This window comes from Nostoc cf. commune SO-36 (assembly GCF_023734775.1).
GTDB classification, from domain to species: domain Bacteria; phylum Cyanobacteriota; class Cyanobacteriia; order Cyanobacteriales; family Nostocaceae; genus Nostoc; species Nostoc commune_A.
Genome location: NZ_AP025732.1, coordinates 3,355,780 through 3,586,465, shown reverse-complemented (window position 1 = coordinate 3,586,465; position 230,686 = coordinate 3,355,780). Strand labels below are relative to the sequence as shown.

Genomic DNA, 230,686 nt, shown 5'->3' with positions numbered 1-230,686 from the left:
TCTCTATCTGCTCTTTCGGACAATAAACAAAATGCGGCGTTGGTTGCAAATCAATACCAACAGTACCCTGACTATCGCCATTTGCTAACCACAATCCCCAAAACAGCGCCGCCAACTCTTGCTGATTTGCTTTGACAAACTTATCCAACTGGCGACGCCACTTAGTATCACCTGATTCTGGTTGACTATTACCAAAAAACATAAATAATTCGTAATGAAGACACAGACAATAGGCGAAACTTATCTTAAACCTGACTGTACACGCCAGAGGCTGGAATAAATACCGTCTTTCTCTAGCAATTGTTCATGGGTTCCCGACTCTACTAATTTCCCATGTTCCATGACATAAATGCAATCGGCATTGCGGATGGTGGAAAGACGATGAGCGATCGCAATTGTAGTTCTATCTACTGTAATCCTTTCTAGCGATCGCTGGATAGCTGCTTCTGTTTCATTATCCACTGCTGAGGTAGCTTCATCTAAAATCAGAATGGGGGGATTCTTTAAGACTGCACGAGCGATCGCAATCCGTTGTCTTTGTCCACCAGATAACTTTTGTCCTCTTTCCCCCACAATTGTCTCATAACCTTCGGGCAAGTTCACAATAAATTCGTGCGCCTCGGCTATCTTCGCCGCCGTGATGATTTCTTGCTCTTTAGTCTCAAAGCTGCCATAGGCAATATTCTCCGCTACAGTACCATGAAACAGAAAGACATCTTGACTCACCAAACCAATGCAACGGCGTAAATCTTGCAAATTCAAACTTTGTAAATCAATGCCATCCAGGATAATGCTTCCCGTTTGCACTTCGTATAACCGCAATAAAAGTTTGACTAAAGTGCTTTTACCAGAACCAGTTGAACCGACAATTGCAATAGTTTTCCCCGCCGGAATATCCAAAGACAGATTTTTTATAACCGGAAATCTATCTTTATAGGCAAAATAAACATTGTTAAATTGCACTTCCCCGCGCACTTCATTCACAGGTAATGCCACATCACCTGTATGAATAGCGATAGGAGTATCCAACAAATTCATGACTCGATTAGTAGAAGCCATTGCCCTTTGATATTGGTCAAATGTTTCGCCTAATCTAGTTAAAGGCCACAGCAATCGCTGAATTAAAAACACTAACACACTGTAAGCACCAACAGACATAGCTCCAGAAACTGCTGCCATCCCGCCATACAAAAGCAATGCTGTGAACCCCACCAAAATCAACATCCGAATTAATGGGACAAAAGCAGCAGAAAGAATAATTGCTTTCGAGTTACTACCGCGATAAGCATCACTATCTAATTCCAAACGAGAGGCTTCATAAGCTTCAGCAGTGAAACTTTTAATAGTAGTAATTCCGCTGATATTGTTGACAACCGCGAATTGAGAAAACCTACCTTTTCGCGCACATCAGCGTAGCGAGGTGCAAGCAGTCGTTGATAGGCAAAAGAACCCCAGAGGATAAATGGCATTGGTGACAAAGCCATCCACGCCACACTAGGAGCCAAAATAAAGAAAGCAGCGCCAATAATTAAAACAGTTGCAGAAACTTGGATAATATCATTTGCTCCTCCATCCAAAAACCGCTCTAATTGGTTAATATCATCACTGAGGACAGACATTAAACCACCAGTGCTACGTTCTTCAAAATATGCCAATTCCAACTCTTGCAAATGTTTGTATGCATCCAAACGCAAGTCATGCTGAATATTCTGAGCCAAATTGCGCCAAAGTCGAGCGTAGGCGTACTCAAAAACAGATTCGAGTATCCAAATAATGACAGTAAGGAAGGAAATAATCAAAAATTGTTGAAAGACATCGCGTACCCCTAACTGGGCAATTATAGAATCCTCTTGCTTGACTACCACATCCACCGCCACGCCAATTAAGGCGGGTGGTGCCAAGTCGAAAAATTTATTCAGGGTAGAATAAGTAGTCGCCAGCCAAATTTGTTTACGATACTGGTGTCCATACTCAAGCAAACGCTGGAGAGGATGCGCTGAATGTTTACGCCTTCTTGATGTCCGATGAGATTTTAAGACAGTAGCCACGGTTTTTTGCGGTTTCGTGTCATTGATATTACCACGGAACAAAGTTTTGAGTCCTGAGTCCTGAGTCTGAAGATTGATCCAGGCAGACTAATGAGACACTTAAACTAGTAACTGAGTTTATTCAAGGAGTGGGGAGCAGGGGTGCAGGGGAAGAATAACTAATGACAAATGACTAACTAAATATTGGAGAGAAGAATTTGAAAAATCAGGAATTCGGTAATTGGCAAAACACAGTTTTGGGAATTGTGTTAGCAATACTAGTGATTATTGGGCTAAATTCTTATATCATTATTAACCCAGGACAAGCAGGAGTAATCAGCATTTTGGGTAAAGCGAGAGATGGCGCTTTATTAGAAGGTATTCACGTAAAACCGCCTTTTATCACTGTGATAGATGTGTATGATTGAAGGTGCAAAAATTTGAAGTACCAGCAGAGAGTTCCACTAAAGATTTGCAAAACTTATCTGCGAGATTTGCAATTAACTTCCGCCTCGATCCGATAAAGGTAGTTGAGGTTAGAAGAAAACAAGGAACATTAGAGAATATTGTATCAAAAATCATTGCCCCTCAAACACAAGAAGCATTTAAAATTGCCGCAGCCAGAAGAACAGTAGAAGAAGCAATTACCAAAAGAAGTGAATTGAAAGAAGACTTTGATCAAGCATTAGGCGATCGCTTAGAGAAATATGGGATAATTGTGTTAGATACTAGCGTAGTTGATTTAGCATTCTCACCAGAATTTGCCAAAGCAGTCGAAGAAAAACAAATTGCTGAACAACGCGCCCAAAGAGCAGTTTATGTAGCACGGGAAGCTGAACAAGAAGCACAAGCAGATGTGAATCGTGCCAAAGGTAGAGCAGAAGCTCAAAGACTTTTAGCAGAGACACTCAAAGCCCAAGGAGGGCAGTTAGTTCTGCAAAAAGAAGCAATTGAAGCTTGGAGAAGTGGCGGCGCTCAGATGCCGAAAGTTCTTGTTATGGGTGGTGATTCAAAAAACGGCGTACCCTTCATATTTAACCTTGGGAATGTCCAAAATCAACCGTAAAAGGGAAGTAGGTATTATATAACAAACTCTAAAGTTATAAAATTTGCTCTGACCTCAGACAAATTTTACAATACATTGGACGATTCCCAATCCAAAATCTAAAATCCAAAATGGTATAAGTTGGGCTAGTCTCAACTCAAACACAACAGAAAAACCAACAAGACAATAGTCAAAGTTTATGTCAACCCCCAATCCTCAGAATCTCACCGCCGAAGAAGCGAAAAAATTACTGAACAAATTCAACTGTCTAGACATTGCCCCTATCCTCAAGCCATCAGAAAAAGTTGGAGTTCGTAATGCTTTAATTTTACTTACCAAGCTTGCTGACTACCAGATTTTAGGAATTTGTGCTGATACAGCAGAAGAAGGAATATTGGCAATGAAAACCTATTCTTTGGCTTTGGGTTATGAACCACCAGATAATTTACTGACACCTGAAGGCCCAGTTTATATCAAATTAAATGGTAAAAATGGCTTGTGTTATCTCGATTCTTATGTTGGACATCATCGTGGCGTATTAATATCTTGCCAGTCTTACCACGAAGACGGAATCAACGAGATGTATGGACACCTTCCCTTGGATTTATTTGTATAGAATTCGGCAATGTAGGTAAGGTATGAGCCTTGCCTACTAATTTAATGGAAAATAATTAATTGACTGAAATCTTATGAGTATCATTACACTACAATCAGTAAAAAAAGACTTTGGCATCAAGGAAATTTTAAAAGATGCTAGCTTTAGCCTCGATGCTACCGATAAAGTTGGTTTAATTGGTACTAACGGTTCTGGGAAATCAACCCTATTAAAAATGATCGCTGGTTTAGAATCGATAGATAGCGGTCAAATTTTAATCAACTCCGGTTCTAAAATTATCTACTTACCTCAACTGCCAGATTTAGATGAAAATCACACAGTTTTAGAGCAAGTTTTTGCCGACAGTGGCGAACATACAGCTTTGGTGCGTGAGTATGAAGAACTCTCAAATAAATTAGCTCACTATCCAGATGATAGTCAACTGATGTCTCGCCTTTCTGTGGTGATGCAACGGATGGATACGAGTGGTGCTTGGGAATTAGAAACTAATGCTAAAATAATCCTGACAAAATTAGGAATCTCTGACTTTGATGCCAAGATAGGCACTTTATCTGGAGGCTATCGCAAGCGCATTGCTTTAGCATCAGCTTTGCTATCAGAACCAGATGCTTTGCTTATGGATGAGCCGACAAACCATTTGGATGCTCTTTCTGTAGAATGGTTGCAAAGTTATCTAAATCGCTATCGCGGCGCACTTTTTCTGATCACCCACGATCGCTACTTTCTAGATCGCGTTACCAATCGGATTATTGAAATCGACCGAGGCGACATTTACACCTATACAGGTAACTATTCATATTACCTCGAAAAGAAAGCTTTAGCTGAAGAATCTGCTGTAAGTAGTCAACGTAAACACCAAGGCTTGTTGCGGCGCGAGTTAGAATGGCTCAAAAAAGGGCCGAAAGCCAGAAGTACCAAGCAAAAAGCGAGAATTGACCGCGCTCATGCTCTGCGGGATACTGAATTTAAACAAGTTCAGGGTAAAGTGGATATTTCGACTGTTGGTCGTCGCATTGGCAAAAAGGTTATTGAATTAAATAACATTTCTAAAGCCTACAATGGACGTACCCTGATTAATGATTTCACCTACGAATTTAGCCCAGAAGACCGCATCGGCATCATCGGCGCTAATGGTGCGGGTAAACTCCACTTTAATGGATATTATTACTGGTCAGATTAAGCCAGATTCAGGTGTTGCAGAAATTGGGACTACAATTCACATCGGTTATTTTGACCAGCATTCTGAAGAATTGCTCACAGCTTTAAACGAAAGTCAGCGCGTGATTGACTACATCAAAGAAGAAGGAGAATTTATCAAAATTACCGATGGTACTCAAATTACTGCTTCGCAAATGTTGGAGCGGTTTTTGTTTCCTGGTAATCAACAGTATGCCCCAATTAATAAACTTTCTGGTGGTGAGAAACGCCGTTTATTTCTGTTGCGGGTTTTGATGGGTGCGCCCAATGTCCTGATTTTAGATGAACCGACAAACGATTTAGATGTTCAGACATTGGCAGTATTAGAGGATTATTTAGAAGACTTTGCCGGGTGTGTAATTGTAGTTTCTCACGATCGCTACTTTCTCGATCGCACCATCGACACAGTATTTTCCTTTGAAGAAGGCGGTAATCTGAGGCAATATCCAGGTAATTACTCGATTTATCTGGATTATAAGAAAGCTGAAGAGGCACAGCAGCAAGCTGCGAACGCTAAGGAGAAGCCGAAAAATGTCGAAGTGCAAAATGGTGCGTCTGCGCCCAAAGATGTAGAGAATACCAAGCGGCGGAGATTATCTAATTGGGAAAAGAAGGAATTTGACCAGTTAGAAGGTAAAATTGCCGAGTTAGAGGCACAGAAGGCGGAAACCGAGAAAACACTAGGGAATGTGTCACCGGGGAATTATAGCGAAGTGCAGAAATTGTATGATCGTGTGGAAAAACTCAAGCACGCGATCGATGTGGCGACTGAACGCTGGTTAGAATTGGCGGAGATGGAGTAAAATACCTGGCGATTAGAAATCGCGGCTACACAGACAAAACCCACCTCCGTGGGTTCAAAAACCTTGATTTTTGTTAGTCCGCGTAGGCGGGCTTCTCTGCGATACGTTATGCGTAGTTTGCTTCTGGCTTCGCGCAGCGTACCATAAGAAAGGACGTTTTTATAGTAGCCGGGACTTCTATTCGCCCGGTGCTATGCTTGTCAAACAACCTCTTAAACATCGCCTTTTTACACTTACTCAACCCAGTTCTCTAATAACAACGTAGGAATGCGAGAAAATTCTCGGACATTATTGGTGACTAGGGTAACTCCTAAACTTAGAGCATGAGCAGCGATGAGCCTATCCATTGCACCAATGATGAGTCCTCTAGTTTCGAGATCACTTCTAATGCTGCCGTAAATTGTCGCAGATGCTTGATTGAATTCAACAATTTCTAGAGGTAGCAAAAATTGTAGCAACGCGGTGCGGTTTTTCTCTTGCTGTTGGACGCTAGTTGCTTCAAGTCGGCAAAGCCGCCCAACGCACTAGCTCCTTTTGGCTACTCCATATTCGAGTTCAGCAACTGTGATAGAGGAAATACCCACATCAGAAATGCTAAGGGTTTGAAATTTATCCACCACTTTTTGAGGTTTTTGCTTGATGAGGTAAATGCAGATATTGGTATCAAGCAGGTATCGCATTTACAAACTCTCTCTGGTGTCGATGAGTGGCTGATCTCTAGTAGTCATGAAATCATCGGAAAAATTGTCTAGACTCTCGATGAGAGATTGCCAGGGGTTATCTTTGGCAATGAGAACAATAGCGTTACCAATTTTTTTGATATAGACTTCTGTGCCAGTGAGTTGAAAATCTTCGGGCAAAATAACAACTTGATGAGTGCCATCAGTGCTGAGTTTGGCGGTGTCCATTATCTTACTTTTTTCTGTTGTACTTGCTCATCGTTAAACTATAACGCTTCCCATTGGATGTTATATACTACAATCCAGTAAAAATATCCCTAGCTCTAGTACCGCAAGGCGGAAGGGGCTAACTGATCAGTAGATTGCCGCTAATGATATTGTAAAAATAACCAGCGATCGCCAAACATTATTAAACAATTCAGTAATGAACAGCATCTTTAGCCCCGAAGAAATTACTGCCCTCTCTGCCGAAATTGACCGCCAGTTAACGGAACTGCGCGATGCCCCAGATTCAAGGCAAAAACAAGGAGAGGATGAAACGTCGGCTGAAAAAATGCTGGTAAAACAAACCGAAGCAATTACAAAACTTACACAAGAAAAGTCTAAGAGTTTTTTGCAGAGATTTGGACGAGCCGCCAAAAGTGATTTATGCCAAGAAGGGGGAATGCTGAATCAGCAGTGGAAGAAATGGGGCGATTTGGATAATAAAGATGCTGTAGAACGCTTGGGTGCAGTGTTGGTAACAATGGGTTTTTCGGGAGATGTGCTGTCTCCTTTAGCTGTCGCTGTGACGGTGATTGTTATTCATATTGGGTTGAAAGCGTTTTGTGAAGATTATTCTTCGGAAGTGGAGAATAAATGAATTTTGCATCACGCAAAGACGCAAAGGCGCAAAGAGTAAAAGTTTTAAGAGTCCAGTAGGGTGTGTTATGCCGTAGGCTAACGCATCTTATACTAATTTGAAAAAAGAATGCGACATGATTGTAGGGGCAAGGCAATGCCCATTGGTGTCAACTTAACGCGAAACCCTGGCAATGACGTTATATCAAGCCTACTCAATTACCAATTAAGTCATCGGAACCCCACCCCGCTTTTGTCTAGCGACAAAACCTCCCCTCCCCGTTCACGGGGAGGGGATTAAGGGGTGGGGTAAAACGCCTGTGGGATAAGCGTTTTTACTTAAGTTGACACCAATGGGCAATGCCTTGCCCTCTTGCCCTCTAGAATAATTGATGTGTCGCAAAAATTATAGCGGTTATCGGTTGAGTCCACGCACTCTTAAGGGCACGGCAGTGCCGATGCCCCTACAGGCGACGATATAATTTTGTCTTGCATCCAACTGAGAATCACTTTCTTAATTTTGAATTTTGAATTGGTATTATCACTCTGCCAATAACGCTGCAAGGGATTGCGGGTCAGCAATACCCCGCAGGATAGCGTAGATAATCATAGACTCTTCCAAATCTAACGGCTCGCACAGCATATTCTCATCTCGCTCGCCGGCTAATATGCGACGGATGGCAGCAACGAGATTTTGCCAAACTTCTGAAAAATTTTCCATCTCAACTTCTAGCTGTTCCCTGATTTCTGCATTATCCACAGCATCTACCGCCCCTGCAATCAACGGCTCATATTTCCGCAACTCATACTGCGTCCCCGCAAACGCCGCTTTTGCTTGCCTTGCTTGGCGACGATATTCTTTAGCTTCGGTGCTGTCGCCCTGCTTGTCGGCAATATCTGCCAAGATGTCATAAATTTTCCAAATCTCAGCCGCAGCCGGGTCTAAGGTTTTTCTGATAGTTAATGCTTCTTCTGCCAATTGTCGGGCTTCGCTGAGGCGGTGGGGTTGATTTTGTAGTATGTAAGCGAGGTTACTTAATATTTGAGATGCACTTGTTTGATTTTTTAATTTTTGATATTGCTCTAAAGCCTTGCGAAACCAAGCCTCTGCCTCTTCCAGTTTGCCAACAAATGTATTGAGGTTGCCTAATTGACCCCAATTAGTTGCTGCATCTGCCAGATTTCCTAGAGATTCGTTAATTTGTGCTGATTTTCGGTAGGCATCTTCCGCAGCGTTCCACTGCTTGGCTTCTTCATACACTATACCCAGTTGATGCCAAGCTGCGGCTTCTTTTACTGGTTCGTTGAGTTGCTGGAAAGTAGCTAGTACTTCTCGGTAACGCTGTTCTGCTTCTGGGAGGCTTCCTTGTCGCATGGCTAGTGTGCCGAGTTGAAAATTTGATACCGCAGCCCCACTAGGGTTTCCAACTTCTTTGTTAATAGCTAATCCTGCTTCATAAGCAATGCGTGCCTCATCATAATCTCCCATATCCCTCAGCGCATCTGCCAATTCAGTCTGCAACGTTCTCATCAGTTGCTTTACACCATCAGACTGTTCCAACTGCTGCGCCACTGCCAACCCCTGGCGGTAGATTTGTGCTGCTTGTACTGTTTGTCTTTGCTCTTGAAAGCACCGCCCTAGCATATCCAAAGTAAAACAGCGCTTATAACTTGGTTGCTCACCCAACTCTGCCAGTATCTCACTAAACACCTGCGCTGCTTCTTGATAGCGACTAGCATTGAATAATTGCTCACCTGAACTTTTACGGCTGAGATACCATGTATCGGAACCTACTTCCCCAGTCAACTCAGCAATCCGTTGATTTAGTCTAGTGCGATCGCGGTTAAGTCCAAAGTAGCCGAGAAACAAGTTTACCCGCTCAACAAAGTCTACTGCCGATTCTGCACCTGCATTCAACGCGCCATCAACTGCATAAAGTAAATTTGGTAATTCCCGTTGGGCAATGACACGGGCAAAATGAGGGTCTTTGCTATCTTCAAAATACAAAACCTGAGAAAGTTGATAATAACACTCTTGATAACGGGCAAGCAGTTCTGTCTGTGCTTCTGGAGATAAACGCGGCCACAAGGCAGGGGCTAAGGTGGGGTGAAATTTGACAAAACGCTCATCAACTTGAATTAACCCAGTGGCTTCTAATGCTGGGCGCAAAGTTTGCCACTGTGACTTAGAAATTTCTGTGATTTTCAGCAAGTTAAGTTCTAACGCCCCGCCCTGAAACACGCCTAAACGAGGCAACAACTGCATTGCTTCAGCATCCAACCGTTCTAAAGATAAATTCAATGATGCCAATAGGGGATTATCTGGTGTTTGGGCAATCAACGCTTCTAGGCGTTGTCCCAATTCTGCCGGACGGCGGGTTTTCAACTCTCTCGCCAACAAACCAATCGACAGGGGATGAAAATCTACCAGTTTAAATAATTTCAACAACACTTCGCGTTTAGGTGGTTCAAATGTGGGTGCTGGCGGCAGTTTAATCAAACTCTGGAAATACGCGAGTGCATCTTCTTCTCCCAAACCTCGCAAAGGTAAGGAGATATGTTTGCGGCTGCCTTCTGTAAGATAATCAGGATGGTGAAAATCTGGTGTGCGAGTGGTGAGTAGCACCCGACATTTTTCAGTTTCAGACCACTCTTTTGCTACGGTTAACAGTTCCCGTAAAGGTTCTGGGGGCAAAGTTTCTAAGTTATCTAAAATTAGCAATGTGGCTTGGTTACGCAACGCCTGAGTTGCCGCCTTTGCATCAATTAAACTCTGCTCTAATACTGTCGCCAAGGTGCTAACTGCCCAGCCTACAGCATCCACACCCTGAAAAGCAGCATAATCAACAAAACAGACTTTCTCAAACATCCCCGTGCGGTGTAACCAGCGTCCTGCTTCCTGGACAAGATAGGTTTTCCCTTGTCCACCAAAACCCGACACTGTGAGGCGGCGCGTTCCCTGCACAAACCACCGTTCTATCTGCCACAATTCTCGGCTACGACCAAAAAATCCAGCTTCTTGTAAATCCGGCAAGTTTCCCCATTTTGACTCCTCGCCGCTTTCTTGGTTGCTGCCTGTAAAGTCTTGTTGTAATAACGGCGTATCGCCAGCCGCTTGATACAAGGCAGGTAAAAACCAATCTTGCAATTTTAACTGCACCCGTTCCTCACCCCGTTGTCGTTCTCCCCGTTTCTGGTTGAGATACAAGTCTCGCCGCGCATTATCTAATGCTTCACCCATACCTGCACCAGACACCAAACCCTGATAAAATTTAGCAAACAGTTGATGGGCGGTTGTCACTAATATCGAATGAGTCATTGCCAAAACTGTGGGAATGCCCGCATGGGTTAACCTAGCGGCAACACAACCCATTGCATCCTCTCCATCTTCACCACCCATCGCCGCCGACTGACAGGCAGACAGGACAATTAACCCTACCTTTTGCCGATTTAGCATATCACCCAAGGTTTCGGCAGTAATCAGGGCTTTTTTCCCTTCTTTATCCTCAAATAACAAATAACCTATATTGCCGCCGTTCCCATTCCCGCCTTTAGTTACTCCCACCGGGTCGCTATGTTTAGCTTGTTCTTGGAAACGCCCATCAAGATCAAATACCCCATGACCATCAAAATGCACAATATCAACAGGGGGTTTGCGCGAGTCTTCTAACCGTTCTACTAAGTTATCTAAGGTTGCTGGACGCAAAAACTCTACCTCAACTCGTCCACTAGCTGCTTCTTGAATCGCGTCCAACACAGCCATTGCTTCACTACGGGGGTCAATAAATCCCGCATCACTAGGGCGACTGACCACAAACAATAACCGCAAACGATCCTTGACTTGCACTTTAAACGGTCTGCGGCCACCCCCTGCACCTGCCAAGCGGCGACGAATAGAAATGCGGGGATTTTCAAGAAACAAATAAGTCCCTTGTGGGTCGCGTAACAATTCCCAAGGCAGCGATAAAATTGCTGGATGACTAGCGCTAATTGTTAATAAGCGTCCTGGTTGATTTTGCTCTTGAAAATCATTAAACAGCCGTTGAGCAGCCCGATCTTGAAAAACTGCATTAAATAAATCTTCGCCCCATTGCTGCAATTTTTCTGCCATCCTTTCTGCCCGTTGATCATCTACATCCATAGTGTAATGAGCCGCATAAGTTTCTAAGTACCAGCAAATCTCTTCTCTGTCTGCTGCACTCAATGGTGAGGCAAAGGCTAGCCTATCGGTTTCTTGCTCGTCAAATTTTACAATGACCTGGTTATTCTCTGGGAACCGCAGATTTAATTCCATAGCCAACCGTTTGGGATTTGTGTGTGGAAGCTTACTTGAGAGAATACAAGCTTTTTAGGGGAAATTTCGTAAAAATGCTAGGCGATCGCATTTCCGTTGAGCATATTTAAACTCAATATGATTCAATTAAGAATTATTGGTGTAAATAATTGGTCTAATCAGATGCAATAAATCGCGTCTCTACATGAGGCTTTTTGGTTTAACTGAACGATATTGTATCTAAACTAACTTTTTCTATAAACATCTTTTCGATGCTTGCACTGCAAAATTTGTTGTATTTCACGCTTGTGGGGTGCGGCGCAGAAATTGGATTTGCCTAATCTGCGATCGCACTTCTACAACACCCTATTAACTATCTCTCATAAACTGCATAGTTTATCGCCGTAGGCATCGCTTACAAAAGTGCCTACGCAGTCATATAGCGGTTATGAGTTGAGTGCAATACAGACCTAACCTCAGCCCTTTCCCTATAAGAGAAGGAGAGTAAGATTCAAAGCCTCTCTCCTTTTAGGAGAGAGGTTTGGAAAGAGGTCAAACTGTATTGCTTCTATTCAAGAACCGCTATATTCATCATCAACATTTGTTAGTTATCTTTCAGAAGTTATTTTAAAAATGGTTTGCTGTGATACTAACTAATTATTCAGAATGGAGAGCGTTCAAGGCAATTTCTGATGGATGAACCACTCCGTTACCTTTTAGATTGGCTTTTTCCAGTCTGCGAAGCACGATCATGCCACGAGAGCGATTTGATGAGGAATCTTTATCTACGCAAGCGGCATATATACGTTGAATTGGACATTTCCAAAACCGGGTATACCGTTTAGGATTTGTATCTGCAATGGTTATTTCTTGAGTTTTCGGATCATAGTCTGCCAATAAGGAGAAGTGACCACCTTCTAAACTTGGATTTTCATGAGCAATACGGGTATTGAAGTTAAGAATGTGGACATCAGTTTCGTCACAAACTGCGGTTTCAACTTCACGGGTGAATGCTTCGAGCGTCATACTCGGTTTATCAAAATGCTCTACCCGAATAGACAAAGGTATTTCTTTTTTTTCAATGTAAGTTCGACAGGTATCGTAAGTTTCTGCTAACGTCATGCCATCATCTAAAACCGATGCGATCGGCAGTTGGGTAGCATAGAAAATCTCATCAACAGTCGTCAGATATCCCAATGCGGTAAAGGCATAAGCAATTGCAGTGACATTGCAAACAGTAGAATGGGTTGTTTGAAACTGATGTAGTTGAATGATTTCCAAATCTCGTTTGGAAATTTGAGATAGATTATCAAGATCCATTTTTTTGCCCTTTTAGATATATGTATTGATTAAATAAACTAATTCTTTATAAAAGATGCTTAGAAAAAATCATCACCGCCTGCAAACACTTTCCCGAACTTGCGGGGAGGTTGGGAAGGTTCAAAAATAATATGCAGCTTCATAGAGAATTGGTATAACTCAAGATTTACAGTTTTGTTGAAAACCACGTTTGTATTATCTAGCACTCGCCATCAAAAGATGCAAGGATAGTTAAGACAGTTAAGCAAATTTTTGAAACAGTTAAGACAGTTAAGATAGTTAACTAAACGGTAATCACAGTATTTACTTGCTCTCCATCAACAAGCAAAAGCCGCTTCTCTACGTTCCCTGCGAGCTTGCTTCTCCGGAGGGATACGCGCAGCATATCGCAGACAGAGGCTTTGCGTAGCTTGCTTTTGTTTACTTACTCCCCAACAAACTGAAGCAGTCTCACAACTTACGGGAGCAGCTTCGCAACTTACGGGAGCAGTCTCACAACTTATGGGAGCGGTTTCACAACTTACGGGAGCGGTTTCACAACTTACGGGAGCGGTCTTTCACAACTTTACGGGAGCAGTTTCACAACTTACAGGAGCAGTCTCACAACTTATGGGAGCGGTTTCACAACTTATGGGAGCAGTTTCACAACTTACAGGAGCAGTCTCACAACTTAAAGGAGCAGTTTCTCTTAAAAGTTTTGATAAAGTTTAGACAATTATCTCTAGAAATACCAACATTTAGTAATTAAAATTCCGAGAATTTACTTGCTATAGCTCGAAAAAATTTATTACAAAAAATTGCGAGTTTTGCTGAACCGAAGTGCAGTTTAATTGAGGCAAGCTAGCTTCAGTAGCATCCTAAAGGAGTAATTTTATGTCTCGTAAAAAACGCACATCCCGTATTTTAGAAAAAGCTCAGTTAAAGATCCGCCGGGGCTAAAATCTATTGTTCCAAATATCAAATTTGATGAAAACTATAGTCTGGAAAAACTAATTGAGTCAATCGAACAGTTACGTAGTAAAATTGATGTTTATAATACTGCTCTCTCTGTGGTTGACTCTTCTAGAACTGAAATTGAAGAGATGGAAAAACACTTAAGTCAGCTTTCTGAGAAAATGCTGATGGTAGTTGCGATCAAATACGGCAAAGACAGCCGCGAATATGAGATGGCGGGTGGTGTTCGTAGTAGCGATCGCATCCGCAAAATCAGGTCAAGCCGCTTGAAAAATGTTGCAGACCAAGCCTCAGATGAAAGTAGTAAAACTGCTTAGTCCCTGACCATTGGGCGCAGTTCAACATCTGGCTTCTAACGTACAATATAAAACTGCTCTAGACGAAAGTCAGAGCAGTTTTGATAGGAGTAAATTATATAGGAGACTTTTAATGCAGTCTCCAGTTTATTCATAGTAAATACAGTTATATAATACTATTCACCTCAAGTTTGGTACTTTACGCAAAAAACGAATAATCTTTAAGTTGGCATTACAAAATTTAAAACTAACCGCAAGGCAATCCCCAGTACTACCCCATCCATAACCCTGATTGTAGAGAGACACGATAAATCAAGCGTATTGGAATATATGCGATCGCGCAATGCTAAAAGCGATCGCAGAGATTATCAAGTGTCAACGCTGTACGATAATCATTAGGTTGCCTCGTGCCAGAATCACTACTGCTGGAGTTTACAATGATTCGACCGATAACGCCCGATGACACAGACGCGCTGATAGCTTTAGCCGACGCGACCGGTTTGTTTGCGCCCAAAGAGCTTGAAGAACTGGGCGAAGTTCTGTCAGATTATTTTGGCGGTAACATCGGGCGAGATCACTTCTGGATTACCGATGACGATGACGGGACGGTAGGAGTCGCGTACTATGCACCAGCTCCAATGACCGATGGAACTTGGTATCTATACTTAATTGCCATCCGACCCGACCGCCAGGGACAAGGACGTGGTACAGCATTGCTGCGCTACGTTGAGCAAGCATTGACGGCGCGTGGTGAGCGTGTGCTGTTGGTGGAAACGTCGGGACTTACGAGCTTTGAGGGTACACGAGCGTTTTACCGCAAGTGCGGTTACGACGAGGAAGCGAGAATCCGCGACTACTACAAAGCAGGCGATGACAAGATTGTTTACCGCAAGGTGTTGGCTGCTCCTATTACTAATTGCCAATAACAATAAGTAGGTAAACAAAGCCTTAATAATGTTGGATTTTGTTTCTCAAACGCCTTCATTTGATAGAAATAAGTGTTTTTTATCGAACAGAATTCAGGAGTCAGGAGTCAGAATTCAGAATAAATTCTGTACGACTGGTGGATAGCGTAGCGGTAGCGAGTCTTCTCCCAAGGGGAGACGCCAAAGGCGAACGAGCGTCTGAATAATCGGCGTTTTTGCACCCCCACCAAATTGAAAGGGGAGCATCCACTTTTGGAAGATATACAGATTTTAGGAGAAAATAACAGACAGAAAGAAGCGTGAACCAGGAATCATGAACCAGGATAAACAAGAACGGCTCAAAGCGTGCTTACAAGAAGTGGCAACATTGTTGTATGAAGAAGCAGACAAAAGTAAGCTAACAGACCTGGAAGGCATAGAAAAAACAGTTCGCAGTCAAATATTAGAACTAGTTAGCCCAGAAATAGCCCTTTTTTTATCGAACAAAAAACTGGAACAAAAGTAGGTAAAACCAGGAAAATTAAAAGCTTGGTGGGGGAACTGACTCTTAAAGCCAAACAGTTACAGAAACTGGGTTTGAAGCCCAGAAGTCGGTTAAGCCCATTACTTCAAAAGTGTTGTTTGAGGCTGTCAGCTAACGAATCATACCAAAAAGCAGAAATTGAAGTTGAGGCATTGACAGGAGTGAAAGTGGGTCACTCAACGCAACAAAAATTAGTACTGTCACAAGATTTTGAATTACCACTTGCAAAACAAGCAGTTTCAGAAGTCAGTGTAGATGGGGGAAAAGTCCGACTCCGGGGTAAACCGAAAGCCGGGTGTCACTGGCGAGACTATAAAACCGTAAGACTACAAGGAATTTACTATAGTGCGTTTTTTGATGACAACCAATCATTAGTTGATTATGTCAATAGCCAGCGTCTGGTTAACCCATTAGTATGCTTGGGGGATGGTCATGATGGCGTGTGGAATTTAGTCAAAGAGTTTGGTAAAACAGAGCATTTTCAGCGTTGGGAAATATTGGATTGGTATCACCTCAAAGAAAATCTCTACAAAATTGGCGGTTCTTTAAAGCGGCTTAAAGTTGCTGAAACTCTTTTGTGGCAAGGTCAAGTCGAAGAAACTAAAGCTTTATTTCATAATCGTCGAGGCAAACAAGTTAAGAACTTCATCGCTTATCTTGAAAAACATCGCTTCTCGCATTGTCAACTACAGCTATTACCAGGCTGAACAACTTTGTTCTATTGGTTCTGGTGCAGTCGAGTCTGCTATTAAACAGATTGGAGCTAGGATGAAAATTTCTGGCGCACAATGGAATGTTGATAGTGTTAATCAAATCCTCTCAGTTCGTTGTGCTTATCTCAATGGTTTACTGGCTATTTGAGTATTTCTGCCAAAACTGGATGCTCCCATTGAAAGTTTGGTGGTCTTCAATCAGTCGCGGGTCTGAATCCCTGACTGATAGCGCAGCGTTAGCGACGCAGGAGCGTCTTGATTCTGACTCCTGAATTCTGACTTCTGAATTCTTCTTCAACAATTACTGCTCTTCCTAAAGTTGCCAACTTTGAACTTTTTCACATTTAATATAAGTTCTTTTATTACTTTTTCCTTAATCACCTTTGTGAATTATGAACTATATAATTACTCAATTTAAGTATTAAATAAAAACATTAACAATAGTCTAGGAAAAGCAAAGACGTGAATCGTTTCCAAAAGCTATCCTCAATTGTGTTGCTGTTATTAGCCTTCATCTATCCGCCTGCTTTGGCTGAAGCTAAGGATAATACTCTAAATCATGTTTTCAATGAACAGAGTATTGACGGAGAGACGAAATTAGTCAAAGAGCAAAGTGAAGAGCTTTTGTTAGCTCACCGACGGACTCGAAGACGTTATCATAGACGGCAACGGACTGGAAGATATTATTATCAACGCCAGCGCAATAGACGACATTACTATAGACGACGCTATCGCTCTATAAATTATCACGGGCAACGATATCGTCATGGAGAATGGGAACTTGTGCGCGATCGTCATGGGACGATTCATGTATGATTGGCAGCGTTAAAATAATTCGCAATTCGCAATTCGCAATGACGCTCGCGGACTCGCTACCGCTACGCTAACGCAATTACGTTTTGTGACGGGGATTTAGACCCCGACACAAAACGGGCTGCCTGTCTTGCTGGGGACTTAAACCCCCAAAGTTTGTTAATATAATGGTTCCCATTCAGATGCGGTACAAATATATTGCAAGGTGTAGGGGCACGGCATGCCGTGCCTCTACTCAATTTTCCCAGAGAATCTTGATGCGTAAATCTGAATTTAGGTAGACTTGTTTGAGATAAGTAAATGACTGAAAAAAGGAAACACTGAATTATATCAAGAAAATGAACTAGGTTAAAACCCTTTTCAATGGGTGCATCCCAGTTGTTATTTAGCAACTAAAGAATAACCGTCATTGCGAGGAGGAACGACGAAGCAATCGCATGGTTTTTGTTCTTAGTGCGAGATTTTGCGATTGCTTCACTCCACTTCGTTGCGTTCGCAATGACATTCAAAAAAGTGGGATGCTCCCCTTTTCAATTCTGCCTTCTGCTCTTTAACTTGGTGCAGCAATATAATTGATAATTTAACCCCGAACTCACTGTTAGAGCATTGTTCTCTGACTAAAGTCCTAATTTTTCTTGAACTACTGCCTCATTTTTAAAACCGACTAGCACCGCTGTTCCATCTTTGACGATAAGTGGACGTTTGAGAAGCATTGCGTCGTGAGTGAATGCGTCAATCCACTGTTCATCATTCCAAATCTTCTTTTGCTCTCCTAAAGCGCGGTAGGATTGACCAGAGGTATTTCGCATGGGAGCAAAACCCAAAGACTTTACCCAGTTTTGAATCATCTCACGGGTTGGCGGAGTATCTTTGGTGTTGATAAACTCATGGTCAATGTTGTTGTGTTGTAGCCAAGTCAAAGCTTTTTTGCAAGTGCTGCAATTGGGAATTCCGTAGACTTGAATAGACATAATACCAGCTTTCTTTAAAAGCCTCACTAGCGAACGACTTGTTTCTGATGCATTGTAAGATAAAACATACTCCCCATTGATTTCATAAAAATCACCGAGGTAATGATTACCGATAACTCCAACTATCTTCTTTGCACGTGCCAATAAATCCTCTAGGTGTGGCCACATTATTGATGATATTTTTGTTTCATCGATCAACTCATGATGAGCAAATCGTTTATCTCTTACATCTTTGATATTTTTTATTTCATCTTCTGATGGTAGTTTTGCGCTAAGTGCTTCAGCAACAATATTTGTAATTTCTGCGTCAGATAAAGATATCAAACATTTTCTATCAACCACCCAATTAATTAGTTTTTCTTCTAACTGTTCTCTATTTCTTATTTTTAATTCATTGAAATTATCTTTTAAGATTTTAATAGCAGCAGGAATACTTCTCAATGGATATCTCTTAGGTCTTTCATAAATTTTATTTAGAGCAAGAATAGTATTCTTTACTAAGGCAATTTGAAGTACTCCAAATAAATTGTCAAAATTATCTTAATTAATGCTTCTTTATGATTTCCAATAACTTCGTATAATTTAATTGCTTCTTCTGCATCTAAAATTTCTATTACTACACCTTGCTTAACTATATCTTCAAGCTTACCTTTTGGTGTATAAACCATAATTTTATAGGAAAATAATTTATTTAGTATAAAATATACTCACAAAATTAGCACATAATACATATAACTTCACTAGCTTTCACTGCCAGCCACTCATGCCGCAAAATAACCAAGCCACCGTCGAATTCCGCGATGTCACCTTTAGCCGCAATCATCGCCCATTGGTGTCAAATCTCAATTTCACCATCCGTCAAGGAGAAGCACTAGTATTACTTGGGCGCAGTGGTAGCGGCAAAACTACGACAATGAAGTTAATTAATCGCCTATTCACACCTACACAAGGTGAAGTTTTATTTGATGGTATTCCCACAACTCAATGGGATGAAATTAAACTGCGGCGAAAAATTGGTTACGTCATTCAAGAAATTGGTTTATTTCCCCATTTTACAGTTGAACGCAATGTAGGTTTAGTTCCTTCTTTAGAAGGTTGGCAATCTAAACAAATAAAAACGCGGGTTTATGAATTGTTGCAATTAGTAGGTTTAGAACCAGCACAATTCGCTGGGCGTTACCCGCACGAACTTTCGGGAGGACAAAGGCAAAGAGTCGGTGTAGCCAGGGCTTTAGCAGCAGATCCGCCTGTGCTGTTGATGGATGAACCCTTTGGCGCACTCGATCCAATTACGCGGCTAGAACTGCAACAAGAGTTTCGACATTTGCAGCAAGAATTAGGTAAGACAGTTGTTTTTGTCACCCATGACATTCAAGAAGCCTTGGTTTTGGCATCGAGAATTGGTTTAATGTCTGGCGGAGAATTGGTAGTATTGGGGACGAAAGATGAATTTATGCGATCGCAACACCCAGAAAGCCTCGCTTTTGTTCAATGTTTGCGTTCCCTACAAGATACTTTATGAAAAATTTCTTCCTCGTTAAGTATGCCCCAGAAATACTTCAACATACTCTAGAACACTTGTTTTTGGTAGGCATTGCATTGGAATTGCCATCCTTATAGGCATTCCATTAGGTATTTTAATTACACGCAAAACTTATCTCCGCCAACCAATTCTCGGTATAGCAAATATTTTCCAAACTATTCCTAGTTTGGCACTATTTGGCTTACTAATTCCTGTGCCTATAATTGGTGGAATTGGCGCAGTACCAGCAATTGTTGCTTTAACTGTATATTCTTTGCTGCCAATAATTCGTAACACTTACACAGGTATTACTGGCGTAGATCCAGCGATTCGAGAAGCTGGCAGAGGCATGGGAATGACAGATAGACAATTGCTGTTGCAAGTTGAGATTCCCTTAGCGCTGGGAGTAATTCTGGCAGGTGTGCGAGTAGCAACGGTAATTGCCATTGGTATTGCAACTATTGCGGCGGCGATTGGTGCTGGTGGTTTGGGAGTGTTTATTTTTCGCGGCATATCAGTTGTAAACAATCAATTAATTTTAGCTGGTGCAGTTCCGGCGGCGGCAATTGCATTATTGGCTGACTTCGTAATTGGCTGGATAGAGAATAAATTAAAAGTTAAGTAATGAAAAGATTTTTGGTATTGTGCTTTTTAAGTTTTGCTGCGTTACTGGTAATCACTGGTTGCACGCCGAATATCAATAGTAATAACGATGCTAATATAGTTGTTGCTTCCAAAGATTTTACCGAACAAGATATTTTAGGTGAACTTTTAGCACAGCAAATTGAGGGAACAACTAATTTAAAAGTAGCTCGTCGTCCTCGGCTCGGTGGTTCTTTTGTTTGTCATAATGCGATTAATGCTGGCATAATTGATGCTTATATTGAGTATACAGGCACAGCTTTGACTGCGATTTTAAAGCAAAAACCAGTTAATGGCTCCAAAGAAGTTTATGAAATAGTAAAACAAACTTATGCCCAGCAATTTAATCTAGAAGTGATGCCAAGCTTGGGTTTTGAAAACACTTTTGCGATGATTATTCGGGGTGAAGATGCCAAGCGGAATAATATTCAAACTATCTCTGAAGCTACTCAATATACACCACAGTGGCGTGGCGGTTTCGGCTACGAATTTTTAGAACGAGAAGATGGTTTTCCTGGATTAGCTAAAACTTACGATTTACGTTTTGCTAAACCACCCCAAATTATGGACTTGGGTTTAATATATCGTGCTTTGCTTCAAAAGCAGGTAGATATGGTGGCGGGTAATTCCACTGATGGGCAGATTTCTCGCTTGGGTTTAGTTGTACTAAAAGATGATAAAAATTATTTTCCACCTTATGAAACTGTGCCCATTGTTCGGCAAGAAACACTGAAAAAATATCCAGAATTAAGAGAAGCGATCGCTTCTCTCGCCGGAAAGATTTCGGCAGATGAAATGCGGCAATTAAATTACTTAGTCGAGGGAGAGTTACGTGAAATTAAAGATGTTGTTCAGGAGTTTCGCAAATCGAAGGGATTAAAATAATTTATAATTAAGCGTTAGCGTAACGCACCTTAGTTTTGTCCACGCAAAAAGTTCTTTAGCCACCTAATGACTTCACTTGTTGTTTGCTCATTAGCCATTTGGAGACATTGCTGCACAATTTCTCGAACGTTAGGAAAATAGCTGCTTTCTGTAATCACATAACTTTCTTCCTGCAATCTATAAATTAATAGCCGATTACTCTTTAATATCCAGACTTCTGGTACTCTATAAGGCAAGAAATCATTAATGTCGGTGTAGCTTGTCACATCTATTTCAATTGCTAAATCAGGTGGTGGATCTGACTCCCAATCAATTCTTTTTTTGCCTACGACTGCTCTACAATTTTCAATGTAAAAGCAAAAGTCTGGTTCAATACCGCTAATCTCTGACAAGCTCATGGTGATAGGCGTAAATGACTCGTATATGCGGTTTAAGTGGTCAAGTATAGCTATTACTATTAATGCCAGTAAGCTGGCATCTCTTCCATGCTCAGGTAATGGTGCCATCAGTAAAATTTCTCCTCTTCGATATTTAATGCGAGGTGAGGAGCGATCGCCTAATTGCTGACTCAATACTTGATAGTCTTGCCAGTTTCCCAAAAGCTTCAACACCGCGCCAGGTGGTAACTCTATTCTTTGTGGTGTAATTACGGTATCCATATTAGCTCACCTTGTAGATATTGCCGATCGTATTACATGGATGATAAGCGATCGCATTTTACTTTAAGCATCCCTGTTTCATTCTCTACACCCACTTATTAACAGCAATACGTTTTCTAGAAAAACTCCAGTTTTCAAAATGGATGACGTTTATTGAATAGATATCTCCCAAAAAGATGTAGAGACTCTTTTTATTAGTTTTTAACAGAAAAATTATGAGCGTATGCGATCGCTTATTCTAGAAGCAGAGCATATTGGAATACACCACCACTTTAGTAACACAGCACATCGCCAACCCCCGCAGTCTAGAATTAGAACAGCTATAAACGAATGGTATCTGCGACGTTGACTGAAGCTACAGCATGAGGAAACAAGTCATTTCCCCCTGCCTCTGCCCCCTTTAGTTCTAAAGCTCAAAAAATTGGCTCATGTGCCGCCTGCTTGCTAGATTAGAAAGTAATTCTGGGAAACCTTAATTTGTGAGAGCGAGAGGCTTTTGCCAGAAGGAACTAGAATTAGGAAACACCTAGCTGGGTTCTTCTGACTTTTGAAATTAGGAGTGCATGTGTGCCAAAATCCCCTAAATATTTGCTGATTGGATCGACCGAGAATTACAGCGGTAAATCTGCAACTGTTCTGGGTTTGTCTCATCAGCTACAGCAAAAAAGGTCTGGATATTAGCTACGGTAAACCGCTCGGTACGTGTTTTAATAATTCGTCTAGTGGAACCGTAATTGATGAAGATGTCCAGTTCATCGCTCTTAGCCTCAATTTGCCGGAAAACCGCGTTGCACCTACAATGCTGGCTTTGGATGAACCGAATGTGCAAAAGCGCTTGCGGGGAGAAGACAAAACCGATTATCAGCAGTCCCTAATACAGCAATATTTACATAAGTCTCAAGGAGATTTAGTGTTGCTGGAGGGGCCTGGTGATTTGTCCGAAGGCAATTTGTTTGACTTGTCTTTGCTGCAAATGGCTGAAGTACTTGATTCTGCTGTACTGTTAGTAGCCCGCTATAAATCGTTGCTTTCGGTTGAGGCACTATTGGCTGCAAAACAGCGTGTGGGCGATCGCTTGATTGGAGTTGTGATCAATGATATCCCTGTCACCCAACTAGAAGCGGTTGACACGCTCTTGCGCCCATTTTTGGAACAGCAGGGTATTCCAGTGCTAGCAATGCTGCCGAATAGCGCTTTGCTCCGCAGCGTGAGCGTTGGCGAACTGGTCAAACAGTTAAAGGCTGATGTTCTCTGTCGCAACGATCGCATGGATTTATTGGTAGAAAGTCTGGCAATTGGAGCGATGAATGTCAACTCTGCTGTGAAATATTTCCGCAAACGTCGGAATATGGCTGTGGTGACAGGAGGCGATCGCGTCGAGATTCAGCAAGCTGCTTTAGAAACTTCTACCCAATGTTTAATTCTCACCGGGCAACTACCGCCACCGCCGTTTATTCTCAGTCGCGCTGAAGACCTAGAAATCCCCATTTTATCTGTTGACTTAGACACCCTCACCACTGTGGAAATTGTTGACCGAAATTTCGGGCAAGTCCGCCTCCACGAGCCGATTAAGGTTCAGTATATTCGTCAGTTGATGTCGGAGCATTTTGACATTGACCGCTTGTTATCCAAGCTAGGTTTAACTCCCGCAGCGGCATTGTCTTAGATTCATCAACTCAAACTATTCAGAGCATCTATAGCTCAGTTATCAGTTAGGAGTCTGTATTGCAGGTAAGGGTACAGATGGTTCGCCGTCACCACCCTGGCGACGGTGTGCTGTCTCCTTCCGCCCCATCGCTGGGACGTGCTTAGTTGCAGCAGCTAATCCAAAGACAGGCATATTCCCGTAAATCGCCTTATATTTTCCTGGTTCTATTAAAATTTTTGCTGGTGATATTGTTCCTAAGCAAATTATTTTGGCAGAGCTAGAACATCACCAAAAAGCCCATGAAAAAAAATTGTCTACGTACAAGGAATTAGAACAGCGTTACTTTCAGAATCCGCAAGAACTGCCAGAATCAGGCAAATTTCAATATTTGACTCTCTTAAATGGCATTAGTTACGAAACACATTGGCTAGCCTGGTGTAACCAAGTAAGGGAGTTACTGAAGCAAACAATTGAAAATTAGTAGCAATGTTTAACTCAAGTTTTCCTCGTATCTACACGCTGTTTGGTAGAATATCTGGGTCGTTTAATCTGATTTTCTCCATCTTTGAGCCAATCAACAGACCTTATTAACCTCGATACATTAGCGCAAGAACTAGCGACAATCCAGCAAACAGGTTCGAAAAGAATCGCCTTGTTGGGTTCTCGTCATGTGCCGATTACGCATCAGAATCTTATTGAAATGATGACTTATGCCCTAGTTTTATCGGGTAATCGAATCATTACTTCTGGTGCTACAGGTACAAATTCAGCGGCCATCAAGGGAGCAACCCGGGCTGATGCAAATTTGTTGACGGTGATTCTCCCCCAAAGCCTGGAACGCCAGCCTTTGGAATCGCGCCAGCAACTAGAACAGGTAATGCATCTAGTCGAAAATCCCAGTAATGATACTTTGTCCCTTGCTGAGGCTAGTTACCTGTGCAACAAGGAGATTGTCTCCCGTTGCCAGCAACTAATCTGCTTTGCGTTTCACGACAGCCGCACCCTGTTACAAACTTGCCAGGATGCAGAAGAACAAAGAAAAGTGGTGACGCTTTTCTACTTTGATTAGTCATTTGTCATTTGTCTTTTGTCATTTGCATTTGACTAATGACTGATGACTTATGACTGATGACTAATAACCAACGACTAATAAGTAATGATAATTTTTTTGTACTCGATCGCTGCTGCTGCCGTTCTGATTTACCTACCATTTTTGGTAGTAGCTTATGCCCGTGTGGGTATTGGCAAAGAGATGCTTTATACTCCTCGCGCAATGGTTGATAAATTGCCACCTATGCCCAACGAGCTACTTGGGCACATCAGAATACCTTTGAAGCGTTTATGGTGTTTGCAGCAGCAGCATTGATGGCTTATGTAACTGGTGTAAATTCTTTTACAGCCAAAGTGGCTGCGATCGCCTTTGTTGTAGCCCGTTTGCTATACTCAATTTTTTATATTTTGAATATACCCCTTTTGCGATCGCTGATGTTTGCCATTGGCATCTTTAGCTGTGGCACTCTCTTTTTCTTGAGCATCATCCAAGCTACTAATTAAGTGGGGCATTGGGCATGGGGCATTGGGCATGGGAATTATTAATGCTTTATGCCCACTTCCAAAATCCAAAATCTAAAATCCAAAATATTTTATGGCTTCTACTTTTTCCTTTGACATTGTAAGCGACTTTGACCGACAAGAGTTGGTTAACGCTGTCGATCAAGTTATCCGAGACATCAAAGGTCGTTACGACCTCAAAGACACTGAAACTACTGTCGAGTTAGTCGAAGAAAGCATTAACGTTAGTACTGACAGCGAGTTTACCTTAGATTCTGTACACACCATTCTGCGGGAAAAAGCCGCCAAGCGTAACCTATCCCAAAAAATCTTTGATTTTGGCAAAGTTGAATCAGCCAGTGGTAATCGTGTGCGTCAAGAAATCAAACTCAAAAAAGGCATTAGTCAAGAAATTGCTAAACAAATTTCCAAATTGATTCGAGACGAATTCAAAAAAGTACAAGCTTCAATTCAAGGTGATGCTGTGCGGGTTTCTGCCAAATCTAAAGATGACTTACAAGTTGTCATGCAGCGACTAAAACAAGAAGACTACCCCGTGGCTTTGCAATTTACAAATTATCGTTAACAGATTCGTAATTCGTAGTTAAGAATTCAATTACGAATTACGAATTACGAATTATTTTAAGCCCCTCCGCCAATACTTTTTTGAAATGCTGGACGCTCAGATAACTGCTTGATATAGTTCAACACCGCCGGGTAGGGGCTGAGGTCTAGCTTCAGCATGATGGGAATGTAACTCAGAATAGACCCCACTGCCACATCCACAACAGTGAATTCGTTACCCAACAGAAAAGGTTGCTTTTCGAGAATCTCATTTAAGAAAGTCAGCAAGCGGGGCATTTCTCGCTCCCGATTTGCTTCCACAAAAATCCCTGTAGCGAGGGTAGAATTGCCAAACAACGTCCATTGGGAAAATACAGCACGTTCCTCTGGTGAAAGAGCAGTTTTACCATACTTATCGGTAAGATACAGCAAAATTGCCCCAGATTCCCAAAGTTTAAAATCCCCGTCAACAATTGCCGGAACTTTACCAACTGGGTTAATTGCCAAATACTCAGGTTTGAGATGTTCACCAGCCTGCATATCCAGCTTGATGAATTCGTAAGGAACTTTTATTTCCTCTAAATACCATTGAACAATTGACGCTCGACTACGAGCGCCACCGTAAAGTTTGAGCATAATGACTAATGACTTAAAGAACTTTGTGAGTATGAGAGTGTTGTTTAACGTTATCTTCTTTCGTGACAACTCTAGCGGCATTTAATACCCGCTTGCGCTCAATAGAATACTTAAATTCAGCGTAGTTTGTGCCCAAGGGAATCAGGGATTTTGCAGATTCACGACGCTTATAGGTACGAGCTGCTGCAAATGCTCGTGGTACAAATTCTTCGCCAAACTGAGCCGACTCTGGGAAGCCATCTGGCAACGGTTGTGAATCGCCATCTAACACAGATCCCAAAGTTGTGGCATGAGCCAGCTTATAGGAGGTAGGAATGCCCTTTAACAGCGCTTCTAAAGCCGCAGAGGGAATTGGTTCTATAACTTCGATTTGATAAACTTCTCCATCTTCTTTGACGAAGCAGGTTGCCAAGCCGATCACAATGTAATCATCGGTTGCTAAATCAGGGGCATTGGGATAAGAAATTGCAGTTGTCATCAGAAAATTTCTCAAAACTTAAAAATTGAATCTAGGGACTAGAGACTAGGGATTAGGCATTGAGTTAAAGGAGGAAGTGAATTCTCCGCAGTTCCCAGTCCCTTATTTAACGAACGGCTTGTTGGCATTCTACCAATTTGCTGCTCTCACTACTTGACCAATTCTTCCTTGATGGTACAAGCCCCTAAATTCATTTATGGATAGATAAGTTTTAAACAATGCAGGGTTCAAGCCCCAGGATTTATCCGGGGGCATTAATTGCGAATTGCGAATTGCGAATTGCGAATTGTGCTGACTAGTCTTTGAGATTTAACGTCTGCTATTTCTGGAATTCACCTTCGAGAGCAAGTATCCATGATTAGGCTTGAGGAGCAATTGTTTCTAAGGGGTAGATTTCTACTGGTGTGAGTAGTTTAAATTCAGCCTTAAGATGGCTTTAAAGTAACCATAAATACCTTGAGAATAGACACAGTGGTAAAACCACCATCAGTAAAAAATTAGACTTTTATTTCACAAAGCAGGGATTTCAGGCAGGGAAAGATGAATACTTACTCATTTTTAGCTGACGATGACCAGCAAAGTAACCAATACAAATATGTTCTAAATACTACAAAAAAAGTTCAAGAGCGGAGAACAAGCGATCGCAGCGAATCTACTTTAGAGGATAGCCACTTACGCTCTTATGCTTTGAGGTTGGCTCAACAAGGAGAATATACTGAGGCGATCGCACTTTTAACCCAACTAATCTACCGCCATCCCCATAATGCCGTTGATTACAATAACCGGGGGCTAATTTATTTCCAAGGTGGCAAAACGCAAAAAGCGCTTTCTGACTATAACACCGCCCTCAAACTTAATCCCTATTTAGCTAGTGCTTATAATAACCGCGCAAATTACTACGCAGCTTGTGGAGAATTAGCAGCAGCACTTGCCGACTACGATCAAGCGATTAATTTCAATCCTCGCCATGTCCGGGCATGGATTAACCGAGGCATTACCTGGCGCGATTTGGGGCAATATGAGGAGGCAATTGAGAATTTTGAGGTAGCACAGCTTTTCGGTCAGCTAGAAGGTCATATCTGGGCTGAACGCGGCAGGACTTACCATCTTTGGGGCGACTGGAATTGTGCGATCGCTGATTATCGTCGCGCCCTCACTCAACTGCCTTCTATCGACAACAGCAAGGATATTACTTGTTGTCACTTACGTTTACAACTCGAAAATTGGCTAAACGAGTTGCTATCTGAATCAGCGTCTTAATTGGTAGATTAATCCTTCTAGTGGATTCAAAATTCAAAATAATTGATTAAATTTTGAATTAGAGTTTAGTGACGCTGTATCGCTAATGACTAATGAATGATAACTATATAGCTATTCAAAAATTAGTGATTAACCACTATTTATTAGCAATAATATAAATAACACCCGGTTTATACGTAGCCAGAATTACCAGAAACCTAAATAATCCTAAATTCGTTATTTTTTTTTAGGGTGAGGATTGTGTTTGTTCATCTTCTCGGCGATCCGGATTTACCAACACGACCTGACGCTGACTAGGATCAAATCGGTATCCTTGCTCTTGCATAATACTTTTAGTTTGCTGAGGATCGAAATTACGGCTAAATTGCGTTTGCAAACTATTGACATGTCCTTCCATCAGCTTGACTTCGGTACTAATTTCTCGCAACTTTGCTTGCTGTAACCAATGATAAGGCAAAAGTTGTGCTAACGCAGACGCTGCAACAGCTGTAATCACAACATTAACCGCTATTTTGACTGTGCTTTCCAGTGCCATCACCTGGTAAGAACGTTGACGAAGATGCCGCTTTGGTCGAGAAATGACCCGGCGTTTTTGTATAGGTTGTAACGGTGGTCTGGAGGGTTGAATCGCGTTCATGATGCTAAAAGATAACCTCGCTTAGTGAAGGGAAGCACTGTAAAAGCCCTCTGGCGCTAATTACTGCTTGATTTAGCTGTCATATTACTTCATTTTTTTGAAATAGCTACAAGTGTTGTACCAGTTAAAAAATAACCTGGCTTACGTAAGTGCAAGGTTTCTAGCTACTTATGGCTTTACACCATATCTGGAAATTGCACCCCGTACTGCCAGGATTATTTAGCTTTTTAACTGTGTCACATCGAAGGCTTATTTGTAAAGTTCTGTGGCTAATCGCCAAGCTAGAACTCCTGGGATCAAGGCCACAACTAGAGCGATGTAGACTTGAGTATCTGAGATGGAAGATATCTGAGCGATGTACAGAGTATCTAAGATAGGCATGGCTGAAAACCTCCTAAACTGAATAGATTTTGAACAGTTCGTTTACTACTTTTCCTTGTTTTGCCAAGATTGGGGAATATCTTGTTACAAGATGCAACAAAAGCAGTTATTAGTCAGTAGTTCTTATTTATTCTCTATTAAAAAAATTTATAAAAATTATGAATTTGTATTTGGGCATCGACTTCGGCACATCTGGCGCACGCGGTGTAGTGATTGACGAGGAAGCCTCTTGTATTCAGGCACAGGTGCGATATCCCTTCCAGGACTCACCAGCCGCCGTTACGCCCAAAATTTGGCAAGAGGCTTTGTTTATGCTGGTGGAACAAATACCTAACCAATTGCGGCGAGAAATTAAAGCGATCGCAATTAATGGTACTTCTTCCACTGTCTTGCTGGTCGATGCTGTTGGCAATCCTGTAGATACACCATTGCTGTACAACGATGCACGGGGATCATTGGTGTTAGAGCATTTGAGGAATATAGCACCCCCTAATCATACCGTGTTGAGTGCCACCTCCAGCCTAGCCAAACTCTTGTGGATGATGCAACAACCCTCTTTTAGTGAAGCCAGATATTTCCTACATCAAGCAGATTGGCTGGCGTTTCTCCTACATGGACAGCTGGGGATTAGCGATTACCACAATGCTTTAAAGCTGGGTTATGACGTAGAAGAGTTGAAATACCCAGAATGGCTAGAAAATTTGCAAATACCGATTCAGCTACCCAAAGTTTTGCCTCCTGGTACTCCCATTGCCCAATTGCGTCCTGAAATTGCGGATAAATTTGGTTTACGCCGTGATTGTCTGGTATGTGCAGGTACAACTGATAGTATTGCCGCTTTTCTCGCCAGTGGAGCAAAATTACCTGGTGAAGCCGTGACTTCCCTTGGTTCAACGTTGGTATTGAAGTTGTTAAGTCGCACCCGGCAAGAAGATGCCAGATATGGAATTTACAGCCATCGGTTGGGGGATTTGTGGCTGACTGGTGGTGCTTCTAATACTGGAGGTGCTGTACTCAAGCAATTTTTCACAAACGCGGAGTTAGAAAGCCTTAGCTGGGAGATTGATGCTTCAATTGCCAGCGAGTTAGACTATTATCCGTTATTGAAGGTAGGCGATCGCTTTCCGATTAATGATCCCAATCTACCCCCACGTTTGTCACCACGCCCAGATAACCCAGTCGAATTTTTGCATGGGTTGTTAGAAAGTATTGCCCGCATAGAAGCGCGAGGGTATGAATTATTACAGCAAATGGGCGCAGACAAATTGAGCCGTGTTTATACTGCTGGCGGTGGTGCGGCGAATGAAACTTGGACTGCGATTAGGGCACGTTATTTGCAGGTTCCTGTAGTCGCGTCAGTGTACACAGAAGCAGCTTATGGAACGGCGCTGTTGGCTATGGGAGGCGGAATTAAGGGTGAACAAGAGTAATTGTGTAACAATCTTTTCGTAAGTATTTCGTAAATCAGTATCTATCCCAGTGACAATCTACATATCTCGGACGATACTGTGATTATTAGATACCGGACTATAGATTCCAGGTTCATGATCTGGGCAGCTATTCGGGGATGGATGCTTCGCAGCAAGCGAATGTCATCTGTCCCCTTTATTAATTATTGGTGTGGGTTCTGAGGGTATACGCTTGGGTTAAGGCTAAAAGTAAAATTCTTTATTTTTTTTAACGAACCGCAGAGACGCAGAGGACACAGAGAGAAGAAATGCTTAGTTAAGGCAAACATAACAAACTTTCACTGGGGATATTAAGCGATCACAGTGATGGTAAAAGAAAGCCATGAATGCCATTTACCGGATTCGTCAAGTCCGACATCAGAAGTCCAGATGGTTTATTGTCAGGAAACTTCAAGGGCTTTATTTAGCACGCGACGCAGATGCTCCTGTAGGATACTTTCAGCCCCAGGATAAGCTGGAAGAGCCTCAATTTCTGCGTTGGAATAAGATGCGTAGGAACCAGGGTAAATAATCGCAGCATAGCTGACTACTTGCCTACCTTCTCTGTTTTGGATAGCATCATGGTAAGTGTGCATCTTCTGAATATCAACACTTTTAGGCTTTCCTTCATTGCTTGTGTTTTCCAGTGACTCACCCTCAAGTTTGTACTTGGGATCAAATAAATAGACATTCTTAGAGCCATTAGCTAGTCTGATCTCTACTGCTATATCAGGGCGCAATGTAACGCTGGCGCTTTGCAGTTCTCCATCTTTGCCATAGCTTCGTTCAGGAATTAACTTAATTTTTGTCTTGTGTTGCGGGTGAATTAAAACTAATGCTGGTTGTCCATTAGGTAAAATTCTGACGTAGACTCCCGTTTTATCTCTAGCAACTAAACACTGGGTTTCAACTTTGTATCCTTTATCTATAGCTACTTCCAATAGCGTTGCAATTATCCACAAAGTTCCCCAAATTTGGTAAAGTTTGTAGAGATTCTCCAAAGGTGCATCAAGGTCTGAATCATCCAAATGCACAGCAGGACTTCTGATAAATTCTAGATAGCCTTCCAAAGCAGCGTGGTAAAGTGGACGGTTTAACAAAACCATCGTAATTTGATTGGGCAAATATTTAGGCTGGCTCACCTCATCTAGAAAAGCTGCTTGTTGACGAGCCTTTTTTAATTGGTAAAACAGAGACTTAATCTCTTCCAAAGGCTTACCTTTAGGGTCAGCTTCAAAAGCTTGCCGAACTCGTCTAAGTCTCTGATTGACAAGCTCAAAAAATAACCTAACCAACTGGTTCTCATAAACATCAACAGTATGCTCAACTCGGACATCCGGTAGGCGAATCGGTCTTCCACTCACATCCAAGTTATGCCCTCGAAAAAAAGCTTGAACTAGCCCACCAAGAGGAGGTCTGCGGACTTGATCTTGCCGAACCCAAATTTCATTAGTTTTGAGGATTTGATGAGGATTGCGAGCAAGTTGGCTCAAAATCTCACTCAGCCCTAATCTTTTGCCTGTGCCATTAATAGCTCGACGTAAGCGAAGTAGTTCCTGAGCTAAAGTAGTTTCACCTAGTTGTGGTAATTTCAGACCAGCTAAAGCCCCGGTACGCTGTAAGCCTATCGCTACTGAGGTTGGCAGACGAGAATCGAGATCCTCTAGCATCTGAGCAAAAGCTTCACGATTAATTTTCTGAGGCCAAACCGCAATTGTCTGTTCCTCAATCTCATTTTGGTACTCAAGTCGTAGTCGGTAGTAGCCAGGGTTTGAGCGAGGCCACTCAGCTAGAACTCGAAACTTTCCACTCAAATCCATTACCAAGAGTGGGAGTTTTTTATCTTGAAGCCAAAGCCGTATTTGTTGTAATTTTTCTTGAGGTACATGAACTTCCAACCAAGCAGGTTGCCACTCACTTGGAGCATCTATAATCTCGCCTTCGCGGCTAAGAAAACTCAGTTTAGAAGTAGGAAGTAAATCCATGTTGTTCAAATGTTTTTAGCATTTTGCTAGCTTTAGCGTGACTTAGATTAAGTTTATTTTTAGCAGCAATATCAACAAATGTCTTAAGGGCTTCTCCTACCCTATCATCAGCACCTTTTAGTTTGGGCAAAATCTTCTGTAACAGTTGTTCATCTAAAGCTTCTTCCCAAGATATACCTAAAACTTTAGCTTCATTCACATAGTTATTGATTTCATCTAAAACACGAAAAGCAAATGGGGTTACTAGGTGCAGATTATCCCAAACTTCCATTAAAATTTCACGATAGTCAACTTCACCCAAATGCTCAAATAAATCATTACGACAAACCTCAAGTTCTATCATTTGCGCTCTATCATAAACTTTGTCAGCAAAATTGTGAGTAGTTTCGTCTACATTGACCGTACCAATAAAGTAAAGGTTAGGTGGTAACAAAATTTGTTTCTCGGATGCAAGTTCAATTTGGGCTAATCCTTCACGCATCCTAACTTCCATCACTGAGAGAAATTTGGCAAAGTAATACTCTACCCGTGCTAAATTCATCTCATCCAAGATTAAATGGTAAGGTTTGGGAGTGCGTTTTTCTGTTTGAGCTTGTTCGTACTCTTGAGCCGCTTTTTCTAAAAAATGGCTAAACGCAGTGTAATGGTATTCTTTATCCATTGGATTGAAGTAGCCGAGTAAATCTTCGTTAGTAGTCCAATTAGGAGCCACAGGAACTAAAAGGTATTCAGCCGCTACTACTTCAGCATAAGCTTTGGTAAGCCAAGTCTTGCCAGTCCCGCTAGTTCCTGAAAGAATTACAAATTTTCTGGTTTTAAGGGCTAAATGGTAGCGTCGCAAGATACTTTCAGAAATACGCAGACCTTTAGAGCGGATATTCTGACTAATCTCTGTAAACAAAGGTTCACAATAGTTTGGATAAATAGTTTTGAGGATACGCTGTGCTTCTTCGTAATTATCCACATCTTTTTCCTTGTCAAATAATTCTGTAGCTCTGCATAAATCCTCAAAAGCTTTTTGCTGATTTTCGAGTTCTAAGTATGTAAGTCCTCGATGGTAATATGCCAAGGCAAAGTTAGGATTAATATGTAAAGATTGGTTATAATCATTAAGGGCTTTATCGTAATTTTCAAGATTATAGTAAATATTACCTCGCTCATCGTAAATTTCGTAATTTTTAGGTTGAATCAGTAGTAAATAATTATAGTCATATATAGCATCGTCCGTATATCCTGTTTCAGCTTTTACTTTTCCTCGGTATCGATAAACATCCGCTATATTTGGAGCTTGCTCTAAAGCTATATCAAATTGTTTAATAGCATCTTGGTAGTTTCCTTCTTGATATTTCTTCACTCCTTGTCGGCAGTAATATTTACCATTTTTTATATTAGTTTGATGTAAATATTCTTCAATAGCTGTAATTGGTTCATCACACGTTGCAACCAAAAATAAAGGGAAAATTCCTTCAAATAGCTGTTTTATTTCATTAGCTAGCTGTTGATAGTCAAAATTTAATACTCGATAATATGTAAGATAATTAGTAACTTGAATACACTTAGTCGCGCTTTTCTGACGAGCTACAATTTTTAACCAGTCAGCTAAACGATTAATTTTACTAATCTGCTGACTAGATTCAGAAAAGAGAGAAAACTTACCATCTATTCGAGTATTTTGGAGAAGAATTTCTTTAATCGCTGTGTTATTTTGGATGTTTTTAATAAATTTTTGTCTATTCACACTTTTCTCAGAAATATACAAGCCAAACCATAAACCATTTGGTATAATCCGTATAAAAAAGTGAGCATTATTCCATTGAGTTTCCATTTGTTTTAAAAATAAATTATATTCAATAAATGGCTCATACAAAAAAATATTTTCCTGAATATCTGTATTAAGTTGTTTTATTATTTCACCTGATAGTTGAGCAATAGTAAGCTGGTATAGCTGCTGAAATGGTTGTTGAATATAAGTTTTAAAATCTTCTTCGTGCTTTGAATAAAAATCTTGACTTGAATGTTTCTTTAATTGTGCAAGAAGGTCAAAACTTTTTAATGAAAATGGGCATTCTGGATTTACAAAAACTTCTGTCATTTGACCTGATAACGATAACTAAAATTATTATTGTGACATATTTATTACACAAAATCTAACTACTTCACTACTTTAGAAATGCGATCGCAACAAACTTTCACTGGAAAAAGAACGCCAAATTGTAGGTTGAAAGTAACCGGATACTTCGGCGCTATAGTGTAGAAGCTAATGACAGCAAGCGGAACACGGAGACAAAAAAGTGCAAATCACTAAGCGCAACGTTGAATTAAGAGTAGATGGCAGCTTAATGCGTGTTTATGTTGCGGCTCCCAAAGCAGCAGGAAAATACCCTGGTATTGTGTTCTACAGTGATATTTATCAATTAGGTGATGCAATAATTCGTCTAGCTAACTACTTAGCAGGATACGGCTATGTAGTAGCAGCCCCAGAAATTTTTCACCGAATTGAGCCAGTTGGTTCAGTAATTGAGCCAGACGATCTGGGACGGATGCGGGGTAATGACGATGCGCGTCGAACCTCCGTAGCTGATTATGATGCCGATTGCCTTGCTATGATTGAATTTCTGAAAACAGAGAGTGCGGTTTCTCCAAATCAAATAGGCACTCTTGGCTTTTGTATTGGTGGACATTTAGCCTTCCGCGCCGCATTTCAAAACGAAATTCGGGCTTGTGTCTGCTGTTACCCTACTGGTATTCCCAGTGGTAAACTGGGTAAAGAAGTAGCCGATACAATCCAGAGGGTAAGTGAAATCAAAGGCGAGATGCTAATGGTATTCGGTACTCTTGACCCTCATATACCAGAGAGCGATCGCCAAACTATAATAAAAGCAATTGAGAATGCTAACATACCTCACCAAGTTTTCTCGTATGAAGCAGAACATACATTCATGCGCGACGACGGTTATCGTTATGATTCTAGTGCTAGCAGCGTAGCTTGGGCTGAAATAGTAACTTTTTTGGGGCGCATATTTGCAAACTGAAAACTTCTAGTGTTTCATGGGTTTGGGGGACGAACCGCAGAGGCGCAGAGAGCGCAGAGAAAGACTAAGAGAGGATGATGCGTTTGATGCCGTCTTTGAGGACGGGAACGTTAAAGTTGATGAGAAGGGCTAAGGGGTAATTAGTCATTTTAAGGTATGAGAGGACTTGAGCTTCGTGGATTGGGGCTAAATTTTGGACAGCTTTTAATTCCACAATTAGACAATTGGCAACCAGAAAATCTAGTCTCCCCTTACCTACTTCATGTCCTTTATAATTGACTGTTACCGACTTTTCAACCAGATGAGGTATCCCGCACCTGAAAAATTCTATAATTAGCGCCTCCTTATACACCTCCTCCAAAAACCCTGGCCCCAACACCCGATGCACCTCAATCGCCGCCCCAATCACCTTACCTGTAAGTTGATTCATCTCCTCTCCTAACTCTCTTCCCTCTGCGTTCTCTGCGCCTCTGCGGTTCGTTTCCATCAATCCCTCTCCAACCCTATGGCAAAATTTATAAAAGTCCTTCTTTAGTTTTCCCAGCATGACCGCAACCATTCCTAATCTCCCCAGTCTCTACGACCCCTTTTCCACCGAAGCCAAATGGCAAAAATTCTGGGAAGACAACCAAGTTTACAAAGCTGACCCCAACCAAGGCGGCGAACCCTACTGCATCGTCATTCCCCCCCCGAATGTCACCGGCAGCTTACACATGGGTCACGCCTTTGAAAGTTCCTTGATTGATACCCTCGTGCGCTACCAACCGGATGCAGGGACGCAATACCCTGTGGCTACCCGGAACTGACCACGCCAGCATCGCTGTCCATAGTATGCTGGAAAAACAACTCAAGAAAGAGGGTAAAACTCGCTACGAGTTGGGGCGCGAAAAATTCCTAGAACGCGCTTGGCAATGGAAGGCGGAGTCTGAGGGAACGATTCTGAATCAGCTACGACGCTTGGGTGTCTCGGTAGACTGGTCACGGGAAAGGTTTACTCTGGATGAGGGTTTATCTAAAGCTGTTGTCGAGGCATTTACTCGTCTTTACGAGGAAGGCTTAATTTATCGTGGTGAATATTTAGTTAACTGGTGTCCCGCTTCTCAATCGGCTGTGTCTGATGTGGAAGTGGAAAATCAAGAGGTGAATGGAAATCTCTGGCACTTCCGCTATCCCCTCACCGATGGTTCCGGTTTTGTAGAGGTGGCGACAACTCGACCAGAAACGATGCTGGGTGATACGGCTGTAGCAGTTAATCCCAATGACGATCGCTACAAACATCTCATCGGTAAAACTCTAACTCTGCCAATTTTACAACGAGAAATTCCCATCATTGGCGATGAATATGTTGATCCCACTTTCGGCACAGGCTGCGTGAAGATAACTCCCGCCCATGACCCGAACGATTTTGACATGGGTAAGCGTCACAATCTGCCGTTTATCAACATTATGAATAAAGACGGCACTCTCAACGCCAATGCTGGGGAGTTTCAAGGACAAGACCGCTTCGTTGCTAGAAAAAATGTGGTTTCTCGCCTAGAAGCAGATGGCTTTTTGGTAAAGATAGAAGATTATAAACATACCGTTCCCTACAGCGATCGCGGTAAAGTACCTATTGAACCTCTCCTCTCAACTCAGTGGTTCGTCAAAATTCGCCCCTTAGCTGACAACACTCTCGAATTCCTCGACCAGCAAACTTCTCCAGAGTTTGTCCCCCAACGCTGGACAAAGGTTTATCGTGATTGGCTAGTAAAACTGACTGATTGGTGTATTTCTCGCCAATTATGGTGGGGACACCAAATTCCGGCTTGGTACGCTGTCAGTGAAACGGATGGACAAATTACCGATAATACGCCCTTTGTCGTGGCAAAATCGGAAACTGAAGCTTGGGAGAAAGCAAAATCGCAATTTGGAGAAAATGTCAAGCTAGAACAAGATCCAGATGTACTAGATACTTGGTTTTCTTCTGGACTCTGGCCATTTTCGACTTTGGGCTGGCCAGAACAAACTCAAGATTTAGCAACTTACTACCCGACTACCACTTTGGTAACAGGCTTTGACATCATCTTTTTCTGGGTAGCTAGAATGACCATGATGGCTGGGCATCTTACGGAGCAAATGCCTTTCCAAACAGTTTACATTCATGGTTTGGTGCTGGATGAAAAAGGTCAGAAGATGTCAAAGACCAAAGGTAATGGCATTGACCCATTGTTATTAATTGACAAGTATGGTACTGATGCCCTGCGGTATACCTTAATTAGGGAAGTGGCTGGTGCTGGTCAAGATATCCGTTTAGAATACGATCGCAAAAAGGATGAATCGGCATCGGTGGAGGCATCGCGCAACTTTGCAAATAAGTTGTGGAATGCTGCCCGGTTTGTGATGATGAATTTGGATGGACAAACACCGCAACAATTGGGGAATCCACTAGCTACCGAATTGAGCGATCGCTGGATTATCTCGCGGTATCATCAAGTTATCCAACAAACTACCAATTACATCGATAATTACGGTTTAGGGGAAGCAGCAAAAGGACTCTATGAGTTTATTTGGGGTGATTTCTGCGATCAATATATTGAACTGGTGAAATCCAGATTGCAAGCAGATGCCTATCCAGTATCGCGGCGGGTAGCACAGCAAACCCTCGGCTACATATTGGAAGGAATTTTAAAACTGCTTCATCCGTTGATGCCTCATATTACCGAAGAAATTTGGCAGACTCTCACCCAACAACCAGCAGATTCCCCGCAAACTTTACCGTTGCAAATATATCCCCAGATAGATGTAAATTTAATTGATTCAGCTTTAGAAGAACAGTTTGAATTACTGATTGCTACTATCCGCACAATTCGGAATTTGCGGGCTGAGGCAGATATTAAGCCTGGGGTAAAAGTGACAGCGAATTTGCAAACTGAAAGTGAGAAAGAGCGGCAAATTCTCACTGCTGGACAAGATTACATTAAAGATTTGGCGAAGGTTGAGACTTTAACTATTACCGACAAGCAAGAAAACCAAACTGTTGCTGCGAAAAAACCTCAAAGGGGTTTGAAGACAATTGGCTTAATTATTGTGGCCATTGTCTTTGGTAGATTAGGTTTAGCTGCGGGAAATGCCATTGATGACATTCCCATCGTCGGAACTTTCTTTGAATTAGTTGGTTTTGGTTACACCACGTGGTTTGTTAGCCAAAATTTACTCACTGCTCAAGCAAGACTTAGGTTATGGAGCCGATTTTTCCCGCAGAGAGAATTAGAACAACCACAAGAATCAGAAAATGCGATCGCAGGTGTAATTGGTACAATACAGGTGCTAATTCCTCTAAGCGGTGTGGTAGATATTGAAGCTGTACGTGCCAAGCTAGAAAAAAGCTTGAGTAAAGCTGAAGCCGAAGTTCAATCCCTGAGTACCAGATTAAACAATCCTAGTTTCGTAGATAGAGCTAGGGCTGATGTGGTACAAGGAGCGCGGGATGCCTTAACAGAAGCACAAAAGCAAGCTGAAATTTTGCGCGAGCGTCTGAAGGGATTGTCGTAGGCATCGCTTGCGTGGCTTAGGATAACTGTAATGGGTAATGGGAGTGTCAATAATTCCCAATTACCCATTTGCAATTAATAAAATATCAATTTTGACACTTATTTTTATTAAATTGTTTTGAATTTTGAATTTTGAATTGGAGCAAAGCGACCCTCATGCTATATCTAGCCCAGGTGCGTAAAAACGATTTTTTAGAGCAGCACCAGTTACGCTTGTTGGCGCGTCAAGAAGCTGATAACTTGTGGGCGATAATTCCTGAAGAGGCTTTCATTTTGCTAGGCAAGGGAAAGCTCATGAGTGAGAACTTGCTTGTTTTAGTAGAACTTTCCCCTACAGGCGACATTGAAAGACTAGAAGATGCCACTAACTGGGTACTCCATCTAGTACAAAGCTACCTCACCATCGGCATTACCCCAGAATTTTTGCAGCACGAAGCCGAACGAGCAGAACATTGGCGACAATCCCTGACGTTGCAGAACCAAGACTTAGCACGGCGTTCCTTAGAGTTGGAAGCTCGACGCGAACAAATTCAAGCCTTAGAAGAAAGCCTCAAACGCGAGAAAAATGGTTATTCCCAAGAGGAAAGTTAAAAGTTTGCAGTTGTGTTGCACTCAAGTCTGTATCCATGACAGATTACCCAGCAAGAGTTTATCTGTCTCTTACTGGGTAATCTCCCAATGCTGGCTATAGTTCAATACACTTCAGAATGAGCAACAAAACCCAGATGTAGAGACGCCGTTAATCGCGTCTTGAAAAACTAAATCATCTACACCCATAACCCTTAACTGAACCATATTGGCTACAGTTAGCTTCCGTTAGGCAATTACAGTAATATTTGCACTAGTAAGCGCTACCTGATTCGAGAAGTGGGCAATTTTAATTTGTGCAGTCTTACCAATCCCATCTGCGTCAAAGAATAGGTTCCCCGTAGTTTGATCATAGATGAAGCGATCGCCTCCTGCGATCGCACTAGTACCAAGTAGAAACAAGCCCGAATCGAGCGTAGTATTCTGAGATTGAACTAGTTTAAATTCAGCCTTGGAAACCAAGATAGTATCATCTCCAAGAGTAAAATCAGCGATCGTATCATAGCCTCCAGTACGGCTACCAGTTAGGTTGAAACTGTCTTGCCCAATTCCACCAGTCAGCACATCTAGACCAACTCCACCAGCTAGTAAATCATCACCTAGACCACCGAGCAAGGTGTCATTGCCTGAGTTTCCAGAGAGGCTATCATTACCATCTCCTCCTATTAAAGTGTTAGCGCCAGTATTTCCCGTCAGGGTGTTATTGAGGCTGTTACCAGTACCATTAATTAGCTTGCTTCCAGTCAGGGTCAAGTTCTCCAGGTTATTGCCTAACACCCAAGTTATCGAAGAATTGACTAAATCTGTACCTGCATCTAAGCCTTCAATAATAGAGTCGTTCACGTTGTCTACAGTGTAAATGTCATTACCAACTCCCCCATCAAGACTGTCAACTCCTGCACCTCCATTTAAGGTGTCATCGCCTACACCGCCCAACAAAGTGTCATTCCCAGAACCACCAATCAGGCTATCATTGCCATCTTCTCCTCTCAACGTGTTAGCGCCACTATTTCCGGTCAAGATGTTATTAAGGCTGTTACCAGTACCACTTATTGCCCCACTTCCAGTCAGAGTCAGCTTCTCCAGGTTATCTACCAACACCCAATTCACCGAAGAATTGACTAAATCTATACCTGCATCTAAGCCTTCAATAATCGAATCGTTCACGTTATCTACGATGTAGATGTCATTGCCAGCTCCACCAATGAGACTATCAGATCCTAAACCTCCATCTAAGGTGTCATCGCCTACACCGCCGAACAAGGTATCATTGCCTACACCACCAATCAGGCTATCGTTCCCATCTTCTCCACTCAAGATGTTAGCGCCAGTATTTCCAATCAGGATATTCTTAAGATTGTTGCCAGTACCATTGATTGCTTCACTTCCAGTCAGGGTCAAGTTCTCCAAGTTAGCTTCCAACACCCAAATTACCGAAGACTTAACTAAATCTGTACCTGCATTTAAGCCTTCAGTAATCGAATCGCTCAGATTGTCTACGATGTAAATGTCATTGCCAGCTCCACCAATGAGACTATCAGCTCCCAAACCTCCATCTAAGGTGTCATTGCCTACACTGCCCACTAAGGTGTCATCACCTACATCACCAGTCAAGCTATCATTGCCATTTTCTCCACTCAAGAAGTTAGCGGCAGCATTTCCAATCAGGATATTATTAAAGCTGTTACCAGTACCATTGATTGCTTCACTTCCAGTCAGGGTCAAGTTTTCCAAGTTAGCTCCCAACACCCAAGTTACCGAAGACTTAACTAAATCTGTACCTGCATTTAAGCCTTCAGTAATCGAATCGTTCAGGTTGTCTACGATGTAAATATCATTGCCTTTACCACCGATGAGGCTGTCAGCCCCTGCACCACCATCTAAAGAATCATTTCCATCGCCGCCATTAAGAGTGTCGTTATCACCTAGTCCTTGGAGGGTATCATTGCCCTGCAATCCTGAGATGATATCACTCTTCTCCGTACCAGTCAGCTTGTCTGCAACTAAAGTGCCATTAATTGGAGGGGTGATTTCATTAATGGTCAAGTTGACCGTAGCAGTACTACTGCCTCCCTGCCCATCACTCATGGTGTAAGTGAAGCCGTCGGAGCCATAATAGTTTTGGACAGGTGTATAAGTGTAAGTACCGTTGTTGTTGTTAACTAAAGTTCCTTGAATAGGTTGGGTGAAGTCAGTAATGCTCAATACATCACTAATATCAGCATCTGTATCATTGCTTAACAGAGTAGTAGCACTAATGATAATAGGTGTGTCTTTGTTTGTGGTAATGCTATCGTTAACAGCAACGGGTGCATCATTCACTGCCGTAATATTAATATTGCGGGTAACGGCAGTACTATTAGCAGTCCCATCATTAACTATAAAGCTGACAGTACGAGGTGTGAGGGTGGGCTTATTACTACTGTTGCTATAAGTCACTGAACGTAGTGCAGTTTGATAATTAGCAACGCTGGAACTGCCAGTTAAGGTTAAAACACCTGTGCTGCTATTGTAGCTGCCCGTAATCCCATTTTGGTTGGTAAAAGCGAGGGTGTCTTGAGCAGAAATAAAGCCACTGGTAATTCTAATGGTGGCACTAGCAAGATTATCTGAGTCTACGTCGCTAACGGTGATGTCTGAGTCAATGGCTGTAGTGGCGTTCTCAATGTATGCCAGGGCAGAGTTTGTAGCAGCAGCAACAGGTGCATCATTCACTCCTGTAATATTAATATCGCGGGTAACGGCAGTACTATTAGCAGTCCCATCATTAACTAGAAAGCTGACAGTACGAGGTGTGAGGGTGGGCTTATTACTACTGTTGCTATAAGTAACTGAACGTAGTGCGGCTTGATAATTAGCAACACTGGAACTGCCAGTTAAGGTTAAAACACCTGTGCTGCTGTCGTAGCTGCCCGTAATCCCATTTTTACTGGTGAAGGCGAGGGTATCTTGAGCAGAAATAAAGCCACTGGTAATGCTGACGGTAGCACTAGTTAGGGTAGGAGAGTCTGTGTCGCTAACGGTGATACCTGAGTCGATGGCTGTAGTGGCGTTCTCAATGTATGCCAGGACAGAGTTGGTGGCAGCAGCAACAGGTGCATCATTCACTCCTGTAATATTAATATCGTGGGTAACGGCAGTACTATTAGCAGTCCCATCATTAACTAGAAAGCTGACAGTACGAGGTGTGAGGGTGGGCTTATTACTACTGTTGCTATAAGTAACTGAACCCAGTGCAGTTTGATAATTAGCAACGCTGGAACTGCCAGTTAAGGTTAAAACACCTGTGCTGCTATTGTAGCTGCCCGTAATCCCATTTTGGTTGGTAAAAGCGAGGGTGTCTTGAGCAGAAATAAAGCCACTGGTAATTCTAATGGTGGCACTAGCAAGATTATCTGAGTCTACGTCGCTAACGGTGATGTCTGAGTCAATGGCTGTAGTGGCGTTCTCAATGTATGCCAGGGCAGAGTTCGTAGCAGCAGCAACAGGTGCATCATTCACTCCTGTAATATTAATATCGCGGGTAACGGCAGTACTATTAGCAGTCCCATCATTAACTATAAAGCTGACAGTACGAGGTGTGAGACTGGGGTTGTCACTGCTGTTGCTATAAGTAATGGAACGTAGTGCGGCTTGATAATTAGCAACACTGGAACTGCCAGTTAAGGTTAAAACACCTGTGCTGCTGTCGTAGCTGCCCGTAATCCCATTTTTGCTGGTGAAGGCGAGGGTGTCTTGAGCAGAAATAAAGCCACTGGTAATGCTGACGGTAGCACTAGTTAGGGTAGGAGAGTCTATGTCGCTAACGGTGATACCTGAGTCGATGGCTGTAGTGGCGTTCTCAATGTATGCCAGGACAGAGTTGGTGGCAGCAGCAACAGGTGCATCATTCACTCCTGTAATATTAATATCGTGGGTAACGGCAGTACTATTAGCAGTCCCATCATTAACTAGAAAGCTGACAGTACGAGGTGTGAGACTGGGGTTGTCACTGCTGTTGGTATAAGTAACGGAACGCAGTGCGGTTTGATAATTAGCAACTGTGGCACTGCCATTTAACGTTAAGACACCTGTGCTGCTGTCGTAGCTGCCTGTAATCCCATTTTGGGTGGCGAAGGCGAGGGTATCTTGAGCAGAAATAAAGCCACTGGTAATGCTGACGGTGGCACTAGTTAGGGTAGGAGAGTCTACATCGCTAACGGTGATGCCTGAGTCGATGGCTGTAGTGGTATTCTCAGTGTATAGCAGGACAGAGTTGGTGGCAGCAGCAACAGGTGCATCATTCACTGCCGTAATATTAATGTTGCGGGTAATGGCAGTGCTATTAGTAGACCCATCATTAACTAGAAAGCTGACAGTACGAGGTGTGAGACTGGGGTTGTCACTGCTGTTGGTATAAGTAACGGAACGCAGTGCGGTTTGATAATTAGCAACTGTGGCACTGCCATTTAACGTTAAGACACCTGTGCTGCTGTCGTAGCTGCCTGTAATCCCATTTTGGGTGGCGAAGGCGAGGGTATCTTGAGCAGAAATAAAGCCACTGGTAATGCTGACGGTGGCACTAGTTAGGGTAGGAGAGTCTACATCGCTAACGGTGATGCCTGAGTCGATGGCTGTAGTGGTATTCTCAGTGTATAGCAGGACAGAGTTGGTGGCAGCAGCAACAGGTGCATCATTCACTGCCGTAATATTAATGTTGCGGGTAATGGCAGTGCTATTAGTAGACCCATCATTAACTATAAATCTGACGGTACGAGGTGTGAGACTGGGGTTATCACTCCTGTTGCTATAAGTAACGGAACGTAGTGCGGTTTGATAATTAGCAACGCTGGAACTGCCAGTTAAGGTTAAAACACCTGTGCTACTGTTGTAGCTGCCCGTAATCCCATTTTCGCTGGTGAAGGCGAGGGTATCTTGAGCAGAAATAAAACCACTAGTAATGCTAACGGTGGCACTAGCTAAGTTATCTGAATCTTTGTCGCTAACGGTGATGCCTGAGTCGATGATTGTATTGGCGTTCTCAGTGTATTCTAGGGCAGATGTAGAAACAGAGGTAATTATCGGAGGAACCCCACTTTTGTATAGTTGGGCATATATCCCCCCATTAGAATTTATGTCCTCATCCTGCGGTACTAGCCTATCTTGACCATAACTAGTCCAGGAAATTACAAAGTCTCCCTTTCCATTCATCGCTACTGTGGGGATACTTTGGTCGTTGGAAGTATAAGCATTGACTTGAAATTCTTCCCCTTGAGCATTCCCTGCACTGTCGTAGCGTTGGGCATATATCCCATAGCCAGAATTGTCTTGAACATTGCTTTGCCAAGAAATGACAAAGTTTCCCCTTGCATCCATCGCTACCTTGGGGTTAATTTGATCGTTAACGATTTTGGTATTGACCCGAAATTCGTTCCCTTGAGCCTCCCCTGCACTGTTGTAGCGTTGGGCATATATCCCATAGCCATCTCCGTCCTGGTTCTCGCTTTGCCAAGAAATAACAAAGTTTCCTGTCGCATCTATCGCAACTGTGGGGTTAGTTTGATTGTTGATGATGGTGGCATTAACCCGAAATTCCTCTCCTTGAGGCATCCCAGTATTGTCGTAGCGTTGGGCATATATCCCATTGCCAGAATCATCTTGAAGATTGCTAGTCCAGGAAATGATAAAGCCCCCATCTACATTCATTGCGACTGTGGGGTAATATTGTTTGTCTTCAAAGGTTTTATTGACCTTAAATTGGACATCTTGAGGCATCCCAGTACTGTCGTAGAGTCGGGCATATACCTCAAAGTCAGATCCATCCACCTCCAATTTACTCCAGGAAATGGCAAAGGCCCCATTTGCATTCATCGCTATCGCTACAGTGGAGTCCAAAATGCTGTCGATGTCGGTATTGACTTTAAATTCACCTCCTTGAGGCATCCCTGCACTGTTGTAGCGTTGGGCATATATCCCAGTGCTAGACCCGTTCTCAGCAAAATTAGTCCAGGAAATGATAAAGTTCCCGTTTGCATCCATCGCTGCTGTGGGGATACTTTGATTGTCTGTGGTCAGGGTATTGACCTTAAATTGATTCCCTTGAGGTGCCCCATCATTGTTGTATCGTTGGGCATATATCCCACCAACCCCGTTCTCATCAAAACTAGTCCAGCAAATGACAAAGTTCCCATTTTGATCTATCGCTACTGTGGAGTTAGATTGATTACCGATAACAGTAGTATTTACTTTGAATTCAGTCATAAAAAACCTCTAAAAAAACTAAAAATTTTATTTCAACAATTACGCTCTGATTAAACAGATTGCTTAGTCATTAGCAATCACCGCACTTAGTCGCAGTGAGCAGTTCAAATCTGGCGCAGTAAATGCTTGGCAGATTTCTTTTAATTCCTGGTTCAAAAGCATCGGATGCTGTACACCAGCTAGAAACTGCACATCATAAAGTTCTTGAAAGTCGGTAGTAAACTTCAGAATTCCCACTGTTCAGTTACTGCCTATCCAACAAATGCACGACTGCTACGCCACAAAGCAACCGCTCAAATTGTTGGGGTAATAAGCAACCCTCCGAAAACATACCGTTCCCGAATCTGGCAAAGTCCCACTAGGACGTAATACCCCACGCAGCACAAGCCCCCAGAAATCCTGGCAGCACACAAACTACTAGGTATGCGATCATTGTCAATAAACAAACCTGTATTTAGGAACAGAACCTAAAAAAATTGCCCCAGATAACAGGTCACACCTTGTCAAAGCTGCATTGTGTAAACTTTACAAACATTGGGATCTTAGTTTTTTATAATGTTTTACTGGTAAGTTTAATTTGGCTATCTACTGTTATAATAAAGACCATTTAAATAAAAAAAAACTGTATATATACTGGATATAAAATTTGGTTAAAACTTTAATAATTGGCAACCTAAGTCAGCAGGTTTTGTTTGCATAATCGAGAGGGTGGTCGTTAGGTTTAAGAAAATGCGTAAGTATAACCTATTTTAATATCGCCAGTTTATGTATTAAATATTTAGTCTAAATACGTATAATTGCAATTCTTTGCTCGAAATGAGTAGAGATAAAAGTAGCAACACTGACACAAATCGCCAAGCAACGCCTAAAATTCCTGTTAAAAAAGGATTATAAAAATAATTTAAGTTCTGGATGGCGACGCGATACGTCAAAACATTACAGCAGATTGCAACTTGGTGAGGTACAGATAATCGTAGGGGCACAACATGTTCATTGGTGTCAACTTAGAGAACTCCACAGAATAATTGATCCTATGATAAGAGAAAGATAAATTCAGTGTGCAGTCTAGCTCATGTATCCAAAATCTATCATTCAACTCACCGCGCACCTAAAATCTCTGTACATCAAAACAGCGAAAAAACTCAAGGGAAGTGACCGAAGACAATTCATGGCAGAAGTAGTCAAAGGTTTGGGAATAGGTGGACAAACTGTGGCGGAAAGGGAGTTGGGATGGAATAGGCGCACTATCCGTAAAGGGATGCAGGAGTTAGAGAGTGGTCAGCCTTTTATTGATGGTTTCAGGCGTAGTGGACGCAAGCGGGCTGAAGCAAAATTATCAAACTTGTTGAGGGATATAAAATCGTTAGTAGACCCACAAAGTCAAACTGACCCCAGTTTTAAAAGTATACGTTTGTATACACGCATGACGGCAAGCGAAGTCCGTCGTCAACTAATTGAACAATTTGGTTACACAGAGGAAGAACTACCTTCATCAGAAACAATTCGACGAAAATTGAATGATTTAGGCTATACCTTAAAAAGAGTTCTGAAAACCAAGCCTATCAAGAAAATTCCCGAAACAGAAGCGATTTTTGAACAAGTTGAACAAATTAATAGTGAAGCTGACAATGACCCTCATACTCTGCGAATTTCCATTGATGCTAAGGTAGCAGTTAAGATTGGAGAATTTGACCGTGGGGGTAAAAATCGAATGCCAACCATCTCAGTAGACCACGACTTCCCGACGGAGATAACTCTGATTCCCTACGGCATTTTTATACCTGAATACAACGAGTTATTTTTATTCTTTGTTTCTTCCAAATTAACCGCTGATTGTATTGTTGATTTGCTTGAAAGCTGGTGGCAAACTGTCAAACACAGATTTGCTCATATTCAAAAACTGGTGATTAATCAGGATAATGGACCTGAAAATAATTCTCGCCGCACTCAATTTATGAAGCGGATTGTAGATTTTGGTACATCATCTCAACTGACGTTACAACTTGCTTATTATCCGCCTTATCATAGTAAATATAACCCGATAGAACGTTGTTTTGGCTGGTTAGAACAGCATTGGAATGGTAGTTTACTTGACACTGTTGAGACTGTACTGAATTTCGCCCAAACTCTCACATTTAAGGGTAAAAATCCGGTGGTCACATTGGTAGAAACAGTTTATTCTACAGGAGTTAAACTTACTACCTCCGCTATGGCAGAAATTGAAACACAGATTCACCGCCTCCCCAATCTCAGAAAATGGTTTGTAGAAATTTTTGCTAAACCCACATAGCTATTGGATCATTTTTTTTGTGGAGTTCTCTTAAGCTAAAAGCCTTTCAAATCTCGTTTCCAGCCTCTGGGCTGGAAATGCTGCTCTTGGCGGCTCTGCCGCCAGCAAGGGAGGCGGAGCCTCAACGACGGGCATTCCCAGTCGGAGACTGGGAACGAGGCAATCCTAAAATGACAACATGTTGTGCCCCTACCCGTATACTTCATTTACTGAAATACGCTGTATATGTTCTTCTTCAACTCATAACTTTCACTACGATGCCAATAGTTGCCGAATTAACCTAGCTACAGCTTTTTGCGTAAAGCGGTTAGCAATTTGTTGACCTAAGCGCTGTACATCTGAATTTACCAACAACTGGGTAATTTGGGACGCAAGTTGCATTGGCTCAAAGCCTCGTGTTTCTCGGAGAATACCTAATATACGTTTGATATGCTCTAAGGTTTGTTGTTGCTCAACAGTGGCCGATGGAGTTTCATTAACTGCTGTCAATCCTACCCGTTCCCGCAACAGGGAGGTAAAGTTATGCAAAACATTTTTACCTAAAGCATCGAGCCCGTTAACAGATTCATCTACTAGCTTGTCACGAATGAAAGCGCCGCGTTCAGATGATAAAAATTCTATACCCTGATTCAGCACTAAATTAAAGTCGTAGTCTTGACTATTACGCGCATTTTTTAACAAGTTTTCTAAACGGTTCCAGCGAAATCTACCATCTTTAAATAGCAAATCTTGCAATGATGCTCTTAATTGCGGTGCTGGATCGGTTAACAGGCGTTTAGAAACGTAGGGATAAGCTTCGCTGAGAACTTTAAAGTTGGGATCTATAAATATTGCAATCCCTTCGAGTGTCACAAGGGAGCGAATAATTAAGGCGTAATAGGGCGGTACGCGGAAAGGATACTCGTACATCAAAGCCGATAGTTCATCGGTGATGCTTTTAATATTAAGATCGGCAACACTAGCTCCTTCGGCATCAGCAAAGACTCTTGCAAAAGCTGGGATAATTGGTGTTAAATCGGTTTCTGGTGATAAAAAATCTAATTTAACGTAGTCTTTTGCTAGTCCTTCAAAGTCGCGGTTGACAACGTGGACGATCGCTTCAATCAAACCATAACGCTGTAGTGGTTGAATCTCGCTCATCATCCCGAAGTCGAGATAAGCTAATTTACCATCTGGTGTTGCTAACAAATTACCTGGGTGGGGATCAGCGTGGAAAAATCCATGTTCTAGCAACTGGCGCAGGGAACACTGCACACCCACCTCAATTAGATAACGAGCATCTATCCCTTGGGCGCTAATTTCTTCTGTCTGGGTTAATTTTGTACCGTTAATCCACTCCATCGTCAAGACGCGGCGATTAGTGTATTCCCAGTAAATTTTCGGCACATATACGTCTTTTATATGACCATATAACTCGAAAAATCTTTCAGCATTTTCACCTTCGTGGATGTAGTCCATCTCTTCAAAGATGCGATCGCCTAATTCATCGAGAATACCAACTAAGTCACTTTTTACCCGTTTGACCTTTTTCTGCACCCAAGCAGCGAGGTTACGCAAAATATACAAATCAATGGTGATTCCCTCTCTTAAGTCGGGACGTTGGATTTTAACGGCGACTTCTTCACCAGTTTTTAGCTTACCTTTATAGACTTGCCCCAAGGAAGCCGCAGCAATTGGCTGGGCCGAGAGTTCGGCATAAACCTCTTCTGGAGGTGCGCCTAGTTCTTCTTTGATAAACTGATAAGCAATTTCGTTAGGAAAAGGCGGTAATTGGTCTTGTAGCTTAGTTAATTCTTCTAGGTATACAGGAGGAACAAGATCCGGTCTGGTGGACAAAGCTTGTCCGATTTTGATGTAAGCAGGCCCTAGTTGGGTCAGCAATACTCGTAGCTGAGTGGCTCGGCGACGATCATTTTTGACGACAATTCCCCGCTTACTATCCGACCATAACCCAAAAGCAAAGGATAAAGTCGGCCCCAACACGGCGAAAATCCGCCGTATAACTTGGAAGGGTCTTTTTTGATAATGCGCCGCTATAGTCGCGGGATCGTAAAGCGTCTGAGGTTCGGCTGTTATCCTCACCTTTTGGGCAGCTAATAGTTTTAGCGATGTCTGCGACGGGCTAGGATTACGCACAACCAAGCCTTGTATACCATTTTCTGGCACTATATCAATAACGTCCAGTTCGCTTCGGCTATTTGTGCCGTTGCGACTGTCCTCCTGAATCGGTCGGGAACTAGGGGGAAGTGTCTTAACAATCATGAAAAAGGCCACCAGTCAGAACGATCACATTAAGTATTGTAACAATATGTTGAGGGATTGGGAATTGGGAATGGGGCATTGGGCATTGGGCATTAATTATTTCTACCTCATCTGCCTCATCTCCTACTCCCTACTAGTCTGCTACACTTAAACGGGCATACTAGTTCAATAGTATTAGATATTGCTAGTTGCTAAAGGATGAGACTTATTATCTTGTAAATTAGAAGTATCCGGCATCTGCCCTCATGGAGAACTTGGCTTGATGTTGCTTTGCCTAAGAATTGAAAACTTTGCCCTAATTGACCAACTAGAATTGGAATTTGGCGCAGGACTAAATGTGTTAACAGGTGAAACCGGCGCAGGAAAATCGATTATTTTGGATGCGATTGATGCCGCTTTGGGAGGTAAAGTCTCTAGTCGAGTCATTCGCACGGGGACAAGTCGGGCGATGGTAGAGGCTACTTTCACCTCAAACGCCCCCTTAGCAGCTTGGTTGACTGAACAAGAAATAGATTTGCTTGATGAAAATTCAGTAGTGATTAGCCGAGAAATCACAGCGACTGCAAGTAATGTCCGCAGTCGATCGCGGGTGAATGGTGTGTTGGTAAATCGGCAGATCATGGGCGGAATGCGCGATCGCTTGGTAGAAATCACAGCCCAAGGTCAAACGGTACAAGTGGGACAATCTGCCCAAGTCCGTGACTGGTTAGATTTATATGGCGGAGACTCTTTAATGCAGCAGCGTCATAAAGTCGCTACAAGCTTTAGTAATTACCAACAGGCGCATTTAGCATTAGAAAAACGCCGGACATCAGAACGGGAACGATTGCAACAATTCGACTTGCTCACTTATCAAGTGCAGGAATTGGGAGCAGCAAACCTCAGTGAACCTAATGAATTGGAACAGTTGGGACAAGAACGGGAACGCCTAAATCATGTCGTTGATTTGCAACAAATGAGTTACAAAGTCTATCAGGCTTTGTATCAAAACGATAATGAAACTCCCGCCGCAGGTGATTTATTGGGAGACAGTGAGACGATATTAAGTGACATGGTGGAATATGATAGCCAACTACAACACCTGTTGGAATTGGTGCGTGACGCGCAAGCTGCGGTGATGGAAGTGGGAAGGCAAATTAATGCTTATGGGGATGGCTTGGAAGCCGATCCGCACCGATTGGAAGAGGTGGAAGAACGGATTCAAGAATTAAAGCAAATTTGTCGTAAGTACGGGCCAACGCTTACAGAAGCGATCGCTTATTACGAACGTATCCAAGGGGAATTAGCCCAACTTAATGACAGCGAACAATCTATCGAAAAGTTGGAACATCAAGAAAAAGTGTGTTTTGAAAAACTCACCCAAGCAAGCAATCAGTTAACTCAAATGCGGAGTAAGGCGGCGGCTAATTTAGAATCACGTTTAGTAGCTGAACTCAAGCCCCTAGCGATGGAAAAGGTGAAGTTTCTGGTTGAAATATTACCAGCTTTCCCAACTGCGATGGGAGCAGATAAAATTACCTTTACATTTAGTTCCAACCCTGGAGAACCACTACAACCTTTAACGGAAGTTGCCTCTGGCGGGGAAATGAGTCGCTTTTTACTGGCGCTGAAAGCTTGTTTTTCTCAGGTTGACGTGGCTGGGACAATGGTTTTTGATGAAATTGATGTCGGGGTTTCGGGAAGAGTCGCCCAAGCGATCGCAGAAAAATTACACCAGCTAAGTCAACGCAACCAAGTATTATGTGTTACCCACCAGCCTTTAGTTGCGGCAATGGCCGATCGGCATTTTCGTGTAGATAAGCAAACTATTAATCCAGGCAAAGGTAAAAAAGCTAACAATGACAACGCCGAACAGCGTACTGTTGTCAGAGTTACTACCTTGGATAATTTAAACACTCGCCGGGAAGAATTAGCGCAGTTAGCTGGTGGTAAATCTGCAAGCGATGCGATCGCCTTTGCCGAATCTCTGTTATTACAAGCTGCTAATCACCGTCGCAGGGAGCATACTTGACCAAATAATTACTAACGTTCTTTATTTCTTACACTAAGTAGGTTAGCTCAAATAAACCTAACTACGTAACGAAATGTAAAAGAGCCGAAACCCTTGTGATTGCTTGACTTCGCTTTGCTAGGTACCCTACGGGTTCCGCCCTTGGCGGTACGCAATGACATAGTTATAAATTTTCCTACCCACCTACTTATAGGCGCATCTTCATACAGAATTGGTATTAGTCGTAGGTAATAATTAGGAATTACTTTGAAAAATTTAAGCTGCCAATTCTGAAAGGCGTAAACCAGCGATATTCTCACAGGAAAAAGTCTCTTTACCTGTCCATTGGCGGCAGATTAGCTCTATAATTTGACCTGCCCAGTTGCGGAAAAACCATTGGCACAAGGAACCATCCTCTTGAGGAGTCATAGACAGAGGAAGAAAGCCCTTATTTTGCCATACTTGTGCTGCTGAATAGATATCATCAACAAGAATGGCAACATGATGGACAGTGTTAAAACCTTGCTCCTGGCATAAACTAGCTATCTGTTCATCTGGCGCGTTCGGTGCAAGCAGCACCAAAATCATGCCTGACGGCATTAAGGCTGAGAGAAAGTACATACTAGCATCTTCGGGCAATAGGTTTTGCTCAGGACAAAAATCATCAGGCCATTTTCCTGGCCCTTCGGTGATTTTGGCATCATAGTTGATCAGAGTTTTAGCATAGTCTGTAAGAGTTTCTGAATTAGGAAACAACAGTACATAGTGATCTACGATAACTCGTTCACCAAATAGATGTATGCAAAAGGATGAGCTTAAAAATTCTGGAGTCTTGTACCCATCTTTATAGAAAAGCAATCCATCACTTTCCATAAAAGGCGACTCCTTATTAATCGAAGTTTCGGCTAAGTTAAAACCTTTTCTAGGCTCTGCTGGAAGGTTATTGTTCATAATATTCACCTAGAAAAACAATCTATAGTATTTATCCAAAATTGACACTTAGAAACAGGGCTTATATCTACCATTATACTAAGATTGCTTTGGGCCAATCTAAACCATCTACGATGTGCTTGTGGTAACTACTAATACCAATTCTCAAACTTACGCCAAATAATTCTTAACTTAATAATCGCTGCTAAAATCAACTGATTCTGCCAAACAAACTTAGCACCAGCTGCAAGTGCTTTAAATGAAATTGGCTCAGTTGAGCGGATGACTTTTTGCTCTTTGATTACCAACGTTAAAATAAAACACAGTAAAGTTGCGATCGCTGCTAATACACAAACTCCTGTAGCACTTTCCAACAGCGCAATCCCGAATCCCCCGAAGGCTGGGCCCATGACTGCGGCTAACTGAAAAGCTACTACTATTCCACATGGCTGCATTGGTGAAAGCATTAACAGGTATTAATTGCCACATTAGAGCATCACTGGCAGGTTTGAGGAATGCCTTAGCAACACCTGTCAATACTAAGCAGGCATAAATTAGAAAAATTGCACCTTGAGTATAAGAAAGTACACCCAAAGCTAGGGAGCAAAGAGTTAGCAACATTACTGAGAGTAATATGGTGAGTTTGCGTAGGCGCAGCCCGCCGTAGGCATCGTGGCGATCGGCCACATCTCCAGCAATCAAGGTAAGAATAATCATCGGTAGGACTTGCGCCAGTCCTACACCACCTAATGCGATCGCTGAGTTAGTCCGCTCATAGAGTTCCCAGCTAATCGCTACAGTTTGCATTTGCGATCCCACAAACAGCACTAGCCGTCCAATGGTAAATAGGACTTACGCAAAATATCTCTCAAACTCTGATTTTTCCGTGTCCTCTGCGCCTCTGTGGTAGCCTGCGGCAAGTCGAAGCGTCTACGTTATTCCGTAACTCGTGCGTAAGTCCTAGTAAATAGCCGATAGTCTCGAAACTTAAAGGCTGCAAAGGGATCGTGTTGTGCAACCTCAGAGTTAGGGGGCTTTGAGTTCTGTTTTCTCGAAGACATTTTTTAGTAGAGTTAAGCCTTCTTCAATGTTAGAAATTTGTTCTTCTGTCAGACCTTTTAATAAATCGGTAATATGAGCGCGAGTTTGATCTTGAGATTGCTTGAGATGATGTTTTCCATCTTCAGTTAAATTGAGCAGCACCCGCCGCCGCTCTTGAGGATGAGCGCAGCGTTTCACAAAATCGCGTTGTACCAAGCGTTCTATGGTTGCTGATGCTGTGGCAGAGGTGACACCTAAATGCTCTGCCAAATCAGATAATGAAGCGCCAGGATTGCGATTGATAAATGCTAGCGATCGCAACTGAGGTATAGATAAAAAAGCGGCACTATGGGCACGCATATCCGCTCGGATAAACCGCATCACTAATGGAACTGTTTCCATTACTCTAGCGGCACATTCTTCGGAAGTTGCACCTTGATTAGGTTTATCCAAGGTCATGGGCTTGTTGTTCTCCTAGTTACATGGCCACCCGTGGATAAAGTTTTCCACCAAGAATGGCCAAAATTATTAATGTGAATAAGAGAATTGTACAATCCAGACCAAAGCCATAGATGCTAGTGCCGTTTAACAGCATGGTGCTACGTAAGCCGTCAACCAAATAAGTCAACGGATTAAAATGGGAAATCAACTTTAACCAACTGGGCATCAAAGAAATCGGATAGATGGCATTGCTCGCAAAAAATAACGGCATGGTTAACAATTGTCCAATACCCGTCATCCTTTCTCGACTTTTCACCAAACAGCCAATAATTAATGAAAAAATACAAAATGTTCCCGCCCCCAGTATGACGAGCAGCAGTACTTGGAGAATCGCTAGGGGATGAAGATTTAGTTTGACACCTAATAAAAATGCTAATCCGTAAATGAATATTACCTGAGATAAACACCTCACCCCACAGGCTAAAGCTTTGCCCAGCACCATCGCCACGCGAGGCGTAGGACTAGCTAAAAATTTATGGACAATACCTAAATCTCGCTCCCAAATTAGCGTCATCCCACCACTAAAAATTGCTACGAACAAAATACTCTGAGCCAAAATACCAGCAGAAATAAAGTCTAAATAGGGTAAGTTTCCTGTAGGAATCGCGCGAGTTCGGGCGAAAACTTGCCCAAAAATTAGCAGCCATAATGCTGGTTGTACAGCCCGAACAACTAAATCAGTGGGATCGTGGCGGAGTTTCCGTATTTCTAATTCTGCGATCGCTAGAGTTTTTGTAACTAACTCTTTGATTGCAGAGATCAAATTTACTCGGACAGTGGGTGGTGCTTTAACCCAACCGTTGAGCAGTACGTCTGGTTCTTGCTGTGTCACGGTAGTTGACTCCTGATGTTAACTGGTCGCCTGTATAGTGAATAAAGACATCATCCAAAGTTGCATTTGGGTTATTTAAAGAAGCTTTTAAGTCGCTCGGTGTACCTGTAGTAACGACTTCACCTTGCTGCATAATTGCCACTCGGTTACATAAGCTATCCGCTTCTTCTAAAAAGTGGGTTGTTAAAAATATAGTTGTGCCGTAATCAGCACAGAGTTGTAGTACAAGCTGCCATACTTGAGTTCGAGCGATGGGATCTAATCCGACAGTCGGCTCATCAAGAAACAAAATTTGGGGTTGATGTAGAACTGATATGCCAATTTCCAACTTGCGGATCATCCCACCAGAGTAGTTTCGTACCAAGCGCTTCGCGGCATCTTGCAAACCCATATATTCTAAAATTTCATAGATGCGGCGATCGCGTCCTTTGGCAGGAATTCCATACAGCTTGGCAAAAATTAAGAGATTTTCGTAACCCGTGAGACTACCATCAGCAGACAGCGCTTGAGGTACATAACCGATAGCCCGTCTTACAGAATTAGATTCACGAGCCACGTCATAGCCAGCTAAAGTTGCTTTCCCTGCACTGATAGGCAGTAAGGTTGTCAACATCTTAAGAACTGTACTTTTCCCTGCTCCATTGGGGCCAAGCAGTCCAAAGACTTCGCCCTGTTCTACAGATATGCTCAGGTTATTCACTGCGGTTAACTTCCCAAAACGGCGTGTGAGTCCCTGAGTTTCCAAAATCAACGGTTTTGGTTCTTCTTGAGGTTGCGATCGATTTATTTTTCCCGTCAGTATTGTCACAAGTTTGATGCACTTCTATTAATTAGTAAATCTAACTATTAGCTTCTCAATAGATTTACCAGAAGTCAATAGACTTCTGGCGGAAATTTTTATCAAAAATTCTTGGTTGATGATTTGAGCTTCGGTAAGAGGGTATCAGTGCTAATACAGTGGCATAGGTAGTAACAATAATGCTTAAGTATAACTATACGATGCATCCAATCCAATTGATTTAGAAGGACTTTATGAGAAAAGAACTATCACAATTAATTAAGAAATCTTATTCAGAAAAAGAAGAATATACATATCTTGAATACAACTTAACCCAAGAAGATTATGAGGTAGTAATCGAATCAGCAAAGTCCATTCTTCAAAATTTTCCGGTAATGCATAACTGCTGCGCTCCAATGAGTGCCATGTGGACAGCAATGATAAGAGATAATACTAATATACCTGTTCATATGGTTGCTGGTAGCTTAGATATCATGGGAAGACGTATATTTGGTAACAATAATAATACGCATGAGATAAATGACGCTTTTTCCAAATCAAATTTAGACTGGGATGGTCATTGCTGGGTAGTCTTTGGTGATGATATTGGAGATATTTCTTTGTTTAGAACTGCCTACTCACAAGAATCTCCAGAGTGGCTTAGAAATATAATTCGTACTCAATTTGGTGAAGGTCGAGGTATGCTTTTAGCACCTCCAATCAAAATGTTAGAAAATGGGTTGGTATATACCCCACATTACGTTCTCAAGGATTCAGAAATTACAGGTTTAAATAAATCAATTAAATTGATTACAAATTTGTAATCGTTAAGTAATCGCCTATGACAATGCTGCCTTTGGAAGCTTGGGACGGCGCGATGAATTTGGACAACGCTACACTCTAGATTTCACGTTGAAATGGCAAAATAGAAGTGCAACCATTCGGAGTGGTTGGATTATCGAAGAAGGTTTTGATATCCCAAGATTAACAACCTGCTATCTGCTGTAAATATTTGGAAGTGCTAGAAGATGACTAAAAATACAATCAAGTTGCTGGATGTAGTAGCACTGACAGTTGATTTGCTTGAATACAACCTGTACCGTGGTCAAGTTGGCACAGTAGTAGAATTATTATCTGGTGGTGCTGCGTTTGAAGTGGAATTTAGCGATCGCTCTGGCCGCACTTACGAATCTGTCGGTTTACGCCCAGAGCAAATTATGGTGTTACATTTTGAGCCAGCATCCCCTGATCCAGTCCCAGAAAGGGTGTCAGTGTAACCAGTATAAAAACGCAGATACTAAGGATATTTATGATTCGCTACCCTTACGCACATAAATATAGAGAATCTGGCGATCGCTAAATGTGTGCCGAATAATTGTATTATATATTCGATGGTTATGAGATTTCACCGTAATGGTTATAGCGGTATGCAGTTGAGTGAGATACAAAAACTTTGCTGAAATGATTTGACAGTAAGGACTTTGGTGTTCTCATCCAATCGATAACCGCTATATAGCAATCCTTTAGGAATACGAATTACATAACATCTTTAGTTATCTTCAACATCTGGTTTCCACCAGGCTGTAATTCGTATTCGACCTTTTCAATATCTATCTTGTAACCTTTTGAAGTATAATATTTGACAATTTCATCTAAATGTTGTGAATGTTTCCACATTAAAGTTATGAGGGGAAATATTCTGACTTCTTTAGCAATACGTAGCATCTCACCTACTGAATTTAAGTGAAAATCGTAATCGAGATGATCTGAATATAAAAATAATAAATGCGAACAAAGAGCTAGATCAAACTCTTGATTATCATCAGCTAATTTTGGCAATTCACCAACTGCGTATCTATTGCTCTTTTTGCCAGTTTCATAATCAGACAGAAATTCTTGAATAACTTTCACTCGATTTTCCCGCAAATCATCCGGGGATTTATGATAGCTCCATATCCAATCATTCGATGTAGCCTTGACTTGATTAATAATATTATCTACTACTTCATTAAATCTTTGCAATATTTCATCACTGGAGAATTGGTACAGTGGGTCAACAGAAACTACACTTTTACCCTGACGTGTCATTTCTGCATTAAAGCTTGCTGGCCCATCCCCAATCCCAATGATTCTTTTGTTCAAATCTGCGTTTGTTAAATTGAATATTTTTATATATTCATCCATTGACCTCCCAAAAGGAACTACTTGATCTAGAACCATTGCCATAAAATTTACCTCGGAAATAAACTGATTAAGTAGGATAATAGCAAATTCAAAATGTTTTACACACTATAAAATCGTAAGTTATTTTACAACCTTTAAAATATTTTTACCTTTAAACATTTACTTACTTTAAAGCTTAGGCGTAGCCCGTCGTAGACATCGCTCTATTCTCAATAGTGAATACTGCTGATTTTCGATAGCTGAAACTCTTGCTATTACGTTGTTCTCAAAAGTCTATGGTTTGCTGATATAATTTTTTAGTATTTCACTCCAATTTACAGACAAATGCACCAAAGTGTTTTAATAGGAAGTGATATAACTTATCGTTGAGATATGCGATTCGATGAATTAGAAAAGGAACGTCAACGCAACCGAACTCTTGCTCAAGAAAAGTTTTCTGAACGCATATCAGTTATCAAAAACTGTATTGATACACAGCATCTTCAATGTCGCCGAGATGCAGCAAAGATTGCTGTCCAATCAGCTACAATATTTATTTCTCCTCAAGCTCGGCAAGTTGTTAGGGAGTATTCGAGGCTTTGGCAACTAGCTCCTTCTATAAATTCATAAATCCAAAGGAGTGTTTTCAGTTAACGATTAGTTGTGACGCAGAGGTTACTTGCTTGCCACCACGTACTCAAGGGATATAGAGCAAGTAGTGCTATTGGAGCATACGCTACGCCCCATCCAACCTGAGAAATAATAATCTAAATTGCATGGTAATAATAAAGTTTTCCAATAAATTTTATATTTTTGTGAATTATCTTGGTGGCTATAGTACCTCTAATGCTTATTTTTAGGACTTTTGCAGCTTACTTGGCTAGCTCTAGTAGTTACCTTGACTAATCAATGAGGTTAAGAGAAACTAACTAAATACTGATGCGTGTGCTTATAATAATAATAAGTTTTGTAAAGATTCTGAGATATATATGTTGAAACATGGAACATTAGTTAACAAATGGCAAGTTTGTATCTAAATATGTTCCTAGGGCTATATTTGTAGCCTTCTGCTAAGGCAGTACAATTTAAGCGTACTTATCCTGGTTGGCCAAAAGAATGGAGACATTAGAGTTCATAATTTATCCAGACGGTCGGGTACAAGAGAAAGTCACTGGCATTGTGGGTAATTCTTGCGCTGAAGTTACAGCAGCAATAGAGGCACAGCTGGGACAAGTACTTAATCATGAGCCAACTTCAGAATATTTCGCCGCTCAGGTGCAGCAATCTAATGTGGCGAATACACACAGCACTTACAGCGATTGGTAAGTTTTCACAGTAGTTTAGTGTTATTAATTCACAACCACCATGTCACACTTTAGCCAAATTAAGACTCAAATCCGTAACCTTGATTCTTTGAAAGATGCTTTGACTGAATTGGGCGTAGACTGGAAACCTGGCCCACGCGAAGTTCGTGGCTATCGCGGTCAAACCCATCCTGCAGAAGTCAGTATTGAGCAGGAAAATGGCTATGACATCGGCTTTAGATGGAATGGCAAGGAATATGAATTGGTGGCTGACTTGCAATATTGGCAGCAAGATTTGTCTGTAGATGGATTTTTGCGCCAAGTAACACAGCGCTACGCTTATCAAACAGTTGTGAAAGAAACCGCTCGTGTAGGGTTTCAAGTTTCTGAACAACAAAAAAATGAAGATGGTTCAATTCGGTTGGTAGTACAGCGCTGGAGTGCGTAATGGCTGATTTTCTGCCGTCGCCGGAAGAACAAGAAGATAACCGTTCCGGTTTAGAACCAGAATTAGGGGGTTTTTTACGGGATGCCCCAGAACGTTCTGGTTTGGAACCGGAATTGGGTGGTATATTGCGCCAAAATGGTGTTTATGTTGACGAAATCACCTGTATTGGCTGCAAACATTGCGCCCATGTTGCGCGTAACACCTTTTATATTGAACCAGATTACGGGCGATCGCGCGTGGTTCGGCAAGATGGAGATGCTGAGGAAATTATCCAAGAAGCAATTGATACTTGTCCGGTTGATTGTATTCACTGGGTTGATTACACTGAACTGAGAAAGTTAGAAGACGAGCGCAAATATCAGGTAATTCCTTTAGTGGGTTATCCGGTAGAACAGGCAGTTGTTGCTAGCGAACGTCGGCGTAAAAAGCAAAAGTTAAAAACTAAAAAATCCCGTTATTAAGATAAAAACGTTAAATCAATATAGTAAAGGACTGGATATACCAGTCCTTTTGTTTTTCGTCATAGAGTTAATTTCTGATGTCTAGATCACATCAAATCGCAAAAGGTAGTATTGTTAAAAATTGGTATAGCTCCCTTTATTTGAAATTTAAAGGATCATGTTGTGAAAGCAATTTTTCTACTTTCGCCTCGTCTAACCTAGCGGTTAATTTTCTAGTTTCATGCAAGTCTCTAGTAGTTTTCGCCAAAGTAAAAGTTGAGCCTATAGAAAAAGCCATACCCATGCCCATAAAGCCTTTCACCCAGCCATTTACAGGTAAGTTTACAATACCAAAGGTGGTCATAGAAATAGAAATTACAAAAGCTGCCCAAGTTTGAATAACCCAAGCTGCACTGTCTTTTTGAGTACCAATTGTTTGCATATTTCTTACCTTTGATATGAGTTATTAATCCCAATTCGTAATTTTAAATTAAGAGGCATAAGATTTAATCTGGGTTTCCAGACTTGTATCTATAGTTTAATTTTGGAGAATTGGTATTAACAGTAATTGTATTGATTGGTAACTTTACTGGTATTAATAGTAAGACCAGTTTGGTAACTGGACTTCAAAAGGCAAGCTAAAGAACAATTAGAGTAAGTAGAAACTGGCACAAGATTTGTACCAGTTTTACAAGTGGCATCAACAGGATTAGTTTACTTATTCATCTGCAAAAGTCTGTACCTTGCCATCAGGACTGAGAACAACTCGAATTCTGAGATTTTGTCCCCGTGTATTGGCAGATACAAAAGGTTTGCCAACTTCAGGCATCCCAGCGCTATCAACGAATTCTCTCGCTGCTTTATTAAGGGGAAAAATTCGTTCAACTGTGCCGTCAACACTGACTATCAAACTGTACTCTAATGTTTGTCCCAGTCCAGTAGGTGGTTGCCAACGCTTTGTAAGGTATTCTCTAGCTTCTGCTACTTGAGGTGTGTCAAATAATGTGCCAGTAGCTACTTCTCTGGATGTGGGGGTTTTGCGTGCGTCCCCTAATTGATCGATAAAGGGATTATTCTCGGCAGTTCTAGAGGAGGGAAGTTGTGAACCAGGTTTCTCTCCAGGAGAAGCTTGCTGTAAGGAATTAATTCTTTCGTCTAGCTGTTGTGAAGTGAGTGAGGATGGTTGGGTAGGAGTATTACCACGATTATTATTGGGTATGGTGTCAAGAGATGGGGGGACAACTGGTGAGATATTAGTTGGTAAGCTACTTGCGTTAGAAGAGAGTCTAGGTGGCAAATTCCGCAGTTGAGGGAGAGTACCAGTTTGGGAAGTTGACCCTGTAAGGTTCTGTCCCAGATTTGGGACTATGGCAACTTCCTGGCCTGGGATTTTGTTGGATGGTGCGTTAGCGTTTGCGGAGAAGCTCGCCGGAGGCATCGCTTGATTACGAGGAAGAGTTGCAGTCGTCCCTTGAGGTATTGTCAGTATATTATTTGGCAATAAAGCTGGCGGTGTAGAGAAACTGGAACTAGGGACTGTTAAAGGTGCTTGGGGTAAAGTAGATGTGACAAGCGGAGGGGTGGAACCTAGCACATTATCTGATGAAGTTGTGAGTCCAGATTCAGGCGTGGGAAAACTTAGTGGGGCTAAAGGTTCTAAAGCGGTTTTTACTGCTGCTGAATCTGATGTTTTGGCTGTCTGCTGTTGGTTTTCCCTAATATTGTTAGCATATTGCCAAGTAACTGGTAAAAAACCTACACCTAATACTAATACTGCGGCAATAGGTGCCCAAGTCGGGAACCTGAGAGTCGAACTCGTGTTGTTGAGAGTTGGGAGTGCCATGACATCAGTCGAGTACTCATCTAAAGCACTTGCCAAATCGAATAGTTGCAGCAGACTGAGTTGAATTACGGGGCCAGATGAGTGGTTGGCGAGAGAACCGAGAACTAAGTTGTGACTTAAATAGCTGCTTGGTTCTAAACGGATATTTGCCCGTGGAATTTGGTTACTAAAGGCATTTAATGTTTTTGTTGAGGACTTTAATTCCAGGTCATCCAGTGCTGTGCTTGACTGCTGGGTAGGGGAAAAACTAACCCAAAAGCTTTCTGGAGATTGTTGGAGAAATTGCTGTACGTAGCTTGTGACAGCATCACATAAAGCTTCGAGTTGCTCGCGATCGCCCCGAATTGGAACTCTATGTTCTTCTGGTAGTCGGGGATCATCAAAACGTAGCTCAAAGCTCAGATGTTTGAGAACAGTTTTCCCCATCCAACGCGATAGAGGTGAACTTTGCGCGAATACTTCTAGCGTGCAAGTCGGTGGTGTGTAGCAACGAATAACAGAATTTGATAGAGGCATGACAGGAACTGCAAAGAAGATTATTTGGGATTTTGCAAAAAATTGAGCCGTTGCTTGCAAAGAAAAGTTAAAATACCGGATTCTCCACTTAGGATTTTGTCAGGTTGCTTCCGTTATGCAAACTGGTGTGCAAGAAAGCAGTGCTGATAGTGCATCGCCCAAAAGCTAACGACCATCAAAAGGGAATCCTTATCTGGCAAACTTTCATGAGCAAATTTTGGCTGAGAAATTTCAAATCTAAAATTTAAAATTTTGTTGAACGGTCTATAAGTGCTAGCCAGAGACGGCGATGCCCACCAGGAGCGCTGTAAAAAAGTAAATCTACAAGCAGTTTTAAGGCCAGATTGGTTAGTAAATCTGTTGAGATTTTTTCGTCCTCTTCCATCCGCTCTTGGTAGGTGTTGCAAAAAGCATCAATATAATCTCCAAGTAAAGCAGCCTGGTGAGGTTCCCGGTTATTTTCTGCCATTTGTTCCAACAGACCGACAGCGCGGCGAATCAATTCCTGGTGCTGTTTGGCTAGGTAGCAGATGATCAAAACAAGCGATCGCGCTTCTTCGACATCTAGCTTTTTTCGCCCTCCTTGACCTTTACGTAGGGGATTTGATTGGCGCAGTCGCCATAAAGCTACGCGATCTGGCACTCTTGACTCTAAATTCAGATCAGTTGCCGCCGAAAGCATAGCCTCTGAACCAATCCCAGTTAAGGTTTCTAGCGCCAACAGCACCAAGTCTAATTGGGTTTTGATATTGTCCCATTGAACTGTGTTAGGGGCTGGAAGCTTGATTAAATCCTCCCACTGGGAATTTGGAGTGGCTGAGTTGGCGGCCGAGTGCATAACTTTTAGCATAGGTGATCAAGCTGATAGGGGATGTTGCTGTTACCCATTTTGAAACCAGACTCTTAATAATCAAGCTTGGTTTCCCATAGCTATGAGCCAGAGGCTTCATCTAACTTTTTTATGTGGTAAACAGCAGGTATCTTTGTCCTACTCTAGATGAAAATTTAATTTGGACAAAATTTAATTTGGACAAAGTAGAAAATTATCAATTCTAGTTAAGGTTTACACGACTTTTGCTGCTAGCTCCGTACAAGAGTATAAATAAACTATTGTTTTGAATGCTAATCGCTAATTATCGCCAAGTAGTTATTTAGAATACCTCCTAATTTATTTGCGACTTTAAATTTTGAAATTTCTTGATATTTATTATTTCGTTTATCTGTATATATAATTACTATACAATTTTTTGCCTGTTTGTTAAAGACGCTTCTTGATACTAATGGGTACTTGCTAAATAAATAGTGATATTGAATTGTGAGAAACACAGATCATTTGTAGGGATGCCCAGTTAGCTGTGCATCCCTACCATGTGTTGCATACGAGAAAGGCTATAGCTCAATACGCTTGGGTTACGTCAGTTGGATTCTAGACTAATATTAATTCAGTGGACGCAGAAGTGTAATTGCGCCCATGCCAGTCTCTTGACTGAGTTGCGCCACGTAGATATGTCCATTTGTAGGATTCTCAACTAAATCTAATGGACTTAGGCTAAAACCTGTGAAGCCAGTAATACCTGTTTGGAAATTTACAATATCCAATTTTGCGCCACCTGGTGTTAGCACAATAATGTCTTTACCAGCGCTGTAGCGTGTCACCAGCAGTTTGCCTTGCAGTTGACCACCTAAAACATTACTACGGTACTCAATGATCCCATTTGGTGAAAAATGTTCGCCAAAATCGAAGGCGATACCTTTCCAATTCCGGTCAGGTAGAGTACCAATAGGATATTCATTTATCTGATCTGGGTCTGTACCAACTGTAGGATTCCCTCCATTCAACACCCACTCACAACGCTTAGGATTGGGATGACCATAATAACCATTTTTAACAACGCGAAACAGAAAGTCTCGCTGCGTGCCTATGCTGCTAAGGAAAGGTACAGATGGACTAGTATAAACCCCATTAGTAGCTTTATCGATACGGTTTTGGCAAGCAAGAGGTAATGGAATAGGTGTATTGGGCGTATTGCCACCAGCTGCTGAACCATTCGTTGGTACATACAATTGACCATTGGTGTGCCAAAGCAGATCGTAGGCATTGCGTACACCACTGGCAAAGATAGTTACAGGTGCGTTTTGATTGAAGGGGTTATAAGTACCTCCATCTTCCGTTTTAACGTTTAAAGGAAGTGAGGTGATCTTGGACAGATCAACTCGTAATACAGCAGCAGTTAACAACTGCTCAGGACGATTATTCCAGGCACTGTTTGGTGCGCCAGTACTATTATTACTACCCTGCAACACATACAGCACATTTGGCTCATTAGGCTTAAACTCAATGCTGTTGGTTAGATGATCCCGGCTTGATCGTGGTAAACCAACTACATAGTCTTGTACTTTCTCTAGGTTGGAACCGCTTAATCGGGTAATCTTACCGCTCCACTCTGGCGCATTACCAGTTCCATTCCAGTAGAAGTTGTTTGTTACCCATAGAATTAGGTTGCTAGCATTTGTTGATGAAGGATCAAAGTGCATACCAATGATAGTTCGGTTGCCACCATTTGCAGTCTGCAATGAGGAAATTGTTTGTGGCGTACCCAAGGTGCCATTAGCATTGATCGGGAAGCGTAAAATCTCACCTAGTAAGGTGGCAGCATAGAGTTTATTGTCAGGCCCAATCAATACTGTGGTGTAGGGTTTTGCAGGTACATTCGGTAGTGAGATTTGCTCAAAACTAATATTGTTTACAGGAGGGGGTTTAGTACCTGTTGTGAAACTGATGTTATGGGGTAAGAATGCAACACCATTGCTATCTTTAACCCCGTCGGTTATTTGCAACAGATACTTGGTATTACTTTTGAGATGATTTATCGGAGCCACTACAATCACATCTCCGCCTCCCGAAGTGTTGTAATTAGCATTGACTTGTGTATTAGTGCTGCTATCGATCAGCTTGACGGTTGAGGCTGAAAGGGTATTAACCGCAATCCCACTGTTGGGGAGATTTACATCTACTGTAATCGACATATCTGGCGGTACATTTGTTTGACCATCAGTAGGATTGCTCATTCTGACAGAGGGAAGGTTGCCTGGTGCGATCGCAATATAGTTGAGCTTGGTATTAGTACCACCTTTAGCATCAATTGTGAGCTTGCCGTCGGTAACATTAACAATTCGAGTAACTGCGGCAAACTTTTGAGTTGCCGTTGGTACAAAGCCGGAAATAGCAGCCGTACCTTCTATATTGATCTGGTGCTTACTATTTACAGTATTACTAGGATCACCGACGCTAACATTCACATTGTACGAACCATTAGACAACTTATATTCCCAAGCGGCAGGTATCTTCACTGCTGTTCCCGAAGTACTAGCAGGGTATTGCAGATGAATCAACCTATTTAGTCGTTGATCAATGCCAGTTAGGTTGCGATCGCGTGTATTAAGTTGGATATCAAGAGGAGTGCGTATAGTATTGCCTAAGCTATCTTCACGCACCCAACCAAAGCCCCGAGTATCATTGTAGGCTTGACCAATGTCTTTAATATATCCAGATGGTACAGGAACGTTATTTGGTTGAAAACTAATTGCTTGAACGATGGCTAATACTAGTATTTTGGGTTTAATGTTGTTGTAAGTCATATATACCTTGCTGTTGTAATCGTAGTTGATACGTGAGTAGTCGATTGAGGTTGACTAAGTATCTCCAATGGATACTTAACTAGTTAGAAATGAACACACTATTTGGCTTGAGGCGCTTTTTGGCTAATTTTTTAACTAACAGCTTTGCAGCAGTTATATGAATGTCTTATAAAGTTCGATATTTTGTGTCGTTTGCGCTTTCAAGATTTCTCTATCTTCCGCAAAAGCCTAAAGTTTCCAATTGTCTTTACTTCACAATTGGTATAAGAAAACTCTCAATTGGGATTAATGCCGATCTGATTATCATTGTGTTGATATTCTTGCTTGTGTTCAATATCAATACAGAATTTACAATAGTATATATCTGCGTTTTTAAATACTCCAACACGCTTAATTTATCTAATAAGATAAAACTAAGTTTACAAGTACCTACAAACCTAAATCTTGCAAATTTGAAACTATCAGTAAATTTTATGTATTTTTTGTTGTCAGAAAGCTTATATGCAGAAACCTTGTAGTCAACAGAATGTTGACGTTTCTTAAAGCGTGAATAGCAGATCCAGTGAGTTAGAGGGGTTTTTTCCCTTGTAGCACCGGGCGCTTTTTGGCTTTGTAATTATTATATAAACGTTTAATTCTAAACCAGGCTATATCAGCTGATACCTCAATTGCTATACAGTTTAGCTTGCCTGCAAACTAAAGATGTTTTGCTAAAATTGTACAAAGTTTCTGTATATAGTTCTTATCAACATCTTTATCATCCATCAATCATCTTCAAGATTTATTGCGGATCAATAAAGCTGTTATAATAACTTAAGCTAATACGTTATGCTTATTGACTCTACCTTTTAACTGGGCTTATAAAACTAACATTGTTTGAACCTGTTGGCTGACAAATATAATATAGTAGAACATAGTTTGTATATACAAGCTTTGGAGCAATAATTTACAAAATCTTTAAAAAATCTAGATAAATATGGACAAAAAACACATTTATAACACTCATTAATTATGATTTTCTATCGATCCTTAAAAGAAGAAAAAAGGTATTAATTGGCAATGTTGGGATACGGTTATACCAATTTAATGTGAAGTTGCACATATCTTGATCCCCCTAAATCCCCCGATAAATTGGGGGACTTTGAATTCCCCCCTCTTTTAAGCAGGGCTAGGGGGGATCGAATTCTATGCAGCTTCATAAAGAATTGGTATTAGAAGCTTTGCTTTATGAAAAAGCTAAAGAGCTAGAATGCAAACTACTAGCTCGTGAAGTCATTGAAGAGTATGCAATACAGTTAGTTTAACGTTTTAGTATTTTAAAAATACCTCAAAACCCTCTTTTTTAAGAGGAGGTTACTAACCCTCTTTTACGCCTGTTTGCCTAGAGTCTTCTCTTGAAATAAGGCGGTGTGTGGGTTCAAACTGAAGCGGAACACAAGCGATCGCTACTAGCGCACGGGTCATACCATCCACAAAATGCATGATACATATATATATAGTTAGGGGCGTACATCTGTACGCCCCTATAGCTAATTCATTGATTACAAAGATTTTTGGAAATGGTATCAGTGATTGAGTCTACAGTTAATAACTCGATTTTTACTGTCAGGATGAGAAGCAATCAATTGATATAAGCAATGGTGACACCAGTACCGCCGTCTGCTTGTTCTGCTGGTTCGTAGTGCTTAACTCTGGGATGGTGTTGCAAAAAGGCGTGAACTCCTTGTCGCAGTTTACCAGTGCCGTACCCGTGAATAATCCAGACTGGGCCTGTAGCTTCCGAGATAGCTTTATCTAAAATGTATTCGGCATCAGCCACCCGTTTACCGCGCAAATCGATGGTGTTTTGGGAAGTCCGAATTTCTGGGACATTTTGCGGTGGTGGCGTTACTACTGCTGCGGCTGGCTTGGGTTTGACGATTGGTTCGGGTTTTTGACCATCTAGAGATTCTACATCTTGCAACTTCACGTTCATCTTCATTAGCCCAAACCGAACGCTTAACTTCGCCATCTTCATCGGGGGCGGTGATTACATCTGCGATCTGCCCCAATTTTGGAATGCGGACGCGATCGCCTATTTTGGGCATAAATCCAGGTTTTGGTTTTGCTGGCGTTGCTGGCTGATAAAGTTGGCCAATTTGATTTAAAGCATTGGTGGCTTGCTGCGCCTCTTGGGCTGTGGGCGTACCTTTCTGCAAACGGCGGATAACTTGGGCAATTTCACCTCTTGCTTGAGCGATCGCTTGTTGAGACTGCTATTTCCTGTGAAGCCCGCAAACTGCTTTCCCTTTCCTCCAGACTTGCGGCTTTTGCGGATACTTCTTTGTATAAACGTTCCGCTTGCTGCAACAAACTTTGGGCTTCGGCTGCTTTGGTTTCTTGACGGCGGCGTTGTGCTTCTAAGCCAGCAAATTACTTGGTTAACTTCATCCGTGGCTTTCTCCCACCTGGGTTTTTGCCTGTTGTACCACTTCTGGGTTCAATCCTAGCGGAGGGCAATAGTTAAGGCGTTAGAACGTCCGGGTATGCCCCACAAAAAACGGTAAGTAGGTGAGAGAGTACGTTCGTCAAATTCAACAGAAGCATTTTCAAAGCGCTCGTCTTCGTATTTCAGGGCTTTTAATTCCCCGAAGTGAGTGGTGGCGATCGTTAGCTGGGAATGGTTGGCTAGATATGGCAACAAGGCGATCGCTAAGGCACTACCCTCAACTGGATCGGTTCCGCGCCGACTTCATCGAGTAAAACGAGTGATTTGGGATTAAGAATTTCTTTTTCCCCATTCCCCAATGCTTCTAAAATCCGACTAATTCGGCGGATGTGCCCAGAGAATGTGGATAAACTTTGCTGTAAAGATTGTTCATCGCCAATATCTGCCAACACCTTATCAAACCAAGGTATTTCTACTGGTTCGCGGGCAGGGACAAATAAACCTACTTTGGCCATCAATGCTGCTAACCCCAAGGTTTTTAGAGTTACAGTTTTACCGCCAGTGTTGGGCCCGGTAATTGTCACTACCCGAATTAGCGGATTGATCAGCAAATCTACAGGAACTACTGGTTGCCCTTGTTCATGCTGTTGTTGCCACACTAACAAAGGATGTCGTAAGTTCCGTAAGGTAATGATTTCACTGTCTTCACGCTGGATAAATCGCGGGGGATTTGCTCCTAACCAGAAACTATATCGGGATCTAGCGGTTGCCATATCCAAAGTGGTGGCGATCGCTAATAATCTCTCTAAATCTGGTTTGACTGCGGCGACTTGTTCCGTCAAAACGCGGCGAATCGCTTCTTCTTCCGCTTGCTCTCTTCGGATGATTGGCCGCAGTTGGTTGCCTAGAGGTACTACCGAATTCGGTTCTACGTACAGGGTTGCACCACTCGTTGAGGTGTCGTGAACAATACCAGGGATGGCATCTTTTTGCGGTGCTTTTACTGGTATGACATAGCGATCACTGCGTTGCGTAATTAGCTGTTCTTGAACTGCGCCAGATTTTGCCTGTAAGATATTTTGCAGCTTTTGGGTAATTTGGCTGCGTACTCGCCGCAAGTCTGTGCGAATTTCTCCCAGTTTTTGACTGGCGCGATCAGTTACCTGGGCCCGTTCATCAATACATCGGTGAATTTCTTGTTCTAGTTCTGGATAAGTCCGTAAATCGGCAACCAACTCAGTCAATATCGGCAAATCTTCCTGATTGTCGATGACACGGCGCAAATTTCTAGCACCAGCGAGGGTGGTAGCGATCGCTAACAGTTCCTCTCCTGCCAAAACTCCACTGCGTTCTGCCCGTTCTAAGGAATCGCCAATATCTTGAATTCCCTCAAATGACAGCCCCGTAGTCAGGCGAGTTTCCAGCTGGTAGACTTCTTTGGTTTGCTCTAATAACTCTTCGCTTTGGATCTGAGAATCAGGTATTTTCAGATGACGCGCGGCTGTCGCCCCCAGCTTCGTTGCCGCAAAGGTGGCAAGGTGCTGGCAGAGGCGATGCCATTCTAATAATTCTAAGGTCTCAGATTGGATCAAGGTTTCAACATCTAATCTGAAATTATCGTAACAATTTTAGCCCCTAGATGGATAAATCTTAAAGGAGAAAATTTTGCTTTAATTCAAATCAGCCAGCTAGTCCGTGGCAATAGCCAAAGTAATACTGGCACATTAAACATTTTTTCTGAGAAAATACCCCAACACTAACTGCTATCGGAAACAACACAGAAACGAATTAGGCAGCAACTATTTCTTGGGCTAGAACGTAAGGTTGAACGATGAGAGTATTAAATCGCTTAGTGCGATCGCCATTCCATTCTCCCACCTGTACTATCGTGGGTTTGGCAATCAATTGTTGATCAATCCACTGTTCCACTGATGGGATGTTATCACTGGCGATCGCTACTCCAACATCCACCAAATTCTAGCTCAAGTGCTACCAAAATTACTGCATCTCTTTGTACATGAGGAATTAACCATTCCCACTCTGCCTCATCCAAAATTTCTGTTAATTCCGCTCTTAAATCCGACATCACTTCCCAAATATTGATTGATATCTATTTTTACATTATTCACTAGTTCCAAGTTACTGACAAATGACAAATGACGAATGACCAATAACTAAACCTCTGACTTCATCTCATCAATCTCAAATAAAGATACAATTACTCCAGCAATGGGAATAGATATAAAAACTCCTAGTAATCCTGCTACTTTAGCGCCTACTAGCAAAGCAAAGAATACTACAACAGGATTAAGATTCAGCGCATCTTGCATAATTCGAGGAGCAATCAAGTTGTCTTGTATCTGCTGGAGGACAATACAAGCTATTAATACTTTCAATGCTAACCAAACACCTTGAGATAACACAAACAGAGTAATTGTGCTTACTCCTAATGTTGCTCCTATGCCAGGAATGATATCAAGAATTCCAACTATTATTGCCAATATTAAAGCAAAAGGTACTTGTAATATTAAGAAAACGAGGAAAGTCGTACTTGTGAGAAATGCACTTAATAATAACTGACCTCTAAAAAATCCTAAAAATGACTTTCTGATTATAGTTGTAAATCGATTGCGGCGATGTTTGGGTACAATTTTTAAGATAAAGTTCCACAGCTTGTCTCCATCTAATAACATGAAGAAAGCCACAACTGCAATTAATACAAAAGTCACAAAGTTCGTCATAAACCCTTGTAGAATAGCTAAACTAGTCACAAGACTTGATACAGCTTGGTTCCGCAGTTGTTCTTCAATAAAACTTAAATCTATCTGTAAATTCCGGCTTCGCAAAATTTCTTCTATTCGCTCTAATAGAGGGACTAAAGAATTCAAAAATGCTGTGATACTATCAATTAATTGTTGTCCTTGAGATAAAACCGTTAAGCCCACGGTAATTATCAGACCGCCTATAATCACAATACTGAGCAAGAAAACAAGACCAACAGCTACACCGTGGGGTAAAAAACGCCGCAGCCATTGTACAGGATAGCTGAGTAAAAAAGCCAAAATTGCAGCAAATGTGAAAATAACAATGACTGCTTCAAAATAAGCTAAAAGCTGTACAATTGCCCAGCCAGAAGCAATTAAAAGTAAAAATCTAACTAATGCTAGATTATTTAATCGCTCCCAAAAATTCTTGGCTTCAAAGCCGCTCATAATGCTGTTTAGGGTGAAATTGATGGTAGATTTGCCTAGCAGTTGCATTTAAGCACAAAGTCTGATGTCATTGCTAGAGCAGATTGACCTTAAACATACAGAGGTTTAGGAGCGATCGCTACCTCCCTAAAGCATATATCTGTTGTATCTCTAGATTCATCGCCCTAAATCATGCATTTCGTTAATTACCGTGGCACACTTTTGTGTCAACGCCTCCAATTCCTCTTTATTAGTGGAACTAGGCGCATCAATCAAGTTACCGATTCTCACAGTGATGGGAACTGCGCGAGGTAGAAACGAGCCTTTTTGTAAAATCTTCTCAGTACCCCAGACACTTACTGGTAATATGGGGGCTTTTGCTTTCGCCGCTAGTAGCAGTGCGCCTCTTTTGGGGTCTGTGATTCGACCATCTGGGGTGCGAGTACCTTCTAAGAAAACACCGACAGCCCAACCTTTATCGAGATATTCTAGGGCGGAACGGATGGCATTGCGATCGGCACTTCCCCGACTCACCGGGTAAGCACCATACAGTTTAATCGCTTGCGCCAAAACAGGGATTTTAAATAACTCTTCTTTCGCCATGTACGCCACTGGACGACGTACACAATTAGAGACAATCGGCGGGTCAAAGTAACTAGCGTGATTACTTACTATTAACAACGACCCTGATTTGGGGACATTTTCCGTACCATGAATCTGGCCCCGAAAGTAAGCGTGAAGCATGGGGCTGACGACTGACCATTTAAAGGCGTGGTAAAGTGCCAGACTGATCAACGGTTCGCGGTTTTTGTCCACAGAAGATAATGCAAATCAAACTGAATTTAGCATACGCGATCGCCAGGCCCAGAGCAAACGCCAAAAAGTGTGGATATAAATTGCTTCACTTATCTGGGAACACTAAATCTGTAAGTATCAAAGATTTAGCAGTATGGATAGCCCTATTGTCAGTATTACCGGATATCGCATCAGTAAAGAACTATACAATGGTTCTAGAACCATAGTTTATCGCGGTTATCGAGATGACTCTTTACCTGTGGTGATTAAACTGCTGAAAAATCCTTATCCCAGTTTTAGCGAACTGGTGCAGTTTCGTAATCAATACACCATTGCCAAAAATCTTAACTCACCTCTAATTATCCAAACTTATAGCCTGGAACCTTATCAAAATGGCTATGCGTTGGTGATGGAGGACTTTGGGGGGATTTCTCTGAAAGAATGGGGAACAGGGGAAAACCTCCGAAATATTAGGGAGTTTTTACAGATAGCGATCGCACTTTGCAACGCCTTAGATATACTATACCGTTCGCGCATTATTCATAAAGATATTAAACCTGCCAATATTCTAATTAATCCCGAAACCAAACAAGTTAAATTAATTGACTTTAGTATTGCATCCTTACTACCACGGGAAACTCAAACACTAATGAATCCCAATGTGTTGGAGGGGACACTTAGTTATATTTCTCCTGAACAAACAGGAAGAATGAATCGAGGGATTGACTACCGGACTGACTTTTATTCATTAGGTGTGACTTTTTACGAATTATTGACGGGAGAATTACCGTTTCAATCAAATGATCCGATGGAATTGGTACATTGTCATTTAGCAAAACTTCCACCATCCCTTCGGGAAGTCAAAAGTGAAGAAATTCCGCAAGTCTTGTCAGATATCGTGATGAAATTGATGGCGAAAAATGCTGAAGATCGCTATCAGAGTGCATTAGGACTGAAATTTGATTTAGAAAAATGTTTATCTCAACTCCTAGAAACTGGTGAAATTAAGAGTTTTTTAATTGCCCAAAGAGATGTGTGCGATCGCTTCATTATTCCTGATAAACTCTATGGACGGGAAACAGAAGTATCAACCTTACTCCAAGCATTTGAAAGAGTTAGCCTTGGTGCAACAGAAATGATGCTGGTAGCTGGTTTTTCCGGTATTGGTAAAACCGTTGTAATTAATGAAGTTCATAAACCGATTGTTAGACAACGCGGTTATTTTATCAAAGGTAAATTTGACCAATTTCAACGGAATATTCCCTTAAGTGCATTGGTACAAGCATTTCGGGATTTCATGGAGCAACTATTAACAGAAAGTGATAGCCAAATCCAGCAATGGAAAAGCAAAATATTAGAAGCTGCGGGTGAAAATGGACAAGTAATTATTGATGTCATCCCGGAATTAGAAAGAATTATTGGTCAACAATCATCTCCTCCAGAATTATCAGGAAATGCAGCACAAATTAGATTTAATTTGATATTCCAAAAGTTTACTCAAGTTTTTACTACTGCCGAACATCCATTAGTGATGTTTTTAGATGATTTACAATGGGCAGATTCAGCATCGCTGAAGTTAATCCAGTTATTAATGGCTGATACAGGACATCTTTTATTAATTGGTGCATATCGTGATAACGAAGTCGAAAAAGCACATCCGTTAATGTTGACTTTGAGTGAAATTGAAAAAACACAAGCAACGATTAATACTATTACATTAGTACCACTAAATCAAAGACAAGTGAATCAGTTAATTGCTGACACACTTAAATGTTCTGAAGATTTAGCATTGCCTCTTTCCCTACTGGTATCTCAAAAAACTCAAGGTAATCCATTTTTCGCTACACAATTTATCAAAGCATTACATCAAGATAGGCTGATTCAATTTAACTTTGAGTCAGGCTTTTGGGAATGTGACATTGCACAAGTGACTACTCAAGCGGTTACAGATGATGTTGTTAAGTTTATGGCATTTCAACTACAAAGACTGCCACAATCAACTCAAAATATCTTGCAGTTAGCTGCTTGTATTGGCAATCAATTTGATTTGGCAACTTTGGCAATTGTTTCAGAATCATCGGAAATCGAAACGGCTGCTGATTTGTGGAAAGCTTTGGAAGAAGGGTTACTTTTAACTACTGGTGATGTTTATAAATTCTTTCAGCACAGTGGGCAGGATTGTGATTCAAAGCCTATAAATTCTAATTTTCAAGTCCCGAACTATAAATTTTTACACGATCGCGTTCAACAAGCTGCTTATTTTTTGATTCCAGAAGCTCAGAAGCAGACTACTCACTTAAAGCTAGGTAGGCTACTTTTAAATAATACTTCTCCCAGCGAACAAGAAGAAAAAATATTTAAAATTGTTAGTCAATTGAACCTGGGGTTAGGGTTAATTACTCAACAGACAGAACGAGATAAACTAGCTCAGTTAAATCTGTTAGCTGGACAGAAAGCTATAACTGCCACTGCCTACACTGCTGCGATTGAATATCTAAAACTAGGAATGGAATTACTAACAGCAGATAGCTGGCAAAGTCATTACAATCTCACTCTAGCGCTGTATGAAGATGCAGCAAAAGCAGAATACTTAAACACCAACTTTGAACAGGCTATCAAACTGATAGACCTAATCTTGCAGCAAACTACACAGATATTGGACAGAGTTAAAGCTTATGAGCTGAAAGTGCAGATTTATATTGCCCAAGATCAGCAAGTTAAAGCTATTGAAACAGGGTTAAAAGCACTGGAGCAGTTAAACATTTCGTTGAGATCACCTGATGTAGAACCAGAGAATCGTTTAGCTCAACTACCAACTTTAACAAACTTAGCTAATATTCCAGAAATGACCAATCTGGAATCTCTGGCTGCACTACGGTTGCTGATTAGCATTACACCTCCTGTTCATCATGTCAAACCGGATATGTTTCCGTCAGTAGCACTGACAAAGCTTCATCTTTGTCTTGAACAGGGACATTCATCTTTGGCTGCTTTTGCCTATGGAAGTTATGGTGTATTTCTTTGTGCTGTAATCGGAGATGTCGATACTGCTTATTACTCAAGTCAAATAGCTTTAAAGTTACTAGAACAATACCAGAGTAAAGAAATCAGTTCAAAAATTTATATGATTTTTGGTGTTTTTATCTGTGCTTACAAAGAGCATGGTCGAAATACACTCACAGCTTTACGAGAAAGTATCCAGTGTGGGCTAGAAGTTGGAGATATTGAACACGCTAGCTATTCAATGATGGCTGAATGTACGCATTTATTCTTAATTGGAGAAACTCTAGATGCTGTTGAGGAAAGGCAAACCAAATATATTAATCTACTTTTAAAACTCAAACAAAAACATTGTGTTGATTATGCCCAGGTTTGGAGGCAAGTCACCTTAAACTTACTTGGTCGATCCTCTCACCAATATTACCTGACTGGTGTTGATTTTGATGAGACAAAAATGTTGCCGCATCTTCACAACACCGACAATCATCAGTCACTATTTGCCATCTATCTTGCCAAAACAGCTATCTTGTATACCTTTGATCAGTATGAAGAGGCTGCAAGCAATGCAGAAAAAGCCACTGAATATATGGATGGAGCCTTTGGTCTACTCTTAGTTGCAGGACATAATTTTTACTACTCTTTGTCCTTACTTGCAAAGTATTCTAGCTGCGATCGCCAACAGGATCAACAAGAATGTTGGTTAAATCAGGTAGTTAGCAACCAAAAACTCATGCACTATTGGGCTGGCTATGCTCCTGTTAATTTTCAGCATAAGTATGACTTAGTTGAGGCAGAAACAGCGCGGGTAATGGGAGACAAGCTTAAGGCGATGGAATATTACGATCGCGCCATCTCCCTTGCCAAAGCCAACGGCTACATCCAAGAAGAAGCACTTAGCAATGAATTAGCAGCCAAATTTTACCTCGGCTGGGATAAAGAAAAAGTTGCCCAACCATATATGCAAGAAGCATACTACTGCTACGCTCGTTGGGGCGCAAAAGCCAAAATAGAAGACTTAGAAAAACGCTATCCCCACCTACTCCAACCCATCCTGCAACAGCAACGAATCAACCTCAAACACGACGAAACTATTAGCTTTCGTGGGACTTCCTCTTCCACTCGCACTTCTAGCGCTGGCAGCACCAGTATTTCTGATGCACTAGATTTTACTTCAGTTCTCAAAGCGGCTCAAGCTATCTCCAGTTCTCTAGAATTAGATCAACTTGTTGCCAGCCTCAGCCGCATTATCCTCGAAAACTCCGGCGCGAAAAAAGCTGCACTAATTCTTCCCCAAGAAGACACTTGGCAAGTTAGGGCAATTACCTCAAATTCACAGATTGGTATCCAAACCATTCTTGAACCACAATCACTAGACAATTGTCAAGATATTCCCGTAAATATTATCCATTACGTCAAAAATACCAAGCAAACAGTTGTTATAGACAATTGCACAACAGATATTATTGGGTTAATTGGGGAATATATGCACTCCTCACAACCCCAGAGTGTATTATGTACTCCGATTATTAATCAAGGGCGTTTGGTGGGGATTCTTTATCTAGAAAATCGACTGACGCAAGGGGTATTCACTAGCGATCGCCTTTCTATTATAAATTTCCTCTGCACTCAAGCTGCAATTTCTTTGGAAAATGCCCAATTATATAATCATCTCCAAGAGAGAGAAAAATTCCTCAGTAGTATTTATGAAGGTGTTGGCTGTCTCATTTTTGTGGTCGAGATCCGAGATAATGATAGGTTTGAGTACACAGGATGGAGTAAATCGTGCGAATTAGCGGTTGGTATCTCTGCTTCCCAAGTGCTGGGTAAAACTCCGCAAGAATTACATGGTGATGAAGGTGCAGTAGTATATCAAAATTATCTGCGTTGTTTACAAACCGGAATACCCATCACCTATGAAGAATGTTTAACATTTAATCACCAGAAAAACTGGTGGTTAACCACACTCAGTCCATTAAAAGATGAGACGGGCAAAGTTTATCGCATAGTTGGGACAACTATCAATATTAGCGATCTCTACGAGGAGCTTCGCTTACGCAAACAAGCTGAAGAAGCTGTAACAGAAAAATCTCAAGCACTCGAAGCAGCTTTAGCAGATTTACAACAAGCGCAATTAAAAATTGTTCAGAGTGAAAAAATGTCAGCACTGGGGAATTTAGTTGCTGGGGTAGCCCATGAAATGAATAATCCTTTGGGCTTTATTGCGGCGAGTCTCAAACAAGCTAAACCCACCATTGCTGATATTATTAAACACTTAAAACTATATCAAGCAAGTCTTCTCGATCCTGATGATGAAATCAAAGAACATGCCGAAGAAATTGATTTAGATTATACCTTAGAAGACTTACCAAAAATTATTGATTCAATGGTGATAGCGTGCGATCGCCTCAAAAATATCAGCACGAGTTTAAGAACTTTTTCTCGTGCTGACAAAGATTACAAAGTGCCGTTTAATATCCATGAAGGTATCGAAAGTACGATTTTAATTCTCAAACATCGCCTCAAAGAAAACGAACAACGTCCAGCAATTGAAGTAACCACTGATTATGCTAATTTGCCCAAAATTGAATGTTTTCCTGGACAATTAAATCAGGTATTTATGAATATTCTAGCTAATGCTATTGATGCTTTAGAAGAATCAAATACTGGTCGAAATTTTCAGAAAATTAAGGGAAATCCCAACCAAATTACAATTAAAACCTCCTGGGAAAATGGATGCGTAAAAATTGTTATTGCTGATAATGGCAATGGGATGAATGAATCAGTGAAACAAAAGATTTTTGATCACTTATTTACTACAAAAGGTGTGGGAAAAGGGACGGGATTGGGGTTAGCGATCGCTCGTCAAATCGTTACAGAAAAACATGGAGGAGTGATTCGAGGTAGATTCTAGACCAGGCGAAGGTACTGAGTTTGTGATCTACTTACCGATGTAGTATACACCTGCGTTTGCATATCGACATGAATTTTCTGGAAATCTTCAGCCTAAATACTTATCTCTGCCATTCCATGCTTACCCAATTTAGACAAATCTTTAACAAACAGTGGTCTTTGAAGTCTGTCCATGTCGTTAAGAATCGTCCCACCTCACTGACCCACAAAACATTAATTAATATGGCACTGCGAGTAATGGCGGTGGTACTCGTGTCTGCTGGAGTGAGCTATATCCATGTCATGTCTCGTTTGGAAACCCAGACTCAAACGCAGCTAGAAAAGTACATCAGCGCACGGGGAGAGCAAGAAAGTAGTATCTTTCGACTTGCACAGGATAACCTCGCTTTGCTGCGCGATCGGCTTTTGCTGGAATTCAAACAACCCACTAATATTGATTTCCAGGCTGAATTTGAGCGGCAGTATTTTTCTTGGAACGATGGTACTCGACGCAATTTTCCTCAAAATCAACCGATCAAAGACTTTGATTCGACTCGATATGCCGGATCATTCATTGGTCGAAATGTGCAAATTACTGAAGAACTACAGCAACGCCTGTTCAGGGCTAACACACTAATTAGTGCCTACGGAGCTGCTTGGTCTAATCGGTTTGTCGATACCTATTTTGTTACACGAGAAAATGTATCGCTTTGCTACTGGAAAGGGGTGCCGTTCGGATTGCAGTCACCGCCCGATCTGTATCATCCAAAAGAGGAATATTTCTATATTGCCGCTCCTCAACATAACCCGTCTCGATCACCGAAATGGACAGGTGTTTATCTTGATCCAAGTGTTAAGCTCTGGATGGTTTCGGCAATTGTACCGATTTATGAGGGCGATCGCTTCCTGGGTATTGTAGGACATGATGTGGTCTTAACTGAACTGATGGAGCATACGATCCAGGATCAATTACCAGGAACCTACAATCTGATTTTTCGCTCAGACGGTCGTTTAATTGTCCACCCCCACCGCACTGCCCAAATTCAGCAAGCTCAAGGTCAACTCAAAATCGATGCAATTAAAGATCCCCATCTCAACCGTATTTTTCAGCTAGTTACAAAGGCTCAACCGAAAACCCATATCCTCGAAAATAGCCAAGACCGTGAATACTTAGCAGTGAATCGCTTACAAGGCCCAGACTGGTATTTTGTCACAGTCTATCCGAAATCACTGCTATCGGGGGAAGCATGGGATACGGCTCAGTTTATCTTAATATCCGGTGCAGTGGCGCTGCTGGTTGAAGTGTTGTTGCTCTTGTCGGTGTTGCAACAACAAATTGCTAAACCCCTCCAGCAATTAACCGCCGCTAGTAACCAACTTGCTAACGGTGATTTTGCGATCGATCTCGATACCACGCGACAGGATGAACTGGGAGGACTTGCTAGTTCTTTCAACAGTATGGCAATTCAGTTAAAGACTTCTTTCATCGAACTTGAACAGGTAAATAATGCCTTAGAGCTAAGGGTTGAGGAGCGGACAACAACATTACAAAATACACTTGAAGAACTACGTCGTACCCAAGCCCAGATGATCCAGAGTGAAAAAATGTCAGCCTTGGGGCAACTGGTGGCAGGCGTGGCACATGAGATCAATAATCCTGTCAGCTTCATTTACGGCAACCTCACCTATGTACAAAATTATGCTCAAGATTTATTGGAATTTATTCAACTGTATCAGTATCACTATCCCAATCCAGTCGCTGAAATTCAAGCTGAGGCTAAAGAATTGGATCTGGAATTTATTCGAGATGATTTGCCCAAAATGCTATCTTCGATGGAAATTGGCACCAATCGTATTCGTGAAATTGTGTTATCACTTCGCAATTTCTCCCGTTTAGATGAAGCTGAATTTAAGGCGGTTGATATTCATCAGGGCATTGATAGTGCGTTATTAATTTTGCAACATCGTTTGAAAGCTCAACCGCAGCGTCCAGTAATAGAAGTGATAAAAAGCTATGATAAATTGCCTCCGGTGATCTGCTATCCCAGCGAACTCAATCAGGTATTTATGAATATTTTGTCTAATGCGATTGATGCGTTAGAAGATGCAAATCAGCAGCGCCCGCCTACAGAAATTGCTTCACATCCCAATACAATTTGGATTCATACTCGCTTGCTATCTGAAAAACAAGCCATGATTGCGATCGCAGATAACGGTCTTGGAGTTTCAGAAACAACTCTAAAAAGATTATTTGATCCCTTTTTCACGACTAAAGATGTAGGTAAAGGATCTGGATTGGGTTTATCTATCAGCTATCAAATTGTGACTGAACTGCATCAAGGTAAACTTGATTGTAATTCCACACTAGGAAAGGGCGCAGAATTTGTCATAACCTTACCGATAGAAGCTAACTTAATAGCTTGACGAGAATTTACAATTACAACATCAATCGGAGATATGGCAGTTTGCAATTGCGTTGAGTACAGACAATTTTTAGTGGCGCAAAGATGTGCGCTACTACGTACCCTGCGGGACGCTCCGTGTTCGCGTAAGCGTCCCGCAGGGATGGAATGTTTTTTAATTGGAAGTCCTTTATTTTGCAGTGCCTAAATCAGCAACACTCTGGATATTTTTTAATATTAAGTCAGGGCTACTACGTTTAATCAATCCAGTTAGCACTTTACCAGGGCCAATTTCCATTACTCGCTCAATTCCGTTGGCTGGTAATTGCAGACAAATTTCTCGCCATCTTACAGAACCAGTCATTTGTTTATTTAAGCGCTGCTTTAAAATCTCGGCATCAATAGACGCAATTGGTTCTACATTAGACAACACTGGCACAGTAGCTGGCTGAAATTCTACAGATTCTAAAATATCTTGAAATTCCGCAGCTGCTGGTGCTATTAAATGTGAGTGAAATGCTCCAGAAACTTTTAGGGGAACCGCACGCTTTGCTTTAACTTGAGTCATCACTGCTTGTACAGCCTCAGTCGTGCCTGAAATTACCACCTGAGCCGGACTATTGTCATTTGCTAGCACTACATCAGGCGTTTGGGCAATGACTGTTTCCAACTGTTCGCGGTCAAAGTTCATCAAAGCTGCCATCATTCCACCGACGGCACTATCCATGAGTTCTGCGCGACGCTTTACTAAATATAAACCAGCCGACCACTCAAAGACACCCGCTACATAAAGGGCAGAATATTCTCCCAAACTGTGGCCAGCAACTAAATCTGGCTGGTGTCCATCTTCTCGGAGAAGATCAGCAAGAATGCTTTCTACCACATAAAGAATTGGTTGAGTGTATAGCGTCTGTGATAGTTTTTCTTCTTCTTTTTGACAGATTTCTATTACAGACCAGCCTAAAATTTCCTCAGCCTGGGCAAATTTGTCTTTAGCTGATGGTATATCTAATAAATCCATTCCCATTCCCAGCGCTTGGGAACCTTGTCCGGGAAACACCCATGCAGTTTTTGTCATTTGTCAAGAGTCAGTGGTCAGTGGTCATGGGTCATTGGTCATTGGTCATTGGTCATTTGTCATTTGTCATTTGTCATTAACAAAGGACAAAGGACTAATGACATAGATGCGTCAGCAGCTTACCGCAGGGTAGGACAAAATATTATCTTCCCCATTGAAAAATTGCCGCACCCCAGGTAAGACCAGCACCAAAGCCGGATGTAGCAACTATGTCATTGGGTTTAATTTTCCCTTGCCGTACTGCTTCATCTAAGGCTAAGGGGATGGAAGCAGCTGAGGTATTGCCATACTGGGCAAGATTACTTATAACTTTATGTTCTGGGATATTTAGACGTTGGGCAACGGCATCGATAATTCGTTGATTGGCTTGATGCAATATCAGCCAATCTATTTGCTCAACGCTGATGTTGGCTTGAAACAAGGCTTTATCAATGATTTCTGGCACTTTTTGGACAGCAAAGCGGTAGACTTCTTTGCCGTTCATCGTGATCGGTTGGTAAGTGCCTTTTGTAATATTTACATCAGGGAGCAGTTCTTGGGAAGCGCCTGCATAAGCAAGATTGAGGTGATGGTTTTGAGTGCCATCACTTTTAAGGGCAAATCCTAATAAGCGATCGCTTTTGTCAGCTTGCAATACTACCGCTCCTGCACCATCACCAAACAATACACAAGTGCGCCGATCTTCCCAATCTACCCAGCGAGACAGGATATCTGCCCCGATTAATAGCACGTTTTTATAGACGCCGGTTCTAATGTATTGGGCTGCTGTAACTAGACCAAACACAAAGCCAGAGCAGGCTGCTGTCAAGTCAAAGGCTACTGCGTTGGTGGCTCCCAATTTAGCTTGTACTTGACAAGCACTACCAAACAAATCATCCGGGGTGGAAGTCGCTAGTAGAATCAGGTCTAGGTCTTCTGCTTTAATTCCCGAAGCTGCGATCGCCTGACTGCTAGCGGCAGTAGCGAGTACACTCAAGGACTCAGATGGCAATGCTAATCGCCGTTGACGAATTCCTGTTCTTGTAGCGATCCACTCATCTGATGTTTCAACTAGTTCACTCAATGTCTGGTTGTGTAAGGAAGTTGCTGGTACTGCCGAGCCGCTTCCGGTAATTGCTACGCCTAAGTTTTGCACTCCTAATCTCCCAAGCTATCAGCTTTTTGTCCTACCCTGCGGGAAGCCGCTGGTGCGTCTATGTCTTTTGTCCTTTGTCTTTTGTCCTTTGTCCTTTGTCAGTTGTCCTTTGTCTTTTGTCCTTTGTCCTTTGCAAATGACCAATGACTAATGACCAATGACTAATGACTAATGACCAATGACTAATGACCAATGACCAATGACTAACCGCTCTCACGCTCTAGGATATATTGGGACTGAATTCGTTGTATCACCTCGTTGTCAACAGCTTCTTTTGCCATGCGAATTGCATTAAAAATTGAGGGTGCTTGGGAGCTGCCGTGACCAATTAAACAGACTCCTGCCACGCCTAACAGCAAAGCGCCGCCGTGTTCGGCGTGATCCATGCGCTGCTTAACCCGCTTCAGGTTTGGTTTTAAGAGTGCTGAACCGATTTGACCGTGCAATCCTTGGGGTAATTCTTCCCGCAGAATTTGCAGAATCACTTCTCCAACGGCTTCGGCAAATTTTAACAATACATTACCTACAAAGCCATCGCAGACAATCACATCAAAGCGACCGGAAAGCACATCACGCCCTTCAGCATTGCCAATAAAATTAATTTGGGAATTTTCGCGTAGCAGTTGGTGGGCGCGGACGGCTGCATCATTGCCTTTGGAGTCTTCTTCACCGATATTCAGCAAACCCACCTTTGGTTCAGTTGTCCCCAAGACATACTGACTGTAAGCTGACCCCATAACGCCAAACTGCTCTAAAAACTGGGGACGGCAATCTACATTTGCGCCGACATCAAGTACCAGCACTGGCTTACCAGCAATAATTGTCGGAAAAACTGTGCCGATGGCTGGGCGCTCAATTCCTGGCAATCGTCCTAAGCGGAGCAAAGCTGATGCCATCGCTGCCCCAGAGTGACCCGCAGAAAATACGGCATCTGCCTTTTGCTGCTTGACTAAATCCATCGCTACATTGATAGAAGCCTTACGTTTGCGTCTAACTGCATTTAAAGGCTCCTCATCCATAGCGATCGCTTCCTCAGCAGTCACGATCTCCACCTGCCCTAAACTTGTTTTTGATGGCAAGGCAGCTTCTATTTGTTGCGGATCACCAACCAACAATACATCTACACCCAATTCTTCTCTTGCTCGCAACGCGCCAGCAACGATTTCACCAGGTGCGTGATCCCCTCCCATTGCGTCAATTGCGATCCGTACACGAGTCGATCTCATTGCTCACAGCTTCTAGAAACCTTACAAATTTTACCAGATGGCAAAGCCCGAAAAGCTTAACTTTCTGACCGCCAAATTTCTTCTGTTACTATTGCAACAATTTTTGCTGGCAAGCTCAAGATAGCATGAATTTGGGCATTGGGCATTGGGCATTGGGCATTGGGCATTGGGCATTGGCATTGGGCATTGGGCATTGGGCATTGGGCATTAGCCTGCCTCCTCTGCTCCCTTTGCTCCCCCTGCTCCCCCTGCCCCCTACTCCCTACTCCCCACTTCCTTCTACCCAGTTAACTAGCCTCCGAACGCCGTAACCGGTTGCCCCTGCGCTGTTGTAGCCATTTTCTTTATCTGTCCACACTGGGCCAGCAATATCTATGTGCGCCCAAGGGGTTTGTTTGACGAATTGTTTGAGGAAAAGGGCAGCAGTAATTGCACCGCCTGGGCGCGGGCCTGTATTTTTCATGTCCGCTATGCCAGACTTTAGCCCTTCAAAATATTTTTCTTCCATTGGCATTCGCCAAATCTTTTCTCCTGAAGTTTCCGCAGCTTTTTCGATCTGGGAAGCTACAGCATCATCGGGAGTGTATAAACCAGCAATATCTTCACCCAAGGCAATGACGTTGGCTCCAGTCAGGGTGGCTAAATCAACGATCGCATCTAATCCCAATTTGTCGGTATACACCAAGGCATCTGCTAAGGTCAAACGTCCTTCAGCGTCGGTGTTGTTCACTTCGATTGTTTTGCCGTTTGATGCTGTGAGAATGTCTCCTGGGCGCATGGCACGGCCGCTAATCATGTTCTCAGTCACCGCCGAGATAAAGTGAACTTCTGAATCTGGCTTGAGTTGAGCAATTGCTTTTGCTGCGCCCAAGGTAGCTGCTGCACCACCCATGTCAATTTTCATGGTTTCGATGCCGCTACCAGCACCTTTAATATTGAGTCCGCCGGAGTCGAAGGTTAAACCTTTGCCAATAATTGCCAGTTTCTTTTTGGGTGTACCTTCTGGTTTGTAAGTCAGGTGAATGAATTTAGGTGGTAAATCGGAAGCTTGGGCTACTCCTAAAAAAGCACCCATACCTAACTTTTCGCACTCTTCCCGTTCTAGAATTTCTAGTTGTAAACCGTGTTCGTTGGCGATCGCTTGAGCAGTTTCTGCCAAAGTAATTGGTGTTACGGCATTAGGTGGTGCTGCCACTAATTGCCGTGCCAAATTTACGCCTGAAACAATTTGATTGGCGCGGGTGATGGCGGCTTCTTGTCCACCAAATCCTAGTAAATCTACGGTTTCTATTTGTGAACCTTTATCTTCGGGTTCTGATTTAAAGCGAATATCTTGGTACAGTGCTAATTCAACACCTTCTGCGATCGCTTGGGCACTGGCTGCTGGATCATTGTTCCACAATGGAAAACTAAAACCCAGAATTTTGCTTTTTTGCTTCTTTCCTACCCTAGCTACAGCAGCAGCAGCGCGGCGCAGAGTATCTGGTTTTAGTGTTTCTGGTTTTCCTAAACCTACTAAAATCAATTTCCGCACTGGGCTACCAGCATTCACACGGGTAAAAATAGTGCTATTGGCTTTACCTTTAAATTCTTCTTCGGCAATCAGTTCTTTTAAGATCCCAGAAAACTTTTGATCTAAAGTTGCCAGTTCTCCGGTTAACTCTACTGCATCTTCAAATAATCCAATTGCCAAACTATCGCCTGCCCACTCTAGCAAAGGCTTATCACTCGGTTGAATTTTCATTTTGAGATTTTGTGTAAATATTCCTTCTTGTACCAGTATTGCTCAAAATTCTTGTTTCATGGTGAGGCGAGTGGGCATTGGATATAGGGAAGCAGGAATCAGTAACTATAATTTAGCCAATTGGTATAAATAGCGCCCATTAACGAGTCTTTGATTCTCATTAATCCACCTCGGAACTCCGTTAACGAGTCTTTGATACTCATTAATCCACCTCGGAACTCCGTTAACGAGTCTTTGATCCTCATTAATCCACCTCGGAACTCCGTTAATGAGTCTTTGATCCTTATTAATCCACCTCGGAACTCCGTTAACGAGTCTTTGATCCTCATTAATCCACCTCAGAACTCCGTTAATGAGTCTTTGATCCTCATTAATCCACATCGGAACTCCGTTAACGACTATTAACTTTACTGTTTTACTTCCTGTTCCATGCCCCATCCCCTATCTACCAATTTTATTTGCGTCAATATTAAATTTGTTGGCGATCGCTTCTATTATTTCTTGCTCAAGTCGTGTAGTCTTATTATCAAGCTGGGCAATTTTTTTACACTGAACGAGCAAGGGTACAGCAAAATCACGATTTAGCTGATTGAGCAGTATATCTAAAGACTTAGGCGATTTGATATTTTGGGCAATGGCATCCAACGAGTTAGGACTGAGTTTTACAGCTTGTAATTCTGGCAAAATTTCTTCCAAAGTCTTATCTGGATGACTGGCTAGGATCATGTGAACTAAGATTTGATCCATCACGGCTTCTTGAGCGATCGCACTTTCCAGATACTTTTCACTTTCGGCTTTTAATGTTGCTAATGTCTGCGGGGACGCCAGAGAAGTTGATTCATCCAGCTTGGTTTCGTAAAATCGACAAGCAGCATACCCCAATGAATAGATCATCGTTGCATTAGAACTAGCGCCAATTACCGCACCCGCTAAAGGCACATTTCGCAACAAGCCTAATCCCGCAGCTTTCAAAAGACGCCCTCCACCCAAAGCCAACCCAAAAATTGCCAAAATTTCACCTTTACGAGCTGGATCTTTTAAATCCAACCCGTAGACAGATGCAATTTGATAAAGCATTTCTGACTGCAATTTTGTTGTCGCTGTTAAATCAATTGCCAACAATGCAACTGCCATACCTGGCAAAATACTAGTGGCTAGTCCCACTGTCCCTGCTTGAGTTGCTTTTTCCACCATAATTCTGTGAGCAATCTGGCTGGGTGATTCATTTGGATACTGTTGCTTAAGCTTCTTTGCTGCCGCTTCTGCTTTTTCCAAATCAACAAGGTTATTATCATTAATTAGCCAATTTAGATTTAACACTCCAGATACTCTTCTAATCAGCCAATTTTCGCTGAGGCGATTCACAACCTGACCACTGCTTTGAGTTGTTTGCTCAATCAACTTGTGTGTTTCTTTGGCTGTCGCTTCTCCCACTCCTACTGCTGTGTCTAAAACTGCTTGGCCAGTTTGAGCAACAGTTTTAATAAAAGACTCAAATATAGAAGGTTCATTTTCTACTGATGATTGAGTCTGAATTCCTACTTCTGAAGTTTCTCTGGATGAATTAACTAATTTATTCACCTTTGTTTCTTGGGGTTTGTCTGCCATTGGTTGAAACCATCCTGTAAAGCCTCTCTTTAAACTTGTAACGAAGTTTGAGCGGCTTTGACATCTCTCGATAAGTACAATTTGTTAAAGCAATTAGAAATTAGAATGGCCCTTAACTATAGACAACTTTTTACTTTTTAACTCTACCTGTATCAGCTTTACTTTCTAAAAAGTCGTTAGCCTCAAGAATTTCGTAGAGATTAGTATCTTGTTCTAGCAAGCAAGCGTGTCCACAATGGGGCAAAACCACTATTTTATTATTTGGTAAGATGTTGCCTATCCGCTTCACTTCAGTTACAGAAGGCAAAAGGCGATCGCTACCACCGGCAATCAACAAAACTGGTTGAGTTAAGTGACCCAACTTTTCTTCATCAAGATGAAACTCTCGCAGTAAAGACAACCGCCAAAGAACGGTTTCTGCTGGGACAGAACGCATAGTTTTCAACAAATCGTGGCGATCGCTCCGAGAAATGCGTGACAAAGATGCTAAAAATGGCAACAAGCCTAGTGCGCCAATATCATACAATCCTGTTGGCACTAGGTAAGTTAGCTGGGATGCCCAACTTAACCAAGGGCGAAGCTGAAAGGACGAAGCTGGGTTAATTAAGATAATTCGCTTAAATAAATGGGGTGCTTGGATTGCGACTTTCATTGCCAAGCAACCACCAAAGGATTCACCACACAAGTAAACTGCTCTCTGAGAGCTTTTTTCTAATTCGCCGTCGATCAAGTCCAATACACTCTTAGTTAGGGCATCCCAAGTGTTAAGGCCTTTCCGGGGAAGCGCCAAAGAGCGCACATCAAAGCCAGTTTCTAATCCTACGGTTTGCGATCGCAATAGTTGACCAGTTCCATCCATTCCTGGCAAATATACTAACAGGGGATACTCTGGCTGTACTCGTTCAGGAGTCAGGAAACAAGGATTTAGCTCAACTTCTTGGATAGTCATTGGTCATTGATCATTGGTCATTGGTCATTAGTCAATGGTATAAAACTTTTGGATCGCTGATTGTTGCTGTTACGAGCTTCGGTAGTTTTGAGCAAAAACAAAAAAGGTCTTGGAACAATGCTAGCTGTTAGTCGTGAAGACAGTCCAAAATTCAAAATCGAATGCTTTTAATAGCAACCTTGACGCAGTAAATTGCTAATTTCACCATGACAGTGTTCTGTCAGTTCAGCCACAACAGTTCTGGCTTGTTTGCCATGATATTTTTTATGATGTTGGGGCGTAATCCAATAAGGACGACCGATTAACACCGCAACTCGACGATAAATTACCAAAGGATGCCAACCGCCTTGGTTAAATAAGGGTTCTGAAGGGTCAAATACACTCAAAAGCTTTAAGGGGAAGCCGGAAGTGTTGACTTCTTCTAAGGAGGCGATCGCGATCGGCAAAATAGCTAAATCCTGCACATCAGCCCGCAATGCCAAATGGGCAAATCCCCGATGAAACTCACTCAGATGATTTGGCTGACTAAATTTCACCATTGATTCAGTCCCTTCTGGAAATACTCCCACCATCTGCTTGGACTGCAATAGCACCTGCGACTGCGAAAAAAAGCTTTGGTGACGGTTTTGAGTTTCTTCCAAAGGAAAACACCCCAATTGTCCGGTGACAATCTCCCGCATTATTGGCACTTGTCCCATGTAGTGATGGCAAGCAAAGCGAATCGGACTCGATAACGCCGCCATTAAAATCAGTGCATCCATAAAGCTGCGGTGATTGCTGACTACCAACACGCTGGCATCCTGGGGAATGCGATCCTCGTAATAGCGAAACATTTGCGTTGAAAGTGCCGCCACCAAAGCGCGAGAAATCTCTAGGGGGCTATTTCCACTCATACCTAATCAATATATTTTCCAATAAATATGGCAGTTGATCTTAATTTAATTTTTACATTTCTTTACTATTGCCATGACCGTCTTAAGATAGAAATATCTCATCCACAAAAGCAGCTAAATTTCTTACCTTCTCAGTTATGTATTCTTCAACACAAGAATATCTGATATAAACTATTCAAAAAAATTATGATTAGTTAATTTCCATCTTTTAGGTAAAAATGAATTTAATTGATGCATATTAGAAAACAATTTTTGACCTGATAAATTTGCTAGGATGAATATGTTATTGGAAAAAATCTGAATAATATTGTATAATTGCGTGGTTTTGCCGCCACAAGTTAACAAGTAAAACGTTTTAATAAGTTAATTTTTATTTTCTATGAATCTAGTAAATAAAACAGAAAAGACATTTGCACTGACCACACCTCTATACTATGTAAACGATGTCCCCCATATAGGCAGTGCTTATACAACAATAGCAGCAGATGTTGTTGCACGATTTCAAAGGCTGCTAGGGCATCAGGTATTACTAATTACAGGTACAGATGAACACGGGCAAAAAATTCAGCGATCGGCAGAAAGTTTAGGCAAAGCACCGCAAGATTTTTGCGATGAAATTGTTCCTAGCTTTGTGAATTTATGGCAGTTATTAGACATTCAATACGATCGCTTTAGTCGGACTACTGCGCCTCGTCATGAAGCGATCGTTAAAGAATTCTTTAAGCGAGTCTGGGAATCTGGTGACATCTACCAGGGACAACAAAAAGGCTGGTACTGCGTATCCTGCGAAGAATTCAAAGAAGAACGGGATCTGCTAGAAGGACACCGTTGCCCGATTCATACTAACAAAGAAGTTGAGTGGCGAGACGAGCAAAACTATTTTTTCCGTTTATCCAAATATCAAACTAAGCTGACAGAATTTTATCAATCTAAGCCAAATTTTATTCAACCAGAAAGTCGGCGTAATGAAGTCCTCAGCTTTGTCAATCAAGGACTACAAGACTTTTCCATTTCACGGGTAAATCTAGATTGGGGTTTTCCTGTACCAGTTGATCCCAAGCACACCCTTTATGTCTGGTTTGATGCGCTGCTAGGTTATGTCACAGCATTATTAGAACCAGATGTAGAAGCGACTTTAGAAAATGCTTTAGAAAAGTGGTGGCCGATTAACTTGCACCTAATTGGTAAGGATATTCTGCGCTTCCATGCAGTTTATTGGCCGGCAATGCTGTTGTCGGCTGGCTTACCCTTGCCAGAGCGAGTATTTGGGCATGGCTTTTTGACCAAAGATGGTCAGAAGATGGGCAAAACTCTGGGTAACACCCTTGATCCTATAGCGTTAGTTGAGCGCTATGGTAGTGATGCCGTTCGTTATTACTTCCTTAAGGAAATCGAATTTGGCAAGGATGGAGATTTTAATGAAGTAAGGTTCATTAATGTTCTGAATGCAGATTTGGCAAATGATTTAGGTAATTTGCTCAATCGCACCTTGAGCATGGTGAAAAAATACTGCACTGAGAATAATGTCCCATCAATCGGCAATGAAGGGATTCCTGACGAAAATCCTTTGAAAGCAATTGGTTTAAGTCTAGGGGAACAGGTAAAACAAGCATACCAAGAGCTAGCTTTCAGTCAAGCCTGCGTAGCCATATTTTCGCTGGCGCAAGCCAGTAATAAGTTTATTGATGAACAAGCTCCTTGGTCATTATATAAACAGGGACAGCAGGAGTCAGTAGAAAAGGTTCTCTACGCAGTTCTAGAATCAGTTAGACTGGCAGCTTATCTGCTATCCCCAATTATTCCGAACATCAGTAGCGATATTTATCAGCAACTGGGCTTTGGAATAAACTTTAACGATCAAAAACAAAGTTCACTTACCGCTCCTTTTGCCATCCATGCTAAATGGGGGCTACTATCGAGCAAACAACAGTTGGGTAAACCCCAACCGATTTTTCAGCGAATAGAACCCCCGAAAAACGATTAGTCCTTATCAAACTCTGATTTTGTTCAATTTCTTATTTTCTCAAAAAATTTATCGGGGCTTAACTTATTAAATTAGCCCCGGAACATTATCATAAGCCACTGTGACTAGCATCTAAAAGTTCGTAATTTGTATCAAAAATAACAGGGATAATAATTGAGGTATCACAATGATGTTGAATAATTTTGAAACCGATTCAATCTTTACGCCAGAACAGGTTTTGGAGAATCGGGGTAGGGTGGCCATATTTATTGATGGCTCAAATCTATTTTACGCTGCACTGCAACTAGGGATTGAAATCGATTACACCAAGCTATTATGCCGATTAACAGGCGGTTCTAGACTACTACGGTCTTTTTTCTACACTGGTGTAGACCGGACAAACGAGAAGCAACAGGGATTTCTGCTGTGGATGCGTCGCAATGGCTATCGAGTCATTGCTAAAGATTTAGTGCAGCTACCAGATGGCTCTAAAAAAGCTAACCTGGATGTAGAAATAGCAGTAGACATGATGGCACTAGTAGATTCTTATGATACCGCAGTTTTAGTTAGCGGTGACGGGGATTTGGCTTATGCGGTAAATTCAGTCAGCTATCGCGGCGTGCGGGTAGAAGTAGTGAGCTTACGTTCAATGACCAGTGACAGCTTAATTAATGTAAGCGATCGCTACATTGATTTAGAAGCTATCAAAGAGGATATTCAAAAAACCCCTCGCCAAAGCTATCCATACCGCCCGTTATCTGGGATCGGTTTTTTGGAAGACCCCAGAACTAGTGATGGACACCTAGAAATCCAAGAATAATGGCGTATCAATTTCATAAAAGAGGGAGATGGGGAAAGAGAAAGATTCAAAATTTCTCCTCCACTCCCTCCTTTCTTGTTTTACCTTTGACCTTTTTCTTGGTATTTGGTTTAGTCGCCTGTGGGGGCAAATCTCCCCCAGCTTCTCAACAAAATACTGAGACTTCATCTAATTCAGATAGCAATTTGACTTTCTTTGATGTCACCTTAGAACAAGCAGATGAAGTGGGAAGACCGATTTGGAAAGTCAGGGCTAAAACCGCAAAATATACCAAAGAAAAACAAATTGGACAGGCTGAAAGTCCTTATGGTGAACTATACCAAGATGGCAAAGTAGTTTACCAAATCAAGGCAGATGTAGCAGATATTGAACAAGATGGGAAGCAGTTGTTTCTTAAAGGTAAAATATTTGCCACAGATCCTAGTAATGGGATTGTGTTGCAAGGTAATGAATTAGAATGGCGACCCAAAGAAGATTTGTTGATTGTTCGCAACCAGATTAATGGTACTCATAAACAACTACAAGCAGTGGCGCAAGAAGCGCGAGTTAAAACCCGCGAACAGCGCATGGAATTTTCTGGTGGGGTAATAGCAAATTCCACTGATCCCCAGATGCAAGTGAGAACTGAGCATTTAATCTGGAATATTAAAGAAGAAAAACTGATTGGCGATCGCCCCATAGAAATTGACCGCTACAAAGATAATAAAATTAGCGATCGCGGCAAAGGAAATTCTGCCGAAGTCAACTTAAAAACCAAAATTGCCACTGTCTCGCAAAATGCCCAACTAGAATTACTAGACCCACCACTGCAAATAGCTAGTAACTCTATGATCTGGAACATGAACGCAGAAACTGTTACCACAAACTCGCCTACGCGAATGTTCCAACGTGCCGAAAATATCACAGTGACAGCCAATCAAGGTGAAATGAAAATACCACAAAAAACTGTTTATTTAAAAGGTAACGTCAACGCCGTTGGTCAGCGTCGCCAGTCTCTAAGATCCAATACATTAACTTGGTATTTAGACAATAAGTTAGTTGAAGCTCAAGGAAATGTGACTTATCGACAAATTGACCCACCGTTAAATTTTGCGGGTGAAACAGCCGTTGGTAATCTACAAACAGAAAATATTGTTGTCAAAGGCGGCAGTTCTAGCGGTAGGGTAGTGACAGAGATTATTCCCCAAGAAAAAGCCAATCGGCGGTAGTGAAATTAGAGGTAGTAGGGAGTAGAGATTAGGGGGTGAGGGAAATGAGGGTAAATTTTGGTCAACTACTAGGCTACGATCTGAGTATTACAAGTCCTTTGATAACCCATGAATGGATCAAACCGATTAGGTAAGGAATCCTTGCCAACATCTCAGCAAGCAGAACATTCCCACTATCACGATACAGACCACGAGCATACAGATCATACTTATGAAACTGGAGAGTTGCCTCATCCTCACATCCATAGCGAAGAGTCTTTACGGCGAATCGTCAATCGATTATCACGTATAGAAGGACATGTTCGTGGTATCAAGACAATGGTGCAGCAAAGTACCCCTTGTCCTGATGTTCTACTGCAAATTGCCGCAGTTCGGGGCGCATTGGATCGGGTAGCGCGAATTGTTTTGGATGAACATTTAACTGAGTGTATTGGTAGAGCCGCACAAGAAGGTAATATTGACGTTGAACTTAAACAGTTAAAAGCTGCTTTAGATCGATTTTTACCTTAAGAATTTAAAAAAATAATGTAGAATGCATTTGCTAAATTCGTGATGCACTAACAGCGATACATAAAAATTCAATAGTGCATCGTGATATTCACCACGGCAATATCATGTTGCGAAGTGGTAACAAACTTATTTTAATAGACTTTTCCTTATTTCCTCCTAGAAAAAGGGAACAAGAAAAGGAGCTTATTTTATAAGATAATATTTTGTGCAAATTTGTGCAAAAAAGAGAGTTTTTGTTAAGATTGTGCTAATAAAAAATTATCAATTTCATTATTCTTTAATCGGCACTCTAGATAAGCCACTAATTCTTTTTTTACATGGCTTCATGAGTAAAATTGATGAATTTGATGAACCTATAAAATTACTATTTGACAAATTTTCATATTTAACACTTGACCTTCCCGGACATGGTAAAACTCAAGTTTTGGGTGGGAATGACTATTATACAATGGTAAACACTGCTCATGCTTTAATCAACTTGTTAGATGAATTAAAAATTTCCGAATGCTTCTTAGTTGGTTATTCAATGGGTGGGAGATTGGCTTTATACCTCACCCTGCATTTTCCCGAACGTTTTTTAAAAGTTGTCCTAGAGTCAGCTTCTCCAGGCTTGCCAACAGAAGCAGAACGATTAGAACGCATTAAAATTGATACGCAAATAGGTAGAAAATTAACAAGAAGTATTGAAAAAAGTGATTTCGCAACTTTTCTATCTAATTGGTACAATCAACCGATTTTTGGTTATATAAAAAATCATCCAGAATACGATCGCATGGTAGAAAGTCGGTTGCAGAACAATCCAGAGGAATTAGATAAATCACTGCGCTTTATGGGTACTGGATGCCAACCTTCTTTATGGGAAAAGTTACCAAATAATAAAATTCCTCTGCTCTTACTAGCTGGTGAATATGATGAAAAATTTATATCTATTAATATAGAAATAGCTAAACTATGTAAATTTGCCCAGCTAAAAATAATTAGTAATGCTGGACATAATATCCACTTTGAAAATACCTTGGCATTTGTGGAAAATGTCAAAGAATTTTTATCCACAGCAAGTTAAAAATTAGGATAATTTCACTGCTTCTTTACTGCCTTCCTAGAAGGAGTTGGAGATGGTGTCAAATTCGGGGCTATTGGTTGTTTAGCTGCGGTTAATTCCTCTTGCAACATTTTTTGATAAATTTTAGGCAAAGAGCTACTAATAGAATTAGTTTCTATACCATATCCTAGACTTGTCCAAGTGGGAGAGAGTCGCCGCAAAACATCATTTAACTTTCCCTGACGCAACAGTTGAGAAATATCAGTTCCCCAAACTTTAGAATCATTCAACCAACGGTAAACTACTACATCTTGATATTCTGCTTCAAAACTATAAGCAGTCCAAAACATCATTTGCATTGGATTTGGGTGATAAAGGGGGGCTAAACGATACCAAGTAATATTGATAATTTGATATCTGCCAGCAGCAGTGGAACAATTACCTGTGTTGGGGCCTGTGATAATTGTGACGCATATTTCAGGATGACGGCTAAGGTCGTTGACTTGCTGTCCACCATATAACAGCGAATAGGGACGGTTCCCACTGGCTTCACTCGCCGAAATGGTTCGCATTAAAGCGCGGATATAAGGGTCGCCCTGTTTCATCACCAAAGGCGGCTGTTTATTTTCAAAGATGGGATCAGAAGGCGATCGCAAGTCTCCAATGTACCATTGCAACAAATACACAAAACCGAGAAGGGCAGCTATTGGCCCAATAAGTTTTTCAACACCTTTGAATTCAAAGCCTTTCAGAGTCCGACTCCTTCAAATTCGCTCTTTTGCTAGCAACAATGATTGACGAACTCATTCTGACAAAGTTCACCAGTTGCTTCACTCAATTTAGAAGTAAGGAATTTGTACAGACGCGATTAATCGCGTCTCCCAACTTTTTCATCAAACAACGTTAGCAAATAATTCCCCAAAGGTTTTCGATGCTGCTTCAGGTTTGGCAATAATCTCAACAATTTTATTGCGTGCATCTGCTTCAAACAGCGCCTCAACAGCAACTTGGGCCACTTTTTGCCTGGGGATGCTACCGTCAAACAGTGTATCTGCACTCTGCATCACAATGTGGTCAGAGTTATCTTCATTCTTCAACCCCCCAGGCCGCACAATCGTATAAGTAAGACCACTTTTTTGGATATACTCTTCAGCTTGTTTTTTCCACAACAAAATCAACCAAAACAAGTTCAGTGGATGAAAAAGCTTTGAAGTACACAAAGACGAAACTAAGACAAAATGCTTAATTCCCTTTGCTTTAGCGGCATCTACTAAATTTTTAGTCCCTTCAAAATCCACTTTATAGGGGCCACTGGGGTCAAAGCTAGGTTTTGCCCCAGTCGCAACCAACAAAACTGTGCTATCTCCAAACGCCGCAGTCAAACTTTCTGGTTGTAATACGTCGCCTATCACTAATTCGGCTTCAGGAGACAGAATACTTCTAGCTTTGTCTATATCCCTTACCAGGGCTATGACGGGAATATTCCGCACTACCAATTCTTGCACAATCCGACGACCTGTTTCACCGGTTGCCCCTGCTACAAATGCTTTCATGAGAAATGCTATCCTGGGAAACTATTGTGTGCTTGTTCAATTCTTTATTTTAGTAATTCTATGGAGGTGATGGCAGATTCATGAGGTTTCAGTCAAAATAGAATCTGAATACAAAATGACCCAGGTGTGTGGGGAATCATTAATATAGACGAACGCCAATGTATACAGTAATCCTTTTATGCTTTCAAGAAAAGGCGAATATAAATCCTGGGAAATAACAGAAGCAGTTTTACCTGTAGCGTCCAGCCAAGAAGAAGGCGAGGACACATTAACACAAACAAATATAGCGACGCCCACAAAATTTTATGGTCGTTATCAAGATTTTATGGAAATGGCTGCCCCAGTAGATCAGGTTGCTGAGTATCTTAATACTCATGCCTCATGGTTTTCGCGCTGCGCTGAACCGATGAAGGTACAATCTCTTGGGGAAAATGGCTATGCTTTAACAATTGGTCGTTTTGGTTCTTTTGGTTATGAAGTAGAACCGAAAATTGGTTTGGAATTGTTGCCCCCAGATGAGGGTATTTACCACATCCGTACAATCCCCATTCCTGACTACCAACCGCCTGGTTATGACGTAGACTATCGGCATCTCTACAGTTAATCGGAAACGATGGTTGCAGTAATATTGCCGAGGTTACAAGGGTTGAATGGGAATTGGATTTGATAGTTTATCTTCACTTTCCCCGATTTATTCAGCGATTACCCAAGTCTATAATTCAATCTACAGGCGATCGCTTACTTAACCAAATTGTCCGCCAAGTCTCCCGTCGCTTAACTCGTAAAGTTCAGGAAAATTTTCATAAATCTTTAGAAATACCGTTTGCTGCTAATTCTAAACAAAAGCACTGATTTAACAGTCCTTTGTCATTTCTCATACACTAATGACAAATGACAAAGGACAAATGACTATGCTTGAGTGAGAATTCTTTGGACAATTTGCACGCCAGTAACAGCCTGCCAAGCAAAAAGTCCCAAAAGCGTGAAATTTATCAAAATATGAGTTGCACGCGCCCAATTTGCCCCTTTCTGCATATAAGGGGACAAGGCAGCAGAAAATGCAATTAGACTTGTCATGCCCAATCCTGCTAACAGGTAAGGCGCGACAAATAACTTACCATTATTGATGTAAGTGACAGCCATCCCGCCGATCGCACCTGTCACCATCAAAGCTAGGAGTATAGAACCGATTTGGTAGTGTCTGACGTTATATCTACCTTTAATCAGTTCTTTCTTTTCTTCTCCCTGAGCATTTCTGGTACGCTGTACTTGTAGCCCCAAGTAGGCAGCATAAATTGAAAATACTAATAGTGCCCACATCAGCACCGGGTGAAAAAAGTTCAGCCAATATTTTACCGACGTAGAAAGTTCCAGACTCATTGTGTTCTCACCTAATTATTAAATCTTCATAAAAATTAGCATAACTCTATTTTGTGTGCTTAATGTTGCACAAATTAAAAGAGGTTCCACCATCTTCACTCTGCAATTTTCCTTTGCCCTCTTGCCAAAGTGGATAAACAATCTCAGACTAAATTTTGAGGGTAGATGAACAAAACCCCTGTGTGGGATCTCATTCATGACTGAAAACAACGATACTTTGCTGCTAAAAGCCGCTAAAAATGGCGATATCAAGGGGCTGTGTGCGCTACTGGCTGCTGGTGCGAAGGTGGACGCGTGCGATCGCCAAGGCACTACAGCGTTAATGTTTGCTGCTAATTTAGGCTATACCGAAATTGTGCGATCGCTGCTGGATGCTGGGGCAAATATTAACTTACCCAGAAAACTCTATGGTTTGACGGCATTGATGTTGGCTGCTAGTGCCAAACAGCTTGACATTGTGCAGTTTTTACTGTCTAAAGGTGCTGATGTTAATGCCACTAATGAAGATGGCAGCACAGCTTTAATGGCAGCAGTACTCAAAGGTTATATCGATGTAGTGCGAGTTTTATTGGCTGCTGGTGCCCAAGTTAATATCGCAGATAAAGATGATGATACTGCCTTAAAACTTGCCGTTAAGCAGGGAAAAATAGAAGTTTTACAAACAATTCTTCAAACTGGTGTCGATGTCAATATTCCAGATGGTGAGGGTGAAACACTCTTAACATTAGCAGCAGATTTGGGACATCTGGAGGTTGTGGAAGCACTGCTGGCGGCGGGGGCTGATGTGAGTCTGAAAAATGCCGATGGTGGAACTGCATTATCGGCAGCAGCAGCAGGTGGACATAGTGCGATCGCAGCAGCTTTTACTAGATCGAGGTGCTGAAATTAATCTCCAAGATCAAGATGGTGAAACTGCCCTACATCTTGCCGTTGTAGAAGGCTACATTGATGTTGTGCAAGTGTTTACTTAACAAGGGTGCAGATGTCCAAATTAAGAACCGTCTGGGTGATACGCCACTGCTTGTAGCAGCATTGCAGGGACACAGCCATATCGTTGAGGCACTGCTGCGTTCTGGAGGAGATATTAATGAGAAAAATCTTGGTGAAAGCACCTTTGACGTTGGCGGCATCACAAGGACACATCCAAACGGTGCAAGTGTTGCTAGACTATGGTGCTGATGCCAACACTCCGGGGGATGATGGCAAAACTGCTTTGATCAAGGCAACCGAACGCAAGCACACAGAAATTATACATTTGCTGCTGGCAAAGGGGGCAGATGTGAATTTTCAAGACTCAGCAAAAGCAACATCATTAATGTGGGCTGCCTCAGCAGGTTATGGCGAAATTGTGCAGTTATTAGTGCAAGCTGGGGCAGATATGAATTTGAAAAACCGGGGCGGTTATACTGCTTTGATGATTGCAGAATTTAATGGTTACAAAAATGTGGTGCGGAGTCTACAAAAAGCTGGGGCGCAAGAATAGCCATCTAAAATATTTTCAGAAATATCTTGACAAATCATTAAATGAAGATTAGCAGCTTAAATAACGAGGAAGTTTAAAACAACTAAGTCTAGACCGAAGAAACAAAGAAAGCAAAACTCCGTCGTAACTGTTGTGAACTTGCTACGGCGGAGAAAGGAAAAATTAAAACGCCAAGAGAGAGCAGGCTAAATGCTTGTGTCACAAGAATAGAAAGAAAGCAAAAATGAAGAAGTAAATTTACCTTTTACTTTTTACCTTGTGCTTTTTACCTTTTACCTGCTTTCCCCCTTGACGTTTCCTACTGTGCTAGATGTGCAAAATATATAGTTTTTACTTTAACGGAAAAGTATTCTAAGGATCATTTTTTATGTATCCTCCTAAAGGCTGAATATAAACAACTCACTAAAAAGCTTGATATGCGACTATTTAGGCGATCGCTACGGAAATTTAAAGAAAAAATAAAAAATTAAATTTTGTAGAATTACTGTCGTGAATCCCCAGTAACCATCAGCTTTAACCAATTCACTGATGACTTGATCAAGGAAAAATGGCTAATTACTATAAAATTTGCATAACCACTAGTGTCATATCATCAGTGTTTTGCTTATCATCACCAATGAATTGCTGAACTTGGTCAAAAAGGTAATCTACAATCTCTTCTGGGCCATTGCAGTATTTGCAAGCTGTATTAAAGCCAGCTACAAAGTTATCTTCATCGAAGCGATCGCCACCAGCAGCAGCAGCATCAGTCAAGCCATCTGTATAGTAAATAATTGTATCCCCAGGCTCTAACTGTACCTGGGCATCTTCATATTGGCTGTTAGCATCCAAACCGATTAACATTCCTAGAGTATCTAAACGGCTGACAGTTTTTGTCGCCGCGTGCCACCACAAAGGAGGATTGTGTGCCGCATTGCTATAAGACAAAATTCGGTTATGGGGATTATATTCTGAGTAGAATAGCGTTACAAAACGGTGTGAATTTTCTAAATCCGCATACATAACTCTATTTAAGTTTTGCAGAATTCGGGCTGGAGAATTGCCATGTAGTACCTCTCCCCGTAACATTCCCCGCATCATCGTCATAATCAGCCCTGCTGGGACACCTTTGCCCATCACATCTCCAATAACCAAACCCCAGCAACTAGTTTCCGTGCTGCCTTTAATCTTGGGCTGAATTTTATTGTGATTGGTAGCAATAAAGTCGTAGTAGTCTCCGCCGACACGATTGGCAGGTTTACAACGTGCCGCCAAGATTGCACCAGGGATTACGGGGCATTGACGTGGCAAAAGTCGTCGTTGAATTTCTGCACCAATTTCTAGTTCTTGATCTAGACGTTCTTTTTTTCTTAGTTCTACAGCTAGTTCATCGTTTTCGATCGCTACTGCTGTTTGGTCTGCCACTAACCTAACTAATTTTTGTCTAGTTTCTGTCCAACTATATTCTGGATCGCGGCTCAAAACATAGAGCCATCCTCGTTCTGTATGCTTTACTAGAATCGCCGTGCCAAAGATTTGCACATCTGGCCCCAAATAGCGATGCATCTGGTCATCCAAAATCCCCGTGGCATTGGCTAGGGGGGCACTATTGGGTATTAGGGTAATTTGACTGCTGGCTATTTCTAGCGCTTTGCGGATATCCTTTCGCTGACGACTATCTTGCCAATGTAACTGTTCTAACCTGACTTGACCATTAGGTTTGTAGAGAAACAAGGCGCTACCGTCTGCATCTGTTACTCTTGTTGCCATTAGCGGGATAAGTTCTAAGAACTGATTCAAATTATTGAAACTTCTCAGGGCAAATCCTAAAGAACTTAGCAAATCTTGAATTTTGTTCTGTTCCCGGTGCAACCTTGCCACGAGTTCTTTGAGTGCCACGACTGGTGTGACATCTGTCGCGGCACTACTATTGCTGTCAGTGGGTTGAGAGGGCAGTTGAGACACAGGCACAGGTACTATTGCACTTTATATTGGCAGATTTTAGATTACTTATAAATCTTTTGGCTATGGCATTGCTAAACCATATTTAGGCAAGACTTGTCATTTTAGCAAGAGTATAAAGACGTAACGGGCAAATTTTAGCAGTATTTTGTATTTTATTTGCTTCTTGCATTTTTGATGGAATTTTAGTGATTTCAGATCATGTATTTTTAGTGCCAGCCCATACCGTAAAAATTACTAGTTTTGTTGATAGTTCAGAAAGCTCTTCATTTTTTCATAACTTTATTCCCAAAGCATATCTCTAAAGTCATAAAAATACTTTATTCAAAGAATAATTTATGATGCTTTCGAGTCACTGTTTGGTTAGAGACAATTAGGAGGCTAGAAATCTTTTGAGTTAAAACCTCTAGAAGCTGTCAAATCTAGGTTTGTTTGCTAAAAAACAGACTTACATTCATCCCCAAACCTGAGAATAATGTAAATAAGTTTTCAAATACTTACTTTATACACCATAATTGCTGGAATAATTGCCAAGATTGAGTTATTCCATTTTAAATTTCTCATTTTGCAAATTTTGAGTTGCTGAAGATGCAAAAATTAAACCCATTGAAATGGGATAAAAATGAAATAAACCAATCTTTTGAGTCAGCGACAAAAGATTTACTATGAACTTGCTTACCCGTCAATTTAAATTTGACAAGCTTGAAAATTGAGCAAAAGTCACACATTTATGGTGACAAACTCATAATTTTAGAACTTGATCTGTTTCTAGCATTTTGTTTCTAGCTAGTTCAAGTGATAATACCAGATCAGTTATCCCTAAATTTATGAGTTTGTCAAGAAAAATTTTTAACTCCAAGTTTTTCAATTAACCACTCAAGAGAGCTTCGACAAACTCATAGCTAGAAAAGGGGCGTAGGTCTTCAATTCCCTCACCAGCACCAATAAAGCGAATGGGCAAACCCAGCTGCTGCACAACGGCAAGGGCAACACCACCTTTGGCGGTACCATCTAGCTTGGTTAAGACAACGCCACTCAGTTGGGCAGCTTGAGAGAAGACTTCAGCTTGCCGCAGTCCATTTTGTCCTAAAGTTGCATCTAGAACCAAAAGAGATTCTACTTTGGCATTTGGGGCTTTTTTGTCGATAATTCGCCGGATTTTACCGAGTTCGTCCATTAAATTTTTCTTGTTTTGCAGTCGTCCGGCTGTATCTACAAGAAGTAATTCGGTTTGACGGGCTTGGGCGGCAGCGATCGCATCAAATACAACTGCTGCCGGATCTGTATTCTTTCCCGGATTGGCAATGACATCCACACCACTTCTACTACCCCAAACCTTTACCTGTTCCACAGCAGCAGCGCGGAAGGTATCTGCTGCCCCAATCAAGCATTTATAGCCAGATTTTTGTCCCAGGTGGGCAATTTTGCCGATGGTGGTGGTTTTACCAGCACCATTTACCCCGGTGATTAACCAAATATTTAAGGTTTCTTTTTCTGGAGTAAAGCTAGTTTTGTGGGATGCTTTGCTTGGCGCATCCAGCATATCCCGGAGGATTTTTTTCAGGTAAGCGATTGCTTCTTCCGGTGCGGTAACTTCTTCTCGAAGTTTTGTCTGTAGGGCATTGATAATAAAGTCTGTCGCCTCTACACCCACATCAGCTTGTAAGAGCAATGCCTCAATTTCTGTCACAGCAGCTTGATTTAGCGGCCCTTGACCAACGATCGCCTTCAGTTGGTTAAGAATACTACGACGAGTTTTATCTAACCCTTGCCGGAGCTTTTTCAGCCAGGTAATTTCTTCAATAGAAACGTCTTCTGCACTTCTACCTTGAGCGGCCAAAACTCTCGCCGACCAGACAAACCCATCATCAAATACCAATCCGGGAATTTCCTCATCTGTATCTGAGGTTGTAGCTACTGGCTGTACTACCTCCGGTTCTGGAACTTCAATGGCGGTGGCTACTAGTTGTTCTAGCTTGGCTTGCCGTTCTGCTGCCGCCCGTTCTAAGAAAGATAGTGCTGTTGGTTGTGTTGCCTCTGGCGTAGCTATTGGTTCGGTGGTAGTTGGTTCAGTTTCATTTGCCGTGAGTTCTGGGGTGGAAACATCTGGCTCTTCAGCAATTGCTGCTACTGAGGAATCTTCTATAATTTCTTCCTCAGTAGCAGCTTGGATAATATCTGCCTGTGCTGTTTCTAGGATTGTAGTAACAGGTTCTTCAGTTGTTTCTGGTTCAGTGATTTCCGCAATTGGTGTTTCTACAGTTTCAGGTTGTGCTGCGTTATCTGCTGAATCAGGTGGGGTTTCTACTACCTCAACTTGTTGTTTTTGCTGAATATTTTTGTAGGCAGCTTTAGCAAATGCCAACAAGTCTGCCGTTGTGTCTGGTGCAGTTTCAGCAGTTGGTGTTGACGTTTCGGCTGGCTCTGGTTGGGGTTCTTGTACAGGAGGAGTTTCTTCCTGTTTCTGAGCGGGGGGGGTGTCAGAGGAATCGTTATATTGACGACGGAACCAATTAAAAACCATTGCAGCAGTATTGTTTATATGAGTTATTAGTTATAAGTTATGAGTTTAATTTAACTTTGCACTTTTTCTTGGGGTGAAAACTTCCGGGTTATCCTCACCTTTTAACGCCAGTTTGAGTAGAATCTGTAAAACAGAGGCTTCCCTCCAAAAATTCTGCCCTCAGAGGAAGCCCCAGAAGCGGCTACAGAATTGTCTCCACAGCAGTATAGTAATTACGAATTACAAATTACACAGCAGTACTATGCAGTTTTTTTCTGCTCCGTGACTCGGCGTAAAACACCGTTAATAAATCTATGACCATCGTCTCCACTGTAGCGTTTAGCTAGTTCTACAGCTTCGTTGATGGCAATACTGTCTGGAACTCCTAAGAACTTCATTTCTGCCACAGCGATTTGCAGGATATCGCGGTCAATTTGGGCGAGGCGAGTTACTTGCCAATCTACTAAGGCAGTAGAAAGGAGTTCATCTATAATATGTCGATTTTCGTTGACGGTAATTACAAGCTCTTTAGCATAATTCCGAACTCCCTTGTCCTGGTTAGCTAACTGGATCAATACAGGGAAATCAACTGCCGTACCCAACTGATTGATTGCTGTCTGGGTGCAGGCGATCGCTTCTTGAAGCATTGTTCTGGCAGTATTCAGGTCAGAGGCACGAGTTTGGCTACTTAAGAGGCGATCGTTACTGCGTTGCAGTTCACCTGCGGCATTATCGAGGGTATCTTGCACTTCTGAGGTCAGAGTGCGTACAGCTCCTAGCACCAACTTGGATACTAGTTGATCGTCTTCCAATTTATCTAATTTTTTTGGGTTGACTGGCAATTGGCTCAGGCTTAAAAGCGCCAATTCACGAGCAATTTGCTGGGGTTTGCGGGGTTGCATAAAAATGAGGGGTGATTGGGCGAGAACTGATTATTTTTGCGGGACAAACTTATAATTATATCAATTTTGGCAAAGTAAAACAATATTATTACGTATAGGCTTGGGACTTTGCCAGATTGATTCCAGATGCCTTTTTCACGTTTCTTCAACAGGAATAACCTGCTTGATTTCGTCGTGTTTCACTTCCAGCGTGGATTCGGGGAAAACCAAGGGCGTATTAGGGGCGACAATGCCACCTGATACAACTATTTTAAAAGCGTCTTCAATGGATATAGAGAGGTTTACCACCTCGTCTTCAGGAACGACTGCGTACCATCCTGTAGTTGGATTCGGGGTGGTAGGGATAAAAACACTTAGCACAGGGCGAGACATTTGGGCTTGGATATCACTGCTGATTGCACCAGTGACAAAGGCGATCGCCCAAATTCCTCGGCGAGGATACTCTACCAAAATTACACGGCGAAACTTACCATTAGAATCTTTTAATATTGTTTCTAAAAGCTGTTTAAGAGTTTTGTATACCTGCCCCGCTAAAGGAATTGCCTGTAATAAGCGCTCACCAAAATCTAACAACCAACGTCCAGCAATATTTCGAGCCATCAAGCCCATTAGTAAAATACTTAGTAGTGGTACAGCCAATCCCACTAATAAATTCAGCAAATTTACTAAAATTGGGTTTAACCCATCGAAGGGATTTAGTTGTTTAGGAATTTGGGTGAGGAAGTTGATTACCCAAGTAGCAATGGTAATTGTCAGCCAGATCGTGGTTGCTAAGGGAATTATTACCAACAAACCAGCAATCAGGTCGTTTTTTAAGTCCTGTTTTAGGCGATCGATTACCAAGCCCCGATTCTCCTGTTTTAAGCTAGAGGAACTTTTGTTATTGGTATCCATACCAGCAGATGCGTCAAATTCCGAAGACTTTAACTTTAGGCATTTTCTGCCAGCAAGTAACTGTCCAAAACGCCAGCAGATCGACTGCTGCAAAAAGACGTACTTATTGCTGGAAATCAGCTATTTTCCTACAAGCATACACATAGACATTAACCAATCCGATAGCGGTTGGTTATTCTTAGAGGATGTTACTTTTCTTTGTAAGACTTGTAAATGATTGTTGCAAGTCCTTAAGTATTACTAATCTATCGCGCTCAATCAAAAGCTGCTCATGATTGTGAAAGTACCACCGGGTAAACTAAGAAATTATTTTATCTGGTCAGTCACTCACATTTGAGCAGAAGCGGCTTTGATGAAAATATTCTGTGAAAAATATTAATTCAAGTTCTGACGGTGAATGTAGAATCCCCACCTTCAACGAAGTAAGGTGGGGAGTGTCAAGCCACATCAACCTGTGTAGTTTCAGAATTGGCGCAGTGCAACTGTTGTGTACTCTCTTTTGCCAAAATTGCCATTGCTTCCAAATTAGATTTTGGTTGATATTTCATTTCCCAGACTTTGAGCAAAATCAGGTATTCGTAGAATGCCTGCAATGTACACCAAGCAAATCCGGCGCGCCCATCTAAACATCCGCCTAAGATAAAATACATATATACAAATCGTAGCAACGGTCTGCCGGGTAAACGCAAAGATAAATCTTTGAGGGCACGCCGTCTTTCGACTTCCGATTTGCCAAAGAATAAATCTCGCCAGTTGACCTTTCCTTGTTCCAACTGATGCAAAGTTTCTTGGGCTTCATCCGTGGAATAGCGGTTATGCTTTTCAATCCAGCGACTCAAACCTTTGCTAGAAGTGTAGTGGGGGTATGTTTCTTTTAAAAAGCTAGTTGCACCGTCACAAACTTCCCGCTCAGTATGACCATAGTCTGTAAACCAGACTTTACCGTGGCAAAAGAGGCGCATTTGGTAACGAGGATACTGTGTGCTGTAGCGAATCCAACTATTCATGAACATGACACGTTCAGCTACGTAGTAACCAATGTAGTCTGAATTCTGACTTGCCTTTTGGCATTCTGCGAATAGTTCTGGAGTCATGCGCTCGTCAGCTTCGAGGATGTAAACCCATTCGTGCTTCGGGGGAATAGACTCTAACATCCAGGTGCGTTGGCGACCGTGGCTTTCAAAAGCGTGTTGAACGACGCGGATGGGATAGCGATTAGCGATTTCCACAGTGCGATCGCTACTACATGAATCTACAACAATGATGTCATCTGATAGCATTGCCGATTCTATACAAGCAGCAATATCTAGCTCTTCGTTATATGTCAGTATGTAAATTGAGAACATTACGCAAGTTTTATAGAGATTTTACTGAGTGATAATTGCCTTTTTATTGTTATTAGCTATTGCGTACATGGCAGTACAGGATACGTCGTACTGCCATGCCAATGTGGATTAGCGTGCAGCAGCTCTAGGTTTACCACCTTGTACAGCACCCCTACCTCTTAAGCCTGTCCAGCCGATGATAATGTAACCAATGGACAACAGCAAACTGCTAATTCCGATTCGCAGTCCAGACTTCCAAGCAGTATCTTTAGCTTGTTGCAGCGCCTCGTCTCTGCGCTGGCGAACTTGGCTCAGTTGTTGAGTTTGCAGCGTCTGAATATCTGTTTGTTGTTCGATAGCTTTGTCAAGTGCTTGAGGATTTGTTTTCGCCTTCTTCAGTAACTCTTTAATGTTTGCGGGAATTTGAGCGCTTTCAAGTGCTTGCTTATATCTTTGATCATCTTTGAGGATTTCACTAAACTGAGTTTTGGTTTGGTTTCGCAGCTGCTCTAGCTGGGCTTTTCCTTGCTCGGTGTTCAGTTGTGCTTGCAATTGCGATAACCGAGTGTTCAGTTGATTTTCTGCCTGATCTGCTTCTTGGGTGATTCGGTTGAGTGTTTGAGTCTTAGCTTGATTGACGTTATTTAAGTGCAAGGGGAAAATCAGCAAAAACATCAACCCTAAAATACTTGAGATGATCAAGGCGGGAAATCTTAAATCTATACCTTGGGAGCGATCGCTTTCTGCATCAGCATTCTCAGTCCAATAGGCAGCAAATAGAAGCCCTAAACCTACTAAAGGAACAATTCCCCGATCAACTAGCGCCGTTGCCAAGTTGATTTGCCATACCCGATCAGTAGGTTGAAAGGGTAACAATAGAATCAAAAAGTCAACGAAAAAGGACAAAATGCAGATTATTCCAACTACCTTCAGTGTGAGAGCAGTAGTCACGGAAGTAAAACGGTTAACCATAGTTTTTCAAACTGGCGGTGAATACGAGTGATTTTCATATTTCAAGGTACTTAAATATTGTGCCTATGACCGTGACTATTGTGTAGAAACACAAAGCAGATTCAATATTGGTAAAGGCTATCTGCCTCTTGGTTTTCAACTAGACCACAGTAACATTTGTTATGTCCAGTGTCTTCAGGAAATTCGTGGTGGTTTAATATACGAACATGATGCGGGGCTGGAAGAAAAGACTCATTAATTACTCGATTTTCCTTATTACAGTTCTCAATCGCTTGTAATATAAGCATTTTGTAGGGGCGTACATCTGTGCATTGGTGTCAACTTAACTGAAAGCCTGTCTAGAAAAGGCTTTTACATATTGTCTCGTGTCTCGTTCCCAGTCTCCGACTGGGAATGCCATCTTAGAGGCTCCGCCTCCTTTGCTGGCGGCAGAGCCACCAAAGCATCATTTCCAGCCTAGAGGCTGGAAACGAGATTTGAAAAAGGCTTTTAGCTTAAGTTGACACCTATGACATCTGTGGGCCCCTAGTGCGTCTTGCATAAATACAAAAATTGCTATACCTTTTTCATCTTCCTTATTTTTACATCTTCCCTGCAAGGGCTTGTTCCCAAATCGATAGATCCTCAGGTCGGTCAACATCAGCTAAAGGCGACAAGCTTACGTGTGATAAATTAATTTTTTGGGCAATATCTACGGTTTTCTGGAATACTTGAGCAGTTCCCCACTCGATGTTAACGAATAACTCCGGGATGGGTTGGCGCAAACCAATTAAGTAATATCCACCATCGATCGCAGGGCCAAGTACAAGGTCAAAAGTGTATAAATTCTCAAAAGCTGTTGTTAAAATTTGGGCATTCACTCCAGGACAATCTGTGCCGATGATAATAACTTGTTCTGCACCAGATTGAAAAGCCTCGAAAAGCGATCGCGCCATCCGCGAACCCAGATCCCCTTCACCTTGAGACTGGTAAACTAAATCTAACCCCAGCCAGTCTTGCATAAGTTGCGAATCGCCACCTGCAAACCGCACTTCTACAGATATAGCTGCTGCTTTTTGCAATTCTTGAACCTGAAATATTGTATATTCAGTCATTTCCCGTTGAAGATTGGCAGCACCAACAGTTCCTAAAGCAGGTATCAATCGGGTTTTTGTCTTACCTGGTTCTGGATAGCGAGTAAAAATAATCAGGTGTCGTTTTGAGTTTGCTGGTAAGTTCAGCACGCAATACCTTTTTTGAATAAACTAAAAATATTTTAATAGCAATAATCACCTTCATTATTAGCTCTAGGTCGCTCTTTTGCCGTTCGCATTGCTCCTAAAATTGTAGAGATGTAGACGCAACGCTTAACTTTACCACCATACTTACTAGAAATAGTTATGCTTCGTGGTAGCGAAACAATATTACCTTTGTAATTAAATTTAATTTGCCTAACACCATTGGAAATTTGTAATGTTGTTTCTACATCTAAGCGTACATTGGCATCCAAGTTATTCCAGTTAGCGCTAGATGGGTTTACTGTAACAGGATGAACTGCCCATTGAAGAATACCGTTTTGTTCACGAAAGCTGGCTTGCCAAGTCAATTTTTCTTTGGTAGCTTGCCTTTGAGCTTGGCGTATCGCATAATAAATCTCGTTCTGGGCAGTGTTGAGACGGCGAGTATCTACAAAAGCCACCCAGTTTGGTATTGCCAATGTAGCTAATATACCAACTAATACAACAATTACTAACATCTCTGGTAAAGTAAAACCACTGTTAGAGTGCTTATTGCAGAGATTTTTTGCATTAACTAGAGATTGTAAATGCGCCTGGATACCCATTTTTGCTTTCTGTGCGATTTTCAGTTCCCCAGATGTTGAGCAATCCTTCCGTTTCTTGGCTTATTACTTCGCTTCGATTAATAATACTGTAAAGCAAGGTGGGCGAGAGAAAAATTATGACACTTTTCAATAACAATTTTAAAGTGAAATTTATGTTCTTAAGTCTTGAAGGGTCGTTAAGAAAATACTTCCACAGAAATATAGCCGATGCCAAACCTTTTGGTCGATTAAACGGCGTTTGTAGAGCTTTACAAGTCAAGTATTTGTATAAATTTGCTAGGCTTATATTCCAACTATCTTTAACTGTTGAAGGTCTTTCCTTGTAGGCTGTCTCAAGCACACGCAAGCAGGCTTTTTCTTGTCTGACAAGATTGCAAGAAACTGAATTAGCACTTATGCGATATAAGATTTGTACAGATGGTACACATATAAAATCAAACTTAGAAGCTAATCGCAGCCACATATCCCAATCCTGAGCAGCAGTTAGAGATTCATCAAAGCCACCTAATGTAATTAAAGCTTCTCTACAAATTAAGGGATTGGAGCCATTCTCTAGAAAGTTACTTAGCAATAAAGTTTCATAAATATTTGCATTTAAATTAATGCGCTTACCTGTAAATACAAATTTACCATTCGCATCAATATAATCAGTCCAACTGTAAGCAACTTTTGCAGTCGAATTTTCTTGGAGAGCTTTTAATTGAAATTCAAGTTTATTCGGTGTCCAAAGATCATCTGCATCTAAGAAACTAACAAATTCTCCGACTGCATGGTTTAGCCCTCGGTTACGACTAACATTGCCGCCAGCGTTGGCATAAGAGAATACTTTTATTCGAGGGTCTTTAATTTGTGTGATGATATCTAACGTTGAATCTTGCGAACCATCATTTATTATAATTAATTCAAAGTTAGCAAAAGTTTGATTTAAAACAGATTGAATTGTTTCTTTAATGGTTTTTTCGCTATTGTAAGCTGGGATAATTACAGAAATCATTGTTACATCCAAAATTTATTTAATCATCTTGTTGTAAGGAGCATCAACTTTTGCTAGATTGCCCTGCGCTAAGACGCACGCTACGCAAACAGACTAGAAGTCTGGGGCTATACGAAGTCCACCTGCGCGGACTCTATAAAACCCGCGCAGGCGGGTTTATTCTGTATAGCCGCGATTTCCAATCGTCCGGTGTTTTTTCTAAAAGCGGATGCTCCCTTGTTGTATTTCCTAAAATTCTGTCTAACTTCCATTTAAGAGAATAAAAAGGACTTATCATACTAGCCAAATAAAAATTAATTTCAAAAAGTACAATTAAATTAGTATCTAATTGACCTCTATACTTCATAAGATGTTGTAATATTCGGTGTAAATTTCCCAAGATAGTTTTGACTAAAACTATTGGTTTTTGCCAGTTTTTAGCATTGATCAAACGTAGTTGGAAAATACACAGACCACATCCACGCGCTAGCACTAGTAAATAGTCTTTTTCTAACCGCCAATATGGAATTTGATGATTGATATGCATCGCTGGATTATACCAGATTTCCCAACCTGCTTTGTGCAAATATAAGAGAGCTTCTGTATCATCCCCACCAACCATCAATTTACTTAGTCTACCCTTAAAAACTAATTCTTCAGGAACGCTTTCACACCAAGCTTGCTTACGAACAACCAATGCAGCACCTGGAGGAAGTCTTAAATTATCTGCATCAAATAAATATGGTTTTAGTCCGTGTTCCCTAATCGCTAAAAAGGCTTGAATTCTTGTAAACTCTTCTGGGGGTTTTACTTCAAAATCACCGTGGATTTGACCACTCCAAGCACCAGCTTGAGGATGTTCTTTGCCAAAAGTATAAGCTTGAAAAACCCAATCAGATGATGGTAGATTATCATCATCTATGAATGCAATAAATTCTCCTCTAGCTTCATTGATAGCTCGCATTCTGGCAAAGGCTATTCCTTGTTGTTTTTCCTGAAAGTACCTCAATGAGAAGTTGTGATTCCAGTTTCTTTGGTAATCATCAGTTACTTTCTTCGTCTCATCTTTACTATTGTTGTCAATAATAATAATTTCCCAATTTATATTTTCTATTTTTACCTGATTTAGGAGCAAATCTAAAACTTTGGGTAAACGTTTTCCTCCATTATATGTAGGAATAGCTATAGTAAAATCTATTTTTTCAAGCCCATATTTTTCCATATATTATATAAATCTTATTTTTTAATTATTTTTTTAGTTAAATACCCATTATTCCAAAGATAAAAAGGACTAATTAGACTGCTTAAAAACAGTTGCATTTCACAAGCAGCTACTAAATCAGTTTTCAACAGAGTTCTATATTTGAGGAAGTGCAAAATAATTTTACGCAGGTCATTTATCATATAGACTAAAAGAGCAATTGGTCTATATATGTGTTCAACATTAATCATTCTAGTTACATAACGGCTAAGTCCAATACCTTTAAAAAAGGGAATCAAATAATCTTTTTGTAAACGGAACTCTGGAATTTTGTGAAAAACTTCCATTTCTGGGTTATACCAAATTTCCCATCCTGATTTTTGGATATAAGACAACATTTCTAAGTCTTCACTAGTAAGCATATTGCCTTTAGCTCTACCAGTTAAAATAGGATTATCTGGTACATTTTCTAACCAGGCTTGCCTACGAACAACAAGTCCGGCTGAGGGAGGGAGTAATTTTTTTGCTGCTTCATATAATAGTGGCAAATTACCACGCTCTGTAATTGCCAAGAATGGAGCGATTCGCTGAAAGTTTTCTGGTGGTTCTACTTCCCAGTCAGGATGAATTTGGCTGCCATAAGCTCCCGCCTTGGGGTATTTTTCACCAAAAGCATAAGCTGCTGATACCCAATTTGATACTGGGTAGTTGTCATCATCTAGAAAACCTATTAATTCTACCTTTAGCTTCTGCAACTGCTGTTTTTCGGGCATAAGCTGCGCCTTGTTGTGCTTCAAAGCAATACTTTAAAGGGTAAGGACATCGCCAATTATTTTGATAAGTTTGAACAACTTTAGCTGTTTTATCAGTGCTGTTGTTGTCTATAACTATAATTTCCCAAGATAAGTTTTCTGTGTTTACTTGGTTTTGTAGTCGTTCTAGTAGTTCAGGTAAACGACTTTCACCGTTATAAGTTGGGATAGCTACAGTAATATCAAGGTTTTCATTCATTTAACAAACGCTGCATTTTGATATTTTGATTAGGAAGTTTTTTATATGTTCAGCCAATGGTCTAATTTATTACTGGCTCTTAGATATATCAAAGATTAAAACTGCACCCGATATTTCAATTTTGCTATCAATGTGCAGTTTTATGTACAGTATTATTGCGTATCTTTGAATGAAGATTACTGCATAAACTACTTAATCGCATTTATCGTCTTTTGCTGTGAGCATTGAGCCTAAGAGAGTTTTTACAATGACACATCGTTTTACGCTACTGGGCAATGTGGAATTTGCCGAGCTTGGTAATGCTACCACTATTTTTAATCCAGGTGTCTCTGTCGAAGGGGGTATAGCTGTTCCAAAATTTGCAGTTGGTAAAGCCCCCATATAGTCGAAGGTAATTTTTGCTGGCGTACTTGGGGTAAGATAAGATGCAGGAGAATTAGTTGTAGAATTAGCAGTGTTTTCACCACTAAGATTTGTACCTAGCAGCAATTTATTAGAATTAAGCCCTACATCCGCCCCTAAATTTTTCCATATAGGGGTTCCAATATCGGTTCGATAAATAGCAACCTCTACATTTTGGGTTGTGGTATTTTTCTGAAAACTGACACTGTAGCTAAGTTTTTTGTTTTTAGCTTGGCGCTGTGCATCTTGTAGTGCGCCTAAAACAGCGTCGTTAGCCTTATTTATCTGCTGTCGATTTACAAAGGCAATCCAACTAGGAGCTGCGATCGCTGATAAAATTCCTACCATGAGTATTACTACTATTAATTCTATCAGGCTAAAACCAGCATCTTTGTAGAAGTATGCAGATGTGTTGCGAAGTTTGTTTGCCAGAGATGCCTGCTTTGGTGTTTCTGTTAAAAATTGTTTAGGAATTTTATTTAAACTCAATAAAGCTGCGCCATGCATACAATACCTTTGATTTATTAGCAAGAGGTTATTTAGTAAATAAAAATCCGCGTCCTTGCACTCGAATGCTCGAACTTGGAAAATAACTTTTTAAGTTATCAGTGGAAGTTAAGTTATTATCTTGCAGACGAGCAAGTGCATTGCCTCTGATGTACACCTGTGCTAAAACTTCAGTGGCATCGACACAAGCAAAAAATCCACTTGTTTGGCTGCCTACAAGTTTTGGAGTAGAGCAAGGTGCAGTGCTAGCGCTAGGTGGTGCAGTGGTGCTAACGTAATCAATCAAAGTTACAACTGGACTATCAGTAGAGTAATTAGCTGATGGAGTGTCCTTCTGCCATTGATTCATCTTTTCTTTGAGCGAAGCACCGCTCTTATTTAGTGGTAGCGTATTAAATCCACTATCACTTCTACTTCCTGTTGTATTTGCATTAGCCGCATTCACCGGGCCTTCAAGTTCAAACCTACCAATTCGTGCCTCTTTAGACCATGTAGAGTTTGCACTATCTGTATTGGTGATTAAGTAATACGCTACCAATGAATAAGCAAAGCCATCATCTGTATCTGTGGCACTAGTCTGACTGCTGGCAGCAATACCAACACTATCAGCTATAAGCTGACGTTTCCAAAAAACAAGTATTGGTTTACAAATACTACTATCACTACAGCTAGAAGCAGACTTGAGTGGTGGTATTTGGTCTTTAATGCCTGAACTAGTAATAGTAGTATTTGTGTTTCTGGTAACACCATCAGCATCGTAGATGTAAACTGCTTGTTGTAGGTCACGAGCGATATAATCTAATGCTGCTTGGATTTCTTGCTCAGAAGTTGCCTTGGCTTGTTCTTTGCGATCGCCATCTAGAATATTAATCATAAAAGCCATTAAAGGCGTTATGATTAATACTGCCATTACCATAGCTACTAGCAGTTCAATCAGGGTAAAGCCGTTAATTGTCTTATTTATTCCAGAGCGTTTTAATTGAGTACTCAGGATAAATTTCAGTGAATTTATCATCCTGCGGTTTCCCTTTTATTGAGAAATATTTAACAATCAATATTTAATTACTGCAACCAATATCATTTGGATTATTAGTTGGATCTGATCCTTTAATACGGGCGCAAAGGTCACTATATTTAGGTTCAGTGTCGTTGATATCTGTTGTCATTTCTACCAAAGGTGCTTTGCGCTGACCGACACCTCCGGTAAAAGTAGCTTGTGTCACTTTTTCGTTATTAGTACCTGAAGCATTGTTTCTAGAAAGAGTAGTGTTTTCTTTGAAAGCATCAGCTCTATAAACCCGCACTCCTAAAGCATATCCTGCGGTGGAAGTGTTGTTATTTGGACGAAAACCCTGTACAACCATATCTGTGACACTGGTAATTTCACAGGTACTATTGCCATCAAAATCTATGCAGTATAAGGATGTGCCTATTAGAGGTGTTGGAACTGAGCAGTTAGATGCTACCGGGCTTGTGGGGGTAGTATTACATGTGAGTGTTCCCGTAGCTGTAGGGGCGCTAGTTCCTGTTAGGGTGGTAGCGGTGGTTGGCCCAGATGGGGCCAAAATTTTCTTAGTCTTCACCCCATCAATGTATGTTCTGGCAGCTTGAGTAGCTAATTCTATCCGTTTGGATTGTACACGGGTTGCCACTGAGAGGGAAAGAACTGGTGCGATCGCTAACAGGAAAATGCTAACTACAAGTATCGCTACCAAAGATTCAACAATTGTGAAACCCCCTTCGCTGTTTCGTAGATAAGACAGATGTATCTTGCCCACTTTTGCTGTCTGTAATGTTTGTTTCTTAACTTGTTTCCTTATCGACATCGCAATTTACCCAATATTTACAGCATTTATGACGGTGGCAAGTCAGATGGTATTGATGCAGATGGACAGCCCTGGCGATATTCATTAGAAACTGCATTTGCATAAGTTACTGTCACTCCTGTTTGTAGCGATACCTGTCTGGTTACTAGCTTCACCAGCACAAGAGCAATGTTTTCACCCAGGTATCATCTCGACCCAACTTCTCTAAAGTACTCATTCGGGCGACCTGCTGGAGGTAAGGTAAACCTTTGGGCAAACAAGTCTGGTTGCTCTGACAAAAGACCAACATCAAACCCCCAACTTCTATTTGTTGGTGCGTTGTAGAAAGGTAATAGACCTGAGCCGTTAGGGCTTGGATAAGTGTCTAGTGCATAGTCAAAAAGGCTGAGATTAGCGGTAGTGTCATTGACAGTAGTGCTTGCATTGGTTGATGATTTTGCAGCAAAAATAGGTGAAATTGGGCCTGTAGCGAAGCTACTTCGCTTCAATTGAATAAAGCTGCCACTAATTTTGGCTGTTCTATTATTCCAATTTTCTGAAAATCTTACAAAGTTTTGGAAACCTGCTGAGGTTTCATCTGATCTACTAGGGCTATTTCCTAATACAAACGTTGCATTATATATAGTGTCAGCATTGGGTTGTTGTATCCATCTATCTCTAAACTCGGTTTGTGTTGATCCGTCACCCCTGATGCTAGAGGTATTGTTTGCGTCATGAATCTGCAAAACTGGGACTAAGAGCGGCTGACCATTTAAATCAGGAATACCATCAGCGTTAGCATCAATGGGAGAGTAATAGAATAGGGACTCACTATTCCCGTAACTTGCATTATTAGATGGATTGCTAGTAGAAGTTGTTGTTCTAAACCAGAGAGCGCTGCTTCCCTTTTTGCCGTAGTGAGTGCCTTCCACTAAGCTACTGGTAGCATAAGCGCATCCATTATTGGCATAAGTAGTGCCAGTAGTATCTAAGGGACAATTTACCCCCATAGGCTTATAAATCTCAGGACTGCTGCTGACCTGAACTAGGTTGTTGGCGTTGTCACGCGCAAAGGCAACCCGACGGGGATAACGACGATCTGCGGCAACCAAAGCTTGTTTATCCCCTGTATCGCCAGATCCAAGTCGATCTCTAATACTTTTATCAGTAGATGTAGGAAACTTGGTAGTCCAATCTAATTCGGTAGTAGTGTTGTTATTAGTCAGTATGTTGTCTGCGCCAGCTACATTAGAACCGTAAGCAGCAATTATGGCTTGTCCCAACTGATATGCCTTGATATCTTTCTCTTTATCCAAGCTATCTACAATTGCGTCTCCATTAACATCAAATGCAACTGTGTCATCTAACAATGTAATTGGGTCAGAAAAACGTCCATCCCCGTTCACATCAAATCCGACTACCCAATCACTAGATTGACACTCTGAAACTGTCAGTTTAGGACACATTTCCATGACGTACATGGGGTATGTATCAACTCGTCGCTGAATGGGTGTCACTCCGTTGATTGTGTAAGACCCTAAGCTCGTTTTTGGAAAATTCTTATCTCCGCTGGTTTGCCACCAATCGGTACTGGTAACAAAGTTATTTTCCCCAAAAGCCATTTTTCAGGCGATCTTGTCTTCTTTGATCTAAAGCAGAAGTGTTGAAAGTAGCTAAGGAGGGGGTAGGGGTAATAAAGTTTAAGTTACTGTCAACTTTAATCCCAGTGTTGTTATTAAGGTCATAATCGCCTTCACTACGCACACCATCTTTAAAACCCACAGTTGCCGATGACCCAGATAATAAGGTCATAGAATCAGCAATAATTGTTGCTGGTCTCCAAAAGTCACCCCCAGTAGTAGGACAACCTGTTCTTCCTGGACGACACGCAAACCTATCTTCGCGAGTACTGCGACCATAGAAGTCGGTAGTTGCTGAAACTGTAAATTCCTCAATTTCTGTAGCGCTACTCGTACTTGTGCGGTGTAAATTGAAGTTGCCCTTGATATATACGGGTAAATTTGTTACTAAAATCAAACCTTTTTCTTTGGCATTGTAAGCATTGGTACTAGTTCTTGCTAAAGTTCCCCCATTAATCAGGCGGATGCCGTTTGGCCGGCGAATGGGGTCAAGTTTAAAATCAGTCGGGCTGAGTAACTTTGAGTTAGATGTACTACTTACATTCCCTTCAGTGTATGGCTCACTCGCATCGCGCAAGGCATCATCTCTAGAGGCGTAAATAATGCCGCTATAAGGCAATAAATACTCGTTTGCCGTTATTGCTGTAGTAGCTAGTGAACCTAAATCAATGTCAGTTACCCGAACTTCTGAGGGTTGGCGTTGTTCTAAATCTAAGTCGTATGTGCTTGATGTGCTTGAAGCGCTAATCTGCTTGGTTTCCCTGGCATCGAGAAAAGATGCTTCTCTGATTGCACCATGAGCAGGTTGGTTAGTAGGAGTGGTAACGAAAGCACTTTGATTACTCAAAATTGAAACAGCACAAAGCGCTGTATCAATTGCTGAATAATCAGCTAGCTGCAAGCCAGTACTAGGTACTGTAGTACCAGTCCCAATTTTGTCTAGAGCATCTTTTAAAGGTTTATTAACCCTATTCCCATTGGGGAATTTCAAGTTTGCTTGTAGTTGTAGACGAGTTTTGTGAGTTGTGAAATATGTGGTTCTTCCATTTGCCGGGTAATTGTAAACAACGCCATTGTTTGAGCGACCGTTGGTAGTATCTACACCATATCCACCATTTTGATTAATTTTGTTTTTAGCTGTATCTGCGGTGGAGGGATCGTAGTAGCTGCTTACACAAGCGATCGGTTCTTGGTCAACGCCATAGTCTACTTTGTAGTGATAAACAGCCGTGGCTCGCATTTGGAGATCGCCTTTGCGAACATTTCCAGGCGTTGACATTGGCATTGTGTCAGGCCAGACAATTGTAGTATCAGTTGTCGAAGGAGTATTACTTAAAGAAGGAGCTTTTAAAAATGAACCAAATGCACTATTACCTCGTGGGTAAAACGGGCCAGTGACAGAGTTTATAGCACTATTAGAACCATCTACATAAATACCTGCACCAGTAACAATCCGCACACCACCCACACTATCTAAATCGTTTACAGGATTTACTGTGGCATTTTCTTCCCAAAAACCATTTCGGTCTGATAGGCCCAGGTCTGTAACGGCTTGTATTTGAGTATTACGCCATCTTTGTTGAGCCTCTGAACCAGTTGGTCTAGTCCAATTAACAGCACTAGCGCCACTGCTAATTAACTGGTTAGCTTCTGAGCCAACGTATTCAGTGCCTTTTAGCCATAAAGCAGGTAAGTTGTTACCTACTAAAATGCGATCGCCTAATTTGGTCTGAGTGCCTTCTTTCTTTTGTAAATCTGGATATGTCGCCTCTAGCTGAGAAGTCGTCAAAGTAGTACCTGTTGCACCAGTAAACTGATTACTAGTGTTTACTGGCTCTCTCCAGGTTTGTTGAGGTTCTAAACTGGCAGTAATAGCGGTATATGAAGCTGTTTGATCTCCTCCTGTAGCATCTGATACTTCTGTAAAGGGTACTCGACGGGTACGATTTCGCAGATAAATTTCTATTTCATCTGAGAGGATATTTTTAGCTGTGTCTCCATCATCACTATCCAGTACTTTAGCTGCGACGTTAGTTATCACATCGTTTGGATAACCACTCGCCTTAACAGCAGTTTTGAGGGCACTACCGGTAGTTGTAGCTGCGGCATAACACGTTGTGCATAAAGTGCTGGCGGTAGTCTTCATGGCAGCAATGCGCTTATTGAATGCTGCATCGTTGAATCCAATTTCCGCACCACCAGTTCTGTTTGTAGATTTATTGGTGTTGTTAATATAATCTGTGGTGATGCCGTTGCCATAACCTTGATAAAGGTCAACGTTTACACTTGTACCAGTATTATTTTGAGCAAGACTACCATTTCCGACATTTCCGCCAACATCAATCTGCCCATTTTCTTGATTGTAGAAACAGGATGTTTTGCTACTAACTTGCCGGAAAGTTATATTACCGCCACTGTTAATGACACCTACTAGTAAGTTGGCATTTGTATGAATTCTTCCATTCAGCAACAATGCTGTACTACCTACTATGACTTCTAGATCGTTTTCAAACCAAACAGCATTATTTGAAAGGGGAATGCGAGTGCGGTCTTGCTGAAATTCTAGTGCGACAACGCTTTTGTTACCTTTGTATGGTTCGTATTCTGTTGCACTTAGGCTGCCTAAGTTAGTAATTGGCACGTTAACGCTATAAACAAAGAAGCTTTTACCCAGATTGCCACTATTTAACTTATACCAACTGGAGTTGCCCACTAAGCTAGAAAAACCGCTTGCATTACCGCAATTCTGGTTTGAGCTACCATCCATCGGTGGGGTTCTAGCTTCTAGAGCTTTTCTTTCACGAGTAAACTGCCCTGCACTGTTTCTAGGTGGTGTACGAAAGTAGATTCCATAAAGAGTAAAAGTATCTTTTTTGCCGTTATTATCTGTGTCAACGGCATATTTCCAAGCTGTTTTTAATGTTTCATCGCTCTCTAAAGTGCTACTAGTGTCAATGGTGTTGTCACCGTTAATGTCAAAAGCCAACTTCAGACGGGTTTCATCACCAAGCCTATATTTGTCTTTTTTAATAGCATCATATAAAGCACTATCAGAGGGAGTTCCTCGTGGTAGTGTTGGGTCTTTTAGTAGTGCATCTATTTTTGCTCTAGCACGATCAATCGCTGGGGTAGCGGCGTTAAGCACAGCCTCATTCACTCGGACATTGCTAGCGTTTTTAGAACGTTCAAAAGACCGGAATAAAAGTGCAGTTGTTAACAGAACGACGACCAAAGTCACCATCGCTACTGTTGGTAAAATAAAGCCAGAATTAACCGATCCGCGTCTTCTTTGAGTACCAGAAATAGTCCGCAATAGCCAAATGAGTTGCTTGTTAATTGCAGATAAAAACTGTTTGCGAATTTGTTTGAAGTTTTTTTGAATTGTTTTGATTAGCTGACGTTTTCGAGACATGGTAGCTTCCCTGCCAAGTGATTTTTAGCGAATTTTTATTTTTTCGACATCTTAATATATGCCTATTAAATGTTTTAAGAGGCAAAAAATATGAGGTTATATTTATCTAGCTAGTACATCTGGTTTTACTAAATCCCAAATAGAGTAGCCGCAATAAAAGACAATTTATTTTAAAGTTATATCATTTATGAATCGTTCATTTTATCCGGGAAATACTGATTTTTGGAGAATTATTTAATTCAAGTTTGAGAAATAATCAGAGCCTAAGCTCACAGTAGAATTGCGTAAATGTATTTTAGTTGAGGGAAAATATATAAAGATGTTATTAGCAGAGTAGGCTTATGATACCCATTTGTTAAAGAAAGATATCATCTTGATGCAAAATAATCAGATCCTCAGATAAAATTCCCGACTTCTTAGTGAAGCCGGGAATCATCTTGTTCATATTGCTTTTGTTAGTTACTAATTATTCAGTAGAGAATTGATTCAGTAATCAGAAACCTAAACCCTTAGCTACCTCATTTATACTCCAGTATGGTTTAGTTAATGTTTCAAAAGTCCTGTTGTTGGTAGCAAAAGTTTTTAGATCCCCCCTAACCCCTTAAAAAGGTAGGGTGGTTTTATACGAAAAAAGAAAAATATGGAAGTCTTTATTTTTCGTTTAGAACCATAAATTTTGACCCCTCTCCAAACCTCTCCCCGAAACGGAGAGAGGCTTTGAAACCCAGTTTGAGTTTTTCTCTCGTTGTATGAAACCACCCTGCCCTTAAAAAAGGGGGAACCGGAGTCAAAGTCCCCCTTTTTAAGGGGGATTTAGGGGGATCTAAAAGTGCCTAGAGTCACAGCGAAACACTTTTCAAACAACTTCTAAGGCTTAACTCGTTATTAAATTCCATTTTTTTAACGAACCGCAAAGGGCGCATTCGCGCAGCGTCTCGTTAGAGAAGGAAGAAATGTTTAACTGAACTGTATTGGCGCTAAACTCTTTTAAATTCTCTCTTCGTGTCCTTTTCTACGAGACGCTACGCCAATGCGTGTATAGATACTACACGTAGTCAGCACAGCTTTCTCTCATCGAAGTCAGCAGATACTATGTAGCAATCTGTGGAACTGACACCTTCACTAGCGCTTTTTTGTTAAAAGACAGACCATTTTCATTTTTGTCAATGATAATCGTGTCTCCAGAGATAAAAGTATTTTCCAATAACTTGGTGGCGAGAGGGTTTTCTACTTCTCGTTGAATTGCCCGTTTGAGTGGACGCGCACCGTAAACTGGGTCATAGCCTGATTCGACAAGGTGATCGCAAGCAGATTGGGATATTTCAAAGAAGATTTTTTGCTCGCGGAGGAGGTTTTCTACCCGCTTGAGTTGAATGCGGATGATCTGCCGCATTTCGGTGCGATTGAGAGTATGGAAAAGAATAATATCATCGACGCGGTTGAGAAATTCCGGGCGGAAATGCGATCGCAAACCTTCCATTACCCGTTTCCGCATAGTTTCATATTGGGAATCATCACCAGATACATCCAAAATATGTTCGCTACCAATGTTACTGGTCATAACAATAACGCTGTTGCGAAAATCTACCGTTCTTCCCTGAGAGTCAGTAATTCTCCCATCATCTAAAACCTGCAATAAAATATTGAATACATCGGGGTGCGCCTTTTCCACTTCATCCAACAGCACCACTGAGTAAGGACGGCGGCGAACCGCCTCGGAAAGTTGACCGCCTTCTTCATAGCCTACGTATCCTGGAGGCGCTCCCACTAACCGAGAAACTGAGTGTTTTTCCATATACTCAGACATATCTAAGCGCACCAATGCATCATCAGAATCAAAGAGAAACTGAGCTAAAGCACGGGCAAGTTCGGTTTTACCCACGCCTGTAGGGCCCATGAACAAAAATGAACCAATGGGACGAGAGGGATCTTTCATCCCCGCACGGGCGCGGCGAATTGCGGCGGCTACTGCTTCTACAGCCTCTTCTTGCCCAATGACTCGTTGATGCAAATGACTTTCTAGTTGCAGCAACTTTTGTCGTTCTGATTCCAACAGGCGATTTACGGGAACTCCTGTCCATTTGGCAACTATTTCGGCAATATCGGCTTCAGTGACTTGCTCTCGCAGCAAGGTAGAACCTTGGTTCTGAATTTCTAAAAGACTCGCTTCTTTGGCTTCGCGCTCGTGCTGCACTCCCTCCAATTTGCCATACTTCAGTTGAGCAGCTTTATTTAAATCATAAGCGCGTTCCGCCTGTTCAATTTGCACTCGCAGCGCATCTTCTTCTTTCTTTAAGGCGCTTATCGCCTCCAATATCTGCTTTTCACCTTGCCATTGCTCATTAAATATTTGCTGTTTTTCTGTTAAATCGGCAATTTCTTGCTCAATTCGCTCCAAACGTTCTCTCGTTTGCGGAATACCCTTTTCTTCGCCAGCTAATGACAGCTTTTCCATTTCTAACTGCATGAGGCGGCGATCAATGGTTTCCAATTCGGCTGGTTTGGAGGTAATTTCCATTTTCAACTGTGCTGCTGCTTCATCCACCAAATCAATGGCTTTATCTGGTAAGAAGCGATCGCTAATATAACGTGCTGAGAGGGTTGCTGCTGCTACCAAAGCTGAATCAGAAATTTTAACGTTGTGATGAACTTCATAACGTTCTTTCAATCCCCGCAGAATGGAAATAGTATTTTCCACAGTTGGCTGATCGACAAATACTTGCTGAAAGCGGCGTTCTAGGGCAGCGTCTTTCTCAATATGTTTGCGGAACTCGTCGAGGGTAGTAGCGCCAATACAACGCAGTTCTCCCCGCGCCAGCATTGGTTTGAGCAGATTTCCGGCATCCATTGCCCCTTGTTGGGTGGAACCTGCACCAACTACGGTATGCAATTCGTCAATAAACAATACGATGTCACCGTTAGATTCTGTAACTTCCTTGAGGACTGCTTTCAGGCGTTCTTCAAATTCTCCTCGTAATTTTGCCCCAGCAATCAAACTACCCATATCTAAAGAAATGAGTTTGCGGTTTTTCAGAGATTCGGGAACATCACCGTTTACCATCCGTTGTGCCAAAGCTTCGGCGATCGCAGTTTTACCTACCCCAGGTTCACCAATCAATACGGGGTTATTTTTGCTACGACGAGACAAGACTTGAATTACCCGCCGAATTTCATCATCCCGCCCAATCACCGGGTCGAGTTTTCCAGATTTTGCCTGTTCTGTCAAATCTCTGCCAAATTTTTGTAAGGCTTCATAACGCGATTCTGGCGTTTGATCTGTCACCTTTTGGCTACCGCGAATGATTTTGATAGCAGCTTCTAGTTTAGCTGCATCCGCACCAAAGCCTTTGAGTATCTTTCGGCCAACGCGATCGTCTTCAGCTAAGGCCAAGAGTATGTGTTCCACGGAAATGTAGGAGTCTTTCATCCTGGCTTTAGCTTCCTCGGCTCGGTCTAGTAAAACATCTAAACTCCGGCTAAGGTAGAGTTGATCGCTTTTACCAACTTTCGGCTGACGTTGGGTGAAGGCTTCTAGCTGCTGTTGGAAGCGGATTGGATCGACCTCAGATCGAGCCAGGATACGTATGGCTAGACTAGTGGGTTCTTCTAACAGGGCAATAATTAAATGTTCAACATCTAGTTGCTGTTGTTGATAAGCACGGACTATATCCTGAGATTTAACAATCGCTTCCCAGGCTTTATCAGTAAATTTATTTGGATCTGTAGGTTGCATCTTTAATAATTTTGGAATTTTGATTTTTAGTTTAGGGATTGGGAATTGCGTGTTGGGGATTGGAAATTGGGGACTGGGTATTGGAAAACTCTTCCCTAGCCCCTAATTATCCAAACATTCTCAGCGTCCGCGTGTATCTCCAGAGGCAATTTTGGATTGGTAATTGGCGATAGTTTTATCCATTACCTATTTTCTAATTTAAAACGAAAACACTGTTCTGAACGGACTTTTCCAAACGGTGCTATTAGAAGGATATCTACGACGGGCTATTTGGCGTCGCTGTTAGTGTTCCTCATCAACAGATAGTATGGGCCTAATATTAATAGGATTTACGCAGAGAAGATCCCTTAACCCGCCTAAAAAGGTAAGGTAAAAAGCGAAAAGTCTCGCGCGTTCTAACAGGAGCGCTACATACCTGTGTACGGAAATAATCAATCTTCCCTCATCTGGTTCAGCTTTTCAAGACATCGGTGTGGATTTTCCCACAGCTTTATTGTTTTCGATAAAGTTTTACCGCGTACTCAGTGACCAATAGAAGCGACGGAAACCGTTACTCTTAACTTCTCCCTTGGGCGAATGGTGACTCAACGCTACTGAAGCTCAAATCCATCACCTACTATTCTTGATTATAAGAATTACTGACTCACCAGTTGCTCTTGTGATTCCTGTTTAACTGTTGACCCTTGAGTTCCCAATTGAATCAGTTCAATTTTATACCCATCTGGATCTTCGACAAAAGCAATTACTGTCGAACCATGTTTCATCGGGCCTGGTTCGCGCACAACTTTACCACCTTGATTGTGGATTTCTTCACACGTAGCGTAAATATCATCAACGCCAAGGGCAATGTGACCATAAGCATTACCCAATTCGTACTTTTCTACTCCCCAATTGTAGGTTAGCTCTATCACTGAGGTGTCGCTTTCGTCACCATAGCCAACAAAAGCCAGGGTGAATTCTCCCCCTGGATAATCTTTTCGGCGCAGTAATTTCATTCCGAGAATTTCACAGTAGAACTTTAAGGACTCTTCCATGTTGCCCACGCGCAGCATTGTATGTAGTAATCGCATATTGACCTTTTCTCTGTAATTGATTTAGTGTTATTCTCTGCCACTATTTTACCTAGCTCAAAGTCTGAAGGTAGAAATGCCATTACAGAAAGAATTTAAAGGTAAAGGGCAGGATAAACAATTACCCCTTCTTGGCATTGATCCCTATACCTATAATGGAAATCTTCTTTAATCTCAGCCAATAAAGTCTCTTAACAGCATAAGCTAGCGATTGGGTTAGGCAAATGGACTGTATGCGTAACACATCAAAGGACAAAGGAGAAAGTACAGATGAGTAAATTTCTAGATACTGCTATTGAAGCGATCGCAGCCCGTGAAATTCTTGATTCACGCGGTAGACCGACAATTGAAGCCGAAGTACATTTAGCTAACGGTATTATCGGGCTGGCACAGGTTCCTAGTGGTGCATCTACTGGCACTTTTGAGGCCCACGAACTGCGTGATGGCGATAAAAGCCGTTATGGGGGCAAAGGCGTACTCAAGGCAGTGCAAAACGTCAAAGAAGCACTTGCGCCCCAATTGTTAGGCTTGGATGCCCTCAACCAAGAATTGCTAGACCGGACAATGATCGCTATAGATGGTTCTGCGAACAAATCCAATTTGGGAGCTAATGCGATTTTAGGAGTTTCTCTAGCAGCAGCCAAAGCAGGTGCTGAATCTCTAGATATTCCTCTATATCGCTATTTGGGTGGGCCTTTAGCGAATTTGCTACCAGTCCCGTTAATGAATGTGATTAACGGTGGCGCACACGCCTCAAATAACGTGGATTTTCAAGAGTTTATGATTGTCCCAATTGGGGCAACTTCCTTCCGGGAAGGATTGCGCTGGGGTGCAGAGGTGTTTGCTACTCTCAGCCAAGTGTTAGATGAGAAGGGTTTGCTTACTGGTGTGGGCGATGAAGGCGGTTTTGCTCCTAATTTAGAATCTAATCAGGTGGCTTTAGAATTGCTGGTTGCTGCCATTAAGAAAGCTGGTTATAAGCCAGGGGAACAAGTAGCTTTGGCGTTAGATGTGGCAGCTAGCGAGTTTTACAAGAATGGCCAGTATGTTTACGATGGTAAACCTCACGCCCCGGCTGAGTTTATTGATTATTTAGGACAATTGGTTGACCAATACCCTATTGTATCAATTGAAGATGGTTTACACGAAGAAGATTGGCAAAGTTGGCAATTGCTCACCCAAAAGTTAGGTTCACGGGTGCAATTGGTAGGGGATGACTTATTTGTGACTAACGCCACGCGCTTGCAAAGAGGCATCCAGGAAAAAGCCGCTAATGCCATTTTGATTAAACTCAACCAAATTGGTTCTCTTACCGAAACCTTAGAAACAATTGATTTGGCAACTCGCAACAGCATCCGTTCAGTAATTAGCCATCGTTCAGGTGAAACAGAAGACACAACGATCGCTGATTTAGCCGTAGCAACTCGTGCCGGTCAAATCAAGACAGGTTCTCTGTGTCGTAGCGAACGAGTAGCAAAATATAATCGCTTGCTGAGAATTGAAGATGAACTAGGCGATCGCGCCGTTTATGCTGGTGCTGTGGGGTTAGGGCCTAAGTAGGGAATAGGGAATAGGGAATAGGGAATAGGGAATAGGGAATAGGGAATAGTTTTCCTGTCCCCTGTCCCCTTTCCCCTTTCCCCTTTCTCCTGTCCCCTAATTAAGGATAAAACCCCAATTTGGGCAACCCTAAGGTTTCATCCCAGCCCATCATTAAGTTCATACACTGAATTGCTTGCCCCGTCTGTCCTTTAATGAGATTGTCAATTGCCGACATGACAATCACGCGACCTGTACGCGGATCAACTTCTATACCGATATAACAAAGATTGCTGCCGTTAGCCCATTTGGTTTGGGGGTAAATGCCGCTACCGCAGACGTTTACCCAAGGAGAGTTGCGGTAGAAGGCTGAGAAAATAGTGATTAAATCATCTCGCACTAGACCGGGATCGTTCATTGTTGCATATACTGTTGCCAAAATCCCGCGTACCATTGGGACAAGATGTGGTGTAAATTGGATCATCAATTCGTGACCAGTTAAGTCACTGCAAATTTGTTCAATTTCTGGGGTATGACGGTGACGACCAACATTGAAAGCTGCTATGGAGTTGTCTGCTTCAGCTAATAATAAGTTGGTTTGAGGTTGCCGACCACTGCTAGATGTACCAGACTTGGCATCGATAATAGCTGTTTCTGGCACGATTAAACCTTGCTTTAAAAGTGGCGAAAGTGCAAGAAGACTAGCAGTAGGATAGGAACCAGGACAGCCAATGAGTTGAGCTTCGGCAATGCGATCGCGATAAAGTTCTGGTAATCCATAAACTGCTGTAGCTGCAATGGTGCGATCGCTTCTCTCAATGCCATACCAATTTGTATAAGTTGTCAAATTACTGAATCGATAGTCTGCACTCAAGTCTATTACTTTACATTCTTTTTCTAATAGTTTAGGCGCAATTTGGCAAGCCAGACCATTTGGTAAAGACAGAAAAACTACTTCACAACGGTGAGCAATTATTTCTGGTTCTACTGCTTCTATTAACAGGTTAGTTGCATGAGCCAAATGCGGGTAGAGATCACCGAAGGATTTCCCAATACTGCTTTCACCTCCTAGATAAACCAGTTCAACTTCTGGATGATCCATCAGTAGTCGTACTAACTGTACTCCGCCATAGCCCGACGCGCCAACAATCCCAACGGGTACGCGTCTAAATTTGCCCATGATCTAAAATCCTTATCCCATGAATAGTTAATTCGTTCTCAGCTATCAACAATATCAGCGACTAGACGCACAGCGTACAAAACGCCCCAAACGGGAGATGGGGAAGTCGGGGAAGTAAATTCTTCATCTCCCTCATACCCCTTATCTTTATACTGTCGCTGCACTTTATGATGGCAAAAATTTTTGCCACTTTATCAAATCATTGCTAGTCTACTTCTCTGCCTTATAAAGGAGCTACAATCAAAAAGAAGAAATTGTTAAAAAAATTTACGTTGGTAGCTGGAAATCTTTCTGTGTCACAGCCTAATACTACCCAAGCTTTTAAATTTGATTCGATTGATGCCGCTTTAGCAGACCTAAAATCTGGTCGCGTCATTGTAGTGGTAGATGATGAAAATAGAGAAAATGAAGGCGACTTAATTTGTGCTGCCCAATTTGCCACGCCCGACACGATTAATTTCATGGCGGTGGAAGCTAGAGGACTGATTTGTTTGGCAATGACAGGCGATCGCCTAGACGAGCTAGACTTACCCTTGATGGTAAGCAACATTACAGATACTAACCAAACTGCCTTTACTGTCAGTATTGATGCTGGGCCAGAATTGGGTGTCACCACAGGCATCTCCGCAGAAGACCGCGCCCGCACTATTCAGGTTACTCTCAACCCAGCCACAAAACCTACCGATTTACGTCGTCCTGGTCATATTTTTCCTATTCGGGCTAAGGCTGGAGGTGTACTCAAACGCGCAGGACATACAGAAGCGGCTGTGGATTTAGCTAGACTCGCAGGGCTATATCCAGCAGGGGTAATTTGTGAAATTCAAAACTCCGATGGTTCAATGGCGCGGTTGCAGCAGTTAATTGAATATGCGAAACGTCACAATTTAAAAATTATTAGTATTGCGGATTTAATTAGCTATCGCTTACAGCACGATCGCCTAGTGTATCGAGAAGTTGTTACCAAACTGCCTAGTGAATTCGGTCAGTTTGAAATTTACGCCTACCGCCATACTCTGGATAATACAGAACACGTTGCAATTGTCAAAGGAGATCCAGATAACTTCAAAGATGAGCCAGTCATGGTGCGGATGCACTCAGAATGCTTAACTGGTGACGCTTTGGGTTCTTTGCGCTGCGATTGTCGGATGCAGTTAGAAGCTGCATTGAAGATGATAGAGGCTGCTGGTCAAGGTGTAGTTGTATACCTGCGTCAAGAAGGGCGGGGCATCGGCTTGATTAACAAGCTAAAAGCCTACTCGTTGCAGGATATGGGACTGGATACAGTTGAAGCAAATGAGCGTTTGGGATTTCCGGCTGACTTGCGAGACTACGGGATGGGCGCACAAATGCTGATGGATTTGGGCATCAAAAAGATACGTTTGATTACCAATAATCCCCGGAAAATTGCTGGAGTTAAAGGTTACGGCTTGGAAGTAGTTGATCGCGTGCCATTGTTAATTGAAGCAACCGACTACAATTCTTATTACTTAGCGACAAAGGCGAAAAAGCTGGGTCACATGCTGTTACAGACTTATCTGGTGACAGTAGCAATCCATTGGCAAGATGACCCGGAAGCTGTGACGGAACGTTATGAACGCTTAGAAAAATTGCGACACTTAGCCAGAAGTAATGATTTATTGTTGCAAGAAGAAGCGCGTCCCTTAGCGATCGCTATATTTGACGAGCCATCTTTAACAGTACACTTGGGTTTTGATCAGGCAAAAGTTGCTAGCTGTGATTGGTATCAGCAAAGTGGTCATCCTTATATACAAGCAATCTTTAAAATTCTGGATGAACTCGCAACTTTACCATATATCCAGAAACTAGAATTTCTGATTTCTTCTGGTTGCGATCCTTTGAGTAATTTACAAGTCCAACTAGATCGGCAGACATTCGCAGATGGTACACTGCCTTCATCGATTAGCGATCGCTTGGAGACGCAGCAAATTTACAGCTTTAGCAAATAGCTCAGAGACATTACGCGAACGCCAACAGCATAGCTTGCTTGTCTGCGACACGCTATTCGCGTTTGCTTAGAGCGAGTCCGTGAACGTCGGCAGGAGTTAAAAACTGTTTATGTCTGATTTTAATTCCTGCATTTTGTACCTCAGTTACTTGCAAACTGCTATATATAGCAGTTCATTAGATTTTGATGTCATGTTTTTTGTGAAAAACTACATCAAAAGATGCGCGGCTTGCGATTGTTTAGTACAACGGGGTTGTTAGGCCAATACGGTTAAGTTAAGAATAATTGTAGGTTGGGTTGAACGGAGTGAAACCCAACAAAGGCTTGAAAACGTTAGGTTTCGTTCCTCAACCCAACCTACATAATGTAGTTTTTTGGGCTTAACTGAACCGTATTGGTTGTTAGGCTGTCTCGCCGTTTGCTGCTTGTAGCATTGATTCAATCAACACCCTTAACACTTTTTTGACCGATTCTGGTGCATTGAAAACCTGAGCCACATCCAATACTTTTTGGATAAGCACTACCAGCCTTCAAACATAGGGCTGAAATCCCTGAAATTTCATTAATAAAAATCACTCTAAAAACCTTAACCGATGAAGTAAAAATCAGCTAAGGCACTACTTGCAGTAACCCCCAAGCCTTGTACAGACTGGTGTATAGAAAGGCATAGATATTTGCCATGAAAGTAAAAAATCTAATTACAGTAGTTTAAGAATTCCTATGCAAATTTTTGTAATAAATTTAAATTCCTGCGAAAAATTTGAGTTTTAGGCTGATATCAAAATGTAAGCAGTTCAAGAGATAAATATGGCAACCTTATCTAATCCCAGACTGCAAATCAATCTTCTTACAAGTTTAGATCCTAATGTTACTGCAACTGTCAAAGCCCACTACCAGTAGGCTCGACTGCTCAGAGTATAGTTAATTTACTTGAGATTCGTATCAAAAAGCACTTATTCTTTCTTGGCGGGATGATTTTTAAATTGCTTTAAAATGCTGAAATTAAGGCTGAGTAAGGATAAAGTAAATACTTTTTTTAAAGAGATTATTTTTTTAGTTTAAGTACTATCTTAAATCTATACATACTGTTAATATCAAGTTATTGCAGGGATAATACACTTTGCAACATAACTACTTTTTTGAAACTATAGAGGTTTAGACTATGGCTCCAGTATCTGATATTGTTCTGCTACAAGACTTATCAGCGTCATTTGGTGATGACTTACCTAGACTCAGAGAGATCATTGGCCCACTTATAGATAATTTACAGAACCCAATCTTAGAACAAATTTTTGGTGCTGACCCTTTCTTTGGTGTTTCCTCTTTTGTAGATAAACCAGTTAGTCCATTTGGTAGTAGTGGTGACTATGTTTATCGACAAGACCTTGCTCTGACAAGGGATAGCAATAGTGTTGTTGCAACAGTCAATAGCTCTACCTTTTCTATTAAAAATGGTGGTGATCCGCCGGAAGCACAACTAGAAGCGCTTCTGCAACTAACTTTCGATCCCAATTACAGATCAGGTTCAACTCGTATTGCTTTAATAGTTACCGATGCTTCTTTTCACCTAGCACCAGATGGTGTAACACAACAATTTGGTTCTACTATTACTCGACCTAACAATGGAGATAATGTAGTCGATGCTGATGAAGATTATCCGACTATTGCACAACTAAGAGATAGGCTAGTCGCAAGTAATATTATTCCTGTTTTCATAGTACAAGAAGATGTTAGCGGGCTTAAAAATACTTACCAGGGGCTAGTTGATGACCTTGGACGGGGTTTAGTAGTAGGTTTTGAACGCGGTAGTGCAACTATTGCTGATGCTATAAAAGTAGGCATTGCTGGTGCAAGAGGAATAATAACCGCATTGGGAAATAATCCCGATACTCCCGACGATATCTTTAATCTAGGAGGTATAGATGAAGATGGCGATGGAATAGATGATGATCAAACCGTCTTTACAGGTGGTGGTCAAGACCAAGTTACCGGAGGATCTGGTAATGATTATATTGATGTGGGAGCTGGTGATGACAACGTTGATGGTGCTTTTGGTAATGACATCATAGATGTTGGCGATGGTAACAACATAGCTCTTGGAAACGAGGGTGGTGATTTTATATTCACAATCAGTGATTCGTCTGGAAAAAATATTTTCTCTGGGGGAGCGGGTAACGATACTTTGATCGGCGGTTCTGACATTGATAATCTCAGTGGGGATGCTGGTAACGATGCCCTAAAAGGGAATCGTGGTGACGATAAGCTTGGAGGTGGAACAGGTGATGATCTTCTTCAAGGAGATGATGGTAACGATAACCTTATAGGTGGAACAGGTAATGATATTCTCCAGGGAGGCGCTGGTAACGATATCCTCAATGGTGATAGTGGTAATGACATCCTAACAGGAAGCACAGGTTCAGATATTTTTCAATTTAGCACTGGAAGAGCCTTCACCATAGCTACTTTCGGTGTAGACCAAATTAGTGACTTTTCAGCAGCTGAGATGGACAAAATCAGCTTATCAAAAAGAAGTTTTACGGCTCTAGACAACACTAGCAATGGTGGATTAATTGCCTCTAACTTTGACGTAGTTACTAGCGATTCTCTTGCCCAAGGTAGTAGTGCAGAGATTGTTTATAACTCTAGCAATGGGAACTTGTTCTACAACCAAAATAACGGGATGGCTGATTTTGGTACGGGAGGATTGTTTGCTACTATTACGGGTTCTCCTCTTTTAACTGCTTCCGATTTCTTGGTTTTTGCTGTGTAGATTAGAAAATTTTGGCATTCATCTCACGCTTCCTTCGAGTGAGGCGTGAGAGCAATCCAGACCAGCTTATCAATAGACGATTCATGAAAACAAGATGATCTGCGATCGCTTTCCAAATTTCGAGTTTTCAGTGGAAAAATAGGCACACCAATAATAAAATTCGACACTGCAAGCTCAGAACTTGAATGCCGAGATGTCGAAACTTCATTTTTAGAGACTGGGGAAGAATTTACTAATACCCATTCCCCATTCCCAACTAATAATGAGTTGCCGACTTGCGATGATGCACGGCTGTAACGCCATCAGTATCTAACAATTTGCCATTCTCGACAGTGGCATAAACCAGCCAGTGATCGCCAGATTCCATCCGGTTTTGTACGGAACATTCAAGATATGCTAGGGCATTTGTAAGTATGGGAGAACCGTTTTCAGCAACTTCTGCGGCGACATCAGCAAATCGGTCTTGTCCTGGGCCAAAGGGTTTGAGGAAGTGCTTCATCAATCCCAAATGATTGCCTTCTTTAAGAATATTCAGGACAAATTTGTTTCCCGTGTGCATCAGTGTTTCTACTGCACGCTCTTTAGCAACGGCGATGGTTAAACCAGGTGGACTAAAGCTAGCTTGAGATACCCAAGAGGCTAACATAGCACTGGAGCGATCGCCTTCTTTGGCTGTGAGAATACAAAGAGAACCGACAATGCGACCTACTGCTTGTTCTACAGTTGTTGCAGGAAGACTCTGCGATCGCACCTTCCTAGCTTTCTTCAAAGCTTGGGCAAAGTCGGTTCCAGCTTCTTCACACAATTGTAAGGTGGCATCGTCGGGTTTGAATTTGACGCGGATGGTATCAAAACCAAACCGATAGCCAGCATCTTTTAATTTACTCTCAATTAAATCAACTGCTTCCCCACTCCAGCCAAAGGAACCAAAAGCACCAGCGAGTTTATTGTTAGTAGCGGTGGATAGCACAATTCCTAAAGCTGTTTGTACGGGTGTCGGTGCATGACCGCCGAGGGTAGGAGAACCGATGATGAAACCACCGGCTTTTTCTACAGCCGCCCGGATTTCTTCTGGTTCAGTAAACTCGCAGTTAATCGATTCTACAGCGACACCAGCTTTTGTAATTCCACGAGCGATCGCTTGGGCTAATGTGGCTGTATTTCCATAAGCTGATGCATAAATCAATGCTACTGTCAAGTCAGCAGAAGTTTGCTGTTGACTCCATTCTCGATAAGCTTTGGTCAGATCGATTAAGCCATAGCGTACCAAAGGCCCGTGTCCAGTGGCATACATTCTCACGGGAAAATCAGCTAGTTTCTCCAGCGCTGTTTCTACTTGACGGGCGTGGGGAGCCATGAGGCAATCAAAATAATAGCGCCGATCTTCGTTATATATTTCCCAGCCTTCATCAAATACCTGATCTCCACAAACATGCGCCCCAAATAACTTATCTGAGTACAAAACTTCCGTTTGTGGATCGTAGGTGCAAAGTTGATCTGCATAGCGGGGATTGGGGGTGGGAATGAATTGTAAATTATGCCCGTTGCCTAAATCTAGGGTTTCTTCGCCCCGCATCACCAGAATTTGCAAATCTGGATTTTCCAGCGCTGCACGTAAATTTATTGCCCCTGGATTTAGAACAAACAAAAGTGATTTGTGGGGCAATTTCTAACAAAGCTTTTAAAGTTGCAGCGCGGTTGGGGTTGACGTGTCCCAAAATTACATAATCTAAGTCTTCGAGATGAAAACGCTGCTGCAACGCTTTTAAATAAATTTCTGTAAACGTTTCCCCTGGAGGATCGATAATAGCGGTTTTCTCGCTTTCGATTAAATAAGAATTAGCAGTTGTACCCTTAGCAAGAGCATATTCAATTTCAAATCTCAGCCTTGACCAACTGCGCGATCGCAGTATTCTTGTATTTGTAGCTATTGGATAAACTTGAACATCACGGGGTTTATTTGTTGACATGGCTTTATTCGGGAATAGGGCATTGGGCATTGGGCATTGGGCATTGGTTATGAATTATTCTCCCTGCTCCTCTGCCCCCTGCTCTCCTTGTTAATAATGATTACCGACTTTGCGGTGATGTACAGCAGTCAAAGCTTCTGGTTTAGAAACCCGTCCGGCGTAAACATTGCTGTATACTGCCCAGTGATCGCCGCAATCCATTCTACTAACGACTTCGCACTCCATGTAGGCGAGGGCATCGTTGAGGATGGGCGCACCATTTTCGGCTGGCTGGGTTCTCACTCCTTCAAAGCGATCAGCACCAGGGGCGAACCGTTTCAAAAAGTGCTTCATTAGTGGTTGAAAATTGCCTTCTTCTAAAACGTTGAGAACAAAGCGATCGCCTACTTGCATGAGTGATTCAATTGCCCGATCTTTGGCGACTGCAATGGAAAATCCCAAGGGTTTGAAGCTAGCTTGAGCAACCCACGAGGCTAACATCGCACTGGATACATCGCCTTTTTTGGCAGTAATAATATACAGTCCGCCGCTAATTCTACCTAATGCTTTATCTAAGTCAGCACCAAGGGATTTCATGGCTTTGATACTGCGATCGCGTGTTACCCATTGAGCTAAATCAGTTCCCGCTTCTTCACACAGCTTGTAGGTATTTTCTGTGTGCGTTTCTTTAATCCGAATTGCTGGAAAAACCGTTGTCAAACCCAAATTGCGGAATTTACTTAGCAAAGGATCTATCGGCTCATCATCGCCACCGCCGGTTTCAAATACGCCGATAGCCTGCTTTTCTTTGGCAGATCCTAAAACTGTGCTGAGTGCAGCTTGGATGCTAGCAGCGCCAGAAGCCGGAGGTAAACCAACGATTAGCCCAGCACAACGGCTAACTAGTTCCCGCAGTTCTTGTAAATCGACTTCAGATCCCAAATCGACAATTTCCACGGCGACGCCAGTTTTACCGATACCGTTGGCAATTGCTTGCACCAGGCGATTGCTATATCCGTATTCGGAAACGTAAAATATTCCCACTGCCGTTTCTGGCTTGACTTGCGTTTGGCTCCAAGTGCGGTAACGTCCAACTAGTTCTTCAACATTGTGGGATAATAATGGCCCGTGTCCCGTGGCAATCATGTCGATGGTTTTCAGTTCACCCATCCGCTTCAGGGCAGACAAAACCGAGCGGGCATTTGGCCCCATCAGGCAATCGTAGTAGTAATGAAAGTCTTCTTCGATAGCCGCCAAGTCTTCATCAAAGGTGCTATCTGAGCAATAGTGCAACCCAAAAGCATCGCAGGTATAGAGAGTTTTAGTTTTGTGGTCGAAGCTGAAAATGGTATCCGGCCAGTGTAAATTTGGGGCAATCACGAATTCAAATTCATGACCATTGCCCAAATCTAAGCGATCGCCATTTTTCACAATCCGCCGCTTGAATGGCTGATGTACAAAATCTTGAAGAAACTGAATCGCCACCTTAGAACCGACAACAGTTATTTCTGGAGCCATAAGCAGTAAATCTTTAACTAAACCGCTATGGTCTGGCTCGGTGTGGCTGATAATCAAATAATCAATATCTGTTGGCTTGATTAGTCCGGTGAGCGTATCGAAGTATAGTTGACGAAACTTTTCGTGGGAGGTATCAACTAAGGCAGTCTGCTCCCCACGGATAAGAAACGAGTTATAAGTAGTACCATTTTGCAGACCAAACTCAATATCGAAGCGATCGCGATCCCAATCCAGAGAGCGGATAGCCGTCGTCTCTTGAGCGATTTCTACAGTCTGTATGGTGAGCCGTTTTTCAGTTTTTTCGGTGAGCGCTACCATAACTCCCCTCCTTAACACAATGAGTATTTGTTCCTCTTCTATTTTTATTGTGACACGGGATGAATGTTAATTTTTATTAAAAAATCTATGAATGACTTAAAAAAGTTAAAAGTGTGAAACCGCATAAGCACCCAGAACACACAGATAATATTTGGCTAGCTTTGGAAATTGGGAACTCTCGCCTGCATTGGGCGTTGTTTGTTGGCGAGACGCTTTACTCAGCTTGGGATACCGACCATCTACCTGAGTCTGTTATGCAACAACTGGCTGAATGTCAAACCCTGAATGATTTACTAGAGAAAATTTTTCCACAAGGTGAATCTCTAACAAATACTCTGTCCCTCTGTCCTCTCCTCGTCGCCTCCGTAGTTCCCAGCCAAACTGCTATTTGGCAAACTTACCCAAATACTCGCGTTATTACCTTAAATCAAGTACCACTCAAAGGTGTGTATCCCACGTTAGGAATTGACCGCGCCTTAGCTTTATGGGGAGCGGGAAAAATGTGGGGTTTTCCAATGTTGGTAATTGATACCGGGACAGCGCTAACTTTTACGGCTGCGGATGCTAATGAGTGTCTAGTTGGAGGTGCAATTTTGCCGGGATTAGGTTTACAATTTGCAACTCTCGGTCAACAAACAGGACAATTACCAGTAGTGGAAATGCAAAACTTTCCGTCTCTACCACGTTTTGCTCTCAATACTACAGAGGCTATTCAAAGTGGGGTAGTTTATACAATTTTAGCTGGAATTAAAGATTTTATTGAGGCGTGGCTGCAATTATTTCCTAATGGGAAGATTGCGATTAAAGGAGGCGATCGCACTTTATTATTAAACTATCTGCAAGCCTTACATCCTGAAATTGCAGATAGTTTAATTGTGGAAGCAAATTTGATTTTTTGGGGAATGCGCGAAATAGTAATGGGTGATAGCACAGATGGAATAAAATGAAGAGAGAAGTTTACCCAGAGTGAAGTTATGCCCAAAGCATCATTGCTTTATGTAATTATGCAACAACTCGCTGCCCTTTCTTTAGTGGATCTTTTCAAAGTTAGGGCAATAATTGATGCGTTGATTGAGCAAAAATCTTCTCCACTGTCCAATAGTTTGAGTATTGGAAGCCATCAAAGAGCAATATCTGTTTCTAGTGAAACGAGAGACATTGATATCGCTGCTGTATCACCCCCTATGATTCCGGGGTCAAGTATAAGAGGTCAGATCAGATCCGCTATTATCTCAGGAAACTTAGAACACATTAATTTAAATGAATATCAAGTTGTCCAATTTTCTAAATCGGAAGCAAAAGAGGATGATTCCTTAGAAAAGGTAATAGAACTGGTTGACGAATGGATGGCTGATAAATCTGGATACGATGAGCAAACATACCCACAGATTGAGACAGCTTTGAACCACAATCGGTTATCACTATAAAAACTTAGATGGGTAGAGCCATATTGCTAGACACTCATCCTTTGAGTCAAGTAACGCATCCAAAAGTAAACCCAAAAGTCCAACAGTGGTTGAAATCTTTACAGAAAACTGAAACTGTTATACGTGTGCCAGAATAGCCGATTATGAACTTCGGCGTGAACTATTGAGACAAAGAAAACAAAAAAGTAGAGACCGCCTCAACAAACTTAGCCAAATTTGTCTCATACCACTGACTCCTGAAACGATGCGAAAAGCAGCCGAACTATGGACATGGGTACGAAACCAGGGGAAGCCTACAGCAAGTAATGAAAGTTTGGATGGTGATGTAATTCTTGCTGCTCAAGCAATCCTCCAATTGAATAGTTTTAATCAGGTCATAGTTGTAACAACGAACTTGAAACACATATCACGGTTTGAGAGCGAAGGAATATGTGTAGTGGATTGGCAACAAACCCTGAATGAACTAGTTTAATTCGTTTAAATCATGATTTTTTAAAATACCTTGAATAAACTCCCGAATCTCCATCGCCACAACCCCAGCACAAGATTCTGGTAAGTCATTTCCGGCATGGGCAATCATTTTCAACTCGACTTTTGGCATCAGTTGAGTATAAACCCGGCTCTTGGCTAAAGCATCTGGTGTATCTTGGCCACCTTGTAAAATAAAAATCGGCACATCTGTCATGTAAAGCCGCTTTTGCAGTAATTCCGCCTCAATTTCTGCTTGTCGCCTTTTGAAGAGTAACTGGCAAGCTATGGGATAACGCAACAATTCCTGACGTAATTGCAAATCCTGGGCAATTTTTTCATACCAACCCAGAATTTTAGTCAAGGGAGTTAGCGATCGCAGCAATTTAACTATTAATGGTGGATAATTCAATAATTGCCGCATCTTCCGGCAATGCTGTTCTTGTCCTGGTATCTCTACGCCCTCTGGTGCTAGCAATACCACAGCATCAACTTTCTCTGGATACTTTAAAGCATAGCTAGCAGCAACCCAACCCCCAAGAGAATGCCCCACTAAATATACTTTTTCTAGCTTGACAGCTTGTAAAAACTCAGCCAAACACTCAACTTGTAAATCTATCGAATGGTGGATATTAGGATTTTCTGATTCACCAAACCCTAATAAATCAGGTGCAAAACAATGAAAATCTTGTGCAAGCGACTCCATCACAGATAACCATTGACTGCTCTCATTCCAAGCACCATGTAAAAAAATTATAGGAGTTTTTTCACCGACTTCACGCCAGAATAGTAGCCCTTGAGAGAGCTTTCTCCGGGAGTTACGGAATAGTGTATCCATTTTAATTTAGTAGTTAACTTGTAGCACTATAATAAATAGTCATTAGCCATTTGTCCTTTGTCATTTGTTTTGGAAAAATTTTAAACAGAGAAGTATGAGCCGTTCGCGTAATCTTTCGTAGAGAAGAGAGGCTAGAATTTTGGCGGCAAATTATAAAGAACCAATGAGAAAGGACAAATGACCAATAATAAAATATTGTTATGCCAGTGTTGTCAAGCCATTAAAGTAGTCTTGCAACTGCCGAGTATGGTCATGAGACATCTGTCCTGAAGGTAGGACACTAGGAGAGAAAGCTTGGATTTCCATGACTTCCAAGGTATCTTTAATTTCCATTGTCCCATGCACATCGGCTTCAACCACAACGCAAATTGAATGGATTCGGGGATCTCGGTCTGGTGCAGAGTAAACTCCTACCAAACGGTTAATTTTTACCAATTCTAGCCCGGTTTCCTCCATCAATTCCCGGCGGACTGTATTGGGAATATCTTCTCCCCAATCTACCATCCCTCCAGGCAATGCCCAAAGACCATCATCACGCCGCCGGATTAGTACTATCCGGCCATCGGGTAAAATAGGGATGATACTAGTGCCAGTAATGGGGTGACGAAATATTATACCCAATACCGTTTGTCCGATACGCCATAAGCTACGTGTGAACTGCACAGCTGCCGGAAAAAAAGCGATAACTTTCAATCTTCAAAATTTTTGTGTTTTATTATATACTTCTCTTGCCAGTCACGTATGCCCAACTAATAAAAATTTTGTTGAGTTTTTTTATACAAAAATGTTCGTGGTTTGAGATTTTATTCTCACGATTTACGCAGAATATTATTGATTCTAACATCAAGTTTCAATAGAAGCACTGTATTTGGATATACATAAAATTTTTTGAATTAGGAAAAATCTCAGTTTATAGCTACTTTTAGCAGGTCTAATGCTAGCTATAAACTGATGGTTTTACAGTCCATATTCAAAAAAATATTAATAATAAGAAGTCAGAATCCAGTAAATTATTTTTTGAAAAGATTAGTTTGTTTTAGGAACAACAACTAATTCGCTAATTTACAATCTGTCACATCGATTGGAATCTTAGAAAAAGTATTTTTCGTCTAGCTAACGGCGATAGTCTAAAATTGTTATTGACAGAGTAAGGCGTAATGCGGTAGACTAGTACACTGTTTAAAGCGTATTTATTGCTGCACTAGGCTACAAGTATATCAAGAACATTGGTAGCTAATATTGCCTACGTGATGCCTAGTTGCTACTTTTTTGTTGTTTATTAATGAGGTGAACATGGCCAAGCGCCGTAACCCGAAAAAAGAAAAGGCGCTACGTAACCAGGCGTATGCCAGAAAGTTTCGTAAACGAACTACGACAGGAAGAATGCAGAGAAGGTTCCAACAAAGACCACCAAAGAGTGAAGAAGAAGAAGGCGCAGCAACAGCAGCTGACACTGACTAAGCTGTCTGCTTAAATCCTTTTTAATTTAGATTATTTATCTTTTAGGGCGTATATTTGTACGCCTTTATTTATTTTTGGGCATGGAGAAGAGGCAGAGGGGCAGGGTGCGGGGGGCAGAGGGGAAAATTCCAATTCCTCTTCCTTGCTCCCCACTTATTCTATTGAGTGATTTGGGCGCGGGCGGCTATGAGTGCTTTGCTTACTTGTACAAAGCCAGTACCACCATAACTGTTGCGGGCTGCTACAACTTGCCGAGGGGATATCGCCTCATAAATATCTGCTGCAAATGCCGGATGTAGTTCTTGCCACTCTTCCAATTTCAAATCTTTTAAGAGTTTACCTGCGGCAATACTAGTTTTTACCACCTTACCCACGAGATTGTAAGCTTCCCGAAAAGGAACGCCACGCGCTGCTAGGTAATCTGCGACATCGGTAGCGTTAGAAAAATCTTCCGCCACAGCTTCTGCTAAACGCTGGGTACGAAATTCTAAGCCTTCCCTGAGCAAAATCGTCATCGCTTCAAGAGAGGCTTTGATTGTGTTGACGCTATCAAATAGTCCTTCTTTATCTTCTTGCAGGTCTTTGTTATACGCCAGGGGTAGCCCTTTCATAATCACCAACATCGCTTGGAGATGACCGAATACACGCCCCGTTTTCCCCCGCACTAATTCTGGTACATCGGGGTTTTTCTTTTGGGGCATGATACTGGAACCTGTGGCACAGCTATCTTTGAGAGTGACAAAGCGAAATTCTTCAGATGACCAAAGAATGACTTCTTCGGCAAGGCGGCTAAGGTGAACCATAATCAAGCTAGCAGCGCACAAGAATTCGATCGCAAAATCGCGATCGCTCACTCCATCAAGGCTGTTAGCATAAATATCGTCAAAATTCAATAGTTTGGCTGTGTAGTGGCGATCAATGGGGAAAGTAGTTCCCGCTAAAGCACCGCATCCCAAAGGTGAGATATTCACGCGGCGAGAAACATCTCCTAAGCGTTCCCAGTCACGCTGTGCCATTTGAAAGTAGGCCAAGAGGTGGTGAGCTAAACTCACGGGTTGGGCGCGTTGTAGATGGGTATAGCCAGGAATTAGCGTTTCAACGTGTTTTTCAGCTATATCTAGTAAAACACCTTGAAATTCTCGCAATTCGCTTTTGATTTGTTGGATTTGGTCGCGGAGGTAAAGTCTGGTATCAGTACCAACTTGGTCATTACGCGATCGCGCCGTATGCACCTTTTTACCCACATCGCCGACAATTTCTGTCAGTCGGCGTTCAACTGCAAAATGTACATCTTCAGCATCGACACCAGGCTGAAATTGACCCTGGCGATACTCTTGGCGAATTTGTTCTAAACCTGCAACCAGTTGCTCTCCTTCTTCTGGGGAGATAATGCCCGTGTGAGCGAGCATTTTGGCATGGGCTTGAGAACCAGTTAAGTCATATTCTATTAATTCAATATCGAAACCTATACTGGCATTAAAACGAGCGATCGCTGGATGCAACGCTGATTCAAACCTCTGGCTCCAAGTTTCTTTTTTGGTCATAAATATGAGGGAAGTGGGCATCAATTTTGGATTTTAGATTAATCATCAATCCAAAATCCAAAATTTAAAATCTAAAATTGCTTCAACCGTAGCTAGTTAGATTCCGAATCATATAGCCAATGACTAAACCAATCAACAATGCCCACACTTGACCTGTTTGTATAAAGTGACCCCAAGCTTTTTGAATCTGACCCAAAATGTTTGGATCAGTAATCGTTTGTGCTAGGGCTGTCAAATTTACAGGCAAATGCCAAAATAACTGAGAAATAAAATCGCTGTAGTAGCTCATATTTGGTGATTAAGAGGTTAGGGATAGCAAATTTCAGTATCAGTTTATTTTTGACATTCAATACTGATAGTGTACTGAAATATTGGATATAACCTTAATGTCTTAACTCAAGATGCAGCCGATGCCAACCGCAATTTCTCGGCAGTCCGCAAAATTTGCCCCGCCAACACTGCTGCACCAAAACCATTATCGATATTTACGACGCCTACTCCCGCAGCACAAGAGTTAAGCATTGTCAACAAAGGTGCTAAACCGCCAAAACTTGCGCCATAACCGATGCTGGTGGGTACGGCAATTACAGGACAACTCGCTAAACCAGCGACAACGCTGGGTAAAGCACCTTCCATTCCCGCCACGACAATTAACACCGATGCGGACTCAATCAGGTGGCGGTTACTCAGCAAGCGGTGAATTCCCGCAACGCCAACATCCCAGAGGCGCTGTACCCGGAAACCAGAAAGTTCCGCAGTCACAGCAGCTTCTTCAGCAACAGCTAAATCGGCAGTACCAGCAGAAAGAATGCCAATTTCACCCGCAAATTGTGGTTCGATGGTAGGAGGAGCGATCGCACAAATTCGCGCCGATTGGTAATATCGCAAACCGCTAACTTTTGATTCCAGTGTGGTATAAACTGCTGGTTCAATGCGGGTTGCCATCACCACCGGGTTGCGGAGGCGCATTACTTCCATAATTTGAGCAATTTGGTCTGGAGTTTTACCAGGCCCCCAAATCACCTCTGGGAAACCAGTTCTTAGCTGGCGATGATGGTCAATTTTGGCAAACTCACCTACAGACTCATAAGTTAAGTCTTTGAGTGAATCTAATGCCGTATCTGGGGTAACTTTACCATTGGCAACCGCAACGAGGAGCGATCGCAAGGTTTTTTCATCGGTCATGGGTTATTTGTCCTTTGTCATTTGTCATTTGTCATTTGTCCTTTGTGAATAACCAATGCCCAATACCCTATGACTAATCCGTTACTTTTAGTTCGTAAAGATTCCAGAATGGGCCGCCAAGAGCAGTATATTTAATTCCTTGGAAGCGATCGCGCACTGCTTGCAGATTCAACCTTTCCACTAAATGAATAAACGGCAATTGTTCTGAGGCTATGCGCTGATATTCATAATAAATTTCCTTGCGCTTGTTTTCATCCAATACCTGTGCGCCTTTAATGTAAAGGCTGTCAATTTCCTTTTCCCAGTCGGAAACTTCCCAGCCAATTATAGGCGGATCTCCCGGTTGTGGCCCTAAATTAAATGCGTGGGATGCACCGGCAACTCTCCAGATATTGCTAGCGCTGTGGGGTTCAATACCGCCTCCAGCAAATCCTCCCAGGTAACAATCCCAATTCTGCGTCACTTTTAGTTTTTCTAGATAAGAATTGAAGCTGAGAATTTGCAAATCTACTTGAATCCCAATATTAGCGAGATCCCGCCTGATTTGAGACGCCATATCTCCTCTAACTTTTCTTTCCGAATTCGTTAAAAGTGTAAATCTGACTCGGTTGCCATCAGCATCTACAAGCTGATTTTGAGCATTATATTTAAACCCAGCTTGTAACAGTAATTTATTAGATTTATCTGGTTCGTAATTATATACCCTTAATCCTTTTTCGGGAGGAAGAAAAAAGGGGCTTTTGACATAAACAAATGAATTTTGCAGTTCACCCAGTCCCCGAAAAGCATTTGTTTTCATGGTTTCGCGGTCGAGTGCATAGGCTATAGCCTGTCTGAATTCCTTTTTGTTAAACCACTTAGATTTAATTGGGTCTACGAAAGGTTTACCCTGAGAATTCTTAGCTTGACTCAGATTGAAAGCAATAAAAGTCGTACTTGTATCTGGGCCACCGTTATAAATTTCAAAATTTGCCCGTTTTTCTTCTCGCTTCAGCAAACTAAAACCTTCAGGAGCAACTTCTAAATCATCTAACTGACCAGAACGAAAACTAATCAACTGGTTTTCAGTAGATTCAATAATTTGCCAAACAATACGCTCAATGTAAGGCTGAGGATTACCCTGAGCATCTTTGCGCCAGTAGTATGGATTACGCCGAAATATAACTCGCTGGCTAGAAACGTAACTTTCCATGATATATGGGCCGTTACCAACAATTTGCTTCGGATCAGTGCCTGTTCCCCACATTGAGAGAAACTTAGGATTTCCATCAGATCCAGTTGTGCGAATTGCTTCCTGTAAAGCATGGGCTGGCATAATTGGGATACCGCCTACATATCTTAAAAAAGGAGCAAACGGTTCCTGTATGCTGAATTCAACCCGACGCGCATCGATTTTTTTCACCTTTGGTAAAGTGCCTTTATCACCAACTTTTAAGGCGTCTTTAAGAGAGGTTGGGATTTTAGGATTGAGGTAGATTTCGTTATAAGTAAAGACAATATCATCAACAGTCATTGGCTGACCATCTGACCACTTAATTCCTTCTCGCAGAGTGATCGCAATCCGTTGACCATCTTCAGAAACTTCCCAGGACTCTGCTAAACCAGGCTCTAATTTTGTGGTTATGGGATTCTCATTAATTAATGAGTCATAGAGGAAGCCAAAAACGCTATATGCCGATTCATTCAGAGCATAGTTAAAAGTTGAAGGTTCGCTCAAAACTGCGGTGACGACTTGCGGCACTTGAGCAGCTGCACTTTTGAAGTTAGCTGGGTTGCAGGCGGTAAGTGTAAGTGCTGTTGCTGAAGTCAAAATTATTGGCAACCAAAAATGTTTAACTGCCAGAAATATTTTTCTAGAAAATTTCATAATTTCAAATTTATTTTCATCCTAATTAGTCTTGAATATCTTTATCAGAGGCTAAAAGAAAGTTATTCGGAAGCAACTAGCAAGACGACAGCATAAGCACATATACCTTCTTCACGTCCAACGGGGCCTAATTTTTCGTTGGTGGTAGCTTTGATGCCAATTTGATTTGGTTCTAATTCTAAAACCGCCGCTAGTTTGTCGCGCATATTGTGAATATGCGGCTTTAATTTTGGGCGTTCTGCTACTACCACCGAGTCGATATTTCCGATCTGCCAACCTTGATCCCGAATTAGTTGATGTACTTGGTTTAATAGTACTAAACTATCTGCTCCGGCCCATTGCGGGTCGCTTGGTGGAAAATAATGACCAATATCCCCTAAAGATAATGCCCCAAGCATGGCATCCATAATCGCGTGTGTTAGCACATCAGCGTCACTGTGCCCCAACAAACCTAATTCATGGGGAATTTGAATTCCACCTAAAATCAAAGCGCGATCGCTCACCAGTTGATGAATATCGTAGCCATTACCAATACGAATTTTTGTCATTTGTCATTTGTCATTGGTTGTTCTTCTCTCCCTGCCCCCTGCCTCCGCTACTCCCCCTGCTCCCATTTCTCCAGAAGATCAGGGCGGCGATCGCGGGTTTTTTGGATTTGTTGTTCGTAACGCCATTTGGCGATCGCTGCATGATTCCCACTGAGCAAGACATCAGGCACTTTTAAGCCGCGAAAATCGGCAGGGCGAGTATATTGAGGATAATCCAATAACCCTTCCTCAAAACTTTCTGCGGTGAGGGACTCGGTTTTGGCCACAGTTCCTGGCATTAGTCGCACTACACCATTAATCAAAGCCATTGCTGGAATTTCGCCGCCAGTGAGAATAAAATCGCCTAAAGATACTTCACGAGTTACCAAATGTAGCACCCTCTCATCGACTCCTTCGTAATGCCCGCAAATAACTACTAACTGGTCATAATTTGTCACCAATTCTTTCAAAAGAGGTTGATTAATCGTTTGACCCTGTGGACTCATCAAAATTACTTCTCTTCGGGGTAGAATCGGCAGCGATTCCACGGCGGTAAAAATAGGTTCTGGCTTCATTAGCATCCCCACACCGCCGCCGTAAGGTTCATCATCTACTTTTCGGTGCTTGTCAGTGGCAAAGTCTCGTGGGTTAACCAGATGCACTTCGGCAATCTGTTTAGCTAAGGCTTTACCCAGCAAACCAGAATTGAGAACAGAGTTAAAACAGTCAGGAAAAAGCGTAACTATATCAAAGCGCACAGTTATTCGTATTCGAGGACACTAATCTTAAATTTGAATGTCTAGCAAACATCAGCAAGCCAATGTCGGGTCAAACTCCAGTTAAACTTTATCAATAGTATCTAAAACTACCAGACCTCTTGGATTTTAGATGGGATTAAAAGTTTTTCTAATTACTTAATTTATGTTTAAATGTTGTCACAACTACATTTAAATTAATAATCTTATCAAGTTAACAACTTCCAGGATGCATCGAGCCAGCCCCAGAAAAAAGCGTAGTCTTAACTGCTCGTCCTCAACCCCAAAGAGGGAATTTAGCCCTATCAAGACTATTTTGCCCTGCTGCAAGTGGACAGGTGAAAAACAAGGCACTGGCTTGGAGGAATGGGAAGGAACACGTTTAGACTGAGGCAACGTGAGCGTTAGGCGAAAATTTGGAGAGTGGCTGACCCAGTTCCAAACTTCCAAAAAGTGTCCTCTCAAAAAAGCAAAGCGCAAAATCATGGCTGCTTATGAACCTTGTTAAATTCACCTGAAGTTGTTGACAGGAGAAACACAATGCCGCAATTACAAGCTAAATCGCTAGAAATGAGGACACCCCAAGCAACTAAAACCGCCGTTCTGGTTATCGGAGGTGCAGAAGATAAAGTTCATGGACGCGAAATCCTACGAACTTTTTTTGGACGCGCCGGTGCTAGTAAGGCTTATATTACAATTATTCCATCTGCCTCTCGCGAACCTGCCATCATCGGTGGTCGGTATATTCGCATTTTTGAAGAAATGGGTGCTCAGAAGGTAGAAATTTTAGACATCCGCGAACGAGAACAGTGTGAAGCCTCCCAGATCAAAGCATCCTTAGAAGCCTGTAGTGGGGTATTTTTGACAGGAGGCGACCAGCTGCGTCTCTGTGGTGTATTGGCAGATACGCCAGCAATGGAAATTATTCGCCAGCGTGTGAGGGCGGGACAACTAACCTTAGCAGGCACGAGTGCAGGAGCGGCAGTGATGGGGCATCACATGATTGCTGGCGGCGGTAGTGGAGAGTCGCCAAATCGTTCCCTGGTCGATATGGCAACGGGTTTAGGGTTTATTCCCGAAGTAATCGTTGACCAACACTTTCACAACCGTAATCGCATGGGACGGCTGATTAGTGCGATCGCAGCTCATCCCGATCGCTTAGGTATTGGCATTGACGAAGATACTTGTGCAGTGTTTGAACGTGATGGTTGGTTACAGGTTATGGGCAAAGGCAGTGTCACCATTGTTGATCCCACTGAGCTAACCCACACCAACGAACCCCATGTCGGTGCTAATGAACCGTTAACCGTGCATAATTTACGTCTCCATATCCTCAGCTATGGCGATCGCTTCCACTTGTACCAGCGGACTGTATTGCCTGCTGTACACCGAATCTCCAGCTGACGGTATCGAGTATCTGAGGTTACACTGAGTTGAACGCAAATTTTAGATTTTGAATCAAAAGATCTAAAATCATAAATCTAAAATCCAAAATCAGTTGACCGCACATTTATTTCTTACCGTAGAAAAATGATAAGAATACCATGTAAAAAGAAAAAACTGTTCATTGCAAACAGTTTAGCGGTCAATTCCAGTAAGAAACTAGAGTTTTGGTTCCGAATCTCCATCTACCTATTCCCATGAGAATCCTCAAGATCCAGACCTTACGCGGCCCAAACTATTGGAGCATTCGACGCCACAAACTGATCGTCATGCGCCTCGATTTAGAAACCCTTGGCGAGATACCCTCGAATGAAATCCCTGGCTTTTATGAAGGATTAGTTGAGGCGCTGCCGAGTCTGGAGGGCCACTATTGTTCGCCTGGCTGTCGTGGTGGTTTTTGATGCGAGTCAAAGAAGGCACTATGATGGGTCATATCGTAGAACACGTAGCCTTAGAACTCCAGGAATTAGCTGGTATGCATGTCGGCTTTGGTCGCACCCGCGAAACTGCCACACCCGGAATTTACCAAGTAGTGATCGAGTATCAGAATGAGGAAGCGGGACGCTACGCTGGACGAGCCGCAGTACGGCTATGCCAGAGTATCGTTGATCGAGGCCGTTATCCCAAGGCAGAACTAGAGCAAGATATCCAAGACCTGAAAGACTTCACCCGTGATGCTTCCTTAGGCCCTTCCACTGAAGCGATCATCAAAGAAGCAGAAAAAAGAGGTATTCCCTGGATGTCGCTAGAAGCCCGCTTTTTGATTCAGCTAGGCTACGGCGTGAACCAGAAGCGGATGCAGGCCACAATGACAGACAACACCAGCATTTTGGGTGTAGAACTAGCTTGCGATAAAGAAGCCACTAAACGCATCCTCGCTGCTGCTGGTGCGCCAGTGCCCAGAGGTACAGTGATCAACTTCTTAGACGATTTGGAACAAGCTATTGAATTCGTTGGCGGCTATCCCATCGTTATCAAGCCACTGGATGGCAATCACGGACGGGGGATTACCATTGATATTAGAACTTGGGAAGAAGCTGAAGCCGGATATGAAGCTGCCAGACAGGTTTCCCGCTCAATTATTGTCGAACGGTATTATGTTGGGCGCGACCACAGGGTACTAGTGGTAAATGGCAAAGTAGTAGCAGTAGCCGAACGCGTCCCGGCTCATGTCATTGGCAACGGCAGATCCACCATCGCCGAATTAATTGAGGAAACAAACCTTGACCCAAATCGCGGTGAAGGGCATGATAACGTCCTAACCAAGATTGAACTAGACCGCACCAGTTACCAGTTGCTAGAAAGGCAAGGCCATACCTTAAATAGCGTGCCACCCAAGGGTACTATTTGTTATCTGAGAGCAACGGCAAACTTAAGTACAGGTGGTAGTGCCGTAGACCGTACCGATGAAATTCACCCAGAAAATCTGTGGTTGGCACAACGGGTAGTCAAGATTATTGGTTTGGATATTGCTGGACTCGATATCGTCACCACAGATATTAGCCGTCCTCTGCGGGAAGTTGATGGCGTGATTGTCGAAGTTAACGCCGCTCCCGGCTTCCGAATGCACGTTGCCCCTAGTGTGGGCATCCCCCGTAACGTCGCCGGCGCAGTGATGGATATGCTGTTTCCCAATGAGCAATCTAGCCAAATTCCCATTCTCAGCATTACGGGTACTAATGGCAAAACCACTACTACTCGACTACTAGCACATATTTATAAACAGACTGGAAAAGTAGTAGGTTATACGACTACTGATGGAACGTACATCGGTGATTATTTAGTAGAATCTGGCGATAACACAGGCCCCCAAAGCGCCCACGTTATCCTCCAAGATCCCACAGTAGAAGTAGCGGTATTAGAAACGGCTCGCGGTGGCATCCTCCGCTCTGGATTAGGCTTTGAAGCCGCAAATGTGGGAGTAGTATTAAATGTAGCCGCCGATCACTTAGGAATAGGCGATATAGAAACCATTGAGCAGTTAGCTAACCTCAAGAGCGTAGTAGCCGAAGCCGTATTCCCCGATGGCTACGCAGTACTTAACGCCGACGATCATCGCGTCGCTGCGATGTCAGAAAAAACTAAGGCTAATATTGCTTACTTCACCATGAACCCCGACTCGGAATTGGTGCGGAAGCACATCCAAAAGAGCGGAGTAGCGGCAGTGTATGAAAATGGTTATTTGTCAATTGTTAAAGGTGATTGGACACACCGGATAGAAAGAGCAGAAAATATACCTTTAACAATGGGCGGACGTGCGCCGTTTATGATTGCCAATGCTTTAGCTGCAAGTTTGGCAGCATTCGTGCAAAACGTCACAATTGAACAGATTCGTGCTGGTTTGAGGACTTTCCGGGCTTCAGTTAGTCAAACACCAGGACGGATGAATTTATTTAATTTAGGAAACTACCACGCTTTGGTAGACTATGCCCACAACGCAGCCAGTTACGAAGCTGTAGGTTCTTTTGTACGCAACTGGACTACAGGACAACGGATTGGCGTAATTGGTGGGCCAGGCGATCGCCGCGACGAAGATTTTGTTACATTGGGCAAACTAGCAGCACAAATTTTTGATTACATCATTATCAAAGAAGACGATGACACACGGGGACGCGTAAGGGGTTCAGCCGCCCAGTTGATTATTCAAGGCATCACCCAAGTCAAGCCTGATAGCCGCTATGAATCAATTCTGGATGAAACTCAAGCCATAAATAAAGGCTTAGACATGGCTCCTGATAACAGTCTGGTGGTAATTTTGCCAGAAAGCGTTACTCGGGCTATTAAGTTAATTAAGCTGCGAGGTCTAGCGAAGGAAGAGACACACCAACAAAATACTGGCACAACTGTTATGGATTCCCAAAATGGCATAACACCTTCTTCTGTTGTTAATACCTTGCTGTAATTAGGAATCAGGAATCAAAAGGATTTCTGTGCAACGGGACTATGACTCGTTGCTCCAAGTATGTTGATGAGAAAAACTATATTCAGAAATTTCTCAATATTGAAAATGCATTTTCTCGTGAGTGCATTTCTCCTAAAGCCAGTTATTCCACTTGAGGAGAACCAAAGACCGCACTGGTTTCTCCTGTATTCACTCCTTTTCTTATTGTTTTTCTTGTTCCGGATCGGTTTCTTCGCTGGGAGTTTTCATCTCCTCCTTAAAACCTCGTAGGGTTTTGCCCAGTGCAGTTCCCAGTTCGGGAATTTTTTTTGGGCCGAAAATGAGAACAGCGACTATGCTAATTACAGCTATTTCTGGCCATCCTAGTCCAAACATATAAATTTCCTCTAAGGTATCTGTAATTAAATATAGACATTAATGGCTCAAATCAGATGAGTCCGCCACTGATAAGTAGATGGTTGAAGGGGCCACTCAACGGCAGTGGGGTCTTAAACCATGCACTAAAACAGTCCTAACTCTACTAATTGGTTATTATCAGCATTTTCTGTTGTTATTGTCGTTAAATCTGCTGGTGGTTCAACAACTAAAGGAGCATTTTCTTCAAATCTCAGTTTTGAGCTTTTGATGTAATTTTCATCAATCTCAAAAGCTAACCAGCGTCTTTGTAAAGTTTCTGCAACTCGACCCGTCATATTAGAACCAGCAAAAGGTTCTAAAACAATATCACCTGGTTCTGTACAAAGGTTGATAACAAACTCTGGTAAAGCTTGAGGCAATCTTGCCGGGTGTGGCTTAAAACCTTCTTGTTTGCAACGCCTTTGATAATAATCGTTGGAAGCAGTATTTGAGGCAGAAATTACATTTACGGGCTGGACTAAATCTTCAAATAAAGTTTCTTGGATAAGAGTCTGTTGCCCTATTTCTTCTTTGTCTGTACTACAACGCCCATCAATAATATTTGGAGGAATAGCTCCTCCCCTGTCCTTCCCAAATTTATCGGAAATATCATGCCCTGATGGTCGAACTTTGGGTTTATACCCATTCTTTAGAAGGTTTTTCATAGCATCACTATAAGGCTTTAAAACCCTTCTATTATTAGCTTTAGGATGCGGTTCTTTTGACAGCCACCAAATTGTATTTACCGAATCTTTAACTCTTTCTCTGCGAATTGTTACCCATTCGGCAGGGGTGGGTAGTTTTGCTGGATTATACCAATACAATTCTTGTGCTAAATAAAATCCTAGTCCACCTTTTTCTTTTGGTTTACATAAGGCAACAACCAGTTCAAAATGATAAAGAGAACGGACTGGCATCCCCTTAATCCAACTGCCACCAATATCAATAACTAGTGAGCCAGTTGGTTTAAGAATACGGTAAAAGTGTGCTGCATAATCTTTAAACCATTCAACATATTCGTCAGCATCAACGTTTCCGTATTCTTTTTTACGAACTAATGCAAATGGTGGAGAGGTACAAATTAGGTCGATACTTTCGTCGGGAATATGTGCCATTAATTCTAGGCTATTTCCCAAATAAGCAGCGCCAAATTTTGTTTCGTAGTAAGGGTTACAATTAAGTCTCATCTAAACTTTATTAGTACATTTGTAACTTGTTATGAAGATAGTATCATTCATAAAAGCATAAGTTTTCCAACTGTTAGCTATTTTTCTTGATCAATTTGCTGGATGAATAGGGTAATGTGCTAAATATCTACACTCATACCAGTATCGGTGTTCTATATAAGTATGATCGAGACAGAACTGGACATCTTGAACAAAGGGATAATCAGTGCGACTAACTTCTAATTGGATTAGTAATTGGTAAATTTAACCAATCGCTTAATTCATGAGCTAGCCATTCCAGTTCTGCTTCAGATTTAATAGCACCACTAATATCACCAAGTTGATATTTTTTTACTCCTACCCAAATATCCAATTGTGCTGGAACGGCAATTCTAGTGCCTTCAGAGTCTTTTGTAAAATGTTTTGGAATGTAAACCAATTTAGTAATACTTTCTCTTGGTGCTGCACGGGGGCGATAAAATTTCCAAGCAAACAACTCCCAGGTTATGGCAATTTCTTTGGGATTCACGCGTAAGCAGATGCGTCCAAATAAATGAAAGAGAAATTTATACACCATCATCAAGCCAGCACCCCAAAAAGGAAGTGAGAACAAGGCAAAGGGGATGTTGAAAGGAAAAGGCGCTGAGAGTGCGCCAATTGTCCAAAACAGGATAAATGAATTCCAGACGATCGCAAATAAACCTGTGAATACTATTGATGGATCAAAACCAGTGGGTGGAACGATAATTTCTAGAGAATCTGCATTTTTGGTTAGTTGAATCTTACTCCCGTCTGGTTTGCTAACAACTAAAGTAGGCAAGTTTGTCGGTTGTGGTTTCTCCAAAGCTGCCAGTGCAGCACCCGCAGAACTCAAACGCCGTTCTAAACTGGGTTCAATCATCCACTTTAACCAATTAGTCAGGCTGGGACTCAAATTAGCCAGTTGTTCAAACTGAATCCGAAAATCCTTTTGGGGTAAATCGGCTGGGTGAGTACCCGTCACTAAATAAATTAAGGTTGCGCCTAAACTATAAAGGTCAGATGCTGCAACAGTGCGTCCGCCAAATTGCTCTGGTGGCATATAGCCGTAAGTTCCTACCACAGTTCTTGTGCCGGTTTCGCTGGCCAAGACTGTTTGCACTGAGCCAAAATCTATCAAATAAACTTGACCAATACTATTGCCAGAGCGATCGCCCAATAAAATATTGCTAGGCTTAATATCACGGTGAATTACAGGCGGATAAAGCCCATGTAGGTAAACAAGAATCTCTAAAAGTGCTTTGGCTATCTGTTTGACTTCAATTTCTGTGAAACTTCGCCCAGTTTGTAAGCATTGCTCTAAAGTTTGTGCAGGGATATAAGTTTGTACTAGAGCAAATCCTTTGATGGTTGGTAAATTTACTTCAAAGTAGTTTAAATAGCCAGGGATTGAGGGATGTGCTAGGTTTTTTAAAGTTTCAGCTTCTCGTTCAAACAACTTGAGTGAATCCCACTCAAAGTCACTACTAAAAGAAAGTAATTTGATAACTACTAATTCCTGAGTTTGCAAATCACGAGCTAATAGCGTCCGCCGCCCTGCTTTTTTTCCTAGTAGTTGCTGAACTTCATAGTGTTCGCCTAATATTTCGCCAATCATTATGTTTTTTTATAATGCTAAGGTTGAAAAGTTTTTATAGCTTATAGCTTTTCAATTTGGCAAATCGATATCTTTAGTATAATTGCGTAGTTCTATGCCCTCCCAACTTTGGCCTTATATTACCCCTGGTATTCCTGATGAATTGTTTGAACATTTGCCAGGAATTCCTCTGAGTCAGCGAGAAGTCCGACTGCTATTGATTGCCCAACTGCGACTAAAATCAGATTCTGTGTTGTGGGATATTGGCGCAGGGACGGGTACAATTCCGGTAGAGGTGGGGTTATTGTGTCCAGGTGGACAGATTATCGCCATAGAAAGGGATGAAGAAGTAGCTAATTTGATCAAGCGTAACTGCGATCGCTTTGATGTGAAAAATGTTGAAGTTGTTGAAGGCAGCGCCCCAGAGTGTTTACATGACCTCAAGGTTGCCCCTCACCGTATTTGTATCGAGGGAGGACGCCCCATTCAAGATATTCTGCAAGCGGCATGGCATTATTTGCCCCCATCCGGTCGGGTTGTAGCCACAGCTGCTAATCTAGAAAGTCTGTATGCTATTTCCCAGAGCTTTTCTCTGTTAAGGGCTAGAAATATCGAAGTCGTCCAGTCTGCGGTTAACCGCTTAGAGACGCGCGGCTTTTCTCAAAGCTTTACCGCCGTTGATCCTATTTTTATCCTCAGTGGTGAGAAACTGGATTAGGGAATGGGGCATGGGGCATAGGGCATTGCAAGAGACGGCAGGGGAAGGGGGGAAACAGAGATAAGGAAGTTAGGGGAGCAGGGGAAGCAGGAGAAGAAAGAATAACTAAATTAATTAATAAATGCCCCATGCCCAACGCCTCATGCCCAATGCCCAATGCCCAATGCCCAATGCCCAATGCCCAATGCCCCATATTTAATACTTCTATGCCTTGGTCTCGGATTATTAGTGGAATTGTTGCGATCGCTCTTGCTCTTTCTGCAACCCTTTTGGGGGGTTGGTACTTTACCATCATCTTTGCAGTTATCATCTTTTTGGGTCAACAGGAATATTTTAATTTGGTACGAGCCAGAGGCATCGCTCCTGCTGCTAAAACCACTATGGCTGTCAGCCAAATATTGCTGGTGATTTGTACGCTAGATGGCAGTTTAGCTGATGCTGTAATGCCAATAGCTGGCACACTTATTTGTTTTTACCTACTGTTTCAGCCCAAATTTGCCACGATCGCTGATGTTTCTGCTTCTATTATGGGGCTATTTTATGTAGGTTATTTACCGAGTTACTGGGTACGATTACGAGCAATTGATAGTGCTGTTTTTAGCAATATTTCTTTGGGAGGTTACTGGCCCACAACCTGGGCAGATTTCTGGGAAAAGGCAAATTCCGCTTCTTTACCACAAGGTTTTACAGCAACACTGCTGACTTTTTTGTGTATTTGGGCAGCCGATATCGGTGCATACACTATTGGCAAATTCTTTGGGAAAACCCGTCTGTCTGAGATTAGCCCGAAAAAAACTGTAGAAGGTGCTGTCTTTGGCATTACTTCAAGTGTTGCCGTAGCCATAGCAGGAGCCTATTATCTACACTTGCCCAGATCCCCCTTCACTGGTCTTGCATTGGGTTTGCTGATAGGTATTGCTAGTCTTTTAGGGGATCTTACCGAATCTATGCTCAAGCGAGATGCTGGAGTTAAAGATTCGGGACAGTTGATCCCCGGTCACGGTGGTATTTTAGACCGTACTGATAGTTATATTTTCACTGCTCCTTTGGTTTATTATTTTGTGACATTGCTATTACCACTAGTTAGTAGATAGGTAAGTTGAGCATGGGGCATTGGGGTTAAGGTACAGGGTACAGGTTATAGGGAATAATCTGTACCCTATTTCCCTTCTTTACTCCCCAGTCCCATCAAGGATTAACGTTAATTTGCCCACGACACACCAACTTACCTGGGATCAGCGTTAGTTCTTGGATATCAACATCTGAGCCAAGATCGAGATTGTACTCACGATTGTTGTTTAATGTATCTTCGTGGTGGGGGTGGATTGGGATATGTACCACTTGTAACTCATGCCCACTTTGTAACTGTAAGCCCAGACAAATTTCTAGAGGCGTTGTTTCACTATTGGTTACTCTCAAACCTCGCAGTAGAATTTGGTTGTTCTCAAGGATAATTTCTTGCCAACTAATTGGTTGTGACTGTGAGTAATGTGTTGGTAAAACCTTAACCAATAAATCACTCAAAGCAGTTGATAATAAATCAGATGAGAGAGAAGCATTGAGATCCTTCTCGTCTACGATTAAATCCCCAACTACTGATACTGTTTCTAACAGCCGCAGAGGTTTACCCTTGAGTATGGAGCCGATATTTATCCGAATATTTTCTGCTATTAACTTAATTTGTGTAATTAGGAGACCTTGATAAACTGCATGAGTAGCAAAAATAGATATTGAGGGGATGCGTCCAGAAATAAGTTGGCGATCGCTCGCTTTGATCTCCACTTCTAATTCTGATATTTGGCTGACTTGCGCTCTTAACCAGAGCTTGACTGCTGTTGTCAGTACCTGCGTAATTATGCGGATTTTATTTGCACTTGTTGTTTGGGAATTTTGCTCTGGCATCTACTAACTAATCTTTGTACGAGTATTTGCTCAACAACCGAACAGAAATTAAACAAGCTTTAAATGTAACATTTATGCCTACTCGCTACAAAATGCAAATATCATTTAATTGTTAACAGTAAATAAGCAATTTCCACATGGAGGCACGGTTACAAAAAATTCTCGCTCAATGGGGTATTGCCTCACGTCGTGAAGCCGAAGAAATGATTAGGCACTCACGGGTGCGGATTAATGGAGTATTGGCACATTTGGGTCAAAAAGTTGATCCCGAAAAAGATGCGATCGCAATTGATGATAAGCCTGTATCCAAAAAGCAGCGTCCGGCTTTAATATATCTATTGCTGCACAAACCAGCAGGAGTGGTTTCGACTTGCTACGACCCTCACGGCAGACCAACAGTCTTGGATCTCCTACCGAAAGAATTACGAGAGGGTTCAGGTATTCACCCAGTTGGGCGTTTAGATGCAGACTCTACAGGAGCATTAATCCTGACCAATGACGGAGAACTGACATTTGGACTAACCCATCCCCGCCACAGTATTTCCAAGACATATCATGTTTTGGTCAAAGGACATCCTTCAGAAAAAGTACTACAAATGTGGCGTCAGGGTGTCATGTTGGAGGGTAGAAAAACCAGGGCGGCTAAAGTACATCTAATAGAACGTCGTGCCGACCACAGCTTTTTAGAAATAGTGTTGCAGGAGGGAAGAAATCGCCAAATTCGCCGTATAGCTCAACAGTTAGGATACCCAGTAATCAAGCTGCATCGAGTTGCTATCGGCTCAATTCAATTACAAACACCAAAAGAACCCTTATTGTCAGAGGGTAAATATCGTTCCCTCAAAGATCATGAAATTCGCTTTTTGCAAGATCAGATAACGCAACCTATTAAAGAATCAGCGGAGTTAAGGAGTGTCAGTAGGCATGAAATGGCTAAGAAAGAAGAATAATCACCAGCCATCACTTTCTTTAGAGGAACAACGAGCCGAAAAGTTGGCAGAATTAGGCGCTCAACTTTGGGCATTGCGGCAAGAACAGGGCCTATCTCTAGAGCAAGTGGTTGTATTAACCAGGATTCCCCGGCGATTATTGCAGGCGATCGAAGAAGGTAATTTAAACGATCTGCCAGAACCAGTTTATATACAAGGTTTGCTCAGACAATTTGCCGAAGCTCTAGGCTTGAATGGAGTAGAATTTTCTGGCACTTTTCCGATCAGTTCTGCACAAGTGAACCCTCAAGGTCTAGGGAATCATTCACCCCTTGCTCAACTACGTCCGATTCATCTTTACTTTCTTTACATATTACTAATAGTATGCTCAGTAAATGGTTTATCTCAGTTATTAAATAATGCTGTACTACAAGCAAATAGTAGCCAAAACCAGCCATATCCAAAACAAAAATCCATTGTTAAACCAGAGATAGCCCAAATAAAAGAATCGGTGGAGGTTCAATCAGTTAACGATACCCTTAGCGCCGTCCAACAGGGAAAGGCTGTACAGATTGGTGTGACTTTGAAAGCGTCATCTTGGATTCGCGTAGTAGCCGATGGCAAAACCGAGTTTGAAGGTATTCTCCCAGAGGGAACTCACCGCATTTGGAAAGCCCAAGAGCAACTCACTGTGAAAACTGATAATGCTGGTGGCGTGTTAATGAGCATCAATCAAGAAAAAGCCAAGGAAATGGGAGAACCGGGGAAAGAGGAAGAAGTTAGGATTGCTGCAAAACCTAAGTTTTGAAATATGGGGAATTGGGCATGGGGAATTGGGCATGGGGCATTGGTTATTTTTTCTTCCCCTGCTCCCCCTGCCTCCCCTGCTCCCCCTACCTTATTGTCCTTCCGGGGCGCGTCCATTGAGCCTGGTAAGAACTTTTAAGCGATCGCGTAATTCATCTCTCAACGCTTCTGCTTGATAGCGCCACCCCCAGTTACCCTCAGCAGTACTAGGAAAATTCATCCGCGCTTCGTTTCCTAATCCCAAAACATCTTGCAAGGGAATAATCGCTTGGTTAGCTATGGAACTCAAAGCTAGGCGAATTAAATCCCACTGGATGCCTTCAGGACTGATACAACCTAAATAAAGCCATAAGTTATGCTTTTCGTAATCGCTAGCTGAATTAAACCAGCCTACAGTTGTATCGTTATCGTGAGTGCCCGTATAAACTACAGCATTTCGCGGGTAATTGAATGGTAAGAATGGATTAGCGGGATCAGAACCAAAGGCAAACTGTAAAACCTTCATCCCCGGAAATTCATACTTATCTCGCAGTGCTTCTACCTCTGGTGTAATTACTCCCAAATCTTCTGCCAAGACAGGTAGCTTGCCCAACTTCTGCCTAATCGCTTCAAAAAAAGCATCTCCAGGTGCTTCCACCCATTTGCCATTCATGGCAGTTTCTTCGCCTTTGGCTACTGACCAATAAGCCTCGAAGCCCCGGAAGTGGTCAATGCGAATAATATCTACATAATCCAGCATGGCCTCAAAGCGCTGTACCCACCATTTAAAGTCTTGTTTTTGCAATTCCTCCCAGTTATAAACCGGGTTGCCCCACAATTGACCGGTAGCACTAAAGTAATCTGGTGGGACTCCTGCCATTTGAGCAGCTTCTCCAGTTTCTTCGTCTAAACAAAAGATGTCGGGATGTGCCCACACGTCAGCACTATCGTGAGCTACGTAGATGGGAATATCGCCGATAATATCTATACCGCGCATATTGGCGTAGCTTTTCAGTTCTGACCACTGCCGGAAAAACTCAAATTGGACGAACTTGTAATAAAAAATCTCTCCGTTAAGCCGATCCTGTACCTGAGCTAATGCTTCGGGTTCGCGCTTGACAAATTCTCGCTCCCATGTATGCCAGCTTGCATTTTCGTGGGCATCTTTCAACGCCATAAATAAGGCGTAATTATCTAGCCAATAGGCTTTGCTGTCGCAAAAACCTGCAAACTCGTTTTTTTGGATGTCCGTAGCATTTGTTCTAAAGTTTTCACAGGCTTTTTTGAGTAGCCCAATCTTAATCGGCACAACCTGGTCGAAGTCTACCTTTTCTCCGGGAAATCCTGGTAAATTAGCAAAGTCTTCTTCAGTTAGCAAACCCTCATCTCGCAGTTTTTCTGGGCTAACTAGCAGGGGATTTCCTGCCATTGCTGAGTAGCACATATAAGGGGAATTACCGTATCCAGTGGGGCCCAAGGGTAGAACTTGCCAATATTGTTGATGGGTATCTTTAAGAAAATCGATGAAGCGATAGGCTTCTAAGCCTAAATCTCCAACGCCAAACCGGCTGGGAAAGGAGGTAGGATGCAACAAAATACCACTGGATCTAGGAAAAGGCATAAGTAACCTGAATTATGAGAGGGAGCAATTATCTGATGGACACGCGATGCGATCGCCCAAGGGGCAGTGGCAAAGCCAACGCATCGAATTTATCACGGAACAGTATTTGCACGGTAAATCAAGTAAACTCATTTTGATTGTCATTTGTCCTTTGTGAATAACTAATGACCAATGACTAATGACCAATGACTCATAAATATGACTTACCGAAATCCTGCACCGACAGTTGATATCATCATTGAACTAGTAGATCGACCTCATCGGCCAATAGTGTTAATTGAAAGACATAATCTACCTTTAGGTTGGGCTATTCCTGGTGGTTTTGTAGATTATGGAGAAGCGGTGGAAGTGGCGGCGCGGCGAGAAGCTGAGGAAGAGACGGGTTTAAAGGTGGAGTTAGTTGAACAATTACTGGTGTATTCTGACCCAAATCGCGATCCGCGTCAGCATACGATTAGTATTGTATTTTTGGCGACAGCTACGGGAGAACCTGTGGCTGGGGATGATGCTAAGGGTGTAGGAGTTTTTGAATATTGGCGAGTGCCTGGTAATTTATGTTTTGACCACGATCGCATTCTGCGCGATTATTGGCGATATCGGCATTATGGGATACGTCCGAGGTTGGGGTAAGAGGAACGAACCACAGAGGCGCAGAGAGCGCAGAGAGAAGAGAAGAGGAATACCTGTGACACAAAGTTTTTGTGATTATACTGTGTCAGTGGTATTTAAAGGTGCATTATGGATGCTGAAGAACTTTTAAAGCTATATGCAAAAGGTCAACGAAAGTTTGATTCAGTAAATTTGAGAGGAGTAGACCTCAAAGGTGCAAATCTGAGTGGGATAGACCTAACAAGTGCAGATTTGACGGGAGCAGATTTAAATAATGCCAACTTGAGTAAGGCATGTCTTAAAAACACAAATCTCACTAGGGTATCTCTGACAAGCGCAAACTTAAGTGCTTTGGTGGAAAGTTCTAGTTTAAATTTAAGTTGGGCAGACTTAGATAATGCCGATTTGAGCGATGCTATGCTAAATTCTGCCAATCTCACTGAAGCTTCTTTGAAAAAAACAAATCTCGTGAGAGCTAACCTTAGCGGCGCGAATTTAAGTGGTACTAACTTGTTTGAAGCTGATTTGAGTCAAGCAAACCTAATTCATGTAAAACTCAAAGATACCAATTTGCACGGGACTAAGATTCGGGGTATTAATCTATCTCAAAAGGATTTGTCTGGTATGAATCTGGCTGGGGCTGATTTAGGTGCAGCAAATCTTAGAGGCGTAAATCTGAGAAAAACCTGTCTAAAAAAGACAAATTTAGAGAGAGCGGATTTACAACAAGCGGATTTAATGAAAGCAAATCTGAATGGAGCTAATCTTAGAAAAGCTGACTTAACTGGGGCAAATATCTATGGAGCAACCTTTAAAGATGCTGACCTAACTGGTGCGATAATGCCAGATGGAGAAGTCTACAAGCCGATCGCTTCTCAGCTAGAAATCGGTAAACAGGAAACATCGTTAGAGAAAGTAATATCTATGACCCGTAAAGTAATTAATACTGATAACGCACCCGCACCAGTCGGCCCTTATAATCAAGCGATCGCAGCTTCAGGTCAATTTGTATTCGTGGCTGGACAAATTGCCATCGATCCCCGCCTTGGCGATGTTGTCTACACTGATGATGTCAAAAAACAAACCGAGCAGGTATTAGCTAACCTTGAAGCCATCCTGACAGCAGCCGGTGCAACTTTCCAAGATGTGGTAAAGACCACTGTATTTCTAGCTGATATGAATGATTTCGCGGCGGTGAATGCCATTTATGCTAAATATTTCCCAGAAGATACAGCCCCAGCGCGGGCTTGTGTGCAGGTATCGCGCTTACCTAAAGATGTGTTGGTAGAAATTGATGCGATCGCTGTAATTAGCGGTTAGTACCAATGCACTCATAAAAGAAGCCTACAACTCTCCAAACAAACTAGGCTTTATTATTGACTTTTGTTCTTAAAAGCTATAAATCTTTTTTAGGGGTTAATTAAAATTAATTAGCAAAAAAACTGAGAAAACTTCCTAATGGAGAGTTGCAAATGAGTGTGAGGAAAAAGAGCTTATTGGGTGCTGGCGCGGCATTTGCAGTGCTTACAGGTTTAGTAGTCAGCACAGTAGGGGCTATGCAGGCAACGATCGCTAACCCCACCACTAATCAACAGACACCACGCTTACTTGCCCAAGGGCAGAAAACTTTAACAATAGTTTTTCCCAGTCGTGCTGATTCTACAGACTTGCAAAATAAGGCAAATGCAGTAGGAGCTTTTTTATCGAAAGAGTTAGGAATTCCAGTAGTCGCCCAAGTCGGTGATGATACAGCTGCTGTAGAAGCTTTGAGAGCAAACCGGGCTGATGTCGCTTTTTTAAGTAGCCGTCCGGCTTTGAAAGCAAAACAATTAGCAAATGCTAGCTTGTATCTAGCCGAAGTTCGTTCCACTTATTCGGGAAGATACACCTATAGCTCAACATTTGTTGTCCCTAAGAATAGTCCCCTAAAAACTCAAAATTCAGCTAAAGCCACTTTAGAACAACTGCGGGGCAAGAAAATGGCTTTTACTTCCCCTACTTCTGGCTCTGGGTTTATTATCCCTGTCGCTGAGTTGGTCAAACAAAAATTTGTACCCAACCGCGATCGCTTAGATGATTTCTTTGGTCAAGTTTCTTATGGCGGCAATTACAGCAAAGCCTTGCAAGCAGTTGTGCGCGGTCAAGCTGATGTGGCTGTTGTGTCAGAATATGCTCTCAATCCACCTTATATCACCGCCGAAGAGAAGAGTCAGTTACGGGTTCTGCACAAAATTACTGGTGTACCTGCCCACGGTATTGCTATCGATGATGATGTTCCAGCCCCAACACGCGAAAAAATCATCAACGCCTTACTGAAATTAAATAAGTCGGAAAATAATAAATTGTTAAGCGACTTGTATAATTCCACAGAATTAGTGCGAATTAACCACGATCGTCACCTAGCAACTATGCGTGACGCTCTGCAAATCGCTGGCATTGAACCATAATTTAGAATTCAGAATTCAGAATTCAGAATTCAGAACTTACCAATCTTGACACTCTCTACGAGACGCGGCGCTATCCGCAATTTCTGTCAAAATTCATTCTGTTAGCGGATAGCTAAGGTTTAGCCCATTCTGACTCTGACAATTCAGGTTATGTGGAAAAGTCCACGAAAAACCTAACCCCCAACTCATCGCGGGAAGGGGGAAATTCAAAGTCTCTCTCCTAAAAGGAGAGAGATTTAGAGAGAGGTTTTCCAGATGCCATGAAAAATCAGATTCTGATTCCTGACTCCTGAATTCTGTTCAATAAATTTCTATGAATGATTATGTTATTGAGTGTCATAACCTAGAGACAGCTTATACTCCATCTCTGAATCGTCCTATTCTCAACGGGATTAATTGCCAGATTAAACGGGGTGAATTTGCCGTTTTGCTGGGGCTAAATGGTGCTGGTAAGTCTACATTACTACGATCGCTAGTTGGACTAGTGCCATCAGTCAGAGGAGAATTGCTCGTTAATAATGTTGAGATGAATCCCCGAACACTGCCAAAAATTCGGCGCGATGTTGGGATGTTATTTCAAGGTGGCGGATTGATTCGGCAGTTATCAGCACTGGAAAATGTCTTATGCGGATGCCTTGGTAAAAGAACAACTTGGCAAACACTGTTGGGATTTTCTAAACGCGATCGCACATTGGCACTAAATTTATTAAAACAATTAGGACTCGAAGAGTTAGCTTTTCAAAAAACCAGTCAATTAAGTGGTGGACAGCAACAACGAGTAGCGATCGCCCGGACTTTAATTCAATCGCCGCAAATTCTCTTAGTCGATGAACCCATCACAGGCTTAGATGTTGTGGCATCGCAACAAGTCATGGAAACTCTATCCCAATTGCACACTCAGCAAGGCATGACTATTGTCGCAGTTTTGCACGATTTGGGTATTGCAGAAAAATACGCAGGGCAAGCGATCGTCTTAGATGCTGGACGCGTCGTTTACCAAGGACTTTGTGACAACTTACAAGCTAAATTTGCAAAAGTTTCCGGTTGAAAGACTTCCAAATAAAAATATATGCGTCAGTCACCAAAATTCAAAATTCAATTCTGACTCCTGAATTCTGACTCCTGAATTCTTCTTCAATACAATATGAGTTCCTTTTTTAAATTAAAACGCTTACGTTTCTACCCTTGGCTGAGTTCTCTACTCATCTTATTAATTGTCGTGGTAGTTTATGGTTGGGCTTTGCGAGGACTCAAACTCGATTTTGAACTGCTGCGTTCTAGCTGGCCATACATCACTGATTTTATTACTCGGTTATTTCCTCCCGATTGGAAAGTTTTAGATATTGCAATTAAGGCACTAATTGAAACTGTACAGATGTCTCTATGGGGAACTACCATTGGAGCCATTCTTTCTGTACCGATTGGCTATAGCTAGCGCCAGCAATATTGCGCCTGGGTGGTTGCGATCGCTAGCTAATTTACCTGCAAAATACTGTGCGTTCTGTCCCCTCAATTATTCTGGGGCTAATTTTTGTTGCCGCCACTAGCTTAGGCGCACAGCAGGAACTTTAGCCTTGGGAATCTACACCATCGGCTACCTTGCCAAATTTTATCAACAGGCAATTGAAGCCGTTGATCCGCGTTCTCTTGAATCCTTGCAAGTTATCGGAGCCTCCAAGCTACAGATTGCTCAATACGGCATTCTGCCACAAGTGCTACCTCTGGGATTAGGTTACACCTTTTGGATGTTTGAGTACAACATCCGTGCTGCTTCTGTCTTGGGTGTAGTTGGTGCAGGTGGTATTGGCTTTCAGTTAAAAAGTTACATCGACGGGTTCGAGTACACCAAAGCCACAACCATGATGTTAGTGCTTTTGGTAGTCGTCACAGTAATTGATGCTTTTAGTAGCCAATTACGTCATCGACTCGATTCTATGTAACGAATTCTTGGTTAGGACTTACGCAAAATATCTCTCAAACTCTGATTTCTCCGTGTACTCTGCGCCTCTGTGGTTCGTCATTCCGTAAGTCCTATTAGTGTCTTAGTGGTAGCCTGTCTTGAAAAATAATGCGTAGGCGTAGCCCGTCGTAGATATCGCTTCTATAACTTTGGGAATACTGAAATTAAGTACCCTAAAGGAGTATTAAAAATGCCAGAAAATCGGATCAGTGCCAGTCTAGCCCCAGCAGATAAAGAAGCAGTCATGCAGGCGATCGCTACAATTAGAGAAAAGTTACCATTTTTGATTGATTTGACTACCGAAGACCGACGCACCATAGTAAAGATGGGAGATAAAAGTCGGGCTTTTGTCAGCAAAGCCTTAGAAGTGGCAACACAGAACCCTAACTTTTTGCCTCGTTCTTTCGATTTGGAAGAGATGCGCCGGGATTTGGAAATATATGAGGACTTGTATCCGGTGCTATTGTCTCTAACCCAACTGCAAGAATTGGTAGATGATACCTGTATTGCGGCTGGTAGTGAAGCTTATGCAGCAGCCTTGGCAATTTACAACTATGCCAAAGCTAGCGGTGATGTTACAGGTTTAGATGCAGTCATTGATGAGATGGGACGCAGGTTTAGCCGCCGTTCCAAGAAAAAGAAACCCGAAGCCGCAGCCAGCTAAAGCTTGAGATCGGCGATGCCTGCGGCGGGCTGCGCCTACATCGCAGTTATCAATTTGGGTGGAATACACTGTATTCGTAGGGAAATACATCTGTGCTTCCCTACCATGTTTTGTATCTAAAGATTTTTGCAACCCGCGCAGGCGGGTTTTGTTTGTGTAGCTGCGACTTCTAGTCGCTAAGGCATTTTTGAGCCTTTGAGGCTGACAGTTGAGCCTTTTAGCCTCAGCCTTGAGCCTTTGAGGCTGACGATTGAGCCTTTTATCCTCAGCGTTGAGCCTTTGAGCCTGACAGTTGAGCCTTTTAGCCTCAGCGTTGAGCCTTTGGGGCTGACAATTGAGCCTTTTATCCTCAGCGTTGAGCCTTTGAGGCTGACAGTTGAGCCTTTTAGCCTCAGCATTGAGCCTTTGAGGCTGAAATTAGAAATATATCTAGATAAATTGTTAAATTTACTACTGGTTTTCAGAAAAAATCTGATAAAACCTTGTTGAAATATATTAACTCAGTACATCTACCAGCGCCATACAACAGCAATGAGCAATACCTCTGGATTTTCAGTCAGCAAACCTGTTGCATTATGGAATAAACCAATTAACGCTGACTTTAAAGAACTATTCAAATCATTAGGAAAAGGTGTAATAAATGGGGTTTTGGGTCAGTGGGGAGAAGTAGCCAAAGATGCTGTGGAAGCCACATCAGCACTAGGTTTAGGATCAGCACCAGAGGAAGTTGCCTGGTTACTAATTTACTGTTCTTTGAAAGAAGCAATAGAGAGTCTGATAAAAGGAAATCAAGAGTTACTGTTTGAAAAACCAAACGAAAGTGATCTTGAGCTATTGTGCGATCGCCTCAACCATTCCCTAGAAAGTATAGAATTGCATATTGACCAAGAGTTTTTTCGCCGTCCCAAAGATTTGCCGATTCTGGAAGCGGTTAAAGCTGCTTTTGCCAACTGGTTAAAATACTTTAGCGTTAATGAGGCACAAGCACTAACAATTAGTCATCGTCTTCCTACCTATTTTGTGTTTGCTTTACATGAAGAGTGGGCAAAACACCCAGAAAAATATGCTTGTTTAAAAGAAGAACTGGATACCCCTTTTACTCAAGCCAATGAACGGGAACAGTCATGGCAGCGTTATTTAGCTTGGCTACAAAAACAGGTTGAAGAACCGATGCTTTTAGAAGCTTTTGGTTTAAAACAGGTTTATGTTCCTTTACACGCCTACTATAAGCAGAAAGTTGGGAGTGAAAAAGCAGAAGAATTTGAACGCCGGGTGAGAGAACATGAAAAATATCAGCGAATTGTTCTTGATTTAGAAACTGAACTAGAAGCTTGGTTAGAAAAAGGCGATCGCAATGATGCCATTAGAGTGATTAGTGGTGGCCCAGGAAGTGGTAAATCTTCTTTTACCAAAATCTTTGCAGCTAACCAAGCAGAAAAAGGTAAAATTCCGGTTTTATTTATTCCTTTGCACCATTTTGAACCCTCGGATGATTTAATTGATGCAGTTAGTAAGTTTGTGCGAGACGATGGTTTTCTCAAACATAATCCCCTAGATAAAGAAAAGGCTGATTCCCGCTTACTGATTATCTTCGATGGTTTAGATGAGCTTGCTATGCAGGGCAAAATTGCCACTGAGATCGCTCAACAATTTGTGCGTGAAGTTCAAAGGAAGGTAGAGCGGTTTAATGTCCGTGAAACTTGCTTACAAGTATTAATTAGTGGTCGAGAATTAGTAGTGCAAGCAAATAGTAGCGACTTTCGCCAACCACAGCAAATCTTGCATATCTTGCCTTATTTTGTTAGACGAAGATGAGAAAGAGAATTACATTGATGACCAAAACTTATTGCAGCAAGATCAACGTCAGATTTGGTGGCAGAAATACGGCAATGCTAGCGGACGGGGATATGATTGCTTACCAGAAGAGTTAAACCAAGATAATCTGACAGAAATTACTGCCCAACCCTTGCTGAATTACCTGGTAGCATTGAGTTTTGACCAGCAAAAGAAATTTCCTACAGACGGCAACCTAAATGCAATTTATGCAAATTTGCTCACAGCAGTTTATCAGCGCGGTTGGGCTGGTTATCAACATCCGGCTATTCGTGGAATTGAGGAAAAAGACTTTGTTCGCATCCTCGAAGAAATTGCTTTAGCTTCCTGGCATGGAGATGGACGAACAACAACAGTCAGAGAGATTGAAGCCCATTGTGAACACAGTAGTTTAAAAACTCTTTTAGAGAAGTTTCAAGAAAGTGCAAAATTAGGCGTAACTCGTCTTTTGACTGCCTTTTATTTTCGTGAGAGCGGAGTTAAAGAACAGGAAAAAACGTTTGAATTTACTCACAAAAGTTTTGGTGAATATTTGACAGCAAAACGTATTGTACGAGAAGTTAAACTGATTCATAAAAAGCTGAAGGATCGCCAGGATGATCCAGATGAAGGATGGGATGAGCGCGAAGCTTTAACAAGGTGGGCAATTCTGTGCGGTGCATCCCCTATGGATGAATACCTTTTTAAGTTTGTTGCGGATGAAATGGGTTTACAGAATCCATCAGATGTTAGCAATTGGCAGCAGACATTATGCAATCTAATTAGTTTTATGTTGCGTCATGGAATGCCGATGGAACGCTTGACTCCCAGACCTGATTTTCAAGAAGAGAATAGACAAGCTTGTAATGCAGAAGAAGCATTGTTGGCTGTCTTAAATAGCTGTACTAAATTGACGAATGCTTTATGCAAAATTAAATGGCATACTTCAGAAAGCTGTGGTGCTTGGATTTCCAGAATTCAAGCACAAAGACCAGTAGAAAAGATTGCACTTGCTATAAAGTGTCTCAGTTTTTTAAATTTACAGGGCAGCATTCTTATCTTCAAAGATCTTTTCGAGGCGAATCTTGAACGATCAAATCTTGAACGAGCAAGTGTTTTAAAGTCAAATCTTGAAGGGGCAAATCTGGAACAGGCAAATCTGGAACAGGCAAATCTTGTAGAGGCGAATCTTCAAAGGGCGAATCTTGAAGGGGCGAATCTTCAAAGGGCGAATCTTCAAAGGGCGAATCTTCAAAGGGCGAATCTTGAAGGAGCGAATCTTGAAGGGGCGAATCTTGAAGAGGCGAATCTTCAAAGGGCGAATCTTCAAAGGGCGAATCTTGAAGGGGCGAATCTTGAAGGGGCGAATCTTGAAGGGGCGAATTTTGAAGGGGCGAATCATGAAGGGGCGAATCTTGAAGGGGCGAATCCTGAAGGGGCGAATCTTGAAGGGGCAAATCTTGAGCGCGAAGATTTAGAAGACTTAAATGAAGATTCAGCTTCAGAAGATATACCCTTCTAATTACAAACGATAAGTGATCGCTCAACCTAATTAGGTAGAAACTATAAAGCGATGCCTGGGTTGGGCTACGCCTAAGCTTTACATTATGTCTGTTTGATGACAATGTGTAGGCGGTCGCTTAATTCAATTGCATAGAGATGTTAAAGAAATTTGCCTCGTTTATGACAAAGCGCGACACTCTACCATAGAGATGGTGGCAGAGAAAGTAAAACCACGCTTAGATAATTAAAAATGAAATCAACAAACGAAAGAGAAGAGTTAATAAAAGATATCAACGTACTGCTACATCAAGCTTTATGACAGTACTTTAGATGAAATTTATACACTCTTAAAAAGAATCGATGATATAGACGACGAAGAAGACTTAAAAGCCATTAAAGAAGACTAGAGAAGATATACGCATTAATGGCACTGTGTCTTGGGATGAAATTCAAAACGAAATCAGAAACGAAATAAACAAGGATGTTGCGTGAGTTACGAAGTTAAATTTTCCAAGGGTGCGAAAAAGCAGTTTCGCGGAAACTACCTCTAGACGTACAAGAGCGCATACAAACTCAAATCAACGACTTGGCAATAGAACCTCGTCCAAACGGGGTAAAAAAATTACAAGGTGATGATAACTCCTATCGTCTTCGCAGTAGGAGATTATCGAGTTATTTATGAAGTAGTTGATAATGTTTTGACTCGTAACTGTAATTAAAGTAGGACATCGTAGAGACATTTATAAAGATGAGAGTTAGCACCAGTCCATCAAGCAACTACCGCCAGAGAGTAAACAAATAGTATAATTACCCCTATTAAAGGAAGGTAAAGACCCTGTACTGTGTTGTTAGGCTGTAGGTAAGCGATCATAAGATTCCGGTTAAATATCTGGTACTTTCGCCAAAACAGGTTGCTCATGGCATGCTCTCGCTTAACCCAATTGCCTACAAATATTAAGCGATCGCTACTACTACTTTGCCTTGCTCATGACAAATCGTAGGCGATCGCTTAACTTGACACTCTTGCAAATACTTGGCAAAAGTCTAATGCCGAGTATTAATAATGGAACACACTTGAGAAGATATTATTAAGCTTTCTCATTGAAATGTCAAGATTTTATGAATTACTTCTCCAAAGTTTGCCATTAGATATCGTAATTTCCCTTAAATTTTCAGGCTGCACTGACGAACTCTTGTCGCCAAAATGCTGATTCATCAAGGCTGGAACCTGTGCAGCTTGAATTCGACTATGGCGCGTTTTATCTGGCATTACTAAGTTTGGCCCAGCTTTACAGTTCTTCATACAACCAGTGCCCTTGATTGTAACTTGGTCTTCTAAACCGCGATCGCTTAAAGCCGCCTCTAACGCCTGACAAAGTGCTTTACCACCGCGTTTCATACAATCAGACTTTTGACACACCAAAATCGTGGCCTTAGTCTTAGCTGGTTTTACCTTGACATTATCAATAGATGGGGGTTCTTGTAGTGCTGCGATCGTTTGAACTGTCGCCATTTCCGAACGCGCCGCCATTACACGTTCAGCTTTCAATGTAACTTTGTCTTTTTTTATATCGTATTCTTTATAAACCAACAACTTGTAGCAAAGTACCTGCTGGTAGCCGCAAATCAAAAGCAGCCCGTAAATGTTTAGCAAGTTTAACGTAGCATTCACCCTCGTGAGTACCTAGCAGCAAACCTTTGAGCTTATAGCCATCTTTAATAACAAAATCTATAAATCTGCCCTCAAGGCAAAATTCCGATACTTCCATATTCTCAGATGCACCCATTTTTTAACCTCCTTTTAACTAATACAAGTTATCTACTCTGATATTTTCGACACCAGGGTTAAGACTGGCGATCGTAGATTAGAACTTTTGGTAGCGACTTTTCCAGCAGCACTCAAGAGTCCAAATCTGGTCTTGACGAGAGGCTGTAAATCGCCGTATCACACTCCAAAGTTGAACAACCGTCATAGGAGAGTCAATTTCAACTTGTAATGGCTGGTTAGCTGTACAACTACAGGGAATGTCTAACTCCTTTAGGCGTTGATAGACTTGCCAGCGATCTGCCCAATTCACCTCTACAAGGTGGTTGCTTTCTATTTCTGAACTAAACGATTTCAAGAGAATTGCCCTCAAAGTGCAACAAACTTGCAGTAACTACTGCCATTTAACTCTCTGCTTTTTGAAAGTCTGAAGAGTTTAACCTCTTAAAACCAGCATACCTTAAGTGCAAACAATTCTCAATAATTTTGGAAAAAAATCAACTTTTTGCAGCTATCCCATGTTGAAAGAGCGATGTAGGAAGACAAAGAAGAGAAAATTTTATTTTCTTTCCCTGCTGCTATTGGGAAATATACACATTTAAGCTGGTATGTCAATAATAATGAGAATTTTATGCAACTTGATGAGCGTGCCATCATCCAGCAAACAATAAAACTGAGATTTTTAGTAAGCAAAAATACAAAATATTGTGATGGCGAATTGGCTTGCTCTTCTTATTAAAATGTTAATATGTAAGGAATAAGCAGTTAAAATCTATAACTGTTAAAAAGAGAGGAACGCAATGTCTGAAACACAAACTTTGTTACGGAATTTTGGTAATGTATATGACAACCCTGTGTTGTTGGATCACAGCGTAACTGCTCCAGTGACAGAAGGATTTAACGTTGTATTGGCTAGTTTCCAGGCACTATACTTGCAGTACCAAAAGCATCATTTTGTAGTTGAAGGCTCAGAATTTTACTCTCTGCATGAGTTTTTTAACGCAAGCTACAACCAAGTACAAGACCACGTTCATGAAATTGGAGAACGTTTGGATGGACTGGGTGGCGTGCCAGTAGCGACCTTCAGCAAGTTAGCAGAATTAACCTGCTTTGAACAAGAATCTGAAGGTGTATATTCCTCTCGCCAAATGGTGGAAAATGACCTAGCTGCCGAACAAGCAATCATTGGCGTAATTCGTCGTCAAGCTGCTCAGGCAGAGAGTTTAGGCGATCGGGGTACACGCTATCTGTACGAAAAGATTTTGTTGAAAACTGAGGAACGTGCATATCATTTATCTCACTTCCTCGCTAAAGACAGCTTAACTTTAGGGTTTGTCCAAGCTGCTCAAAGCTAAAACTCTCATAATCTAGATTTGTCTACCTAGACTGAAAGAAAAAGTTGACAGCACTAACTCTTAAAATATTATAAAAAATGGCAGAGAATGGTATCCCTATATCTCTGCCATTTTTAATTTAAAGTAAACATATTTACATAATATTTAACGTTGAACATATTTAGCAATAAGCTAATTAAGATAGATTCTTATCTAAAGAATTTGTTGTGTGCTAAATAAGCAGACAGATATAGTCCAAAATAAATGATCATTTGTTGTAAGCTGTCATCAGCTTAAATAGTAAAAATTTGCAAAAGCTTTATAAATTTGAGTATCACAATTAAATAAAATTAGAAATACAAAATAGTCAATGGTAGTTAGGAGTTAGAAATTATTATTCATTTCCTGCTCCCCTAGCCCCCAATCCCCAGCTTCCACTCCCCTCTCTGTCATCAAACTTAGAAAACTTAATAATAAAAAGTACGAGAGGGGGTAAAGACCCTTAAAATAATCAGGATTTGTATTCTCGTATTCCAAGGCAACTACTATGCCCCGCCGTGATGACCTCCGGAAGATTCTACTGTTAGGCTCTGGCCCAATTGTGATCGGACAAGCATCTGAATTCGATTACTCCGGTACGCAGGCCTGCAAAGCGCTGAAAGAAGAAGGTTACCAAGTCATCCTGGTCAACTCCAACCCGGCAACCATTATGACCGACCCGGAAACGGCCGATCGCCACTTACATTGAGCCGATTACTCCAGAATTAGTCGAAAAAGTCATTGAGAAAGAACGCCCTGATGCGTTACTACCAACCATGGGAGGACAAACCGCCCTCAACCTCGCCGTTGCTTTAGCCAAAAATGGCGTGTTGGAAAAGTACGGCGTTGAGTTAATCGGCGCTAAACTACCAGCGATCGAAAAAGCCGAAGACCGAAAACTTTTTGGTGAAGCAAATGGCAAGGATCGGAGTAGCTGTGTGCCCCAGCGACACAGCCGAAACTTTAGAAGAAGCCAAAGCTGTTGCCCGCCAAATTGGTACTTATCCCTTAATTATTCGTCCAGCTTTCACAATGGGTGGAAGTGGGGGAGGTATTGCTTACAACCAAGAAGAATTTGAAGAAATGGCACAGGTAGGTATAGATGCCAGCCCCGTTTCGCAAATTCTCATTGACCAGTCTTTACTCGGCTGGAAAGAATATGAACTTGAAGTGATGCGTGATTTGGCAGATAACGTGGTGATTATCTGCTCCATCGAAAACCTTGACCCTATGGGTATCCACACCGGAGACTCAATTACCGTCGCTCCCGCGCAAACCCTGACTGATAAAGAATATCAAAGGCTGCGGGATATGGCAATTAAAATCATCCGCGAGATCGGGGTGGAAACTGGTGGTTCTAATATTCAATTTGCCGTCAATCCGGTTAATGGGGATGTAGTTGTAATTGAGATGAACCCCCGCGTTTCCCGCAGTTCAGCTTTATCTTCCAAAGCCACGGGTTTCCCCATCGCCAAAATGGCAGCAAAGCTAGCTGTGGGCTACACCTTGGATGAAATTAAAAATGACATCACCAAGAAAACTCCCGCGTCCTTTGAGCCGACAATTGACTATGTGGTGACAAAAATCCCCCGCTTCGCCTTTGAAAAGTTCCCCGGTTCTGACCCAGTGCTGACAACCCAAATGAAGTCTGTGGGGGAAGCAATGGCAATTGGGCGGACTTTCAACGAATCCTTCCAAAAGGCGCTGCGATCGCTCGAAACCGGACGCGCTGGTTGGGGTTGCGACAAAGCCGAGAAATTGCCCAGTGGTGAACAAATTCGCGCCCAACTGCGGACACCTAACCCGGATCGCATTTTCGCTGTGCGTTATGCCTTGCAGCAAGGGATGACTATTGAGGAAATCTACGAACTCACTGGTATTGACCGATGGTTCTTAGATAAATTGCAGCAGCTCCTAGATGTCGAAAAATTCCTCAAGCGGACACCTTTGCAGCAATTGACAAAAGAGCAACTTTATGAAGTGAAACGGGACGGATATAGCGATCGCCAGATAGCTTATGCCACCAAAACCACCGAAGATGAAGTTCGCGCTTACCGCAAGTCACTAGGGATTATCCCAGTTTACAAAACCGTAGATACTTGCGCGGCTGAATTTGAAGCGTTTACTCCCTACTACTATTCTACCTACGAAGAAGAAACAGAGGTAATGCCCGCAACCAAGCCAAAAGTGTTGATTTTGGGTGGTGGCCCCAACCGCATTGGACAGGGAATTGAGTTTGACTATTGTTGTTGTCACGCCGCTTATGCCCTGAAAGATGCGGGGTATGAGACAATTATGGTCAACTCCAACCCAGAGACAGTTTTCGACAGACTACGATACCAGCGATCGCCTTTACTTTGAGCCTTTAACAAAAGAAGATGTTCTTAACATCATCGAAACTGAAAATCCAGTTGGGGTAATTATCCAATTTGGCGGACAAACCCCGCTAAAGTTGGCTATTCCTTTACAAGAGTTTCTTAACAATGACACATCAGGATTGAACACTAAAATTTGGGGGACATCGCCAGATTCCATCGACATGGCAGAAAATCGGGAACGGTTTGAAAAGATTCTCCAAGAGTTAAATATTTCCCAACCACCTAATGGTATCGCTCGGAGTTACGAAGACGCGCTGATTGTCGCCAAACGCATTGGCTATCCGGTGGTGGTGCGTCCCAGCTATGTGTTGGGGGGACGGGCGATGGAAATCGTTTATTCCGATGCTGAGGTTGGAACGCTACATGAGCTTTGCAGTACTCATAGAACCAGAACATCCAATTTTGATTGATAAGTTCTTGGAAAACGCCATCGAAGTGGATGTAGATGCGATCGCCGATCATACCGGACGGGTAGTGATTGGTGGCATCATGGAACACATCGAGCAAGCGGGTATTCACTCAGGAGATTCCGCTTGTTCTTTACCTTCCATTTCCCTATCACCAGCAGTTCTCAATCAAATTCGCACTTGGACGGTGCAGCTAGCGCAAGCTCTGTCAGTCGTTGGGTTGATGAATATTCAGTTTGCTGTTGTGGGTGCAAGCAGCTATTCTCCCCAAGTTTACATTCTGGAAGCTAATCCCCGTGCTTCCCGCACAGTGCCCTTTGTTTCTAAAGCAACGGGTATACAGTTAGCGAAATTAGCATCCTTAATTATGTCAGGTAAAACCTTGGAGGAGCTACATTTCACCGAAGAAGTCATACCAACCCACATTGCTGTAAAAGAAGCTGTATTACCCTTTAATAAATTCCCAGGAACTGATACAATATTGGGCCCAGAAATGAGATCCACTGGTGAGGTGATGGGGATTGACAGCGACTTTGGCCGTGCCTTTGCCAAAGCGGAATTGGGTGCTGGGGAGCGTTTACCACTAAGTGGAACTGTATTTGTATCAATGAGCGATCGCGATAAAGCTGCTGCCAGTGGTGTGGTGAAGGAATTTATCGATTTGGGCTTTACAGTGATGGCTACCCTTGGTACACGCCGAGTTCTTATGGAACAGGGGTTAAATATTGAGTTGGTGCTGAAACTCCATGAAGGTCGTCCCCACGTCTTAGATGCAATCAAAAACCAAAAAATCCAACTTATTATCAACACACCTTCAGGGGAAGAAGCCCAGACTGATGCTAGGTTAATCCGCCGTACAGCCTTAGCTTACAAAATTCCCATCATTACTACCATTGCCGGCGCGAAAGCTACCGTTGCTGCCATCCGTTCCTTACAAAACACGACTTTGGACGTAAAAACCATTCAAGAGTACTGCCCGATTGCTAGGTAGTAGGGAGTGGGGAGTGGGGAGTAGGGAGTAGGGAGTACGAGGAGCAGGGGGAGTAGGGGGGAGCAGGGGAGGCAGGGGAGGCAGGGGGAGAAGAACTATTAATTATTGCCCAATGCCCAATGACCAATGCCCAATGCCCAATGCCCCATGCCCATGCCCATGCTCCCTGCCAAAAGAAAATTAAGTAATTGTTACAAGAGAATAAATATAGTTCTCATTAGAGATACTTTAACAAATATGAGGAAGCTTATGTGAACCAGATAATTCCTTAAATTGGCTTCTAGCCAGCTTGGAGAAAAAGAACGACGTTACATGAACTGGAACATCCAGGAAATTTAATGTCGCCATATAGCCAAAACATTCTCATAAATGTTACAATTATTAATAATACTCCAATAAAAAAATGTTTAAAAAGCGACCTTTTATCTAACTGTAGATACTTGTGCAAAGTAGGAAATAACTGTAGTTTTAGCAGTTAAGAATCCTAAACTTGATTATTATGAGCAGCCGAGTTTATCGGGCGCGTAAGTTGCAAACCATAGCATGGCTACCCAGTCTGACTGGGTAGCACCCTAATAAATAAAGCATCTATCCCTTAATGACCCTACCGCCAAACCCATCATTACCAAAGAGTAGCGCCATGAAGACCGCTCAGACAGCCACAGACCTCGTGCGGACTTACCTGCGTGAGATTGGCCGTGTGCCACTCTTAACACACGAGGAAGAGATTTTCTATGGTAAACAAGTGCAACGTTCTTGCACTTTACACGAATCAAGAGAAAGTCTTGCCAGCCAGCTAGGTCGCCAACCGACTCTAGAAGAGTGGGCCACAGCGACAAAGCTAGAACCAGCAGAGTTGAATGAAGCGATCGCAGATGGTGAAATTGCCAAGCGCAAAATGGTAGAAGCCAATTTACGGCTGGTAGTATCCGTTGCCAAAAAATACATCAAGCGTAACGTCGATTTATTAGACTTGATCCAAGAAGGTAGTATTGGTATGCAACGGGGCGTAGAAAAGTTTGACCCTACCAAAGGGTATAGATTTTCTACTTATGCCTATTGGTGGATTCGGCAAGCTATTACTCGTGCTATAGCCGAAAAAGCCCGCACCATTCGGCTGCCTATCCATATCACTGAAAAATTAAATAAGATTAAAAAAGCACAGCGCCAATTGTCTCAAAAATTGGGACGCGCTCCTACAGCTGGTGAGCTAGCTGAAGAATTAGAATTAACCCCCAAACAAGTACGAGAGTATTTAGAAAAGGCGCGTTTGCCCCTTTCCTTGGATTTGCGACTGGGTGATAATTACGACACCGAACTCGGAGAAATGCTGGAAGATCCAGGAGCATCTCCCGAAGAGTTTGTCATGCAATCTTCTCTATCTTATGACTTAGATCGCCTGATGGGTGATCTCACACCACAACAGAGAGAAGTGATCACACTGCGCTTTGGGTTAACCGATGGGCAAGCGCTGACTCTGGCGAGAATTGGCGAAATACTGAACATCAGCCGAGAACGAGTGCGGCAAATTGAGCGGGAAGCTTTAACAAAACTTCGCAAGTCTAAAGCCAACATGGATGAATATTTGGCAAGTTAGGGGAAAGTTCTAAAGCCAATATGGATGAATATTTGGCAAGTTAGGGAAAAGTTAGGAGTAATGAGTTAGGAGTGATGAGTTTTTAATTAACTCTTCACTCCTCACTTTATTTAGGAACTTCCAGAAATTAAATTGTTCAATTTTGGGAGCGAAGACGATCGTTAGATTCTTCCTCCCCTGCTTCCCCTGCTCACCAAAGCGTTCGCGTAGCGTCCCGCAGGGATGGGTATTTTTTAGTTAGAAGTCCCTGATTGGGGTGAGAAAATACGCTGGCTTTTGTACGGTTACACCTACTTCCACTCTTACGCTAGGCTGTTACATTAGTTGACAGGAAGACAAAATAACTAAGTCAAATCCAAAACAAGCATTTAATATTCAAATCACAAGCACCGCAGCCAATAGTGGTAGTTAAGGAGCTAAAAAATGAGTAACCCATCCAATCGTGTCTCAGAATTTTTTAATAGCGAATCAGAAACTAGTGATTTACTATGGCAGTATGTTAAATCATTGAGTCCAGAGACAGTTACCCAGCTATCCAAACCCACATCTGCCGAAGTCTTTCAGGTGATGGAACGAAATATTACAGGGCTATTGGGTAATCTACCTTCAGAACATTTTGGTGTTACTGTAACCACAAATCGAGAAAATCTCGGTCGGCTTCTCGCTTCTGCGATGATTAGTGGTTATTTCTTGCGTAACGCTGAACAAAGAATGAGTTTTGAAATGGCCTTACAAGGGACTGAAATAAACAACAGCGAAGTTGACTAAAAAATGCAAAATTTGGGAAATTATATATTGTTGGGCTAATAGGTAGTCACAGTTAGGGCGGTGAATCGAAAATAAGTCTCTGGGAAATCTTCGCCGCTAATTCCCAATTATGCATCAGCTAAGTTTTTCTAAAACATCCAAAATAGCGACCAATTAAGGTTAAAATTTAAATCCATAGACTCTTCACCTTGCCGCAGAGTAGGATTGCATATTAAAGCTGAGTTTTTAATTTCGGTTCTCTCTGTTGCCTCTTACGATTTGGTGACTAGTTAAATCGGAGGCGTATTTTTAAATGATTAATGCACATTTGTGGATAAACTAACAAAGGTAGACACCTTTGCAATAAATCTAAACTCGGCAGAGTTACAAGTAGTCTGCCGAGTTTTGTTATTAATCAAGAGTTAGGAATTTTCCTTTACTCCTTAGTACAGACGCGATTAATTGCGTCTCTCCCCATTTTCCCAATTAACTATGAGTGAAATCAGTTCTTTCCCACCCCATAAAATCATTGGTGTTGCAGTAATTTGGAATGACCAAAAGCAAATTTTAATCGATCGCCGTCGTCCAGAAGGAGCGATGGGTGGTTTGTGGGAATTCCCTGGTGGTAAAATTGAGCCTGGTGAAACTATTCAAGAGTGTATTCAACGGGAAATTTCCGAAGAACTGGGAATAGTAATTGAAGTAGGAGAGCATCTGATTACTATTGACCACAGTTATACAAACTTGCGTGTTACCCTCACAGTACATCACTGCCGCCATCTTACAGGTGTTCCCCAACCTTTAGAATCTGATGAAATTCGCTGGGTAACTTTGGCAGAACTGGAGCAGTTTACTTTTCCGAAAGCAAATATTCAAATTATTGCTGCATTAAAAGGGAGTGAGGACTGAAGAAGGGAATAGGGTATAGGTTAGAGGGTACAGATTTTTCGCGTCACCTGTAACTTCTCCCCTAACCCCAATGTCCAATCCCGTAACAATCTATTAATTGCATCAGGTTGAGTCCCGCAATTTTCTACAATAGGCCAGGGACTTTGATTAAAGGTGTCAGGAATATAAATGCCTAAAACCGTTGCCGATGTAATGAGCCGCGATCCGATTGTTGTCCGGGAGGAAACTCCACTGAAGGAAGCTATCCAAATTCTCGCAGAACGACACATCAGCGGGCTACCTGTTGTGGATGATGTCGGGAAATTGGTTGGTATTATCTCGGAAACCGATTTGATGTGGCAAGAAACTGGTGTTACTCCACCTGCATACATTATGTTTCTTGATAGTGTTATCTATTTAAAAAATCCTGCTACGTATGACCGTGATTTGCATAAAGCTCTAGGGCAAACTGTCGGGGAGGTGATGAGTAAAAACCCGATCGCTATTTCCCCTGATAAAACTTTAAGAGAAGCAGCTACAATCATGCACGATCGCAGCGTTCACCGCTTACCAGTGCTTGACGGCACGGATCAAGTAATTGGTATCCTCACTCGTGGTGATATTATTCGGGCAATGGCTGCTAGTCAAGATTAGTCAGAAGTAGAGACGCGATTAATCGCGTCTGTTTTTTTTATACATTTGAAAATCAAGGATAACTAAATGAGTATTACTCCGGAGTCTGTTAAGCAATTGCTCAGTTCTGAGGATTTAGGCGATCGCTTACGTGCAGTAAATCAAATCCGCGTATTGGAACCTGCGGTTGGCTTTGAATTAATTCAAAGTGCTATTGGCGATCGCAATTCCCGTGTACGTTACTCAGCAGTGAGCCAAATGGATACACTGGGAACACAAAATTTACAGTTATCCTTGGAAATCTTGCGCGAATCGCTTGCTTCATGACTCCGAAGTAGATGTACAAGCAGCAGCAGCAGACTGTTTGGGCGCTCTAAAGTTACACGAAGCTTTTGAAGATTTACAGCACCTTTATCATACAACTGGTGAATGGCTAATACAATTCAGTATCATTGCTACATTAGGAGAGTTAGGCGATCCACGAGCCTTTGAACTGCTTAAAGAGGCACTCTCATCAGAAAACGAATTAGTCCAAACTGCTGCTATTAGTTCTTTGGGTGACTTGGGAGATGTACAAGCAGTTCCTCTGTTGGCTCCCTATGCTACCAATCCAGATTGGCAAATTCGTTACAGACTTGTACAAGCCTTGGCTCGTTTGGCTAGTCCAGAAGCCAAATTTATATTAGAAACTCTGGCTAACGATCAAGTAGAAGCGATCGCAACTGAAGCGAAAAATTCCTTGCAATCGGTTTAACTTTGTTGTCTAAGGAAAATATAGTGATTCTTGTTTTGATGTAATACAGCCTAGTATCGCACAGTTAGCTGTGCGTCCCTACAAAAATAAAAAATTTGACCCGGTTCGGAAAAAGTTTGCATTCCAGTTTGGTCGGATATAAAGTAGTTACTTTCCAAAACGGAAAGTAACTACTTTATATCAAGCACAAGTCTATGGAGCTAGGCTTTTGCGACGACGAGAGAAAGCCATTCCTGCACCAACCAGCCCCAAACCTAGCATTGTAGCTGGCTCAGGAACAGTAGTAGTGAATAGAGCGCCAGAAAAACTTAAACCCTCAATTACACGATTGTCAGCAAGAGCTGCTGTGATTACTTCTATGTCCGTACCTGTGTAATTAGTATTAGCAATAGTTCTTAATGCAGAAATTTTGTTACCAGCTATTTGGAAAGTTAAATCTCCTTTCCCCGCAGTTTGTATACCACCTACTACGTCCTGGAAGTATCCGTTAAGTGCAAGAGATACATCCACATTTGCATTCCCTAATTGTTGGGTTAGTGTATAACCAGCCGAATTCAAAACAAATGTATTTTTATTATCTGTTAGAGAGCTAGTATTACTCCCTGGAAAAACTTGGCCGGGAGTGGGGATGGAAGTAAAAGGAGCAGTAAGAGTACCAAGATTAAGAAAAGGATTAGAGACATTCAAAGGAGTGAATTGGATAATATCTGCTACAAATGCAGAATTCAAACCCAAAGTCTTAAAGCTCCCTGTTGTATTAGTAAGTGCAATAGGTGTAGGATCAGGAAGAAATGTTAAAGAATTTTTTCCTAATGTAATTGAGCTATAAGTTCCGAAATTAGTGATTCCAGGATTAACTTCAAACGAACCTACCAATGCAGCAGCCTGTGCAGAACCAGCAGAGGTAAATATTCCAGCAGTAGCCAGGGGAAGTGCAGCAGTAATGGCTAAAGTTGCATTTAGTAATATAGATTTAAAACCAATCATTATCTTTGAGGCTCCTAGTAATAATTTTAAATCAGAGCAATTGCTTAACTTTGAATTTCAGCAACCTGTAGAAAATACTGTCAGTGAAAGCGAAACTTGCGTGATTTATTTCTTATCTCCATAAAATCACATAGGTTTGCACTCTGCAAGACTTACTGAGTGGTCTTCATCACATCTTTAAAGCAATGGGATATTTTATAAAATTTTAATTTTTTATATATTTGCGCTTCATATATCTTTCATTTAATAGGGTTTTAACTGTTGGCAATAGCTCTGACATGAAGCAAGATAATTTCCGTATTAGTAATAATACAAGTAATTTTAATACTTATGAGTACTCAACCAGATTCTAGATAAATGGAGTATGCAGTGTATTTCTAACCTCTCCAGTTAGTAATATTTAGTGAAACGGTTCCTCTCGTAGAATAAATGAGAGGAACCTCTGTATTTGTTTACTATGGATAGTCTTTGTTATCAAGCTGTTCAGACCTTTGAAATGCTATGAGCCAAAGACTTGTGGCCAAGTTGTCACAACGAAAACTACAACTGCGGCGATCGCTAACAACCCTTGAATCAAATTTCCAACCAAAGATCCGACTACAATTCCTATACCTGCTTTAACCGCCAACCCAAATTCACGTCGGTAAAGGTATTCACCGACAATTGCTCCTAAAAGCGGGCCTAGTAAAATACCTAACAATGGGCCCCCAAAAGGTAACGTTGGCAATAATCCCAAAAATCCTACCACCAAGCCGACAATTGCGCCAATTTGCCCCCACTTGCTAGCTCCCGCTTGTTTTGCTCCGATATAGCTAGCTAAAAAATCTACTCCAACACTGAGCAGTAAAACTACAATTGTCACAATCAAGGGAATCTTGATAGCTGCAAAGGAACTACTAACGATTCCCCAGACAATAATTGCAATTAAAATTAAGCTGCTACCAGGAATGGCAGGAACTACTGCACCGACAATACCCACAACCATTACAGCAATTAATAGCCAATAAATAATTTGCATAGATTAATTGTAAATTGCCAAATTTCCTCATAGAGACGCACAGATGTGCGCCCCTACTGTATATTCTATCTGGGTAAGATAGCGATAAATGCCTAGTACACTGTGGTGTAAGTTTGCTAATGCTTCTAAACTGCTATTTAAAAGCTCAAAATCAATGACAAGAAAAATATTAACTGGACTAAGTTATGAAGCCTACGAACATCCCTTCGAAATCGCAAAGCCTTGGCTTCTTTGCAAAATATGCCCGGTGCCTCCTTACTACTCAAAAAAGTTAACGAATATGGCATCGATCACTTACTCAGGCTGCAAAGCCTTGGTAGCGAAATCAGAATTTCGTCCCGTAATTTTCCCGAATTACATCAAGCATTTGTAGAAACTTGCCAAATTCTTGATGTTGCTCTGCTTCCTGAACTGTATCTGTTTCGAGGTAGAGGTAACATTGAAACCTATATTGTTGGGATAGAAAAACCCCTTGTCGGTATCAATTTAGATGCAATGGAGTGGCTTGATACAAATGAGTTGCTTTACATTTTCGGACATGAAGTCGCTCGCATCAAGAGTCAGCAGATGGGTTATCACCAAATGGCAATTGTTATGCCAACGCTGAAAAATTTGTTAAGCAGTACCACATTGGGAGTCGGTGGCTTGGTGGCTAGTGGAATGGAACGAGGTTTGTATAATTGGCGAATGATGGCTAGGTTCACTGCTGATCGTGCTGGTTTGCTGGCTTGTCAGGATATTGACGTAGCAACTACCACACTAATGAAACTCGCGGGTTTACCAGATGAGTACTTGACTACTGCTGTAATCGAAGATTTTCTTATCCAAGCCCGTGAGCTTGCATCCAATAGCTTTGATACTGTCAATAAAGTTACCAAGATATTAAGCTATACAGAATCCGAGCTTTCCTGGGTAGTTATGAGGGCTGGCGAGTTATTAAAATGGGTTGATTCAGGAGAATATGATAATTTAATTCAACAGACAAATTTAAAGACACCCGAAGAACCGGAAGAAACAGAAGGAAAGACACCAGAGGAAAAGGAAGGGTGGAATTTTTTGACTTCTTGGTGAGTTAATAATTCGTAATGACGCTCGTGACGCTCGATGACTCGCTAACGCTGCGCTATCGCCCTTGGCGTGCCGTAGGCAAGACTCGCTACCGCTACGCTAACGTAATTCGTAATTAACTATAAATAGGAGCAAGTTAATTTGAGTTAAGAATTACAACTTACGAGTTATTGTGACAGATGACCAACCTAAATTTAGGTTAAGTCGCTTGGTTGGATAAATTCGAGCTAAGAGTAACAGCTAATTTATCAGCAATTCCTGCAATCCAGTTTTCATCTTGTTTGGTGTAACTACGAGGAGCATTTGCTCCTAAAATTAATGCACCTTGATTGCCAATAGGTTGACAAATTACACCTTGAGTATTTTCTGGTAAATAATCAAATTCAACTCTACCTGGATATATTTTTAGAGCAACTAGATAAATCGGTTTTTGTTTTTCGAGTACCTGTTTTAAGAGTACTCCTGGTACAACTTCAGATTTAGTAGCCAGAATGCCGCGACGCAACAAAACTTTACCTTGATAAAAAACTACAAGCGATCGCGTTACTGTATTAGTCAACAATAAATGAGATGCCCACGCTAGCTCTGTTTTCACGGCTTCGGGTAAATCTGCTGCGAGTACAAAACCTTCTTCGCCAATTAGTTCTACAGTATCAGGCGATCGCGGCTGAACTTGCTGCCAAATTAAACCCGTCAAAATTAACACCGCGCTCAAAATTACCCCCACCACATCACCACGCGATTGAGACTGGGTTAATTCCGGTGTTAATAAACGGTTAATCAGCAAAAGTACAGCGCCTAGCCCACCCACAACAATGGGTAGACGCCGCAAAACTCGATTAGGATCAGGTTTGGTCATTAGTCATTAGTCATTAGTCATTAGTCATTGGGTATTGGGCATTGGGCATTGGACAATAATTAATAAATAGTTCTTCTCCTCCTGCCTCCCCTGCTTCCCCTGCCTCCCCTGCCCCCTGCCCCCTGCCCCCTGCCTCATCTCACTCCTCCCCTGGTTCAATAATGCGCTGGAAAAGATAACCAGTACCCCGCGCGGTGAGAATCAATTCTGGGTTGCTAGGATCATCTTCTAACTTTGCCCGCAAACGGGATATATGCACATCCACTACGCGGGTATCAACATGGCGTTCTGGTGTGTAACCCCAAACTTCCTGCAAAATTTCCGAACGAGAAAATGCTTCTCCAGAGCGACTAACTACCAACTCTAACAAGCTGAACTCCATACCTGTTAAACGAATGCGCTCATCACCTTTGTAGACTTGTCGCTTATTCGTATCGATTTTAATATTAGCGACATGGATCACTCCAGAACTGGGAATGCCAGAACCACTGGTTTTGTCTACCCGCCGCAACACCGAGCGAATTCGAGCTTCTAGCTCTTTGGGGGAGAATGGTTTAACTACGTAGTCATCAGCACCCAATTCTAGCCCAGTGATGCGATCGGCTACATCACCCAAGGCTGTTAGCATAATAATGGGCACATCTGATTCTTTTCGTAATTCTTGACATACACCATAACCGTCTAGCTTTGGCATCATTACATCTAAAACTACCAGGTCAGGCTCAGTTTTGCGAAAAGTTTCCAAAGCTTCTTCCCCGTCGCCAGCTGTCACTACATCGTAGCCAATCATGGAAAGGCGCGTTTCCAAAATCCGGCGAATGCTGGCTTCGTCGTCTACCACCAAGATTTTTTCTTTATGACTTTCCAAGTTTCTGAAGGCTCCTTAACTAAAAATTTACATGATTAATTTTTAATACCATAATATTAAGATATCATTCCATGAATTGATTTGGAAAAACCTCTAAATACTACTATTATTGGTTTTTAGTTTTTCCCAAGAATTAAGTAAATATTAAGAATATTTAATAAGATTTAAGAATGGCAAAGCCAAAAACATTTTTCACTTGTAACGAATGTGGCGCAGAATCGCCCCAGTGGTTTGGGAAGTGTCCAGCTTGCGGTACTTACAACTCTCTAGAAGAACAAATTTCTATTCAATCCTCAGTAAATGTACCCAGCCGGGGGGGAGTGAGTAGTTGGCAATCGGCTCAAGGCAATGGCAAATCTCACAATAAACCAGCTAAAGCACGAGCCTCTTTAACGTTTGATCAAATTACTGATCGCCAAATTGCCCGTTGGCAGTCTGGTTATGAAGAATTGGATCGGGTGCTTGGGGGTGGCATTGTCCCAGGTTCTATGGTGCTGATTGGTGGCGATCCGGGTATCGGTAAATCGACTTTATTATTGCAAGTATCAAATCAATTAGCCCAAAAATATCGCATCCTTTACGTAACTGGTGAAGAATCGGGACAGCAGGTAAAATTACGAGCTTCTCGTTTAGGAGTATCAAAACAACTAAGTGTAGTTGATGAGGAGAATGTTACAGTAGTAGAGACTACACTACCCATAGAAGTGGTAGATTCTACACTACCCATAGACCCTGACAGTATAGGTGCAGATTTATATGTACTACCAGAAACAGATTTAGAAGAAATTTTACGAGAAATAGACTCTCTAAAGCCAAATGTGGCGGTGATTGATAGTATCCAAACGGTGTTTTTTCCGGCGCTGACTTCTGCACCAGGTTCGGTGGCTCAGGTACGGGAATGTACGGCAGCACTGATGAAGGTGGCAAAGCATGAAGATGTCACCATGCTGATTGTCGGACACGTTACCAAGGAAGGAGCGATCGCAGGGCCAAAAGTTTTAGAACATTTAGTAGATACAGTATTGTATTTTGAAGGCGATCGCTTTGCCTCCCATCGGTTATTACGGACAGTGAAAAACCGCTTCGGCGCAACTCATGAAATTGGCATCTTTGAAATGGTTGCAGATGGATTGCGGGAAGTCTCCAACCCTTCAGAGTTATTTTTAGGCAACCGTGACGATCCCGCACCTGGTACTGCTATTGTTGTTGCTTGTGAAGGTACTCGCCCGATAGTTGTAGAATTGCAAGCTTTAGTGAGTCCTACTAGCTACCCCTCACCGCGTCGTGCTGGCACTGGCGTAGATTACAACCGCTTAGTGCAAATTCTTGCCGTCTTAGAAAAACGGGTGGGAATTCCGATGTCCAAGTTAGATTCTTACGTTGCTTCTGCGGGTGGGTTGAATGTGGAAGAACCAGCAGTAGATTTGGGAATTGCGATCGCAATTGTAGCGAGTTTCCGCGATCGCATCGTCGATCCCGGTACAGTATTAATCGGTGAAGTTGGATTAGGCGGACAAGTGCGATCAGTTTCCCAAATGGAGCTGCGGTTAAAAGAAGCTGCCAAGTTAGGATTTAAAAAAGCGATCGTACCAAAAGGGACAAAATTTCCCGATTTGAATATTGAAATATTACCAGTATCTAAAGTGATAGATGCGATTATCGCCGCCATCCCGCATCAGGAATTGACAGCCGACGATTTAGAACCCGATGAAGATGAGTAACTATTGGCGACTGGGAAGATGAGGGAGCAGGGGGAGAAGAATTAATAACCTATGCCCAATGCCCAATGCCCAATGCCCAATTCTAAAGGAAAACCCACTATGACAACCCTCACCCAAGACTACCAAATCACTTGGGAAAAACTACCCGATGATTACAAACTCCCAGACGATCCAGTGGATAACATCAACCAACCAGCTTTAGCTGCTGCACTCACAGAAAGCCTACAATTAGCCGGAAAAATTTCAGCTAACGCCCTAACAACAACTAATTACGGCATTTGTGCCACTTTAAACAACAAAATGGTCATTAAAGCCCCTGATTGGGCTTTCATTGCCAAAATTAATGTTAGTAGAGAAGAAGTAATACGCAGTTACACCCCTCAATTACAGGGTGAAATTCCCGTAATTGTGATGGAATTTGTTTCCGATACACAGGAGACAGAGTATTCTATCAAAGCGACATATCCCCCAGGAAAATGGTTTTTCTACGAGCGCATTTTAAAAGTACCAAACTACATCATCTTTGAACCAGATAGCGGCAGTTTAGAGATGTATCGCTTACAGACCACAGAACAGTACATTTTGCAAGAGCCTGATGAAAATCAACGCTACTGGATCGCAGAAATTAATCTTTACCTTGGAGTGTCCCAAGGTACTCGTGAAAACCGCACAGGAAAGTGGTTACGGTGGTGGGATGAACAAGGAAACCTTTTGCCTTGGGGAACAGAATTAGCCGAACAAGAACGCCAACGCACTGAACAAGAACGCCAACGCGCCGAACAAGAACGTCAACGCGCCGAACGACTAGCAGCACAATTGCGGGCGGCGGGGATTGAGCCAGAAGTGTGATGAAATGTTTTAGGAAAAATTGAAAGCCACAGATCCCCGCTTTGTTTGACAAGTCGGGGATCTTATTTCTCAGAAATGATTAAGTAGGGCTGAATACCAGTTGTTAGGTAAGACGAGGGTTTAACAACTGCGATGTCTACGACGGGCTACGCCTACGCCATAAATTGATTACGATTGAATATACTGCTTATTGTAGGCTCCATCAGAATTGCCTAAAGTTTACCTTGCTAAACGCTCTAGTGATGAAACAAATCAAAATTATTGTCGAAAAACATTCTGACGGTTATGTTGCCTATCCTCTTGGTATAAAAGGGGCGATAGTTGGTCAAGGTGACATCTATGAAGAAGCCTTAGCCGATGTCAAGTCAGCTATTCGCTGCTACATTGAGATATTTGGCAAAGAAATGCTCGAAGATGAATCACCAGTAATCGAAGCTTTTATGACAGAAGCAGAGGTGGCTATTTAATGCCGAAGTTTCCTGTCGATGCTCCGAAGAAGAGAGTTATCAAAGCATTTGAGTTGTTAGGATTTCTTATTATTCGGGAACGTGAACATATTGTCATGGTGCGAGAAAATGAAGATGGATCGCAGACACCATTGGTAATGCCTAATCATTTGGCGATCGCTTCACCCAGCTTAGGTAAAGATTTACGCTCCTCCGTTGTCAAATCTACCAAAAACGGTAGTTTTTCTTTAATAGTAGTAATTGCTTGCATAACGGCTTCCCGATCTGCTGGGGTAAGTCTGGCACTGACTTTAGATGTTGACATTTTTCATACACCTTTAATTGAACTTAATTTCAGTATTCCCCAAGTCAGTTAGTCAGCCATAGTTATTTATAAGCAATTAAGAAAAATTTTTTATACCACTGAAAAACAATATTTTGCTTATTACCAGCCTTAAGCCAGTTCGGATCATCAAAATACTACAATAGAAACACATATCGAGAAATTATATCGTGCTGAGTATGACAACTGTAATTGCTAGACCTTCATCCTTAATAGGCAGTATCAGAATAGAAAAGCTGGATAAGTTTCATTTATTCAAGTTTAATGATCAACTGCAAGCACGGCTGGAAGAACTTTTAGAATGCAAAAAAGCTGATTTACTAACTCCAGAACAAGTTATCGAACTTGAAGAAATCGCAGAACTAGATAGGATTTTTACCCATATAAATGCGATGTTAGTAGCTCAACACAATGATTGATGATGCCACTAAAAAAATTGTCCGTAAACGCGCAAATTATCTGTGCGAATATTGCCATTCTCCAGAACGCATTTCCACAACAAGATTTACAGTAGACCATTTGATACCAAAGTCTATTGGTGGTTCTGATGAACTTAATAATTTAGCATTGGCTTGTCGTCGTTGTAATGAACGTCGCTACAACTTTGTCGCCGGATATGACTTAGAGACTAAAGCAGTAGTACCTCTATTTAATCCTCGTCAACAAATTTGGTCAGAGAATTTTCTGTGGTCAGCAAATGGTAGGACAATTATTGAAGTTTCTCCCACTGGTAGAGCAACCTGCAACCGACTTGATATTAATGATGAACGGTCACTATGAACCGATGAACTTGACCGACGGATACCTACTAATGCCAGAGATAGATTTAAGTTTAGGCTTATGGCAAGGTTCATTTCGAGATATTGAAAGGTTGTGGTTAAGGTGGTTCACTTTGACAGGAGAATTAATTCCTGCACCCACAGAGGAAACTGTGGCTGCAAGTCAACGAGCTATCATTGCTGAACAAGAAGCTACAGAAGCTAAACAAGAAGCTATAGAAGCTAAACAAGAAGCTACTCAAGCTAAACGAAAAGCAGAACAATTAGCAGAACGTTTGCGTCAATTAGGTGTGAATCCTGATGAACTAGACGAATTATTGTAGCTTGAGGAGTATTTTTTTTATACGTAGTATAATTTTCTGCTGTTGAGAAATCACTTGTAATGAAAACTTTGATAGCCGATGCCGAAGCAGCTATTTATTAACGATATTTACTCTCAGAAAGATTAATTTTTGAGAGCGATCGCATATTCAGCACTTGAAATACATATAATATTTCCTTCAGGAAGTCTATAGCAACCTCAGTTTTTCTCTAAAACCATGAGGTCATGCTGTGTCCTTACTGTTTCCAAGCTCAGTGTCAATTGGGTGGCTAAAAGTAAGATAAAGTCAGCAGCAAATCCAACAGGCAATGCCCTGAACATTTGCAGAGATTACCGCAGAGACTGGTTATATTGCGGCTGCTAAAATACGTAAGTATAAGTAGTATGATCAAACTACTCAGGTAAAAATTGTCTGTTTGGTCACACAAGACCATCGAAAAATTGTAGAAAAGTGTGTTTCCTTGTCTCGACAGTGGTGCTAACCTCAATTTAAAGGATGTTATCAGCCCTTATCTGCTAGAGTTTCTGACTTTCAGCAAATTAGATAATTTATCAATACAAAATCGCTAGGAGTGCGATGATGATGTCACAGTCCCATACCACAAGGCCAGAAATAGCTGCTGGAACTCTAATCGATAACCGCTATATTATCCAAAAACTTCTAGGGCAGGGAGGATTGGGACGAACTTACTTGGCCTTTGACACTCGTCGGTTTAATGAAGCTTGTGTTCTTAAAGAATTTGCACCCATTGGCACAGGAGAAAGTGGATTAGAGCAATATCGCAATTTATTTAAAAGAGAGGCAAAAATTCTTCATCAATTGCAACATCCCCAAATTCCCAAGTTTTTGGCTTGCTTTGAAGGAGATGGTCGGCTATTCCTAGTACAAGAGTATGTTGATGGTAAGACATATTCTAGGCTCCTAGGAGAACTTCAACGTCAAGGAAGGAATTTTTCTGAAGACGAAGTTATACAGTGGCTAAAGAATCTGCTGCCTGTTTTAGAATATGTCCACCAGCACAACATCATCCATCGAGATATTTCTCCTGACAACATTATGTTACCCGATGGCAACGATCTGCCAGTGCTGATTGATTTTGGTGTCGGCAAGCAAATTGCTGATATGAACGAGGCAAGAAGTTCTAACCACCAGGTAACGTTTGTTGGCAAAATGTCTCTCGTTGGCAAAGTGGGATACGCTCCTCGCGAGCAGATTAGTTTGGGTTTATGTTCACCTTCTAGTGACCTTTATGCTTTGGGTGTAACAGCGATTGTACTACTCACAGGTAGAGATCCATCTTTACTAATGGATCAGTACTCTCTTGAGTGGAACTGGCATTCTTATACCTATGTTAGTGATAACTTTGCTCAAGTACTCGATTATATGTTGGCAGATAGGCCCAACAAGCGCTATCAGGCAGCCAGGGAAGTTCTTACAGATTTACAACGTATTGGAGAACCAATTGCAGAACCAGAAGTAGCAATGTCTCCTGCAAGAATGCTTGATGATTTGCCTCCCACGGTATTTAACCCTGAATTTCAGGCTATGTCGGGAATATCGCAGTCATACAGCCAAGCTGAAGAAACAGTTTTTAGTTTACCTAATTCACCTACTAGTCAGCAAATTGGGCGAATCGAGCAACAACAACCTTCTCTCCAACCAGCATTTATCAAAAGTTGTCAGCAAGAATTAGCCTACCACATCGGCCCAATGGCAAATCTAATTATAGAAGAAATATTATCTCAAAATCCTTACATTTCACCTGACCAATTTATTGAACTCATCGCTAGGGAAATTCCTAGCTTTCAAGCAGCTTTTGAATTCAAGAAAAGCTTATTTTCATAAAGATTTAGACCTGACCAATTTAGGGGTGATTTTTACTCTTTTAACTAATTATGTGGGTTTAAGTCAACAGAGGTATATAAAATGGGAGAGTTTTTTGGCGAGGTCTAAATACCCGTGACAAAAATTAATTAAAAATTATTTGAATCCCCTGTACTTCCATGAGTGCGTTTGATTCTTTTCATTGCCATTTCTAAACTTAACTGCATCCGTCTAAAGGCTTTAGCTAAATTACCGATTTCATCATTAGACATTAGCTCAAATTCAACTTCCATGTGTCCTGTACTAACTTCTTCGGCTATGCGAGTCATACGCTTGAGAGGTATAACAACTTGTCGATTCAAGAAAAAGTTAACTAACAGGATAGTCGCTATAAATATAGTTGATACAATCAAAATAATTACTAAGGAAGACTGATTGGCTTTGCTAATGACATTATTAGCAGGTACTGATATAATCTGAGCGCCAACAATTTCATTAAGCTTCCACCCAAATCCATTAGCTGCACCATAAAGACTAATCATGCTTGGAGGTGCAGCTTCAGGTACACTATGACAGACCAGACAACTTTGTTCAGACACTGCTAAGGGACGAGCAATATAAAAGATATCCCCACCAGGAATTGAGCGAAATCCACTTACTTCTTTAAGGTCTGATTTATTTCTGAACCTTTCGACAATTTCCGTCTCAAAACCGTCTGCTTTATCCCGCAGATTTGTAGGATTGAGAGTTGCTTCTTTATAAAAGAAATCACGGTATTCTGGTGTTTTCCGTAAAATCTCAAATACCTCTCGTGCTGAATATCCAGGCACAGTTTGCGGCAAAAACTCAGTAGCCAATTTATCAACTAGCTCTGGATTCACTTGCGTACTAGTATATTTCCGAACAGAACTCATTGTTTGGATGAGTATTAGACCAGTTGAGCTAATATCCTGTTTAGCATTTTCTCTGAGCAGAGAAGAAAGAGCAAATCCACTCAAGCTCAAACCGAATGTAAGAATTACTAATAGCAGAATTGTAAACTTTTGTTTCAGATTCAGATTCTTTAGCATAATTTTAGATTACCTACAAGTCAAATTATTATGAACAAATATGGCTAAAGTCATCGTTTACTCTAGCATGAAGAATCAACTAGAGATTTTAGTGTAAAAACATAGTTTAACTAAAATAATTAAGGTATATCCAACTTGATACTGTTAATTATTTTGTAATTACCGAGGTTAAGAAAAATGTTATCTAAGTAAGTAAATTTAAAAAAAATACAACAGCGATTCTGAGAGAATTTCCAAAAATTCGTGTTGGCTGTTCTGATACCGTGCCAAAATAAATACCAGCAATTGTCAAATATTACTAATGGTGTGGAATGCAGGAAAGTCTTTATTCGGGGGACGCTACATTATCGAAAGGCAACTAGGTGAAGGCGGAATTGGCATTACTTATCTTGCCAGAAATCAACGGAATCAACAGCGAGTGATTAAAACCCTCAAAGAAGAAATCCTGAATCACCCCGCTTGGATACTTCACCGAAACAAGTTACGGCAAGACTTCCGTGATGAAGCAGTTAGGCTGGCTGTGTGCCATCATCCTCATATAGTACAGATAGAAACCATCTTTGATGAGGGAAATTTGCCCTGCATGGTGATGGATTATATCGAAGGGGAAGACTTGGGACAGCGCGTGAGACGGATAGGGGTGCTATCAGAAGCAGAAGCACTGCTCTACATTAGGCAAATTGGTGACGCTTTGACCCTAATCCATTCTAAAGGATTGCTGCATCGGGATCTCAAACCACGCAACATCATGATCCGCATTGATAAATCAGAAGCAGTGCTGATAGATTTTGGCATCGCTAGAGAATTTATTCCTAATATGATCCAAAGGCATACAGTGTATCGTACTCCTGGTTTTGCCCCACCTGAACAATATGAATCAGAAGCACCAAGAGGAGAATACATTGATATCTACGCCCTAGCCGCTACTTTGTACAATTTGCTTACCGCAGTTATACCAACAAATGCAGATGATAGACGCCACAATATTAATTTAGAACCACCACAATATTTCAATCCCAACATTAGCAACAGAGTAAATCAGGCTATTATGTGCGGCATGGATTTGGAGTCAACCTATCGTCCCCAATCTGTGCAGGAGTGGTTAGATTTATTAGGCTCTGATAGTGGGAAAGATGTAACAGCAAAATCACCTACTTTACTGATAACGCCTAGACCTAAACCATCTCCACCGATTGTATTAGATCAGCAGAACTGGCAATGCATACAGACCATCAAAGGTCATTCTAGTATGGTTCATGCGATCGCCATTAGTCCAGACGGGCAATTTATTGCAAGTGGCAGTAATGACAAGACTATCAAACTTTGGCAAGTAAGTACTGGCAAGCTAGTGCGTCAACTGGGTCGTTGGTCTTCTAGTCATTCCAGTATGGTTCATTCCGTCGCTTTTAGCCCCATCTCTCCCAACTTTTCTTATCAAGGCGAGTCCGGCAAATCTGCGGGAGTTACAGACCTAAACCGAGGAATTTTAGCCAGTGGTAGTTGGGATAACACAATCAAATTGTGGGATATCAACACAGGCAGAGAAATTCGTACTCTCGCTGGTCATACCAACTGGGTGAATTCTGTTACCTTGAGTCCAGATGGCAAGTTTCTGGCTAGCGGTAGTGCTGATTGCACAATCAAAGTGTGGCAGGTACACACTGGCATAGAAATCCAAACTCTCACTGGTCATTCCGACTCAGTTTCGTCAGTCGCCTACTCTCCGAAAATGTCTGGAACCAATAGCCAGGATAAACAGATGGTGGCTAGTGGCAGTAATGATTACACCATTAAACTGTGGCAAGTATACACAGGCAGAAACATCTATACACTTGCAGGTCATTCCTTTTTCGTCAACTGTGTCGCCTTCAGCAAGGATGGGGAAATTCTCGCCAGTGGCAGTGGTGACAACACGATTAAACTGTGGCACGTAAATACTGGCAGAGAAATTCATACTCTCACTGGCCATTCTGATTCAGTTTGGTCAGTCGCATTTAGCCAGGATGGACAATTTCTTGCTAGTGGGAGTTGGGACAACACTATCAAACTGTGGCATATACACAGTGGGAGAGAAATCAGCACACTTACAGGACATTCCAACTATGTTAGGTGTGTTGCCTTCAGTCCCGATGGGCAAACCCTAGTTAGTGGTGGTGATGACGACACAATCAAGATTTGGCGAAGGGGGTCATAATTCGTAATTCGTAATTCGTAATGACGCTCGTGACGCTCGATGACTCGCTAACGCTGCGCTATCGCCCTTGGCGTGCCGTAGGCAAGACTCGCTACCGCTACGCTAACGTAATTCGTAATTTGTGATGGTGCTTTCTACAAGATGCTGTACATAGCTTGCTTCCCCGCAGGGGTATGCGGACTCGCTAACATAATCTTGAATTGGCATCTCCTTGTGGTTAGTGTAATTAGTGACTTTTAAATCTACAGATAGAAATGCGATCGCCCAAAAATTGTCACAATAATGACGGCAACCGTTATTTTTGAACAAGAATTAATATTTATGGGCTTTGGTATTGGTGATTTATTCTGGATTTTTCTGCTTCTGACTTCTTTGCAACCCCTCTGGCAAAAACGTCAAATAGAATATCGGCGCTTGCGTGCTTTACAACAATTCCAGCAGGAACGCAAAAGTCGGGTAATTTTGCTGATTCACCGTCAAGAGTCTATTAGCTTCCTGGGAGTTCCCATATCTCGCTACATTACTATCGAAGACTCAGAACAAATATTGCGAGCAATTCGCCTCACACCCTCAGATGTGCCGATTGATTTAATTTTGCATACTCCTGGTGGTTTGGTTTTAGCTACCGAACAAATCGCCAGAGCATTAATTCGCCACCAGGCAAAAGTCACAGTTTTTGTACCCCACTATGCTATGAGTGGCGGTACAATGATTGCCCTAGCCTCTGATGAAATTATTATGGATGCTAACGCTGTTTTAGGCCCAGTTGATCCCCAATTGGGTAACTATCCCGCAGCCAGTATTCTAAAAGTAGTTGAAGATAAACCCATCGGTGAGATTGATGACCAAACCCTAATTATGGCCGACCTCTCACGCAAAGCAATACAGCAGGTACAACGGTTTGTGCGAACTCTGCTTAAAGACAGTATACCCAAACAAAAAGTTCTGCCAGAAAATATTGAATCGATTATCGAGGCTTTGACCACTGGGCGCGTTACCCACGATTATCCCATCACTATTGAAGAATCAACAGAAATGGGGCTGCCCGTAACCGTCGGACTGCCCCATTCTATTTATGAACTCATGGATTTGTACCCACAGCCACAAGGAGGCCGACCTAGTGTGCAGTACATTCCTATGCCTTACAATGACCTTCGTCCAATACTACCTACACCCAAGGGCAGGCCCTTAGAAGAACCAAATCAAATGATTTGAAGGGCTTTAAGGTAGGAGTTTTTTGTAATCATTAGGGTGTAGCTGTTGGCGTAGCTGTTGGCGTAGCTGTCGGTGTAGCTGTTGGCGTAGCTGTCGGTGTAGCTGTTGGTGTAGCTGTCGGTGTAGCTGTTGGTGTAGCTGTCGGTTTAGCTGTTGGCGTAGCTGTCGGTGTAGCTGTTGGTTTAGCTGTTGGTGTCGCTGTCGGTGTAGCTCTTGGCGTAGCTGTCGGTGTAGCTGTTGGCGTAGCTGTCGGTTTAGCTGTCGGTTTAGCCGTCGGCTGGCTGAAGACTGTCTTTGCTTCTTCATTTAGCTTTTGGCGAAGTGCTAAATTAGCAATTCCAGTTTCTTGCAACTGATATTTCTTCTGATACTCCCTCACCACTGCTTCCGTCCGAGAACCATAAAAATGATCGCGCGGAAGTGGAGGATTTGGCTTGACCACTGCATTCAAATTTGTTTGCAGAATTTGAACGATGTTAGCAGCAAAAGCCTGAGTTTTTGGCCCTGCTATCCCATCAACTGGTTTTAGCTTATAGCCTGTTTGAAATTCACGAATTGCTTTTTTAGTTTCCTCATCCGTCAAGGGAGTGTTTGTTACCTTGACGTTATAGCCTAATCCCCGCAATACCTCACGGAATTGCTGGGGCGTATAACTTTTTTGAGTGACTGCGAAACCAGTATCTGCAATTACTAAGCCAGCACTTATCAGGCAAGTAACAGCAAAGGTTGCGCTTGATTTTCCAAACCCACACCACATACTCAAAACTCCTTTGGGTTAAATCAGCAGGATTATAAAGGTTAACAGCTGCATTTTAAGTTTGTTTAATAACTTTTTTCGCGATTATTTAATGATTTTTGAATAATTTGTGACTTATTTTTGTGAAACTTAATCGATGCACAAAAAAAATTTTTTATTATCTATCAAAAGAAGTATCTTAACATTGGCAGAGATACAGCACTTATCATTTGAATTGAATACGCCCCCTGAAAAAGAGCCAAGGGAGCAAGGAGCGTAAATTAAAGTAGGAGATGCACAGATGTGATCTGCGGTCTACTCAACTGCAAATTGCTGTAATTGTTTGGAGAAAACCGGAAATTAATAAAATAGGACTTACGCAAAATATCTCTCAAACTCTGATTTCTCCGTGCCCTCTGCGCCTCTGTGGTAGCCTGCGGCAAGCCGTTCGCGTAGCGTCTCGTAGAGAAGCGTCTACGTTATTCCGTAACTCGTGCGTAAGTCCTATAAAAGAGCCTATACACAAAAATGTATAATATATAACATAAAATGAAAAATCTAAAATCTTCTAAGCAGCGAAACCTTTGGTTTGAAAGATTTATGGCAATTGCCGCCACCGTAAATTTAGGTTTTATTGTATTTGATTTAAGTTACGTACCTTGGCGGGATTTCTACTTGCGAAAACTTCCCCAAATTACCAAGATTTATGACCCAATAAAAGGTATTGAAGCCCATCGAGACACCGAAAACTATCTGAAAACAGTAGACGCATTAGAAGAAGAAGTTAGACAAACAGGGTTACAGTCGCCTCAAGTAAATGGCAGGCTAATACAAATAAGTCGTCTTAGCAGCGAGATGATTGACAGTAACCCGTTTGCGGGAGTGAATAAGAGTGGGACTCTGGAAAAAATCAAAAAGCAGATGCGATCGCACATCGGTAACGAATCTGCAAAACAGTCCTTTGCCACTTTTTGGAGTCAGCCTCATTTATCACAAAATGGCTGGGTTAAAGAAATTAATTTTTTTAACCAGAGCATCCGCCCTTTGATTGCCTCTAACTACTTCCGCCAAATCGGTGAAAATGGCGAATTTGTTGATAATTTCTGGATTATTGACTTACCCTTTGTAATTTTATTTGGCGTAGAATTGCTGGGGCGCACTTTCTTAATTAGACGCCGACATCCTGGTTTAAGCTGGTTTGAAGCAGTATTGTGGCGTTGGTACGATTTATTTTTACTACTGCCATTTTGGCGGTGGTTAAGAATTGTACCTGTACTAGTCCGCCTCGATCAAGCGCAGTTATTAAATTTGCATCCAGTGCGAAAGCAGATTAATCAGGGGATTGTCGCCAATTTTGCCGAAGAACTAACAGAAATTGTAGTGGTGAGGGTAATTAATCAGATTCAGGGTTCAATTCAGAAGGGTGAGTTAACGCGCTGGCTCTCGCAACAAGAAAATTTACGTCCCTACATAGATATTAATAATGTGAATGAAGTGGAAGCGATCGCAGGCATTTTGGTAAAAACAATTGTCTACCAAGTGCTACCCGAAATTCAACCTGCGATCGTTGCCATTTTGCGCCACAACATCGAAACCGTCTTCCATCAAGTCCCCGTCTACCGCAACCTTCAGAATCTCCCTGGCGTGGGACAGGCTCAAACCCAGTTAAGCGAACAACTGGCAACTCAAATCACAACTAATCTTTACAAAACGTTAGTTACTGCTGTTGAAGACCCTGTTGGTGCAAAACTCACTAGTCAACTAGTAGAAACCTTTAGCAAAGTCTTAGGATCTCAAATAAAGGAAAAACACGTACTCTCAGAAATTCAGAGTTTACTTTTTGACTTCTTAGAGGAAATCAAAATCAACTACGTCCAGCGTTTGTCCCAAGAAGACATAGACCAAATTATTGAGCAAACCAGACAGTTACGAACACAAGTATCAGTTCCAGCAATAGTGAAAAGATCAGACAGGGGAGGCCGGGGGCAGGGGACAAGGGGGAGAATAAAATAATTAGCTCTTTCCCCTCTGCTCCCAGCCAAGAGCCCCTCTGCCTCTTCCCAATGCACGACTATAAAAGAAATGCGCTAAACTCGAATTAGGCGAATCATCTTATGGTTCGTCACAAGACTTCTTGGAAGATATACCTATCGCAGGAAGTGGGTCGACACCCACTTTTTTTATTGAATTCTCTCATGGCTCATCCTTTAGTTCCACAAATTATTGATTTGGCGACACCAGTAGCAGAAGAACTGGGATTGGAAGTGGTTGGCGTGGTTTTTCACACTAACCAAAGTCCACCAGTGTTGCGGGTAGACATTCGCAATCCTGAGCAAGACACCGGGTTGAACGATTGTGAGAGGATGAGCCGTGCTTTAGAAGCCTCCTTAGATGCTGCGGAAATCGTTCCAGATAAATACGTCTTGGAAGTGTCTAGTCCTGGTATTTCGCGGCAACTGGTAACAGACAGGGAGTTTATTTCTTTTAAAGGATTTCCTGTCATCATCTCCACAACGCCCCCCTACGACGGACAAGAAGAATGGACTGGTCAGTTAGTTCGTCGGGATGAGACAGCACTCTACTTAAACCAAAAAGGTCGTGTAGTCGAAATTCCCCGCTCCCTAATTACTAAGGTGCAGCTAGACGAGCGCCGATAAACAAGTGATTAAAGGCTAGAGGTTAGAGGCTAGGGACTAGGGACTAGGGATTGGAGAAGCAGAGAAGCAGAGGAGCAGAGGAGCAGAGGAGCAGAGGAGCAGAGGGTAAGTTGCTGCAAGTCTTTTCCCTTTGCACCCAATGCCCCATGCCCAATGCCCCATGCCCCATGCCCAATGCCCAATGCCCAGTCCCTAGTCCCTAATTTTTAAAGGAGATTGCTTATGTCAATGGTTACTTTACCTGGATTAAAAGAATTAATTGAAAGTATTAGTCGCGAACGGAATTTACCCCGGCTTGCAGTTCAATCAGCGATTAGAGAAGCACTACTCAAAGGCTATGAACGTTACCGCCGCGCCCAAAATTTAGAGCGCAAGCAGTTTGACGAAGATTATTTTGAAAATTTTGAAGTAGAACTCGATATTGAAGGAGAAGGATTTCGCGTTCTTTCCACCAAAACCATTGTTGAAGAAGTAGATAATACAGACCACCAAATTTCCCTAGACGAAGTTCAACAAGTCGCTCCCGAAGCGCAGTTAGGGGACTCTGTGGTGTTAGATGTTACCCCCGACCAAGGAGAATTTGGCCGGATGGCGGCGATGCAAACTAAGCAAGTATTGGCGCAAAAATTACGGGATCAACAGCGCCAGATGGTGCAAGAAGAGTTCCAAGATTTAGAAGGGACTGTTCTCCAAGCAAGAGTCCTGCGGTTTGAGCGGCAATCAGTGGTTTTGGCAGTTAGCAGTGGCTTTGGTCAGCCAGAAGTAGAAGCCGAATTACCGAAGCGGGAACAGTTGCCCAACGATAATTATCGGGCAAATGCCACCTTCAAGGTATATCTGAAAAAAGTCTCCCAAGGTCAGCAACGAGGGCCACAGTTGCTTGTGTACTCGTGCTGATGCTGGTTTGGTAGTTTATCTTTTCGCCAACGAAGTCCCAGAAATCGAAGATGAAGTGGTACGGATTGTTGCCGTAGCGAGGGAGGCAAACCCTCCCTCCCGTTATGTCGGTCCCCGGACTAAAATAGCTGTAGATACTCTCGATCGCGATGTAGACCCAGTAGGCGCTTGTATCGGAGCTAGGGGATCGCGAATTCAAGTGGTAGTCAACGAATTACGCGGTGAAAAAATAGATGTAATTCGCTGGTCGCCAGACCCAGCAACATACATCGCTAATGCCTTAAGTCCAGCACGGGTAGATGAAGTACGCCTAATGGATCCAGAATCGCGGCAAACTCATGTACTTGTGGCTGAAGATCAATTGAGTTTGGCTATAGGTAAAGAAGGGCAAAACGTCCGTTTAGCAGCCCGTCTGACTGGTTGGAAAATTGACATCAAAGACAAAGCTAAGTATGACTTTGCAGGAGAGGATGCCAAATTTGCAGCCGTCAGAACAAAATATCAATCAGAGGAGTCAGAGGAAGACGATCTTGAATATGAAGAAGAATTCGAGGATGAAAATCAAGAGGAATTAGAAGAGGAGGATAGTTTTGATAATAATGATGATGAATAATTGATTAATTTTGTAAAGTTTTGATACTGTAGATTGTAGTCTCAGTTTCAAGAATTATTTTCTCAAAAGCTAGTTGGTATAAGTAAAAAATAGTAATAATAAACTTCTTTTTACTTCCATTATCCTGGGCTGAGATCGCAAAGAACCGATGAAACCAAATTATCGGCGCTGTATTAGTTGCCGTAAAGTAGGCTCAAAAGATGAGTTTTGGCGGATTGTCCGCGTCTTTCCCGATGGAAAGGTACAATTGGATCAGGGCATGGGGCGTTCTGCCTATATTTGTCCAGAAACGAGTTGCCTACAAGCGGCTCAAAAAAAAAATCGACTAGGGCGATCGCTACATGCATCAGTGCCAGAAACACTGTACCAAAGCTTGTGGCAACGCCTATGCGGCAGTAATACCCAAAACCAAATTTAGTTGGAACACTTTTGTGGCGTAATCTCCAGAGAAATTGTGTCGAAAGCCGAAATCGCGCTTTCATCACACTCACTGTTGATGGTTAAGGTTAGTGCCAAAATAGTAAATGGGTGTAAAAGGCATTTGGCTCTCCAATAAGGAGGGGCGAGGCAATATTCCCAGAATCAAGATGTAATCGATTGTGTTGTGGAAGACTCAGAATCAACAAAACAAGAAACTACAAAATGGCAACCTGGTAGCGCTCAGGCGCAGTTCGGCGTCAAGGGTTCCTATAAAAATCTTTTATTTAAGAAATTTTTATGGGTATCCCTCAACCATCATTCCTGGTGGGGATGCCATTATTAAACCGAAACATCTCTCTTTCCTGATTGGAGGCACCGGCAAAAACTGAACGGCAGTCTAAAAACAGTAATCCAAGGATGGAGATGTCGCAAACCAGGCAACCATCCGCTAAAACTGTAAATTAAAGGGGAAGAGTGGATGAACAACGGCAAAGTTAGAATTTATGAATTATCAAAGGAATTGAATTTGGATAACAAAGAGCTACTAGCAATTTGCGACCAGCTCGATATTGCGGTCAAAAGTCATAGCAGCACGATTTCAGAATCCGAGGCAGAAAACATCCGGGCGGCAGCAGAAAAGCTAGCAACTACGAATGTGTCAGCCAAAAAGGAACTAGGTACAAACCAGCCATAAGCCGAATTCACCACCGAACGGCGGACGTAACCGACCTGCTGTCACCCCACAAACAGCAAATTTTGGAAATACGCAAACCCAAAATATTGAGAAATACTACCTCCAACGCCCCAGAGGCGTCACTTGCTAACAATACCCAAGCTGCCTTGTCTGAAGCTAATCCTCCCTCTCCTCCACGGCCTTTCGCTACACCAGTCTCACCCCAGAAACCGGCAGCACCAACTCGTCCTGTGCCCCGGACTCAATCTGAGACTCAAGAGCAACCTCCGATCGCTGACTTGGAACAAACGCCTAATCCAAATCCAGCACCGGAAAAAATAGCATCCCAAAAACCGGAAAAAACAGTTTCACCCAGACCGAAATCGGAAAAACCGATCAAACCACAACTAGTTGCTCCTCCAGCCAGGCCTGAGGCAGAAGTGGCCCAGGTGGTAGATGAACAGCCGGTATCTCAGGCTGATAAACCGATTCTCAAACGCGACCAACGGCAGCAACGACCCGCAGAAGGCGATCGCGAGCAAATTAAGCCGAGAGTCGCTAAACTGCCAACAGACCAATCCGCACCAGGTGCGCCACAAAGGACAAGTCGTCCTACCCCTGCACCCAGCAGACCAGAGCAGAGGGGCAATAGACCATCTGCACCATCACAACTGGGAGAGGGACAACGACCCAGACCAGCACGTCCAGGTGAATCTGTAGCAGCCGCAATGCCGATCGCTACTCCACCCAGACAGATGTCAGGCATAGCGGGCAAATCTCAAGGATTGGGTGATGAACCAGTCACACCGCCTGATCTCCTCGATTTGAAACGCCCCAGTCCGCCTCGGCCAACCAAAGGCGGTAAAAAGTGGGTAGAAGAGGAAATCATTGACGAAGTTAAAGAGAAGGCAAAAGCTGGGGTCAAAGGCAAGCGAATCAAACCCATACTTGATGATGAGTTTGAAGAAGATTTGCTTGATGATGACGATATCGATTCACCAGCCACCGTCCAAGTTAGCCTTTCCATCGCTCGCCCTCCCAAACCGAAAGCGACTCGACCTGTACAGATGCCAGGTGCAACCCTTGCTAGCGCCCCAACTACAAGAGGAAGAAAATCTGGTTCCAGGTCTGGTTCTAAGTCTTCGGGGCGCGACCATCACCAAACCGTCGCCAAGAGCCGAGACAAAGCGCGATCGCCCGAAAAAGTGACGATCCCAGGGCCGTTAACTGTGCAAGAACTATCTGACGTTTTAGCCGTTCCTGATACAGAGATTGTCAAAATCCTGTTCCTGAAAGGTATGGCGGTGAGTATCACTCAAAATCTAGATATTCCCACAATTACGCTGGTAGGAAAGAACTAGAAATAGAAGTTGAAACCGTCGAACGAGAAGCAGAAGCTCGGAAAATCACGGAAATGGTCGGCGCAGAAGACCAAGAATATCTCCACCGCCGTCCGCCAGTCGTGACAATTATGGGTCACGTAGACCACGGTAAAACAACCCTGCTCGACTCAATCCGCAAAACCAAAGTGGCTGCTGGCGAAGCTGGCGGTATCACTCAGCACATTGGTGCATACCATGTAGATTTGGAACATGAGGGCAAACCTCAGCAGATAGTCTTCTTGGATACTCCTGGTCACGAAGCCTTTACAGCTATGCGGGCACGAGGAGCTAGGGTAACAGATATTGCCGTGTTAGTAGTGGCTGCTGATGATGGTGTCCGTCCCCAAACTATTGAAGCTATTAGCCACGCCCAAGCTGCGGGAGTGCCAATTGTTGTTGCAATCAACAAAATTGACAAAGAAGGGGCACAGCCAGAGCGGGTGAAACAAGAGTTGACCCAGTATGGTCTGACCGCAGAAGACTGGGGTGGTGAGACAATCATGGTTCCCGTCAGCGCTATCAGAGGTGAAAATCTGGATACGCTCTTAGAGATGATTCTCTTAGTAGCAGAGGTTGCAGAACTATCTGCCAACCCCGATCGTACCGCCAAAGGAACTGTCATTGAAGCACATCTGGATAAAGCCAAGGGAGCAGTTGCTACCCTGCTAATTCAGAATGGCACCCTGCATGTGGGAGATATCTTGGTAGCTGGCTCGGCCTTCGGTAAAGTCCGGGCGATGGTGGATGACAGAAGTAAGAGAGTAGATATTGCTTCTCCTTCCTTTGCTGTCGAGGTACTAGGTTTAAGTGCTGTGCCAGCAGCCGGCGACGAGTTCGAGGTCTTCCATAATGAAAAAGAAGCCAGATCCCTTGCTAGCGATCGCGCAGACAGACAACGCCTATCCCGCTTGTTACAGGGACGTGTTACCCTGACAACTCTGTCGGCTCAAGCACAAGAAGGCGAGTTGAAAGAACTCAACTTGATCTTGAAAGGAGACGTACAAGGTTCGGTGGAAGCCATTGTGGGAGCGCTCAAGGAAATCCCGCAAAACGAAGTCCAAATTCGGATGTTGTTGGCTACGGCTGGGGAAATCACCGAGACAGATATCGATTTAGCAGCTGCCAGTAACGCTGTAATTATCGGCTTCAATACCACCTTTGCCAGTGGTGCTAGACAAGCCGCCGATGAAGCAGGTGTAGATGTCCGGGAATACAATGTCATCTACAAACTCCTAGAAGATATCCAAGATGCCTTGGAAGGTCTTTTGGAACCAGAGTTGGTGGAAGAACCCTTGGGTCAAACCGAAGTACGTGCCGTCTTCCCAGTCGGTCGTGGCGCGGTTGCCGGTTGCTACGTTCAATCTGGCAAGCTAGTCCGCAACTGCAAAGTCAGAGTACGACGCAACGGTAAGGTGATCTTTGAAGGTGTCCTTGACTCCCTAAAACGGATGAAAGAAGATGCCCGTGAGGTCAACGCCGGTTATGAATGCGGTGTCGGCATGGATAAATTCAATGATTGGGTTGAAGGTGACATCATCGAATCCTATCAGATGGTTACGAAGCGCCGCACTCTCACCTTAACGAGATAGTGTTAAGGGTAAAATGGTTAGAAGTTAGGAGTAATAAATTAGGAGTTAGGAGTTAAAGGCTGCTAATTCTTAACTCCTAACTCTTAACTCATAACTTTTTATTATGCATTCATTTCGTTCTGAACCTATTTTGTGGATTCACGTCGCTGGATTGGCGACGTTGCCTATTTTTTTAGTACTTTGCTTATTTTTTCTGTCTGTAGGCGAACCGTTTTTGCCAGTCTGGATGGAGCTATCTTTAGTTGCCGCCATTGGTGTTCTTCCCCTGCTATGGATGCAGTTGCGTCGCCCTTTTTATATATTTGCTCTTTTAGGAATAGCCCTGAAGCCAGAAAATCTGACTGAACGGCAGCGAAAAATTCTCTGTTTAATTAATACAAAGTTAAATCGTATCCTGGCATTAGTGGCAGCAGTATTATCAATTTGGGTGCTGTGGCATCTTTTCCAAATTGCGCCATTAGTAGCAAGTTCAGCTAAATTTCTCCCACAATGGCGCAGCCTTGCACTAGTGCTTGCGGGATTAGCCTTTTTAGGCAGCAATCTATTTTTACAAATACCTGTGAGTGTAATGCGAGTTTTGGTGACTAATGACACAGAATTCGCTGGTATAGAACCATTATCTTTAGAAAAGATTAAGCAAGATTTCACCATTTTAGGGGTGCGCGTTAATCAAATCGTGCCCCGATTACTGCAATCTTTGTTTAGGATAAATACAGATTCGTAGCAGCCCGTAAAGTATATTATTTCACTTTAAAAGAGGAAGCATTCTTACTGGGGCAAGGAGCAAGGGAGAGAATAAAAAATTACATCTTTACATCTTTACCCCTTTGCTCCAAGCTTTCTGCCCCTCTGCCTCTTCTCAATGCCCAATTACCGTTGAAGTTAAAATAAAGGAATGAGGAACTATGGCTCAAATTCCAGCTTCTAGCGATCGCCAATTTCTGCTGATACTGAAATTTGGTATAGTCTCAAATGTGCAATCTCTACGAGTTCCGGTTTTCAACGCTGGCAACTAGAACGCGATGCTCAATTACAGGGAATTCGCTTGGAACAGCAGGTACAACGGTATTTAAGGGAAACTTTAGAAACTTTAGCTTACTAAAAATTGAGTAAATCTTGCAGGCTTGTTTGCAATCGGCGGAGTTGACGGTATGCACTCTCCAAGCGTTTGCCATCAACTTCCACTTCATTGGTGGGATAGTTTTCAATAATTTCGATTAGCGATACCTGCCCGTCTTGACTCGCAGAAATTACCAAAGCGGCTCGCAAAGCCTGCCTGTCTGCTCTCCGAGACGGTGTATAAATAACTTGACTAATTTGATCCAAAATAATATTACCAATCTGGCTATTTAGCACTCTATCTAAAAATACAAGGTTTACCTTTACTGGCTCCGTTAAATACTGACGAATAGCTTTGGGGTCTTGTCGCGCCAAAGCAAAATTAACTCGTAGTGAACGTGAAAGTTCACCTGTTTGGGCAAAGGTGGATAGCTCCTCTACAGAAAGTGATTCACGGAAAATACCATAATTTAGCACCACTTGTTCCGCAGCAAAGACAGGACTGGACAAAAATAGAAGGCAGATACTACCTACTAAAAGTAAGGTGCGACGCAGCCCCAAAAATTTAAAACGCATTTCTGCCAATTTCCAATAGGTTTGCTTTTGATCTGATGATATTTCAGCAAAACTATTTGCAGCATCTAGCTTTAGGTAATAATACAAAATAACCTATTCAGTAGGCAGGATAAAGGCTTAGACAAGGCAGCGAGAGACTTGTTGAGACTCCTGAAAACCCTAAAGCGGGCGCGAAAATTCAGTTACCGTCCTAATTAACAAGGCTTGGGGCGTAATAAAGGAATTTTGCCCCTTGTTTCTTAGAGTTAGGCAAAGTTCGACTACAGTATACTAGTAAAATTTTCTGAATAAAATAATATAACTAATGTATAAGTTCTGTGATCTATCTAAGGAATTTAGCTGAATCAGCGCTAATCATCCAGTATAGTTTTGCATAGATTTTACAGTAGCTACAAAGCTGCTACCTTCAACAGACCATAATTCAGCACTCACAGACGGAAAAAATGAAATATCGGGGTTTTCACATTTCTCTAGCGAAAAATTTTCGCCTTCTTTCTAGCAGTCATCTCAGCTATACTTTACGCCTGGGAGCCGGACTAACGGCAATGCTTGTTGTTTCTAATGGGTCAATATTACTAGCAAGTCAGGTTAATGCTGGTGCTACTCACTCAGAAAGTATCGTCCCAATCACAGCACAAGCTCCTGCAACTGCCGCAGCGATTTACGTTAATCCAGCAACTGGTGCAGATAGTGCGGGTGCTGGTGCAACCTCATCTGCACCCTACAAAAGCATCAGTTTCGCTCTGAGTCAAGCCCAACCAGGTGCAGTTATTCAATTAGCACCTGGGAACTATAACCAAGAAAGTGGCGAAACCTTCCCACTCTTGCTTAAACCAGGGGTAACACTGCGGGGTGATGAAGCTACTAAAGGTCAGGGGGTATTGATTACAGGTGGAGGTTTCTACACTAGTCGTACCTTTGCCAGACAGGACATTACCATCCTCGCCGACCAAGATACCACGATCGCAGGTGTCACCGTCACCAACCCAAATAGCCGGGGTACAGCTGTGTGGGTGGAGTCAACTAATCCCGTTATCAAAAACAATACTTTTACTAACAGTGTCCGAGAGGGTGTTTTTGTCACGGGTACAGGCAATCCCAGAATCGAAGGTAATCTCTTTGTACAAAACCAAGGCAATGGGATTTCAGTTGTTAGAAGTGCCCAAGGAGAAATTCGGAATAACTTATTTCAGGATACTGGTTTTGGTCTAGCGATCGGTGGCACTTCCACACCCCTAATTGTAGAAAATCAAATCGTTCAAAACCAAGACGGTCTTTTTATCTCAGAGTCAGCGAAGCCCGTATTGCGTAAGAATGTCATTCAGAACAATAAGCGGGATGGAGTAGTAGCTACTGTCAACGCTTTACCCGACCTTGGTACTAACGAAAATCCTGGCGGTAATCTTATCCGCAATAACACTCGTTATGATGTGAACAACGCCACAAAAACTGGTCAGATTTTCGCTATCGGCAACGATATCGATCAGAAAAAGATTTCTGGCTCAGTAAACTTTGTTGCCGCAGCTGTTGATGTACCCCCTGGAGGGTCTGTCGCCTTTAAAGATGTGCCAGCAAATTACTGGGCAAAATCTTACATTGAAGCTTTAGCTTCCCAAAATATTATTGCTGGCTTTCCTGATGGCAGCTTTAAACCCAATGATCCTGTAACCCGCGCTCAATTTGCCACTATTGTCACTAAAGCCTTAACACCACCAAGTAAACGCGCAGCAATTAAATTTAAGGATGTAGCGACCAACTTCTGGGCTTACGCTGCAATTCAATCTGCTTATCAGAGTCAATTTGTTTCTGGTTATCCCGATGGAACTTTTAAACCACAGCAGGAAATTCCCAGAGTGCAGGTGTTAGTAGCTTTAGCTAATGGTTTGGGCTTAACTGCAAATAATCAGAATGTCCTTTCCTTTTACACCGATGCTGCCCAGATTCCTAATTATGCGATCGCTCCTGTTGCTGCCGCAACTGCACGGCAACTAGTAATCAACTATTCCCACAGTGAAGCAACTCAATCCTAATCGTCAGGCAACTAGAGCCGAAGTTGCTGCCTTTGTTTACCAGGCACTCGTTAATGCTGGACGTGCCCAACCTATTCCTTCATCCTATTTGGTAACAGCGCAGTAAATGCCTATTTAGCAAATTGAAAGCGCCAGACTAATAAATTATTAGTCTGGCGCTTCCAATATAGTGGTTTTTTAATTCTAGGGGTCTTTAAATATAGCCGACCCCATTTGAATGTGATTGGTTTCTGGTAAGGGTTTTTATATTGGCTGACCCAGTTTCAACGATTTCTCTTTTCTCAGAAGTTTTTGCTTTTTCGGATTTCCTAATAATTTTTTTATTTTTAGGACTTACGCAAGAGTTACGGAATAACGAACCACAGAGGCGCAGAGTACACGGAGAAATCAGAGTTTGAGAGATATTTTGCGTAAGTCCTAATTTTTTCTATTTTTATATTTTAATCTTCATAAAAGCCTTAATAAATTTGAAGAATATAAAGATATATCAAAAGAAAGCAGTCAAAAATTAACTAGCTAAAATTTCTCTCTTCAAGAATTAGGATTTTTACCCGATTGGAGGCGTTGTTTCCGACGCTGTTCCCAGCGCCAGAGAAAGACCATTAAGGCAACGATTCCTACTTGGAGAGCGAAACTAGGCAAAGCAGTCTCAACATTGCGTCCGGCAAGCACTTGGAAGAAAAAGACGAATGCGCCAATTGAGCCAGAAGCACCGAAAGCGATGTAGATAAATTGGCGTAAGCCTCGATAAGGAGCGGCTATTTCTGCTTTAAGGCTGGCGTATTGTTCAGGGTTAAGGCTATTTTTGCGATTTTGATCTACCATGATTAAATCATGTTATACTCTTAGATTGTGTACGCCGATGTGGCTCAGTGGTAGAGCAGCTGATTCGTAATCAGCAGGCCGTGGGTTCAAATCCCATCATCGGCTTTGATAAAGAAAGCTATTGCTCAATAGTCTAGTTTGACATAAGTTGTACAGTGACTAAATTATATGTCGTCGGTGACACATTACTGACTGGGGTATTGTTATCGGTCGATTTTTAGCAATGCTTGCGATAGCATCTGCTGGAGTTGGCGTTACCTGATTTGGTTGAGCAAAGACAGTCCCAGCTTGGACATTTGCCAATATTGCTTGGGAAGAGGATTTAACACCCCTAGTCCCATTTTCAAGTCAGTGGATTATTGCAGCAAAGGAGTTGTGCCATTACCGTTAGTTGACGCATTGGCAATTGCAGCTTGAGTAGGTTGAGTAGTAAGAACCGCTACAAGTGGAGTAACTTTTGAAGTAGATTGTTTATTTCGTTTGCGATTAGAGCCACCAGCTTTGGAATACTCTATACTGTTTCTGCCGTAGACAGCTGCAACTCCACTTAGCATTCGTTCAGACATTTCGGAGAGGGCTTTATCCATCTGGCTTACTGTTTTACGCGATTCTTCCAGATTGGACACTAGCGTATTATTAGCTTCTACCATCGCACGGGTAGCATTGATTAAGTGGTTGTAGGCTTCAATGGTTAACCCATGTCCCAAATCCAGATTTTCATCAATAGATTTAAGCAAGGCGAGACGAAGTTGGGCTTTGTCAACAGCAGCAGAACCACGAGTTTTTAAAGACATAACACATCCTTTTTTAATAATTCCTCTTTCAACATAGTGGAGTATCCTTTTGCCTGAGATGGGTAGTTTTGTGGATTTATTTCATTAAAAGTTCAACGAAATAATTACGAGGTTGCCTGTGTTTTTACTCATTTTTCATATAGATTTGTTGTTTGAGAATAAGTGCAATTAGCAACAGTAATCACAAAATCAATAAATGCCTACTCCGAAATAACAAATGAGTATCCCGAAATAACAAATGCATACTCCGAAATAACAAATGGGTACTCCGAAATAGCAAATGAGTACTCCGAAATAGCAAATGGGTACTCCGAAATAGCAAATGGGTACTCCGAAATAACAAATGAGTACTCCGAAATAACAAATGAGTACTCCGAAATAACAAATGCGTACTCCGAAATAGCAAATGCGTACCCCGAAATAACAAATGAGTACTCCGAAATAGCAAATGCGTTGGCGTAGCCCGCACTATTTTGTAGAATTGATATCTGCGGCGATTACTCTATTAATTGAATTAGATATTGACTAAGATTATGTAATAATTTTTTATGCCTTTCTGTTGAAATTGTGCCAATTGAGCCAATTATACTGTTACGAGTAATGACAGCTAAAAAACTTAATCTAATAACAGATTGACCGACTAAACCACTAGATTTAAAATCATCATCATTAGGTGAAATGATTTCGTCAAAGTTAGGAATATATTGTTTTAATTGTGTACTAATCCCATATATCAAAAAGTCTTGATATTTTGGCATTTCTCTCAAAATCAGCGTAGGACGGTTTTTTATTTCTCCATTTGCTTGAGGAATAGGAGTTAGTATGATATTACCTTCTTTCATAATTAGGGTTATATTCTTTAATTGATTCTATAGCATATTCTGGTTCATCTTCTGCATAACATTGATTTAAGTTATTTAAAGAGAAAGATTGCCAATTTTCTCTTTGTTCTATATTGGTTTCTAAAACGGTTACATCTTCGACTTGTGGAAGTGTTGAAGATTTAGTGATTAAATATTCGGCATAATGTAAAAGTTCAATTTTCAGGTAAATGGGCAAATTTTCTATGATTTTCCATAGGGCTGTTTCGGTACTCATAATTACTCGTTTTGGAATTTAGAAGGATTAATATTACTTATTATTTTGATTGTAAGATACAAGATCGGCGATGCCTAGGTTGGGCTGCGCCTACGCACTATTTTATAGGAATGATGTCCGCGACGAGGAAGGCGATAAGCCTAACGGCATAGCTTCTCTACGAGACGCTCCGCGAACGCTTACCGCAAAATCAGTATATTGTCTGTTCACAAGTAAAAAATACTCATCCACGAGGTTCTTTCATTGGCAGAAACACATCATTTGTGATGAAATTCTCCACTTTTCTGGAATTTAGGGCGTTGGTGTTGAATTTATCTCATGATAAAGTTGCATCTCACACCCTTGCCCATGAATGAACAGCGTCAGCAAGCCTATCTCAACCTCATTCAACGCCTGTTGAATTGCCGTACTAACAATGAATTGCAAGAAACTTTGGCAGCAAACCAAGAATTAGTAGATATTGGCTTTTTGCAGACAATAGAAGCAGAAGCACAGAGGTTTTCACAGCAAGGGGATGAGACAAGCAGCGAATTGGTTGCAAAGTTTGGCAATGCAACTAGGGGAAGCGTTGAATCTAGATAATAAAGTAGATTTGCAATCTCTCAATGAGGAAGAGATACAGATATATTACCAATTCTTGATGCAGGTACTACAAGCAACCGCAGAAAGTAACGGTAATTCCCAGGTAGTTTACCCCTTGCTGGCAAGGAATACAGACAAACTCGACGGAATGTTAGCAGAAATATTGCGCCGTTTGGGGGCAAAAACACTGAGGAAAGTGGAAACAGATGAGGAGAAAAACGTAGCAGGAGGTATTTTCACTTTTAGCAATCTAATAGCGCAATTCCCCTTGGGTGACAAAGCCAGCAATATGGAAATTGCCATCACTGGCTATGAAGTCGTGCAAAAAGTCTTCCCCAGGGAAGCTTTGCCTCAAAATTGGGCAACGACGCTAAATAAGCTTGCTGTTGCCTACACCAATAGAATTAAAGGAGACAGGGCAGATAACATCGAAATTGCGATCGCTGCTTCTACTGCTGCTTTAACTGTCAGAACCAGAGAAGCTTTGCCTCAAGATTGGGCAGAAACGCAAAATAATTTCGGACTTGCCTACATCGAGAGAATTAGAGGAGACCGGGCAGATAACATCGAAATTGCGATCGCTGCTTTTACTGCGGCTTTAACTGTCTACACCAGAGAAGCTTTACCTCAAGATTGGGCAATGACGCAAAATAATCTCGCAAATGCCTACAGCGAGAGAATTAGAGGAGACAGGGCAGATAACATCGATCAGGCGATCGCTGCTTATACTGCTGCTTTAACTATCAAAACCAGAGAAGCTTTGCCTCAAGATTGGGCAGCAATGCAAAATAATCTCGCAAATGCCTACAGGAAGAGAATTAGAGGAGACAAGGCAGATAACATCGAAAAAGCGATCGCTGCTTCTACTGCTGCTTTAACTGTCAGAACCAGAGAAGCTTTGCCTCAAGATTGGGCAGCAACGCAAAATAATTTCGGACTTGCCTACAGCGAGAGAATTAGAGGAGACCGGGCAGATAACATCGATCAGGCGATCGCTGCTTATACTGCTGCTTTAACTGTCTGAACCAGAGAAGCTTTGCCTCAAGATTGGGCAGCAACGCAAAATAATCTCGCAAATGCCTAAAGCTATAGAATCAAAGGAGACAGGGCAGAGAATATCGAACAGGCGATCGCTGCTTTTACTGCTGCTTTAACTGTCTACACCAGAGAAGCTTTGCCTCAAGATTGGGCAGCAACGCAAAATAATCTCGCAAATGCCTACAGCGATAGAATTAGAGGAGACAGGGCAGATAACATCGAAATTGCTATCGCTGCTTATACTGCTGCTTTAACTGTCAGAACCAGAGAAGCTTTGCCTCAATCTTGGGCAGGTACGCAAGATAATCTCGCTGCTGCCTACTATTTTAGAATTAGAGGAGACAGAGCAGATAACATCGAAATTGCGATCGCTGCTTCTACTGCTGCTTTAACTGTCTACACCAGAGAAGCTTTGCCTCAAGATTGGGCAATCACGCAAAATAATCTCGCAAATGTCTACAGCAATAGAATTAAAGGAGACAAGGCAGATAACATCGAAAAAGCGATCGCTGCTTATACTGCTGCTTTAACTGTCTACACCAGAGAAGCTTTGCCTCAAAATTGGGCAGAAACTTTGTGGATGCGGGGAATTACTTATCAATATACAAACAAGTTTGACTTAGCATACAATGATTTTAAATCTGCCATTGCTGGTATAGAATTTTTACGGTCAGAAATAGTATCTGGTGAAGAAAGCAAGCGCAAACAAGCGGAACACTTTAACCAAGTTTATAGCCGCATGGTAAAAGTTTGCACAGAATTAAATAAGATTATTGAAGCAATTGAATATGTTGAACGTAGTAAAACCCGTAATTTAGTTGAACAAATTCTTGAACGTGACTCAAAAAGCATCTTGCCTCCAGAAGTATTCACTCAATTAGAAAAATACAGGGATGAAATAGCCGTAGGACAATATCAAATCCAAAATGGCAAAGCTGAAAATCCTAAAGTCCTTGCACAACATTTACAACAGTTGCGAAATCAGCGTAATGAATTGCAAAACCAATACTTACCTGTTGGTTATGGGTTCAAATTCGACTCCTTCCAAGGTTCTTTGGATGAGCATACAGTCATTATCGAGTGGTATATTCTCAACGATAAAATTCTGGCGTTTATTGTCACAAAAAGAGGAGAGGTAACTGTTTGGCAATCCCAACCAGAAGACCGAGAAGCTTTGTATGATTGGGTAAATCAATATTTGCAGAACTACTACGAGCAAGAAGACCAATGGCTTAATAGCTTAGGGGAATCACTAAAAGAATTAGCCTCAATTCTGCACATAGATGAAATATTAAACCAGATACCAAAGCACTGCGATCAACTCATTCTAATTCCCCATCAATTCCTGCATTTATTACCCCTTCATGCACTCCCAGTCAATCACAATGCTGAAAATTCGCGCTGTCTTCTAGATTTATTTGCTAGTGGTGTGAGCTATGCACCTAGTTGTCAACTACTGCAACAAGTACAACAGCGCAAACGTCCTGATTTTCAATCTCTATTTGCGATTCAAAACCCCACAGGCGATTTAAACTATACAGATTTAGAAGTACAAGTTATTCAAAGCTACTTTAATACTGCTAATGTCCTGAAAAAAACAGCAGCGACACTCACAGCAATCGATAATTCCGACTTAAATACTTACCATTGCGCCCACTTTAGCTGCCACGGGTATTTTAACTTAACAAATCCCGGTAAATCAGCCCTAATTTTGGCAGATGCGCCTATCGCAGACACACCAACAAAACCCGACTCCGAACGTTATCTGAATGTGCGATTGGGTGAAACCAACGATTTAGACAAATGCCTTACCTTAGATAAAATCTTCACTCTCAAATTAGATAAATGTCGCCTCGTCACCCTTTCCGCGTGCGAAACTGGATTGATTGATTTTCAAAATACCAGTGACGAATATATTGGTTTACCTAGCGGTTTTCTATTAGCAGGTAGTCCCAGTGTCGTTAGTTCTCTCTGGAAAGTAGATGACTTATCCACCAGCTTTTTAATGATTAAATTCTACGAAAACTTAGTCGAACTTGATAATCTAAAAGCCGGAGATATTGCCATAGCCCTGAAACAAGCTCAAAACTGGCTGCGAAATCTGACTATTGAAGAATTAGACAGATTTTTGGAGGAACACAAACCCCAAATTGAAAAAGTCCTTGCTCAACTAAGAGTAGGACAACGCAAAATATTTGAGGAATCTTTGAAACAAATTAAGCAACGTCAACCCCTACCATTTGCAAATCCCTACTACTGGGCTGGATTTACAGCTTCTGGGCTTTAAACACCAGATTCCGGTACGTTACAAAACTTTCTCGCACCTAGTTTAAACACCAATATGCTAAGTGCAGTCGCAGTACCCAGAGGAATGCCTGCACTAACAGCCAATGGTTCTACAATTGGAGCAATTAATCCAGATTCCAAAAATTCTCTGACTTCCTCTTGACAAATGAATTGACGGCATTTTTCAAGCAAATCATTTAACGATCTATCTGCTTCCCGTGTAGTTTCGCGCATAACCAGCAGTGGAACAGCATCGTCTAAATAGCCTTCACACTCTTCTATGGCATCTAAAGCTACTAAAGCCTGGGGAAGATCCGCCAACTGGCTGCGAAACTGACTAATTTCCTCTGGTGTAAGAGTAATCATTTAATAGTCTTAACTGGTAAATACACGAAGCATTCAGCAATTATACATTTAATGCCGAATTTAGAGATATGGCGCTGACATTACATCAACAGTAGGAGTAATTTTGGTGTGCGATGTCTACGAGGGGCTACGCCTACGCGCATTTTCGACAACCAGAAAAATTCACGCTATTTTGGGTTGATATGCGATGCCTGCGGCGGGCTACGCCAACGCTCCTTCAAATCAAAGCCTCTAAATATCACTCAAACTCAGTTTCGCAGAAAGCTTTTAACAAATCAATACAGTTAGCGATCGCTCCTAAATGAGCAATTTCATAGCCATGTGTATTTTGGGTAGGAAACGCTAAACAAGCAGCACGCCCAACATGACCAAATTTCATCGCAATAGAAGCATCACTACCAAATCCACTCAGAATTGTGAATTGTATCGGCATATCAAGTTGTTTGGCAGATTGGCGCAGTTGTCCATTTAACCCCTCATCATATATCCCATAAGAATCTTGAGATAAAAGTACAGGGCTTTCCCCATCTTTAACAGGATATTCCTCAGATAATGGACAAATTTCTAAAGCAATTAAGGCATCTAAACGCTGATTTTGGGTAAAAAATAGCGCCCCAATTGCCCCTACTTCTTCTTTTGCTGAAGCTACTAAATAAACATCGACTACTGGCTGTTTCAGATTTTCAGCCAAAGCTAGCAAAATCGCCACAGAAGCTTTGTTATCCAAAGTGTAACCAGCAATATGATCCTTTAACCGAATTGGACGCTTGCGATGTTTGCCGATTACCATTCTAGTTCCCGGTCGAATCCCAGCTGCTTCTAATTCGGCAGATGTCAGCTTCGTTTCAATCCAGGCATTTTCCCATTTAACAGTAGTATCTTCCTGCTGCACTTTCTGGGGCGATTCGTGGGAAACGTGGCGGGAACCAAAGCTGAGAATACCGTTGATAGTTTCGTTATCTCCCAGTAAATCGACAACGCCTTCGCCATAAACCCACGGGAAAGAACCGCCAAGTTTGCTGACTTTGACACGACCTGCATCACCGAGACTCTTGACAATTGCGCCAATTTCGTCTTTGTGTGCTGTGATGGCGATCGCTCGGTCTGGATTTTTCCCTGGAATCTTGGCAATAATATTATCAGCGCGATCGCACCATACTTCTACACCCAGCGCCGCAAATCGTTGCATCAACAACTGGTTAATCTCAGCTTCTACACCACTCGGAGAATGGTGCATGACTAATTCTTCAATAATTTGAAATAAGCGATCGTAATCCCACATCAATACAGTTAGCTCAGTTTTCAACTGTTATATGAGATAATTATGCGTCAACAATCCGGGCTGCTGATACAAGTGCTGACTTTTTTTGTTGACGCTTCAGTACTCCTACCGCACCAAAAGCACCAAGCGCTAAAATCCCCAAATTGATTGAGGGTTCTGGCACGGACTTAGCATCTATTGCTGCTAATGCAGCATCTGCTATTGCCTTATGAACACCTGTAGTTGGGTGAAAATCGTCCCAAAAAAGGAACTTGTTATCACCTGGTTTACATATATCTAGTCTAGATAGACAAGACTCCTTTGCATTTGTAATACCTAATTCACTTGCCTGATTAAATAAAGAATAAATATCAATAGGGATGATGTTGAGATCCGGGTTTTTACTCAAAGCGCTGACAGTTGTTGCTAAACCCAAGTTAAAATCACTAGTCGATTGGCTAAGAGTTGTCGGGTTGCGGCCGATTGTAGCTGCTGGTACTTTCCCTAAATCTGGCAAGTTAAACACCAAAATATTTTTCGCCCCGATTTCTACCAGAGTATTCAACGCCAGAGATATATTATTGATTGGCGTAGCTGAGTCTTTAGGGTTGATAAAAAAGAAATCATTCGCGCCTCCCCACAATGTATACAGTGCATCTGGATCAGCAGTTTGATTATTTGTTTTCAGAGTTTCAGCAAAACCAAGAACTTGTTTGAGTACTCCTGGTAGACGTGGATCGGGAACGAGAGCATTACCCAAACCAGAACTAGCACCACCGAAAGCAAAGTTTATTCCTTGGGTAGGAACTGGTGTCGGAGGAATAGTAGTGAAATCTATATCAGTTAATAAAGTGGGCTTTAATCCTAGCTGACTTGCGAGATAATCAACCCACAGAGGCCCATCGGAAAAACGTCCTTCAAAGTAAGATGATCTGGGAGGAAATGTTTCTTCAGTTGCATTAAATACATTGCCTTGATCAGAAAGACTGTCGCCAAATATATAAAGCTGATCAAAACTCGCAGCCGAGGCTTTGGTCGGCAACATGAAAGAAAATAGAACAAATCCGACTGCTACAGCTTGTTTTTTCATATTTGTTTTACCCGTGGTATTTTTTTGTAGTGTGTTTAAAGGTAATGAAAGAGCGATAGTCTGAGCAACTTTTTTTTGAGTTATTTCAAGACTAAATACCTTTATTGAGTTATTTTGCGTCAATGTACTTAACTATGGCTCAAAAATTTATCAAACACGGGTAAAGAACGCTGAAAATACTTAGATTTACATTTTCTTCATAAAAAATAGATATATTACAAAGAAATAGCAAAAATTATCTTCTAAAGGGTGGAAATCGTCTATTTTTATGCTCTCATAGACTAACCGCCAGAAAAGAGGGTAAAACCATCCTAGATATTGCTTTAACTAATTCTGGAAGTTTAAGTCAAGAGCAACTTACAAAACGTTTGTCCAGCGCTTAGTCGAGTTGTGGCAAGTTTTGTGGGGTTATCTTAATTTCGCTTTAATTGCAAAGCCTCAGCAGCTGATACACCGTCACCCTGACTGCCAAAATACCACAAAGCTGTAGCAGCCTCAGCACGAGTTACTGGTTTTTTAGGTTGAAACAGAGTCGTATAACCAAACACCCGGCGAATATTTGATTGTTCGCCATTCTGGTAATCAGCCAACACTGCTCTTAAAGCCTTGGGGTCAATTCGCGCTGCATCTTGGAAACCCCAAGTTTGTTTGACCGCATCTAAGTTAGCAGAGGGTAAAGCTTGGCGAGTATCTAAGGGTAATTTCCACAACAGTAACTGTTCCCGTGTTAGGGGTGCATCAGGACGAAACAAAACTACTGTAGAATCTCCAGACAAAGGACTAGGAATTAATCCAGCTTCAGCTAATCCCTGAATTGCTGGAAAATCAGGGTCTTTTGCGGACACATCACTAAAAGCTGATTGAGTAGTTTCTGATGCCAAGCGAATTTGTTTAGCTGGATTGTTGGCATACATGGCATTATTGGCAGCAATTAGCCAACGGGCATATTCTCGATGTGTAACGATTTTACCGGGTTCAAACTGGTTCGCTGTGGTGGTATTGCTCTTAATTGCGTTTGGTTCTAAAGACAAAACACCTAATGCAGCCAAATCTTGGATGTGTTGCCGCCATTCTTGCGGAGCCTTATTTAGATCGTTAAATACCTGAGATTCAGGTGTCGCTGTAGGGGTTGTTTGGTTATTAGCCGTGCTTGGTGGCTGTGCTGCCAAGTTTGCAGGTGGTACTGGGCCAATGAACTGTAAATCTCCTGGTTGAGGAACGGCGTTAGTCGTTTCGTTAGGATTTGTGGTTGGGATAGATTGTGCCGTTGCAATACTATTCGGTACGTAATCAATCAGTAATTCAGTGGCAGTCTGAGGTTGATTAGCTGTGGCGTTAGTAACTGGTTTAGGCTGAATGAAAATCTTCAAAAGCAAATCGTTACGACGTGCCTCAAAAGCACCTCCGGCATCATCTGTTGGCTGTTGCAAAATCTGCCAGTTATTTGCTTGAAACTGGCTGCGATAAAAGCTAGCAATAAAGTTACTAGGATCAGAACTCAACCAACGAGTTGAGATTCTGTTTTCTGAACCGCTAGCAGGTGTAACTTCCTGTAGTTTGGCATTGGAATATAGGGGGATATCTTTGGGAAAATCAGGTGGTAACTGAACTGTTGATTCGTTTTGCTGTGCTTGCGGTTGGTTACTCTGAGATTCTCCAAAGACAACTGCATTGCTTTGCAGTTTCGGATCTGCCGCCAATGATTGCTCAAGATTTTTGGCAGATGGACTGTTAGCACAGGCTGTTAAGGAAGTGAGTAGAACAGCCCAAATTAGAAATACAGATGGACGTTTGCAGGGAAGCACAGGAAATCACAAATTGAGTTTCAATTCCTACCCTAGCGCAGACTGTTCATTAAATGGGATTGGGGATTGGGTATTAGGCAAGAAAAAGCAAGCAAGTTGGGGAGAATCGAATCTCACCTCTGCTTCTTTGTATCACCGAAAGACATTACCGACTCACGGTGTCTTCTTCGTAAATGTCTCTGTTGGTGAGTATGATATTTTAAAAAATGAGTAAACGGTAGCAGAAGCTACCGTATTGTCTTTGTTTTACAGCCATTAGGTTTTGATAATTCCCATGCTTATTTATAGAATTCCCTAAAATTCTGGCAAACTAACATTTTTGGAAAAAAATATAAATAAATCTGAAGCCCCTGCTGTATAATAGTTTCAGAATTTATTGGCTCTAAGTTAGTACTCCATCACAAGGATTACCATCTGCGATCGCCAAGCGACTGAAGTGATAAACTTAAGATTAAAGCCCTCCTTAGCCTCATCCAATGAGGGGAATAAATCAAGTTCGCTAACACTGGCTGAAAATCGATTTTGGAAATTATTCATCTGACGATGGTAAGCTGAGTAAGGCAATAGCTGGAAAATGCCAGTGTTAAGCATTTCCAGGAACTTAGCGTAAATTCGTTATTCTTGGCGACTGTTGTCATAGGTAAAGCAGTCAAGTGTTACAGCAGTTTCCCTCGTATCTGTAATTTGATTTTCTAGGGAAAGTGTTGCTTGTGCAGCCTCGAAAGCAGTAAGTGCTTCCCCTAAAAGTGCGTAGTTTACCGCCGTAGGCATCGCCTCTATGTTATCCAAAGCTTTCTTTCGGGCAACCCATCCCTGTTCATCTGGTATAGGGCAACGGTTCTTTTAGGAAGGCTGGGCACAGGGTATGCTTTGTAAGTTATAAAGGGGCAGTATAAAGTCAGATATGGCCGTTTTCCCAGTCCTACCAATCATTGGGTAGGGACAAAAAAGACACTTCATCCAATGCACTGGCGGTTGAAAAAACTCTCTACAAATTTGGTCTGAACAGTTAACAGCTTCCTGATAGATTAGATACAATTAGCATCTACGTTTGCTTAGGCAATCGCCTATTCAAAACGAGTACTCGAATTGAAATGGTGCTGCACTAGGCGATTTGACATAGTATTTAGACCTTTTACCTGCTAGCTCTGGCAAAAATTTTTGATTCAGGGCAAATTAAGACTTATATTCAAGAGCAAAGGTGTTTTTTGAAGATTAAGTTCACCAAAAGGGGGAAAAGGCTGAAAAAGATATGTCTGATGTCAAAAGCGCAGTTCGCATAAGAGTATGGAAATCTAAAATAGATATTAAATCGAAGAAAAAACAACGACCATCAACAACCGTCAGTCAATTTTACTTTCTGTAAAGCGTCACCGGGTTGTTACCAGTGCTGAAACACGATTACATGCAAGTTTCCCAGGATCAGCCTATTTATTCTGAGGCTCCACTCCAGCTGTTACTGTTTGTCGATGGACGGCCTAAGTCCCGCCAACAGGTACAGCGAATACGTGCTTACTTAAAAGAATTAGAGGCTGAGTATAGTTTTGAACTCCAAACTATCGATGTAGGACAACAACCTTACTTAGCAGAACACTTTAAATTGATCGCAACGCCAGCTTTAATCAAAATCCATCCCGAACCACGACAGGTTTTAGCTGGGAGTAATATCATAGCGCAATTGAAAAACTGGTGGCCTCGTTGGCAAGCGGCTGTAGATGCCTACTTAAAATTACAGGAAGATTTACAAGAACGGATAGACGATAGTGCTAGAGCAATATCACCCAAATCAACTATCCGTTCAGTTGCGGTTTCTGCTGAACTCATCCGACTCTCAGACGAAATTTTTCGCTTGAAGCAGGAAAAAGATAACCTCCAAGAACAGCTACAGTTTAAAGACCGGGTGATTGGAATGCTGGCGCACGATCTTCGCAATCCGCTAACTGCCGCAGCGATCGCCATTGAAACTCTCCAATCTAACTACAATTTAGAGACAGGCCAATTTCAGCGCCTCAAAGCGTCCATGACGGCGCATCTATTAAAACAAGCCCGTAATCAAACTAAAATCATTGAGCGGATGATTGCCGACCTCTTGCAAGTGGGTCGTGGCAAAGATACAGAGTTTCGTATAATACCACAGAAGGTAAAAATAGGCAAACTTTGCTTAGATGTAGTAGAAGAATTATGCGATCGCTACACTGCCAAATCCCAAAATGTAGAAACAGATATTCCTAATGATTTACCTTATGTATATGCTGACCCAGAACGCATCCGTCAAGTGGTAGTAAATCTGTTAGATAATGCTATCAAATACACCCCAGAAGGTGGCAAAATTAGCGTTGCCGGATTGCATCGCACTACCCAAAAAGTTCAGTTTACTATTGGCGATACTGGGCCTGGTATTCCTCTAGAGAATCGCGATCGCATTTTTGAAAACCACTTCCGGCTGCAACGGGATGAAGGTAAAGAAGGTTACGGCATTGGTCTTTGTTTATGCCAACGTATTATCCTGGCACACTATGGCCAAATTTGGGTGGACTCTGCCCCCAATAACGGAGCATGGTTCCACTTCACACTACCAGTTTATCCTTCTTAAGTAATGGACATGGGGCATTAGAGCTTGGTCATTCCCAACTGACTAAAGTACTTGAGATAAAGCGATCGCGCCCTCCAGCTTTTGCTTGATAAAGTGCTTTATCTGCCATGACAATCAAATCTGAAGGTGAGGATTCCCAACTGGGGACAACAGTCGCCACACCCATACTAAGGGTAACGTGCTGACTCACCAGAGATCCGTCATGAACAATTTGCAAATCTTTGACTCCTGCTTGTATCGTGGCGGCAACATGAAGTGCGCCAGATGCAGGGGTATATGGCATAATCACAGCAAATTCTTCACCACCATAACGCGCTACTAAATCCTGATGTTTTTGTGCCTTAAGGCTTAAGACAGCACCCACCTTTTGCAAACAGACATCCCCCGCTGGATGCCCATATTTATCGTTATAAAATTTAAAAAAGTCGATATCACACAAAATCATTGATAGGGGAGATCCCTCTTGTACGAGATTAATCCACTGAGTATTAAGATAATCGTCAAAGCGCCGACGATTAGCCAACTCAGTTAAGCCATCTACATTGGCAAGGTGATGCAAAGCTTGGTTTGCCGCCTCTAACTGTTTGTATACTTGCGCTTGCTGTAGCAGTCGGCGCAATCGCTGGCGCAATACAGGCCAGTGAATTGGCTTAGTAACATAATCAGTTGCCCCAGCGTCGAAAGCACGGTTTACAGATTCCTCATCGTCCAAGCAGGTGATCATCAAGATGGGGGTGCGCTCCCATATCTTGGATATAACCGTATTTTTCAAAGCAGAATCAGTGTCAAATGTTGCAAGTGCTGATATCAAATTATTCCTGGCAATTTGCAGCAAGTGCTTACAGCAAGTAAAGCCATCCATCACAGGCATTACAGCGTCTAGCAAGACTACATCCGGTTTGATAGTCTCGTAAGCATCTAAACATTGTTTACCATCATTGACCTCGACCACTCGATAACCTTCTTGTTCCATCGCTTTACGCAACAACACTCGGATGGTCTTGTCATCATCAGCCACTAGAATCAGTGGTGGTTGCTTAGTAGAAAGAGGAAATGAGCTTATGCCTGACATGAGTTGCCTTCCACTTGCAGAACTATCCTGAAAAAGGCTGTGCAACTTGATCGCATGGAGACGATCGCTCTCTTCATCAATGCCAGGATTTGCGGCAAAGGTTTATCTGGCTTCACAATCAACCGTTTTTTGACAATGGACTGCTTAATGTTGTTGACCCAAGCAAGCGGTAGATAACTAAGTTGCATAGACAATCTATAATTGGAACATGAAGGCAATTGTTACCTTTTTGTTCGGCTATGGTTGTGAGAGGAAATGTTACTTTTATATTTCCCCATTCTTATAGTCAAATTTAAATTTTTTTGAGAATTGCAAATACACACCTTAATTATTTATTTTTGTAGTTAGTTCATAAACCTAGTGAGACAGGGCAGAGCCATTGCCAAAGTGCCCTGAGAAAATAGCTAATACTAAATTTTAATATCACCTGACTTAAATTTATTTAGCTTATTTAGCAAGGGTTGCGGAGGTTTAGTATAATTACATAAGAGTAAGATTAAGCTTGATTCTCCAATGAGTATAGGTTAATAAAATAAGTAAAAGTTTTGATTTAATTAGATTCAGTGCATTTAGTACAGCTTCGTGGCAATCCAGGTATCATCTCAATTCACTAAACAAGGGGCTTAAGCTCCTTTTGAATCTGTCCAAACTTCCATCACACTCTACTAAATAAAAATAAGTTGTATTTCTGGAAAGACAGCAATTTAGTAGCTAAAATTAGATGAATACAGCCAGAAAGAAGTTCTTACAAAAAATCAAACCCTGTTTACATTCACTAAATATTTAATATGCCAGACTCATTAATGTATCAGCAGGATAACTTCGTTGTTCTAGAAACAAATCAACCAGAACAATTTCTGACACCATCAGAGTTATTAGAAAAGCTCAAAAAAACTCTCCAACAACTCATAATTGCAGATTTGCCACCGGACTTGCAAAAATTTGATACTGTAGAAGCTCAAGCACAATATTTACTCGACACTAGCTGCGAATTAGATATTGGTACTGGGCAATATTTACAGTGGTATGCAGTTCGTTTAGAAAAATAACTTTTTGGTTAGTGGTTAAGAAAATGCCAAAAAATAAATCTTCAATAGATAGTTAGTCGGCTAGAATGCCACTTACTTAAATAAAACTTACTGCCCAAAACCCCAACTTCTTCAAGAAGTCGGGGTTCTTAATCGTGCATAAAGGCATGAAGTTTGGATAACAAAAATTATTGTTATTGACTACTGACTAGAGACTCTTTTGGAGTATTGATCAGCGCTAGCTCAATTGTATCTTCAGATGGCTGCGTTATTTGAATCTCCAATCCAGGGCCAAAATAATTGGTCATTTTCTCCTGCTTTTTTTGCCATGCATCAATTGGTATTAATGGTGAATCAAATTCTAAAATTAGAGCATAGTTTCCATTAACTTCTGTTTCTCGCAACCCTGTGACTATTGGTCGTTCTTGATCTGTGGGACTCAAACCTAGAAAAGAAAGTGTTGTATCTAGATGAGCATCTTGACCGTAGCAATATCGGGTGATGTCTTTGCGAATTTTATTTTGAGTATCAGTTGCTTGCTGCTCTCGCAGTATCAATGCTGACGGTGACGTAGCTTGGGTAAATGGAACTGGCTTCAGTTCATTAGCTTTTAGCGCCAGCCCTCCCAATAATAGAGGAATCCCGTAAAAAAATCCGACAAGATTGAGTGTGGCATTATTACCAGCATAGGCGACGAAGCCAATGATGGTTAATATACCGCCTATAGTTAAACCGATTGTTCCTAAAGAGATTTGGCGTAGCATGAGCTTAAATTAGTATAAAGTCTGAATACCTCAGTTTTATTATCATCGGCTATGAGTAACAAATTAGGGAAGAACATCTTTCCCATCTGGATAGTATTCAACTAATTCAAAATTTCCTGGTCAAGACTGACACAAAGATAAATTATAAACTACTGACTTCCTTAAGTTGAGAACTTGAGAACTTTTTCCTTAAAAGGGGGTTGGGGAGATCACAAGCTTATGGAATAATGTTAGAGGAATGGTGATATACACCATAGTCCCACAAGCTCTTAGGGGAGACAGTAAGGGCGTATATAGCAATCCTAAATCATTTGTAAACCTATTTGATTTCTCTTTGCGGTCTTCTCTAACGAGACGCTGCGCGTTCAGGTAGTGTCTCGTTAGAGAAAATGGCTTGACGGTTCCATAATTTTCACAACTCAAATAGGATTGCTATAGTGCCCCAGAATGTCTGATTTTGAGTTAACTTTAAACTTAAAGGTAGTTAAAGATAGGAAAAAAATAATGGATCTACAGACCATAAAAGAACGAATTACCGCAGTTCAAAGTAAACGTGAGTACCTCTTAGGCCTACTGGAACAACCAAACCTAGGAACTCTGAGAATTGATGTCAATCAAGCTTTAGAAGAACTGGATGAGTTAATTGATGAATTTAGACGCACGATTCCGGTAGAGTAAAAATTACCAAAAATTGCGTCGGTTAACCATTAACTTCAGGTTATACCGACGCTTTTCAAGTACTATCATGCCTTTAAATCCCCATAACTTAACCAAGCCTGAGTTGGCAAAGCAACATAGCTGTATTATTTATCCTGCAATTGAACTATCTCCTGCACGCTGACCTAGCTGCCTAACTAAGGCAATCAGTTCGCTTGTAGGTACATCTTTTTTGCAAACGTCATCAAAGCTATACACTGTCTTTGTCCCCTGAAAGTTTATGTCTTCCACTGAGGAGTAAGCAAGAATCTGGGTGTTGGGAGATATAGCTTTAATCTGACTAGACGCACTCCAGCCGTCCATAACTGGCATCTGTAAATCTAAAATAATTACGTCAGGATGGCAACGTTTAACCATTTCTATAGCTTCTTCACCATTACTGGCTAAACCTACTACTTGAATATTCTCCTGGCAAGAAAAAACCAATTGTAAGGTTAAACGAGTCAGTTCGTGGTCATCAACTACTAGAACACGCAAGGTAGAAAGCTCACAGGATAACATTAACATTGACGGGAAGAACGAAATTATTTAGATAACCCCTATAGTTTATGAGAACAAGAGCCAGCAATAACTCTATCCTATGGTTGAATAACTTGTGTTGATCCATAACAAATAACCAAAGGATGTTTGTAAAGTATCAAGTTCCATCAAGATCGCTTCCTAACCTGGCTTAAAAAGAAAGAAACCAGAATCTAATTACCCAATTTCTCAGCAAATTTAGGAGAATCTATAAGTCTTTGATACATCACAAACAACTTTTCAAACGTCCTTACTTAGCTTGACTTTATCCCAAATTCATAACTTGGTTTTCTTTATCCTGCAAAAACCCTGTTTTTGGCAAAGACTTTTTCCACTTTAATCCTGGGTACTGAGTACTGGTAAAGAGTCTTTTTCCCAATTTGCTTGGGTTTAAATCTCCAGTCCCCAATGCCCAGTTCAAGGTATGAGTAACTTATTTTTTAATCAATCAAGTTTGAGGCTACACCAGTTGAGCGTAATGCCATGTTCATAAGAATTTTTTGTGAATTAGCTTCTGGAGAATCATCATAAGGGCGCCTTTGAATGTAAGTACCATCGGCTTGTAATTCCCAAGCTTGGCGATTATCTGCGAGCATAATTCCCATAATTTCTTGCAAATCTTTAGCAATATCAGGGTCTTTCACTGGGGTAATTACTTCGACTCGGCGGTCTAGGTTGCGGCGCATCCAGTCGGCACTGCCGATATAGATTTCTTCTTGTGTATTGTTATGAAAATAATAAATCCGAGAGTGTTCTAAAAAGCGACCAACAATGCTGATTATGCGAATGTTTTCACTAATGTCTTTGAGTCCGGGACGCAAACAACAAACGCCTCTGATAATTAAGTCGATTTGCACTCCAGCGCAAGAAGCTTCATATAAAGTGGTGATAATTTGCGGATCGACTAGGGAATTCATTTTGGCAACAATGCGTCCAGAAAATCCATTTTGAACATTTTCGATTTCGCGGTGAATTAGTGCCAAAAAGCGATCGCGCATATTCACAGGTGCAACCAGCAACTCTCTATAAGACTTTTGCAGCGAGTAGCCTGTCAAGAAATTAAATAAATCTGTGATGTCAGCACCCAATTCTTCACGGCAACTGAACAATCCCAAATCTGTATACAGCCGTGCCGTTTTCTGGTTATAATTACCAGTGCCAATATGCACGTAGCGACGTATCTGGTCTTTTTCCCGCCGTACTACCATGACGGTTTTACTATGGGTTTTTAGCCCGACTAAACCATAGACGACATGAACCCCGACTCTTTCTAGTCGTCTTGCCCAGTAAATATTATTCTCCTCATCAAATCGCGCCTTTAATTCCACCAGCACCGATACCTGCTTGCCATTTTCGGCGGCGGCAATTAAGGCGTTGACGATGGGTGAGTCACCAGAAGTCCGGTAAAGGGTCATCTTGATGGCTAACACATTCGGATCGTAGGCGGCATGGGTAATAAAGCGCACTACTGTAGCCGAAAAGGATTGATAAGGATGGTGTACTAATAAATCCTTTTCCCGAATCACAGCAAAAAAGTCTTTTCCTTCCTCGGTTTCCAGGACATCTGGATCTAGACTCGGCTCCCTCAGCCTTTGCAGGCGTATTGGGACAACTGATTGGCGTGGTGGATCTTTGAGTTCTGGCAATGGCAAGGACATAAAATTCATTAAATCCCGCAGTCCCAAAAGACCATCTACTTCGTAGAGATCGCTTTCTGTTAATTCCAAATCATGCAATAATCGCGATCGCACTATTTCAGGAGTCTGGGATTGAATTTCTAGCCGGACTGGACTTCCACCCAACCGCCGTTTTCGCAATTCCTGTTCGATCGCTAACAATAAATCATCTGCTTCATCTTCTTCTAAGACCAAATCGGCATCACGGGTAATGCGGAACGGATGATATTCTTGAATGTTCATCCCTGGAAATAGAGATTCCAAGTTATGAGCCGATCGCTTGTTCTAAAGGTACTCCAGTCCAGTGGGCAGGTTTTTCGCTATTTTGATCTCCCAACTCAGGCGGTATCGGTAAAAATCGTGGCAGAACGCTGGGGACTTTAACTCTGGCAAAAAATTCTTCTTCGGTGTCTGGATTTTTGACGACAACAGCCAGATTCAGACTGAGATTAGAAATAAAAGGAAAGGGATGACTAGGATCAACAGCCAGGGGAGTCAAAACTGGAAAAACTTGTTCCTCAAAATAACTGTCGAGATGAGTTCGCTGTTTTTGATTCAAATCTATGTAATTCAGGATATGGATGCCATGATTTGCTAGTAGCGGACGAAGTACTTCTTCAAAATGTTGATGCTCTTTCTTGACGTGGGGAGTAAGGTTAGACCTAATATCGTCTAACTGTTGTTGTGGTGTCCGACCATCAGGAGTTAACAGGCTAACTTTTGCCTCTACTTGTTGCTTTAAAGCAGCAACCCGCACCATAAAAAACTCATCTAAATTAGAGTTAAATATTCCCAAAAACTTGAGGCGTTCAAGAAGAGGCGTGCGATCGTCACAGGCTTCATTTAACACCCTGGCATTGAATTCTAACCAGCTTAACTCTCGGTTAAGAAAATATTGTGGATCGCTGAGATTGATGGGGGTAGAGCTTTTCTTAGATTTTGCCATAATGACCTAAGGACAGGCAGATGTGGCCCATTAAACTGGGGGACAATAAATATAGTAAGTTAAATGGGGCTTGAGCATAACGCTGAGGCTATTTTTGATTGTGCTGATTCTCTACCTGGCCACTGGTAAGAGACAGACATAATCTTTAAATCAAAAATCTATTTCTATTAGATAACTTCAGTTTTAAACTCAAAAAGCTTGTGTCGGCACGAAAGCCAACATTAGCAAATAATTTTGGGGTTTTGCATAGGCGTAGCCTAGGCTGTTGACTTTGATAAAATTTGGGCGTTTTTGACTCATACTATTTTTGTGTCAGGGCAAAATCTCTCTTGTGTCATTGCGAGCTTTGCGAAGCAATCGCAAAATCTCTGGGATTGCTTCGCAAAGCTCGCAATGACTACACATATTTTGCATGATTTGTTAACTTCTAAAAAGGCATAGAGTCAACACCCTAGGCGTAGCCCGTCATAGACCTCGCCTTGAGTTTCTTCCAGATAATCACCCTATCCATCCAACCTATAACTAAATCTTATAGCCGTTTTCTATTTTGTGGAATATGGTGTGGGCATTATAGTTGCCATTTATCGCATCCATACAATAACTGCAAACAGCGTGGGGATTGAAATTATTGCCAACAGCATA

General features: G+C 42.0%; 173 protein-coding genes, 1 tRNA gene and 30 pseudogenes (1 of these 204 cut by a window edge). 98 read left to right on the top strand and 106 right to left on the bottom strand.

The genetic code is table 11. The features are described from left to right. Positions 1–202, bottom strand: the 5' portion of a protein-coding gene (gene ccmS / locus ANSO36C_RS16100; protein WP_181930443.1) for a beta-carboxysome assembly chaperone CcmS. 227 nt of this gene lie to the left of the window's left edge; the window shows 202 of its 429 coding nt (coding positions 1–202); it begins with the start codon at positions 200–202; its stop codon lies off the left edge, out of view. Positions 203–240: 38 nt separating this feature from the next. Continuing rightward, positions 241–2,048: pseudogene (locus tag ANSO36C_RS16095) on the bottom strand (ABC transporter ATP-binding protein). Positions 2,049–2,245: 197 nt separating this feature from the next. Between ANSO36C_RS16095 and ANSO36C_RS16090 the strand changes: the two are divergent. The 3 genes and pseudogenes from ANSO36C_RS16090 to ANSO36C_RS16080 all read left to right on the top strand — a co-directional run bounded on the left by ANSO36C_RS16090 (position 2,246) and on the right by ANSO36C_RS16080 (position 5,688). Further along, positions 2,246–3,093, top strand: a pseudogene (locus ANSO36C_RS16090) (prohibitin family protein). A 178-nt stretch (positions 3,094–3,271) separates the two neighbouring features. Beyond that, positions 3,272–3,688, top strand: coding sequence for a DUF1824 family protein (locus ANSO36C_RS16085; RefSeq protein ID WP_251955353.1), 417 nt, complete (start codon positions 3,272–3,274; stop codon positions 3,686–3,688). Between the two features lie 73 nt (positions 3,689–3,761). Continuing rightward, positions 3,762–5,688 (top strand): annotated as a pseudogene (locus ANSO36C_RS16080) (ABC-F family ATP-binding cassette domain-containing protein). 233 nt (positions 5,689–5,921) lie between these two features. On the opposite strand, the pseudogene vapC reads toward ANSO36C_RS16080, so the two are convergent. Continuing rightward, positions 5,922–6,368: pseudogene (gene vapC, locus ANSO36C_RS16075) on the bottom strand (type II toxin-antitoxin system tRNA(fMet)-specific endonuclease VapC). Continuing rightward, positions 6,369–6,596: an antitoxin gene (locus ANSO36C_RS16070; RefSeq protein WP_229557546.1), complete on the bottom strand. Its 228-nt coding sequence runs from the start codon at positions 6,594–6,596 to the stop codon at positions 6,369–6,371. A 196-nt stretch (positions 6,597–6,792) separates the two neighbouring features. On the opposite strand from ANSO36C_RS16070, the gene ANSO36C_RS16065 reads away from it, so the two are divergent. Further along, positions 6,793–7,230: a hypothetical protein gene (locus tag ANSO36C_RS16065; protein ID WP_251955352.1), complete on the top strand. Its 438-nt coding sequence runs from the start codon at positions 6,793–6,795 to the stop codon at positions 7,228–7,230. A 519-nt stretch (positions 7,231–7,749) separates the two neighbouring features. Here ANSO36C_RS16065 and ANSO36C_RS16060 read toward each other — a convergent pair. After that, on the bottom strand, positions 7,750–11,502 hold the full coding sequence (locus ANSO36C_RS16060; RefSeq protein ID WP_251955351.1) for a CHAT domain-containing protein: 3,753 nt from the start codon (positions 11,500–11,502) through the stop codon (positions 7,750–7,752). Between the two features lie 636 nt (positions 11,503–12,138). Then, a complete protein-coding gene (locus ANSO36C_RS16055) occupies positions 12,139–12,801 on the bottom strand; it encodes a phytochelatin synthase family protein (protein WP_251955350.1) in 663 nt (220 codons plus the stop codon). 501 nt (positions 12,802–13,302) lie between these two features. On the opposite strand from ANSO36C_RS16055, the gene ANSO36C_RS16050 reads away from it, so the two are divergent. The 5 genes and pseudogenes from ANSO36C_RS16050 (at position 13,303) to ANSO36C_RS16030 (ending at position 17,029) form a co-directional block, all read left to right on the top strand. Then, positions 13,303–13,512, top strand: coding sequence for a hypothetical protein (locus ANSO36C_RS16050; RefSeq protein ID WP_251955349.1), 210 nt, complete (start codon positions 13,303–13,305; stop codon positions 13,510–13,512). Positions 13,513–13,674: 162 nt separating this feature from the next. Further along, positions 13,675–14,072: pseudogene (locus ANSO36C_RS16045) on the top strand (hypothetical protein). A gap of 416 nt (positions 14,073–14,488) precedes the next feature. Next, positions 14,489–14,977 (top strand): GNAT family N-acetyltransferase, encoded by a 489-nt coding sequence (locus ANSO36C_RS16040; protein ID WP_251960350.1) that lies wholly within the window; start codon positions 14,489–14,491, stop codon positions 14,975–14,977. A 313-nt stretch (positions 14,978–15,290) separates the two neighbouring features. Further along, positions 15,291–16,361: pseudogene (locus tag ANSO36C_RS16035) on the top strand (ISKra4 family transposase). Positions 16,362–16,675: 314 nt separating this feature from the next. After that, on the top strand, positions 16,676–17,029 hold the full coding sequence (locus tag ANSO36C_RS16030) for a hypothetical protein (protein ID WP_251955348.1): 354 nt from the start codon (positions 16,676–16,678) through the stop codon (positions 17,027–17,029). Between the two features lie 614 nt (positions 17,030–17,643). Here the strand turns inward: ANSO36C_RS16030 and ANSO36C_RS16025 are convergent. From ANSO36C_RS16025 to ANSO36C_RS16015, 3 genes and pseudogenes are all read right to left on the bottom strand, one after another. Next, positions 17,644–17,997 carry a Spx/MgsR family RNA polymerase-binding regulatory protein gene (locus tag ANSO36C_RS16025; protein ID WP_251960349.1) on the bottom strand — a complete coding sequence of 118 codons (354 nt, stop codon included), beginning with the start codon at positions 17,995–17,997 and terminating at the stop codon, positions 17,644–17,646. A gap of 123 nt (positions 17,998–18,120) precedes the next feature. Further along, positions 18,121–18,465 (bottom strand): annotated as a pseudogene (locus tag ANSO36C_RS16020) (hypothetical protein); the annotation flags it as partial. A 29-nt stretch (positions 18,466–18,494) separates the two neighbouring features. After that, positions 18,495–18,665, bottom strand: a complete 171-nt coding sequence (locus ANSO36C_RS16015; protein ID WP_251955347.1) for a hypothetical protein — start codon at positions 18,663–18,665, stop codon at positions 18,495–18,497. 95 nt (positions 18,666–18,760) lie between these two features. Here ANSO36C_RS16015 and ANSO36C_RS16010 point away from each other — a divergent pair, with 95 nt between their 5' ends. From ANSO36C_RS16010 to ANSO36C_RS16000, 3 genes and pseudogenes are all read left to right on the top strand, one after another. Next, entirely contained in the window at positions 18,761–19,519 is a 759-nt protein-coding gene (locus ANSO36C_RS16010; RefSeq protein WP_251955346.1) for an ATP-binding cassette domain-containing protein, read from the top strand. Beyond that, a pseudogene (locus ANSO36C_RS16005) lies at positions 19,516–20,144 on the top strand (ABC transporter permease). The gene ANSO36C_RS16010 and the pseudogene ANSO36C_RS16005 overlap by 4 nt, the downstream one beginning before the upstream one ends. After that, positions 20,144–21,046: a glycine betaine ABC transporter substrate-binding protein gene (locus tag ANSO36C_RS16000; protein ID WP_251955345.1), complete on the top strand. Its 903-nt coding sequence runs from the start codon at positions 20,144–20,146 to the stop codon at positions 21,044–21,046. Before ANSO36C_RS16005 ends, ANSO36C_RS16000 begins: the two are co-directional and overlap by 1 nt. A gap of 29 nt (positions 21,047–21,075) precedes the next feature. Here ANSO36C_RS16000 and ANSO36C_RS15995 read toward each other — a convergent pair whose 3' ends face one another. Next, complete coding sequence (locus tag ANSO36C_RS15995) at positions 21,076–21,705, bottom strand: Uma2 family endonuclease (protein ID WP_251955344.1); 630 nt, start codon at positions 21,703–21,705, stop codon at positions 21,076–21,078. A 567-nt stretch (positions 21,706–22,272) separates the two neighbouring features. On the opposite strand from ANSO36C_RS15995, the pseudogene ANSO36C_RS15990 reads away from it, so the two are divergent. Then, positions 22,273–23,371: pseudogene (locus ANSO36C_RS15990) on the top strand (phosphotransacetylase family protein). A 42-nt stretch (positions 23,372–23,413) separates the two neighbouring features. Here ANSO36C_RS15990 and ANSO36C_RS33900 read toward each other — a convergent pair. Then, entirely contained in the window at positions 23,414–23,545 is a 132-nt protein-coding gene (locus ANSO36C_RS33900; RefSeq protein ID WP_267145320.1) for a hypothetical protein, read from the bottom strand. 76 nt (positions 23,546–23,621) lie between these two features. Between ANSO36C_RS33900 and ANSO36C_RS15985 the strand changes: the two genes are divergently transcribed. From ANSO36C_RS15985 to ANSO36C_RS15970, 4 genes and pseudogenes are all read left to right on the top strand, one after another. Further along, on the top strand, positions 23,622–23,834 hold the full coding sequence (locus ANSO36C_RS15985; RefSeq protein ID WP_251955343.1) for a hypothetical protein: 213 nt from the start codon (positions 23,622–23,624) through the stop codon (positions 23,832–23,834). 84 nt (positions 23,835–23,918) lie between these two features. After that, a complete protein-coding gene (locus tag ANSO36C_RS15980) occupies positions 23,919–24,422 on the top strand; it encodes a DNA recombination-mediator protein A (RefSeq protein WP_100902618.1) in 504 nt (167 codons plus the stop codon). A gap of 87 nt (positions 24,423–24,509) precedes the next feature. After that, positions 24,510–24,907: pseudogene (locus ANSO36C_RS15975) on the top strand (MAPEG family protein). Positions 24,908–24,998: 91 nt separating this feature from the next. After that, positions 24,999–25,490: a YajQ family cyclic di-GMP-binding protein gene (locus ANSO36C_RS15970; RefSeq protein WP_012411046.1), complete on the top strand. Its 492-nt coding sequence runs from the start codon at positions 24,999–25,001 to the stop codon at positions 25,488–25,490. 56 nt (positions 25,491–25,546) lie between these two features. On the opposite strand, the gene ANSO36C_RS15965 is transcribed toward ANSO36C_RS15970, so the two are convergent. After that, positions 25,547–26,104 (bottom strand): glutathione S-transferase family protein, encoded by a 558-nt coding sequence (locus ANSO36C_RS15965; RefSeq protein ID WP_251955342.1) that lies wholly within the window; start codon positions 26,102–26,104, stop codon positions 25,547–25,549. A gap of 13 nt (positions 26,105–26,117) precedes the next feature. Beyond that, positions 26,118–26,582: a hypothetical protein gene (locus ANSO36C_RS15960; protein ID WP_251955341.1), complete on the bottom strand. Its 465-nt coding sequence runs from the start codon at positions 26,580–26,582 to the stop codon at positions 26,118–26,120. A gap of 540 nt (positions 26,583–27,122) precedes the next feature. On the opposite strand from ANSO36C_RS15960, the gene ANSO36C_RS15955 reads away from it, so the two are divergent. Then, positions 27,123–27,842, top strand: a complete 720-nt coding sequence (locus tag ANSO36C_RS15955) for a tetratricopeptide repeat protein (RefSeq protein ID WP_251955340.1) — start codon at positions 27,123–27,125, stop codon at positions 27,840–27,842. Positions 27,843–28,068: 226 nt separating this feature from the next. On the opposite strand, the gene ANSO36C_RS15950 is transcribed toward ANSO36C_RS15955, so the two are convergent. Both ANSO36C_RS15950 and psaM read right to left on the bottom strand, forming a co-directional pair. Continuing rightward, on the bottom strand, positions 28,069–28,479 hold the full coding sequence (locus ANSO36C_RS15950) for a slr1601 family putative cell division protein (protein ID WP_251955339.1): 411 nt from the start codon (positions 28,477–28,479) through the stop codon (positions 28,069–28,071). 249 nt (positions 28,480–28,728) lie between these two features. Then, a complete protein-coding gene (psaM, locus tag ANSO36C_RS15945) occupies positions 28,729–28,818 on the bottom strand; it encodes a photosystem I reaction center subunit XII (protein WP_040630342.1) in 90 nt (29 codons plus the stop codon). 200 nt (positions 28,819–29,018) lie between these two features. On the opposite strand from psaM, the gene ANSO36C_RS15940 reads away from it, so the two are divergent. After that, on the top strand, positions 29,019–30,290 hold the full coding sequence (locus ANSO36C_RS15940; protein ID WP_251955338.1) for an FGGY-family carbohydrate kinase: 1,272 nt from the start codon (positions 29,019–29,021) through the stop codon (positions 30,288–30,290). Between the two features lie 419 nt (positions 30,291–30,709). Here the strand turns inward: ANSO36C_RS15940 and ANSO36C_RS15935 are convergent, their stop codons facing one another. Both ANSO36C_RS15935 and ANSO36C_RS15930 read right to left on the bottom strand, forming a co-directional pair. Further along, positions 30,710–32,293 carry a DUF2357 domain-containing protein gene (locus tag ANSO36C_RS15935; RefSeq protein WP_251955337.1) on the bottom strand — a complete coding sequence of 528 codons (1,584 nt, stop codon included), beginning with the start codon at positions 32,291–32,293 and terminating at the stop codon, positions 30,710–30,712. Beyond that, positions 32,271–34,385, bottom strand: a complete 2,115-nt coding sequence (locus ANSO36C_RS15930; protein WP_251955336.1) for an McrB family protein — start codon at positions 34,383–34,385, stop codon at positions 32,271–32,273. The genes ANSO36C_RS15935 and ANSO36C_RS15930 overlap by 23 nt, the downstream gene beginning before the upstream one ends. Before the next feature lie 199 nt (positions 34,386–34,584). Between ANSO36C_RS15930 and ANSO36C_RS15925 the strand changes: the two genes are divergently transcribed. After that, positions 34,585–35,325, top strand: a complete 741-nt coding sequence (locus ANSO36C_RS15925; protein WP_251955335.1) for a dienelactone hydrolase family protein — start codon at positions 34,585–34,587, stop codon at positions 35,323–35,325. 64 nt (positions 35,326–35,389) lie between these two features. On the opposite strand, the gene ANSO36C_RS15920 is transcribed toward ANSO36C_RS15925, so the two are convergent. Then, complete coding sequence (locus ANSO36C_RS15920; protein WP_251955334.1) at positions 35,390–35,812, bottom strand: GxxExxY protein; 423 nt, start codon at positions 35,810–35,812, stop codon at positions 35,390–35,392. Positions 35,813–35,870: 58 nt separating this feature from the next. Between ANSO36C_RS15920 and ANSO36C_RS15915 the strand changes: the two are divergent. Both ANSO36C_RS15915 and ANSO36C_RS15910 read left to right on the top strand, forming a co-directional pair. Further along, positions 35,871–38,856, top strand: a pseudogene (locus tag ANSO36C_RS15915) (valine--tRNA ligase). A gap of 155 nt (positions 38,857–39,011) precedes the next feature. After that, complete coding sequence (locus tag ANSO36C_RS15910; RefSeq protein ID WP_251955333.1) at positions 39,012–39,446, top strand: hypothetical protein; 435 nt, start codon at positions 39,012–39,014, stop codon at positions 39,444–39,446. 225 nt (positions 39,447–39,671) lie between these two features. On the opposite strand, the gene ANSO36C_RS15905 is transcribed toward ANSO36C_RS15910, so the two are convergent. Next, positions 39,672–45,683, bottom strand: coding sequence for a beta strand repeat-containing protein (locus ANSO36C_RS15905; protein ID WP_251955332.1), 6,012 nt, complete (start codon positions 45,681–45,683; stop codon positions 39,672–39,674). A gap of 63 nt (positions 45,684–45,746) precedes the next feature. After that, positions 45,747–45,920 carry a TIGR03032 family protein gene (locus ANSO36C_RS15900; RefSeq protein ID WP_251955331.1) on the bottom strand — a complete coding sequence of 58 codons (174 nt, stop codon included), beginning with the start codon at positions 45,918–45,920 and terminating at the stop codon, positions 45,747–45,749. An 853-nt stretch (positions 45,921–46,773) separates the two neighbouring features. Between ANSO36C_RS15900 and ANSO36C_RS15895 the strand changes: the two genes are divergently transcribed. Beyond that, on the top strand, positions 46,774–47,973 hold the full coding sequence (locus ANSO36C_RS15895) for an ISAzo13 family transposase (RefSeq protein ID WP_251960248.1): 1,200 nt from the start codon (positions 46,774–46,776) through the stop codon (positions 47,971–47,973). Positions 47,974–48,225: 252 nt separating this feature from the next. On the opposite strand, the gene ANSO36C_RS15890 is transcribed toward ANSO36C_RS15895, so the two are convergent. Continuing rightward, positions 48,226–50,235: an ABC1 kinase family protein gene (locus tag ANSO36C_RS15890; protein WP_251955330.1), complete on the bottom strand. Its 2,010-nt coding sequence runs from the start codon at positions 50,233–50,235 to the stop codon at positions 48,226–48,228. Positions 50,236–50,497: 262 nt separating this feature from the next. Here ANSO36C_RS15890 and recN point away from each other — a divergent pair, with 262 nt between their 5' ends. After that, complete coding sequence (gene recN / locus ANSO36C_RS15885) at positions 50,498–52,246, top strand: DNA repair protein RecN (protein ID WP_251955329.1); 1,749 nt, start codon at positions 50,498–50,500, stop codon at positions 52,244–52,246. 255 nt (positions 52,247–52,501) lie between these two features. Here recN and ANSO36C_RS15880 read toward each other — a convergent pair whose 3' ends face one another. From ANSO36C_RS15880 to ANSO36C_RS15860, 5 genes are all read right to left on the bottom strand, one after another. Beyond that, positions 52,502–53,176 carry a hypothetical protein gene (locus ANSO36C_RS15880; protein ID WP_251955328.1) on the bottom strand — a complete coding sequence of 225 codons (675 nt, stop codon included), beginning with the start codon at positions 53,174–53,176 and terminating at the stop codon, positions 52,502–52,504. Between the two features lie 249 nt (positions 53,177–53,425). Beyond that, positions 53,426–53,974 carry an MFS transporter gene (locus ANSO36C_RS15875; protein ID WP_251955327.1) on the bottom strand — a complete coding sequence of 183 codons (549 nt, stop codon included), beginning with the start codon at positions 53,972–53,974 and terminating at the stop codon, positions 53,426–53,428. Between the two features lie 207 nt (positions 53,975–54,181). Then, positions 54,182–54,655 carry a MarR family winged helix-turn-helix transcriptional regulator gene (locus ANSO36C_RS15870; protein WP_251955326.1) on the bottom strand — a complete coding sequence of 158 codons (474 nt, stop codon included), beginning with the start codon at positions 54,653–54,655 and terminating at the stop codon, positions 54,182–54,184. 19 nt (positions 54,656–54,674) lie between these two features. Further along, on the bottom strand, positions 54,675–55,529 hold the full coding sequence (locus ANSO36C_RS15865; protein ID WP_251955325.1) for an ABC transporter permease: 855 nt from the start codon (positions 55,527–55,529) through the stop codon (positions 54,675–54,677). Continuing rightward, positions 55,486–56,337, bottom strand: coding sequence for an ABC transporter ATP-binding protein (locus tag ANSO36C_RS15860; protein WP_251955324.1), 852 nt, complete (start codon positions 56,335–56,337; stop codon positions 55,486–55,488). Before ANSO36C_RS15860 ends, ANSO36C_RS15865 begins: the two co-directional genes overlap by 44 nt. A 224-nt stretch (positions 56,338–56,561) precedes the next feature. Between ANSO36C_RS15860 and ANSO36C_RS15855 the strand changes: the two genes are divergently transcribed. From ANSO36C_RS15855 to ANSO36C_RS15850, 3 genes are read left to right on the top strand one after another with little or no spacing between them, the layout of a single operon-like run. Then, positions 56,562–57,131, top strand: coding sequence for a hypothetical protein (locus tag ANSO36C_RS15855; RefSeq protein WP_251955323.1), 570 nt, complete (start codon positions 56,562–56,564; stop codon positions 57,129–57,131). 40 nt (positions 57,132–57,171) lie between these two features. Next, positions 57,172–57,315 (top strand): DUF6883 domain-containing protein, encoded by a 144-nt coding sequence (locus tag ANSO36C_RS34260; protein WP_323374452.1) that lies wholly within the window; start codon positions 57,172–57,174, stop codon positions 57,313–57,315. Between the two features lie 20 nt (positions 57,316–57,335). Beyond that, a complete protein-coding gene (locus ANSO36C_RS15850; protein WP_251955322.1) occupies positions 57,336–57,584 on the top strand; it encodes a DUF4926 domain-containing protein in 249 nt (82 codons plus the stop codon). 259 nt (positions 57,585–57,843) lie between these two features. Here the strand turns inward: ANSO36C_RS15850 and ANSO36C_RS15845 are convergent, their stop codons facing one another. Further along, positions 57,844–58,533 carry an SAM-dependent methyltransferase gene (locus tag ANSO36C_RS15845; RefSeq protein ID WP_251955321.1) on the bottom strand — a complete coding sequence of 230 codons (690 nt, stop codon included), beginning with the start codon at positions 58,531–58,533 and terminating at the stop codon, positions 57,844–57,846. 330 nt (positions 58,534–58,863) lie between these two features. Between ANSO36C_RS15845 and ANSO36C_RS15840 the strand changes: the two genes are divergently transcribed. The 4 genes from ANSO36C_RS15840 (at position 58,864) to ANSO36C_RS15825 (ending at position 60,683) form a co-directional block, all read left to right on the top strand. Further along, complete coding sequence (locus ANSO36C_RS15840; RefSeq protein WP_251955320.1) at positions 58,864–59,100, top strand: hypothetical protein; 237 nt, start codon at positions 58,864–58,866, stop codon at positions 59,098–59,100. 486 nt (positions 59,101–59,586) lie between these two features. Then, complete coding sequence (locus tag ANSO36C_RS15835) at positions 59,587–59,796, top strand: DUF2997 domain-containing protein (protein WP_251955319.1); 210 nt, start codon at positions 59,587–59,589, stop codon at positions 59,794–59,796. 39 nt (positions 59,797–59,835) lie between these two features. Further along, positions 59,836–60,222, top strand: a complete 387-nt coding sequence (locus ANSO36C_RS15830; protein ID WP_012406942.1) for a DUF1257 domain-containing protein — start codon at positions 59,836–59,838, stop codon at positions 60,220–60,222. Beyond that, on the top strand, positions 60,222–60,683 hold the full coding sequence (locus ANSO36C_RS15825; RefSeq protein ID WP_099099908.1) for a ferredoxin: 462 nt from the start codon (positions 60,222–60,224) through the stop codon (positions 60,681–60,683). Before ANSO36C_RS15830 ends, ANSO36C_RS15825 begins: the two co-directional genes overlap by 1 nt. 136 nt (positions 60,684–60,819) lie before the next feature. Here the strand turns inward: ANSO36C_RS15825 and ANSO36C_RS15820 are convergent, their stop codons facing one another. From ANSO36C_RS15820 to ANSO36C_RS15785, 8 genes and pseudogenes are all read right to left on the bottom strand, one after another. Further along, positions 60,820–61,104 (bottom strand): YiaA/YiaB family inner membrane protein, encoded by a 285-nt coding sequence (locus ANSO36C_RS15820; RefSeq protein ID WP_251955318.1) that lies wholly within the window; start codon positions 61,102–61,104, stop codon positions 60,820–60,822. A 276-nt stretch (positions 61,105–61,380) separates the two neighbouring features. Next, positions 61,381–63,021 (bottom strand): DUF4335 domain-containing protein, encoded by a 1,641-nt coding sequence (locus tag ANSO36C_RS15815; RefSeq protein ID WP_251955317.1) that lies wholly within the window; start codon positions 63,019–63,021, stop codon positions 61,381–61,383. A gap of 244 nt (positions 63,022–63,265) precedes the next feature. Then, entirely contained in the window at positions 63,266–63,871 is a 606-nt protein-coding gene (locus ANSO36C_RS15810) for a DUF3038 domain-containing protein (RefSeq protein WP_012406938.1), read from the bottom strand. A gap of 587 nt (positions 63,872–64,458) precedes the next feature. After that, a complete protein-coding gene (locus ANSO36C_RS15805; protein ID WP_251955316.1) occupies positions 64,459–66,660 on the bottom strand; it encodes an Ig-like domain-containing domain in 2,202 nt (733 codons plus the stop codon). Positions 66,661–68,281: 1,621 nt separating this feature from the next. Continuing rightward, positions 68,282–70,680 (bottom strand): annotated as a pseudogene (locus ANSO36C_RS15800) (endonuclease MutS2). Between the two features lie 196 nt (positions 70,681–70,876). Continuing rightward, a pseudogene (locus ANSO36C_RS15795) lies at positions 70,877–71,174 on the bottom strand (DUF2288 domain-containing protein). Positions 71,175–71,262: 88 nt separating this feature from the next. Further along, positions 71,263–72,300: an AI-2E family transporter gene (locus ANSO36C_RS15790; RefSeq protein ID WP_251955315.1), complete on the bottom strand. Its 1,038-nt coding sequence runs from the start codon at positions 72,298–72,300 to the stop codon at positions 71,263–71,265. Positions 72,301–72,456: 156 nt separating this feature from the next. After that, positions 72,457–73,095, bottom strand: coding sequence for a lysophospholipid acyltransferase family protein (locus ANSO36C_RS15785; protein ID WP_251955313.1), 639 nt, complete (start codon positions 73,093–73,095; stop codon positions 72,457–72,459). A gap of 133 nt (positions 73,096–73,228) precedes the next feature. Here ANSO36C_RS15785 and ANSO36C_RS15780 point away from each other — a divergent pair, with 133 nt between their 5' ends. Both ANSO36C_RS15780 and ANSO36C_RS15775 read left to right on the top strand, forming a co-directional pair. Further along, the gene (locus ANSO36C_RS15780; RefSeq protein ID WP_323374451.1) at positions 73,229–78,985 is read left to right on the top strand and encodes an ATP-binding sensor histidine kinase; all 5,757 of its coding nucleotides are present in this window, start codon (positions 73,229–73,231) and stop codon (positions 78,983–78,985) included. Positions 78,986–79,053: 68 nt separating this feature from the next. After that, positions 79,054–81,387, top strand: a complete 2,334-nt coding sequence (locus tag ANSO36C_RS15775) for a sensor histidine kinase (RefSeq protein ID WP_251955312.1) — start codon at positions 79,054–79,056, stop codon at positions 81,385–81,387. Positions 81,388–81,555: 168 nt separating this feature from the next. On the opposite strand, the gene fabD is transcribed toward ANSO36C_RS15775, so the two are convergent. From fabD to ANSO36C_RS15735, 8 genes are all read right to left on the bottom strand, one after another. After that, the gene (fabD, locus tag ANSO36C_RS15770) at positions 81,556–82,443 is read right to left on the bottom strand and encodes an ACP S-malonyltransferase (RefSeq protein ID WP_251955311.1); all 888 of its coding nucleotides are present in this window, start codon (positions 82,441–82,443) and stop codon (positions 81,556–81,558) included. A gap of 142 nt (positions 82,444–82,585) precedes the next feature. Then, positions 82,586–83,578 (bottom strand): beta-ketoacyl-ACP synthase 3, encoded by a 993-nt coding sequence (locus ANSO36C_RS15765; RefSeq protein ID WP_251955310.1) that lies wholly within the window; start codon positions 83,576–83,578, stop codon positions 82,586–82,588. A gap of 203 nt (positions 83,579–83,781) precedes the next feature. Further along, positions 83,782–84,804 carry a phosphate acyltransferase PlsX gene (gene plsX / locus ANSO36C_RS15760; RefSeq protein ID WP_251955309.1) on the bottom strand — a complete coding sequence of 341 codons (1,023 nt, stop codon included), beginning with the start codon at positions 84,802–84,804 and terminating at the stop codon, positions 83,782–83,784. A 56-nt stretch (positions 84,805–84,860) separates the two neighbouring features. Continuing rightward, entirely contained in the window at positions 84,861–84,998 is a 138-nt protein-coding gene (locus ANSO36C_RS15755) for a hypothetical protein (protein ID WP_251955308.1), read from the bottom strand. A gap of 68 nt (positions 84,999–85,066) precedes the next feature. After that, entirely contained in the window at positions 85,067–86,548 is a 1,482-nt protein-coding gene (locus ANSO36C_RS15750) for a leucyl aminopeptidase (protein WP_251955307.1), read from the bottom strand. Between the two features lie 441 nt (positions 86,549–86,989). Further along, complete coding sequence (locus ANSO36C_RS15745; protein ID WP_251955306.1) at positions 86,990–88,156, bottom strand: EcsC family protein; 1,167 nt, start codon at positions 88,154–88,156, stop codon at positions 86,990–86,992. 130 nt (positions 88,157–88,286) lie between these two features. After that, a complete protein-coding gene (locus ANSO36C_RS15740; RefSeq protein ID WP_251955304.1) occupies positions 88,287–89,105 on the bottom strand; it encodes an alpha/beta fold hydrolase in 819 nt (272 codons plus the stop codon). Between the two features lie 167 nt (positions 89,106–89,272). Continuing rightward, positions 89,273–89,998, bottom strand: a complete 726-nt coding sequence (locus tag ANSO36C_RS15735) for a lysophospholipid acyltransferase family protein (RefSeq protein ID WP_251955303.1) — start codon at positions 89,996–89,998, stop codon at positions 89,273–89,275. Between the two features lie 379 nt (positions 89,999–90,377). On the opposite strand from ANSO36C_RS15735, the gene metG reads away from it, so the two are divergent. The 6 genes from metG (at position 90,378) to menH (ending at position 95,562) form a co-directional block, all read left to right on the top strand. Next, positions 90,378–91,982, top strand: coding sequence for a methionine--tRNA ligase (gene metG / locus ANSO36C_RS15730; RefSeq protein WP_251955302.1), 1,605 nt, complete (start codon positions 90,378–90,380; stop codon positions 91,980–91,982). Positions 91,983–92,151: 169 nt separating this feature from the next. Next, positions 92,152–92,781: a LabA-like NYN domain-containing protein gene (locus ANSO36C_RS15725; RefSeq protein ID WP_041565095.1), complete on the top strand. Its 630-nt coding sequence runs from the start codon at positions 92,152–92,154 to the stop codon at positions 92,779–92,781. Beyond that, positions 92,781–93,989 (top strand): LPS export ABC transporter periplasmic protein LptC, encoded by a 1,209-nt coding sequence (lptC, locus tag ANSO36C_RS15720; protein ID WP_251955301.1) that lies wholly within the window; start codon positions 92,781–92,783, stop codon positions 93,987–93,989. The genes ANSO36C_RS15725 and lptC overlap by 1 nt, the downstream gene beginning before the upstream one ends. 108 nt (positions 93,990–94,097) lie before the next feature. Beyond that, positions 94,098–94,499: a metal-sensing transcriptional repressor gene (locus tag ANSO36C_RS15715; protein WP_251955300.1), complete on the top strand. Its 402-nt coding sequence runs from the start codon at positions 94,098–94,100 to the stop codon at positions 94,497–94,499. Positions 94,500–94,573: 74 nt separating this feature from the next. Then, positions 94,574–94,693 carry a hypothetical protein gene (locus ANSO36C_RS34905; protein WP_410174613.1) on the top strand — a complete coding sequence of 40 codons (120 nt, stop codon included), beginning with the start codon at positions 94,574–94,576 and terminating at the stop codon, positions 94,691–94,693. 50 nt (positions 94,694–94,743) lie between these two features. After that, positions 94,744–95,562 (top strand): 2-succinyl-6-hydroxy-2,4-cyclohexadiene-1-carboxylate synthase, encoded by an 819-nt coding sequence (gene menH / locus ANSO36C_RS15710; protein ID WP_251960348.1) that lies wholly within the window; start codon positions 94,744–94,746, stop codon positions 95,560–95,562. 14 nt (positions 95,563–95,576) lie between these two features. Here the strand turns inward: menH and ANSO36C_RS15705 are convergent, their stop codons facing one another. Both ANSO36C_RS15705 and ANSO36C_RS15700 read right to left on the bottom strand, forming a co-directional pair. Then, positions 95,577–96,257: a glycoside hydrolase family 24 protein gene (locus tag ANSO36C_RS15705; protein WP_251960347.1), complete on the bottom strand. Its 681-nt coding sequence runs from the start codon at positions 96,255–96,257 to the stop codon at positions 95,577–95,579. Positions 96,258–96,434: 177 nt separating this feature from the next. After that, positions 96,435–97,094: an NAD(P)H-binding protein gene (locus ANSO36C_RS15700; RefSeq protein ID WP_251955299.1), complete on the bottom strand. Its 660-nt coding sequence runs from the start codon at positions 97,092–97,094 to the stop codon at positions 96,435–96,437. A gap of 178 nt (positions 97,095–97,272) precedes the next feature. On the opposite strand from ANSO36C_RS15700, the pseudogene ANSO36C_RS15695 reads away from it, so the two are divergent. Then, positions 97,273–97,946: pseudogene (locus ANSO36C_RS15695) on the top strand (DUF1997 domain-containing protein). Between the two features lie 57 nt (positions 97,947–98,003). Here the strand turns inward: ANSO36C_RS15695 and ANSO36C_RS15690 are convergent. Beyond that, entirely contained in the window at positions 98,004–98,474 is a 471-nt protein-coding gene (locus tag ANSO36C_RS15690) for a DUF4079 domain-containing protein (RefSeq protein ID WP_251955298.1), read from the bottom strand. A 196-nt stretch (positions 98,475–98,670) separates the two neighbouring features. Between ANSO36C_RS15690 and ANSO36C_RS34900 the strand changes: the two are divergent. Next, positions 98,671–99,957, top strand: a pseudogene (locus tag ANSO36C_RS34900) (ankyrin repeat domain-containing protein). Positions 99,958–100,515: 558 nt separating this feature from the next. On the opposite strand, the gene ANSO36C_RS15680 reads toward ANSO36C_RS34900, so the two are convergent. From ANSO36C_RS15680 to gloA, 19 genes and pseudogenes are all read right to left on the bottom strand, one after another. After that, on the bottom strand, positions 100,516–101,907 hold the full coding sequence (locus ANSO36C_RS15680; RefSeq protein ID WP_251955297.1) for a PP2C family protein-serine/threonine phosphatase: 1,392 nt from the start codon (positions 101,905–101,907) through the stop codon (positions 100,516–100,518). Positions 101,908–102,766: 859 nt separating this feature from the next. Next, positions 102,767–104,422, bottom strand: coding sequence for a signal recognition particle-docking protein FtsY (ftsY, locus tag ANSO36C_RS15675; protein ID WP_251955296.1), 1,656 nt, complete (start codon positions 104,420–104,422; stop codon positions 102,767–102,769). A gap of 239 nt (positions 104,423–104,661) precedes the next feature. Further along, the gene (gene nusB / locus ANSO36C_RS15670) at positions 104,662–105,303 is read right to left on the bottom strand and encodes a transcription antitermination factor NusB (protein WP_251955295.1); all 642 of its coding nucleotides are present in this window, start codon (positions 105,301–105,303) and stop codon (positions 104,662–104,664) included. A gap of 135 nt (positions 105,304–105,438) precedes the next feature. After that, positions 105,439–106,197 (bottom strand): DUF502 domain-containing protein, encoded by a 759-nt coding sequence (locus ANSO36C_RS15665; protein WP_251960346.1) that lies wholly within the window; start codon positions 106,195–106,197, stop codon positions 105,439–105,441. A 437-nt stretch (positions 106,198–106,634) separates the two neighbouring features. Further along, positions 106,635–107,543, bottom strand: coding sequence for a glycosyltransferase family 2 protein (locus ANSO36C_RS15660; RefSeq protein ID WP_251955294.1), 909 nt, complete (start codon positions 107,541–107,543; stop codon positions 106,635–106,637). Between the two features lie 108 nt (positions 107,544–107,651). Continuing rightward, the gene (hpsJ-B, locus tag ANSO36C_RS15655) at positions 107,652–108,494 is read right to left on the bottom strand and encodes a hormogonium polysaccharide biosynthesis protein HpsJ (RefSeq protein ID WP_251955293.1); all 843 of its coding nucleotides are present in this window, start codon (positions 108,492–108,494) and stop codon (positions 107,652–107,654) included. Positions 108,495–109,075: 581 nt separating this feature from the next. Continuing rightward, positions 109,076–109,717: a TIGR04282 family arsenosugar biosynthesis glycosyltransferase gene (locus ANSO36C_RS15650; protein WP_251955292.1), complete on the bottom strand. Its 642-nt coding sequence runs from the start codon at positions 109,715–109,717 to the stop codon at positions 109,076–109,078. Positions 109,718–109,749: 32 nt separating this feature from the next. Beyond that, the gene (locus tag ANSO36C_RS15645; protein WP_251955291.1) at positions 109,750–110,316 is read right to left on the bottom strand and encodes a type II secretion system protein; all 567 of its coding nucleotides are present in this window, start codon (positions 110,314–110,316) and stop codon (positions 109,750–109,752) included. Continuing rightward, a complete protein-coding gene (locus ANSO36C_RS15640; protein ID WP_251955290.1) occupies positions 110,282–111,310 on the bottom strand; it encodes a glycosyltransferase in 1,029 nt (342 codons plus the stop codon). The genes ANSO36C_RS15645 and ANSO36C_RS15640 overlap by 35 nt, the downstream gene beginning before the upstream one ends. A gap of 133 nt (positions 111,311–111,443) precedes the next feature. Next, positions 111,444–112,511, bottom strand: a complete 1,068-nt coding sequence (gene hpsE, locus ANSO36C_RS15635) for a hormogonium polysaccharide biosynthesis glycosyltransferase HpsE (RefSeq protein ID WP_251955289.1) — start codon at positions 112,509–112,511, stop codon at positions 111,444–111,446. 14 nt (positions 112,512–112,525) lie between these two features. Then, positions 112,526–113,501, bottom strand: a pseudogene (gene hpsE / locus ANSO36C_RS15630) (hormogonium polysaccharide biosynthesis glycosyltransferase HpsE). A 192-nt stretch (positions 113,502–113,693) separates the two neighbouring features. After that, on the bottom strand, positions 113,694–114,410 hold the full coding sequence (locus ANSO36C_RS15625; protein ID WP_251955288.1) for a pilus assembly FimT family protein: 717 nt from the start codon (positions 114,408–114,410) through the stop codon (positions 113,694–113,696). Between the two features lie 28 nt (positions 114,411–114,438). Continuing rightward, positions 114,439–115,425, bottom strand: coding sequence for a hormogonium polysaccharide secretion pseudopilin HpsC (hpsC, locus tag ANSO36C_RS15620; RefSeq protein ID WP_251955287.1), 987 nt, complete (start codon positions 115,423–115,425; stop codon positions 114,439–114,441). A gap of 43 nt (positions 115,426–115,468) precedes the next feature. After that, entirely contained in the window at positions 115,469–116,236 is a 768-nt protein-coding gene (hpsB, locus tag ANSO36C_RS15615; protein WP_251955286.1) for a hormogonium polysaccharide secretion pseudopilin HpsB, read from the bottom strand. Positions 116,237–116,262: 26 nt separating this feature from the next. Then, the gene (locus ANSO36C_RS33895) at positions 116,263–116,397 is read right to left on the bottom strand and encodes a hypothetical protein (RefSeq protein ID WP_267145319.1); all 135 of its coding nucleotides are present in this window, start codon (positions 116,395–116,397) and stop codon (positions 116,263–116,265) included. Between the two features lie 24 nt (positions 116,398–116,421). Further along, the gene (locus ANSO36C_RS15610) at positions 116,422–117,837 is read right to left on the bottom strand and encodes a hypothetical protein (RefSeq protein WP_251955285.1); all 1,416 of its coding nucleotides are present in this window, start codon (positions 117,835–117,837) and stop codon (positions 116,422–116,424) included. Next, on the bottom strand, positions 117,818–121,267 hold the full coding sequence (gene hpsA / locus ANSO36C_RS15605; protein WP_251955284.1) for a hormogonium polysaccharide biosynthesis protein HpsA: 3,450 nt from the start codon (positions 121,265–121,267) through the stop codon (positions 117,818–117,820). The genes ANSO36C_RS15610 and hpsA overlap by 20 nt, the downstream gene beginning before the upstream one ends. A 1,090-nt stretch (positions 121,268–122,357) precedes the next feature. Next, complete coding sequence (gene clpB / locus ANSO36C_RS15600; RefSeq protein ID WP_251955283.1) at positions 122,358–125,000, bottom strand: ATP-dependent chaperone ClpB; 2,643 nt, start codon at positions 124,998–125,000, stop codon at positions 122,358–122,360. A gap of 635 nt (positions 125,001–125,635) precedes the next feature. Further along, positions 125,636–126,070, bottom strand: coding sequence for a lactoylglutathione lyase (gloA, locus tag ANSO36C_RS15595; RefSeq protein WP_251955282.1), 435 nt, complete (start codon positions 126,068–126,070; stop codon positions 125,636–125,638). Between the two features lie 270 nt (positions 126,071–126,340). Here gloA and eno point away from each other — a divergent pair, with 270 nt between their 5' ends. Next, positions 126,341–127,630 (top strand): phosphopyruvate hydratase, encoded by a 1,290-nt coding sequence (gene eno, locus ANSO36C_RS15590; protein WP_251955281.1) that lies wholly within the window; start codon positions 126,341–126,343, stop codon positions 127,628–127,630. A gap of 100 nt (positions 127,631–127,730) precedes the next feature. Here the strand turns inward: eno and argC are convergent, their stop codons facing one another. Beyond that, on the bottom strand, positions 127,731–128,789 hold the full coding sequence (argC, locus tag ANSO36C_RS15585) for an N-acetyl-gamma-glutamyl-phosphate reductase (protein WP_251955280.1): 1,059 nt from the start codon (positions 128,787–128,789) through the stop codon (positions 127,731–127,733). Between the two features lie 293 nt (positions 128,790–129,082). Between argC and ribBA the strand changes: the two genes are divergently transcribed. Both ribBA and ANSO36C_RS15575 read left to right on the top strand, forming a co-directional pair. After that, positions 129,083–130,756: a bifunctional 3,4-dihydroxy-2-butanone-4-phosphate synthase/GTP cyclohydrolase II gene (gene ribBA / locus ANSO36C_RS15580; RefSeq protein WP_251955279.1), complete on the top strand. Its 1,674-nt coding sequence runs from the start codon at positions 129,083–129,085 to the stop codon at positions 130,754–130,756. A 1,161-nt stretch (positions 130,757–131,917) separates the two neighbouring features. After that, positions 131,918–133,525 carry a hypothetical protein gene (locus ANSO36C_RS15575; RefSeq protein ID WP_251955278.1) on the top strand — a complete coding sequence of 536 codons (1,608 nt, stop codon included), beginning with the start codon at positions 131,918–131,920 and terminating at the stop codon, positions 133,523–133,525. A gap of 256 nt (positions 133,526–133,781) precedes the next feature. Here ANSO36C_RS15575 and ANSO36C_RS15570 read toward each other — a convergent pair. Both ANSO36C_RS15570 and ANSO36C_RS15565 read right to left on the bottom strand, forming a co-directional pair. Beyond that, positions 133,782–135,495: pseudogene (locus tag ANSO36C_RS15570) on the bottom strand (diflavin flavoprotein). A gap of 90 nt (positions 135,496–135,585) precedes the next feature. Continuing rightward, entirely contained in the window at positions 135,586–137,310 is a 1,725-nt protein-coding gene (locus ANSO36C_RS15565; RefSeq protein ID WP_251955277.1) for a diflavin flavoprotein, read from the bottom strand. A gap of 113 nt (positions 137,311–137,423) precedes the next feature. Between ANSO36C_RS15565 and ANSO36C_RS15560 the strand changes: the two genes are divergently transcribed. The 3 genes and pseudogenes from ANSO36C_RS15560 to ANSO36C_RS34895 all read left to right on the top strand — a co-directional run bounded on the left by ANSO36C_RS15560 (position 137,424) and on the right by ANSO36C_RS34895 (position 139,209). Next, the gene (locus tag ANSO36C_RS15560) at positions 137,424–138,257 is read left to right on the top strand and encodes a pantothenate kinase (protein WP_251955276.1); all 834 of its coding nucleotides are present in this window, start codon (positions 137,424–137,426) and stop codon (positions 138,255–138,257) included. A 27-nt stretch (positions 138,258–138,284) separates the two neighbouring features. After that, on the top strand, positions 138,285–138,737 hold the full coding sequence (locus ANSO36C_RS15555) for a hypothetical protein (RefSeq protein WP_251955275.1): 453 nt from the start codon (positions 138,285–138,287) through the stop codon (positions 138,735–138,737). An 8-nt stretch (positions 138,738–138,745) separates the two neighbouring features. Next, a pseudogene (locus tag ANSO36C_RS34895) lies at positions 138,746–139,209 on the top strand (type II toxin-antitoxin system VapC family toxin). Here the strand turns inward: ANSO36C_RS34895 and ANSO36C_RS15545 are convergent. Continuing rightward, positions 139,201–140,043, bottom strand: coding sequence for an alpha/beta fold hydrolase (locus ANSO36C_RS15545; RefSeq protein WP_251955273.1), 843 nt, complete (start codon positions 140,041–140,043; stop codon positions 139,201–139,203). The pseudogene ANSO36C_RS34895 and the gene ANSO36C_RS15545 sit on opposite strands and share 9 nt — an antisense overlap. A 198-nt stretch (positions 140,044–140,241) precedes the next feature. Then, positions 140,242–140,736 (bottom strand): NUDIX hydrolase, encoded by a 495-nt coding sequence (locus tag ANSO36C_RS15540; protein ID WP_251955272.1) that lies wholly within the window; start codon positions 140,734–140,736, stop codon positions 140,242–140,244. A gap of 600 nt (positions 140,737–141,336) precedes the next feature. On the opposite strand from ANSO36C_RS15540, the gene ANSO36C_RS15535 reads away from it, so the two are divergent. Beyond that, a complete protein-coding gene (locus ANSO36C_RS15535) occupies positions 141,337–141,504 on the top strand; it encodes a hypothetical protein (RefSeq protein ID WP_012412073.1) in 168 nt (55 codons plus the stop codon). A 158-nt stretch (positions 141,505–141,662) separates the two neighbouring features. Here ANSO36C_RS15535 and argH read toward each other — a convergent pair whose 3' ends face one another. The 6 genes from argH to trmD all read right to left on the bottom strand — a co-directional run bounded on the left by argH (position 141,663) and on the right by trmD (position 147,385). Then, on the bottom strand, positions 141,663–143,048 hold the full coding sequence (gene argH, locus ANSO36C_RS15530) for an argininosuccinate lyase (protein ID WP_251955271.1): 1,386 nt from the start codon (positions 143,046–143,048) through the stop codon (positions 141,663–141,665). A gap of 82 nt (positions 143,049–143,130) precedes the next feature. Further along, entirely contained in the window at positions 143,131–143,337 is a 207-nt protein-coding gene (locus ANSO36C_RS15525) for a hypothetical protein (RefSeq protein WP_251955270.1), read from the bottom strand. 107 nt (positions 143,338–143,444) lie between these two features. Next, a complete protein-coding gene (larB, locus tag ANSO36C_RS15520) occupies positions 143,445–144,233 on the bottom strand; it encodes a nickel pincer cofactor biosynthesis protein LarB (protein WP_251955269.1) in 789 nt (262 codons plus the stop codon). 73 nt (positions 144,234–144,306) lie between these two features. Further along, entirely contained in the window at positions 144,307–146,100 is a 1,794-nt protein-coding gene (locus tag ANSO36C_RS15515; RefSeq protein WP_251955268.1) for an ABC transporter substrate-binding protein, read from the bottom strand. 62 nt (positions 146,101–146,162) lie between these two features. After that, positions 146,163–146,648 (bottom strand): 2-C-methyl-D-erythritol 2,4-cyclodiphosphate synthase, encoded by a 486-nt coding sequence (gene ispF / locus ANSO36C_RS15510; protein WP_251955267.1) that lies wholly within the window; start codon positions 146,646–146,648, stop codon positions 146,163–146,165. 47 nt (positions 146,649–146,695) lie between these two features. Continuing rightward, positions 146,696–147,385 (bottom strand): tRNA (guanosine(37)-N1)-methyltransferase TrmD, encoded by a 690-nt coding sequence (gene trmD, locus ANSO36C_RS15505; RefSeq protein ID WP_251955266.1) that lies wholly within the window; start codon positions 147,383–147,385, stop codon positions 146,696–146,698. A gap of 537 nt (positions 147,386–147,922) precedes the next feature. Here trmD and ANSO36C_RS15500 point away from each other — a divergent pair. Both ANSO36C_RS15500 and cphA read left to right on the top strand, forming a co-directional pair. Further along, positions 147,923–148,786, top strand: a complete 864-nt coding sequence (locus ANSO36C_RS15500; RefSeq protein ID WP_251955265.1) for a cyanophycinase — start codon at positions 147,923–147,925, stop codon at positions 148,784–148,786. A 236-nt stretch (positions 148,787–149,022) separates the two neighbouring features. Further along, positions 149,023–151,727 (top strand): annotated as a pseudogene (gene cphA, locus ANSO36C_RS15495) (cyanophycin synthetase). 201 nt (positions 151,728–151,928) lie between these two features. Here the strand turns inward: cphA and tatA are convergent. From tatA to ANSO36C_RS15480, 3 genes are all read right to left on the bottom strand, one after another. After that, positions 151,929–152,102, bottom strand: a complete 174-nt coding sequence (tatA, locus tag ANSO36C_RS15490) for a twin-arginine translocase TatA/TatE family subunit (RefSeq protein WP_251955264.1) — start codon at positions 152,100–152,102, stop codon at positions 151,929–151,931. A 125-nt stretch (positions 152,103–152,227) separates the two neighbouring features. Beyond that, entirely contained in the window at positions 152,228–153,310 is a 1,083-nt protein-coding gene (locus ANSO36C_RS15485; protein WP_251955263.1) for a DNA-methyltransferase, read from the bottom strand. A 211-nt stretch (positions 153,311–153,521) separates the two neighbouring features. After that, a complete protein-coding gene (locus ANSO36C_RS15480) occupies positions 153,522–154,925 on the bottom strand; it encodes a serine/threonine protein kinase (protein WP_251955262.1) in 1,404 nt (467 codons plus the stop codon). Positions 154,926–155,019: 94 nt separating this feature from the next. On the opposite strand from ANSO36C_RS15480, the gene cbiT reads away from it, so the two are divergent. Together cbiT and ANSO36C_RS15470 are read left to right on the top strand one after the other, a co-directional pair. Further along, positions 155,020–155,622: a precorrin-6Y C5,15-methyltransferase subunit CbiT gene (gene cbiT, locus ANSO36C_RS15475; protein WP_251955261.1), complete on the top strand. Its 603-nt coding sequence runs from the start codon at positions 155,020–155,022 to the stop codon at positions 155,620–155,622. 206 nt (positions 155,623–155,828) lie between these two features. Continuing rightward, positions 155,829–156,716: a phosphatidate cytidylyltransferase gene (locus ANSO36C_RS15470; RefSeq protein WP_251960345.1), complete on the top strand. Its 888-nt coding sequence runs from the start codon at positions 155,829–155,831 to the stop codon at positions 156,714–156,716. Between the two features lie 94 nt (positions 156,717–156,810). Here ANSO36C_RS15470 and ANSO36C_RS15465 read toward each other — a convergent pair whose 3' ends face one another. Then, the gene (locus ANSO36C_RS15465) at positions 156,811–157,524 is read right to left on the bottom strand and encodes an LmeA family phospholipid-binding protein (RefSeq protein ID WP_251955260.1); all 714 of its coding nucleotides are present in this window, start codon (positions 157,522–157,524) and stop codon (positions 156,811–156,813) included. Between the two features lie 137 nt (positions 157,525–157,661). Here ANSO36C_RS15465 and ANSO36C_RS15460 point away from each other — a divergent pair, with 137 nt between their 5' ends. Then, positions 157,662–158,474: a pseudouridine synthase gene (locus ANSO36C_RS15460; RefSeq protein ID WP_251955259.1), complete on the top strand. Its 813-nt coding sequence runs from the start codon at positions 157,662–157,664 to the stop codon at positions 158,472–158,474. Next, the gene (locus tag ANSO36C_RS15455) at positions 158,449–159,261 is read left to right on the top strand and encodes a helix-turn-helix domain-containing protein (RefSeq protein WP_251955258.1); all 813 of its coding nucleotides are present in this window, start codon (positions 158,449–158,451) and stop codon (positions 159,259–159,261) included. Before ANSO36C_RS15460 ends, ANSO36C_RS15455 begins: the two co-directional genes overlap by 26 nt. Positions 159,262–159,351: 90 nt before the next feature. On the opposite strand, the gene malQ is transcribed toward ANSO36C_RS15455, so the two are convergent. Next, a complete protein-coding gene (gene malQ, locus ANSO36C_RS15450) occupies positions 159,352–160,860 on the bottom strand; it encodes a 4-alpha-glucanotransferase (protein ID WP_251955257.1) in 1,509 nt (502 codons plus the stop codon). A 198-nt stretch (positions 160,861–161,058) separates the two neighbouring features. Here malQ and ANSO36C_RS15445 point away from each other — a divergent pair, with 198 nt between their 5' ends. From ANSO36C_RS15445 to ANSO36C_RS15400, 9 genes and pseudogenes are all read left to right on the top strand, one after another. Then, positions 161,059–161,490 carry an NUDIX domain-containing protein gene (locus ANSO36C_RS15445; protein ID WP_251955256.1) on the top strand — a complete coding sequence of 144 codons (432 nt, stop codon included), beginning with the start codon at positions 161,059–161,061 and terminating at the stop codon, positions 161,488–161,490. A gap of 108 nt (positions 161,491–161,598) precedes the next feature. After that, the gene (locus tag ANSO36C_RS34235; RefSeq protein ID WP_323374446.1) at positions 161,599–162,789 is read left to right on the top strand and encodes a Rid family detoxifying hydrolase; all 1,191 of its coding nucleotides are present in this window, start codon (positions 161,599–161,601) and stop codon (positions 162,787–162,789) included. A gap of 152 nt (positions 162,790–162,941) precedes the next feature. Further along, positions 162,942–163,916: a phosphate/phosphite/phosphonate ABC transporter substrate-binding protein gene (locus ANSO36C_RS15430; RefSeq protein ID WP_251955255.1), complete on the top strand. Its 975-nt coding sequence runs from the start codon at positions 162,942–162,944 to the stop codon at positions 163,914–163,916. Between the two features lie 313 nt (positions 163,917–164,229). Beyond that, entirely contained in the window at positions 164,230–164,964 is a 735-nt protein-coding gene (locus ANSO36C_RS15425) for a phosphonate ABC transporter ATP-binding protein (RefSeq protein ID WP_251955254.1), read from the top strand. 96 nt (positions 164,965–165,060) lie between these two features. After that, positions 165,061–165,856 (top strand): annotated as a pseudogene (phnE, locus tag ANSO36C_RS15420) (phosphonate ABC transporter, permease protein PhnE). 210 nt (positions 165,857–166,066) lie between these two features. Continuing rightward, positions 166,067–166,540, top strand: coding sequence for a hypothetical protein (locus ANSO36C_RS15415; protein ID WP_251955253.1), 474 nt, complete (start codon positions 166,067–166,069; stop codon positions 166,538–166,540). Positions 166,541–166,735: 195 nt separating this feature from the next. Continuing rightward, entirely contained in the window at positions 166,736–167,029 is a 294-nt protein-coding gene (locus ANSO36C_RS15410; RefSeq protein ID WP_251955252.1) for a hypothetical protein, read from the top strand. Positions 167,030–167,071: 42 nt separating this feature from the next. Further along, positions 167,072–168,355 (top strand): hypothetical protein, encoded by a 1,284-nt coding sequence (locus ANSO36C_RS15405; protein ID WP_251955251.1) that lies wholly within the window; start codon positions 167,072–167,074, stop codon positions 168,353–168,355. After that, positions 168,339–169,874, top strand: a complete 1,536-nt coding sequence (locus tag ANSO36C_RS15400; RefSeq protein WP_251955250.1) for a pentapeptide repeat-containing protein — start codon at positions 168,339–168,341, stop codon at positions 169,872–169,874. Before ANSO36C_RS15405 ends, ANSO36C_RS15400 begins: the two co-directional genes overlap by 17 nt. A 1,098-nt stretch (positions 169,875–170,972) precedes the next feature. On the opposite strand, the pseudogene ANSO36C_RS15385 reads toward ANSO36C_RS15400, so the two are convergent. Together ANSO36C_RS15385 and ANSO36C_RS15380 are read right to left on the bottom strand one after the other, a co-directional pair. Beyond that, positions 170,973–171,642 (bottom strand): annotated as a pseudogene (locus ANSO36C_RS15385) ((2Fe-2S) ferredoxin domain-containing protein). A gap of 78 nt (positions 171,643–171,720) precedes the next feature. Then, positions 171,721–171,978 (bottom strand): Asr1405/Asl0597 family protein, encoded by a 258-nt coding sequence (locus ANSO36C_RS15380; RefSeq protein WP_251955249.1) that lies wholly within the window; start codon positions 171,976–171,978, stop codon positions 171,721–171,723. 442 nt (positions 171,979–172,420) lie between these two features. Here ANSO36C_RS15380 and dpsA point away from each other — a divergent pair, with 442 nt between their 5' ends. The 7 genes and pseudogenes from dpsA to nblB all read left to right on the top strand — a co-directional run bounded on the left by dpsA (position 172,421) and on the right by nblB (position 181,388). Further along, positions 172,421–172,975: a DNA starvation/stress protection protein DpsA gene (dpsA, locus tag ANSO36C_RS15375; RefSeq protein ID WP_251955248.1), complete on the top strand. Its 555-nt coding sequence runs from the start codon at positions 172,421–172,423 to the stop codon at positions 172,973–172,975. 526 nt (positions 172,976–173,501) lie between these two features. Beyond that, positions 173,502–176,769, top strand: a pseudogene (gene carB, locus ANSO36C_RS15370) (carbamoyl-phosphate synthase large subunit). Positions 176,770–177,409: 640 nt separating this feature from the next. Continuing rightward, positions 177,410–178,366, top strand: coding sequence for an RNA polymerase sigma factor, RpoD/SigA family (locus ANSO36C_RS15365; protein WP_251955247.1), 957 nt, complete (start codon positions 177,410–177,412; stop codon positions 178,364–178,366). Positions 178,367–178,789: 423 nt separating this feature from the next. After that, positions 178,790–179,134, top strand: coding sequence for a DUF760 domain-containing protein (locus tag ANSO36C_RS15360; protein ID WP_251955246.1), 345 nt, complete (start codon positions 178,790–178,792; stop codon positions 179,132–179,134). A gap of 471 nt (positions 179,135–179,605) precedes the next feature. Beyond that, complete coding sequence (gene mutT, locus ANSO36C_RS15355) at positions 179,606–180,022, top strand: 8-oxo-dGTP diphosphatase MutT (RefSeq protein ID WP_251955245.1); 417 nt, start codon at positions 179,606–179,608, stop codon at positions 180,020–180,022. 168 nt (positions 180,023–180,190) lie between these two features. Beyond that, complete coding sequence (locus tag ANSO36C_RS15350; protein WP_251955244.1) at positions 180,191–180,655, top strand: CBS domain-containing protein; 465 nt, start codon at positions 180,191–180,193, stop codon at positions 180,653–180,655. Between the two features lie 66 nt (positions 180,656–180,721). Further along, positions 180,722–181,388 (top strand): annotated as a pseudogene (gene nblB, locus ANSO36C_RS15345) (phycobilisome degradation protein NblB). A gap of 192 nt (positions 181,389–181,580) precedes the next feature. On the opposite strand, the gene ANSO36C_RS15340 reads toward nblB, so the two are convergent. Continuing rightward, positions 181,581–182,375, bottom strand: coding sequence for a PEP-CTERM sorting domain-containing protein (locus ANSO36C_RS15340; protein ID WP_251955243.1), 795 nt, complete (start codon positions 182,373–182,375; stop codon positions 181,581–181,583). Positions 182,376–182,874: 499 nt separating this feature from the next. Beyond that, positions 182,875–183,393 (bottom strand): DUF456 domain-containing protein, encoded by a 519-nt coding sequence (locus tag ANSO36C_RS15335; RefSeq protein WP_251955242.1) that lies wholly within the window; start codon positions 183,391–183,393, stop codon positions 182,875–182,877. Between the two features lie 154 nt (positions 183,394–183,547). Between ANSO36C_RS15335 and ANSO36C_RS15330 the strand changes: the two are divergent. Next, positions 183,548–184,464, top strand: a pseudogene (locus ANSO36C_RS15330) (M48 family metallopeptidase). 196 nt (positions 184,465–184,660) lie between these two features. Here the strand turns inward: ANSO36C_RS15330 and ANSO36C_RS15325 are convergent. Then, positions 184,661–185,320 carry a cofactor assembly of complex C subunit B gene (locus tag ANSO36C_RS15325; RefSeq protein ID WP_190938734.1) on the bottom strand — a complete coding sequence of 220 codons (660 nt, stop codon included), beginning with the start codon at positions 185,318–185,320 and terminating at the stop codon, positions 184,661–184,663. A 139-nt stretch (positions 185,321–185,459) separates the two neighbouring features. Continuing rightward, a complete protein-coding gene (rpaB, locus tag ANSO36C_RS15320) occupies positions 185,460–186,188 on the bottom strand; it encodes a response regulator transcription factor RpaB (RefSeq protein ID WP_190938733.1) in 729 nt (242 codons plus the stop codon). A 170-nt stretch (positions 186,189–186,358) separates the two neighbouring features. On the opposite strand from rpaB, the gene radA reads away from it, so the two are divergent. The 8 genes and pseudogenes from radA (at position 186,359) to ANSO36C_RS15280 (ending at position 192,494) form a co-directional block, all read left to right on the top strand. After that, on the top strand, positions 186,359–187,909 hold the full coding sequence (radA, locus tag ANSO36C_RS15315) for a DNA repair protein RadA (RefSeq protein WP_251960213.1): 1,551 nt from the start codon (positions 186,359–186,361) through the stop codon (positions 187,907–187,909). A 99-nt stretch (positions 187,910–188,008) separates the two neighbouring features. Then, positions 188,009–188,758: a Uma2 family endonuclease gene (locus ANSO36C_RS15310; RefSeq protein WP_251960343.1), complete on the top strand. Its 750-nt coding sequence runs from the start codon at positions 188,009–188,011 to the stop codon at positions 188,756–188,758. A gap of 224 nt (positions 188,759–188,982) precedes the next feature. Next, positions 188,983–189,225 (top strand): type II toxin-antitoxin system HicB family antitoxin, encoded by a 243-nt coding sequence (locus ANSO36C_RS15305; RefSeq protein ID WP_251960212.1) that lies wholly within the window; start codon positions 188,983–188,985, stop codon positions 189,223–189,225. Beyond that, on the top strand, positions 189,225–189,581 hold the full coding sequence (locus ANSO36C_RS15300) for a type II toxin-antitoxin system HicA family toxin (RefSeq protein ID WP_251960506.1): 357 nt from the start codon (positions 189,225–189,227) through the stop codon (positions 189,579–189,581). Before ANSO36C_RS15305 ends, ANSO36C_RS15300 begins: the two co-directional genes overlap by 1 nt. A 145-nt stretch (positions 189,582–189,726) precedes the next feature. Further along, the gene (locus tag ANSO36C_RS15295) at positions 189,727–189,966 is read left to right on the top strand and encodes a hypothetical protein (RefSeq protein WP_251960211.1); all 240 of its coding nucleotides are present in this window, start codon (positions 189,727–189,729) and stop codon (positions 189,964–189,966) included. After that, positions 189,959–190,327: an HNH endonuclease gene (locus ANSO36C_RS15290; RefSeq protein ID WP_323374590.1), complete on the top strand. Its 369-nt coding sequence runs from the start codon at positions 189,959–189,961 to the stop codon at positions 190,325–190,327. The genes ANSO36C_RS15295 and ANSO36C_RS15290 overlap by 8 nt, the downstream gene beginning before the upstream one ends. Further along, positions 190,308–190,649, top strand: a pseudogene (locus ANSO36C_RS15285) (Uma2 family endonuclease); the annotation flags it as partial. The gene ANSO36C_RS15290 and the pseudogene ANSO36C_RS15285, both read left to right, overlap by 20 nt. Positions 190,650–191,231: 582 nt before the next feature. Beyond that, the gene (locus tag ANSO36C_RS15280) at positions 191,232–192,494 is read left to right on the top strand and encodes a serine/threonine-protein kinase (RefSeq protein WP_251960210.1); all 1,263 of its coding nucleotides are present in this window, start codon (positions 191,232–191,234) and stop codon (positions 192,492–192,494) included. Positions 192,495–192,622: 128 nt separating this feature from the next. Here ANSO36C_RS15280 and ANSO36C_RS15275 read toward each other — a convergent pair whose 3' ends face one another. After that, on the bottom strand, positions 192,623–193,543 hold the full coding sequence (locus ANSO36C_RS15275) for a c-type heme family protein (RefSeq protein ID WP_251960209.1): 921 nt from the start codon (positions 193,541–193,543) through the stop codon (positions 192,623–192,625). A gap of 301 nt (positions 193,544–193,844) precedes the next feature. On the opposite strand from ANSO36C_RS15275, the gene ANSO36C_RS15270 reads away from it, so the two are divergent. Then, on the top strand, positions 193,845–195,737 hold the full coding sequence (locus ANSO36C_RS15270; protein WP_251960208.1) for a serine/threonine-protein kinase: 1,893 nt from the start codon (positions 193,845–193,847) through the stop codon (positions 195,735–195,737). A gap of 321 nt (positions 195,738–196,058) precedes the next feature. Next, positions 196,059–196,952 (top strand): SDH family Clp fold serine proteinase, encoded by an 894-nt coding sequence (locus ANSO36C_RS15265; protein ID WP_251960342.1) that lies wholly within the window; start codon positions 196,059–196,061, stop codon positions 196,950–196,952. A 31-nt stretch (positions 196,953–196,983) separates the two neighbouring features. Here the strand turns inward: ANSO36C_RS15265 and ANSO36C_RS15260 are convergent, their stop codons facing one another. Then, positions 196,984–197,709, bottom strand: coding sequence for a peptidoglycan-binding domain-containing protein (locus ANSO36C_RS15260; protein WP_251960207.1), 726 nt, complete (start codon positions 197,707–197,709; stop codon positions 196,984–196,986). 528 nt (positions 197,710–198,237) lie between these two features. Between ANSO36C_RS15260 and ANSO36C_RS15255 the strand changes: the two genes are divergently transcribed. The 7 genes and pseudogenes from ANSO36C_RS15255 to ANSO36C_RS15225 all read left to right on the top strand — a co-directional run bounded on the left by ANSO36C_RS15255 (position 198,238) and on the right by ANSO36C_RS15225 (position 207,021). Further along, entirely contained in the window at positions 198,238–199,701 is a 1,464-nt protein-coding gene (locus ANSO36C_RS15255) for a hypothetical protein (protein ID WP_251960206.1), read from the top strand. Positions 199,702–199,883: 182 nt separating this feature from the next. Next, positions 199,884–200,345, top strand: coding sequence for a ribosome maturation factor RimP (gene rimP, locus ANSO36C_RS15250; protein ID WP_251960205.1), 462 nt, complete (start codon positions 199,884–199,886; stop codon positions 200,343–200,345). 222 nt (positions 200,346–200,567) lie between these two features. Further along, positions 200,568–201,855, top strand: a pseudogene (nusA, locus tag ANSO36C_RS15245) (transcription termination factor NusA). A gap of 148 nt (positions 201,856–202,003) precedes the next feature. Continuing rightward, the gene (locus tag ANSO36C_RS15240) at positions 202,004–202,273 is read left to right on the top strand and encodes a YlxR family protein (protein WP_251960204.1); all 270 of its coding nucleotides are present in this window, start codon (positions 202,004–202,006) and stop codon (positions 202,271–202,273) included. Positions 202,274–202,753: 480 nt separating this feature from the next. Beyond that, a pseudogene (infB, locus tag ANSO36C_RS15235) lies at positions 202,754–205,919 on the top strand (translation initiation factor IF-2). 103 nt (positions 205,920–206,022) lie between these two features. Beyond that, a complete protein-coding gene (locus tag ANSO36C_RS15230; RefSeq protein ID WP_251960203.1) occupies positions 206,023–206,643 on the top strand; it encodes a low-complexity tail membrane protein in 621 nt (206 codons plus the stop codon). A 181-nt stretch (positions 206,644–206,824) separates the two neighbouring features. Further along, positions 206,825–207,021, top strand: a pseudogene (locus tag ANSO36C_RS15225) (hypothetical protein). On the opposite strand, the gene ANSO36C_RS15220 reads toward ANSO36C_RS15225, so the two are convergent. Then, the gene (locus tag ANSO36C_RS15220) at positions 207,018–207,554 is read right to left on the bottom strand and encodes an alpha/beta hydrolase (protein WP_251960341.1); all 537 of its coding nucleotides are present in this window, start codon (positions 207,552–207,554) and stop codon (positions 207,018–207,020) included. The pseudogene ANSO36C_RS15225 and the gene ANSO36C_RS15220 sit on opposite strands and share 4 nt — an antisense overlap. 443 nt (positions 207,555–207,997) lie before the next feature. Here ANSO36C_RS15220 and ANSO36C_RS15215 point away from each other — a divergent pair. Then, positions 207,998–209,690, top strand: a pseudogene (locus ANSO36C_RS15215) (DUF1565 domain-containing protein). 425 nt (positions 209,691–210,115) lie between these two features. Here the strand turns inward: ANSO36C_RS15215 and ANSO36C_RS15210 are convergent. Then, on the bottom strand, positions 210,116–210,409 hold the full coding sequence (locus ANSO36C_RS15210; RefSeq protein WP_251960202.1) for a DUF3493 domain-containing protein: 294 nt from the start codon (positions 210,407–210,409) through the stop codon (positions 210,116–210,118). Positions 210,410–210,442: 33 nt separating this feature from the next. Here ANSO36C_RS15210 and ANSO36C_RS15205 point away from each other — a divergent pair. After that, positions 210,443–210,514, top strand: a tRNA-Thr gene (locus ANSO36C_RS15205). Positions 210,515–210,568: 54 nt separating this feature from the next. Here ANSO36C_RS15205 and ANSO36C_RS15200 read toward each other — a convergent pair. Both ANSO36C_RS15200 and ANSO36C_RS15195 read right to left on the bottom strand, forming a co-directional pair. Continuing rightward, positions 210,569–210,712, bottom strand: a complete 144-nt coding sequence (locus ANSO36C_RS15200; protein WP_251960201.1) for a hypothetical protein — start codon at positions 210,710–210,712, stop codon at positions 210,569–210,571. Between the two features lie 53 nt (positions 210,713–210,765). After that, entirely contained in the window at positions 210,766–211,203 is a 438-nt protein-coding gene (locus tag ANSO36C_RS15195; RefSeq protein WP_251960200.1) for a hypothetical protein, read from the bottom strand. A gap of 162 nt (positions 211,204–211,365) precedes the next feature. Between ANSO36C_RS15195 and ANSO36C_RS15190 the strand changes: the two genes are divergently transcribed. Then, positions 211,366–211,665, top strand: coding sequence for a hypothetical protein (locus tag ANSO36C_RS15190; protein WP_251960199.1), 300 nt, complete (start codon positions 211,366–211,368; stop codon positions 211,663–211,665). Between the two features lie 35 nt (positions 211,666–211,700). Here ANSO36C_RS15190 and ANSO36C_RS15185 read toward each other — a convergent pair whose 3' ends face one another. Continuing rightward, a complete protein-coding gene (locus ANSO36C_RS15185) occupies positions 211,701–212,045 on the bottom strand; it encodes a type II toxin-antitoxin system PemK/MazF family toxin (protein WP_251960198.1) in 345 nt (114 codons plus the stop codon). After that, positions 212,032–212,301 (bottom strand): DUF2281 domain-containing protein, encoded by a 270-nt coding sequence (locus tag ANSO36C_RS15180; RefSeq protein ID WP_251960197.1) that lies wholly within the window; start codon positions 212,299–212,301, stop codon positions 212,032–212,034. The genes ANSO36C_RS15185 and ANSO36C_RS15180 overlap by 14 nt, the downstream gene beginning before the upstream one ends. A 318-nt stretch (positions 212,302–212,619) precedes the next feature. Here ANSO36C_RS15180 and ANSO36C_RS15175 point away from each other — a divergent pair, with 318 nt between their 5' ends. From ANSO36C_RS15175 to ANSO36C_RS15165, 3 genes are all read left to right on the top strand, one after another. Further along, positions 212,620–212,883, top strand: coding sequence for a hypothetical protein (locus tag ANSO36C_RS15175; RefSeq protein WP_251960196.1), 264 nt, complete (start codon positions 212,620–212,622; stop codon positions 212,881–212,883). Then, entirely contained in the window at positions 212,852–213,907 is a 1,056-nt protein-coding gene (locus ANSO36C_RS15170) for a tetratricopeptide repeat protein (RefSeq protein WP_251960195.1), read from the top strand. The genes ANSO36C_RS15175 and ANSO36C_RS15170 overlap by 32 nt, the downstream gene beginning before the upstream one ends. A 150-nt stretch (positions 213,908–214,057) precedes the next feature. Next, a complete protein-coding gene (locus tag ANSO36C_RS15165; RefSeq protein ID WP_251960194.1) occupies positions 214,058–216,208 on the top strand; it encodes a CHAT domain-containing protein in 2,151 nt (716 codons plus the stop codon). On the opposite strand, the gene ANSO36C_RS15160 is transcribed toward ANSO36C_RS15165, so the two are convergent. The 4 genes from ANSO36C_RS15160 to ANSO36C_RS15145 all read right to left on the bottom strand — a co-directional run bounded on the left by ANSO36C_RS15160 (position 216,205) and on the right by ANSO36C_RS15145 (position 220,729). After that, on the bottom strand, positions 216,205–216,573 hold the full coding sequence (locus tag ANSO36C_RS15160) for a hypothetical protein (protein ID WP_251960193.1): 369 nt from the start codon (positions 216,571–216,573) through the stop codon (positions 216,205–216,207). The genes ANSO36C_RS15165 and ANSO36C_RS15160 overlap by 4 nt on opposite strands. A gap of 238 nt (positions 216,574–216,811) precedes the next feature. Then, the gene (locus ANSO36C_RS15155; protein ID WP_251960340.1) at positions 216,812–217,855 is read right to left on the bottom strand and encodes a M42 family metallopeptidase; all 1,044 of its coding nucleotides are present in this window, start codon (positions 217,853–217,855) and stop codon (positions 216,812–216,814) included. Between the two features lie 40 nt (positions 217,856–217,895). Beyond that, positions 217,896–218,924: an SGNH/GDSL hydrolase family protein gene (locus tag ANSO36C_RS15150; RefSeq protein WP_251960192.1), complete on the bottom strand. Its 1,029-nt coding sequence runs from the start codon at positions 218,922–218,924 to the stop codon at positions 217,896–217,898. Between the two features lie 413 nt (positions 218,925–219,337). Further along, positions 219,338–220,729: an S-layer homology domain-containing protein gene (locus ANSO36C_RS15145; RefSeq protein ID WP_251960191.1), complete on the bottom strand. Its 1,392-nt coding sequence runs from the start codon at positions 220,727–220,729 to the stop codon at positions 219,338–219,340. Here ANSO36C_RS15145 and ANSO36C_RS15140 point away from each other — a divergent pair. Next, a complete protein-coding gene (locus ANSO36C_RS15140; RefSeq protein ID WP_251960505.1) occupies positions 220,641–220,943 on the top strand; it encodes a hypothetical protein in 303 nt (100 codons plus the stop codon). The genes ANSO36C_RS15145 and ANSO36C_RS15140 overlap by 89 nt on opposite strands. A 173-nt stretch (positions 220,944–221,116) precedes the next feature. Here ANSO36C_RS15140 and ANSO36C_RS15135 read toward each other — a convergent pair whose 3' ends face one another. Together ANSO36C_RS15135 and ANSO36C_RS15130 are read right to left on the bottom strand one after the other, a co-directional pair. Further along, entirely contained in the window at positions 221,117–221,320 is a 204-nt protein-coding gene (locus ANSO36C_RS15135) for a hypothetical protein (protein ID WP_251960190.1), read from the bottom strand. 24 nt (positions 221,321–221,344) lie between these two features. After that, the gene (locus tag ANSO36C_RS15130; RefSeq protein WP_251960189.1) at positions 221,345–221,518 is read right to left on the bottom strand and encodes a hypothetical protein; all 174 of its coding nucleotides are present in this window, start codon (positions 221,516–221,518) and stop codon (positions 221,345–221,347) included. Positions 221,519–222,116: 598 nt separating this feature from the next. On the opposite strand from ANSO36C_RS15130, the gene ANSO36C_RS15125 reads away from it, so the two are divergent. After that, complete coding sequence (locus ANSO36C_RS15125; protein ID WP_251960188.1) at positions 222,117–223,322, top strand: histidine kinase; 1,206 nt, start codon at positions 222,117–222,119, stop codon at positions 223,320–223,322. Positions 223,323–223,350: 28 nt separating this feature from the next. On the opposite strand, the gene ANSO36C_RS15120 is transcribed toward ANSO36C_RS15125, so the two are convergent. Both ANSO36C_RS15120 and ANSO36C_RS15115 read right to left on the bottom strand, forming a co-directional pair. Beyond that, positions 223,351–224,394: a response regulator gene (locus ANSO36C_RS15120; RefSeq protein WP_251960187.1), complete on the bottom strand. Its 1,044-nt coding sequence runs from the start codon at positions 224,392–224,394 to the stop codon at positions 223,351–223,353. Next, the gene (locus ANSO36C_RS15115; protein ID WP_251960186.1) at positions 224,382–224,582 is read right to left on the bottom strand and encodes a hypothetical protein; all 201 of its coding nucleotides are present in this window, start codon (positions 224,580–224,582) and stop codon (positions 224,382–224,384) included. Before ANSO36C_RS15115 ends, ANSO36C_RS15120 begins: the two co-directional genes overlap by 13 nt. A 600-nt stretch (positions 224,583–225,182) precedes the next feature. Here ANSO36C_RS15115 and ANSO36C_RS15110 point away from each other — a divergent pair. Continuing rightward, the gene (locus ANSO36C_RS15110) at positions 225,183–225,443 is read left to right on the top strand and encodes a chlororespiratory reduction protein 7 (RefSeq protein WP_251960185.1); all 261 of its coding nucleotides are present in this window, start codon (positions 225,183–225,185) and stop codon (positions 225,441–225,443) included. A gap of 173 nt (positions 225,444–225,616) precedes the next feature. On the opposite strand, the gene ANSO36C_RS15105 is transcribed toward ANSO36C_RS15110, so the two are convergent. Then, positions 225,617–226,186 carry a DUF2854 domain-containing protein gene (locus tag ANSO36C_RS15105; RefSeq protein ID WP_251960184.1) on the bottom strand — a complete coding sequence of 190 codons (570 nt, stop codon included), beginning with the start codon at positions 226,184–226,186 and terminating at the stop codon, positions 225,617–225,619. Positions 226,187–226,690: 504 nt separating this feature from the next. Between ANSO36C_RS15105 and ANSO36C_RS15100 the strand changes: the two genes are divergently transcribed. After that, entirely contained in the window at positions 226,691–226,864 is a 174-nt protein-coding gene (locus tag ANSO36C_RS15100; protein ID WP_251960183.1) for a hypothetical protein, read from the top strand. 129 nt (positions 226,865–226,993) lie between these two features. On the opposite strand, the gene ANSO36C_RS15095 is transcribed toward ANSO36C_RS15100, so the two are convergent. Both ANSO36C_RS15095 and ppk1 read right to left on the bottom strand, forming a co-directional pair. Continuing rightward, the gene (locus ANSO36C_RS15095) at positions 226,994–227,410 is read right to left on the bottom strand and encodes a response regulator (RefSeq protein ID WP_251960182.1); all 417 of its coding nucleotides are present in this window, start codon (positions 227,408–227,410) and stop codon (positions 226,994–226,996) included. A 452-nt stretch (positions 227,411–227,862) separates the two neighbouring features. After that, positions 227,863–230,044: pseudogene (gene ppk1 / locus ANSO36C_RS15090) on the bottom strand (polyphosphate kinase 1). Positions 230,045–230,686 lie beyond the last annotated feature (642 nt).

What these genes read in the sequence shown, in the direction of transcription:
- eno (WP_251955281.1), top strand. Translation starts at nt 126,341, where the DNA reads ATGAGTAAATTTCTAGATACTGCTATTGAAGCGATCGCAGCCCGTGAA.
- ANSO36C_RS15275 (WP_251960209.1), bottom strand. Translation starts at nt 193,543, where the DNA reads ATGCTAAAGAATCTGAATCTGAAACAAAAGTTTACAATTCTGCTATTA.
- ANSO36C_RS15565 (WP_251955277.1), bottom strand. Translation starts at nt 137,310, where the DNA reads ATGGTAGCGCTCACCGAAAAAACTGAAAAACGGCTCACCATACAGACT.
- ANSO36C_RS15230 (WP_251960203.1), top strand. Translation starts at nt 206,023, where the DNA reads ATGCATTCATTTCGTTCTGAACCTATTTTGTGGATTCACGTCGCTGGA.
- ANSO36C_RS15100 (WP_251960183.1), top strand. Translation starts at nt 226,691, where the DNA reads ATGGATCTACAGACCATAAAAGAACGAATTACCGCAGTTCAAAGTAAA.
- ANSO36C_RS15445 (WP_251955256.1), top strand. Translation starts at nt 161,059, where the DNA reads ATGACTTACCGAAATCCTGCACCGACAGTTGATATCATCATTGAACTA.
- ANSO36C_RS15750 (WP_251955307.1), bottom strand. Translation starts at nt 86,548, where the DNA reads ATGAAAATTCAACCGAGTGATAAGCCTTTGCTAGAGTGGGCAGGCGAT.
- ANSO36C_RS15220 (WP_251960341.1), bottom strand. Translation starts at nt 207,554, where the DNA reads ATGCGTTTTAAATTTTTGGGGCTGCGTCGCACCTTACTTTTAGTAGGT.
- ANSO36C_RS15815 (WP_251955317.1), bottom strand. Translation starts at nt 63,021, where the DNA reads ATGCCTCTATCAAATTCTGTTATTCGTTGCTACACACCACCGACTTGC.
- ANSO36C_RS15920 (WP_251955334.1), bottom strand. Translation starts at nt 35,812, where the DNA reads ATGGAAACGAACCGCAGAGGCGCAGAGAACGCAGAGGGAAGAGAGTTA.
- malQ (WP_251955257.1), bottom strand. Translation starts at nt 160,860, where the DNA reads ATGCCTTTTCCTAGATCCAGTGGTATTTTGTTGCATCCTACCTCCTTT.
- ANSO36C_RS15350 (WP_251955244.1), top strand. Translation starts at nt 180,191, where the DNA reads ATGCCTAAAACCGTTGCCGATGTAATGAGCCGCGATCCGATTGTTGTC.
- ANSO36C_RS15625 (WP_251955288.1), bottom strand. Translation starts at nt 114,410, where the DNA reads ATGCATGGCGCAGCTTTATTGAGTTTAAATAAAATTCCTAAACAATTT.
- ANSO36C_RS15300 (WP_251960506.1), top strand. Translation starts at nt 189,225, where the DNA reads ATGCCGAAGTTTCCTGTCGATGCTCCGAAGAAGAGAGTTATCAAAGCA.
- ANSO36C_RS15745 (WP_251955306.1), bottom strand. Translation starts at nt 88,156, where the DNA reads ATGGCAGACAAACCCCAAGAAACAAAGGTGAATAAATTAGTTAATTCA.
- ANSO36C_RS15820 (WP_251955318.1), bottom strand. Translation starts at nt 61,104, where the DNA reads ATGCAAACAATTGGTACTCAAAAAGACAGTGCAGCTTGGGTTATTCAA.
- ANSO36C_RS15160 (WP_251960193.1), bottom strand. Translation starts at nt 216,573, where the DNA reads ATGATTACTCTTACACCAGAGGAAATTAGTCAGTTTCGCAGCCAGTTG.
- cbiT (WP_251955261.1), top strand. Translation starts at nt 155,020, where the DNA reads ATGCCCTCCCAACTTTGGCCTTATATTACCCCTGGTATTCCTGATGAA.
- ANSO36C_RS15515 (WP_251955268.1), bottom strand. Translation starts at nt 146,100, where the DNA reads ATGAAATTTTCTAGAAAAATATTTCTGGCAGTTAAACATTTTTGGTTG.
- ANSO36C_RS15210 (WP_251960202.1), bottom strand. Translation starts at nt 210,409, where the DNA reads ATGGTAGATCAAAATCGCAAAAATAGCCTTAACCCTGAACAATACGCC.
- ANSO36C_RS15260 (WP_251960207.1), bottom strand. Translation starts at nt 197,709, where the DNA reads ATGTGGTGTGGGTTTGGAAAATCAAGCGCAACCTTTGCTGTTACTTGC.
- ANSO36C_RS15845 (WP_251955321.1), bottom strand. Translation starts at nt 58,533, where the DNA reads ATGGCAATGGTTCTAGATCAAGTAGTTCCTTTTGGGAGGTCAATGGAT.
- ANSO36C_RS15640 (WP_251955290.1), bottom strand. Translation starts at nt 111,310, where the DNA reads ATGATTTCTGTAATTATCCCAGCTTACAATAGCGAAAAAACCATTAAA.
- ANSO36C_RS15660 (WP_251955294.1), bottom strand. Translation starts at nt 107,543, where the DNA reads ATGTTCTCAATTTACATACTGACATATAACGAAGAGCTAGATATTGCT.
- ANSO36C_RS15175 (WP_251960196.1), top strand. Translation starts at nt 212,620, where the DNA reads ATGATAAAGTTGCATCTCACACCCTTGCCCATGAATGAACAGCGTCAG.
- ANSO36C_RS15465 (WP_251955260.1), bottom strand. Translation starts at nt 157,524, where the DNA reads ATGCCAGAGCAAAATTCCCAAACAACAAGTGCAAATAAAATCCGCATA.
- ANSO36C_RS15735 (WP_251955303.1), bottom strand. Translation starts at nt 89,998, where the DNA reads ATGAGTGGAAATAGCCCCCTAGAGATTTCTCGCGCTTTGGTGGCGGCA.
- ANSO36C_RS15995 (WP_251955344.1), bottom strand. Translation starts at nt 21,705, where the DNA reads ATGGATACCGTAATTACACCACAAAGAATAGAGTTACCACCTGGCGCG.
- radA (WP_251960213.1), top strand. Translation starts at nt 186,359, where the DNA reads ATGGCAAAGCCAAAAACATTTTTCACTTGTAACGAATGTGGCGCAGAA.
- ANSO36C_RS15910 (WP_251955333.1), top strand. Translation starts at nt 39,012, where the DNA reads ATGCTATATCTAGCCCAGGTGCGTAAAAACGATTTTTTAGAGCAGCAC.
- ANSO36C_RS15700 (WP_251955299.1), bottom strand. Translation starts at nt 97,094, where the DNA reads ATGAAAGCATTTGTAGCAGGGGCAACCGGTGAAACAGGTCGTCGGATT.
- ANSO36C_RS34235 (WP_323374446.1), top strand. Translation starts at nt 161,599, where the DNA reads ATGGATGCTGAAGAACTTTTAAAGCTATATGCAAAAGGTCAACGAAAG.
- ANSO36C_RS15255 (WP_251960206.1), top strand. Translation starts at nt 198,238, where the DNA reads ATGAAAAATCTAAAATCTTCTAAGCAGCGAAACCTTTGGTTTGAAAGA.
- ANSO36C_RS15535 (WP_012412073.1), top strand. Translation starts at nt 141,337, where the DNA reads ATGGCCAAGCGCCGTAACCCGAAAAAAGAAAAGGCGCTACGTAACCAG.
- ANSO36C_RS15870 (WP_251955326.1), bottom strand. Translation starts at nt 54,655, where the DNA reads ATGACCTTGGATAAACCTAATCAAGGTGCAACTTCCGAAGAATGTGCC.
- plsX (WP_251955309.1), bottom strand. Translation starts at nt 84,804, where the DNA reads ATGAGATCGACTCGTGTACGGATCGCAATTGACGCAATGGGAGGGGAT.
- ANSO36C_RS16015 (WP_251955347.1), bottom strand. Translation starts at nt 18,665, where the DNA reads ATGGTTTATACACCAAAAGGTAAGCTTGAAGATATAGTTAAGCAAGGT.
- ANSO36C_RS15725 (WP_041565095.1), top strand. Translation starts at nt 92,152, where the DNA reads ATGTTGAATAATTTTGAAACCGATTCAATCTTTACGCCAGAACAGGTT.
- ANSO36C_RS15830 (WP_012406942.1), top strand. Translation starts at nt 59,836, where the DNA reads ATGTCACACTTTAGCCAAATTAAGACTCAAATCCGTAACCTTGATTCT.
- ANSO36C_RS15120 (WP_251960187.1), bottom strand. Translation starts at nt 224,394, where the DNA reads ATGTCAGGCATAAGCTCATTTCCTCTTTCTACTAAGCAACCACCACTG.
- ANSO36C_RS15890 (WP_251955330.1), bottom strand. Translation starts at nt 50,235, where the DNA reads ATGATTGTTAAGACACTTCCCCCTAGTTCCCGACCGATTCAGGAGGAC.
- ANSO36C_RS15575 (WP_251955278.1), top strand. Translation starts at nt 131,918, where the DNA reads ATGGCTCCAGTATCTGATATTGTTCTGCTACAAGACTTATCAGCGTCA.
- ANSO36C_RS16010 (WP_251955346.1), top strand. Translation starts at nt 18,761, where the DNA reads ATGCCGCAAAATAACCAAGCCACCGTCGAATTCCGCGATGTCACCTTT.
- ANSO36C_RS15295 (WP_251960211.1), top strand. Translation starts at nt 189,727, where the DNA reads ATGACAACTGTAATTGCTAGACCTTCATCCTTAATAGGCAGTATCAGA.
- ANSO36C_RS15940 (WP_251955338.1), top strand. Translation starts at nt 29,019, where the DNA reads ATGAATTTGTATTTGGGCATCGACTTCGGCACATCTGGCGCACGCGGT.
- hpsJ-B (WP_251955293.1), bottom strand. Translation starts at nt 108,494, where the DNA reads ATGGTTAACCGTTTTACTTCCGTGACTACTGCTCTCACACTGAAGGTA.
- ANSO36C_RS15105 (WP_251960184.1), bottom strand. Translation starts at nt 226,186, where the DNA reads ATGCTACGCCAAATCTCTTTAGGAACAATCGGTTTAACTATAGGCGGT.
- ANSO36C_RS15880 (WP_251955328.1), bottom strand. Translation starts at nt 53,176, where the DNA reads ATGAACAATAACCTTCCAGCAGAGCCTAGAAAAGGTTTTAACTTAGCC.
- ANSO36C_RS15265 (WP_251960342.1), top strand. Translation starts at nt 196,059, where the DNA reads ATGGGCTTTGGTATTGGTGATTTATTCTGGATTTTTCTGCTTCTGACT.
- ANSO36C_RS15110 (WP_251960185.1), top strand. Translation starts at nt 225,183, where the DNA reads ATGCCAGACTCATTAATGTATCAGCAGGATAACTTCGTTGTTCTAGAA.
- ftsY (WP_251955296.1), bottom strand. Translation starts at nt 104,422, where the DNA reads ATGGTTTTTAATTGGTTCCGTCGTCAATATAACGATTCCTCTGACACC.
- ANSO36C_RS15850 (WP_251955322.1), top strand. Translation starts at nt 57,336, where the DNA reads ATGACTAAAAATACAATCAAGTTGCTGGATGTAGTAGCACTGACAGTT.
- ANSO36C_RS15825 (WP_099099908.1), top strand. Translation starts at nt 60,222, where the DNA reads ATGGCTGATTTTCTGCCGTCGCCGGAAGAACAAGAAGATAACCGTTCC.
- ANSO36C_RS15645 (WP_251955291.1), bottom strand. Translation starts at nt 110,316, where the DNA reads ATGGGTATCCAGGCGCATTTACAATCTCTAGTTAATGCAAAAAATCTC.
- ANSO36C_RS15665 (WP_251960346.1), bottom strand. Translation starts at nt 106,197, where the DNA reads ATGGATACCAATAACAAAAGTTCCTCTAGCTTAAAACAGGAGAATCGG.
- ANSO36C_RS15170 (WP_251960195.1), top strand. Translation starts at nt 212,852, where the DNA reads ATGCAACTAGGGGAAGCGTTGAATCTAGATAATAAAGTAGATTTGCAA.
- larB (WP_251955269.1), bottom strand. Translation starts at nt 144,233, where the DNA reads ATGACCGATGAAAAAACCTTGCGATCGCTCCTCGTTGCGGTTGCCAAT.
- hpsC (WP_251955287.1), bottom strand. Translation starts at nt 115,425, where the DNA reads ATGATAAATTCACTGAAATTTATCCTGAGTACTCAATTAAAACGCTCT.
- ANSO36C_RS15135 (WP_251960190.1), bottom strand. Translation starts at nt 221,320, where the DNA reads ATGCTTAACACTGGCATTTTCCAGCTATTGCCTTACTCAGCTTACCAT.
- ANSO36C_RS15610 (WP_251955285.1), bottom strand. Translation starts at nt 117,837, where the DNA reads ATGGCTTTTGGGGAAAATAACTTTGTTACCAGTACCGATTGGTGGCAA.
- ANSO36C_RS15965 (WP_251955342.1), bottom strand. Translation starts at nt 26,104, where the DNA reads ATGCTCAAACTTTACGGTGGCGCTCGTAGTCGAGCGTCAATTGTTCAA.
- ANSO36C_RS15460 (WP_251955259.1), top strand. Translation starts at nt 157,662, where the DNA reads ATGGAGGCACGGTTACAAAAAATTCTCGCTCAATGGGGTATTGCCTCA.
- ANSO36C_RS15715 (WP_251955300.1), top strand. Translation starts at nt 94,098, where the DNA reads ATGAATGGATCAAACCGATTAGGTAAGGAATCCTTGCCAACATCTCAG.
- gloA (WP_251955282.1), bottom strand. Translation starts at nt 126,070, where the DNA reads ATGCGATTACTACATACAATGCTGCGCGTGGGCAACATGGAAGAGTCC.
- ANSO36C_RS15485 (WP_251955263.1), bottom strand. Translation starts at nt 153,310, where the DNA reads ATGAGACTTAATTGTAACCCTTACTACGAAACAAAATTTGGCGCTGCT.
- ANSO36C_RS15180 (WP_251960197.1), bottom strand. Translation starts at nt 212,301, where the DNA reads ATGAGTACCGAAACAGCCCTATGGAAAATCATAGAAAATTTGCCCATT.
- ANSO36C_RS15290 (WP_323374590.1), top strand. Translation starts at nt 189,959, where the DNA reads ATGATTGATGATGCCACTAAAAAAATTGTCCGTAAACGCGCAAATTAT.
- ANSO36C_RS15775 (WP_251955312.1), top strand. Translation starts at nt 79,054, where the DNA reads ATGAATTTTCTGGAAATCTTCAGCCTAAATACTTATCTCTGCCATTCC.
- ANSO36C_RS15470 (WP_251960345.1), top strand. Translation starts at nt 155,829, where the DNA reads ATGCCTTGGTCTCGGATTATTAGTGGAATTGTTGCGATCGCTCTTGCT.
- ANSO36C_RS15950 (WP_251955339.1), bottom strand. Translation starts at nt 28,479, where the DNA reads ATGAACGCGATTCAACCCTCCAGACCACCGTTACAACCTATACAAAAA.
- ANSO36C_RS15335 (WP_251955242.1), bottom strand. Translation starts at nt 183,393, where the DNA reads ATGCAAATTATTTATTGGCTATTAATTGCTGTAATGGTTGTGGGTATT.
- argC (WP_251955280.1), bottom strand. Translation starts at nt 128,789, where the DNA reads ATGGGCAAATTTAGACGCGTACCCGTTGGGATTGTTGGCGCGTCGGGC.
- ANSO36C_RS15415 (WP_251955253.1), top strand. Translation starts at nt 166,067, where the DNA reads ATGCCAGAAAATCGGATCAGTGCCAGTCTAGCCCCAGCAGATAAAGAA.
- mutT (WP_251955245.1), top strand. Translation starts at nt 179,606, where the DNA reads ATGAGTGAAATCAGTTCTTTCCCACCCCATAAAATCATTGGTGTTGCA.
- hpsE (WP_251955289.1), bottom strand. Translation starts at nt 112,511, where the DNA reads ATGGAAAAATATGGGCTTGAAAAAATAGATTTTACTATAGCTATTCCT.
- ANSO36C_RS15805 (WP_251955316.1), bottom strand. Translation starts at nt 66,660, where the DNA reads ATGACTTACAACAACATTAAACCCAAAATACTAGTATTAGCCATCGTT.
- ANSO36C_RS16055 (WP_251955350.1), bottom strand. Translation starts at nt 12,801, where the DNA reads ATGGATCTTGATAATCTATCTCAAATTTCCAAACGAGATTTGGAAATC.
- ANSO36C_RS16050 (WP_251955349.1), top strand. Translation starts at nt 13,303, where the DNA reads ATGGGAGCGGTTTCACAACTTACGGGAGCGGTTTCACAACTTACGGGA.
- ANSO36C_RS16070 (WP_229557546.1), bottom strand. Translation starts at nt 6,596, where the DNA reads ATGGACACCGCCAAACTCAGCACTGATGGCACTCATCAAGTTGTTATT.
- ANSO36C_RS15930 (WP_251955336.1), bottom strand. Translation starts at nt 34,385, where the DNA reads ATGACAGAAGTTTTTGTAAATCCAGAATGCCCATTTTCATTAAAAAGT.
- ANSO36C_RS16065 (WP_251955352.1), top strand. Translation starts at nt 6,793, where the DNA reads ATGAACAGCATCTTTAGCCCCGAAGAAATTACTGCCCTCTCTGCCGAA.
- ANSO36C_RS15340 (WP_251955243.1), bottom strand. Translation starts at nt 182,375, where the DNA reads ATGATTGGTTTTAAATCTATATTACTAAATGCAACTTTAGCCATTACT.
- nusB (WP_251955295.1), bottom strand. Translation starts at nt 105,303, where the DNA reads ATGCAACCCCGCAAACCCCAGCAAATTGCTCGTGAATTGGCGCTTTTA.
- lptC (WP_251955301.1), top strand. Translation starts at nt 92,781, where the DNA reads ATGGCGTATCAATTTCATAAAAGAGGGAGATGGGGAAAGAGAAAGATT.
- ANSO36C_RS15405 (WP_251955251.1), top strand. Translation starts at nt 167,072, where the DNA reads ATGAGCAATACCTCTGGATTTTCAGTCAGCAAACCTGTTGCATTATGG.
- ANSO36C_RS15780 (WP_323374451.1), top strand. Translation starts at nt 73,229, where the DNA reads ATGGATAGCCCTATTGTCAGTATTACCGGATATCGCATCAGTAAAGAA.
- ANSO36C_RS15185 (WP_251960198.1), bottom strand. Translation starts at nt 212,045, where the DNA reads ATGAAAGAAGGTAATATCATACTAACTCCTATTCCTCAAGCAAATGGA.
- ANSO36C_RS16025 (WP_251960349.1), bottom strand. Translation starts at nt 17,997, where the DNA reads ATGTCTATTCAAGTCTACGGAATTCCCAATTGCAGCACTTGCAAAAAA.
- ANSO36C_RS15325 (WP_190938734.1), bottom strand. Translation starts at nt 185,320, where the DNA reads ATGACCAAACCTGATCCTAATCGAGTTTTGCGGCGTCTACCCATTGTT.
- ANSO36C_RS15280 (WP_251960210.1), top strand. Translation starts at nt 191,232, where the DNA reads ATGTCACAGTCCCATACCACAAGGCCAGAAATAGCTGCTGGAACTCTA.
- ANSO36C_RS15455 (WP_251955258.1), top strand. Translation starts at nt 158,449, where the DNA reads ATGAAATGGCTAAGAAAGAAGAATAATCACCAGCCATCACTTTCTTTA.
- ANSO36C_RS15755 (WP_251955308.1), bottom strand. Translation starts at nt 84,998, where the DNA reads ATGCCCAATGCCCAATGCCAATGCCCAATGCCCAATGCCCAATGCCCA.
- ANSO36C_RS15500 (WP_251955265.1), top strand. Translation starts at nt 147,923, where the DNA reads ATGCCGCAATTACAAGCTAAATCGCTAGAAATGAGGACACCCCAAGCA.
- ANSO36C_RS15195 (WP_251960200.1), bottom strand. Translation starts at nt 211,203, where the DNA reads ATGTCTTTAAAAACTCGTGGTTCTGCTGCTGTTGACAAAGCCCAACTT.
- ANSO36C_RS15690 (WP_251955298.1), bottom strand. Translation starts at nt 98,474, where the DNA reads ATGAGTCTGGAACTTTCTACGTCGGTAAAATATTGGCTGAACTTTTTT.
- rimP (WP_251960205.1), top strand. Translation starts at nt 199,884, where the DNA reads ATGGCTCATCCTTTAGTTCCACAAATTATTGATTTGGCGACACCAGTA.
- ANSO36C_RS15810 (WP_012406938.1), bottom strand. Translation starts at nt 63,871, where the DNA reads ATGCTAAAAGTTATGCACTCGGCCGCCAACTCAGCCACTCCAAATTCC.
- ispF (WP_251955267.1), bottom strand. Translation starts at nt 146,648, where the DNA reads ATGACAAAAATTCGTATTGGTAATGGCTACGATATTCATCAACTGGTG.
- ANSO36C_RS15935 (WP_251955337.1), bottom strand. Translation starts at nt 32,293, where the DNA reads ATGGATTTACTTCCTACTTCTAAACTGAGTTTTCTTAGCCGCGAAGGC.
- ANSO36C_RS16000 (WP_251955345.1), top strand. Translation starts at nt 20,144, where the DNA reads ATGAAAAGATTTTTGGTATTGTGCTTTTTAAGTTTTGCTGCGTTACTG.
- ANSO36C_RS15155 (WP_251960340.1), bottom strand. Translation starts at nt 217,855, where the DNA reads ATGTGGGATTACGATCGCTTATTTCAAATTATTGAAGAATTAGTCATG.
- ANSO36C_RS15310 (WP_251960343.1), top strand. Translation starts at nt 188,009, where the DNA reads ATGACAACCCTCACCCAAGACTACCAAATCACTTGGGAAAAACTACCC.
- tatA (WP_251955264.1), bottom strand. Translation starts at nt 152,102, where the DNA reads ATGTTTGGACTAGGATGGCCAGAAATAGCTGTAATTAGCATAGTCGCT.
- dpsA (WP_251955248.1), top strand. Translation starts at nt 172,421, where the DNA reads ATGTCTGAAACACAAACTTTGTTACGGAATTTTGGTAATGTATATGAC.
- ANSO36C_RS15480 (WP_251955262.1), bottom strand. Translation starts at nt 154,925, where the DNA reads ATGATTGGCGAAATATTAGGCGAACACTATGAAGTTCAGCAACTACTA.
- ANSO36C_RS16060 (WP_251955351.1), bottom strand. Translation starts at nt 11,502, where the DNA reads ATGGAATTAAATCTGCGGTTCCCAGAGAATAACCAGGTCATTGTAAAA.
- ANSO36C_RS16085 (WP_251955353.1), top strand. Translation starts at nt 3,272, where the DNA reads ATGTCAACCCCCAATCCTCAGAATCTCACCGCCGAAGAAGCGAAAAAA.
- ANSO36C_RS15840 (WP_251955320.1), top strand. Translation starts at nt 58,864, where the DNA reads ATGCGATTCGATGAATTAGAAAAGGAACGTCAACGCAACCGAACTCTT.
- ANSO36C_RS15905 (WP_251955332.1), bottom strand. Translation starts at nt 45,683, where the DNA reads ATGACTGAATTCAAAGTAAATACTACTGTTATCGGTAATCAATCTAAC.
- ANSO36C_RS15955 (WP_251955340.1), top strand. Translation starts at nt 27,123, where the DNA reads ATGAATACTTACTCATTTTTAGCTGACGATGACCAGCAAAGTAACCAA.
- ANSO36C_RS15430 (WP_251955255.1), top strand. Translation starts at nt 162,942, where the DNA reads ATGAGTGTGAGGAAAAAGAGCTTATTGGGTGCTGGCGCGGCATTTGCA.
- ANSO36C_RS15835 (WP_251955319.1), top strand. Translation starts at nt 59,587, where the DNA reads ATGGAGACATTAGAGTTCATAATTTATCCAGACGGTCGGGTACAAGAG.
- hpsA (WP_251955284.1), bottom strand. Translation starts at nt 121,267, where the DNA reads ATGTCTCGAAAACGTCAGCTAATCAAAACAATTCAAAAAAACTTCAAA.
- ANSO36C_RS15555 (WP_251955275.1), top strand. Translation starts at nt 138,285, where the DNA reads ATGCCCAAAGCATCATTGCTTTATGTAATTATGCAACAACTCGCTGCC.
- ANSO36C_RS15240 (WP_251960204.1), top strand. Translation starts at nt 202,004, where the DNA reads ATGAAACCAAATTATCGGCGCTGTATTAGTTGCCGTAAAGTAGGCTCA.
- ANSO36C_RS15425 (WP_251955254.1), top strand. Translation starts at nt 164,230, where the DNA reads ATGAATGATTATGTTATTGAGTGTCATAACCTAGAGACAGCTTATACT.
- ANSO36C_RS15115 (WP_251960186.1), bottom strand. Translation starts at nt 224,582, where the DNA reads ATGCAACTTAGTTATCTACCGCTTGCTTGGGTCAACAACATTAAGCAG.
- recN (WP_251955329.1), top strand. Translation starts at nt 50,498, where the DNA reads ATGTTGCTTTGCCTAAGAATTGAAAACTTTGCCCTAATTGACCAACTA.
- ANSO36C_RS15855 (WP_251955323.1), top strand. Translation starts at nt 56,562, where the DNA reads ATGAGAAAAGAACTATCACAATTAATTAAGAAATCTTATTCAGAAAAA.
- ANSO36C_RS15150 (WP_251960192.1), bottom strand. Translation starts at nt 218,924, where the DNA reads ATGAAAAAACAAGCTGTAGCAGTCGGATTTGTTCTATTTTCTTTCATG.
- clpB (WP_251955283.1), bottom strand. Translation starts at nt 125,000, where the DNA reads ATGCAACCTACAGATCCAAATAAATTTACTGATAAAGCCTGGGAAGCG.
- ANSO36C_RS33900 (WP_267145320.1), bottom strand. Translation starts at nt 23,545, where the DNA reads ATGCCTGTCTTTGGATTAGCTGCTGCAACTAAGCACGTCCCAGCGATG.
- argH (WP_251955271.1), bottom strand. Translation starts at nt 143,048, where the DNA reads ATGACCAAAAAAGAAACTTGGAGCCAGAGGTTTGAATCAGCGTTGCAT.
- metG (WP_251955302.1), top strand. Translation starts at nt 90,378, where the DNA reads ATGAATCTAGTAAATAAAACAGAAAAGACATTTGCACTGACCACACCT.
- ANSO36C_RS15525 (WP_251955270.1), bottom strand. Translation starts at nt 143,337, where the DNA reads ATGAGCTACTACAGCGATTTTATTTCTCAGTTATTTTGGCATTTGCCT.
- ANSO36C_RS15960 (WP_251955341.1), bottom strand. Translation starts at nt 26,582, where the DNA reads ATGACAACTGCAATTTCTTATCCCAATGCCCCTGATTTAGCAACCGAT.
- ANSO36C_RS16040 (WP_251960350.1), top strand. Translation starts at nt 14,489, where the DNA reads ATGATTCGACCGATAACGCCCGATGACACAGACGCGCTGATAGCTTTA.
- ANSO36C_RS15740 (WP_251955304.1), bottom strand. Translation starts at nt 89,105, where the DNA reads ATGACTATCCAAGAAGTTGAGCTAAATCCTTGTTTCCTGACTCCTGAA.
- ANSO36C_RS15270 (WP_251960208.1), top strand. Translation starts at nt 193,845, where the DNA reads ATGGTGTGGAATGCAGGAAAGTCTTTATTCGGGGGACGCTACATTATC.
- ANSO36C_RS15545 (WP_251955273.1), bottom strand. Translation starts at nt 140,043, where the DNA reads ATGGATACACTATTCCGTAACTCCCGGAGAAAGCTCTCTCAAGGGCTA.
- ANSO36C_RS15790 (WP_251955315.1), bottom strand. Translation starts at nt 72,300, where the DNA reads ATGAGCGGCTTTGAAGCCAAGAATTTTTGGGAGCGATTAAATAATCTA.
- ANSO36C_RS15970 (WP_012411046.1), top strand. Translation starts at nt 24,999, where the DNA reads ATGGCTTCTACTTTTTCCTTTGACATTGTAAGCGACTTTGACCGACAA.
- ANSO36C_RS15365 (WP_251955247.1), top strand. Translation starts at nt 177,410, where the DNA reads ATGAAGACCGCTCAGACAGCCACAGACCTCGTGCGGACTTACCTGCGT.
- ANSO36C_RS15360 (WP_251955246.1), top strand. Translation starts at nt 178,790, where the DNA reads ATGAGTAACCCATCCAATCGTGTCTCAGAATTTTTTAATAGCGAATCA.
- hpsB (WP_251955286.1), bottom strand. Translation starts at nt 116,236, where the DNA reads ATGTCGATAAGGAAACAAGTTAAGAAACAAACATTACAGACAGCAAAA.
- fabD (WP_251955311.1), bottom strand. Translation starts at nt 82,443, where the DNA reads ATGACAAAAACTGCATGGGTGTTTCCCGGACAAGGTTCCCAAGCGCTG.
- ANSO36C_RS15095 (WP_251960182.1), bottom strand. Translation starts at nt 227,410, where the DNA reads ATGTTAATGTTATCCTGTGAGCTTTCTACCTTGCGTGTTCTAGTAGTT.